This is a genomic window from Acidaminobacter sp. JC074 (genome assembly GCF_022496765.1).
Taxonomy (GTDB): domain Bacteria; phylum Bacillota; class Clostridia; order Peptostreptococcales; family Acidaminobacteraceae; genus JABXKX01.
The window spans coordinates 1-203190 of record NZ_VANV01000010.1; the positions used below are offsets into that span (position 1 = coordinate 1).

183 protein-coding genes, 2 riboswitches and 1 other annotated feature are annotated in these 203190 nt (G+C 35.5%); of the genes, 147 read left to right on the forward strand and 36 right to left on the reverse strand.

The window, feature by feature from the left end:
* Positions 1-159: 159 nt before the first annotated feature.
* Both EZV73_RS12320 and EZV73_RS12325 read right to left on the reverse strand, forming a co-directional pair.
* Positions 160-525: a PleD family two-component system response regulator gene (locus tag EZV73_RS12320; RefSeq protein WP_240840629.1), complete on the reverse strand. Its 366-nt coding sequence runs from the start codon at positions 523-525 to the stop codon at positions 160-162.
* The gene (locus EZV73_RS12325) at positions 515-3262 is read right to left on the reverse strand and encodes an ATP-binding protein (RefSeq protein WP_240840630.1); all 2748 of its coding nucleotides are present in this window, start codon (positions 3260-3262) and stop codon (positions 515-517) included. The genes EZV73_RS12320 and EZV73_RS12325 overlap by 11 nt, the downstream gene beginning before the upstream one ends.
* A 430-nt stretch (positions 3263-3692) precedes the next feature.
* Here EZV73_RS12325 and EZV73_RS12330 point away from each other — a divergent pair, with 430 nt between their 5' ends.
* On the forward strand, positions 3693-5528 hold the full coding sequence (locus tag EZV73_RS12330; protein WP_240840631.1) for an ABC transporter substrate-binding protein: 1836 nt from the start codon (positions 3693-3695) through the stop codon (positions 5526-5528).
* A gap of 447 nt (positions 5529-5975) precedes the next feature.
* Complete coding sequence (locus tag EZV73_RS12335; protein WP_240840632.1) at positions 5976-6572, forward strand: hypothetical protein; 597 nt, start codon at positions 5976-5978, stop codon at positions 6570-6572.
* A gap of 61 nt (positions 6573-6633) precedes the next feature.
* Here the strand turns inward: EZV73_RS12335 and EZV73_RS12340 are convergent, their stop codons facing one another.
* Together EZV73_RS12340 and EZV73_RS12345 are read right to left on the reverse strand one after the other, a co-directional pair.
* Positions 6634-9234, reverse strand: coding sequence for a response regulator (locus tag EZV73_RS12340; RefSeq protein ID WP_240840633.1), 2601 nt, complete (start codon positions 9232-9234; stop codon positions 6634-6636).
* A gap of 154 nt (positions 9235-9388) precedes the next feature.
* Positions 9389-10258 carry a radical SAM protein gene (locus tag EZV73_RS12345; RefSeq protein ID WP_240840634.1) on the reverse strand — a complete coding sequence of 290 codons (870 nt, stop codon included), beginning with the start codon at positions 10256-10258 and terminating at the stop codon, positions 9389-9391.
* Between the two features lie 168 nt (positions 10259-10426).
* On the opposite strand from EZV73_RS12345, the gene EZV73_RS12350 reads away from it, so the two are divergent.
* Together EZV73_RS12350 and EZV73_RS12355 are read left to right on the forward strand one after the other, a co-directional pair.
* Positions 10427-11125, forward strand: coding sequence for a hypothetical protein (locus EZV73_RS12350; RefSeq protein ID WP_240840635.1), 699 nt, complete (start codon positions 10427-10429; stop codon positions 11123-11125).
* Positions 11126-11252: 127 nt separating this feature from the next.
* Positions 11253-11726 carry a rhodanese-like domain-containing protein gene (locus tag EZV73_RS12355; protein ID WP_240840636.1) on the forward strand — a complete coding sequence of 158 codons (474 nt, stop codon included), beginning with the start codon at positions 11253-11255 and terminating at the stop codon, positions 11724-11726.
* Positions 11727-11792: 66 nt separating this feature from the next.
* Here EZV73_RS12355 and EZV73_RS12360 read toward each other — a convergent pair whose 3' ends face one another.
* Complete coding sequence (locus EZV73_RS12360) at positions 11793-12134, reverse strand: hypothetical protein (RefSeq protein ID WP_240840637.1); 342 nt, start codon at positions 12132-12134, stop codon at positions 11793-11795.
* A 173-nt stretch (positions 12135-12307) separates the two neighbouring features.
* Positions 12308-12405, forward strand: a riboswitch (purine riboswitch).
* Between the two features lie 34 nt (positions 12406-12439).
* Between EZV73_RS12360 and EZV73_RS12365 the strand changes: the two genes are divergently transcribed.
* The 7 genes from EZV73_RS12365 (at position 12440) to ilvN (ending at position 18787) form a co-directional block, all read left to right on the forward strand.
* On the forward strand, positions 12440-12982 hold the full coding sequence (locus EZV73_RS12365) for an HD domain-containing protein (protein ID WP_240840638.1): 543 nt from the start codon (positions 12440-12442) through the stop codon (positions 12980-12982).
* 10 nt (positions 12983-12992) lie between these two features.
* A complete protein-coding gene (locus EZV73_RS12370) occupies positions 12993-13334 on the forward strand; it encodes a helix-turn-helix domain-containing protein (RefSeq protein WP_240840639.1) in 342 nt (113 codons plus the stop codon).
* Positions 13335-13427: 93 nt separating this feature from the next.
* Positions 13428-13922 carry a lactoylglutathione lyase family protein gene (locus EZV73_RS12375; protein WP_240840640.1) on the forward strand — a complete coding sequence of 165 codons (495 nt, stop codon included), beginning with the start codon at positions 13428-13430 and terminating at the stop codon, positions 13920-13922.
* A 115-nt stretch (positions 13923-14037) separates the two neighbouring features.
* Entirely contained in the window at positions 14038-15522 is a 1485-nt protein-coding gene (locus EZV73_RS12380; protein WP_240840641.1) for a helix-turn-helix domain-containing protein, read from the forward strand.
* Positions 15523-15636: 114 nt separating this feature from the next.
* Positions 15637-16113 (forward strand): GyrI-like domain-containing protein, encoded by a 477-nt coding sequence (locus EZV73_RS12385; RefSeq protein WP_240840642.1) that lies wholly within the window; start codon positions 15637-15639, stop codon positions 16111-16113.
* Between the two features lie 180 nt (positions 16114-16293).
* Positions 16294-16530 (forward strand) — a binding site (T-box leader).
* A 146-nt stretch (positions 16531-16676) separates the two neighbouring features.
* Complete coding sequence (gene ilvB / locus EZV73_RS12390) at positions 16677-18296, forward strand: biosynthetic-type acetolactate synthase large subunit (RefSeq protein WP_240840643.1); 1620 nt, start codon at positions 16677-16679, stop codon at positions 18294-18296.
* An 8-nt stretch (positions 18297-18304) separates the two neighbouring features.
* The gene (ilvN, locus tag EZV73_RS12395) at positions 18305-18787 is read left to right on the forward strand and encodes an acetolactate synthase small subunit (protein ID WP_240840644.1); all 483 of its coding nucleotides are present in this window, start codon (positions 18305-18307) and stop codon (positions 18785-18787) included.
* A 35-nt stretch (positions 18788-18822) separates the two neighbouring features.
* Here the strand turns inward: ilvN and EZV73_RS12400 are convergent, their stop codons facing one another.
* A complete protein-coding gene (locus tag EZV73_RS12400) occupies positions 18823-20514 on the reverse strand; it encodes a transporter substrate-binding domain-containing protein (RefSeq protein ID WP_240840645.1) in 1692 nt (563 codons plus the stop codon).
* Between the two features lie 223 nt (positions 20515-20737).
* Between EZV73_RS12400 and EZV73_RS28885 the strand changes: the two genes are divergently transcribed.
* From EZV73_RS28885 to EZV73_RS12430, 6 genes are all read left to right on the forward strand, one after another.
* Complete coding sequence (locus tag EZV73_RS28885; protein ID WP_240840646.1) at positions 20738-21991, forward strand: MFS transporter; 1254 nt, start codon at positions 20738-20740, stop codon at positions 21989-21991.
* Between the two features lie 150 nt (positions 21992-22141).
* Positions 22142-22441, forward strand: coding sequence for a metalloregulator ArsR/SmtB family transcription factor (locus EZV73_RS12410; protein WP_240840647.1), 300 nt, complete (start codon positions 22142-22144; stop codon positions 22439-22441).
* Between the two features lie 12 nt (positions 22442-22453).
* Positions 22454-22810, forward strand: coding sequence for an arsenite efflux transporter metallochaperone ArsD (gene arsD / locus EZV73_RS12415; RefSeq protein ID WP_240840648.1), 357 nt, complete (start codon positions 22454-22456; stop codon positions 22808-22810).
* A complete protein-coding gene (gene arsA, locus EZV73_RS12420; protein ID WP_305037114.1) occupies positions 22800-24548 on the forward strand; it encodes an arsenical pump-driving ATPase in 1749 nt (582 codons plus the stop codon). The genes arsD and arsA overlap by 11 nt, the downstream gene beginning before the upstream one ends.
* Before the next feature lie 123 nt (positions 24549-24671).
* A complete protein-coding gene (locus tag EZV73_RS12425) occupies positions 24672-26201 on the forward strand; it encodes a DNA methylase (RefSeq protein ID WP_240840649.1) in 1530 nt (509 codons plus the stop codon).
* Between the two features lie 8 nt (positions 26202-26209).
* Entirely contained in the window at positions 26210-26644 is a 435-nt protein-coding gene (locus EZV73_RS12430; RefSeq protein ID WP_240840650.1) for a hypothetical protein, read from the forward strand.
* 64 nt (positions 26645-26708) lie between these two features.
* Here EZV73_RS12430 and EZV73_RS12435 read toward each other — a convergent pair whose 3' ends face one another.
* Complete coding sequence (locus tag EZV73_RS12435) at positions 26709-27932, reverse strand: type I glyceraldehyde-3-phosphate dehydrogenase (protein WP_240840651.1); 1224 nt, start codon at positions 27930-27932, stop codon at positions 26709-26711.
* Positions 27933-28192: 260 nt separating this feature from the next.
* Between EZV73_RS12435 and EZV73_RS12440 the strand changes: the two genes are divergently transcribed.
* The 10 genes from EZV73_RS12440 to sigZ all read left to right on the forward strand — a co-directional run bounded on the left by EZV73_RS12440 (position 28193) and on the right by sigZ (position 37691).
* On the forward strand, positions 28193-28627 hold the full coding sequence (locus EZV73_RS12440) for a GNAT family N-acetyltransferase (RefSeq protein WP_240840652.1): 435 nt from the start codon (positions 28193-28195) through the stop codon (positions 28625-28627).
* Between the two features lie 202 nt (positions 28628-28829).
* Positions 28830-29822, forward strand: a complete 993-nt coding sequence (locus EZV73_RS12445) for a helix-turn-helix domain-containing protein (protein ID WP_240840653.1) — start codon at positions 28830-28832, stop codon at positions 29820-29822.
* A 60-nt stretch (positions 29823-29882) separates the two neighbouring features.
* The gene (locus EZV73_RS12450) at positions 29883-30620 is read left to right on the forward strand and encodes a SagB/ThcOx family dehydrogenase (protein WP_240840654.1); all 738 of its coding nucleotides are present in this window, start codon (positions 29883-29885) and stop codon (positions 30618-30620) included.
* Between the two features lie 221 nt (positions 30621-30841).
* The gene (locus EZV73_RS12455; protein ID WP_240840655.1) at positions 30842-31945 is read left to right on the forward strand and encodes an amidohydrolase family protein; all 1104 of its coding nucleotides are present in this window, start codon (positions 30842-30844) and stop codon (positions 31943-31945) included.
* The gene (locus EZV73_RS12460; RefSeq protein WP_240840656.1) at positions 31942-33084 is read left to right on the forward strand and encodes an amidohydrolase family protein; all 1143 of its coding nucleotides are present in this window, start codon (positions 31942-31944) and stop codon (positions 33082-33084) included. The genes EZV73_RS12455 and EZV73_RS12460 overlap by 4 nt, the downstream gene beginning before the upstream one ends.
* Before the next feature lie 85 nt (positions 33085-33169).
* A complete protein-coding gene (locus EZV73_RS12465) occupies positions 33170-34312 on the forward strand; it encodes an SEC-C metal-binding domain-containing protein (protein WP_240840657.1) in 1143 nt (380 codons plus the stop codon).
* 47 nt (positions 34313-34359) lie between these two features.
* Positions 34360-34773: a GNAT family N-acetyltransferase gene (locus tag EZV73_RS12470; RefSeq protein ID WP_240840658.1), complete on the forward strand. Its 414-nt coding sequence runs from the start codon at positions 34360-34362 to the stop codon at positions 34771-34773.
* Positions 34774-34875: 102 nt separating this feature from the next.
* Entirely contained in the window at positions 34876-35892 is a 1017-nt protein-coding gene (locus EZV73_RS12475) for a helix-turn-helix domain-containing protein (RefSeq protein WP_240840659.1), read from the forward strand.
* A gap of 119 nt (positions 35893-36011) precedes the next feature.
* The gene (locus tag EZV73_RS12480) at positions 36012-37133 is read left to right on the forward strand and encodes a radical SAM protein (RefSeq protein ID WP_240840660.1); all 1122 of its coding nucleotides are present in this window, start codon (positions 36012-36014) and stop codon (positions 37131-37133) included.
* A gap of 9 nt (positions 37134-37142) precedes the next feature.
* Positions 37143-37691: an RNA polymerase sigma factor SigZ gene (gene sigZ / locus EZV73_RS12485; RefSeq protein WP_240840661.1), complete on the forward strand. Its 549-nt coding sequence runs from the start codon at positions 37143-37145 to the stop codon at positions 37689-37691.
* Positions 37692-37716: 25 nt separating this feature from the next.
* Here the strand turns inward: sigZ and EZV73_RS12490 are convergent, their stop codons facing one another.
* Both EZV73_RS12490 and EZV73_RS12495 read right to left on the reverse strand, forming a co-directional pair.
* A complete protein-coding gene (locus EZV73_RS12490; RefSeq protein ID WP_240840662.1) occupies positions 37717-38052 on the reverse strand; it encodes a 2Fe-2S iron-sulfur cluster-binding protein in 336 nt (111 codons plus the stop codon).
* Positions 38053-38109: 57 nt separating this feature from the next.
* Positions 38110-39366, reverse strand: a complete 1257-nt coding sequence (locus EZV73_RS12495; protein WP_240840663.1) for an MFS transporter — start codon at positions 39364-39366, stop codon at positions 38110-38112.
* Positions 39367-39432: 66 nt separating this feature from the next.
* On the opposite strand from EZV73_RS12495, the gene EZV73_RS12500 reads away from it, so the two are divergent.
* The 5 genes from EZV73_RS12500 to EZV73_RS12520 all read left to right on the forward strand — a co-directional run bounded on the left by EZV73_RS12500 (position 39433) and on the right by EZV73_RS12520 (position 42999).
* A complete protein-coding gene (locus EZV73_RS12500; protein WP_240840664.1) occupies positions 39433-39840 on the forward strand; it encodes a MarR family winged helix-turn-helix transcriptional regulator in 408 nt (135 codons plus the stop codon).
* 180 nt (positions 39841-40020) lie between these two features.
* Positions 40021-40653: a hypothetical protein gene (locus EZV73_RS12505; RefSeq protein WP_240840665.1), complete on the forward strand. Its 633-nt coding sequence runs from the start codon at positions 40021-40023 to the stop codon at positions 40651-40653.
* 46 nt (positions 40654-40699) lie between these two features.
* Positions 40700-41140, forward strand: a complete 441-nt coding sequence (locus EZV73_RS12510; protein WP_240840666.1) for a Fur family transcriptional regulator — start codon at positions 40700-40702, stop codon at positions 41138-41140.
* A gap of 10 nt (positions 41141-41150) precedes the next feature.
* Positions 41151-42320, forward strand: coding sequence for a cell wall metabolism sensor histidine kinase WalK (locus EZV73_RS12515; RefSeq protein ID WP_240840667.1), 1170 nt, complete (start codon positions 41151-41153; stop codon positions 42318-42320).
* Positions 42298-42999 carry a response regulator transcription factor gene (locus EZV73_RS12520; RefSeq protein WP_240840668.1) on the forward strand — a complete coding sequence of 234 codons (702 nt, stop codon included), beginning with the start codon at positions 42298-42300 and terminating at the stop codon, positions 42997-42999. Before EZV73_RS12515 ends, EZV73_RS12520 begins: the two co-directional genes overlap by 23 nt.
* 22 nt (positions 43000-43021) lie before the next feature.
* Here EZV73_RS12520 and EZV73_RS12525 read toward each other — a convergent pair whose 3' ends face one another.
* On the reverse strand, positions 43022-44329 hold the full coding sequence (locus EZV73_RS12525) for a helix-turn-helix domain-containing protein (RefSeq protein ID WP_240840669.1): 1308 nt from the start codon (positions 44327-44329) through the stop codon (positions 43022-43024).
* Between the two features lie 130 nt (positions 44330-44459).
* Here EZV73_RS12525 and EZV73_RS12530 point away from each other — a divergent pair, with 130 nt between their 5' ends.
* Both EZV73_RS12530 and EZV73_RS12535 read left to right on the forward strand, forming a co-directional pair.
* Positions 44460-45839 (forward strand): tryptophanase, encoded by a 1380-nt coding sequence (locus EZV73_RS12530; protein ID WP_240840670.1) that lies wholly within the window; start codon positions 44460-44462, stop codon positions 45837-45839.
* Between the two features lie 103 nt (positions 45840-45942).
* The gene (locus EZV73_RS12535) at positions 45943-47460 is read left to right on the forward strand and encodes a DUF1566 domain-containing protein (RefSeq protein WP_240840671.1); all 1518 of its coding nucleotides are present in this window, start codon (positions 45943-45945) and stop codon (positions 47458-47460) included.
* A 505-nt stretch (positions 47461-47965) separates the two neighbouring features.
* On the opposite strand, the gene EZV73_RS12540 is transcribed toward EZV73_RS12535, so the two are convergent.
* Complete coding sequence (locus EZV73_RS12540) at positions 47966-49381, reverse strand: transposase (RefSeq protein ID WP_240840672.1); 1416 nt, start codon at positions 49379-49381, stop codon at positions 47966-47968.
* Between the two features lie 406 nt (positions 49382-49787).
* Between EZV73_RS12540 and EZV73_RS12545 the strand changes: the two genes are divergently transcribed.
* The gene (locus EZV73_RS12545; RefSeq protein ID WP_240840673.1) at positions 49788-50291 is read left to right on the forward strand and encodes a hypothetical protein; all 504 of its coding nucleotides are present in this window, start codon (positions 49788-49790) and stop codon (positions 50289-50291) included.
* 938 nt (positions 50292-51229) lie between these two features.
* Here EZV73_RS12545 and EZV73_RS12550 read toward each other — a convergent pair.
* A complete protein-coding gene (locus tag EZV73_RS12550; RefSeq protein ID WP_240840674.1) occupies positions 51230-51829 on the reverse strand; it encodes a YitT family protein in 600 nt (199 codons plus the stop codon).
* 95 nt (positions 51830-51924) lie between these two features.
* On the opposite strand from EZV73_RS12550, the gene EZV73_RS12555 reads away from it, so the two are divergent.
* Entirely contained in the window at positions 51925-52779 is an 855-nt protein-coding gene (locus tag EZV73_RS12555; RefSeq protein WP_240840675.1) for a LysR family transcriptional regulator, read from the forward strand.
* A gap of 64 nt (positions 52780-52843) precedes the next feature.
* Entirely contained in the window at positions 52844-53932 is a 1089-nt protein-coding gene (locus tag EZV73_RS12560) for a GGDEF domain-containing protein (RefSeq protein WP_240840676.1), read from the forward strand.
* Positions 53933-53943: 11 nt separating this feature from the next.
* Here EZV73_RS12560 and pepF read toward each other — a convergent pair whose 3' ends face one another.
* Complete coding sequence (pepF, locus tag EZV73_RS12565; protein ID WP_240840677.1) at positions 53944-55746, reverse strand: oligoendopeptidase F; 1803 nt, start codon at positions 55744-55746, stop codon at positions 53944-53946.
* A gap of 167 nt (positions 55747-55913) precedes the next feature.
* Here pepF and EZV73_RS12570 point away from each other — a divergent pair, with 167 nt between their 5' ends.
* The 14 genes from EZV73_RS12570 (at position 55914) to galE (ending at position 73628) form a co-directional block, all read left to right on the forward strand.
* A complete protein-coding gene (locus EZV73_RS12570) occupies positions 55914-57293 on the forward strand; it encodes a M23 family metallopeptidase (protein ID WP_240840678.1) in 1380 nt (459 codons plus the stop codon).
* A 61-nt stretch (positions 57294-57354) separates the two neighbouring features.
* Positions 57355-58551, forward strand: coding sequence for an anaerobic nitric oxide reductase flavorubredoxin (locus EZV73_RS12575; protein WP_240840679.1), 1197 nt, complete (start codon positions 57355-57357; stop codon positions 58549-58551).
* 86 nt (positions 58552-58637) lie between these two features.
* Entirely contained in the window at positions 58638-58817 is a 180-nt protein-coding gene (locus EZV73_RS12580; RefSeq protein WP_240840680.1) for a hypothetical protein, read from the forward strand.
* A gap of 81 nt (positions 58818-58898) precedes the next feature.
* Entirely contained in the window at positions 58899-63677 is a 4779-nt protein-coding gene (locus EZV73_RS12585) for a diguanylate cyclase (protein ID WP_240840681.1), read from the forward strand.
* A 74-nt stretch (positions 63678-63751) separates the two neighbouring features.
* A complete protein-coding gene (locus EZV73_RS12590; RefSeq protein ID WP_240840682.1) occupies positions 63752-64891 on the forward strand; it encodes a PucR family transcriptional regulator in 1140 nt (379 codons plus the stop codon).
* 86 nt (positions 64892-64977) lie between these two features.
* Positions 64978-65853 (forward strand): DMT family transporter, encoded by an 876-nt coding sequence (locus EZV73_RS12595; protein WP_240840683.1) that lies wholly within the window; start codon positions 64978-64980, stop codon positions 65851-65853.
* Positions 65837-66166, forward strand: coding sequence for a hypothetical protein (locus tag EZV73_RS12600; RefSeq protein WP_240840684.1), 330 nt, complete (start codon positions 65837-65839; stop codon positions 66164-66166). Before EZV73_RS12595 ends, EZV73_RS12600 begins: the two co-directional genes overlap by 17 nt.
* An 87-nt stretch (positions 66167-66253) precedes the next feature.
* A complete protein-coding gene (locus tag EZV73_RS12605; RefSeq protein WP_240840685.1) occupies positions 66254-67144 on the forward strand; it encodes a sugar phosphate nucleotidyltransferase in 891 nt (296 codons plus the stop codon).
* A 2-nt stretch (positions 67145-67146) separates the two neighbouring features.
* A complete protein-coding gene (locus tag EZV73_RS12610; RefSeq protein WP_240840686.1) occupies positions 67147-68247 on the forward strand; it encodes a phosphotransferase enzyme family protein in 1101 nt (366 codons plus the stop codon).
* Between the two features lie 21 nt (positions 68248-68268).
* Complete coding sequence (locus EZV73_RS12615) at positions 68269-69522, forward strand: sugar ABC transporter substrate-binding protein (RefSeq protein WP_240840687.1); 1254 nt, start codon at positions 68269-68271, stop codon at positions 69520-69522.
* A 51-nt stretch (positions 69523-69573) separates the two neighbouring features.
* Positions 69574-70488 carry a carbohydrate ABC transporter permease gene (locus EZV73_RS12620; RefSeq protein WP_240840688.1) on the forward strand — a complete coding sequence of 305 codons (915 nt, stop codon included), beginning with the start codon at positions 69574-69576 and terminating at the stop codon, positions 70486-70488.
* Positions 70489-70496: 8 nt separating this feature from the next.
* Positions 70497-71357 carry a carbohydrate ABC transporter permease gene (locus tag EZV73_RS12625; protein ID WP_240840689.1) on the forward strand — a complete coding sequence of 287 codons (861 nt, stop codon included), beginning with the start codon at positions 70497-70499 and terminating at the stop codon, positions 71355-71357.
* 8 nt (positions 71358-71365) lie between these two features.
* On the forward strand, positions 71366-72616 hold the full coding sequence (locus EZV73_RS12630) for a Gfo/Idh/MocA family protein (RefSeq protein ID WP_240840690.1): 1251 nt from the start codon (positions 71366-71368) through the stop codon (positions 72614-72616).
* Between the two features lie 7 nt (positions 72617-72623).
* Positions 72624-73628, forward strand: a complete 1005-nt coding sequence (galE, locus tag EZV73_RS12635; protein ID WP_240840691.1) for a UDP-glucose 4-epimerase GalE — start codon at positions 72624-72626, stop codon at positions 73626-73628.
* A 16-nt stretch (positions 73629-73644) separates the two neighbouring features.
* Here galE and EZV73_RS12640 read toward each other — a convergent pair whose 3' ends face one another.
* Both EZV73_RS12640 and EZV73_RS12645 read right to left on the reverse strand, forming a co-directional pair.
* Positions 73645-74556, reverse strand: coding sequence for an AraC family transcriptional regulator (locus tag EZV73_RS12640; protein WP_240840692.1), 912 nt, complete (start codon positions 74554-74556; stop codon positions 73645-73647).
* 119 nt (positions 74557-74675) lie between these two features.
* Positions 74676-76475, reverse strand: a complete 1800-nt coding sequence (locus EZV73_RS12645) for an HD domain-containing phosphohydrolase (RefSeq protein WP_240840693.1) — start codon at positions 76473-76475, stop codon at positions 74676-74678.
* A gap of 206 nt (positions 76476-76681) precedes the next feature.
* Between EZV73_RS12645 and EZV73_RS12650 the strand changes: the two genes are divergently transcribed.
* Positions 76682-76999: a cupin domain-containing protein gene (locus EZV73_RS12650; protein WP_240840694.1), complete on the forward strand. Its 318-nt coding sequence runs from the start codon at positions 76682-76684 to the stop codon at positions 76997-76999.
* Positions 77000-77011: 12 nt separating this feature from the next.
* Here the strand turns inward: EZV73_RS12650 and EZV73_RS12655 are convergent, their stop codons facing one another.
* Positions 77012-78697, reverse strand: coding sequence for an ATP-binding protein (locus EZV73_RS12655; RefSeq protein WP_240840695.1), 1686 nt, complete (start codon positions 78695-78697; stop codon positions 77012-77014).
* 200 nt (positions 78698-78897) lie between these two features.
* Between EZV73_RS12655 and pflB the strand changes: the two genes are divergently transcribed.
* The 13 genes from pflB (at position 78898) to EZV73_RS12720 (ending at position 93096) form a co-directional block, all read left to right on the forward strand.
* Positions 78898-81132, forward strand: coding sequence for a formate C-acetyltransferase (gene pflB, locus EZV73_RS12660; protein WP_240840696.1), 2235 nt, complete (start codon positions 78898-78900; stop codon positions 81130-81132).
* A 9-nt stretch (positions 81133-81141) separates the two neighbouring features.
* Positions 81142-81879, forward strand: coding sequence for a pyruvate formate-lyase-activating protein (gene pflA / locus EZV73_RS12665; protein ID WP_240840697.1), 738 nt, complete (start codon positions 81142-81144; stop codon positions 81877-81879).
* A 13-nt stretch (positions 81880-81892) separates the two neighbouring features.
* Positions 81893-82612, forward strand: coding sequence for a Crp/Fnr family transcriptional regulator (locus EZV73_RS12670; protein ID WP_240840698.1), 720 nt, complete (start codon positions 81893-81895; stop codon positions 82610-82612).
* 68 nt (positions 82613-82680) lie between these two features.
* Positions 82681-83130 (forward strand): pyridoxamine 5'-phosphate oxidase family protein, encoded by a 450-nt coding sequence (locus tag EZV73_RS12675; RefSeq protein ID WP_240840699.1) that lies wholly within the window; start codon positions 82681-82683, stop codon positions 83128-83130.
* 51 nt (positions 83131-83181) lie between these two features.
* The gene (locus tag EZV73_RS12680) at positions 83182-83718 is read left to right on the forward strand and encodes a TetR/AcrR family transcriptional regulator (RefSeq protein ID WP_240840700.1); all 537 of its coding nucleotides are present in this window, start codon (positions 83182-83184) and stop codon (positions 83716-83718) included.
* 60 nt (positions 83719-83778) lie between these two features.
* Positions 83779-84243 (forward strand): GyrI-like domain-containing protein, encoded by a 465-nt coding sequence (locus tag EZV73_RS12685; RefSeq protein WP_240840701.1) that lies wholly within the window; start codon positions 83779-83781, stop codon positions 84241-84243.
* A 13-nt stretch (positions 84244-84256) separates the two neighbouring features.
* Positions 84257-84955: a polysaccharide deacetylase family protein gene (locus tag EZV73_RS12690; protein ID WP_240840702.1), complete on the forward strand. Its 699-nt coding sequence runs from the start codon at positions 84257-84259 to the stop codon at positions 84953-84955.
* 145 nt (positions 84956-85100) lie between these two features.
* Complete coding sequence (locus tag EZV73_RS12695; protein WP_240840810.1) at positions 85101-85433, forward strand: zinc ribbon domain-containing protein YjdM; 333 nt, start codon at positions 85101-85103, stop codon at positions 85431-85433.
* Positions 85434-85483: 50 nt separating this feature from the next.
* Complete coding sequence (locus tag EZV73_RS12700; RefSeq protein WP_240840703.1) at positions 85484-86812, forward strand: amidohydrolase family protein; 1329 nt, start codon at positions 85484-85486, stop codon at positions 86810-86812.
* A gap of 61 nt (positions 86813-86873) precedes the next feature.
* On the forward strand, positions 86874-89417 hold the full coding sequence (locus EZV73_RS12705) for a cache domain-containing protein (RefSeq protein ID WP_240840704.1): 2544 nt from the start codon (positions 86874-86876) through the stop codon (positions 89415-89417).
* A 56-nt stretch (positions 89418-89473) separates the two neighbouring features.
* Positions 89474-90490 (forward strand): TRM11 family methyltransferase, encoded by a 1017-nt coding sequence (locus EZV73_RS12710; RefSeq protein WP_240840705.1) that lies wholly within the window; start codon positions 89474-89476, stop codon positions 90488-90490.
* A 10-nt stretch (positions 90491-90500) separates the two neighbouring features.
* Positions 90501-91517 (forward strand): GGDEF domain-containing protein, encoded by a 1017-nt coding sequence (locus EZV73_RS12715; protein WP_240840706.1) that lies wholly within the window; start codon positions 90501-90503, stop codon positions 91515-91517.
* A 49-nt stretch (positions 91518-91566) separates the two neighbouring features.
* Positions 91567-93096, forward strand: a complete 1530-nt coding sequence (locus EZV73_RS12720; RefSeq protein WP_240840707.1) for a diguanylate cyclase — start codon at positions 91567-91569, stop codon at positions 93094-93096.
* On the opposite strand, the gene EZV73_RS12725 is transcribed toward EZV73_RS12720, so the two are convergent.
* Positions 93083-95449 carry an EAL domain-containing protein gene (locus EZV73_RS12725; RefSeq protein WP_240840708.1) on the reverse strand — a complete coding sequence of 789 codons (2367 nt, stop codon included), beginning with the start codon at positions 95447-95449 and terminating at the stop codon, positions 93083-93085. The genes EZV73_RS12720 and EZV73_RS12725 overlap by 14 nt on opposite strands.
* Before the next feature lie 324 nt (positions 95450-95773).
* Between EZV73_RS12725 and EZV73_RS12730 the strand changes: the two genes are divergently transcribed.
* From EZV73_RS12730 to EZV73_RS12740, 3 genes are all read left to right on the forward strand, one after another.
* Entirely contained in the window at positions 95774-96328 is a 555-nt protein-coding gene (locus tag EZV73_RS12730; protein ID WP_240840709.1) for a GNAT family N-acetyltransferase, read from the forward strand.
* 207 nt (positions 96329-96535) lie between these two features.
* Complete coding sequence (locus EZV73_RS12735) at positions 96536-96877, forward strand: hypothetical protein (RefSeq protein ID WP_240840710.1); 342 nt, start codon at positions 96536-96538, stop codon at positions 96875-96877.
* Positions 96878-97171: 294 nt separating this feature from the next.
* Positions 97172-97534 carry a DUF4279 domain-containing protein gene (locus EZV73_RS12740; RefSeq protein WP_240840711.1) on the forward strand — a complete coding sequence of 121 codons (363 nt, stop codon included), beginning with the start codon at positions 97172-97174 and terminating at the stop codon, positions 97532-97534.
* Between the two features lie 165 nt (positions 97535-97699).
* Here EZV73_RS12740 and EZV73_RS12745 read toward each other — a convergent pair whose 3' ends face one another.
* The 4 genes from EZV73_RS12745 to EZV73_RS12760 are packed head-to-tail and all read right to left on the reverse strand — an operon-like array spanning position 97700 to position 100455.
* Positions 97700-98929 (reverse strand): FAD-dependent oxidoreductase, encoded by a 1230-nt coding sequence (locus tag EZV73_RS12745; protein WP_240840712.1) that lies wholly within the window; start codon positions 98927-98929, stop codon positions 97700-97702.
* A gap of 9 nt (positions 98930-98938) precedes the next feature.
* A complete protein-coding gene (locus tag EZV73_RS12750) occupies positions 98939-99508 on the reverse strand; it encodes a YeeE/YedE thiosulfate transporter family protein (RefSeq protein WP_240840713.1) in 570 nt (189 codons plus the stop codon).
* A 23-nt stretch (positions 99509-99531) separates the two neighbouring features.
* Positions 99532-99759, reverse strand: coding sequence for a sulfurtransferase TusA family protein (locus EZV73_RS12755; RefSeq protein WP_240840714.1), 228 nt, complete (start codon positions 99757-99759; stop codon positions 99532-99534).
* 12 nt (positions 99760-99771) lie between these two features.
* Positions 99772-100455 (reverse strand): YeeE/YedE thiosulfate transporter family protein, encoded by a 684-nt coding sequence (locus tag EZV73_RS12760; protein WP_240840715.1) that lies wholly within the window; start codon positions 100453-100455, stop codon positions 99772-99774.
* Between the two features lie 190 nt (positions 100456-100645).
* Between EZV73_RS12760 and EZV73_RS12765 the strand changes: the two genes are divergently transcribed.
* Complete coding sequence (locus EZV73_RS12765) at positions 100646-101542, forward strand: LysR family transcriptional regulator (RefSeq protein ID WP_240840716.1); 897 nt, start codon at positions 100646-100648, stop codon at positions 101540-101542.
* On the opposite strand, the gene EZV73_RS12770 is transcribed toward EZV73_RS12765, so the two are convergent.
* Positions 101539-101757: a sulfurtransferase TusA family protein gene (locus EZV73_RS12770; RefSeq protein ID WP_240840717.1), complete on the reverse strand. Its 219-nt coding sequence runs from the start codon at positions 101755-101757 to the stop codon at positions 101539-101541. The two genes, EZV73_RS12765 and EZV73_RS12770, sit on opposite strands and share 4 nt — an antisense overlap.
* Positions 101758-101816: 59 nt before the next feature.
* Between EZV73_RS12770 and EZV73_RS12775 the strand changes: the two genes are divergently transcribed.
* The 4 genes from EZV73_RS12775 to EZV73_RS12790 are packed head-to-tail and all read left to right on the forward strand — an operon-like array spanning position 101817 to position 105334.
* The gene (locus tag EZV73_RS12775) at positions 101817-102551 is read left to right on the forward strand and encodes a glycosyltransferase family 2 protein (RefSeq protein ID WP_240840718.1); all 735 of its coding nucleotides are present in this window, start codon (positions 101817-101819) and stop codon (positions 102549-102551) included.
* Complete coding sequence (locus tag EZV73_RS12780; protein ID WP_240840719.1) at positions 102496-103707, forward strand: ATP-grasp domain-containing protein; 1212 nt, start codon at positions 102496-102498, stop codon at positions 103705-103707. Before EZV73_RS12775 ends, EZV73_RS12780 begins: the two co-directional genes overlap by 56 nt.
* Positions 103704-104609, forward strand: a complete 906-nt coding sequence (locus EZV73_RS12785) for an ABC transporter substrate-binding protein (RefSeq protein WP_240840720.1) — start codon at positions 103704-103706, stop codon at positions 104607-104609. Before EZV73_RS12780 ends, EZV73_RS12785 begins: the two co-directional genes overlap by 4 nt.
* The gene (locus tag EZV73_RS12790; RefSeq protein WP_240840721.1) at positions 104603-105334 is read left to right on the forward strand and encodes an ABC transporter permease; all 732 of its coding nucleotides are present in this window, start codon (positions 104603-104605) and stop codon (positions 105332-105334) included. Before EZV73_RS12785 ends, EZV73_RS12790 begins: the two co-directional genes overlap by 7 nt.
* A 3-nt stretch (positions 105335-105337) precedes the next feature.
* On the opposite strand, the gene EZV73_RS12795 is transcribed toward EZV73_RS12790, so the two are convergent.
* Positions 105338-106825 carry a glycosyltransferase family 39 protein gene (locus EZV73_RS12795; protein WP_240840722.1) on the reverse strand — a complete coding sequence of 496 codons (1488 nt, stop codon included), beginning with the start codon at positions 106823-106825 and terminating at the stop codon, positions 105338-105340.
* 232 nt (positions 106826-107057) lie between these two features.
* Here EZV73_RS12795 and EZV73_RS12800 point away from each other — a divergent pair, with 232 nt between their 5' ends.
* From EZV73_RS12800 to EZV73_RS12865, 14 genes are all read left to right on the forward strand, one after another.
* A complete protein-coding gene (locus tag EZV73_RS12800; RefSeq protein ID WP_240840723.1) occupies positions 107058-108878 on the forward strand; it encodes a rhodanese-like domain-containing protein in 1821 nt (606 codons plus the stop codon).
* 45 nt (positions 108879-108923) lie between these two features.
* Entirely contained in the window at positions 108924-109823 is a 900-nt protein-coding gene (locus tag EZV73_RS12805) for a sulfurtransferase (RefSeq protein ID WP_240840724.1), read from the forward strand.
* Positions 109824-109886: 63 nt separating this feature from the next.
* Positions 109887-110921, forward strand: coding sequence for an aminotransferase class V-fold PLP-dependent enzyme (locus EZV73_RS12810; RefSeq protein ID WP_240840725.1), 1035 nt, complete (start codon positions 109887-109889; stop codon positions 110919-110921).
* Positions 110914-111846: a dTDP-glucose 4,6-dehydratase gene (locus tag EZV73_RS12815; RefSeq protein ID WP_240840726.1), complete on the forward strand. Its 933-nt coding sequence runs from the start codon at positions 110914-110916 to the stop codon at positions 111844-111846. The genes EZV73_RS12810 and EZV73_RS12815 overlap by 8 nt, the downstream gene beginning before the upstream one ends.
* A 12-nt stretch (positions 111847-111858) precedes the next feature.
* On the forward strand, positions 111859-112821 hold the full coding sequence (locus EZV73_RS12820; protein ID WP_330637084.1) for a TAXI family TRAP transporter solute-binding subunit: 963 nt from the start codon (positions 111859-111861) through the stop codon (positions 112819-112821).
* Positions 112805-113236 carry a hypothetical protein gene (locus EZV73_RS12825; RefSeq protein ID WP_240840728.1) on the forward strand — a complete coding sequence of 144 codons (432 nt, stop codon included), beginning with the start codon at positions 112805-112807 and terminating at the stop codon, positions 113234-113236. The genes EZV73_RS12820 and EZV73_RS12825 overlap by 17 nt, the downstream gene beginning before the upstream one ends.
* A complete protein-coding gene (locus EZV73_RS12830; protein WP_240840729.1) occupies positions 113233-115620 on the forward strand; it encodes an EAL domain-containing protein in 2388 nt (795 codons plus the stop codon). Before EZV73_RS12825 ends, EZV73_RS12830 begins: the two co-directional genes overlap by 4 nt.
* Positions 115621-115728: 108 nt before the next feature.
* On the forward strand, positions 115729-116523 hold the full coding sequence (locus EZV73_RS12835) for a helix-turn-helix domain-containing protein (RefSeq protein WP_240840730.1): 795 nt from the start codon (positions 115729-115731) through the stop codon (positions 116521-116523).
* Positions 116516-119704, forward strand: a complete 3189-nt coding sequence (locus EZV73_RS12840; RefSeq protein ID WP_240840731.1) for an efflux RND transporter permease subunit — start codon at positions 116516-116518, stop codon at positions 119702-119704. The genes EZV73_RS12835 and EZV73_RS12840 overlap by 8 nt, the downstream gene beginning before the upstream one ends.
* Positions 119701-120768, forward strand: coding sequence for an efflux RND transporter periplasmic adaptor subunit (locus EZV73_RS12845; RefSeq protein ID WP_240840732.1), 1068 nt, complete (start codon positions 119701-119703; stop codon positions 120766-120768). Before EZV73_RS12840 ends, EZV73_RS12845 begins: the two co-directional genes overlap by 4 nt.
* 20 nt (positions 120769-120788) lie before the next feature.
* Positions 120789-122495 carry a DegV family protein gene (locus EZV73_RS12850; protein WP_240840733.1) on the forward strand — a complete coding sequence of 569 codons (1707 nt, stop codon included), beginning with the start codon at positions 120789-120791 and terminating at the stop codon, positions 122493-122495.
* A 4-nt stretch (positions 122496-122499) separates the two neighbouring features.
* Complete coding sequence (locus tag EZV73_RS12855; protein ID WP_240840734.1) at positions 122500-123264, forward strand: DUF1295 domain-containing protein; 765 nt, start codon at positions 122500-122502, stop codon at positions 123262-123264.
* Between the two features lie 2 nt (positions 123265-123266).
* Positions 123267-123647, forward strand: coding sequence for a DUF2177 family protein (locus EZV73_RS12860; RefSeq protein WP_240840735.1), 381 nt, complete (start codon positions 123267-123269; stop codon positions 123645-123647).
* Positions 123648-123765: 118 nt separating this feature from the next.
* On the forward strand, positions 123766-125544 hold the full coding sequence (locus EZV73_RS12865; protein WP_240840736.1) for a methyl-accepting chemotaxis protein: 1779 nt from the start codon (positions 123766-123768) through the stop codon (positions 125542-125544).
* A gap of 58 nt (positions 125545-125602) precedes the next feature.
* Here the strand turns inward: EZV73_RS12865 and pruA are convergent, their stop codons facing one another.
* The gene (gene pruA / locus EZV73_RS12870; protein WP_240840737.1) at positions 125603-127228 is read right to left on the reverse strand and encodes an L-glutamate gamma-semialdehyde dehydrogenase; all 1626 of its coding nucleotides are present in this window, start codon (positions 127226-127228) and stop codon (positions 125603-125605) included.
* A gap of 62 nt (positions 127229-127290) precedes the next feature.
* A riboswitch (molybdenum cofactor riboswitch) is annotated at positions 127291-127409 on the reverse strand.
* 129 nt (positions 127410-127538) lie between these two features.
* Here pruA and EZV73_RS12875 point away from each other — a divergent pair.
* The 5 genes from EZV73_RS12875 to EZV73_RS12895 all read left to right on the forward strand — a co-directional run bounded on the left by EZV73_RS12875 (position 127539) and on the right by EZV73_RS12895 (position 130943).
* Positions 127539-128279, forward strand: a complete 741-nt coding sequence (locus tag EZV73_RS12875; RefSeq protein ID WP_240840738.1) for a CPBP family intramembrane glutamic endopeptidase — start codon at positions 127539-127541, stop codon at positions 128277-128279.
* Positions 128279-128983 (forward strand): bifunctional 2-polyprenyl-6-hydroxyphenol methylase/3-demethylubiquinol 3-O-methyltransferase UbiG, encoded by a 705-nt coding sequence (locus tag EZV73_RS12880; RefSeq protein ID WP_240840739.1) that lies wholly within the window; start codon positions 128279-128281, stop codon positions 128981-128983. Before EZV73_RS12875 ends, EZV73_RS12880 begins: the two co-directional genes overlap by 1 nt.
* A 47-nt stretch (positions 128984-129030) precedes the next feature.
* Positions 129031-129780: a MerR family transcriptional regulator gene (locus tag EZV73_RS12885; protein ID WP_240840740.1), complete on the forward strand. Its 750-nt coding sequence runs from the start codon at positions 129031-129033 to the stop codon at positions 129778-129780.
* Between the two features lie 114 nt (positions 129781-129894).
* Positions 129895-130644, forward strand: coding sequence for a hypothetical protein (locus tag EZV73_RS12890; protein ID WP_240840741.1), 750 nt, complete (start codon positions 129895-129897; stop codon positions 130642-130644).
* A complete protein-coding gene (locus tag EZV73_RS12895) occupies positions 130641-130943 on the forward strand; it encodes a PadR family transcriptional regulator (protein ID WP_240840742.1) in 303 nt (100 codons plus the stop codon). Before EZV73_RS12890 ends, EZV73_RS12895 begins: the two co-directional genes overlap by 4 nt.
* A gap of 22 nt (positions 130944-130965) precedes the next feature.
* Here EZV73_RS12895 and EZV73_RS12900 read toward each other — a convergent pair whose 3' ends face one another.
* Positions 130966-131643, reverse strand: coding sequence for an SOS response-associated peptidase (locus EZV73_RS12900; protein WP_240840743.1), 678 nt, complete (start codon positions 131641-131643; stop codon positions 130966-130968).
* 1 nt (position 131644) lies between these two features.
* Complete coding sequence (locus tag EZV73_RS12905) at positions 131645-134371, reverse strand: UPF0182 family protein (RefSeq protein WP_240840744.1); 2727 nt, start codon at positions 134369-134371, stop codon at positions 131645-131647.
* A 69-nt stretch (positions 134372-134440) separates the two neighbouring features.
* Here EZV73_RS12905 and EZV73_RS12910 point away from each other — a divergent pair, with 69 nt between their 5' ends.
* Both EZV73_RS12910 and EZV73_RS12915 read left to right on the forward strand, forming a co-directional pair.
* Positions 134441-135838 (forward strand): NAD(P)/FAD-dependent oxidoreductase, encoded by a 1398-nt coding sequence (locus EZV73_RS12910; protein ID WP_240840745.1) that lies wholly within the window; start codon positions 134441-134443, stop codon positions 135836-135838.
* Between the two features lie 141 nt (positions 135839-135979).
* The gene (locus EZV73_RS12915; protein WP_240840746.1) at positions 135980-138196 is read left to right on the forward strand and encodes an S-layer homology domain-containing protein; all 2217 of its coding nucleotides are present in this window, start codon (positions 135980-135982) and stop codon (positions 138194-138196) included.
* Between the two features lie 26 nt (positions 138197-138222).
* On the opposite strand, the gene EZV73_RS12920 is transcribed toward EZV73_RS12915, so the two are convergent.
* Positions 138223-138663 carry a hypothetical protein gene (locus EZV73_RS12920; RefSeq protein ID WP_240840747.1) on the reverse strand — a complete coding sequence of 147 codons (441 nt, stop codon included), beginning with the start codon at positions 138661-138663 and terminating at the stop codon, positions 138223-138225.
* A gap of 70 nt (positions 138664-138733) precedes the next feature.
* Here EZV73_RS12920 and EZV73_RS12925 point away from each other — a divergent pair, with 70 nt between their 5' ends.
* The 6 genes from EZV73_RS12925 (at position 138734) to EZV73_RS12950 (ending at position 144784) form a co-directional block, all read left to right on the forward strand.
* Complete coding sequence (locus EZV73_RS12925; protein ID WP_240840748.1) at positions 138734-139846, forward strand: helix-turn-helix transcriptional regulator; 1113 nt, start codon at positions 138734-138736, stop codon at positions 139844-139846.
* A gap of 57 nt (positions 139847-139903) precedes the next feature.
* Positions 139904-140551, forward strand: a complete 648-nt coding sequence (locus EZV73_RS12930) for an isochorismatase family cysteine hydrolase (RefSeq protein ID WP_240840749.1) — start codon at positions 139904-139906, stop codon at positions 140549-140551.
* On the forward strand, positions 140548-141927 hold the full coding sequence (locus EZV73_RS12935) for a nicotinate phosphoribosyltransferase (RefSeq protein WP_240840750.1): 1380 nt from the start codon (positions 140548-140550) through the stop codon (positions 141925-141927). Before EZV73_RS12930 ends, EZV73_RS12935 begins: the two co-directional genes overlap by 4 nt.
* Positions 141928-142018: 91 nt before the next feature.
* Positions 142019-142876, forward strand: a complete 858-nt coding sequence (locus tag EZV73_RS12940) for an AraC family transcriptional regulator (RefSeq protein WP_240840751.1) — start codon at positions 142019-142021, stop codon at positions 142874-142876.
* A 107-nt stretch (positions 142877-142983) separates the two neighbouring features.
* Positions 142984-143601, forward strand: coding sequence for a bifunctional 2-polyprenyl-6-hydroxyphenol methylase/3-demethylubiquinol 3-O-methyltransferase UbiG (locus tag EZV73_RS12945; protein WP_240840752.1), 618 nt, complete (start codon positions 142984-142986; stop codon positions 143599-143601).
* 73 nt (positions 143602-143674) lie between these two features.
* Positions 143675-144784, forward strand: coding sequence for a Xaa-Pro peptidase family protein (locus tag EZV73_RS12950; protein ID WP_240840753.1), 1110 nt, complete (start codon positions 143675-143677; stop codon positions 144782-144784).
* A gap of 4 nt (positions 144785-144788) precedes the next feature.
* Here EZV73_RS12950 and EZV73_RS12955 read toward each other — a convergent pair whose 3' ends face one another.
* Together EZV73_RS12955 and EZV73_RS12960 are read right to left on the reverse strand one after the other, a co-directional pair.
* Positions 144789-145349, reverse strand: coding sequence for an RNA methyltransferase (locus EZV73_RS12955; RefSeq protein ID WP_240840754.1), 561 nt, complete (start codon positions 145347-145349; stop codon positions 144789-144791).
* 39 nt (positions 145350-145388) lie between these two features.
* Positions 145389-145535: a hypothetical protein gene (locus EZV73_RS12960; RefSeq protein ID WP_240840755.1), complete on the reverse strand. Its 147-nt coding sequence runs from the start codon at positions 145533-145535 to the stop codon at positions 145389-145391.
* Positions 145536-145897: 362 nt separating this feature from the next.
* Between EZV73_RS12960 and rocD the strand changes: the two genes are divergently transcribed.
* The 11 genes from rocD to EZV73_RS13015 all read left to right on the forward strand — a co-directional run bounded on the left by rocD (position 145898) and on the right by EZV73_RS13015 (position 159872).
* Positions 145898-147082 (forward strand): ornithine--oxo-acid transaminase, encoded by a 1185-nt coding sequence (rocD, locus tag EZV73_RS12965; protein WP_240840756.1) that lies wholly within the window; start codon positions 145898-145900, stop codon positions 147080-147082.
* Positions 147083-147178: 96 nt separating this feature from the next.
* Positions 147179-148123 (forward strand): D-alanyl-D-alanine carboxypeptidase family protein, encoded by a 945-nt coding sequence (locus tag EZV73_RS12970; protein WP_240840757.1) that lies wholly within the window; start codon positions 147179-147181, stop codon positions 148121-148123.
* A 9-nt stretch (positions 148124-148132) separates the two neighbouring features.
* Positions 148133-148660, forward strand: a complete 528-nt coding sequence (locus tag EZV73_RS12975; RefSeq protein ID WP_240840758.1) for a signal peptidase II — start codon at positions 148133-148135, stop codon at positions 148658-148660.
* A gap of 100 nt (positions 148661-148760) precedes the next feature.
* Positions 148761-149459 (forward strand): radical SAM protein, encoded by a 699-nt coding sequence (locus EZV73_RS12980; protein ID WP_255813330.1) that lies wholly within the window; start codon positions 148761-148763, stop codon positions 149457-149459.
* The gene (locus EZV73_RS12985) at positions 149452-150132 is read left to right on the forward strand and encodes a queuosine precursor transporter (protein WP_240840759.1); all 681 of its coding nucleotides are present in this window, start codon (positions 149452-149454) and stop codon (positions 150130-150132) included. The genes EZV73_RS12980 and EZV73_RS12985 overlap by 8 nt, the downstream gene beginning before the upstream one ends.
* A gap of 67 nt (positions 150133-150199) precedes the next feature.
* Positions 150200-151336, forward strand: a complete 1137-nt coding sequence (locus tag EZV73_RS12990) for a PAS domain-containing protein (protein ID WP_240840760.1) — start codon at positions 150200-150202, stop codon at positions 151334-151336.
* Positions 151337-151403: 67 nt separating this feature from the next.
* Positions 151404-153344 (forward strand): diguanylate cyclase, encoded by a 1941-nt coding sequence (locus EZV73_RS12995; RefSeq protein ID WP_240840761.1) that lies wholly within the window; start codon positions 151404-151406, stop codon positions 153342-153344.
* Positions 153331-154986, forward strand: coding sequence for a bifunctional diguanylate cyclase/phosphodiesterase (locus tag EZV73_RS13000; RefSeq protein ID WP_240840762.1), 1656 nt, complete (start codon positions 153331-153333; stop codon positions 154984-154986). Before EZV73_RS12995 ends, EZV73_RS13000 begins: the two co-directional genes overlap by 14 nt.
* Positions 154987-155070: 84 nt before the next feature.
* Complete coding sequence (locus EZV73_RS13005; RefSeq protein ID WP_240840763.1) at positions 155071-155868, forward strand: hypothetical protein; 798 nt, start codon at positions 155071-155073, stop codon at positions 155866-155868.
* A gap of 121 nt (positions 155869-155989) precedes the next feature.
* Entirely contained in the window at positions 155990-157255 is a 1266-nt protein-coding gene (locus EZV73_RS13010) for a helix-turn-helix domain-containing protein (protein WP_240840764.1), read from the forward strand.
* Positions 157256-158054: 799 nt separating this feature from the next.
* Positions 158055-159872 carry an ABC transporter substrate-binding protein gene (locus tag EZV73_RS13015; protein WP_240840765.1) on the forward strand — a complete coding sequence of 606 codons (1818 nt, stop codon included), beginning with the start codon at positions 158055-158057 and terminating at the stop codon, positions 159870-159872.
* Positions 159873-159937: 65 nt separating this feature from the next.
* Here EZV73_RS13015 and EZV73_RS13020 read toward each other — a convergent pair whose 3' ends face one another.
* Positions 159938-161893, reverse strand: a complete 1956-nt coding sequence (locus tag EZV73_RS13020; protein WP_240840766.1) for an aminopeptidase — start codon at positions 161891-161893, stop codon at positions 159938-159940.
* Positions 161894-162055: 162 nt separating this feature from the next.
* Between EZV73_RS13020 and EZV73_RS13025 the strand changes: the two genes are divergently transcribed.
* The 5 genes from EZV73_RS13025 to EZV73_RS13045 all read left to right on the forward strand — a co-directional run bounded on the left by EZV73_RS13025 (position 162056) and on the right by EZV73_RS13045 (position 168368).
* Complete coding sequence (locus EZV73_RS13025) at positions 162056-162847, forward strand: Mrp/NBP35 family ATP-binding protein (protein ID WP_240840767.1); 792 nt, start codon at positions 162056-162058, stop codon at positions 162845-162847.
* A 59-nt stretch (positions 162848-162906) separates the two neighbouring features.
* Complete coding sequence (locus EZV73_RS13030; protein ID WP_240840768.1) at positions 162907-163716, forward strand: GNAT family N-acetyltransferase; 810 nt, start codon at positions 162907-162909, stop codon at positions 163714-163716.
* A 199-nt stretch (positions 163717-163915) separates the two neighbouring features.
* Complete coding sequence (locus EZV73_RS13035; RefSeq protein ID WP_240840769.1) at positions 163916-167317, forward strand: 5'-nucleotidase C-terminal domain-containing protein; 3402 nt, start codon at positions 163916-163918, stop codon at positions 167315-167317.
* 74 nt (positions 167318-167391) lie between these two features.
* On the forward strand, positions 167392-167862 hold the full coding sequence (locus EZV73_RS13040; RefSeq protein WP_240840770.1) for a flavodoxin: 471 nt from the start codon (positions 167392-167394) through the stop codon (positions 167860-167862).
* 89 nt (positions 167863-167951) lie between these two features.
* Positions 167952-168368 (forward strand): helix-turn-helix domain-containing protein, encoded by a 417-nt coding sequence (locus EZV73_RS13045; protein ID WP_240840771.1) that lies wholly within the window; start codon positions 167952-167954, stop codon positions 168366-168368.
* 40 nt (positions 168369-168408) lie between these two features.
* Here EZV73_RS13045 and EZV73_RS13050 read toward each other — a convergent pair whose 3' ends face one another.
* The gene (locus tag EZV73_RS13050) at positions 168409-168744 is read right to left on the reverse strand and encodes a nuclear transport factor 2 family protein (RefSeq protein ID WP_240840772.1); all 336 of its coding nucleotides are present in this window, start codon (positions 168742-168744) and stop codon (positions 168409-168411) included.
* A gap of 150 nt (positions 168745-168894) precedes the next feature.
* Between EZV73_RS13050 and EZV73_RS13055 the strand changes: the two genes are divergently transcribed.
* From EZV73_RS13055 to EZV73_RS13095, 9 genes are all read left to right on the forward strand, one after another.
* Positions 168895-169833, forward strand: a complete 939-nt coding sequence (locus EZV73_RS13055) for a hypothetical protein (RefSeq protein WP_240840773.1) — start codon at positions 168895-168897, stop codon at positions 169831-169833.
* A gap of 9 nt (positions 169834-169842) precedes the next feature.
* Complete coding sequence (locus EZV73_RS13060; protein ID WP_240840774.1) at positions 169843-170157, forward strand: zinc-ribbon domain-containing protein; 315 nt, start codon at positions 169843-169845, stop codon at positions 170155-170157.
* A 278-nt stretch (positions 170158-170435) separates the two neighbouring features.
* Positions 170436-171212 carry an enoyl-CoA hydratase-related protein gene (locus EZV73_RS13065; RefSeq protein ID WP_240840775.1) on the forward strand — a complete coding sequence of 259 codons (777 nt, stop codon included), beginning with the start codon at positions 170436-170438 and terminating at the stop codon, positions 171210-171212.
* A gap of 8 nt (positions 171213-171220) precedes the next feature.
* The gene (locus EZV73_RS13070) at positions 171221-172060 is read left to right on the forward strand and encodes a 3-hydroxybutyryl-CoA dehydrogenase (RefSeq protein ID WP_240840776.1); all 840 of its coding nucleotides are present in this window, start codon (positions 171221-171223) and stop codon (positions 172058-172060) included.
* A gap of 15 nt (positions 172061-172075) precedes the next feature.
* Positions 172076-173215 carry an acyl-CoA dehydrogenase gene (locus tag EZV73_RS13075; protein WP_240840777.1) on the forward strand — a complete coding sequence of 380 codons (1140 nt, stop codon included), beginning with the start codon at positions 172076-172078 and terminating at the stop codon, positions 173213-173215.
* An 11-nt stretch (positions 173216-173226) separates the two neighbouring features.
* Positions 173227-174009 carry an electron transfer flavoprotein subunit beta/FixA family protein gene (locus EZV73_RS13080; protein ID WP_240840778.1) on the forward strand — a complete coding sequence of 261 codons (783 nt, stop codon included), beginning with the start codon at positions 173227-173229 and terminating at the stop codon, positions 174007-174009.
* Between the two features lie 9 nt (positions 174010-174018).
* Positions 174019-175020 (forward strand): electron transfer flavoprotein subunit alpha/FixB family protein, encoded by a 1002-nt coding sequence (locus EZV73_RS13085; RefSeq protein WP_240840779.1) that lies wholly within the window; start codon positions 174019-174021, stop codon positions 175018-175020.
* 8 nt (positions 175021-175028) lie between these two features.
* Positions 175029-175457: a hotdog fold domain-containing protein gene (locus tag EZV73_RS13090; RefSeq protein ID WP_240840780.1), complete on the forward strand. Its 429-nt coding sequence runs from the start codon at positions 175029-175031 to the stop codon at positions 175455-175457.
* Positions 175458-175616: 159 nt separating this feature from the next.
* On the forward strand, positions 175617-177341 hold the full coding sequence (locus EZV73_RS13095) for a sigma 54-interacting transcriptional regulator (RefSeq protein WP_240840781.1): 1725 nt from the start codon (positions 175617-175619) through the stop codon (positions 177339-177341).
* A 31-nt stretch (positions 177342-177372) separates the two neighbouring features.
* On the opposite strand, the gene EZV73_RS13100 is transcribed toward EZV73_RS13095, so the two are convergent.
* The 4 genes from EZV73_RS13100 to EZV73_RS13115 all read right to left on the reverse strand — a co-directional run bounded on the left by EZV73_RS13100 (position 177373) and on the right by EZV73_RS13115 (position 179807).
* Positions 177373-178050 (reverse strand): protease complex subunit PrcB family protein, encoded by a 678-nt coding sequence (locus EZV73_RS13100; RefSeq protein WP_240840782.1) that lies wholly within the window; start codon positions 178048-178050, stop codon positions 177373-177375.
* A gap of 84 nt (positions 178051-178134) precedes the next feature.
* A complete protein-coding gene (locus tag EZV73_RS13105) occupies positions 178135-178329 on the reverse strand; it encodes a hypothetical protein (RefSeq protein ID WP_240840783.1) in 195 nt (64 codons plus the stop codon).
* 24 nt (positions 178330-178353) lie between these two features.
* Positions 178354-178836 (reverse strand): glycine/sarcosine/betaine reductase selenoprotein B family protein, encoded by a 483-nt coding sequence (locus tag EZV73_RS13110; RefSeq protein ID WP_240840784.1) that lies wholly within the window; start codon positions 178834-178836, stop codon positions 178354-178356.
* A 104-nt stretch (positions 178837-178940) separates the two neighbouring features.
* Positions 178941-179807: a GNAT family N-acetyltransferase gene (locus EZV73_RS13115; protein ID WP_240840785.1), complete on the reverse strand. Its 867-nt coding sequence runs from the start codon at positions 179805-179807 to the stop codon at positions 178941-178943.
* A gap of 213 nt (positions 179808-180020) precedes the next feature.
* Between EZV73_RS13115 and EZV73_RS13120 the strand changes: the two genes are divergently transcribed.
* Positions 180021-180779, forward strand: coding sequence for a hypothetical protein (locus EZV73_RS13120; RefSeq protein ID WP_240840786.1), 759 nt, complete (start codon positions 180021-180023; stop codon positions 180777-180779).
* 41 nt (positions 180780-180820) lie between these two features.
* On the opposite strand, the gene EZV73_RS13125 is transcribed toward EZV73_RS13120, so the two are convergent.
* On the reverse strand, positions 180821-181177 hold the full coding sequence (locus tag EZV73_RS13125; protein WP_240840787.1) for an MmcQ/YjbR family DNA-binding protein: 357 nt from the start codon (positions 181175-181177) through the stop codon (positions 180821-180823).
* Positions 181178-181343: 166 nt separating this feature from the next.
* Here EZV73_RS13125 and EZV73_RS13130 point away from each other — a divergent pair, with 166 nt between their 5' ends.
* From EZV73_RS13130 to EZV73_RS13230, 21 genes are all read left to right on the forward strand, one after another.
* Positions 181344-182228, forward strand: a complete 885-nt coding sequence (locus EZV73_RS13130) for a diguanylate cyclase (RefSeq protein WP_240840788.1) — start codon at positions 181344-181346, stop codon at positions 182226-182228.
* A gap of 91 nt (positions 182229-182319) precedes the next feature.
* Positions 182320-182655 (forward strand): VOC family protein, encoded by a 336-nt coding sequence (locus EZV73_RS13135; protein ID WP_240840789.1) that lies wholly within the window; start codon positions 182320-182322, stop codon positions 182653-182655.
* A gap of 2 nt (positions 182656-182657) precedes the next feature.
* Positions 182658-183599, forward strand: coding sequence for an aldose epimerase family protein (locus EZV73_RS13140; protein ID WP_240840790.1), 942 nt, complete (start codon positions 182658-182660; stop codon positions 183597-183599).
* A complete protein-coding gene (locus EZV73_RS13145; protein ID WP_240840791.1) occupies positions 183599-184252 on the forward strand; it encodes a CoA pyrophosphatase in 654 nt (217 codons plus the stop codon). The genes EZV73_RS13140 and EZV73_RS13145 overlap by 1 nt, the downstream gene beginning before the upstream one ends.
* Before the next feature lie 8 nt (positions 184253-184260).
* Complete coding sequence (locus tag EZV73_RS13150) at positions 184261-185412, forward strand: amidohydrolase family protein (RefSeq protein WP_240840792.1); 1152 nt, start codon at positions 184261-184263, stop codon at positions 185410-185412.
* A gap of 165 nt (positions 185413-185577) precedes the next feature.
* Positions 185578-187035, forward strand: a complete 1458-nt coding sequence (thrC, locus tag EZV73_RS13155; RefSeq protein ID WP_240840793.1) for a threonine synthase — start codon at positions 185578-185580, stop codon at positions 187033-187035.
* A gap of 3 nt (positions 187036-187038) precedes the next feature.
* The gene (locus tag EZV73_RS13160) at positions 187039-188241 is read left to right on the forward strand and encodes a cofactor-independent phosphoglycerate mutase (protein ID WP_240840794.1); all 1203 of its coding nucleotides are present in this window, start codon (positions 187039-187041) and stop codon (positions 188239-188241) included.
* A gap of 259 nt (positions 188242-188500) precedes the next feature.
* Positions 188501-189394 (forward strand): ATP phosphoribosyltransferase regulatory subunit, encoded by an 894-nt coding sequence (locus EZV73_RS13165; RefSeq protein WP_240840795.1) that lies wholly within the window; start codon positions 188501-188503, stop codon positions 189392-189394.
* Positions 189388-190002, forward strand: coding sequence for an ATP phosphoribosyltransferase (hisG, locus tag EZV73_RS13170; protein ID WP_240840796.1), 615 nt, complete (start codon positions 189388-189390; stop codon positions 190000-190002). The genes EZV73_RS13165 and hisG overlap by 7 nt, the downstream gene beginning before the upstream one ends.
* On the forward strand, positions 190002-191270 hold the full coding sequence (gene hisD, locus EZV73_RS13175; RefSeq protein WP_240840797.1) for a histidinol dehydrogenase: 1269 nt from the start codon (positions 190002-190004) through the stop codon (positions 191268-191270). Before hisG ends, hisD begins: the two co-directional genes overlap by 1 nt.
* A gap of 1 nt (position 191271) precedes the next feature.
* The gene (gene hisC / locus EZV73_RS13180) at positions 191272-192273 is read left to right on the forward strand and encodes a histidinol-phosphate transaminase (RefSeq protein WP_240840798.1); all 1002 of its coding nucleotides are present in this window, start codon (positions 191272-191274) and stop codon (positions 192271-192273) included.
* Positions 192260-192838 (forward strand): imidazoleglycerol-phosphate dehydratase HisB, encoded by a 579-nt coding sequence (gene hisB, locus EZV73_RS13185; protein ID WP_240840799.1) that lies wholly within the window; start codon positions 192260-192262, stop codon positions 192836-192838. The genes hisC and hisB overlap by 14 nt, the downstream gene beginning before the upstream one ends.
* Positions 192835-193440: an imidazole glycerol phosphate synthase subunit HisH gene (gene hisH, locus EZV73_RS13190; RefSeq protein ID WP_240840800.1), complete on the forward strand. Its 606-nt coding sequence runs from the start codon at positions 192835-192837 to the stop codon at positions 193438-193440. The genes hisB and hisH overlap by 4 nt, the downstream gene beginning before the upstream one ends.
* The gene (gene hisA, locus EZV73_RS13195) at positions 193418-194116 is read left to right on the forward strand and encodes a 1-(5-phosphoribosyl)-5-[(5-phosphoribosylamino)methylideneamino]imidazole-4-carboxamide isomerase (protein WP_240840801.1); all 699 of its coding nucleotides are present in this window, start codon (positions 193418-193420) and stop codon (positions 194114-194116) included. Before hisH ends, hisA begins: the two co-directional genes overlap by 23 nt.
* Positions 194110-194862 carry an imidazole glycerol phosphate synthase subunit HisF gene (gene hisF, locus EZV73_RS13200; RefSeq protein WP_240840802.1) on the forward strand — a complete coding sequence of 251 codons (753 nt, stop codon included), beginning with the start codon at positions 194110-194112 and terminating at the stop codon, positions 194860-194862. Before hisA ends, hisF begins: the two co-directional genes overlap by 7 nt.
* Entirely contained in the window at positions 194862-195449 is a 588-nt protein-coding gene (gene hisIE, locus EZV73_RS13205; protein WP_240840803.1) for a bifunctional phosphoribosyl-AMP cyclohydrolase/phosphoribosyl-ATP diphosphatase HisIE, read from the forward strand. The genes hisF and hisIE overlap by 1 nt, the downstream gene beginning before the upstream one ends.
* A gap of 327 nt (positions 195450-195776) precedes the next feature.
* Positions 195777-196940, forward strand: a complete 1164-nt coding sequence (iadA, locus tag EZV73_RS13210; RefSeq protein ID WP_240840804.1) for a beta-aspartyl-peptidase — start codon at positions 195777-195779, stop codon at positions 196938-196940.
* An 8-nt stretch (positions 196941-196948) separates the two neighbouring features.
* A complete protein-coding gene (locus EZV73_RS13215; protein ID WP_240840805.1) occupies positions 196949-198973 on the forward strand; it encodes a sigma-54-dependent Fis family transcriptional regulator in 2025 nt (674 codons plus the stop codon).
* Positions 198974-199107: 134 nt separating this feature from the next.
* A complete protein-coding gene (yfcC, locus tag EZV73_RS13220) occupies positions 199108-200748 on the forward strand; it encodes a putative basic amino acid antiporter YfcC (protein WP_240840806.1) in 1641 nt (546 codons plus the stop codon).
* Between the two features lie 563 nt (positions 200749-201311).
* A complete protein-coding gene (gene ltrA, locus EZV73_RS13225; RefSeq protein WP_240840807.1) occupies positions 201312-202601 on the forward strand; it encodes a group II intron reverse transcriptase/maturase in 1290 nt (429 codons plus the stop codon).
* 317 nt (positions 202602-202918) lie between these two features.
* Positions 202919-203190: hypothetical protein (locus tag EZV73_RS13230; protein ID WP_240840808.1), on the forward strand; the 272-nt coding region annotated here is incomplete at its 3' end.

A 203190-nucleotide genomic window follows, 5' to 3' on the forward strand; every position in this document is an offset into this window, starting at 1 on the left:
GGCTCTTCGTACATTCATAAAAAGTACCTCCTCGATAAACTTGAGTTACTCAAAAAACTCTAAACAGTTTTTCGAGCTTACTATTACTTATTATCAAGAATATCAGTTATACTATTTTTTAAAAAGGTACGCATGATTAACCGTTTACAAAGTAATTTTTTAAATGTATTTTATAATCTTTAGAAGCAAAAGATCTCTATTAATCGGTTTTGAAATGAAATCTGTTGCACCACTTATTAAACATGCCAATTCATCTTCGCTACTATTATTAGCAGTTACCATGATGATTGGAATGGCTTTTGTCTGCTTAGCTTTTTTTAGTTCAGCAGCCACTGTATAACCATCTAAGTCTGGCATGTTGACATCTAGGAGTATCAATTGAGGTTGTATCAGCTTAGCGATTTTTATGGCGTCGCGTCCGTTTAGTGCAGCATGCAACTTAAAGTCCTTACTTAAAAGGTTATCTAAGAGATCGATATTCATTTTTACATCATCAACAATGAGTATTATTTTTTTATCTTGCATCAAATACCTCCTCATAGATTGATAATGCTCTGGCAAATTCATAATCAGATACCAAGTTAACAAGTCTTTCATATCGTTTCTTTCCAAATTTATTTATTAACTCATCTTCATTGTTTATAAGAATATCCTTACTATAGATAGCATGTTCTATCAGAGAATCTTTAAGTGTTAGAATAAGTTTATCAAGGCTTTCTGAAAGAGGACGAAAGTGTCTTTTAGTCTTATGCTTATATGGTGTGATAATGGCTCTGATTTCTTTTGAAAGATCTTCCAAAGCGGTAGATAAACTAGTCTTAAGTGAGCTGATATCTTTACCTGATGCAATGAAATTCTCTATTTCTTTGGTCATGTTTTGAATTTCACTTGCACCTAAATTACCGCTGGCACCTTTTAAGTTATGGTAAAAGCGAATTTTCTCATTGGCTGAATCAAAGCTTGGTGGTATTTTTTCAAATTGTTCTATATAGTCACTGATTAAATCTAAGTACAAACCTGTATTGTTAGCGAAACGATCTAAAGCTTCCTCTACATCTAGGATTTCTGATAAATCATCTAATATTTGTTCAGTCTCATGGTCTTCATGACTATCATCAAGAAGGAAGCTGGATCTAGGAAGAGCCTCAACCACTGATTGAATCAGCTTCTTAGGAAATACAGGCTTTAGCAAATGGCCTTGCATATCATATTCTAAGGTTCTTCTTAGGGTAGATAGGTTTGTATCAGCTGTTAAAGCGATGATAGGCAGTTGGTCTCCTGTAAAAAAGTGTCTGATTTCTTTTGTGGCTTCGAAACCGTCCATGACCGGCATTTGAAGGTCCATAATAATCAAGTTGATTGAAAAATCAAGTTTTAAAAGCTGAACAGCTTCAAATCCATTTTCAGCAAAAAGTATGTCAAATCCTAAAGGTGACAAAATATCAGCGATGACTTGTCGGTTATCGTCGACATCGTCAACAATTAGCAATCTACAGCCCTGATATACGTTGGAGAAATCCTTTATATCATGTACAGGTTTGCTGGTCACTTTGTTGATCGTTTTATAAATGGGACATGAGAAAGTAAAGGTAGATCCTTTTCTTAGGCTACTTTTTACTTTGATATCTCCTCCTAAAAGGTATGCCAACTGCCTAGAAATTGAAAGACCTAAGCCAGTGCCACCGTACTTTTGACTTGTAGATGTTTCTGCTTGCTCATAAAGAGTAAAAATTTTTTCAATTTTTCTATTAGACATACCAATGCCTGTATCTATAATTGAAAAGAGCATATGATTATCGTCTTTGTTGACTTCTAACTTAACATAGCCTTCTTCTGTAAACTTGATGGCATTGTTTAGTAAGTTGGTAAGTATTTGATTGATTCGTAATTCGTCACCCATAAAGCTTTCTTCTACATCCTCATCTATATGAAAGTGAAGTTGAAGACCCTTTGATGATGCTTTGGATTCAAATAGATTGTAAAGCAAGCCCAAGCTCTGATGTATGTTAAAGGGGATGACATGTGTTTCGAGTTTGCCAGCTTCTATTTTTGAAAAATCAAGTACATTATTGATCAGTTCGATGAGGGTGATGCTTGCATTTCTTATTTTAAAGGCATATTCATTTTCTTTATCATCAAGGTCTATTTGATTGAGTAGTTCACTAAAGCCAAGGATAGCATTCAAAGGTGTTCTTATTTCATGTGACATAGAAGCAAGGAACATGGCCTTATCCTTGGCAGACCGAATGGCATTTTCTTTAGATTCTATAACATCATGAATATCTACAAAAATTCCTGCTAAAAATTCTGGTCTTTCAGGATAGAATTTCTTTTCATGGTATCTAAACCACCTATAAGTACCATCTTTTGCCTTGACTCTTAAGTCTTGAGTATAGGTGATGTCGCCTTGTGTCGTTTTCATACGTTTAAGGTAATTTGCAGCAAATACTTTAAGGTCATCTTCATGAACATAATGAAAGACCGATGTCTTAAGTATAGGGATTTCCTCTTTGGCATAACCAAGTTTCTCTAACATGGGATCCATCAATCGTAGGATATAGTCATTGCTGCCAATGGACTCAAAATAGTAGACACCAAGGTCATCTAAGACCTCTTCAATTTCTCTTTTTACATGCAATTTTATATCTGCATTATGCTTGATATCAAGACTTTTAACGATGGCATAAATGCCAATGACTTGCCCCGTATCGTCAAGTATGGATTCTATTGTTTCAGTATATGAAAGACTTCTATAACCAGTGTTGAAGTTCATCTCTGTCTCAACAGCTTCCTTGGTATTTAGTACATAGATTTCTTTTTCTATAGGGAAGATGTAATTTGGACCAAGAATATCTGAATGATGAAAGTTGACAATGCACATGCCGCTGATATTAGTAACCTTACGAAAGACTTGATTGACATACTTGTATCTTAAGTCTTTGTCTTTAAAAAAGACGACGTCATTTATGTTTTCAAAGATTGTATCAATAATCTTATTGAGAAATATCCAAGTATGAAGATCTTCTTTATCTGAGTTGGGTACTTCATAGATCATTCGAAAGTTGCGTGTCTTATCTTCAGATGAAAAAGTCAATTGATTGTAGTTGTATGCTTGTCCTCGGTAAAAGGTAAAGTCTCTTTTAAATATGACCTGGTCGTCTTCATAGATACAAGCATAAACATCAAATTCCTCAAACATCCACTTTAAATCTAATAAGATTATATCCATATAATTAATAGGCACATCATAATGTGTTTTCATTTGAATCCACCTCTCTGGTTAATAAATATACCCAAAATATTAGGCGATGAAACCCATGTGAGGGATGCGATCTTGCTACATTAGCTTATGGACAGAGTCAGTTTATATGTAGCTTATGCTGTTTTCTATCTGCTTATAATCGTTTTGAAAGTCTGATTTCGGGGTAGTTTGTTAATGAAAGATTTCTTGAAGTATGAGTTTGAAAGAAGTCTTGATTCTTATTCAGTTGTAAAAATTTGTGTTGAGATGGATAAGAAAGGGAGCTTGTAGATTTGGAGGTGTTAAATCTTTTTTAGAAGTTTACCCTATTAAATGTTTGTTTATAATGACAGAATAATAGCTTGAGTTTTGAGTAACAGATGTTGGATGAACAAAGGGCGAATTGTTTATTCTTTAAATCACTCAAGCAGTATGCATTGGGAGGTAAGTTATGAAACGAATATTGATTTTACTAACACTTCTTGCATTAATGACCTTATTAATTGCTTGCAGTGGAGATATTGAGCGTGCTTTAGAGAATAATATCACAAGTGAGACAGAGCTTGTAGTCGAATCAACAGAAGAGTTGATAGAAGATGAGCCTGAAATAAACATGAGACCATTTGTGGTGGGCTGTACAGATTTTAATGGTGACTTTTACAAAGGATGGACAAACTCATCGTATGATAATGATATCATTAGTCTTGTATGGGGATTTGGCTTGATGACTGATAACTCAAGAGGGGAATTGATAAGTTCGCCCTTAGTAGAAAACCTGGATGTTACAGATGACTTATTTGAATGGACATTTACAATTGTTCCAGGAGTGAGTTTTCATAATGGCGAAGCTTTAACCGTGAGTGATGTTAAGTTTACTTATGAGTTTTACATGAACACTGAAGCTCTAAATGAGGCTGGCGCTTCATCTTTATTAGGAGAGTATATAGAAAGTATTGAAATTGATGAAGATAAGAATACCATAACTTTTAGATTGAAAAAGGTTATGTTTACGATGGATTATTCAATCTTTTATGAAGTGTGGATTTTACCTGAAGATACAATTTTAGAAGGCGCAAAAGCGACTGGTCAAACAAGTCAACAATGGGTTAAATCAAATATATCAAGCCCTATAGGTTACGGGCCTTATATATTTGTAGAGTATAAGGAATCGGAATTTGTAAGGTTAAGAGTTAATCCAGATTATATTGATAGACCACCTGCAATACAAGAGATCATCGTGAAAGTAGTACCAGTAGAAACTGCTTTTGATCAACTGGTACTTGGCAAAGTTGATTTGCTCGACAGGTCTAGTTATCTAAAAGATGAAGACAATAAAGATGGGCGCTTGACTCAAAACATCTATTATAGACATGGTGGCGGCACTATGATACTTCATTCTGATTTTGAGGCCTTTCAACTAACAGAAGTTAGACAAGCATTTGCCTATGTCTTAAACAGGACCAAAATAATCGAACTTTTCTTAGAGAATCAAGGTCTTGCATCTCAGGGGCCTTACTCAAAAAATCATTGGATGATGTACGACGATGATGAAATGGATATGTTAGGTACTGATGGGGTTGGCAGATTTGAAAGCAGCTTGATCAATTACGATATACTGGATGCTAAGGGAGAGTTCGATGAAAGTGCAAACATAGAAAAAGCACATGAGCTCCTTGACTTGGCTGTTTCTAAAACTCATGGACAATACATTCATTTAACTAAAGTAGATGATACTTATAAGTGGAAGGGTGAAGACTTGGAAATAAAAGTTATATATACTAGCTTTTGGTCTGATATATACAATTTGGTTTGGAATGAAAACTATATTTCTAAACTAGGCTTCAAGGTTACCTTGTATGGTCTTGATTGGCCGGCTATGTACAGTCACTGGACTGGAGATACCGAAGATGAAAGACAGTATCATGCTTTTGTTGGAGGCATGGGCTATGGTGTGAAATCCAATCCCAGAGAATCTTATTCAGTTATGAATATAAAAGAATGGGGTCACCCTTCAGATAACTCATCAAGATTTACAGGCGGCTCTTCATATACCAAAGAAGAATGGGAAGAATTGTTGATAGCCATTGAAAACTGTCATCCAATTGATGGTCTTGAGGCTTATAAAGCTCTTTGGAGAGAGTTCGTAGTTGTAATTAATAATGAGGTACCAATCATTCCGGTTTACTCTAATAGATACAGTGACGTATATGATTCTAATCTAGAAAACTTTGAGACCAATGCATTATGGTCTTGGACAAGAGCTATTTTAGATGCAAACTGGAAATAGTTTTAAAGTATGGAATAATACATGACTAGGTAGGACTATAAATGTTAGAAAGAATACAGATAAAATTAAGATCCATATGAACTTGTGTAAGAATATCATGCCAAGTAGATATGGATTTATTTTTGTGTCTTTAAATGTTACTATTTTGTAATAATGATTACTGAATCGTAACATGGATTTGGATTTGATGTTTTAGAGAGTTTGAGTTTGTAACTACATAATTAGAATATTTCGAAATAGTAACAATATTAAGAATCTATACTTCAATTATTTTACTGTAAATATAAGTTTTGATTAAAAAAGTCGGAATATTCGATGAATAATCAGTGAGTTATACCTATAGATTAAATGTTAAAAAAAAGACACAAAATAGGGTTGGTGTTTGTAACAGGGTATCATAAGACTGTACATAATGTGATTCGATTGAATAATCAGGGGAGTGATTTTATGAGTAAAAAAGTTTTATGTCTAGTTCTTGTTCTATCAATTATCTTATTGCCTTTATATGGTGTTTCAATCGCACTAGATGATGTTTTTGATGATTCACCGGGCGTTGGTATTAAATTAAGTGCTTATTTTGTAGATATTAATCCAGGAGATGAAGTTAAAGTTACAGCATATGTTACAGGCCTAGAAAGTAGCGAAGTTCATTTCATTTTGGAAGATAACGATTTACTTACTCTTACTCCAAATGGTAAGAGTGCGATTGTTACAATGGATAAAGACGCAAAAAATTATGGAGAGCAAACAATTAAACTTGAAGTAAGATCTGCTTGTGGTGCTTGTAAAGACTATGTTAGATTTTCAGTGGCTGAAGCAGCTCGTGGACCTGGATTCGTTTGGAAGAAAAGCATGGGCAGTGTTGAAATATTCCCAGATATCTATCAAGCACCAATCGTAAGAGATTATATTAGAAAACAAAGAACTACAGAGTACAGATGGGTAGAAAATCATGGTGCAGTTGGTGTATTCCCAGACATGGTTAAAGTACCAATCAAAGCACCGATTCAAATGATCAATGATGGGAGTAATTTCTCATATTAATGATAAGAAAACTGAATCACATTTTACAACGATGAATAGAAAAGGAGCTGAGCTCCTTTTTTTATGAATCAATTACTTGTGCATTTTTAATTGTGTTGATAAGTGTTTGGAACTCCTCTTCTAGTTGCAGGTAATCATCCATGTTTTCGATTTGATGGATAGTAAGATTTTGAGCTTTTATCTCTTTAAGGACATGATCAGCCAATTCGCTGATAACACCGGCACCAATATTGGCTGTTAGGCCTTTTAAATTCAAAAAGCACCGAATCAATTCATCTTGATTGTTTAAGTTTCTAATATCTATGCCTTTGTCATAATCAGACGCAAAGTCTATGAGCAATTTCTCATATAGATGAAGGTTGCCACCCCAGCGCTCAACGGCTTCATTGACATTTAAGTAATGGGATAGACTTTTTATGTCCACATGGTTGATAGAAACAGTTTTCCTTTCATCTATTGTAGGCTTTAAATATTCAACAAGCATTTGGTGAAGTGCCTTTACTTCAAAAGGCTTGATCAAATAATCAGTAAAACCTGAGCTTTTCATTTCATCTTGAGTGTCTTTCATAGCATCTGCAGTCAGGCCGATGACAGGCAGTTCTTCCATCTTTAACTCATTTCTTATTATTTGAACAGCTTCAAGTCCATTCATCTTTGGCATTTGAATGTCCATCAGTATCAGGTCGTAGGTATGTTTTTTTATTGCCTCTATACAATCAAGTCCATTTTCAACAATATCTATTTCAAAACCAAGATTATTAAGGTTTTCAGTAATGACTTCTTGATTCATCTTTAAATCTTCGACCAATAGGATTTTGTTACGGCTTCTTAACTTAAGTTCGGACGCAGTACTTGAATAATTCTTGATGATGTTTTTTACATCAGCCACTTTATATGGTAATGACAAAATAAAAAGATTGCTGTTGGCATTTGAGTAAGTTAGACTGCCTTTCATAAGTTCAGCCAATTGTTTGGAAATAGATAAGCCTACTCCGAGTTTACCATAGACACGTGTTTTCGAATCATTGATATTATTTTGTGATGAAAAGAGGCCTGAAATGAACTCATCGCCTAAGGCTTGACCATTATCACCTATTTTAATAAGGATGTTTTCTTTGCTATAAGACACTGAAACTGTTACATGGCCTTCTAAGACATTATCAAAGGCAGTACTTAATAAGTTCATTAGAATTTGGTTGACCCTTAAGCAGTCCATTTGAACATAATCAGGTAATCCTTTTTGAAGGGTCATCTTATACTTGACTTTTCGTTTTCTAGCTTCAATTTTGAAGATGTTGTTAATGTTGTTTAAGACGTTTTTTAAGCTGCAATTGATGACATTTAGTTCTAAATTACCGGCCTCTACATTTGAAAGATCAAGTATGTCATTTATAACAACCAACAGGCTTTTGGTTGCCTGTAAAATGTTTCCTAAGTAGTTTTCTTGTCTTAAGTTGAGAGGCGTCTTTTTTAAGAGCTCACTGAAACCTAGGATACCGTTTAAAGGTGTCCTAATCTCATGAGAGGTGTTGGCTAAAAAAATTGCCTTTGATTGTGTTGCTTCTTCAGCTTGCTCTTTTGCAGTAACAAAATCATGAATGCTTGTAAAAACACCAACACTTAGAATCGGTTTACCTTTCTTGGTTTTACTGATGGTTTTCATTCGGTTTTGAAACCAGTGGTAGACACCTTTTTCTTTTCTTAAGCGCAACTGGATGCTGTAAGCATCTATTTCACCAGCAAGAAGCTTTTTAGTGTTAGATTGCCAAAGGTCTAAATCTTCCTCGTAAATGATCTCTTCAATGGCCATATAACCATCGTCAGTCATAGGTATATTGAATCTATTGAGGATCTTTTTAGATAGGGTATGGGTCTGATTGGTGAAGTTACTAAACTCATAATAGAAGACACCAACATCGTCTAGAATGCTCTGAATTCTTGCAGGCAGTATTGGTAAGACATCTTCACTTTCCCTTTCTATATCGATAATTTTTACAAGACAAGTAATCCCTACAACATTTGAATCTCGGTAGCTAATAGGCATGATCTTCATTTCATAATCATAAAAAATAAAGGCATCCATTATCTGCTCGTTGAAGGTGACCGTTTCATTTTTATTGATAGCCATGAGTTCTTTTTCCAAAGGAAACAAACTTTTGGATTTGATGACTTCTGAGTATGTTTTTCCCACGATGTGTTTATAATGGACATTTAAAAGTTTGCAAAAGGCCAAGTTAACAAACTTATATCTTAAGTCCGTGTCTTTAACAAATACAACATCATGGGGATATTTTAGGCAGGCATCAATAACACCAGTCTTGATGGCCCATTCAGCTTCTGTAAAATCAGTTGTTGGCATGCCGAGGTAGATGGTACATAAGCGGTTACCTGAACTGTCATTAACGGGAATATATATTAATCGGGTTTCTATGTTTTGATAATGAATGACATCTTCCCATAAGGTTAAAGTTCTTCTTGTACTGAAAAAATCACAGTGTTCACTAATCTTGTAATCACATTTATAGGGTGTATTTGTGTTGATGTAGATAAGGTCAGAGTTGTAATCTAAAATGATGGCCAAAGGATTATTTAGAAACCAGACTTTTAGATTGGCTATGATCGTTTGATAAACTTCTATATCGATGTAATATTGATTATCCATAATTTCACCTCTTATACTAGTATTACCCCATAAATGTTTCTTTACTCGGCCGTGAAAGGTGATTTGAAAGAAGTTAAGGCATGTTTTATTCTTAATTCATAACACAAAAAACAGATCTCACTTAGGTAGATCTGCTTTTATGAATGCTTGTTATTTACAACATTCTAGTTCCTTCTGAGTAAAACATTTCTTCATCATTTAAGATTTGATCGATGGTTTTAAGAAGGAGATCTTTTTCTTCTGGTAACTTGCCTTTTAGAGCCACATAGTTAGATGCATGATTGCTTCTAAAAGTACATGACTTAAGGTCTAGGTTTTCTATAAATAGTTTTGCTTCCACCATCACTTCTTGAGGCTGCAGTAGGGTCAAGTTGCCCTTTATGATTCTATTGTAAAAGGCACCTTCTTTGTTGACCATTAAAGTTAAGAGCGATAAGTAATGGGGGTTGATGGCATTGACCACCATAGCAGATTCAAGTGCATGCTCTCTTGTACGTTCCTTGCCGCCAAGACCAGAAATAATCATGGTTGAAAGTATTATGCCTGAGGCAACAATTTTCTGACCAGCTTCGATCATTTCTTTTTTGCTTACACCTTTACATATGTCCTTCAAAATGACATCATCACCGGATTCTATTCCTAGATAGGCCATGGTCAGTTTTCTCTCTTTTAAGATTTTTAGATCGTCTAAAGATTTATTTAAGATGTCTTTTGGTGCTGCATAGACAGAAATTCTTTCTAGCTCAGGAAAGGATTCATTTATCCTGTCAAGCAGTATTATCAGTTTGTCCATGCTTAAGACCAATGCATTGCCATCAGCTAAAAAGATTCTTTTAAGAGATCCATAAGATTGTTTAGCCATATCCAAATCTTCAAATATATCATTTAAATCTCTTACTCTAAATTGCTTGTCTTTGTACATATCGCAGAATGTACATTTGTTGTGTGAACATCCTATGGTCACTTGTAATATATAACTACGCGCCTCGCTAGGTGGACGGTAGACACTTCCTTCATACCTCATAAAAGCCTCCATAATCTATCATTGAGATTAATTATAACATATATCTCAGTTCATTGAGGCATCTAGTATTGGAAATATCAATTCTGATCAAAGCTGTATTGAAAGTTTCAATTAGACAAGCCATGATTGACTCGAGCATAATAAGAGTATGATGAAAAAGGAGCTATGATGATAAAAGATGATATTGCTATTTCTACTGCTGCATTTTGCTTATGGGACATTGGGCCTGTTAGAAAACTAAAGATCTGTGAGGACTTAGGATTTACAAGAATTGTAATAGCTTTTTCTACTATGAAAATGCTCAAACAGTTTGCCAGATCACCAGATTTATGTAAGAAATTATCACACTTTGATCATGTGATGATCCATGCACCTTGGTGTGGTATCACATACAAAGACAATAAGATGACCAAAGAAGTATTTAAGAATCTCGAAAAGATAGGCACCATGGCTTGTGTAGAAGCAGTTATCTTTCACTTTGACTGTATAAGTGATTGGTCGTGTTTTAAAAACTTAACGATGGCTTATTATGTTAAAAATCCCAATCATGCCAAATGGGAAAATTTCAACCAAGCCATTATTGACCATGACCTTAAAAGTGTCCTAGATATTAACAAGGCCATAAGGTTTGAAAATTACATCGATTATTATTTAAGTGATTACAGTAAAGAAGTTAAGGCCATTCATGTGAGTGGTTTTGTTGACGACTTGGGAAGAATGCCTATTGTAGAAAGCGGACAAATAGAGGTACTTGAAAAAGTAAAAAGCATAAAAGCACCTATAGTCATTGAGGGGCTTTTTTCTCCAGGAGATTTTCAAGGCATCAGAGATGAAATAAAGGTCATACAAGAAAGCATGGCAGGTTAATGTAATCTATATGTATTTATAAAATACTATCTTGTAAGGAATCCTTATTAAGGCCTTCTATTTCATGAGATAGGTGATATAATGTAGGTGTTCGTTATGTAATGATGTATGACAATGGGGGTTATGGATGAACCAAGTAAAAAAATTGAGTATGGTCTTTATGATAGTACTGGTTATATTTATCGGATGCCAGCCTGAAGATGCAGGACTTGAATACAAGTATTATAGTCAAGACAAGTTAAAAGATACACTTGATCAGGAATCACCTCTTGTGATTTTGGATATTCAAGTAGAAGAGGAGTTTAATGCACATCATATTGATGGTGCAATTGCCACTTATGCCTTTCCAGTAAAAAGTGACCAGGACAAGGCTAAGCTAGAAGAGCAGTTAGATATGCTTGAAGCTACAGAGGATGATATAGTCATAGTCTGTCCAATGGGACGTATTGGTGCTGAAAGAACCTACCAATATCTTATAGAAAAAGGTATTTCAGCTGAAAGGTTGTTTATTTTAGAAGATGGTCAAGCGGGTTGGACAAGTGATATAGAAAATGCTCATAAGACAGATGAAATAGAAGAAACTGAATCTGACGATACATGAGGTGCATAGAAGCTGTAGTTTACAGTAAAATATAATGCCATCCTGATAAATAGATGGCATTTTTAGTTATCTATTAGCAGTTTGATAGTGGGTATCAAATACAAGGGGATTGAACTTGACTTCTAATAATAGCCTATCATTTTTTTTAGAAGAAGATACATGAGGAAATACGCTTATAGTAGAATGAGCATCACTCTTGTCTTTTGAAATACGGTGCGAAGCGATTTCTTTACTGGTGCGTGCTAGGATATCATTGTAGTCATCAGGTTCGATTTTATATGCATGAAGGTAGTCGTTCAAGCATATGGTGACTCTGTTGGAAAAAGGATGGTAAGTCTTCATTAATAAAAGTAAATCTTTGATGATTTGTGCTGATAATCTTTTTACGGTGTCTACATTTGCCTTCATTTAAGTCTACTCCTTTCTACTCAGAACATATGATTTTGATTGTTTTACTCGCCTTTTTATATTCTACTTATTAAGATGATTATAGCAAAGTCACTAGCTCAGTTATAGGATTTTGAAGTAAATTGTTATAATTTTAACAAAATGTTGATTTTGACAAATTTCCAAGCTTGTAGTAGTATTGTGACGAAGAATTTCGTATAATCCCATTTGTTCGGTTTGGGAGTCTCTACCAGAAACCTAATTTCTGATTACGATATAGTTTTTATTAAAATTATAGGTAATCAGTTTTTTATTAGGAGGATTTTATGAGAATAGGTACTTATATCAACACTTACACTAAGAGGAAATTTTGGCCCTTAGATCCAAGAAAAGAAGAGATTGTACTAGAGGATATCTCACATGCACTCTCTATGATATGTAGAGGAAATGGGCATTACTCACACTTCTACAGTGTTGGTCAGCATTCGATTAATTGTGCTTATGAAGCAAGAGCCAGGGGACACAGCAAGAGAATACAACTGGCCTGTTTATTACACGATGCCTCTGAGGCTTATTTATCAGACATCACAAGACCAGTTAAAAAACACTTGACTGACTATCAAAGAATAGAAAAAAACTTACAGGAGATGATTTATGAAGCCTTTGGCCTAGAGGACTTAAGTGATTCTGATTATGAAAAAGTCAAACGCATTGACGATGCCATGCTTTCTTATGAAATGAATCTTCTTTTAAACATACCAGATCTAAACGATTTAGAGTTAAAGTTGGATTATGATTTATCCTTTCGAAGGATGGAAGATGTGAAAAAGGAGTTTATAGTCCTTACAAATAAACTGTCTGTAAAATAAAGGAGTCTTTATGGCTAAGATAAAAGAAGAATACTCTTGCGCATTACTTTTAGCAATGGATTTAGTCGGTGGCAAATGGAAACTTAGAATCCTATGGCATATTGTACATGGTGATAATCGTTATTCTTTATTGCAAAAGGGTATACCAGACATTACAGAAAAAATGTTGACAACTCAGTTGCGTGAAATGGAAATTAGCGGTTTGATTCACAGAACTGTTGTCTGCGAAAAACCTCTGCATGTGGAGTATAGCTTAAATGATGCTTACAAGGAACTTAAAGTTATTGTAGATAGCTTATGTGATTTAGGCAAAGCATATGGAAAGAGTAACAGCATAGTCGTTAATGAATAACCTACCTACAAAAAAGTAAGTGATTCTCAGATGAAATTCACTTTGATATACTCATAACATCAATCTAGATGAATATTATAAAAGGAGAGAGTTATGAGTTATCCAAGAAGTTTTTCACATATTGGTTTGTCAGTACCAAACCTAGAACAAGCAGTAGAATTTTACGAAGAAGTTATGGGATGGTATGTGGTCATGAAGCCCTCGAGAGTTGAGGAAGAGGTAGATACACCTATAGGCATTATGTGCCAAGATGTATTTGGTGAAGGTTATGAGGATTTTAAAATTGCCCACATGGTAACCTCGGATGGTATTGGCGTTGAACTATTTGAGTTTAAGCAAAATGATAAAATAAGACCAGTTTTTGATCATGTTCCTACAGGATTATTTCACTTCTGTGTGCAAGATCCTGATATAGAAGGACTTGTAAATAAAATCGTTGAAAAAGGCGGCAAACAGCGTATGCCTATTAGAGAGTACTATCCAGGTGAAAAGCCTTATAGAATGTGTTATGTAGAAGATCCTTTTGGGATTGTTTTCGAAGTATACTCACATTCTTATGAAGTGACATATTCAAGTGGTGCCTATTAGTACAAGAAACATTTCAAGTTCCTAGTGATTCTAACTCTAGGAACTTTTGTTTTTTTTCAAATGCCTTATGTTACAATGGTTAAGAGTGATATTGATAGATATAACGGGAGGATGCGTGGCATATACATACGAGCTTGAGGCGATTTTATCTTATGTAGAAAAAAGAGTAAAAGAGAAAATCGATTTTACCGACCTTGAAGGTACTTTAAACTATTCATATAGACACATAAGAGGCTTTTTTAAACAAGAGACAGGCATTTCCTTGTCTAAATATATCTTGACTAGAAAGATTGCCTATTGTGCCAAAGAAATTAAAGAAACGGACAGAAGTCTATTAGATATTGCCTATGCGTACAATCTTGGTTCCTATGATACCTTCACTAGAGCTTTTAAACGTGAGACTGGTATCAGACCTTCTGACTTTAAGGACTCTCTTTTTGAAATTGGTATCAAACATATCTGTATGGGCATTTATGCACCTTCGATTATCTTTAAAGGTAAACCCACATCTGGCTTAGATATAAAAATGTCAGATCAGAAACATGATGCCTGTATCTTGTATGGCGTCTCAAGGGTCTATTATGGGAGAAAAAGTGATGGTTTTTTACAGTTTACGCCTTTTCCTATGTGTTTACAGTCTATACTTGACTATTTAGGACAAAGAACCTACTATTCTCATATAATGGCTGCAACAGGAGCATCATTTAGACTAACTTGGAACAAGGATATATGGGATTTGAGAGCCGTAGATGAAAGAAACATTTTCGATGATCCTTATAAGTCATTTAAAATGGCTTTTGAAATTGTTGGCAGAGATTTTAAGATTATAGATAAAGAGAGTGGGAGCAAAGAAGACTTTATCAAAATGATTCGATCTAGTATAGACAAAGGCTATCCACTTATTGCACTCGGCCTTGTCGGACCGCCAGATGCGACTGTCATCACAGGCTATAAAGACAATGGACAAACATTGTACGGTTGGAGTCTGGTACAAGAACATTTGGAGTTTAGAAAAGACATAAAAGTCGATTCATCCGGCTATTTTGAATGTGATAAATGGTGGGAAAATACTGCGGCATTAATGTCGATAGGTGACAGGCATTCAGTAGGTTTTACGGTTAAGAAAATGTTTGAAAATGCCTTAGAAATACTGACGAGTGAAGAACTTTTGATTAATGAAAGAGGGAGCTTTTACAGGGGCCAAGCAGCATATTTTGCAATTATTGAGTCGCTCTCAGATGAGAAGGCATTTTATGATGGGATGCCATACGCTGATTTAACAAGAAAAGTACTGGCTTTCAGAGATGCAATATCTATGATATGGGATGGTAGATCTTATGGTGCTGGTTATATAGGTTGGCTTGGTAAAGTTCATCTCGAAATATCTGTTGAGTGTGATCGGTGCAAAGACCACTTACGACAAGTGGTCCAGTCATGTATAAAAATTAATGAGTTATTAGGTGGTTTAAGTGGAGAAAAAGTAGCCCTGAATTTAAAGAAGTCATCTGTTAGAAAGACTCTTATTACTTATCTGGAAATAGCAAGAAAAAACGAGCTTGAAGCCTCCAGATGGATCATGAAAATCATAGAAAAACTCTAGATGGTCAAAAACGTCGAGAAGATCTTAAGCCTCTTGGTTATAATTAATGTAAACCTAGGATAAAGCTTTAAAGCACTTATTGGATGTTAAATCTATTATGATTGGAGTTAAGCTGTGAAAAATGAAAGATTCTTTTTAGAAAAAACAGAGTTTTATGGTTATGAGTTGCTTGTAGACTTAAGAAAGATTGGACAAGCTGATTTTAAAGGTTTATGGGCAAGGTTAGATGCTGTAAGTGAAGGCTTGAAATTAGATGAAGATATGTTCTTTATAGGCTATGAAGATTATAGGGAAATGACGACTGAGAATAAAACTTTTAAGTATTATGCCATGATACCTAGTAGCTACTTTGATGACATGCCTGAAGGTATGGTTTCTATGGTCTTAGAAGAAGGAGAATACATAAAATTTGAAAGTAGATTTCCAACTCATGGTCCAAAAATTTTTCAAAAGGCCTATAAATATTTACATGACAACAATATAGATTATGACAATAGATTTGATTTTGAGCTTATTCCAAGAGATTCACATCCTGGAGCTGGTATAGATGAGGATGAATCCCTGCTTTATATTGGACTCAAGCTAAAATAGATGGTCTGAAGTTCTGATTTTTTCAGGACTTTTTTTTGGTAATATTATGTTTATAATAACAGAAATATGGCCCTTCAAGTGATATGAATAAAATAGATGATGAAACAAGGTCCGAAAATTATTGTTGATATTATGCTTGACATACGTTTTTTTATTTGCTAATATGTATAAAAATTCATATTAAAGATATTGATGAGAAGGAGTAAGTTACATTTTATGCCTAGAGAGAAGATGGTTGGTGGAAATCTTCGTGAAAATGTTGTTGAAGGTAGTCTCTGAATCGTGTGCTGAAATAATAGTAGGTTACAACGGCATCCCACCGTTAACAGGGAGCTGGTATCGGAGTAATCCCGTACTGGGCAGAGAGCAAGCAATTTTTGAAATTAGGTGGTACCGCGAAGTAACTTCGTCCTATGTTGGATGGAGTTTTTATTTTTTTGAATAAAGGTAATACTTGAATTTCTTTTGAAGGCTTAAACAAACTTGACTGAAATTTCAAATTGTTTTGACAATGAAAAATAGAAATATTAAACTGGGAGAAATACATTTTATTGGAGGGAATTATGAAGGTTGCAAATGCTATCGTAAAACATTTAGAAAAAGAGAAGATTACAACGGTATTTGGTTACCCTGGCGGTGCGGTTATTGCCTTGTATGATGAATTAAGAAAGTCAGACATTAAACATGTCCTGGTAAGAAATGAGCAATCTGCCGTCCACTACGCCAGTGGCTATGCAAGAGAGTCATCTAGTGTAGGTGTCTGTATAGCAACTTCAGGTCCAGGTGCGACGAATCTGATAACAGGTATTGCCACAGCTTATATGGATTCCATTCCAATTGTTATCATCACAGGTCAGGTACATTCAGACTTAATAGGTACCGATGCTTTTCAAGAGGCAGATATTACTGGAGCAACTCAACCATTTACAAAACATAGTTACTTGTTAAGAAGAGGGGAGGATATATCAAAGGTTCTTAATGAAGCCTTTCATATTGCATCTTCTGGTAGACCGGGTCCTGTATTAATAGACATTCCATCGGATGTTTTTAGTGAGAAGGTTACATATGAACCGGATTATGCAATAGACATTCAGGGTTATAAGCCTACAACGGTAGGCCATAAAGGACAGATAAAACGTTCACTTAACAAGTTAAAAAACGCTGAACGCCCTTTGATATTTGCAGGAGGTGGTGTGGTCTCTTCTGATGCTAAAGAGGAACTTAGAACATTTGCAGAAAGCAACAGATTGCCTGTTGTCTGTTCTCTAATGGGACTTGGTGCATTCGATCATGCTTCTGAATTATATTGCGGTCTAGTAGGCAGTCATGGTAACTTGCTTGCTAATGATCTCTTCTTATCAGCCGATGTTATTTTAATATTTGGTGCTAGAATGTCTAATAGAGCCATGCATAAACTGGATGAACTAAACTCAGATGTAGTCATTATACATGTGGATGTAGACCCTGCAGAAATCAGTAAAAACCTTTCTGCCACCATACCTGTTGTAGGTGATGCAAAGAATATCTTAGATGCCTTTAATGCAAAAGGTCTTCAACTAGACACCAGTGAGTGGTTAAAGTCTATAGAGAAAAGAAGGTTTGATAATCTAATCGATACAGATGATAATATGGGTTTGGTTTCGCCAAAACGTTTTATGAAACACCTATCTGACCAGCTTTCTGATTCCTCTGTAGTTGTTGCTGATGTTGGTCAAAATCAGTTTTGGACCACTCGAAATATTGAGGTAATCAAGGATCGAAAGTTTATGACTTCTGGTGGTTTAGGTACAATGGGGTATTCACTTCCAGCCTCATTAGGCGCCAAACTTTCTTGTCCAGAAAAACAAGTAATTTGTACAATCGGTGATGGGGGCATCCAAATGTGCTTAGGTGAGCTTGCAGTTTTATCAGAGCAAAAGCTTGGTGTCAAACTGATCATCTTTAAGAACTCGAGACTTGGTATGGTAAGAGAACTTCAGGATAATATATATGGTAAAAACAGGGCCTTTGGCGTTCATTTAGACTTTGAAGTTGACTTTGTTCAACTAGGGAAAGCATATGGTATCAAAGGTTATAGGATTGAATCTGATGATGAAATAGAAAACGTTGTAGAGGCTCTACTTAAGGATGATGAACCATGTATCGTAGAATGTATGGTTAGTCCTGAGTACGCCACATTGTAGAGGTGATTATGGATAGACATATTATATCGGTATTGGTTGAAAACAGTTCAGGTGTCTTAAGTAGAATAGCTGGTCTTTTTAGTAGAAGGGCTTATAATATTGAAAGCTTGACTGTTGGCACAACAGATGATGAAACAATCTCAAGGATGACCATAACTGTTTTCGGGGATAGAAATACCTTGGAGCAGATTAAAAAGCAGTTAAACAAGCTTATTGAGGTCATAAAAATTATTGAGTTAAAACCTGAAAAATCAGTATGCAGAGAACTGATGATGATAAGAGTCAATTCTGAAGGTGCAAGATCAGATATCATGGAAGTAGCCAATATCTTTAGGGCAAACATCATTGATGTGGCCACTGATAATTTGGTTTTAGAGCTGACAGGTGACAAGAACAAAATGGATGCCTTTCTAGAACTTGTTGAACCTTTTGGTATACAAGAAATTGTGAGAACAGGCATAGCAGGTCTACAAAGAGGCAAGAGTATATAACGTCTAGAAATAGGCGTTTTTTTGTAAAAAAATAACTACTGAGTAGTTATTGGAAAAGTAATTTTAAAAGTAACACCCTTATCTATTTCTGATTCACATTCTATGGTGCCATTAAGGGTTTGTGTAACAAGATTGTAGACAATGTTTAAACCAATACCAGATCCCCCCTTATCTAAGCCTGTTGTAAAAAATGGCTCAAATATCTGATCTAAATCCTCACTAGGTATACCATGACCATCATCAGAGTATATTAAAACGAAATTGTCTGCCTCTTTAGAAAGTCTGATTTTAATATTGCCTGATTCAATGTCGTATAGGCCATATTTTAATGAGTTGGTCACAAAGTTTGTAATAATTTGTGAGATGGCACCGGGATAAGTATAGATGGTGTAATTCTCATCATATTTTAAAACAACATTATGTTTGGTCTTTTTAAGCCTAGGCTTTAGATTGAGAAGGACTTCTTCAAGATAAGTACCAATCATAAGTGTTCTGGGTTTTTCGTGCATTTGATCAACTGCAACAACCTTAAAGCTTTCTAAGTGATCGATGGTTATCAGAAGATTTTTCATGATAATATGAAGCAGTTCCTGATCACCGGAGATAAACTTTGTAAGCTGAGATTTTGACAATGTGTTTTGAGTAAAAGAGTCGTTAAGCTCTTTGGTTCGGTGTTCTGCTGTAGAGATAGCCGTTCGTATGATACCAAGCGGTGTAGATATCTCGTGGGTTATACCAGCAACCATCCTACCGAGTGCTGCCATCTTTTCATTCTGAATCAATTGATTCTGAGTCCTGTGTATTCTTGAAATAGAATCTTCAAGTTCTAAGTTGATTGCCTGCAACTCATTTGTCTTTCTAGCAACTTCTCGTCGTAAGGTCCATGTCCATAGCCAAGAGGCGAATATAATAAGTAGAAGCGGGAGACCTATGAAAAGAAAAAATCTATAGAGGGTTAGTAAGTTCTGCTGTTTTTCATATATGCCAAACCACACATCATAGATTTGGTCATATTGTCCGGTTGATTTAATAATGGCTAAACCTTCATTTAAAAGGGCTTGCAGGTCCTGGTTGCCTTCTTTAACTGCAAAACAGAGTTTTCTTTGTTGAAGATCATCACCAACGGCTTTAACACTTGTAATATCATTCTTTTTCATTAAATAATATGTTTGATATTTATTTAGTAGGGCTAAGTCCCCCACACCATTTTCAAGAGACAAAAGAGCATTTTCTTGTGTATCTAATGGGATGATATCATTGGTAATCTTGTTTTCAATTAGATAATCATGCATCAAATCATGGTTTTGAACCAGTATGGTTTTATCTTTTGCATCTTCAAGTGTTTTTATATTTGAATCATCTCTAACAAAAATAGAATGGGAGACAATGACATGTGTAGTTGTAAAGTCAACTTCCTTGTCTCTCTCTGGTGAAGAGAACATACCAGATAAAATATCAATGTCTCCATTAACAAGCCCATGTCTTATATCTTTCCATACACCAGTTTGAATTTCAATATTAAGGTTCATTTCTTTAGCGACAGCTTTCATAAGATCAATATTAAATCCAACAGCTTGATCATTTTCTTCATATTCATATGGTGGATAGTTGATGTCAGCTGCAACAATGATGACTTCACCTTTTGTATCCGTTTTGTAGGCATAGGAAAAAACAGTTATTGTAAACAATATGATGACAATAAGTAAAATGCTAGACTTTTTTTTCATGTGCCCCTCCAAGTATTATGACCTATTATATACATACCTCAAAATAAAAAATATAATCGTTTAATCTAGTTTAAATGCCTGAAAAGACAAGTTTTGAGCATGGGTCAATATAAGTTTTGCTTATTACAATCAGGATGGGGTAAGTATGAAATAATAAGGATAAATAGCTATAATATTTTGACAGAAGATATATGTTTATTAATCATAGAAAGGAGGCGGTAGAGTGGATAATTATCAAAATGATCATCTTAGTAAAGGTGTTGAGGTAGACCAAACACATAATCGTTGGACCATACTTTTAGCAGGCTTTTTATTATCTTTAATGGGTGGTATGAGCTACGCTTGGGGATCTTTTGTTGTACCTTTGGTTCAAGATTGGGGGTGGACCAATACACAAGCTGTACTGCCTTTTACAGTTCTGATTATTGTATTTGCCATTACCATGGTGCCGGCTGGATGGATTCAAGATAGGATTGGTCCAAGAAAAGTGGCTACATGGGGGGCTATTCAATTTTTTGTAGGCTATGCACTTTCGGGCCTACTAAAGTGGTTTCCTCATCCTGCCTGGCTTGTATTTTCATATGGTTTTATTGTAGGTATAGCATGTGGCTTAACTTATTCATGTATCGCACCGACAGCAAGAAAGTGGTATGCTGACAGACCTGGTTTTGCTGTGTCTACAGGTGTTATGGGCTTTGGTTTAGCAGCTGTGGTATTCTCACCTTTTAAGAAAGTTATGATTAAGAGTGTTGATGTAGATGGTACATTTTTAATACTTTCTGTGTTTGTAACAATCGTTGCCTTAATTGGCGCAAGAATGATGAGAAATCCTCCTGAGGGCTACCATGTAAACAGTGTTAAAAAAGATGGTAATACACATGAGATTAAAAAAGTTGAGGATGTTATGCCAAGTGACTTTATTAAAACACCAGTATTTTACCTATTATGGTTAGCGCTTGCCATGGTTATTGGTGGCGGCTTAACAGCGATTGGTTTGATTCCTGCTTATGGTGAAATTCAGTTGAAGCTGGCACCGACAGTTGCAGCAACAGCCATATCAGCATATGCTCTTACCAATGGTTTTGGTAGACCTATTGTAGGTATGCTGTCTGATAAAGTTGGTACCATGCGGGTTATGACAATTGTTTATGTGATTCAGGCAACAGTATTTTTACTTCTACCATGGGTAGCAGTCAATTACTGGTCACTTGTAATATGTTCACTACTTTTAGGTATTGGTTATGCCACTACTTTTGCATTATTTCCAGTGCTTGTATCAGCTGGCTTTGGTACAAAATATCTTGGCATGAATTATGGCCTTGTATTTTCAGCCTTTGGTATTGGTGCATTAACCAGTCTGATGGGATCCAAATTACTGGATATGACCAATTCTTTTACACCAGCATTTCTCTTAGCTGGTATAACAACAGTCATTGGTTTGATTCTGCTTAGAATTCTAAATACAAGAATCAATTAGTCCTAGACCTAGGAGATATTCTTTGTTATAAATAGAGGTTTTTATTAAACAACACCATTTTGGTGTTGTTTTTTTGTATAACGTATTGACAAGTATCGATATGACCCTTATGATAGTCATATCGACGGTTGTCGATATAAGGAGAAGAAAATGGATAGAGTAAAAGTATTTAAAGCATTAGGAGATCAAAATAGATTAAACATTCTTGAGATTCTCCAAACAGGAGAAAAATGTGGGTGTACCTTATTAGAAGAACTGAACATTGTTCAATCAACCTTGTCCCATCACATGAAACTGTTAGTAGAAAGTAATTTAGTATCAAGTCGGAAAGATGGTAAGTGGACATACTATTCATTGAATGATGAAGGATGCGATCGTACCAAGGACGTTTTAAATATTCTTTTCCAGAAGTCTGATAACTATGTATTTGAATGTGTCAATTGTGACTAGAAAGAGGCATAAATGAAAGTATTAAAGATATATGAGCCAGCTATGTGCTGTGCAACAGGCGTATGTGGTCCCAGTGTAGATCCTGAACTTTTAAGAATAACAACACTTGTAAATCAAGTTAAGGCAAATGGTGGTAAGATTGAAAGATACAATCTAACTGACAATCCCATGATCTTTGTAACAGAGTCTAAGGTCAATGAACTTTTAAATAGCCAGGGGATGGATGCACTACCGTTGATCATGTTAAATGATGAGGTGGTAAAGACCGGTGGTTACTTATCTAATGAAGAGATATTGGCTTTATTAGAGATTGAGATTAAAGCACCAGTATTTCAAATGAACGACCTTGGAGGCAGTAATGGTTTATAAAATGTCAGAGCTTGATATTCATAATCTACCTCTAACAAAGTATATCTTCTTTACAGGTAAGGGTGGTGTTGGTAAGACGTCTACCGCTTGTGCAGTTTCAGTAGCCCTAGCAGACCAAGGTAAAAAGGTTATACTAGTTAGTACGGATCCAGCTTCTAACCTTCAGGATGTCTTTAAAACAAATTTAGACAATAAAGGTATAGAGATAAAAGAGGTAGCTAATTTAACTGTGGCCAACTTTGAACCGGAATCAGCAGCTGCTGAATACAGAGAGTCTGTTGTTGGGCCTTTCAGGGGAAAACTGCCAGAGGTAGTTATTCAGAACATGGAAGAACAGTTATCGGGTTCTTGTACAGTTGAAATTGCAGCTTTTAATGAGTTTACCCACTTTTTAACAGATGAAAAAGTGACTGAAACATTTGACCATATTGTTTTTGATACAGCACCAACAGGTCATACCTTAAGGATGTTGCAGTTACCGTCTGCTTGGACAGATTTTATCAGTGAAAATACAACAGGGGCATCGTGTTTGGGTCAACTTTCAGGTCTAGAAGATAAGAAGGAAGTCTATAGAAATGCTGTGGATACATTGGCTGATGGTCAGAAAACCACTTTGATGTTGGTTACAAGACCAGACTATTCACCAATGAAGGAAGCTGAAAGAGCTTCTAAAGAATTGAGTGACATTGGTGTTAACAATCAGCTTCTCATTGTTAATGGCTTGGCGACAGAGGGGGACGATCCTTTATCAAATGCCATATATGACAAACAGCAAAAAGCGCTTAAGGAGATGCCTGAAATGTTAAAGTCACTGGATACAAAATCCATTGCTCTTAAACCTTTTAATATTGTAGGCATCAATCATTTAAGAAACTTTTTTCAATCAGATTACGACATGCCACTTGCATCAAAAGAAGACATTGCTGACTGTTTTAACTTATCACATGTCATAGAAGATTTACATGTAAAAGATAAAAAAGTTATCTTCACAATGGGCAAGGGTGGTGTTGGTAAAACTACTATGGCAGCAGCTATTGCTAGAGGTCTAGCCCAAAAGGGGAAGAAAGTTCATTTAACAACGACAGATCCGGCTGCCCACTTAAATATGGTAACAGATGAAGTTGAGAACATCTCTATCAGTTTTATTGATGAAAATGAGGAGTTAAGTAAGTACAAGAAAGAAGTGCTCAGTGCTTTACCTCTTGATACATCTAAGGAAGATAGAGACTATATTGAAGAGGATCTTAAGTCGCCATGTACTCAAGAAATAGCAGTATTTAGAGCTTTTGCTGAACTAGTAGAAAGATCAAATGATGAGGTGGTTGTTATTGACACTGCACCAACAGGTCATACACTTTTACTTTTAGATTCAACACAAAGTTACCATAAAGAAATTGAACGCTCAAATGGACAGGTACCTGAATCGGTTATGAATCTACTGCCAAGACTTAGAGATGACTCTCATACAGAGGTTCTAATACTAACTTTAGCAGAAACCACTCCAGTTTATGAAGCTAAAAGACTTTTAGAAGATCTAAAGAGAGCAGGTCTATACAGCAAGTGGTGGTTGATCAACTCAAGCCTCTATGCAACGGAGACAACAAATAAGCTGATGCTCTCTAAGGCAAATCAAGAAGCGAAGTGGATCAATCATGTCCATGACATATCAAATGGTCAGACTGCCCTTATTAAGTGGATCCCAGAAGACGTAACAAATAATGTGTTGGAAAATTTATAGAATCTTTACTAGGACTGGCTAATAGCTAGTCTTTTTCTATAAAATTTAATGTGACTGTTATTGAATCGATGGGTATATTAGCGTATGATAAGAATGCAAAATGTTGAGAACTGAGGTGGAAAAATGACTCAAAAAAATCGAATATATATAGCAATTGATCTTAAGTCATTTTATGCTTCAGTGGAGTGTATGGAAAGGGGATTAGATCCCTTAAATACCAACTTGGTTGTTGCAGATGCTTCTAGAACAGAAAAGACAATCTGCCTGGCAGTATCACCTTCTTTAAAGAAGTATGGTATATCAGGCCGGGCAAGACTCTTTGAAGTTGTTCAGAAGGTCAAAGAGGTCAATGCAAACCGAATGAGATATGCTCCGGGTAGGAGATTTGTATCTAAATCTGTCTTTGCAGATGAGCTGGATCAATCACCTGAGCTGGCACTTGATTATATTGCTGCGCCACCTCGTATGGCCTTATATATGGATTACAGTACACGTATATATAATGTCTATCTTAAGTACGTTTCAGATGAGGATATACATGTTTATTCCATTGATGAAGTGTTTATGGATGTAACAGATTATCTAGACTCGTTAAAAGTGACACCAAGAGAGTTTGCAAAGATGATCATTAAAGACGTTCTTGAAACTGTCGGTGTTACTGCAACTGCCGGCATAGGCACCAATCTATTTCTTTGTAAGATTGCCATGGACATCGTTGCTAAACATATACCAGGTGACGAAGATGGTGTAAGAATAGCAGAGCTAGACGAGATGTCTTATAGAGAGCTCTTATGGAACCATAGACCTATCACAGATTTTTGGCGTGTAGGAAGAGGTTATGCTAAAAAACTAGAAAAACACCACTTATTTACCATGGGAGACATTGCAAGATGTTCACTTGGTGGTGATATGGATTACCATAATGAAGACCTCTTGTACAGCTTGTTTGGTGTCAATGCAGAACTCCTAATAGACCATGCATGGGGGTATGAGCCTTGTACATTAGAAGATGTTAAAGCTTATAAACCTGTCAGCAAATCTACAGGAGCTGGTCAAGTACTTCATTCACCTTATACATTTGATAAAGCGAGAATTATTGTACAAGAAATGACAGATGTGTTGGTCCTAGATCTTGTAGATAAGGGGCTTGTGACAGATCAGATGGTCTTGACGGTAGGTTATGATATAAGAAACTTGTCTGACCCTAAAATATCGAAAGCCTATAAAGGTGATGTTAAAACAGATTATTATGGCAGAAAAGTTCCTAAACATGCCCATGGCACGGTTAATCTAAAAAAGATGACTTCATCTACAAGCCTTATTCTAGAAGCGGTTATGTCTTTATATGATGAAATTGTCAATCCTGACTTACTGGTACGTCGAGTGAATATTGTAGCGGGTCATATTATGGATGAAAAGTCTGTTAAAGATGAACCTGTCCATGAACAACTAGATTTGTTTACAGACTATGAGAGAAAAGAGGCTGATGAAAAAGCTGAAGAGTCGATGTTGAAAAAAGAAAAAGAACTTCAAAAAACGCTCATTAACATAAAAAAGAAATTTGGTAAAAATGCTGTTTTAAAAGGTATGAACTTAAAAGAGGGTGCAACCATTAAAGAACGTAACAATCAAATTGGTGGTCATAAAGCATAGGAGGAATCATGAAAAAGACATCAGATAAATACGATGATATTTTACATCTTCCCAGACATGTCTCTAAGAAAAGACCTCAAATGCCAATTAAGGATAGGGCTGCTCAGTTTGCTCCCTTCTCAGCAGTCGTAGGTCATAATACAGCTGTAAAAGAAGCGGCACGTCATACTGAGAAAAGAAGAGAACTTGATGAGACCGGAAAGTCTTTGGTGGATGAAAAGCTTAGAGAGATCGATATGCACATGCCTGATGACGTTTCTGTAGACCTTGTTTATTTTGAAGCAGATGCTCTTAAAGAGGGCGGACGCTACATTAGAAAAATTGGCCTGGTAGATAAGATTGATATCTATACAAGGCAGGTTCATTTAAAAGATGGCATTAAAATTCCCATAGATGAGATATACACCATAAGTATTTTAAGAATTGAAAGCGAAAGAGACTGAAAAAAAATCAGTCTCTTTCTTAATAAATAGAAATATGTAGCGATTAAACGAATGTTAATCTATCTTATAACTCTTTATCTACGTGAACGATGATATTAGATAATGAGTTTACATAAGAACCAAATTCATTGTCATACCAGCCGAATATCTTGGCGTGAGTAACAGGTAATTGCATGTCGCCAGCAGCACCCATTTCATAAACAAAGTTGCTTGGTAGTGGTAAAAAGCCAGTCTTTGTTCTGGTTTCAGAGCCTTCAATGACTGCTGAAGCTTTGAAGCCTCTTAGGTCAGAAGATACATTTTGCTCATCCGAGAAAACTAGGTATCCCTTTTGACCATTCATAGCAGCTTTTTTATAGATATCATTGATGTATTCTTGAGTAAGCTTTGGTTCACCAGATGCTTCTAATTTTGATCTAAAAGTTAGGTTCAAAGATACCAATGAAACTGTATTCGTTGGGATTCTAACAGAGTCCGCCATAAAACCAATCGACTTGATTTCAGGTAAAATGAACTCTAAGGCTTTGGCTGCACCTGTAGATGTTAGAATAATGTTGTTAAGTGCAGAACGATTCTTTCTTAAATCACTAGCACCCTGTGCTGGAAGTGCATCTAAGAGATTTTGATTATTTGTTGCTGCATGTATAGTTGACATTGAAGCGGTTAAAATTCTTGATGTTTCAATATGGTCAAGAAGCGGCTTCATCATATGTGAAAGAGCAGTTGTTGTACAAGAAGCTGCTGAGATGATCTTGTGCTTATCATTGTCATAGTTTTCATGGTTGATACCATAAACAAGCATGGTTGCATCTTCTGGTAACTCCAGTTCTTTGCCTTTAATTTTAAATGGTGCAGATACGACAACTTTTTTAGCTGTTTCTAAATGGCCTCTTACACTGCCTCTGCCAGCGTCTTTATCCATTGTAGGATCTAAGAAGACACCTGTACAATCTACAACAACATCAACACCATGTTGAGACCAATCGATGTCTTTTGGATTTCTCTCTTTAGTGAGGAAAATGATAGGCATACCATCGATTTCAAATTCAAACTTATCTTCATCAATTATTTTTACATTAAGTGATTTGCCACTGTAGCCATACATGAATCTATCTAAACTGCCGTAAGTTGAATCACTCAGTATGAAGTTAAGTAAATCCTTAACAGATGTACCTGCAGTTCTACCTAAACTGATAACAAAGCCATCAAAGTGTTTGATGATTAATTGATTCCATAAAACAAGTTTTCCGATTCTTCCTAAACCGTTGATTCCTAAATATTTTTTCATTGCTCCTCCTTGGTGGGTAAATTTCGTCCCAGTTCAAACAATACACATTCTACATTAGTCTGGGACAAATGTGAACCCTCATTTGAGAAATAATTTAGGCTTATTTTTGAGGCTGCCTTGAAGATAGTAATGCCAATAGGACAAATTTGTCCCGCTTGAAAAAAGTTTTTGACCTAGTGAAATTTCGATGAAAATATCTATATGCTAGATCGATTTTGGGTAAGAATTAAGAGAATGATTTAATAGAAATGGAGATGACTATGGACAAATATAAAATAAGAAAAGCAGACATTGATGATGGTGACTTGTTAGGTATCTTAATGAAAAACGCCTATTCTATATATGATAGGGCACTTAACTTGCCACCTTTATTTGCAGATTACAAAGAAGAAATCAAGCTTTATCCTTGTTGGGTAATTGAGGTTGAAGGAAGGATAATAGGTGGTTTGTTTATGTACTTTGATGAGAAGGCATATATTAACAACATCGCTCTCGATCCTGACTTTAAAGGCAAAGGTTACGGAAGAATCTTAATGGATTTTGCTGAAAAAACAGCTTCAGATAAAGCTTATGATGATCTGCATTTGGCAACTCACATAAAACTGAAAGACAACATAAATTATTATATAAAGCTGGGGTATGAAGAAGTTGAAAGAGATGAAAATAAGGTATATTTCAGAAAAAGATTGATTTAGCCAATCAGTTTTATGCATGTCAAACTGATCTTTTGTGGTATGATGGTATTAGAAAACAAAAAAACTTATAAAAAAATATAGTGGTGAAAGTACTGCAAATACACATATGCAACTGGTGGTTGACAAATTAGAAAGCCTGATTGGTAGTCTGCTACTGACTCAAATGCTATGCTCGACTTACAAAAGTTGAAAGGAGAACAAAATGATATTAGCAGATAAAATTATTAAACTTAGAAAACAATCTTCTTGGTCTCAAGAAGAGCTAGCAGATAAGATGAATGTTTCTAGACAATCGGTTTCTAAATGGGAAAATGCATCAAGCATTCCTGATCTGAATAAGATATTACTCATGGCAGAAATATTTGGTGTATCTACAGATTATTTATTAAAAGATGACATTGAAGATGTACAGGGGGTTCAGAAAGATTATGAACCAGATGTATGGAAAGTAACTTTAGAAGAAGCAAATGACTATGTGGAAACAAAGTTGGAGATGAACCGCTTGAATGCTAGAGGCGCTTTAATATGTATCTATTCAATTATTCCGCTCATGTTCTTTTTAGGACTAGCTAGCCAAGGTATTTTGGGAATTACTGAAAATATGGCCTTGATAATTGGTATGACTTCATTACTATTAATGATCGTTATAGGTGTCAGCATTTTTATCAGATCGAGTCAACTGAAAACTGATATAATAAAAATTGAAGAAGAAACATTTGAGCTTTCTTATGGTGTGGATAGCATATTTAAAGAAAAAGCCAAAGCATTTCGAAATGTATATAGTCAAAAGATTTCAATTGGTGTTGGTTTGATAATTATGAGTTTCATGCCCTTAATGATCTCTGCTATGTTAGGACAAAATGGTTTGGTGATCTTATCCATGTTGTGTCTTATGCTGATAGTTGTTGGAATAGGTGTTTATATCTTAGTACCTGCATCTATAGAAAACAGTGCCTACAATTGCTTGTTAAGCCAGGGGGAATATGCACCGAATAAGAAAAAAGAGACCAGACGTATTGAACAGTTTGCGACATTCTATTGGCCTCTTGTTACAGCTATTTATATTGGTTGGAGTTTGTTTACTATGAACTGGGGTGTTACATGGATTGTATGGCCTGTAGCTGGTATTTTATTTGCAGCCTTAGTAGGTCTGATAGGATTTTTAGAATCTAATAAAGAAATGAATCATGAATAGGCATCTAAGATATCTATTTCTTTGTGTTATAATAAAATAACAAGACTTAAAGGGGGACTTATGAAAGATAATAGACAGTTTATGAAAGCCTTTGATTGGGGCGTAGAACTTTCGACCAAATCAGACCAACAAAAAGGTTACAAAATGCCTGATATGTTTAAATCACATGGAGGATATGATTTGATAGCACTGCCTAAAATGGAAGACATATCGGTTGAAGAAAAGTCATTTTCTAATATCATTATGGATAGAAGGTCTAGAAGAAAGTATACAGGTGAGGCCATTTCTATAGACACATTATCCTATCTTCTTTACACCAATTCAGGTGTAACAAAGACACTTGAAAATACTTACCTAAGAGCATATCCAAGTGGTGGTAATAGACAGACCTTTGAAACTTACTTGACCATTCAAAACATCCAAGGTCTTAAAGAAGGTATTTACAGATACTTACCTTTAGAACATGCTTTGATTTATTTAAATGAACTGGATCAATTAAATGACAGACTAGCTGCTGCATGTGCTGGACAGATTTGGGTAAAAAAAGCTGCAGTAACTTTCATTTGGACTTGTATCCCTTATAGGGGTGAGTGGCGATATATGGATAGAGCCCATAAGGTCATGTTATTAGACGCAGGTCATTTATGTCAAAACCTATACCTAGCATGTGAGGCGTTAGATAATTTAGGTACATGCGCTATAGGTGCTTATGATCAAAAGAAAATGGATGAACTTATTTCTGTAGATGGTGATGACGAGTATGTTATTTACCTATCACCAGTTGGTGTTTATAGATAAATAGACAAGGATAAATTGGTTGACCAGTTTATCCTTTTTTATTGGTTTGAAAACTTGTTTTTCATAAGTAACGAAGCACTCGATGTACTGAGTTCTTATTTGAATTAAAATTTGATTATAGTAGCTAAATTTTAGGATACAGAAATATTGGTGGTATATTTTAAAAATTAAGTGATATAATGAATTTGTTAGGAAGATACATAAGAGAATTAGAGGTGGCTATGATAGTATTAAAGAATTGTCATGCATATGTTGGTGATAAAGAAGGCTTTATCAAGATACATATATATGTTGAAAATGAATCGATTATTAAAGTAGCAGAAAAATTAGAAGTGGCTTCAGAAGACCAAGTGATCGATGTTAAAGGTTTGTATGTGACACCAGGACTTATTGAACCACACTGTCATATAGGACTCAAAGAGCATGGTGTGGGTTGGGCAGGATCAGATGAAAATGAAGATTATGAGCCAATCCAAGATAAATGCCATGTCATAGATGGCATCAATATGCTTGATAAGAGTTTTGACGATTTTAGAAGAAGTGGTATTACTAGCGTAGGGGTTTTCCCAGGTGGCAACTGTGTCATTGGTGGCTATGGTGCAGCTATTAAATGTAAAGGTAAAATTGTAGATGAAGCCATCATCCAGACTGATATTGGTTTAAAGGCATCACTGGGTGGTGTGGTAAAAGCACATTTTCTTAATAAGAAAAAAATGCCTTTAACAAGAATGGGCATCATGTCTCTTTTAAACCAATTTGTTATGGATGCTAAAGCTGGTCATGACCATAAAGGATTAATAGAAGGTCAGGTGCCATTTGTGGTGTCGTGCGAAAGATTAGACGATATACATTCAGCCATAAGATTTGCAAAAAAGCATGACTTAAAACTTAAACTTGTAGGTCTTTCTGATTACGATCAAGTAAAAGAACTCTTAAACGAAGAGAAAATCGAATATGCACTTGGTCCTATTATGGATTATGCCAGTGCAAAAGAAACCATAGGTAGAGACCGGTATAGACATATTACAGGAAATGATATGCTTACAGGATCACTGACAACGTGTCATCCGTCTATTAACGGTAGATACGCTTCTTTACAAGCCAGTATTATGGTACAAAATGGCTTAGATGTCTCTTCAGCTATAAATGCAATGACGTTAGGACCAGCCGCTTTTTTAGGCATAGAGGCTAAAGTGGGTTCTTTAGAAGCAGGTAAGGATGCAGACCTAGTCATATGGGATGGTCATCCACTAGAACTTAATTCAAAGGTCTTGGCAACCATGATAGACGGTGAGTTTGTATATAAAGGCGGTGATTTCAAATGATAGCTTATAAGGCAAAACGAATATATACAATTGGAAACGAATATATAGATCAGGCATACCTACTTATTAAGGATGGTAAAATTGTTGAGATTTCTACAGAAGTTGATAAAAATATAGAAGTCGTTGACTTAAGTCACAAGATGATTATGCCAGGTTTAATTGATCCTCATACCCATTTGGGTGTTTGGGGTGATGGTGAAGGTCAGGCTGGTTATGATGGTAATGAATGGTCTGCAGTTGTATCAGGCCATGTACATATCATGGACTCCATTAATCCAAAACAGATGAGCTTTCAAACAGCCATTGAAGGTGGTGTGACATGTGCACAGGTATTGCCGGGTTCTTCAAATGCTATTGGTGGTCTTTGTTGTGTAGTTAAGACTTCTGGCGATTCATTAGAGGAAATGCTTATCAACCCATGTTCTGGTTTAAAAGGTGCGACAGGTGAAAATGTCAAGAGAACTCATGGTCAAAATCAAAATCATGGTACCATCACCAGGATGGGGGTTGCCTCAAAAATAAGAAATTACTTTAATGAGGTCCTAGACTATAAAGAGAAAAAGAATCAAGCGGGTGAGGATTTTAAAGTCAATTTAAATTATGAATCTGGCTTAAAAGTTATCAATAAAGAAATACCATTTAGGGTTCATGCTCATAGACATGATGATATTGTTTCTGTGACAAGATTGTGTGAAGAGTTTGGTATTGATTATTCTATCGAACACTGTACAGATGGTCATTTGATAGCTGATTATCTAGGACCTAGAAAATCAACTGTTATGTTAGGACCTGGTTTATCATCAAGTGGAAAGGTGGAAGCTGATAACTACTCGGATAAAAATGCATCTATTTTACATGAAGCAGGTGCAAGGGTATCTTTGATGTCGGATCATCCCTTCTTGAATATTAGATATTTCTTACATTATGCTGCAGTTGTTCATAAACACGGTTTGGATATGGATACAACTTTAAGAGCCATTACCATTAATCCTGCAAAGGCTTTAAATGTAGACCATAGAGTAGGATCATTAGAAGCTGGAAAAGATGCAGACTTTATTGTACTTGGTGGTTTACCACTTACCTTAGAGGGAAGAATAGAAAAAACATACATAAATGGCACTTTAAAGTGGGAAAGATAAGAAAAAAAGACTATCTTCTGTTGATTCAGAAGATAGTTTGTTTTTATTTTAAAAACCTGATAACATAAATTGTGAGAGGTGAAAGATGAATTTAAATGATTTAATGGTTTCTGAAAATCTGTTTGACCCTTTATACAGTTCCATAGCATTAAAGGGGCCGATTGTAAGAGGTATTCAAGACAACCTGATGAAGTACAAAAAAAATGACTTGTTAGAGATTGCTGACATTTTAGAAATGGAAATCCCTAAGAGTCTTAACAAAACAGAAATCTGTAAAAGAATGATAGCAAACTATCAAGATGAGAGCATGCTGGCTTCTATCTACATCAACTTTACAGATCAAGAGTTGGATTTAATTGAATTATTAATAGAAAATGATGGAGCTGTAGTAGGTAATATCATCTATTCAGCAGCAAAGTTCTTGTTGGATATAGGTTTCGTGCAACTATATAAGATTGATGACGACTATCATTTTATAATGAGTGACGAGATGAAAGAGATTTTCTTAAGTCTTGATAAGGAAATGTTAAATGATATTAGAGCAGCACAGCAATCTGTGACGGATTATACGAGAGCTGCTATGAATTTATATGGGTCGATAGCTTATGACAGACTAAAGTCTTTTTATATGATTCATATGGAAGAAGTCACTCAACCACTACTTGATGAAGAAGTTTTGGATGTCCTTTTTATAGGCCAGTTTGTTAAAATGCATCCTTATTACTTTGATGGTGAATACTTTTATGCCCAGTTTTATTCAGAAGAAGATGAAGAAATCGGTAGACAAATTGCTGATAATGGAAAACCATACTATTTACCTTCTTACGATGTTTTTATCAGGTATGCAAGTACAGGTTATGTGGAAGAAACATATGAGTATAAGGCCATGGAAGATTTCATCAGAAGACATGTTACAAGTGATGACATAAAGGTCGAAAACTTCATGATTAGTTTAGGCTATATATGTGAGTATATGGGGATGAATGGTGCAGTTGAAGAACTAGAAGAAATGGGTTATGTATTTAACTCTGATCAAGAATTTCACCGATTTGCCATGCTTTATCAAGCCTTTAATAACAATACTAGAATGTGGTCTAACCATGGTTATACGCCGAGCGAGCTAAGTGGAATAAGACCTAAAAAAGTCGGTCGAAATGAGCCATGTCCTTGTGGCAGTGGCAAGAAGTTTAAGAAGTGTTGTGGAAGTCCACTAAGAAGTGTGAAATAAAAGGGTGCTGATGATTCAGCGCCTTTAACTTTATTTGAGGAGAAAAGATGGAAATAAGACAAAGTGATTTGAAGTCTCCTTATCTCAAGCAACTGTATAAGATGTTTTTAAAGGTATGGGACCATGTAGATGCGTTTGAAGAAACAAAAAATGGACTCGAACTTCCATATCCAATTCTTGCACTAGAAGAAGGTGATTTGATTGGTGGTCTTTCTTTTACTGCTTATCAACATCCTGATAAGGACCAAATGGCCTTATGGATCAATGCTCTATATGTAGACAGGGCGTTTAGAGGCAAACATGTAGCCAGTAATTTGATTTCATATGCAGAAGAAAAAGCGAGGGAGATGGGCTACACCGAAATCCTTGTTTACACTGACCTGGCTTCGCTTTATCTGAAGTTAGGCTATAAGTCTTTGTCTTATAATGGCTCTCATACCGTACTCTTAAAAACACTCTAAGTCACCTGATAGGTGACTTTTGTTGCTGGTTAGGTTATTGTTATGTTTGAAATCTCGCTATATACTTTATTTATCAGCTGATGAATTTAAAAGGAGTGTATGATGAATATAGGAAGACAAATTAAAAGATTAAGAAAAGAAAAGAATATAACACAAGACATATTGGCTGACCATTTAGGTGTTTCACCCCAATCTGTTTCTAAGTGGGAAAATGGTATAACAACACCTGATATTGGGTTACTACCTGATATTTCAGTTTATTTTGGCATAAAAATTGATGATTTATTTATGATTCCTGAGAAATCTCACTATGACAGAATCGAAAACATGCTTGACCATGAAAGAGACTTAAGTGATGAGGACTTTAATTATGCAGAAAGTTTTCTGTTAGAAAGGTTAGATACCAAGGATTCAGCAAGGGCCTATGGTGACTTAGCTCATCTATACAATCATAGGGCTTCGAGCCTAAATGAAACTGCTTATGAGTATGCTAAATGTGCTCTTGATTTAGAACCTGAAAATAAATCTCATCACATAGCTTTGTGGGATGCAGGTCATGCGGTTTGTGGTGATGATCATTATGATAACCACTTTGACATAATAGAGTTCTACATGTCCTTTATTAAAAAGAATCCTCAAGATAGAAGAGCCATGATTACATTGATTGAAAACATGTTCGCTGATGGTAGATACATAGAAGCAGAGCCTTATGTTGATAAGCTTAGTGAAGACGATTACATGCTTGGCTTGTATAAAGGTGATATTATGCTGGCAAGAGGTCGTAAAGATGAGGCATTGTCACTTTGGGGGGATACATTAGAAAGACATCCTGTCTGGCAAGCATTTTGTTCTAGAGGTGATCGTTATAAAAAACTTGCTATGTTTGATCAGGCGATTGAAGATTATGAGATGTCTATGAGTCTTCAAGAAGCTCCAAGAATTGTTGATGGCTTGTTATCTCTTTCTCAGATATATGAGAGTCAAGGCAGGTATGACCTGGCTATAGAAGCTAGGAAGAGACAACTTGAAATTCTCATTGATGACTATAAAATCAACTCAGGTGAGTTCATCGATAAACCTAAAAGAGAAATCAGTAGGCTATTAGGTCTAAAGTTCTGAGAAATCAGAACTTTTTCTTGTATAGGCGTTTGTTTTTCTGTATGATAGAGACTGTTATGATTTGTGATTCGATGAAGGATTCGTTATAATACTTAAAAGAGTAAGAATTTGGAGGAAAAATGAAAATATCAAAAAAAGATGCTTTGATGTGGTTTGAGTTTTTTGCAGAATTACCGGAAGATGAAATGTTGTCATCTATGCATGAGGAAATCGTCTATGCAACCTTCGCTCAAATTGAAGAGGCAGTTAATGCAAGATATGAAAAGTTGATGTCTGAAATTAAGACTTTAAAAACCTTAGAAAATAGAAGTTACTATGTAGGTAAAGAAAGTGACTTTCCTAAAGGCTGCAGGTCTTGTTTAATAGGGACTGGTTTAAGTGCCGTGAGAAAGACAAATAAATGTAACCTTGAATGTAAATTTTGCTACAACTATGGTCAACTAGATGACAGTCCACCGATAGGCGAAGGTATGTGGGAAATCGGTGGTACAAAGATGTATGAAAAAGACATTGATCTTTTATTATCAATCCACGAAAAGCCAACAGGTGTTTCGTATGTTTATTTAGAGCCTTTTATGGAGATAGAAAAATACTACTCTGTCATAAAAAAGTTCAATGATCAAGGTATTCATCAACATATGTACACCAATGGAACTTTAGCTACAGAAGCTTCTTTAAAAGCACTTGGTCAAGCAGGACTTGATGAAATCAGATTCAATCTAGGCGCATCGGATTGTTCTGACGAGGTAATAGAAAATATCGCACTCGCTAAGAAATATATCAAGTATGTTGGTATAGAAACACCAATGACACCTGAACTTTATGAGACTTTTATTGAAAAGAAAGAACAGATATTATCCACAGGTCTTGATTTTATGAACTGTGCTGAACTGCATTTAAATGAAAACAACATTTACAATTACTTTGGTGAAAATATGTATATTGCTAGACATGGTTATATATCACCTGTATGGTCAAGAAAACTGACACTCAAGTTGATGAAGCTTGCAGAAGATGAAGCGTGGGATATTTTGATTCACGATTGTTCAAATCATACCAAGTTTGCAAGAGGCCTTAATTTGAATAGCAAGTCTTGGTTTGGTGCGAGTAACTATGCTTGTGAATTTGATGCTATTCCATTTGATGTATTTTTACCAATTTTAAGAGATGATTCTTTTGAGTTTCTAAGTGAAGAAGCTTTACCAATCGAATATATGCCTTTAGGATTCGATTTAATCTAAGGAGATATTATGTCGCAGTTTGATGAGATTTGGATGGTCTTTAATGAAAAACTTTTATACTATATTCAGTCTAAAGTAGGAAATGAACATGATGCAGAAGATATTTTGCAGATCGTTTTCTTGAAAGTCTACAAGGGTTTTGAGTCGCTAGAAAACAAGGAAGCCCTAAAACCATGGCTGTATCAGATTACAAGAAATTCAATCATTGATTTCTATAAAAAGAAAAAAGAAATCTCTCTGGCACCTGAATCATTACCTGACATTGTGATGGAAGAAGATCCTGATAATATGAATGATGAAATAGCAGGATGTTTAAAGAAAATGCTTTATGATATCCCAGACAAATATCAAGATGTTTATAGAATGTATGAGGATCATGGTATGAAACATAAAGAAATATCAGATGAGCTGGGTATCAGCGTATCTGCTTCTAAGGTGAGACTGAAAAGGGCAAGAGATTTATTTAAGAAGAAACTCTTAGACTGCTGTGATTTTGAAACCGACCTTTATGGTAATATCATTGATTATACAAGTAAAATAGATTGTAAAAACTGCTAAAGCCCAACATTTGTTGGGCTTTAATTTATAAAGTTTTTATTTGGACGGGGCTGACGCCACAAGTGTTAGAGCTGGAGTTACCATTTTTAATGTTATCCGCATAAAGTTTTAAACGTTCTTTTCTAACAGCGCTTAAATCCTCTCTTTGATAAACAATTTCCATGCCTTCTTCAGGTTTTGTACCACAAGCATATTTTTTCTGACCATCCACTTCAATCAAACATGCCTTACAACACCCACTTCTTTTTTTGTTTCTAAAACAAGGTGCAGTTATGGTGATGCCATGCTCATCTGCAATTTCTACAATATTTTTATTGGCATCCTCAACTTGAATGTCTTTACCATCAATTTTAATTTTCATATTTTCTCCTTCTTTCAATTACATCTACATCCTATAGACGATTGAAAAAGTAAAAGGTTACATTTGTGCTTTCTTGTGATTGATTCTTACAAAAGCATATAAAACCGAAAGGATGATACCAATGATAAACATGGCATTGTCCATGCCGTAATTTTCTGCTATAAAACCTAGAGCAGGCGATAATATGATGATGATAAATGCCTTAAGTTGAGAATCTATACTCAGTACAGTCGCTCTTTCTGACTTGTCCATAAAGTGGTCACAATGGTCTACAAAAATAGGCTTTCTCATGTCTCTTGAAAGTCTTAAGATGATAAATGCCAGTATGATGAGTAGGGTCCACTGGAACTTGATTGAGATGGCCATGATAAAGAAACAAATTATGAGAGCAAGATAAAATAAGTTCATCAATTTATCGGAACTGAGATACTTGCTAGCTTTATAGATTCTCTTTGAACCTGCAGAGCCTAAGATGTTGATCACAAAGTATACCAAACCAAGAATGATCTTAAGATTATCATCCGCTGACATAGAGGAGATGACCACTAAGCCGGAAGCCAGGATAATAGCCTCAAGTATGGGCTGTATGTAATCCTTACAGATAGAAATAAAGCCATCAAATGATGCTGAGTTAAGAAGGATTCTTCTAAGTTCTGGCTTCTTGAAAATACCTAGAAGGTGATCTTTTATCATCCTATAAACTGAACCGGTCTTTTTACTATCGGGTCTATCGAGTTCACTAGGATAGGATAGGATCAAAAGTAAATCCAATATATATGGAATAACTGTAATTAAAAATATATAGTTTGAACTTGGTATATTAAGAATTAAGATGATGGCAAGTATTGAAGAGATTGCCGATCCCTTTAAAGAGTAAGATCTTGTTCTTCCGTAAACATAAACCTTGTGTTTTTCCCAACCCTTAAGTTCAAGGTACTTATAAATCATAGCCTTATGTGTACCTGATCTAAAGGCTTCACCAAGTCCGAAAAAGACCATGGCAAGAACAGCTAGCTTAAAGTCTTTTACAAAGAAAAAGAGGATAAAGGAGATGATATAGAAAACAAAACACATAGACAACTCTTTTTTCTTGCCTATCAAGTCTGCTATAATGCCTGAAGGTATTTCAAATATATAGGTAATCAGTTGCGATATACCAAAGAGTATACCTATGTCGAATAAGTTCATACCTTTACCTAAAAGATAGATGAATAAATAAGGTTCGAAGAACTGTAGATTTTTTAAAAAGCCATAAGCACAGAACTTCCATATTTGCCTGTCTTTTTTTATTTCAAGTTGAAGTTGTTTGTCCAATCTTATACTCCCATCTATTTGACTTAAGCAATAGTAGATTTTATAATGACTTTAAAAGGAGCGACTATGAAAGAAATCACATCGGTTAATGAAGCCATTAGAATATTATCAAGATACCCAAAAAAAATTAAACATACCACGCCAAGATCGTCTTCAAGATATATCAGACTCATGAAGTTTATTCGTTCTAAAGAAGGCATACTTGCTTCAGAGCTTGCATCTATGATGAACATAAAGCCTGCTTCACTTTCTGAGATGCTTTCAAATCTGGAATCAGATGACCTGATAAGAAGAGAAAAAGACCAAAATGACAAGAGAAGACACTGCTTTTATCTGACTGATAAAGGACATGAACATCTTTTTAGACACAAACATGACCAGTATGATATCTTTAAGGACATATTAAGTAAAGAAGAAGAAGCGCTCTTTATTGACTTGACCAATAAGCTCATTCATTCACTTACTAACGAGTAATATTTTGGTACCTAACTATTGTAAGTTTATAAGAATACAATTACTTTGTCAACAAGGACTTCTAAGGAGGTTCTTTTTCATTTTGAGAGTTTATGAAATTTTTAAATTTGCTTTGTATCAGATTTAAGTTTCTTGTTTATAGTGTATGTATCGGAAGAAGATAATACAAAGGAGAAGAAAATGAATAAGATAAAAACAGTATACGATATTGTACAAGTAATGAGAAAAAGAGAACAAATAGAAGGTACTTTCAAATGTGATGTTTTAAAAGATGGAGAAAATATTTTCGAAACTGAGAATGAGTTTAAAAAAGACCTCAATGGCGGAAAGTCATTTGTCAAATCTAAAATGGTATATGACCATGATGGTGTGAAAGTAAAAAATGAGTTTGAATCAGAGGGAGATTTTGAAAAAGAAATGCATCGAGGTCATCATTTTAGAGGCCATCACTTTAGAAATCATGATGAGTGTCAAGCAGTGGGGTGTAGAGAGCCACTTAAAAAGTTATCAATGCTTTTAGATTTACTTAATAAACTAGAGCTAGAAGCAGTTGATGATAAGAAAAAATTCAGATTAGACTTAGATATTAAAGATTATGAAACTGAGATGATGAGTCATAGAATGCATCAAAGACAGATGAAAGCCATGCAAGATTTTAAGACATTTGAATCTGGTAGAGTTACCATCACAGGTTTTATAAGTCAAGGTCATGTTATTAGAAATATGGAGATTTCCTTTACAGGTTCATATTTAGACCTTGAAGATCAAAGTCATGATCTAGTGGTAAATGCCTTTACAAGCATGGAAGAGTAGATGATAGGGCTTACTTATGTGAGCCCATTTACTGTTAGGAGAAAAAATGAAACTTTCCTTAAATGAGTTAGAAGAGCAAATAGTAGATGCTGGTTATAAGTTAACATTTGCAAGAAAGTCGATTACAGATATTTTTTTACGATACAATGATTCTCAGTTGACAGCAGAGGATTTTTATAAGTTAATTAATGACAGTCATGAAAAAATTGGCATAGCAACCATCTATCGAACTTTAAGCTTGTTGACGGAATTAGGAATTCTTAGTAAGCTAAATCTAGACGACACACACAGTAGGTATGAACTGAAAAATGAAGGTGTTTTAAAGTGTTATATGGTCTGTAAATCCTGTGGTCAAATAATAGGTGTGCAGAAGATACCTCTTTATGCTTTGTTTTCAGATGTAAATGACTACTTTGAGTTTGAAATAGACAGTATGAATATCATTGTAAAGGGCTTATGTGCATCATGTCACATTATAAGTAAATGAGGAGAGTAAAATGAGAAAAAAAGAGAAAGTTGTTTTCTTTGACCATGACTTCAATGATAAACACTTTTGGCATCACCATGAGGAGTTTCATAGATACAACAAGTTCTCTAGAAGAATGCCAATCGTAGGGATTGCTTTTAGTTTATTTGTGATTTATTTATTCTACAAGCTAAGTCTAGAAGGTTATTTTCTTTTAATCTTTTCTTTATGCCTAGCTTTTATTGTGATTCAGAGTTTATTTTTTAGACACATAGCCAATCGATTACTTGTGCCGTTGATGAAGTTGAAAGAAGGTTTTGGAAGTATTGGAAGAGGTGACTATTCGACCAGGATATCCATGGATGATTTATTTCATTTACGCAGGCAATCTGATATGAGGGGGCTTATTCATGCCTTTAATCATATGGTTGACCAGCTCGAGAAATCAGAACAAGTAAAAGACGAATACGAAGAAAATAGAAAAATGCTTATTGCAAATATTTCACATGATTTAAAGACACCGATGACAAGTATAAAAGGTTATTTAGAAATTATGGATGAAAGATTGATCAACAATCCTGAAACATTATTAAGGTATATTAGGATTATGGAAAAAAACACTGATTATATGAACAATCTTATTGATGATTTGTTTCTTTATTCCAAATTAGATATTGATCAAGTAAAATTTGATTTTAAAAATGTCCAGGCTAACTTATACTTTGAAGATATGATGGAGGAGTTTTCAATCAGCTTTGAAGATAAGGAAAGAGTGTTTGAGTATTTTAATGAAATTGAAGAAGATACAAGTATATGTGTAGATAATAAGTTGCTTTATAGAGCCATTCTGAACATTATGGACAACTCGGTTAAATATGCTAAAGAGGAAGGTCAAGTATATGTAAAGGTTCTGATGGAAAACGATGAGGATTATGTTCAACTGAGGATTCGTGATAATGGTAAGGGGATTCCTCCTGAAAAGTTGCCTTATATATTTGATAGATTTTATAGAGTTGATTCTGAAAGAACAAAGAGTTTAGAAAGCACTGGATTAGGACTTGCCATAACAAAGGAGCTTCTTACCTCACATAATGGACAAGTTAGTGCAAGCAACCATGAAGAAGGTGGAGCGGAATTTGTATTATTGATTCCAATCATTAAAGAAGAAGGAGTTAATCATGGACAAGATTTTGATAATTGAAGATGATAAAGACATAGCTGAACTTGAAAGGGATTACCTGAATTTAAATGGTTATGAAGTAACCTTAGAAGCTGATGGCTTAAAAGGTTTAGATATTGCCTTAGAAAATGACTATGACCTTATTATTGTAGATTTAATGTTACCTGGTTTAACCGGATTTGAGATAGTAAAATCAATAAGAGAAAAGAAAGAAATTCCGCTATTAATCATATCTGCTAAGAATGAGGATATCGATAAAATAAGAGGCCTAAATAGTGGTGCAGATGATTATATGACAAAACCCTTTAGTCCAGCAGAATTATTGGTTCGAGTGAAAACACATATTAATCGTTATGAAAGACTCTATAAAAAGACATCAATAACCGATAAGACAGATGTATTTAATGTGGGTGGTATTGAAGTAGACCCAGATTCAAGAAGGGTTTATGTCAATAATCAAGAAGTGGTGATGACGACCAAAGAATTTGATCTGTTGGTATTCTTGATGAAAAATCCTGACCATGTTTTTTCTAAATCTCAACTATATGACCGCATATGGGGAGAAGAGGATTTTGGTGAGAATGCCACAGTTGCTGTCCATATTCAAAAGATCAGAAAGAAAATTGAAAAAAATCCTTCTGATCCCAAATATATTGATACAATTTATGGTGCTGGCTATAGATTTAATAAAAACGTATAAAGCTTCTCGAAAGAGAAGTTTTTTAGATGAGCAGTTTTAGTACACGACTGGGTCTGCCAGCTTTACCTATGATTCTCTTACCCACAACTTCAATGTAGCCTGCAAGTTCAAGCTTTTCGATGATTCTGTTCATGCTTCTTAGTGAATTACCGAACTCCTTAGATAGTTCCTGACTGGTAAAGGTATCTTTTTTATAGAGATCCATGATGGACTTCAGTTGATAAATATTATTAACGCTGATACCTGTTGCTTCTGAGATGCTTTTGAAGTTGTAGTCTGACATCCTATCTTCTTTTTGATCAAGAGGAGTAACTCTGTCCATTTTATTTTTATCATAGACCACAAAACATTGATTACCTCCCATCTTTATGGCCTTGTTTTTACCTAAATAGGCATTTGACTTTGCCTCTCTAGCTGTCATACCAAAGCCGATTCCCATGGAAATGGTATGATTGGTTCTTCTTTTGACCTTATTAAGTATGGGAAGTTCTCTAAGGTTTTTGGTCTCATACTCAAGTATCTTTCTTGTAGTAAAGAGCATATAGGATTTTTCATTTTCTACAACAGCCGCTTGTATCGATTGGGCAAACTTGTAGATTTCCTCAGTAATCTTAGTCTTCATCAGCATAATACCGTAGTCATTTTCTAAATCTAAATCATAGTCATTACCTAGATCATGTTCCACAGATATAACGACAATTTGATTGATGCTCATGGTCTGCGTTTTTATTTTTTCTAGCAGGGCATGAATTTTATTGACAATAGACACCCTATTAGGTGTTAAAAGCATAGAAGGTACATGGTCTTCTTGTAGCATCTTATAAACAGTAGAAATACCTGTGATGGCAGTTGTCTGACTTAAGATGTGTTGCTTTTTATGAAAATCATAGAGGTTTTTAATAAGGTGATTGGACAATGTGTTGATATTGGATGTATAGAGGGTGAAATCGTCAGGTGAAAAACCAAAACCCCTGTAGATTTCATTAACAGTTGCTATATCATAAGAATCTATGGTGATGTTTTTTACATTAAGGTATTTTTTAAGCGTTGCTTCTAAAAGGATTCTTTGTAGTTGACTCTCATCGTTTTCAAGATAAACCCATGGTAATTTAGAGTGCATATTATGGTTGATGATTTCATATGGGAACTTACCAGTAAATATGATACCCTCAAAATCTTCAAAGTGCTCCTTGATGTAACTGATGGTCGTGTTGATCTGACTCATGTTATGCATCTTGATGGGATGACCTTCTATAAAGTTAAACTTTTTTTTCAAGACTTCTTGTATACGTTCGATGTTATCTTCGTGTCCTACTATACCAATCTTCATAATGACCTCCTGATATTATCCTAAAAGATATTCGGATTAAAGTCAAATTAAAGACACTATACGGCGCATTGCTTTAATGATAGCCTAAATGTAGATGGATTATATTAAATTATTAAGAGGAGGCAGTAATATGGTTAAATATGTAGCGGAACCTTTTAAGATTAAAATGGTTGAACCGTTAAAGATGACAACAAGAGAAGAAAGAGAAGAAAAACTAAAGGCAGCTAACTACAATGTGTTTGGTTTGGATTCAGATGATGTTTATATTGATTGTTTAACAGATTCAGGTACTGGTGCTATGAGTGATACTCAATGGGCTGGTATGATGGCTGGTGACGAGTCTTATGCAGGTGCAAGAGGCTATAGAAAATTAATGAAGGCTGTTAAAGATATCTTCGGTTATGAGTTTGGTCAACCAGTTCACCAGGGTAGAGCTGCTGAGCAAGTATTATTACCAAGTTATTTAAAAAAGGGTCAAAAATGTGTTTCTAACATGCACTTTGACACAACTAGAGGTCATGTAGGTTTATTAGGTGCTAAGGCAATTGATATTGTTGTGCCAGAAGCTAAAGATACTTCTACATACTTACCATTTAAAGGCAACATGGATACTAAAAGATTAGAAGCTTACATCAATGAAGTTGGTGCAGATCAAATCGGTGTTATCATCATGACGATCACTAACAACTCTGCTGGTGGTCAACCTGTATCTATGGAAAACTTAAGAACAACTAAGGCTATTGCTGATAAGCATGGTATCCCTATGATTATTGATGCTGCAAGATATGCTGAAAATGCTCACTTCATCAGAGAGCGTGAAGAAGGTTATCAAGATAAAGAAATCATCGATATCGTAAGAGAAATGTTCTCATATGCTGAAGCCTTTACTATGTCGGCTAAAAAAGATGCTATTGTAAACATGGGTGGTTTAATTGGTGTTAAAGACTCTGAAGAATTATACATCAAGGTAAAAGGTTTAACAATCCCTTACGAAGGTTTCGTAACTTATGGTGGTTTAGCAGGTAGAGACTTAGAAGCTTTATCTATTGGTTTATATGAAGGTCTTGACAAAGACTACTTAAAATACAGAGTTGGTCAAATTGAATACTTAGGTGGTAGATTAAAAGAGTTAGGCGTTCCATTCCAATACCCAGTTGGTGGTCACGCAGTATTCTTAGATGCTAAAGCATTGTTACCTCATATTCCATACTACCAATTCCCAGGTCAGGCCCTAGCATGTGAGTTATACCTAGAAGCAGGTATTAGAGCATGTGATATTGGTTCTTACTTACTTGACTTAGATCCTGAGACAGGTGAGCAGTTAGAATCAGAAATGGAATTTACTAGACTTGCGATTCCAAGAAGAGTTTATACACAGGCACACTTTGATGTTATTGCTGAAGCACTTAAGAATATTAAGGAAAGAGCAAGTGAAATCAAAGGTTATGAAATTACATGGCAAGCACCTGTATTAAGACACTTTACTGCAAAACTAAAGCCTATTGAATAGGAATGATGTCCTCATATTATATGGGGACTTATTTTTTTTGTAATAAAACTCACATACTTTTCATACATTTGGGGCATATAGTGTATGTATGGAGGACAGAACTATGAAAAAATTATGTGTTTTATTGTTAAGCGTCGTATTATCTATCAGTTTACTAGGCATGAGTTCGGATGTCATTGAAGTATTCATCGATGGACAAGAAGTAGAATTTGATGTGGTTCCAGAAATAAAAAATCAAAGAACCATGGTGCCCTTAAAGCTTATTTTTGACAAGCTTGAAATGACAGTTGAGTGGGATGGCATCTTAAGAAAGGTGACGGCAAGTAAAGAAGGACTTACAATTGAACTGACAATCGATTCTTCTATTGCCTATGTAAATGACACTATGGTAATGCTCGATTCACCAGCTTATATCAAAGACAGCAGGACCATGGTGCCTCTAGCTTTTGTTGCAGAAGCAACAGGTGCAGTTGTTACATGGAATGACTCTACCCGTGATGTTTATATCTCTAGTTTAACTTATCCTCTTGTAGATACTGGATTAGAAAGACTTTTTACAGACGTAAGTAAGGTTTCTTGGCTTTCGGAAGATTCCAGTTTTTATGGACAAGACGGCCATTATGAAGGCAATCAGCCATCTTATATAGACAATGGTGATGGCACCGTATTAGACACGGTTACAGGTCTTATGTGGCAACAGACCATGGACGAAAAAATGTCCTTTGATCAAGCCCTTATATATGCAAATGAAAGCAAGTTGGGTGGCTATTCTGACTGGCGCTTACCATCTATAAAGGAACTCTTTTCACTGATCCTCTTTACGGGTATGTCCGGTGGGGAAGTGGCTAAAGAGCTCTATATTGATACTGATTATTTTGATCAACCGCTAGGTGATACAAGTATTGGCGAAAGAGACATAGATGCTCAAACCTGGTCAGGTACTGAGTATGTAGGAAAGACCATGCAAAATGATGATACAGCATTTGGTGTAAACTTCATAGATGGACGTATCAAGGGTTATCCTAAATATGATCCTAGACTTAAGAGTGACAAACTCATGTATGTCCGTTTGGTTAGGGGCAATGAATCATATGGTCAAAATCAATTGATTAACAATGGCGATGGTAGTGTCAGTGATTTGTCTACCGGCCTTATGTGGCAAATAAGTGATGATGGGATTACAAGAGATTGGGAAGAGGCCTTAGAATATGCGGAATCTCTAAAACTCGCAGGTCATGAGGACTGGAGACTACCGAATATTAAGGAACTGCAAAGTATTGTGGATTACACAAAAAGTGTTGAGACTTCAGGGTCACCTGCTATCGACGGTATGTTTACATTAACACAAATTATGGATCCGGAGGGGCAAAAAAACTATGGGTATTATTGGTCAAGTACCACCCACCAAGATGGTATGAATACAGCATCGAGTGCTTCTTATGTCGCATTTGGTAAAGCTCAGGGCATGATGCGTGGTGAACTTTTAGATGTTCATGGGGCTGGTGCAGTAAGAAGTGACCCTAAATCAGGAAATGCAAGTGACTATCCTTCTTATTTGGGGCCACAAGGTGATTTAAGATATCTCTATAATTATGTGATTGCAGTTAGAGACATAGACTAAAAAAACTCCGAATTTAAGGAAGTCCTTATTCATTCACTAATTAAACTAAATTTTAATCATTATTATCCTCAAAGCAGTACTTGCTTAAATCAAAATTTTAAGTAAAGATTTCAAAGATTCTTGAGATTCAAGTTTATCTATGATCACGAGTAAATTTAAGCGATCTTAGATGCCTAGTACAATCTATATATCCAACTTCTATGTATTCTGAACAGCATATATTTGTAATCACACATAACACATTTTAAAATTTCTGATAAAATAAATCAAAATGGTGTAACAAAATGTGATATTAAACTGTTTTATATAGTGAAGGAGGATATTTTGGATTAACTCACAGATTGGATATAGGCAAAACCTAAAAAATGAAAACTAATTTAAAAAATGATATATAAGAGTTGCATAAAATAATTGCTAGTTATCCACAGGCAAATTATAAGATTACCAAGCTATAAACATAAAAAAAGACATTAAAATAAGAAGGATGCAGTTTGATCCTTTTAGATTATGAGATTAAAGTTCTTATGGCAAGTGGTCCTTTGGCAAGCTTACTATGATAGAGAATAAGAAATGCTACAAGTTGAGCTATACCGGCTAATAACACATTCGCCTGAAGTGTCATAGTGTTTCTAACTTTAGAATCATTAAGATTAATGAATGATTTTAACTGGTGAATTGTTCTTTCGCTAACGGTACGGATTTTATATAGTTCAATCCATTCCTCGCTATCTCTACTCATAGCAGAGTAAAAACGATAGTTATGGTTAATGGTGATGTTTTTGATTCTACCATGAGGAGCATCAGTACATGGATTATCACAATCAAGAAAGATGTGATTGACACCTTTAATCATCTTTTTGGTTCTTTTGGGACAAATATATTGTGCTCTATCGGCTCTGTTACTAGCATATATAAAACCTGTAAATTTCATGGGAAGTTCAGGATTATAAGGGCACATTGGTAAACCATTAGAAATACTTGGTTGTGGCAAATTAGAAGAGTTTCTTGGATTAAGTGGTATTATAGGCATAATTTTTCGATTGTGTAGATAGGCATAATTATCATCTGCATCAAATGCGGAATCACCAAGAAAGTAGTCGTAATTATGTGTTGGATGTAAATGAAAATAAGTTTCTAGACTTGGTATGAGTGATTTAGAATCGTATAAATCTTTGATTTCTTTTGGCGAGAGATCTTCTACTAAGTCGTTGTTTGAATTAATAAAGTTAATGTCTCGGATTAATCCAAAACCGTTAGTTGAAATAATTGATTTTCTATAGTAACCAAAATGACCATTTAGGTATGTGAATTTTGCATCAGGATTGGCAGCACTTGTTTTAGGCATTCTACTTTGGGCGTGTTTTTCAGGGTCAAATTTCTCATTTGGATATACTTTTGCAAAGGTCTTGGATGCCTTGAGAAGCTGTTGGTAGAATTTAGGATTGTTTTCCTTAACATAGAGCTCAAATCCAGTTATATCAGTAACCAGAATATTAGCTAATTTTTTATCAGTAGAATGAGCATATATATCAGTATAATCAACAAGATGATGAAACATATCATTAATATGATCATAAAACTGCAGTTTAAAACGTGTAAATCTAGATTTATGGGGTGTTCTAGGAAATCTTAAAAAGTCTCTGAACTCATGAGACATACGAATAAAGTGAAGCAAAAGAGTAGTCGAAGAGATACCAATTAAATCAGCGATAAGTATAGCTTTAATCATACCTTCAAGTGGAAATGTACGCTCTCTACCTAGATGGTGATAGTAGTCTTGATAAAAAGACAGAGGAATTAAACTCTTGAGATCGATAAAGGACTCAAATAAATCGAACAGGACAAATTCGTGAGATAATGTCAGTTCATTTATTTCTTTATCAAGCTCAAAAATAGTAATTTGATTAGCGAGATTTAGCATTATTTTTCTCCTTTCTGTGGTATGTGCATTATGTTGGAGTTATGCACAGGTTTGTAATATATTTATACCCAAATTGGAGAAAAATATGCTATTTCAATAGACGGGAATAGAGTATTTACAAGTGTTGTAGCGTATTTTGCAACAACCTATTAAAAAATGATATGAGAAGGAGAAAATAATGAAAAAAATAATTTCTTTTATTTTAATTCTAACATTAATTATGTAAAACACGGTTATTTATGCACATGCAGATCAAAAGCCGCTCATTGATACACCAAATGTTGAACTAGTAAAAAATACGTCATACGAAGTAAATGGCGTAATATATGGTACGTTAGTATACGAGATTGAGAATGAACTTTATACCTATGAAATTCAAAACGAAAAGGGACAAAGAGTGATTACTATGTCTAATGAAAAAGGTGTAAAAGAAAAAGCGACATTTGATGAAAAATCCTCTAAAGTTTATAATGAAGATAATGAAGTGATTGCAACTTTCAATATGGATACAAAAGAAGTTACTTCAAAGAGTGGAGGAACTACATACTCAGAAAATCCTATCTATGGTTCTTCTGGCGATTACAATCAATTAATATCCATTGTAGATGGTGACGTAAGATTTACTGAAAAAGTCCTCAATGCGGTTGAAAGTGGAACTGTAGGATATGCAACAGGATTAATCTTAAAAGTTTTGTTAACAAATCCATATACAGGTATAGTAGTTGGTGGTGTAGTAGGGTTAATGTATGCATTTTTAAGATATAATCCTCAACCGTACGCATATTTTTCAAGATGGAAATATGAAAATGATGATATTCCAAGATACTATAAGTATGTCCAAATATGGTACTGGAACCCAAGTCACGACTCTTATGCTGCTACAAATGTTTATTATACTTCGGAATGGTAAAGGAAGAATAGGGAATTATGGTTATTATTAGCATCGTAGCTATTGTATCGTCGCTTATAATTTATAAACGAATCATTGAGGAAAAACGGTTAAACATAGTTGGAGTAATGTGGGCCACTTATTTTGGTTATGCCTGTGTAGTAATATTTAAGCAACACCAAATTGGTAAAATTTACTTTAATTATGTTGATGTATTGATCTTTGCATTAATGCAAAACATAATATTATCTTTATATCTAATATATTCTCAATCGATTGAGAATACGGCTTTACAAGCAAAAATGTATGTTATCATAACTTGTCTCAGTCCTATTGCGATGTACTTCATTAGCAAGTTTATTTAAATATTCAAGTGAGTTTATAAGCAAAACATTTTCCTTTAAATTGCCTAGTTTTTACCTAGGCAATTTTATTAGTTATGAGGCTCTCTATAGTTCAGGTTATGAACGTCTTAGACATGAACGTCACTAATTCAAATCTATATCTTTTTACGGGGCAATTTGCCCCGTTTAAATCAAAAGCCATTACTGCAGATGGAGTAATGGCTCTTGCTGATACAGCTCATAAGCTTGTAGTATAGCTGCATGTGAATGAGCTAATGCTCTTAAACTACTTAAGAGAAGTTCTGTAATTATGAAGAAAAGGGGTGAGGTTTTAGGATTTTGCAAAAGTTGCCTGAGTGGCATCTTTGCAGATAAGCTTCAGGATTTCACCAAAGCTGAGTTCTCTCGAAGATGGAACACAGGTCTGAATCTGAAATACTAGAAGCTCAGCTGTAAGATAAAGTGGAAAGCAAAAAAACTTGTTCTCGTCTTGCGTGGGGACTACCCTTCAGGGTATCCGCCCTAAAAAATATGCAATACATCACGTAAATATCAATTTCACCTACATATATTAATTAAGTTTTACCCTATATTACAAGTGAGAGTTTTTCTTGTTTATATAATTGCTTCTGGATTGTAATTTAGCTTCTTATAGAAATATGATTGCATATGTCCAGTCAGAACGGTTGCTACGATGGTTCCTATACCAAATGGGCCACCCAGTAAGAGACCTATGATAAAAGTTGACGATTCAACGACAAGTTTCATTTTGCCAACACTGGTATGAGTTTTCTTCATTACTGCAAAGGTAAATGAATCTTTTGGACCTGCACCAAGCCCTATGCTGACAGTCAAACTTACACCTAGTGAAAATACTATAACACCCATGATGCAGGCTAATAATTGAAGTATGAGATTGTTTGGTAAACTTGGTACTATTTTATTGAGTATATCTATATATAGTCCTATAAGAAACATATCCAGAACAGTAGTTATGCCTGGTTTAACGCCTAGAAATAGGGCAACAATGATAAGTAGAAAACCAGCACACTGAACAACCAAGCCCAGTGATAGACCTGTAAGTTCACTTACGCCAGTTGTTAATGTCCACCAAGGATTTAAACCGAGTTCTGCCTTCATCATCATAACAATACCAGTAGAAGTAATAAGCATTGCCAACATTGTTTCAAGGATACGTCTTTTAAGTGATTTCATAATCATGTCCTCCTAGGGTCATTGTAACCTACTTGTTTAAATAACTAAAACGAATTATAATTATGATATGTATAACTAAAAGTTATGGAGGTTCTATGAGTTTAGTCAAGTATGAAGTCTTTAAAGTCGTGTCAGAAACCATGAGCTTTTCAAAAGCATCCGTGCTATTAAATATGAGTCAAGCTGCAGTCAGTAAATCTATAAAAACCTTAGAAGAGGAGTTTGGTGGCGACTTGTTTATCAGACACAAACAAGGTGTTGAATTGTCTAGATTTGGAGAAAGGGTCAGACCAGAAATTTTGGCTGTTTTAAGTCAGAATAGGAGGTTAGAGAATCTAGTAAACACCTACAACAATCTTCAGACAGGTAAGTTAATCATAGGCAGTTTTACTTCTGCTTCAGCCTTACTTTTACCTGATCTTATTAAAAGATATGCTATGGAATATCCCAATATACAGATTTTCATCAAAGAAGGTCACTATTATGAAATACAGAAATGGCTTGAAGATGGCATTATTGATATTGGTCTTTTGATAGAAGAATTCTTAGAAGAGCATGAGCGTATCTTTTTATTTACTGACAGAGTCAAACTGATTGCTCCTAAGAAGTATAAGTTACCCAAAGAAGTGTCTATTAAGGTTATCGAAGAGTATCCTTTTATTATCTCTGAGCACTATCCAAACCCATACATGAGTAGAATTTTTAAGAAGTACAATGTGAAGCCTAATACAAGATATATTGTTAAGACCAATCAAACCATACTTGCTTTTATTGAGAAAGGTTTGGGGATAGCCCTGCTTCCAGAATCATCTCTTTTAAAGTATGAAACCGATTTTGACATCATAACTCTTAAGGAAACCATACCCAGAAAGATTTATCTAGCTACAAAGAAAAATAATTTAGAAATTCCTATGATAAAGGCTTTTTGGAACATTAATTTGGAAAATTAATTTTATGACAAATTGTAGTGGTACCTAACACTCTGTATAATGATAGTATACAGTTTGGAGGCTTATGAGGATATTAAACTACATTCTTGGTGCAGGCATAGTCGAAAATATGAAACTCAGTGATGAAGCTAGACTGAAAGTTTTGAATGGTTCTATTTTTGTTGCGGCCTTTAACATACTTATTTATGATATTATGTTCTATTTCTTTGCACGGGATCTGGCATTTGAAATGTCTTGGGTCAGAAACCTATGTGCTTTGATTATCGTGTCAGCTTGGTTTTTAAATAAGAAAGGCACAACCAAATACAGCATTCACATCTTATTAATCTTCAGTATGATATCGGTCTTTTATGTGACCTATTTTTATTTAGGTCCGGATTATGGCTTTCAAAAGTTCTTTATTACTTTTTCTGTTTTTCCTTTTGTATATTTTAGCAGAGATAAAACAGCCCAAAGGTTTATATATGCAATATCAAATCTTCTGGTCTATTTTTACTTAGAAGTGGCTTCTTATGGTCATGTATTTACGCCTGATTTTAGGTATTACAATGCTTCTATAGCCAGCTTTTTTAACCATTCTAATATCGTTATTGGCTTTATAGCAGTTGTACTTGCCTTATACATGTATGAATACATCATTGGAAGAGATGAATCAGCCTTAAAGTCAGCTCTTGAAAAGGCATCCTATCATGCAGAGTATGACTTCCTAACCGATACTTTAAATAGACGTGTGCTTTCTGAATATATGAGAAGTAATTTTACTAACAAGCTTTCGGTAATCATGTGGGATGTTGATGATTTTAAGTTGATCAATGATGTTTATGGTCACGCAGTAGGTGATGATGTTTTGGTTGCCATCTGCCAGATTGTAAAAGAAGAACTTCCGACAAGAGCTAAGTTTTCTAGATGGGGTGGAGAAGAGTTTCTAATTCTTTTAGAAGACCACCATTATGACCACGTTGTTAGTTTGGCAGAAAGAATTAGAATCAAGGTGTCACAAGCGGATATACTTAAAACCAATAAGGTGACCATCAGTATTGGTGTCACAAGCAAAAGACATGATGACAGCTTTAAGACACTTTTAGGTCGAGTTGATGAGCTTATGTACTTGGCTAAAGCAAATGGTAAGAATATAGTAAGAGAGTCCATATAGGACTCTCTATTTTAATCACATAATTCAATAAGTTGATCAATTAGGCTGCCAACATAGGCAACAGCCTTTTGAACAGGCGCATCACTAGATAAATCCATTCCTGCGACTTTTAAAAGATCAAGTGGCTTAAGTTTACCACCAGTTCTAAGCATTTCTAGCCATCTGTCAATAGCGGCTTGGCCTTCTTCAAAAATCATTTCTGATACAGCCGTAGAAGCTGTAAGACCTGCTGAATAGGTATAAGGGTATAGGCCCATATAGTAGTGAGGCTGTCTCATCCATGTCATACCTGCATGGTCATCGACTTCTACAGAATCTCCCCAGAAGCCTCTGATAACTTCTAGCTTGGTATCGCATAATAGTTTTGCTGTAAGCGGCGTGCCAGCTTCAGCGAAGTCATAAACCTTTCTTTGGTAGGCAGCTTCTAGTAAGTGGGTTACAAAATTATGATAGTAGGTACCCATAAACTGAAGAATAACCCATTTCTTAAGTTGCTTGTCGTCGTTATTAGCAAGCAGATACCTGCCGAGTAACATTTCGTTCATGGTTGAAGGTGCCTCTACAGTGTATCTAGATGGTCTTGTATTTAAGAAAACTTGTTCTTTATTAGCCAAGTAGAAGTGACCTGCATGACCCAGTTCGTGTGTTAAAGTAAAGGCATCTCTCATATTGTCTTGGAAGGTCATAAAGACATATGGATGAGCTGCATAAGGTGATGCACAGAAAGCACCCGTACGTTTACCAATGTTATCTGCATAGTCTATCCATCTTTCGTCAAAAGCACGATTCATGATAGAAAGGTATTCCTCACCCATAATCTCAAGAGATTTAAGAACGACTTCTTTAGCTTCATCAAAAGTTGCAGATGGATTGTATGATGTATCCATTGGTGCTTTTAAGTCATAGAAGTTGACCTTATCTAAGTTGAGTTCTTTTTTTAGTAAGTCTGCAAACTTTCTCATATGAGGTGCAAGTTCATTGTAGATGACATCGATTTGACGATGATACATTTCTTTTGTAACCTTTTGCTCCTCTAAAAGCATATCTGTTACAGATTCATAACCACGTAGTTTAGATAGGGTTACTTGCTTTTTAACTTCTGTTGCATATACAGAAGCATATGTATTCTTGTATTGCTCAAGTGTCTTGTTAAATGATTCATAAGCATTTTTTCTAAGTACAGGATCATCACTGAATTCGTACTTGCCTTCAAATAAGGCAAATGAATTTGGAAGGATCTTGCCTTTCGAATCCTTGATATCATCAAACTGCATATCAGCAGCCTTAGAAATTGAATATGTTGTAAAAGGTGCTTCAGTTACTTCGCCTAAAGCAGCTAAAAGCTCTTCTGCATCATCTGATAACTTATACTTACTTTTTTCATAGAGTTCCTCAATAAAAGGTCTGTATGTTTCTAATTTAGGTTCTTCTTTAAAGAATGTATCATATTTGTCTTTGCCGATAGATGAGATTTCATTATCAAAGAAGGTAATGTCAGCTTGTATTTTAGTTGCAGCACTTGAAAATGTCATTGCCAATTCTTGATTAGATGTGTCTGTGGCATCTACACTTTGTTTTAAGCCTGTAAAGGTACCTAAGGCACTTAGTTTAACAATCAACTTTTCTAAGTCAACAATGCCTTGATAAAGTATTTCAGGACTCTCTAAAAGCTTACCCTTATAAGCCAAAAGCTTTTCTGTATCCTCCTCAGCTTCTTTCAATGTCTGATAAAAAGCTTCATTTGATTTAAATAATGCGTCGGTATCCCAAGTCATTTTTTCTGGTACTTGGTTTCTTTTTAATCTTTCAGTCATTTTTGCTCCTTTCTTTTCCCCATTTAATTTTGACAGAAAAAAAGCATTTAGACAATCGAAATGAATAAAAAGGACATTTATTTAATATTTTGCGAATGTTCAGATAGTTCCTGTCACTTTACTGACACATAAGCATGTTATATTGGTTTGGTGAGTTAGGAGGAAATATGGCTTTTTTTAGAAGAAATGGACTGGTAATAATTGCACTAACACTAGGGTTAACAGCTTGCAGCTCTCAGGAAGCAAAAACAGAGATTCAAGCATATGAAGTGAGTCTAAATGGAGAAAGCATTGGCTATAGTGTGGGTAAAGTAGATGAATCATGGATAGAAAATAACACGGACGAAGACATAAGGCTTGAGCTTGAACAAACCCCTATTTTAGAGGATGTACAGACACTTGAAATGGAAAAACTCCTAAGTAAGATCGAAGATAAATATGAGACACTTCTACTGGAGAATATAGAAGAGGTCATAGAGCTCAGTATAGGTGAAAGATCATGGATCTTAGGCAGTGAAGAAGAAGCTTGCCAGGTTATCAAGTCATCCATTGAAACACTTTTGGACAAGGATGTAGAAGCCGTTGTGGCTATAAGAGATGGTAAGATAGAAGTTTCTTATCTTTTACAGGACCAATCTGTCAAAAGCGTTGAAATTATAGAACCTATGACTGCATCAGTGGATTTAACCGACAGGGAAGACGTTCTGCCAGTTGAACAAGCCATTGATGAGATTACAAAGAAAACTGAGAAACCTAAAATGTATGAAGTTCAAGCAGGTGATGTACCTGGAACAATTGCTCAGGATCATGAAATGTCTTTAAAGTCACTTTATGAGATGAATCCAGACTTAGAAGGTCGTGATGCTTATGTTCAAATAGGAGAAGAGCTGATAGTCACAGTGCCAGAACCAGAGATGACCATAAGGACTGTAGAAACAATCACCTATGATGAAGTGATTGAAAAAGGTTATACTTATCAAAACGATGACAGTCTTTATGTGGGCACTTATAAGACCATTTCCTATGGCTCTAATGGTTCTGTGAAAGTGACAGCTGAAGTTGAAAAATTAGATGGCAAGGAAGTTGGGCGCGAAATTGTCGATGAAAGCATCATGGTAAGTCCAGTAAATGCAATAATTGCATCTGGAACGAAAGCCCTTCCTGAAAAAGGTGCTTTAGGTACTTTTATTAGCCCTCTTGAGAACTATGTCTTGACATCAGAATTTGGTCCCCGCTGGAATGCCCAGCACAGAGGTATTGATATGGCAGCCAATACTGGTACCAGTATAAGGGCATCCGATGGTGGTACTGTTACATATGCAGGCTGGTGGGGATCTTACGGCTACTTGGTAGAGATTGATCATGGCAATGGCTTTAAAACAAGATATGGTCATAACAGCAAAATACTTGTGGTAGTCGGACAGGTTGTTTCTCAATATGAGCAGGTTGCCTTAGTTGGTTCTACAGGTAATTCAACTGGACCTCACTTGCATTTTGAAATTATGATCAATGATATTCCAGTAGATCCATATCTTTATATGGAATAATGATTTTTCGTTTCAAGTCTGGGTATATATAAGTTGGTTTTTATATATAATGGAGGATGCGATGAAAAAACATATTAAAGGAAATGTACACTGGGTAGGTAAAATCGACTGGGAACTAAGGAAGTTTCATGGAGAAGAGTTGTCAACACACAATGGTTCAAGCTACAATTCATACTTGATTCAAGAAGAGAAAACTGTACTAATTGATACGGTATGGTCTCCTTTTGCAGACGAGTTTGTTAAAAATCTTGAAAGCGAAATAGATTTAAATGCCATTGATTATATTGTCATCAATCATGGGGAAAATGATCATTCAGGTGCCCTTCAGAGATTGATGGAAAAAATTCCAGACACACCAATCTACTGTTCAAAGAATGCCATTGGATCTCTTAATGGTCAATACCATCAAGAATGGAACTTAAATGTGGTAAAGACAGGTGATACACTGGATATTGGTAATGGCAAGCAGCTTGTTTTCGTTGAGATGCGTATGCTTCACTGGCCAGACTCTATGGCAACCTATATGACAGGCGATAATATTTTGTTCTCTAATGATGCCTTTGGTCAGCACTATGCCAGCGAGTATCTATTTAATGACCTTGTGGACCAATGTGATTTGTATACTGAGGCCATGAAATACTATGCCAATATACTCAATCCTTTTTCTATGATTTTAAAGAGAAAACTTGATGAAATCATAGGTATGAACTTGGCAATTGATATCATTGCAACATCACACGGTATCATCTGGCGTGATAATCCACTTCAAATTGTTTCAAAGTACCAGGACTGGTGTGAAGCTTATCAAGAAAATCAAATAACCATTATTTATGACACCATGTGGAATGGCACCAAACGTATGGCTGAAAAAATCGCAGAAGGTATTCAGCTAGAAGATTCTGAGGTTGAGGTTAAGCTTTATAATATATCTAAAACTGATGATAATGACCTGGCTTTAGAAGTCTTTAAATCCAAAGCCATAGTTGTAGGTTCTCCAACTGTATCTAACAGTGTATTAAGATCACTCGTAGGCTTTTTACACTATATGCATGAACTTAAGTTTAAGAATAAAAAAGCAACAGCATTTGGTTGCTTCGGTTGGTCTGGTGAATCACCTAAAGTTCTAAAAGGTATGTTAGAAGACGCTGGCTTTGAAACCATAGGTGAACCTTTAGGTATCAACTGGAATATGACCAGTGAACAAGAGAAGGAAGTTGTTACTTTCGGTCAGGATTTTGTAAAAAATTTAAAAGGATAATGTTTTCCTAAATGACTTGCCATGCACTTGTTGACAAGCCGAGAAGATTGTTATATTATCTTACAGGTGTCAAAAAGGAGGCGCATATGGATAAAGTATTGAAAACATTCGGTTTATGGTCATTTGTAGCTCTAGTCTTAACGACTCTTATAACATTTTCTAGTTATGGATTTGCTTCTGAACCAGAAACCTTTTCTGACTATGAAATGAAAATGAACGAGCTTGAAATTCAAATGATAAAAGAAAATATCCAACTATGGAAATAGTTAACTGAAAGAGATTTGAAATTATTCAAATCTCTTTTTTATTTTGTTTTTTTAGGGGTATATGGTCTATTGAGGTGAATTATGTTAAACGAAAACAGATACAGGGAAATAGAGGAAATACAGACGAGTAATGGGATTGTTGTTTATAAGGCATTTGATCTGAATTATGACAGATACGTAGCATATAAAACATTAGATACCTATAGCAACCATCATGCTGAGGAGTTGCTATTAAGAGAGTATAAGAATATATCCAACTTTGATGATGACAGAGTCATCAACTTAGTTGAATTCAAACAAGGGGCGGAACTCGCCTTAATAACTGAGTTTGTCGAGGGTGAAAACCTCAGTAACTTGATTCAGAGAGGGCACTTGCACCTTAAGGAAAAAGTAGAAATCGCTAAAAAGATAATAGAAGCCTTGTCGGTTATTCATGCTTATCATTTGATTCATAAAGATATCAATCCATCTAATATTATTTGGAATGGTATATCTAAAAAAGCGGTAATCATTGACTTTAACCTTTCTATTAGATCCAACAGTCAAAAGGTCTCTTTTGCTCAACCCAAACATCTGCAGGGGACACTGCCTTATGTATCACCTGAGCAAACAGGAAGAATGAATAGAACCATAGACTATAGAAGTGATATTTATTCTCTTGGCATTACATTATATGAGTTATTTGCCTCTGAAAGACCTTTTGTACAAGAGGATTATTTATCTTTGATTCATGCGCATTTGGCCATAAAACCTCAACCACTTGCAGAAAAGATAGAGTATTTTCCAAAGAACTTATCTGATATAGTTGATAAAATGCTTTCTAAAAATGTCAACGAAAGATACCAATCTTTAAATGGTATCTTATATGATTTAGACAATTATAGGTCAGCTGACTTTGCTCTAGCTTCCTTTGACCGCTTTGAAACCTTGATACTACCTGATAAGGTTTACGGTAGAGACAATGACTTGTCAAAACTGAAAGCTTATTGGCAGGCATGCAGACAAGCCGGTAAGAAGATGGTGTTTGTATCTGGAAAATCAGGTATCGGTAAAACAACATTTATTAAGGAACTTTATCATACTGTGTCCTTAGACAAGGGTTATTTTTTAAGTGGCAAGTTTACCCAGGCTTCTCAGGATTCCTACCATGTCATCAGGTCAATTATGTTGGAGTATCTAAATGTTCTTCTGATGGAAAAAGATGAATACATTGAAGCTTGGAAGAAACATTTTAATAAGTCAAATATCAGTGTTTTACTTTCACTTGTGCCTGAACTTGGCCTTTTATTAGAAGAAGAAGAACAAACTTTTTCAGATAACTTCGATGAGAATCGTAACAGATACATTGCAGGTTTGGTCCAATTTTTTAAGAGTATTAGTCATAAAGAACATCCTGTTGTCATTTTTTTAGATGACTTGCAATGGATGGACTATTCAAGTCGCATAATTTTAGAAGAAATTTTGTCGTCTGATGAGATCAAGTATATGATGCTTGTTGGTGCTTACCGACAGGAGGATATTGATAAGTCTCATATATTGCAGCTATTTATGGAAAAGTTATCTACTTATGAAGCAATTGAATTAGGTAGACTGGACTACAAACATATAAACGAAATATTACTTGATGCCTTTTCTCACAGCAAAGATGGCATTGTAGATGCAGTATATAGAAAGTCTGTAGGTAATCCTTTTTACATCAAACAGCTTTTATACAGGATGTATGAGGAAAAGTGTATCTATTATGAGGACACTTGGCATTATGATTTGTCCTGTGTCAAAAAAGTCAGTGTCAGTGAAAATGTAGCGGAGCTTTTGAAAGAGAAAATGCTTAGCTTTGATTTGTTTAAACAGCAAATTCTCTTTGCCTCTGCTTGTATTGGTTATGAGTTTGATATACGTGTTCTGGCTAATCTTTTGGTTGTCTCTGAAGATGAACTTATGAGGCAGTTAGACTTTTTAGAACAAGAAGATATGATTGTCTCTCTGAGTCGTTATATTTATGTTTATACCCATGATCAAATTCATTTTGCTGCCTATCAGCTTGGAGATAAGGTGCCAGTCCACATAAAAATAGCAAAGCTCTTACATTCAAAGTCACTAGGTGATGTGATGACGGTGGCAAGTCATTTATCAGTTGCAATGAAACAGGGCATTAAACCAGATTTTACTGAGTTAAAAGATGTTCTTTTAAGTGCGTCTGACAAGGCAATGAATCAAATGATGTATGCTAATGCAATTTTCTATTATGAATATATGCTTGAAAAAGTTTTTGTACAGTATTCCAAGAAGATTGTAATTTTAAATAATTTGGTTAAACTTTATTATCAAGTAGGTGATTTTGAAAAACTCGATAAAACCATTCTACTAGCTAAAAAGGTAGTTGAGTCTCCGTATGATTTGGTGGATGTCTATACCCTAGAAATCAACTCTTATCTGGATCGTCAAATGCAGGACAAGGGCGTCCATACGACCATACAAGCACTTAATGATTTTGGTATAAAACTTTCAATAGATGTCACCATGAAAGATTATCAAGATGCCATGGCTGGCCTTATGAAAAAATTGGATAACCGGTCAATTGAGTCACTCTTATATCTGCCACTAATGAAAAACAAGTCCAAGATGAAGGAAATGACCTTGCTAGCTGGTATGATTCCACTTCTTTTTAACTTAGCACCACAAATTCTCCTTTTGGTGATTATCAAGATGTTAGAGATTTCTTTAGATTATGGTAACTGTCCAGAAAGTGCTTTTGGTTACAGTTTCTTTGGTACCATTGTTTCAGGTTCCATGGGCATGATTAAAGAAGGTGTTGCCTATGGTCAGCTGGCTTTAGATCTTGTAAAGAAGCTTAAGGTGCCGTTTGAAATACCAAAAGTCAATATGGTTGTGGGCCAGCATATCATGTATCTTTCTACACATTTTAACAAGAGTTTGGAACTGTTAGAAGAAGGCTATAACTTGGGTGTAGAGTATGGAGATTATGCCTATGCAGGCTACTCGGGCCATGCCTATTGTAACCTATCATTTATAGCTGGTAGGCAGCTTTTCAAGCTAAGGGATCGATTTGAAATATACACTTCTTCACTTTTACAAATGAATCAAGGCAATGTATGTTTGTTCCAATATATCTATCAGGAAGCCATTAACAAGCTCATAGACCTAGACGATGAGTCCCTTGCTTTTAAGGATATATTTGATGAAAGTATCCTAGTTGCTGATATGGAAAAGAATCACCATGTGACAGGTTTATTGGTCTACCATTTTTCGAAAATGTATATTGCCTATATATTTAAAAATTATGAACTGGCTTTTACACATGCAAAGGCTTTAGGTGCATGTCTTGAAGGTGGCACCGGCTTGATCCATGTCTACCTTTATTATGAGTATATGGCTTTAATAAGGTTAAAATTGTTTGGCAGTGCGCCAGATAATTTAGAAGCTGTTGATGAATGTATAAACAAGTTAAGCGGCCTAAAGACGCATTTGAACTTCAGGCATAGACTGCTCATTTTATCAGCTGAAAGAAAAGCGGTTGTCGGTGACGAAACAGCCATCAATGATTATGAGGCGGCTCTAAAGGAAGTTGTTTCATACCGGTACATCAATGATGAAGCTATCTATAGAGAAAGACTCTCTGAATACTATCAAAGCATTGAACACTTTGAGCTGTCGTCTTATTACTTAAATACAGCCTATAAGGCCTACAACAGGTGGGGAGCAGTTGCTAAGGCCAAAAAACTCATTCATACCGAAGGATTTAAGTCCAATGTAACCACCATTAACAACAGTGTTTCTTCAGACATATCCAGTCGAATGGATATGCAGTCTATTTTAAAACTCAATCAGTTTATAGCCAAGGAAATCAACTTGGCATCACTGATGAAAAACACCTTGTATGTACTTCTAGAAAATGCAGGTGCAACAAAGGCTATTTTGATATCTTATGAAAATGAGACGCGGGTAGCTTCAATTGATACGGACTTTGACTATAAAATGAGCTCGGATGGGGATGTCACCTTACCAACCAAGGTTATAAACTATGTGTTGAAGAGTAAAAAGATTGTCAGACTGGGTCAGGTTGCCCATGATGACTTATTTAAAAATGATGATTACTTGGTAAAAAACAATATACAGTCACTTTTAGTTTATCCATTGATTGTGCAAAATGAAGTGAATGGTATGGTCATTCTCGAAAATGACATGGTAGAGGAAGTCTTCTCTAAAGAGAGGACAGAGTTCTTGTCCATATTATCTTCTCAAATAGCGGTTTCACTCCAAAATGCCATCCACTACAATCAATTAGAAGCGCTTGTGTCTGAAAGAACCAAAGACCTAATTGAAAAAAACAAAGAGCTAGAGCTCTTAAATCAAAAGCTCAAGCACATGTCTGTTACAGATGGTTTGACTGGCCTTACTAATAGAAGAAGCTTAGACGAAGCCCTATTAAACGAGTACGACCGTTTTATCAGGTATCAGGAAGACTTTTCTATCATGATAATGGATGTAGACAGGTTTAAACTAGTCAACGATGTTCATGGTCATTTGGTAGGAGACAGGATTCTTAAACGTATTGCCAATGTACTTATGAATGTGACAAGGGCTGTAGATATAGTAGGCAGGTGGGGTGGTGAGGAGTTTTTAGTCATATGCCCAAACACCGACCTGAACGAAGCACGTCAAGTTGCTGAAAAGATAAGGTCTTATATCGCTTCATTAAAGTTTGTGGATGTTGGCCAGGTAACTTGCAGTATTGGTGTTTCAAGTATCTCCAACCATATGGCTATTAAAGATTTGGTAAAGGATGCAGACGATAAACTTTATCAATCTAAATCGAACGGAAGAAATAGAGTCACTTAGAAATAGGTGACTTTTTTTTAGAATCTGAGTGAAGGATAAATCATGATGTGGTATCATGTGGGTAGGGGGTCTAAATGATAACAATACATGAAGTACTTAAACTAAAAAGATTCAACTCATTTCGCCTTGTTGCTGGAGCTGGTGGCCTAGAAAGAATGGTTTCAAAAGGCGGTTTTATAGACCATGAAACAGCTGAGGAAATGAGGACACTCGCTTACAAGGGTGAAATGATTTTTTCAAACTTACCTATGATAAAAGATCAACCTGAAAAAATAGCAGGATTTGTTGAGGCTTTGATTCAAGCGCAGACATCTTGTTTTGCAATAAAAACCAAGATCTTTAATGAAATACCTGAAGATGCCATACAAATAGCCAATAAACACAACTACCCATTGTTCTTGTTTGATGACACATATATAGAAGAACTTATTTTAGATATAGACGGGCTTGTAAATACACACAAGTACCTGCAAAAGCAAGTGGATATTTTAGATAAAATCATGTCCAATACCTTAGCACCTCATAATGTAAGGTTTGAAGCTTATGAACTTAACAGGTCCTTTAAGGAACATCATCTTGTTTGCATGATTAAGCCTAAGGCAAAGTCTCAATTGAGGCTGGATATTAGGTCTTGTCAAAAACTTTTAGATAAGGAACATGCTTTGTTTCCTTGGAAAGATGGCTATCTCTTAATTGTCAGTAAACATACAGATGAAATAAAGTTAGAACCCATACTTGAACTTTTAAAGTTAAATCAAAACTATACCATGGGTTTTTCTGATGTGATGAATGATTTAACTCAGTTAGGATATGCACTCAATCAAGCCCTTACATCTTTAAAGTTTGCTTGTTATAAAGATAAATCAAAAGTCCATTATGGCGATATTGGTGTTTTCCAAGTTTTATTGCCTTTACTGGATCAACCAGTTGTTTCCGATTATTATAGAAAGATGATCCAAACACTTGAGTCTTACGATGAAAAATACCAATCGGGTTTATTAGAAACAGCCATTGCCTACATCAATGGTGACGGTGATATAAAAAAGGCATCTGATATCTTGTATCAGCATCAAAATACCATAAGGTATCGAGTGAGAAAGATCAAAGATCTTCTAAACCTAGAAAGACTAGAAGGCATGCAGTATGAGAGTTTAGCCATGGCTGTTCATCTACATGAACTCAATATGAATAGAGAAAAGTTTAACCTATTGTAATTTTTGAAAAGCAATAGGCTTTTTTTTGTATTTATAGAAAAGGTTTTTCTTGAGCTTAGGCTATATAATAGTCTTGAGGTGGTTGTATGAAGAATATAAAATATGAAGCATTTTTAATAGCAGTTGTTGCTATGTGGGGACTTTCTTTTGGTCTAACAAAACCCTTGCTTGCTAACTTAGGGGTTTTTAATTTTTTAACCATTCGATTCATTGGAGGCGGTCTGTCGTTGATGTTATTACTAATGGTAACCAAAAGGTTTAATCCTAATAAATCACTTATAAAAGCAGCTGTGACATCTGGATTTTTATTATTCGCTATGTATTATTGTCATATGGAAGGCCTTAAGTATACAAGTGTTGCTAAAAACGCTTTTATCGTTGGCTCAACTGTGATTTTTATTCCAGCTGTTGTTTATATTAGAACAAGAGTTAAAACAGATAGATTAACTTGGTTTCAGACCATCATAGCTATTTTAGGTCTGGCTTTGATTACATTGAATGATTTTTCGAGTTTGAATAGGGGTGATTTTATCACCTTAATAGGAACCATTATTTTTGCTGTTTATACAGTATCCATAGAACACAATGTAAAGAAGTATGATACAGATGTATTTACTGCAGTCCAGTTGACTACAGTAGGCGTTTTTTCGAGTATCTTTATGTTTGCTTTCGAGACACCTAACTTTGATTTTACTGGCTCTGAGTGGTTGACCTTGGCATTTTTGTCACTGGTTTTGACAGGTGCATTTTTCTATTTCTTAAACATCATTCAAGGCAAGTTGTCTTCTTCAACGGTGACTTTAATATTTACTTTAGAACCATTCTTTGCTGTTATTTTTGCATGGATGCTTTTAAAAGAGGCCATTACCATGCATGTGGTTACAGGTGGTATTTTGATCATATTAAGTGTGTCTCTACCTTATCTTATGCCTAAAAGGAAGGTTGGTGAAATCAGTGGTTGAAAAAATTTCCTTTGAAATTAAAGAGATGAAGCTAGGCACAAATGTGCCTATTGTAAAACATATATATGAGTCAAGCATGCACCAGGATTCAAGAGAACATCCTCTTGTTCAACTTTGTCAGGCCATGACCAAACTCTATCCAGTAAACATGAAAGTTGACCTTAAAGATCAAGAAAAAGCATATGTAACAATGGCTTTTGACAATGATTTAGAAGAAAAGAAAGTAAGGCAATTAAGTAAGAGGTTTCAATCCTCTACAGAACAACTTTTAAAGGCCAAATTAATAAGAATTTATGAAAAGTATCCTCAGTGATACTTTTTTTGTACAATTTTTTGGCTCGATTGTGCAAAGCCATAAATGAAATCTTCCTGTATTATTTTTTACAAGAGAGGTGACCAAATGAAACCATGTTTAGTAGTAATGGCTGCTGGTATAGGCAGCAGATATGGCGGTTTAAAACAAATGGATCCAGTAGGACCCTGTGGTGAATGGATTATCGAGTATTCCATTTATGATGCCATACAAGCCGGATTTGAAAAAGTTATTTTTATCATCAGTCAATCGATAGAGGATGATTTTAAAGATATAGTTGGTAGAAAGCTTAAGGGAAAAATAGATATTGAGTATGTTGTTCAAGCTTTAGATGATGTACCTGTAGATATACCAGAAGGCAGAGTAAAACCTTGGGGAACAGCCCATGCGATTTACGCAGCAAGAAATCTTATTAAGGGCCCGTTTGCAGTCATCAATGCAGATGACTTCTATGGCAGAGATGCTTATGTAAAAGTGTTTAATCACCTATCTGATCATGACAACTTTTCACTCATCGGTTATGAGTTAAAAAATACTCTAACTGAAAATGGATCGGTTGCAAGAGGCGTATGTCAAGTTGAAAAAGGCAAGTTAATGACTATCGTTGAAAGAACACGTATAGAAAAAGCAAGCAAGGGTACGGTTTATGTAGAAGAAAACGTCACTTATGACATAGATGATTCATCCATTGTTTCTATGAATCTTTGGGGTTTCACAGAAAGACTTTTAGATGAAATAAACCTTGGTTTAAAAGACTTCTTAGTTAAGAACATGTCTATGAATCCTCTTAAATGTGAATATTTTTTACCTTATGTTGTAGATGCAATGATAAAAGAAAATAAAATTCAAGTAGATGTGATTAAAACGGATGAAAAGTGGTTTGGTGTTACTTATGCAGCAGATAAACCTTTTGTACAAGGCTCAATTGAGAGTTTGGTAGAAAAGGGTGTATATCCAAGAAATCTTTGGGAGGGATAAGTTTGAGAACAGATATAAAGGAGATATGTAGTAAGTTCAGTTTTGAAGGTCACTTCAAATCTGCTGTGGCTTATGGCGACGGACATATCAATGATACATACAAGGTAACTTATTTGGATGAGTTTGAAAATGAAAATATCTACATACTTCAAAGAGTTAACCATACCATATTTACAGAGACTGAAGTTCTAATGGAAAACATTGAAGTTGTGACATCTTATTTATCAGACATTGTTAAAGATGAAATGCAAGATGACTATCAAGTTTTAACACTTGTTAGGACTTTAGATAATCAGGCCTATTTTAAAAGTGAATTGGGTGAATTCTTTAGAGCATATATCTTTGTAAAAGATTCTATTGGTTATACTTTCACAGAAAATGTAGACCTCTTGTATGAAGCAGGAAAAGCCTTTGGTGAGTTTCAAAAGCTCTTAAAAGATTTTCCGGCAGATCGACTGGGTGAGACCATTAAGGATTTTCATCATACACCAATCAGATATGAGAAGTTTGAGAAAATTGTAAAAGACAACCCTGAAGGACTCAATCAGTCATGTTTAGATGAAATCAAATTTGTAAGAGAGAGAGTTGGCATTTTAAGTTTGATTACAGATGGCTTGGCTTCTAAGGCAATACCGCTTAGAGTCACCCACAATGATACCAAGTTAAACAATGTACTCATGGATGTAGAGACCCACAAAGGCTTGTGCGTTATTGATTTAGATACCGTTATGCCAGGTAGTGCGCTATATGATTTTGGTGATGCTATTAGGTCATGTGGTTCTACAGTTGCTGAAGATGAGGAAGATTTAGATAAGTTAGATTTCAACATGGAAAGATTTGAGGCTTTTTCTAAAGGCTTTCTATCTGTCTTGAAAGATGACTTTACAAGTAGAGAAATAGAACTACTGCCTATGGCAGCTATCTTGATGACCTTAGAGTGTGGCATTAGGTTTATAACGGACTACCTAGAAGGCGATGTCTACTTTAAGGTGCATAAGGAAAAACATAATCTAATCAGAGCAAAGAACCAATTTAGATTTGTTGAAGTTATGGAGGAGCGTTTAGAGGCAATGCAATCAGTTGTGTCTGAATGTTGCAAATAAAACATTTAAGGGGGATGAAAAATGTTTAAAAAAATGATAGCAATAACAATTGTCTTACTGATGTTAGCGGGCATGTTTGTAGGCTGTGCTAAAGAAGAGGCGAAAGATCAAGGGCCAGTAACACTTGAGTTTGCACTTTGGAACAAGGATCAAGAACCAGTCATGCAAGAGATAATAAAGGTCTTTGAAGAAAAAAATCCAGATATTAAGGTCAATGTTCAGTTAACACCTTATAAGCAGTACTGGACTAAAATGGAAACAGCTGCAACAGCTTCTTCTATGCCGGATGTCTTTTGGATGAATGGTCCTAGATTTATCAACTACGCTAAAAATGGCATGTTGATGTCTTTAGACCAAAGAATCAAATCATCTGATATTGATTTATCAAAGTACCCACAAGGTTTATTAGATTTATATACCTATAATGATCAGTTATATGGTATCGCTAAAGACTGGGATACGACAGCACTTTGGTACAACAAGGAGTTATTTGACAATGCTGGACTGGATTATCCAAGCAACGACTGGACTTGGGATGATATGATGGCAGCCGCTGAAAAGCTTACGGATGCAGACAATGGTATATATGGTACTGCTGCTGTTACAGGAGACAATCAGACTGGTTTATACAACACAATTGCAGCTGCAGGTGGTTATGTCTTATCAGATGATAGAAAATCTTCTGGATATGGCCAAGCTGAAACCGTTAAAGGTATACAAGTTTGGATGGATATGTTAGATAGTGGTGTATCACCTACAATTGAGCAGTTAACAGATACTTCTGAAAACGATATGTTTACTTCAGGAAAAGTTGCCATGTTATTTGGAGCATCGTGGAATGTAAAACCTTTCATGGAAAATGAAATGGTAAAGGACAAGCTTGATCTTGTAATGCTACCAACAATTAAGGATAAGGGTGCAGTTATTCACGGTTTAATCAACGCAGTGGCTGCAGATACCAAACACCCTGAAGAAGCTTGGAAGTTGGTAGAATTTTTAGCTAGTAAGGAAGCCAGTGATATCTGGGCGAAGTCTGGTGTTGTTATTCCATCACATGCAGATTCATTAGAGCTCTGGGTAAACTCTTATCCTGATATCAACCTACAGGCTTATGTAGATATGTTACCATATGCAAAAATGTATCCATCTGCAGAATCTAGTATGTGGGCAGACGCACAAGGCGATATTTTAAAGCAGATTTGGAATGGCCAAATTTCTGTAGAAGATGGTGCTAAAGAGATTGATACTAAAATGAATGAATTATTAGGTAAGTAATATTGTGTGGCTCTTATGAGCCACACTTCATAAAGAAGGAGGCTTATCAGTATGGTAGATACTGTAGTCACAAATAAGAAACCTCGTAAAAAGCGATTAAAGTCAGAGCATATGTGGGCATACTTGCTTATTCTGCCAACTGTATTAGGTCTTGCAATTTTTTATGTAGGGGCATTTTTTCAAAATGTATTTTATTCTTTTACCAACTTAGGATCATTTGGAAACTGGAACTTTATAGGATTTGATAACTATGTGAGAATATTTTCTGATCCAGAAGTTGCTAAAACATTATCTAATACCTTTAAATATGTTGTACTATCAGTACCACTGACAATATTTATTTCAATAGTACTTGCAGTACTTTTAAATTCTAAAATAAAGGGCATTGGTATCTATAGAACCCTTTACTTCCTACCAGCTGTTACCATGCCAGCTGCCATTGCAATGGTATGGAAATGGTTGTTTAATGGTAGTCACGGTCTTATTAATATTTTATTAGGAAGCTTTGGCATAGATGGTCCATCTTGGATTGCAGATCCTAGATTTGCCATGATTGCCTTGGTTATCGTATCAGTTTGGATGGGCGTCGGTTTCAATATGATCATCCTTTTAGCTGGACTACAAGGCATACCGAAGTCATATTACGAAGCCGCATCCATAGATGGTGCAACACCGGTTCATCAATTTTTCAAGATTACACTGCCGCTCTTATCACCTTCGATATTCTTTGTTATGATCATGTCTTTGATAAAGGCCTTCCAGGTGTTTGATTTGATCTTCTTGATGATCGGTACATCCAGTCTGGCCATTGATGAAACAAAGTCAATTGTTTACTTATTCTATAAGTATGCATTCGAGTGGCATGACAAGGGTTATGCAGCAGCTATTTCAATTGTTATCTTTGTCATTATTATGCTTGTGACAGTTGTACAGCTTAAGCTACAAAAGAAATGGGTAAACTATTAGGAGGGGATATGGAAGTAGGCGTAAAGAAGCAATCGATTTTCAAAAAAGCAAAAAACAACCGCTATAAGACCTATACGCATGTCTTTTTAATAGCTGGTTTATTGATTACCATTACACCTTTTATCTGGATGGTTTTGACTTCTCTTAAAACCTTAGGAGAGTCAACCATGGTGCCACCAACCATTTTCCCAGAAAAGGCCCAGTGGTCAAACTATGCAGATGTACAACAGACACTGCCATTTATGAAATTCTATATCAACACCTTCTTATATACATTTATAAGAACCATTGGCCAGATTATCTTTTGTTCAATGGCAGGTTATGCTTTTGCAAGGTTGGAATTTCCATTTAAGAATATTATATTTGTCGTCATGTTATCGATTCTTATGATACCAGGGCAAACATTTCTTTTACCACAGTTCATGATAATCGCTAAGTTAAAATTAACCAATACAATCACAGCTTTGGTTCTTCCAGGTTTATTCTCTGCATTCGGTACCTTCTTGATGAAGCAGTTTTTTATGCAGATACCTAAAGAACTAGAGGAAGCGGCAATACTGGATGGCTGTAATCACTTCCAAATATATTCTAGAATCATGATGCCAATCGTAAAGCCAGGTCTTACGGCTCTTGCCATCACCTGTATTCTGGATTCATGGAACCAATTGATGTGGCCTTTAATTGTTAACACTTCGGTAGATAAGATGACTTTATCTGCAGGTCTTGCATCTTTAAAGGGCGAGCACTTTGTCAATTATCCACTTAATATGGCAGGTTCAGTACTTGCAGTATTACCAATGATCGTTATATTTATTATTTTCCAAAAGCAGTTTATAGAAGGCTTAAGCCATACAGGCAGCAAGGGTTAGGAGGCAAAATGTCAAAAGTAAAAATTGCAGTAATAGGTGCAGGAGATAGAGGCAAAGACAGGTATGGTGCATATGGTCATAGCCATAAGGACACTGTTGAGTTCGTTGCTGTTGCAGAGCCAAATCCATTAAAAAGAGAAGATTTTGTCAACCAGCATCATATCTCACCAGAAAATGTATTTAGTTCATGGGAAGAGTTATTAGCAGTAGATAAACTAGCAGATGGCATCATCATAGCAACTCAAGATGATATGCACTTCGAACCGACTAAGTTGGCTCTTGAAAAAGGTTATGATGTTCTTTTAGAAAAGCCCATGTCAAATGATTTAAAAGAAACGGTTCAACTAGGAGAGCTTGCCAAGAAGTTCGACAATACATTTATGATTTGTCATGTCTTAAGATATACACCTTTCTTTGCCAAGATAAAATCCCTTATTGAAGAGGGTGTCATTGGTGAAGTCATGAGTGTTCAACATAATGAAAACATCGCTTATTACCATATGGCCCACAGTTTTGTAAGAGGCAATTGGAGAAACTCTGATGAATCTAGTCCAATCATTTTAGCCAAGTCTTGTCATGATATGGACATCGTTTTATGGCTGGTGGGTCAGCGTTGTAAGAAAATATCATCTTTTGGCAGTCTAAGCCATTTTAAAGCAGACAATCAACCTGAAGGTGCGTCTGATAGATGTTTATCATGTGGTGTTGAAGAAACATGTCCTTACAGTGCCAAGAAGCTCTATTATAAAAGACTTGGGACATGGCCAACAACAGTTGTAACAGATATTCAAACAGAAGTGGCCTTAACTGAGGCTTTAGAAAATGGTCCATACGGCAGATGCGCTTATAAGTGTGACAACAATGTCTGTGATCATCAGGTAACGATCATGGAGTTTGAAAAGGGCATCACAGCTACATTTAACTTAAGTGCTTTTACTGAAGAGCAAAATAGAACTTTGAAGATAATGGGGACTAAGGGAGAAATCAGAGGCATAGACACGAAAAACCAAATTGAAGTACGTCTTTTTGGTAATGAAGACTATACACTTATCGAACCTGAAGTTTTAACAGGCGGTCATAATGGTGGTGATACAGGTATTATGAATGACTTTGTCAGTCTTTTAAAGGGACAAGAAGGAAAGGCTCTAACATCTGCAGATGTCTCTGTTGAAAGTCATGTCATGGCTTTTGCTGCAGAACATTCAAGATTAAGTGGCAAGTCTGTTGATATCAAGTCATTCTATGATGAAATGGTTTAGGTGATCTATGATATTAGTTACAGGTGGCTTAGGTTATATAGGCAGTCATACAGTTGTTGAAATGGTCGAAAAGAATGAAGAACTCATCATCTTAGATAACCTATCTAATTCCAAACTTCAGGTACTTGATAAAATCCATTCAATTACAGAAAAAAGACCGGCATTTTACCAAGGAGATATTAGAGACCCTGACATACTTGAAAAAATATTTTCAAATCATGCTGTAGAAGCAGTTATACATTTTGCTGGTTTGAAGGCAGTGGGTGAGTCTGTTAATAAACCTATTTACTATTATGACAATAACATTACCGGTACTTTAGAAGTATTAAAGGTCATGAAAAAATACGGGTGTAAGAAGATGGTTTTCTCATCTTCAGCTACCGTTTATGGCAATAATCCACAAGTGCCTTTTAGAGAAGACTATGATTTATCAACAACCAATCCTTATGGTGCAAGCAAACGAATGATTGAAGATATTTTAAGAGACGTTTATACAGCAGACCCAGAGTGGTCCATAACGCTTTTAAGATATTTCAATCCAATTGGTGCCCATAAAAGTGGTTTGATTGGTGAAGATCCAAATGATATTCCCAATAATCTCTTACCTTATGTATCCAAGGTGGCTACAGGCGAGCTGGATTGTCTGTGTGTTTTTGGAGATGATTACAAGACGCTTGATGGTACAGGTGTTAGAGACTATATCCATGTTGTTGACCTAGCACGAGGTCATCTTAAGGCCCTTGATTATGTGAGAAATAACGCTGGTGCAGAGGCCATAAATCTCGGCACTGGCAATGGTTATTCAGTTTTACAGGTAGTTAAAGCTTATGAAAAGGCCTCTGAGAGGTCAGTAAACTATAAGATTACATCTAGAAGACCAGGTGACATCGCTTCTTGTTATGCCTGTGTTGAGAAAGCTAATAGACTGCTTGACTGGCATGCCAAGTATGACCTTAATCAAATGTGTGAAGATGCATGGCGATTTGCCTATAATGAAAATGAGAAAAAGTAAGCATTGCTTACTTTTTTTAGTGGTTGTTATCTATCAAACTCTTTACAGAGTTTGCATATTCAGACAGGGTCATGCCTGTAACGTTTTTAAAGATTCTAGAAAAATAATGAATAGAGTTGTAACCTAAAATGGCTGAAATCTCAGTAAAGTTATGGTTGTTTTCTCTAATAAGAACCTTGGCTTCTTTGATTTTAAGATGCTTGAAGTACTCCATAATACTGACATTCATATTTTCCTTGAAAAGCTTTTGAAGTGATGATTTAGAAAGTAGTGTCTGCCTGCTTATGTCATCAAGTGAAAGACTCTTATGAAGATTGTCTTTAAGAAAATTAATGATAATGTTGACCTTTTCTTCTTGAACATACTCTCTAATATCTGGAGAAGTCCTAGTGACCAGCTTCAAGTTATTTTCATTTCTGATAAGTTCGATTAACAAAAGTTCCAAATAGAGTTTAATCAACTGCTCTGAACCGAACTTACCTTTTTCTCTTCTTTGATACTTCTTCAAACTAGGATCAGCAAGATTGGAAGAGTAGGCATGTTTGGCTTCTTTTACTATTGTTCCTAAATGGACCTTTAAAGGGTTTTCTAAGGTGATAACCTTATTCTCCAAATGACTCATAGCATCAGAAAGACAGTTGAAGGCGATGACGACTAGGTTTGGCGCAACTTTGCCATCTGCACGAACAGTATGCCATTCATTGGGTTTATGAAAAATAATTTCTCCTTGTTTTAAAATAAACCTTCGATCATCTGCCATGACTTGAACCTGGCCCTTGTCAACGTAAAGAAACTCCCAAAAGTTGTGTTTTTCACCTTCAAATATATAGTTTTTAGAGTACTCGAAATAATGTACAGTCACAAGATGGTCTACATCAATGACAGTATCAAATTCCAGTAAATGAAAATCGTCTATTTTTCTATCCATAATATATCTCCTAAACAAAGTATACTTGATTCAGAGTAAGAATTAAAAGTAGAAAGTCTATAAATATGATATTGTGCAAAATATATATGAAAAAGTTAAAAGGTGAAGCTCAGCTTCACCTAGGTTTCTTTGTATTTGCTATAGACTTGTTCAATGGTTTCTCTTGCACTGAAGAATGCATCAACGACATCTGGATCGAAGTGACTGCCTTTAGATTCTAAAATAATCTTATAAGATTTCTCAAGTGAGAAAGCATCTTTATAAGGTCTTTTAGAAGTAAGCGCATCAAAGACATCTGCCAAAGCAGAAATTCTTGCTGATAGTGGAATATCCTGACCGCTTATTGCATTCGGATAGCCACGGCCATCAAATTTTTCTTGGTGACATAAGGCTATTTCTGCAGCCATTTCAAAGTAGTCTAAGTTATATTGTTCAAATCTGTCATGTATCTTTCTAAGGACCACCGAACCTTCATAAGCATGAGTTTTCATGATTTCAAACTCCTCATCAGTGAGCTTACCAGGCTTAAGAAGTATATGGTCCGGTACTGATATTTTACCGATATCATGCATAGGTGCAGTCAATTTGATGTTGGTCATAAAATCATTATCGATAAGATCTTTATACTTATCATTAGATTTTAGCTCATTTGCAATGATTTGTGCATATGATGACATTCTAATGAGGTGAAGCCTTGTTTCAGGATCTCTTGATTCAGCTAAATCAGCAAGTCCATCTGTAACAATTGCCAATAGGTCTCTAAATAAGAGTGACTTATAAAAGGCAAATGAGATGGTTGAAGATAGTGTCTCTAAAAAGCTTAGAGATGAATCGTCAAAGCCCGCTTTGTTTTCCAACTGAGCATAACCTAAATAAGCATCGTTAATTGAAATTGGCACAACAATCAAATTGTCACTCAGTTTTTCTATACTAGTATATGTATGTAACTGGTCAACATGTTCTTCGTCTAATTGATCATCTGTTATGCTGAGTTTAGAAATAACATTGGCACTGCTTTTATAGACAATTGTCATGTTGTCATAAGCAGCAAATGGTTTAAAGGATTCTTTTACATAAGTCATAATCTTATAAATAGAATCTTCAGCTAAGATTTTACTCTCGATATCTCTAATGGTAGACAAGGAATCAGCCAGATGGTTAAAGCCATCAAATAGCTCTTTAAACTCATCTTCTCTATTTCTATGTAAGCGTCTCTTGAATTGACCTCTACCCATATCTTTAAAAACTGTTTGAATTTCATCAAGTGGTTGTTTAAAATCTCTTTGCATCATATACATCATAAAGAAGAATATGAGTACAGCAATAGAAATAGAGCTTATCTGAATGATGTTACTCTGTACACGTTTTCTAGACGCTTCATCCCGACAAATCTTTGTTAAGTAATCTGAGTTTCTAATCAGTTGAAGATTAAGTTCTTCAAAATGATCAAGCTCTTCTTGGTACTTATCTATATCCTGCAAGTTTTCAGCCCTTAAAAGCCAGTCTATTGTTTGTTTGGCTTCCTGCCACTCAAGTTTTGAGGTATTGAGTGCATCATCAAAGACGACTAGGAATTCATCTCTAAATTTAAGCCTGACAATTCTTCCGTCTAAGGGATATTCCTTATCCTCAAAGGCTTGTAACATAAAATCTACTGCGCCAGAGTATTCTGTAATGGCATCTGTATTTTCACTCAGCTTTTCATTAAAACGCTCTGGATTTGCAAGTGCAATTTCGCCAGTATTAATGGTTGAAAATGTCACACGTTCTACTAAAAGTTTTTGCTTAGAGAGCAGTTCAGTGAGTACTAGATGTTGTCTTTGAGTATCTACAGCAACAAAAGCCCCTATAACAGTTGCTAATAGTGCCAAAAAGACCATGGCATAGATGCTGAGCATTTTTCCTTTAATTGTTTTCATATGTTCACCTACTTTCTATTTAATAATACTATAAAAGTATAGATAATTGTAGAACAAAGCTATTTTATTTATACACATGAAAAAGCAGGCTTACTCAAGAATAAGGCTTTTACTTATACAGCATAAGTAGACGAGATAGCTCGTGTAACTTAAGTTACCGATTAGAAAAAGGCTCTTGGGATAAAATATAGAAAAAAGGAGGCACTATGATAGAGAAAGTACATCAATATAATTTAGGGAATGAAAAAGTTGTAGAAAAATTAATAATGGAAGAGGACGTCAATGTGATTCATATGATCTTTAACAAGGGTGAAGGCCTACCAGAGCATTTTGCCAATGCCTATGTGCAAATGATTGTTATGAGAGGGACTTTATCCATTCAATTAGATGACCAGGACAATCATAAATACCAAAAGGGGACCATCCTTCAAATACCTTTTAAGACAAAGATGAATGTAAGGAATCAAGATGATGAAACGCTTGAGTTAATGGTTGTTAAAGTCTTTACAGAACAAATGAAATAGGGGCATGAGCCCCTAGTGATTAGGCAGTGTAATCTTAAAATGCACACCTTTTTTTTCGTCTAAAACAAGTTCAATGTGACCACCCAGTTGCTGATGAATGGTATTGTAGACAATGTGTAAACCTAGTCCTGTAGAACCAATGGCACGTTTTGTAGTAAAAAACGGTTGAAAGACCTTATCTGCGTTTTCACTAGAGATACCGCAGCCATTGTCTAGATAATCCAAGTAAATATTGTTTTCATCAAAGGAAGAGATGATTTCTATTTGACCAGTTTTGTCGTAAAAACCATGGGTGATGGAGTTGTTGATCAGATTGGTCATCACCTGGGCAAGACCACCCGGTATGGTTGTAATTTCTAGTTCAGGATCCATTTCGCATGTGATTTCAATGTTTTTAAGATTATAAGACTGTAAAATGGAATGTGATATATAGTCTATAAAACTTTTGAGTTTTATTTTCTTTGTCTTTTCAATGTTTTTATCAGCAGCCAGAAGCTTAAAATTATTCACCAGTGTTGATGAGCGTTTAAGATTATCTGATATTATGACAGATGAATCTTTCATAAGTTTAAGATTCTTTACCAAATCACTTTTTCTCAGCTGACTAGTGTCTAGTTTCTTGGTCGTTGAATCGATGACATTTTCAAGATAAGAGTTGGTGGTAATACTGACACCAATGGGTGTGTTGATTTCGTGTGCCACACCTGCTACAAGTTCGCCTAAAGAAGCGAGCTTTTCTTTTTCAATCAACTGTTTTTGTGTAGACTTTAGTTTTTCTAAAGATGATTCCAGCTGTAAGTTGATGTTTTGAATATGCTCAGTCCTGATGTCAACGATTTTATTTAGGTTGTGGTTGACCTTCATAATATAGTTGATGATGGCACCGAGAGCCAAAGAAAAAATAGCGCCGACAATTAAAATGGTGTAAAAGAAGACTGACTTCTTGTTGAGGCCTTCTTTGGGTTCAATGGAGATGACCCAATGTCCATTTGGTACCTGTACGGTGGTTGCAATAACATTTGGTGTAAAGTCTCTATGATTACTGTAGATGATACTTTCGCTATCATCTATATTATTGACTTGTCTTATTTCAATAAAATGCTGATCAGCAAGTCCCTCGATTCCAGCACTGTCTAAAAGGGCTTGATAACGTATGATAACAGAAAGCTGTCCCCAATAGACATTTTTATCCTCACTTGATAAAAAGACAGGCATCCTGTTGATCAAGTGAACACCACCTTCTACCAGCTCAATAGGACCCACCAACATGCTGATATTCTCATTTTTAACCTTGAGGATCTGTTCTTTTTGGCCTTCGATGGTGGCTAAATCCACACCAATACCGGATTCATTACCTTCAAGGGGATGAGAAAAGGCGATGGTTGTATCTTTGATGGCTACTAGGTGGCTGACAATGTTGTTGTTGGGATCTAACACCTTAGATACATAATTACTAAAGTCCTCTTGGTTAAGATTAGGATAGGTCTTTATAAAAGATACAACCCCTTCAGCACCACCGATACTGTAGTTAAGGGCCGTGTTGATTCTAGAAACCAAGATTTCTTCTCTGCTTTTTATTTTATTTTTTTCTTCTTCAAGATTGTTTCTGCTTTCAAAAAAAGCGACAAGGGCAAATAATGAAAATATAAACAAGGCTATGAAGAAACTTAAAAGTATCCTTTTTGTATGTCTTTTCATAATGGCTCACTTTCATTCTATTTTCCTTATACCCTGAATGAAAACTTATCATTCAAAGATTCAGACTATTACATCTATTACTGAAACTTATAATCATTAAGTTTTTTTAATGATAAGTTTTTTAAAAAAGTGACTTCAATCACATTTTTTTTTGAGATGATGATTTATACTTGCCTTGAAATCAAGAAGGAGAGGTTACTATGTGGGATAAGTTTAATAAGGGAAAATGGCAAGAAGCCATTGATGTTAGAGATTTTATTCAAGTTAATTATAAACCATATGATGGTGATGCATCATTTTTAGAAGGAAAAACAGAAAAGACTCAAGTATTATGGGATGAAGCAGAAGCGTTGATTCATGAGGAAATAAAGAAAGGCATTATCGATATTGAAACATCTTGCTTTTCTGGCATCAATAACTTCAAGCCAGGTTATTTAGACAAGGACAATGAAGTTATCGTTGGTTACCAAACTGACGCACCTTTAAAGAGAATCATGAACCCATACGGTGGTTTCAGAATGGTTGAAAACTCATTGAAGGCTTATGGTTATGAAATGGACCATTTCATGAAAGAACAATTTAAAGAGTTTAGAAAGACACATAATGAAGGTGTGTTTGATGCTTATACAGATGAAATGAAAACAGCTAGATCAGCTGGTCTTCTAACTGGTTTACCAGATGCATATGGTCGTGGAAGAATTATTGGCGACTACAGAAGAATAGCACTTTATGGTATCGACAGATTAATAGAAGAAAAGAAAAGTGATCTAGCGTCTATTGATGGATTTGATGAGTCAATTATTCGTTTAAGAGAAGAAGTTTCAAGTCAAATCAGGGCACTTAATGATATGAAAGAGATGGCAAAATCATATGGTTTTGATATTTCAAAACCAGCAGCTGATGCAAAAGAGGCTGTACAGTTTTTCTACTTTGGTTATTTAGCGGCAGTTAAAGAAAACAATGGTGCTGCCATGTCATTAGGTAGATCAACGGCATTTTTAGATATATACATTGAAAGAGATTTAGAAGCAGGTATTTTAACTGAGAAGACTGCTCAGGAATTAATTGATCAACTTGTTATCAAGTTGAGAATGGTAAGACATTTAAGAACACCAGAGTACAACGATTTATTTGCAGGTGATCCAAACTGGGTAACAGAAGCTATTGGTGGTATCGGTCTTGATGGTAGACACCATGTGACGAAAACTGCTTATAGATTCCTACACACATTAAAGACATTAAGTCCAGCACCAGAACCAAATATGACAGTTTTATGGGCAGATAAGCTACCTGAAAACTTTAAGAAGTATTGTGCAGATATGTCTATGCATACGGGTGCTATCCAATACGAAAACGATGACTTAATGAGACCACTTTATGGTGATGATTATGGTATCGCGTGTTGTGTATCTGCTATGGCAGTTGGTAAGCAGATGCAGTTCTTTGGGGCTAGAACAAATCTTGCAAAAGGTCTACTTTACGCAATTAATGGCGGCCACGACGAGTTGAAAATGGACAAGTCAGGTAATCCACTAAAGGTATTTGACTGCATCAAGACCAATACTTCTGAAGTGCTTAACTACGATGAAGTAATGACTCAATATGACATCGTATTAGAAAAGCTGGCTAAGCTTTATGTAGAGACAATGAATACCATTCACTATATGCATGATAAGTACGCTTATGAAGCTGGTCAAATGGCGCTACATAACACAGATGTTTTAAGAACTATGGCCTTTGGTGTTGCGGGTGTATCACTGGTTGCGGATTCATTAAGTGCAATTAAATACGCAAGTGTTAAGCCAATTAGAAATGAAGCGGGGGTAACAGTTGATTTTGATATTACGGGTGATTTTCCTAAGTATGGTAACGATGATGATCGTGTGGATCAAATCGCAGTGGACTTGGTTACAAAGTTTAGCGAGGCGCTAAAGAAACATCCAACTTATAGAAATGCTGAGCATACTTTATCAGTACTGACGATTACATCAAATGTTGTATATGGTAAGAAAACAGGTTCAACGCCAGATGGTAGAAAAGTAGGTGAGCCATTTGCACCAGGTGCCAACCCAATGCATGGTCGTGATGAAATGGGTGCTTTGGCATCACTTAACTCGGTAGCAAAACTACCTTATGAATCGATCTGCCAAGATGGTATTTCAAATACATTCTCAATCGTACCAAGTGCTCTTGGTAAAGAATCAAGTGATAAAATTGAAAATCTAGTAAATATTATGGACGGCTATTTTTCACAAGGCGCTTTCCATTTAAATGTTAATGTGTTAAGTCGTGAACTGTTAGAAGATGCTATGGCTAATCCAGATAAGTATCCGACTTTAACCATTCGTGTATCGGGTTATGCTGTTCACTTCAACCGATTAACGGATGAGCAAAAAAGAGAAGTTATGTTAAGAACATTCCACAAGAGTGCATAGGAGAAGTTTATGTTAAAGGGACGCGTTCATTCAATTGAAACCATGGGCATGTTTGATGGACCAGGCATCAGAACGGTATTTTTTCTTCAAGGGTGTCCATTAAGGTGCAAATATTGTCATAACCCAGATACATGGGGTCAAGGTGGCAAAGAATATTCAGTAGAGGAAATCGTCTCTTTTGCTAAACGTTATAAGCCTTATTATAAAAAAACTGGTGGTGTTACTTTTTCAGGTGGGGAAGCTTTGATGCAAGGGGAGTTTGTTCTTGAAGCCATCAAAGCTCTGAAAAAAGAAAACATCCATGTAGCCCTAGACACATCTGGGGTTGGTCAAGCCCAGTACTACAAAGACATTCTAAAACATGTGGATTTGATACTTTTAGATATTAAACACTTTGATTCAAGTGAGTATAAAGACATCACTGGCGTATCTATGAAGTTTACAAAGCCGTTTATGGATGCCCTAAAAGACTATAAAAATAAAATATGGATTCGTCATGTTATGGTTCCAGGATTTACAGATAATTATCAATCTATGAATCAGTTATTAAGTTCTGTTCATCATTGTATTAAAAACGTTGAAAAGTTTGAGATATTGCCTTATCATAAGTTAGGAGTTGATAAGTATTCTCAGCTTGGTTTAGAATATCCTTTAGGTGACTTGCCTGAAATGGATAAGACTCAAGCTGAAATGTATCAGGATTACATTATGAATCTCTTGGTGCATCAAAAGACTATTGCGGTTTAGAAAGTGGGGAACTATGCCGAAATGTATTCAGGGAAATAGAGATTGTAAGCTGTGTGAACATAAGTTTTGCATCAGCCAAATATCTTTGTTTTCTAGTCTTAGCGAAGAGGAAATGGCCCTCATAGCTTCAGAAGCAGTGACTTATAGCTACAAACGTGGTGATACTATTTTTGCCCAAGGTGAAAAAGCCAATCATCTCTACATCGTTTGTAAGGGGAAAATGAAAATAAGAAAGTACACTGTAGATGGTAAAGAGCAAATCTTATATATTCTATCAGACAGTGATTTTATTGGTGCTTTTAACTTGTTAAAAGAAGACCGATTTGATTTTACAGCTGAAGCCATTGAAGATACCGATATCTCTATGGTTTCAAAGGATGCCTTTAACTCTATATTATTAAAGAATCCTGATATTACTCTAAAGGTTTTAGAGAAAGCCTATGAGAGAATCATCAAGGTTGAAAGTCTTGTTGAAAGACTTGGCACCAATAGTGTGGATGCAAAGGTAGCAGGCTTACTTATAAATCTAGAAAGAGATTTTGGGCATAAGACACCGGAAGGGACTCTCTTAAAGTTATCTATTAACAGAGAAGAAATGGGTTCTTATGCAGGTATAGCTAGAGAAACCATGACTAGAAAGTTAAAACTCTTTCAGGAACTGGGTGTTATAAAGTTGATTGGTACCAAGCAAATACTGATTATGAATAAAGAAGCTTTAGAAGAAATGAATTGATCATTTCTTTTTTTTCTTGACAAACGAGTAGACCGGTCGTATACTAAGCTTAATTAAGGGAGGTAACAATGAAAGAAAAGTTAAGAAAAGTATATGACAATCATGAGTTATTAAGACTAGGCACCATGGATTTAGAAGGTTTTGTTAATGTTAGGTCGGTTGATTTTACATATGATCCAGAAAATTTAAGTCACATCTATTTTACAACATTTAAGGCAACCAATAAGGTTAAGGAACTGAGTCAAGACAATAGAGTTTATATTGTTATTGATAAATCTGCAGATTCTATAGAAGCCTTGTCTCAGATTAAGTATGTCAGAGGTTTAGGCAAGGCCTATGAAATTAATGAGCCTGAACAAGCGAGGAAGGCAATGGGCTTACTGCTTACTAAATATCCGTTTCTAACAGATTTACCTGGCGATCCATCTATGATGGGCTTGTATAGAATTGAACTTGAACAAGTAAAGATCACAGATAACTCTTTAGGATTTGGTCATGTAGATATTATGGATTTTTAGTTTGACGCTTGCTTAAATTTTCTCTATAATGAACTCACTGAGGTGATAAGTATGAATAAAAGAGAAACTATTTTGATGACAGCAGCCAGACAAATACATGAAAATGGCTACCATCATGTAGGTATAAAAAGCATATTGGATGAACTCCAAATACCCAAAGGTTCTTTCTATCATTTTTTTAAAAGCAAAGAAGCACTTGGCCTGGAGATTATTCAGTTTTACATTGAAGATACCAAGTCTTGTATAGCAGGTGTTGAAGACAGTTTACAGGGGCTTGAAGATTTTTTTAACATCTTCTTTAACAGACTGCGTCAGTTAGAGTTAAGACGAGGCTGCCCTGTCGGTAATCTTATCCTAGAGCTTTCTGATGACAAAGAAGTGTTTAGAGAAAAACTGAGTGAATGGTACGAACTTGTCATCACATGGGTTTCTGATATTCTAAGAAATAATGGCATTGACCAGGCAGCTATTAAAGCAAAAGCATTGTTTGCAGCTTTTGAAGGCGCTATGCTAACATCCAAAGTCAACAAAAAAGAAGAGCACTTTAATATTTTTATAGAGGTGACCTTAAAGTCAATTATTGGATAAGTATCAACTACTTATCTTTTTTTTTCTCTTTCTTAGTGATATTCTAGAAGAGGGGATCTTATGAACTACAGGATAGAGACTAAACCTTCAATGAGACTCCAGGGTCTTTCAAGAAGGATTTCAACGGACAGTGATTGTATTCAAATACCAAGATTTTGGGATGACTTCACTAAGATGCATGCATCTAAAAGCATTACAGATCACATAGGTCCATTAGGCTTGATTGGCGTTCGTTATAACAACTGCAAAGTAGGTCTTCAGTTTGACTATATGATTGGTGTAGAGGCTAATGAAGCCATTGAGGGGATAGACAGTCTGGAAATTCCTGAGTGTACATGGGCGGTATTTGAAGTCGTTGGAAAGCTGCCTGAATCCATTCAAAGTGTTTGGCAAGACATTCTAGATGATTTTTTTGTCAGGACTTTGTATGTCCATAAAGAGTTACCAGAACTTGAAATATATCCTGACGGTGATACGAGTTCTAGTTTGTATGCCTGTGAGATTTGGATTCCGATAGAAGATTAGTGATGAGGTTGAGATGAGATATTTTCCCGGTAAAAAGAAAAAGGCAGTCACTTTTTCTTATGACGATGGTATTTTACAAGACAAAAGATTTGTTGAGATTTTAAATAAGTACAAGCTTAAGGCGACCTTTAATTTGAATTATGGTTTGTTGGGTGGTGGCCAGTGGGAAGACAGAGGCCATATCATCAGGCGAATCGACAATCATGTGGTCAATGATCTATATGGTGGACATGAAATAGCCTGTCACAGTCTGACACATCCCTCTTTAGTTGAACTAGATGAGGATAGACTTGATAAGGAACTTGGTCTGGACAGAAAAGGTCTTGAAGACTTAACAGGACGTGTCATTAAAGGAATGGCCTATCCATTTGGTACCTATAATGACCTTGTGATAAAAAACATGAAAAAAAATGGTATTGTTTATGGCAGAACAGTAGAGGATACCAGAAACTTTGGATTGCCTGTCGATTTTTATAGGTGGCATCCCACATGCCATCATAACGATAAAAACATATTTTCCATAATAGATGATTTTCTAAATAAAGATTCTGATGATCTTGATCTTCTATATATATGGGGGCATTCTTATGAGTTTGACTTAGATGATAACTGGGATCATTTTGAAAAAATCGCAGAGGCTTTAAGCGGCCATGACTCTGTATGGTATGCGACTAATATGGCTATTTATGATTATATGAATCAAATAGACTAAACCTTTTATGACCTTGTATTTATGCAAGGTCTTTCTAATGAAAATATGGCTAAAAGTGTTGACTTTGGCCTTTTGTAAGCGTATATTAATGTCTGGTGGTTACCAGTGTTTAATTGACATTGATGATATAGTGGAGGAAAGAAATATGAATGAGTTACCAAGTTGTCCAAAATGCCAATCAGAGTATACCTATGAAGATGGCGCAATGATTGTCTGTCCAGAATGTGCTTACGAATGGGTGCCTGGCAGTGAATCATCTGATGAGAAAGTGATTAAAGATTCTAATGGGAATGTACTTGCAGATGGTGATACAGTCACAGTGATTAAGGATTTAAAAGTAAAAGGTGCATCATCGGTTTTAAAAAGAGGCACCAGAGTAAAGAATATCAGATTGGTTGAAGGTGACCATGACATTGATTGTAAAATTGATGGTTTTGGTGCTATGAAACTTAAATCAGAATTTGTTAAGAAAATATAGGATGAGTTCCTATTTTCTTTTTTTTAGCTTAAAATATAAGGAGGAGGTGGATGATGTTAATTGATGCACACTGTCATTTCTTTACCAAGAATATTTTAACCCAATCTTTATCAAAGCTTGAGTCCTATATGACCAGTTTAGAGAAACTGTCTAAACCTGCTTCGACCATTGGACCAAAAGAGCTTCAAAAGTACAGAGACCAAGTCTTTGAATTTGCAAATCATGCCATAGAAAAAACACCACTTGAAATGTATGAAACAATGAAAGAAGCTTATGGTCAAGATTTTATTGCAGTGCCTTTGATGCTAGATTTTTCTTATACCTTTATAGCACCTAAAGACAAGGTCTTAGATCAAAAAAAATCCTTGTTAAACTCAATGAAATCCATGTCTGAAAAACAAAGAGAAAAAGGTTTGATTGAGTGGATGGATGATTTGGCCAAGTCCATTGAAGATAAAATTGATTATTATGATCGGTCTGTTATTGGGGTGGATGTTTTTAAGAATGCCTATGAAGAACAGATAAAAGATTTAACCAGACTAAAAAAAGAAAGACCGGATAGAGTTTATCCCTTCTTTTCCATAGATCCTAGACGAAATGATGAGTTTGATCAAGGGATACTGGGTGAGATAAAAAAGTATATAGGTAGAGACAAGCCTTTTACAGGGCTTAAACTTTATACCTCTTTAGGCTATTCGCCGACTCACCCCATATTATATGATGATTCTAGTGGGGAATCGGTTTATGGCTACTGTGAAAAACACCAGATTCCAATTACTATACATGCATCATTAGAAGGTTTTTCTCATATGCTAGATAAGAGCCTTGTAGAAGGTGATATTTATTATGGTCCATCAGGTAAAGCCATTCCATCTCATCATGCCTATAAGGATGGTATTGTTGATTATAGAAATAACTTTACCAGTATGTCATTTTCGGAGTTAACACAGGAAAGACTGCTTTTACTCAACCATCCAAACATTTGGAGAAAAGTACTCACAAAGTATCCAAATTTAAAGCTTAATATGGCTCATTTTGGTGGCATCATTCAAATGTGTAAATTCTTAAAGGGCAATCAAACAGGTTTTTATGCACCTGAAATCATAGATTTGATGAAAGAGTTTCCAAATGTCTATACAGATTTGTCTTGTTTGTATAATTACGAGAAAAAGGACCTTTATATGGAGGAAATATATGAAAAAATATATGAGCCTCTACCAGAACATATTAAAGACAGGGTCATGTATGGTAGTGACTACTATATGTTGATATTATTTGACACCCCTCTGGACAATTATATTCAAGGATTCAGACAGGCATTTGGTCCTGAATTTAAAAGAATTTCTGAAGAAAATCCAAAACGATTTTTGTTTGATTAAAGCATAATTTTTATGCTTTTTTTTTTCGTGTCTGGGTATAAATGGACAAAGGAGTCTATTTATGTTCAAATCACTTAAATCCAGATTTATTGGCGCAACTATTTTCGCAATTATATTAACCATTTTAATATTAACAACTATTTTTTCTAATACTGCAACTGGTGAGTTGGAGAACATTCTTGAGTCCAATGCCAAAAAGAATGTGGTCTTTACAAAAAATTATATTACAACCCAGTACAACAACATAGTTAGCTTTGAAGCCATGTTAAAAGAGAGTAAGAAGCATGAGTTAAAAAGTGCAACAGATGTAGTAGAAGCAGAATTAAGATTGGTATACAAGGATTATGAGGAAGGGCTTTATACAGAAGATGAGGTTAAAGCATCGATTTTATCTATTGTAGCAAAAGCCAGATACAATGATGATAAGTCTTATTTTTGGATACATGAACTAACTGATGACGTGCCTACCATGATTGCCTATCCAGAAAATCCAAGTCTTAGTAACACAAGCTTGGATCACTTTTCTTATAAGTCTGTTGTTAAGACAAATGAAAATTTATTTATGCATGCCAATGATCTTGTTAAAGAACATGGTGAGGGTTATATAGAATATTATTGGTACACAGATACACAAGTTGAGAAGGTGGCATATGTCCGCTCGCTTGATATGTTCGACTGGGTGATTGGTACCAGCTATAGTAAAGAAGAAATAGACATTCAAACAATGAACTTACTAGATTATGCCGTTGAGGAGCTTAAAAGTATATCTGACTCGATGCTAACCGAAGAAGGCTACTTTTTTATTTTTAACTCAGATATGGATATTCTTATTCATCCCAATGCCTTTGTCGTAGACAGTGAAGAAGATGAGCACTTGATGAGAAGCATGATGGCAGTTTCTGATATTGAAGATGAGTACTTATCTTATACATGGGATCATCCTGAAGACAAGGGCAACTACATTTATGATAAGAAGGCTTATGTATCTTATTTCAAACCCCTTGATTGGTATATAGTTTCAACGTTTTATGAGGATATCACAAGGCGTCCAATCAGAAGAATCATTAATATTGTTGTTGTGACCACTCTCGTGGTATCCCTCATCAGTGGCTTAATTGCCTATTTGATTGGGGCAAGTGTCACTAGGCCACTAAGAATACTTATAGAAAAGATATCTCATATCAATTATGAATACCTACCAGAAAAAATAGATGTTCAGGGTTCGACGGAGGTTATGAAGTTAACAGATTCTATGAACAATATGATTGAGAACATTCATAATTCAAGAAAGGATATATTAGATACCCATGCAAGGCTTCAGGGCATACTGGATTCTGCAACTAAGATGGCCATTATCACAACAGACCTAAAGGGGCTTATTACTTCCTTCAACATTGGTGCTGAAAACTTACTAGGCTATAGTCATGAAGAAGCTGTTAATAAACTTTCAGTACTGAGTCTGCATTTGAGGTCAGAGATAAATACCAGGTGTGAAGAGCTTTCTGAGAAGTACAATAAAGAAGTTGCTGATTTTTATGCATTTATCACTGAAGTTGATGAGACCGGTTATGATGAAAGAGAATGGACATTTATTAAAAAAGATGGCTCTCATATTGTCTGTAATCTTGTTGTTACTAGAGTGGAAGACGGTAATGGAAATGGTGTAGGTTATTTAGGTATAGCAACAGATATTACCAGCAAAAAAGAGACAGAGGAAAAACTTCAAAATCGTACCCTTGAGCTGAAGAACGCCGTAAGAAATCTGATTGCTCATGAAGAACACTTAGAAGATATGGTCAGAGAGAGAACAAAGAAATTGGAGGTTTCTATCAGAACCTTACAGGATACTCAAAACCAACTGATAGAGTCAGAAAAAATGGCTTTACTGGGGTCTTTAGTAGCCGGTGTAGCGCATGAAATCAACACACCAGTTGGTATTGGTGTCACCTTATCATCGAGTTTAACAGACAGAACAGAAAAGATTAAACTGCTTCTTGATGATGGTAAGCTGACTAGAAAACAGATTGATGATTATGTGGAGCTTATGAGTGAAATCGGTAAGATGCTTTCACGATCTATGAAACAAGCTGCAGATTTGGTGCAAAGTTTTAAGTTGGTTGCTGTGGATCAGTCGGTTGAGAACAAGAGACAGTTTGAACTCAACGATTATGTTCATGAGATACTCAACAGCTTTGGTTCAAAGTTTGATAGGGCCAATATAGACATCGACGTACACTCAAAGGAGCAAATTATCCTTAATTCTTATCCAGGTACCTTTTATCAGATCATCACCAATCTTTTGATGAACTCCTTAAAACATGGATTTGATGGTCTGACTAGGGGCCATATTGATATCTATCTTGATCAGGATGATGAAGCCTATCATATCAGCTATCAGGACGATGGTGTTGGTATAGAAGTTGAAGAACTAGATAAAATTTTTGAACCTTTCTATACCACTAAACGACATGAAGGTGGTACAGGTTTAGGTTTGAACATAGTCAACAACTTGGTTATTCAAAAACTTAAAGGGAAAATAGTGACAGAATCGAAAGTCGGTCAAGGTGTATTGTTTAAAATTACCATACCAAGACAAGAAGTTTAGATATTAGCTTTCAAGATTTTAAATCATATGGTAAAATTCTCTCGGAGGTAGAGTTAATGAAACATGCAATACTATTAAAACCCAACGCTAATATTCCTTATTTTGAGGAAATGAAAAAAATGTGTATATATGAAGCATCAATTGTCCTAAAGGCAATTGGTGTTGATTACAGTGATATAAAAGTAGAAGAGATTGGTCCGGCTCACTATATGTTTATTGAAACAGAAGAAGCCATTGATCAAGATCTGTTTGGTCATATTGAAAATTTATCATTTTATTATACTTATTTTAAAGTGGTAGATGAAAGCTTTATGCCTGTTAAAAAAGTACCTGAAAGATACTTTGGTGAGGACTTGAGCAATAGACTTAAGTACAATGGCAAGACCAATGAAATGTTTACCCGTATGATGCTGAACTTAGCCATTTATACTTCTAAGTATTACGCCAAAGAGGTCATCAATGTCTTTGATCCTGTTTGTGGTAGAGGTACGACTTTATTTGAAGCCATGATTAGGGGCCACCATGCTTATGGTGCTGAGCTCGATAAAAGGTCAGTCAGTGAACTGGGTCAATATTTTCAAAGATATTTAAAGGAAGGAAAGTACAAACATCAAGTTGTAAGAGGCAAGGCCATTCAAAACAAGTTGGTGCTTGGTGAGACATTCGAAGCTTATATAGGTACATCAAAAGAAGAAGTAAAGAAGAAAACAGGCAAGACCATAAAAGTCTTGAGAGGTGATACGACCCAGTCTAATCTATACTTCAAGAAACAGTCTATGGACGTTCTAGTTGGCGATTTACCATATGGTGTACAACATATGTCAAAGCATGATGAAGGCCATTCTAGGTCTGTTGATGAGCTTTTAGATGCATCTTTCAAGGCCTGGTATCAGCTTGTAAAAAAAGGTGGGGCATTGGCGCTATCTTGGAACACTTATACCAATACAAGAGACGAGTTGAAAGAAAAGTTAGAGCAAGCCGGCTTTACAGTTATAGATGATGAAATTTATTTAGGATTCCATCACAGGGTTTCTCAAGCCATTAATAGAGACGTAATTGTAGCAATTAAGTGAGCGTGATTGTATGAAGGTACATCCTGGAAATACACTAGAACTAAATAATGATATTAGGCATAGACTTTTTAGAAGCTATGCCTTAATTTGCGTCATCTTGGGGCTGCTTTTTACTGTCATTAATGCAATCAACAAAAGACCAATGATTAATATCTTAACAGGCATCTTCATTGCTCTTGTGTGTGGCCTAATATACTTTTTAACTAATAAAGACAAGTTTAGAGGCCTAGCCAGACTTATCTTCTTATTTTTTTTCACTTTTATTTATATACCCTTTTCTTATCCAACAACTCCTGGTACACAGAGTGCTATGCCTTATCTTATGATTTTGGTTGTTTTCATTTTGACTGTGGTATGTGTAAGACCTTGGGAGTATTTTTTTCCATTTTTCGTAATTATGGAGTCTTTGATACTTTTTAGACTTGAGATCAGTCAACCAGAACTTTTTTATGTTTATACAGATCCTGTTTATAGAATCAATTATGTAGTTGTTACCTTAGCTATTATGTTGACAATGGTTTTTATCATGCACCAATACAATAGGTATAACAAAGAACTTTATGATAAATCAACAAGAGATGTTTTGACAGGCCTTTATAACAAGAGATACTTTGACGACTTTGCTAAGCTTGAATATGAGCGTGCCCTTAAAGGACATACCATCTTTTCTCTTGTTCTTATAGATATCAATCATTTTAAGAAAGTCAATGATGTTTATGGTCATCTGAGAGGTGACCAAGTATTGGCTGAAATAGCTGCAATTATTAAAGAGAATTTTCCGAATGATATCTGCGTTAGATATGGAGGCGATGAGTTCTTGGTATTGGTTCAAGATACTCAAAAACAAGCCTTAAAAGACCGCCTCATTGATTTAGAAGAAGCTTTCAAAGTCTACTTTGAAGCTTATGAGGATTTGAGATTGGCAGCAGGGATAGGGGTTGCAGATAGTAAAGATAAGACATTAAATGAGATTATCGCACTGGCAGATGGCTTGCTTTATAAGGATAAAGTTGATAAAAAAGCTTAAAAACTGAGATATTATATGTTAATTGGGTATTAAACGAATAGGTGAGTCTATGAGAAAGTTCATTCATTTATTCAAAAGATACCTTTTTTCTTTTGTATTAGTTATTGTTGGAATAATGGTTTTCATTCAGTTTGCAGAACTTGTACTAACAAAAGAAGCGTATTTGGAAAATTATATTTTGGATACTGTAGCTGGTATAGAGGGGCTTAGTAACGTTTCTATTGAAAACAAGGAAAATGTTGTTAAGGCTTTATTTGTTATGGAAATGAATTGTGAGACATCATCACTTTTAAGGCAAGTTTATGATGCTAATGATGCCTATAAAGACCAATTAAGAAATCAACTCTTTCAAATACATAAACCAAAATTTGATGTTTATAAAGAACTTGGCATTAGACAGTATCAAATTCACTTAAGAGATGCTGAAAGTTTTTTGCGAGTCCATAATCCTTCTGTTTACGGTGATGATTTAACTGAGATAAGGCGAACTGTTGTAGATGCATTAGAATCAAGAGTCCTTGTAAAAGGCATGGAAGAAGGAAGATTTTCAAACGGGTATAGATATGTCTTTCCGATTATAGAGGATAATGAACTTTTAGGTTCAATTGAATACTCTTATTCCTTAAAAAGTATGCTAAAACCAGTTATCGATACTTATGATTTAACAAGTGTGTTTATGGTCAATAAAGATGAGGTTGATAGTAAAACTTTTATGAGTATCTCGAGAGATTATACGACTGATATTCGATTTAATGATTGGTACTTAGATAATAGCTTCTCTAACGAGAATCTTGAGGAAAAAGTGTTATTGAATAAAGGTGAATTCCTCCTTATAAATAATCAAGTAATTGAAAACATTCAAACTGGGGTATTTGGAGTTGATGCATTTGTATATGAAAAGTTCGATGATAAACTTGTATGGGCTATGCCATTTGAAGTAAGGGATTACACCGATAGAGTTTTAGGTTACTTGATACACTATAAAAATGATGACGTTCTAATGGATTTGGTAGATCAAAGAGATAAACAGATTAGAGGTTCCTTGTCTATGATTCTAGTTTCTCTTATTCTTTTGTCAGCTATATGGAAACTCTACTCTGTAACACGAATAAATGCTCACCACGATTCTTTAACAAATTTATACAATCGCCATTACTTCTACAATTATATAACTGAAAAGGTGAAAATAGGTACGATATTGATGATTGATATTGATGATTTTAAGCTAATTAACGATAAATATGGTCATGACTGTGGAGATAAGGTTTTAACTGCACTTGCAAAAACTCTTAAGGACCATGTAAGAAGCAATGACAATGTACTCAGATGGGGTGGCGAGGAGTTTCTTGTAGTTTTAAAGGATACACCTTTAAAGGAAGGTTACAATAAAGCCTGTCATCTAAGAAAAATAATAGAAGAAACCAGCTTTAATGATAAGAAGTTGACCATATCCATTGGTGTCAGTAAATTAAGAGATGACTTTGAATCTTCTATAAAGGAAGCAGATCAAGCTTTATACTTTGTAAAAGAACATGGAAAAAATAGTGTGAAGATATTTGAAAGGTCTATGGATTCATAGACCTTTCTTCAATGGCTTTTGGTTTGTCAAAGTAGAAGCCTTGGAATTGATCGCATCCCATGTTTACAAGTAGATTATAAGTAGCTTCATTTTCAACACATTCAGCAACAACAATATAATCCATTTGATGACATAATTGTATCAATCCATTAACTAGATTCTGAATATCTTTGTTAGATATTAATTGAGTAATTAAGTAACAGTCAATCTTAACTTTGTTAATCGGCAGATTACTTAGAGTATTTAAGGATGCATCTCCTCTTCCGAAATCATCTAGTTCAACAGTAATTCCTAATACTTTTAATGCTTCTAGTTTTTTCTTTGAAGTTTCAATATCGTATTTTAGGATATCTTCTGTTACTTCTATTGTTAAGAAATCTGGTGTTAGTTGTTCATTTCTAATGATTGCTAGTGTATTAGAGATAAACAATGGATTTAAGAGTTGTCTATGGGATAGATTCATACTTATTTTTTTAGGAGCATTCTGAACACTTTTCATTGTTTTATAGTCATGACATATCCTTTTTAGGATATTCTGACCAAACTCAGTATCTAGACCACTCATTTCTATATGACTTATGAAATCAGCTGGCATTAACAGACCTTCATCAGGATGATTCCATCTGACAAGTGCTTCTTTTGCGACACATACCTTTTCTTTGTTATAGATGTTTTGATAATGTAGTATGAACTCATCATTAAAGATTGATTTTCTAAGATCGTCATAAATTCCTGAATGTTCATACTCGCTTCGAGGAATGAATCTAGAAAACATTTTGTAGTTGTTTCTACCTTCCTTTTTAGCTGTTTCGAGCGCAATTTGAGCACATTCTATTAAACCAATGCTCATACCAACATCATCAGGATATTTTGATATACCGATAGATGAAGAAATGTTTATATGATACTTTGAGCTATAGGCAATTTGATTAAAGAGATTAATGATATATTCTGCATGTGTTGATATTTCATCTAGTTTTGGGTCAAATTCTAAGAATGCAAATTCATCACCTGATGTATGATACACAAACAAGTTGTGATCCTCTGCTTCTCTTAATTTATTACTGATTTCTTTTATGAAGGCATCACTTTTCCTTTTACCTAAGATATCATTTATCACTCGGAAATTGTCTAAATCCAAAAGATATAAAGCCATCTCTCTGTTACCATATAGTTTCAAATCGTACTTAAGTTTTTCTAGGTTAGCAAGTCCTGTATGGGTATTGTAATATGCCACATGTTCAAGCTTGATTACTCTATTTGCGACTTTATCAAGTACATCATTGGTTAATTGTGATAGGATACCGACTTCATCATTTGTAGTGACTTTAATTGTTTCGGCATAGTTGCCCAACTGAGCTTTTTTCAATGCATGAGATACTTCATTAATCTTTAATACATATCTGTTAACAATTGCAATAACAAGACCTGAAAAAAATACAATAAATAAGAAGTAAGTTATAAAAATACGATTGATATTTGTACGGACATCTTTCAAAATACTTTCGTTTTCCACACTATAAACATATGTCCAATCATTGTGAGAGTTACTAATATAGTGTCTGTAAGATTTATTATCTACAAACGAATCAACATAACTTGGTGGTTCATTATGGTCATAGTCAAGATTTGCAGGATCGCCTTCTGCTTTCAATGGGTGATAAATAATCTCTTGTTCATCATTAAAGCACCAATAGTAAGCTGTATCATCATAATTAAGAGGACTCATCAACTGACGCACCTTATTCATATCTAAGTACATTCCAATAATTCCGATAAACTGATCTTCATATATTAATGGTCTTACATAAGATGTAATATACTCATCATATCTATTTCTGTAAGGAGGAATCCAATAACCTAAGTTGCTGTTTTCAACATCATAGAAGAATGACATGTTATCTTTCTCTATATATCTTCTATATGGAATTTGCTCATGACGCATAATTGTGTCTTCTTGATAAGTCAACCAAATGTCTAGAATATCATCTTCTGAACTAGGCTTAAAAAATGCATAAATACTGTAACTTGGTGCATCACTTGATTCTAGATAATTGGTAAACAGTTTTATAATTCTATCTTCAAATATACTTTTGTTTTCTCTTTTTTCGTCATAATAAAGCTCTATTTGCACACCATAACTGTTTACTACAGATTCTATTAGAATCATTTCTTTTTCTAAAATGTCTTTCATTTGTGACACCTTATTAGAATTTAATTCATTTATTCGAACTTCAGAATCATTAAACAGTGATTTAGATGTAATCAAATAAAGGGGGAAACTCATTATCATGATAGCAATTAAGACAAGAACTATTAGTTTTATTGTAATTGAGTTTAAGCTTCTTTTCATCTTTGCTCCTTTTTCTTCCAAATATATTTACCCACGTCATAAGTGATAGAAACAAAAAAGTATTCAAGTTAGCTACTACAACTTTACTAGACAGATGGAAAATTTCAATAACGAAGTGCTATGAAATATATTAGTATATGAGGGGACGTTCTGATTTACGGGGATGTGTAATTATTTTAATGTTCAGGCAAGTAAATTATAGAGTAATATTGTAATGAGGGATATGTTTCACGACTTGAAATGTTACCAACTATGATGAATTAGAAACATATCGAACAGATACAGATTTTAGTTATCCCAATTATATTGAGGTGGAATAGTATTATGAGAGTAAAGCATTTAAAGCATAAGGATAAAGGGCGATATCTGGCATTCAATAAACTCGTTGTTGATAATGAACATCTTGAAGATGAACTTGAGAAACTAATGTTTTGTAATCCGTTTTCTAAAGTTGAAGAGGATTGTTTTTATATAGAAGAAAATGATCAAATTGTAAGTTCGTTAATTCTCACGAAGAAAAACCATAAGGTAGGAGAGACTCTGTTCCAAGTTGGTGAATATGATATTGTAGGTACTCATCCCAATTTTAGAAGTAAAGGATATTGCAGAGAACTTATGGAATATTCATTTGAAGCAATGAAGAAAGACAATATTTTTTTGTGCCGACTTATTGGGATTCCAAATTTTTATCAACAATTTGGATTTGAGTATTCTGTTCCAGCTTATTTCTATAATTATGTTAACCTTAACAAGGAAAAACTTAAGAATTGTAAAAGTGAATACTCATCTAAATTAATCGATGTATTTAATGATGATCTTTTATCAAAGATGATTACTATGTTTACGCAAGCAAGTAGTAAAACTTTGGTTCGGAATTAAGAAGTGTTGAGTACCTTAGATCTATGATAGAAGAAAAAACAATCGAAAAAGGATCCGTATGGTATATATGATGAAGATGATCTTTGTGGTTATGCTTGGCTGAAAACAGAAAAAAATATGATAGTGATAAAAGAAGTTGCAGTATTAAATGATACAGCATCAGAGAGTTTCTGTTCAGAACTTTAAAATGGAATAATGACTAGTGATATGACTGAAATTGGTATAAGATCACCACTGAATAATACTTTCGCACGTTATGTATATAAAAAGGGGGTAACATTCAGTTGCAATAGTGAAATATTTGAGGGTACCTGGGGAGAAATGTATAAGTTACTTGATTTAAAGAAGGCATTGGTTGGTATCTTAGACTTATTAAATGAACGACTGAAACAATCAATATATTATAATCTAAATGGCTGTTATAGTATTGTTACTGAAAGCGACAAAGCGACCTTATCAATTAAAGATGGAATAATTGAAGTAACAGATGATTCTGGAATTGAAATAAGTATTCATAGTAATATTTTCACACCCATTTATACTTGTTAAAATCTATTGAAAATTATTTAGATAAGATTGATTTTCCAAATAATGATGTAAGGCAAGTATTTGAAACATTGTTTAAAAAAAGGATATCCATATATTTGGACACTGGATATCAATGATAGTCAAAATGAAATAACATATTAAGAGGCTTCTGATATGTGTGAGTTTGAACATTTATGTAATGTAAAAATATGAGTTGTATATTATGAAAATTACAAGGATTATCATAACTGTTCTAAGATATATGATTAAGTGATATTTAGTTGACAGAAAAAGTATTTAAAGGAAGGTGACTATATGAATCCAATCCCTTATTTTAGGTATTCAGTTTCCCTTAGAATTTCGGGTAACGATTTAGAGTCTGATGAAATTTCAGCAAAACTTAATTTGATAAATTCAAGTAATAGGCGAAATGATGTTTGGATTTATAAGATTCAGCATGGAGAAGATAAACATATTAATCAACAACTTATTGAGTTGTGGGATTTGTTAGTTGAACATAAGTCTTACTTGATTGGACTAAAGGTAAAGTATAAGTTGGATGTGTTTTGCTCATATACATCAGATTGTGACCATGCAGGTGTTGAGATTTCATCAGAAGCATTGGAAATATTCAACCAACTAGGTATACCATTCGGCTTATCAATAATTGTAATATAGGTTAACCTACACCTATCACTAGATCTAAGCGAGATCTACTGATAGGCATCTCATCGACATATTGAAAGATTTAACTTAAGTCCAAGGCAATAGGAATCTTGTAAATTGGAAAAATCAAATATACAAGTCAAAAAAAAAGACACTGTGCAAACAGTGTCTTTAATATTATAAGTTTGAAATTGTATCAGAAATTGTATCTGCACACATTTCAGTGATTGTCTTAAATACATCACCATCTTTTGTAATAACAACTGATGGGAATGTTTCAACATTTAGCTTTTCAGCAATACCTGTTGATTTGTAAACATCCACTCTATTAACAACTAAGTTTTCAAATTGGTTTTCAATATTTTCAATACTTGCTAAGAATTCTCTAGAGTCATTATCTACAGCATTGTATAAATAAATTAAACCAGGATGTTCTTTTTGCATGATCTTATCGTTGAAGATTTCTTCTTCTGCGATGTATTTTTCAGCAGCAGTACCAGCAATAGCGCCATCACCAACTGCAGTCGCAATTTGACGTAACCATTTGTCAGTAACATCACCAACTGCAAATACACCAGGGATATTGGTTTCTTTTTTCTCATCTACAGGCACGTATTTTCTGTTCGTCAACTCAACTTGACCTTCAAATAGCTCTGTATTTGGTAAGTAACCAATAAACTCAAAACAGTTATCACATGAAATTGGAATAAGCTCGTCTGTCTTAACGTTCTTAAGTACAACTGTATCAAGGTGATTTTCACCTTCGAAACTATGTACAACAGTATTCCAAACGAATTCCATTTTTGGATTAGCTAAAGCTGCAGCTTTGGCAATCTCATTACAATCCATGATACCTTCGTCATGCATAACAGATACTGTAACCTTGCTTGCAAACTTAGTAAGGAACATACCTTCTTCAATTGCAGCATCACCTGAACCGATAACAACTACATGCTTATCCGTGTTAGCTGCTGCATCGCAAGTAGCACAGAAAGAAATACCTTTGTCGAACAAGTACTTGTCTTCGTTTAATGCACCTGTAATTCTAGGACGACCGCCTGTAGCGATGATAACAGTTTTTGCGATGTATTTATTTCTAAATGTCTCAATAACTTTTTCTTCGCCCATTAAGTCAACTGATTTAACAGCTGTTAGTTTGAATTTAACGCCCATGTTTTCAGCTTGTTTTTTCATTAAGTTGGTGATTGTTTCACCCTTAGGCTCATCTGGGAAACCAGGGTAGTTTGCTATTTCATTTGTATATGTAGCCAATCCACCTACTAAACCTTTTTCTATTAAAATTGTTTTCAATCTAGCACGTCCGGCATAGATTGCAGCTGATAATCCACCTGGACCACCACCGATGACAACCACGTCATAATGCTCGACTTTTTTCTCTCTAGCCATACTTACTCCTTACATAAAGAACTTAACCAGTAATTTACTACCGACTACTGCACCTGCAAACATGGCAACTGCAAACACCCATCCTGAAACAGATAATGAAGCAATACCAGAAAATAGTGCACCTATATTACAACCTGCTGCAATTCTAGCACCATAGCCCATAGCTAAACCACCTAAAATTGCTGCGACAATTTGCTTTTTTGATTTGATCTTTTTAATCTTGAAACCTGAAGCTAATAGGGTAGCTGCAAGTGCACCAAAGATAATACCAAGGTTACGCCATGTTCCTGCATGCGCTAGGAAACCTGCGTCCAAAGTAGATTGTGCACCCGGTGATGCAAAGTAGTACCATTTGTCTACTGAACCACCGAAAAGTTCAACTAACCATGCGCCCCAATAAGCGAATACACCAGAAACACCCCATGGGTTACCAGTAGCAGCCAGTGTTATAATTTGAAATATGGCTAAAAGTACTGCTGCTGCCACGTAAGTAAGAGGGCTTTTGATCCATTTCTTGTAGTACTCATTTTTCTTGACACGATCAAAAAACTTTACTTTATTTTCAACTTTATTTTCCAAAGTTTGACCTCCTTATTTGAGGATTATTTTGATTTTTCGATGATTACTTCCCACTCGCCGTCATCTACTTCTTCAACTTCCACGTTATGGCCGTCATTTCTTGCCCACTCTGGAACGTTCTTCATTGCACATGAATGGTCGATTTGTACGATTAAGATATCGCCAACTGACATTTCTTTTAATTTATTTTGAGCCTTTACTAGAGGTACTGGACACGCTTCGCCTAAACAATCAATTACTACTTCGTTCATATTCTTTCTCCTTTAATTTGCTTTTCTTTTCTCTTCATATTTTTCAGCTGCTACATACAATAATCCAATGATTAGTAATTGGATGAATATTGCACCAGCCCAACCGAATACATCTGGTAAGAATATTGGCTTACCTTTTGAAATAACATTTAACTTCCACCATCCGAAATCATGAGCGCCCCATAATGAGCCGATTATGAAAAATAACAATGAAAGAAGCTGCATGTGAAAACCTTCGCCGACTCTCATAAGAGTACCTGATGCACAGCCACCTGCGATTACCATACCGATACCGAAGATGAATGCACCAAAGATAGTTCCTAAACTAACTGGAGCGACATAACTCATACCAGGCATTGGTAAACCCATTGATTGGTAGCCATATTTGATGGCTGCAAATCCTAAGGTTGCAATTGCAAATGCTATAAGTACTGCTCTTGTAATTGATGTACTTCCTGTTAGATAAGGATCTCTCATAGAAGCGGTGAAACAAAATCTTCCTTTCTGGAGTATAACACCAAAGGCAATACCCGTTACCCAAAATAGTAAAAGCTTACCGCTTTGAGCACCTAAGTAAATACCGATTGCAATAATGATTGCAACCATTAATACTCCGACAGGAATTTGATTTTTCTTTGGCTTTCTTTTAGCTCTAGAAGACGATCTTCTTGAGGCTAATGAACTCTGTTCTGCCATTAAATCACTCCTTACATGATAGAATTTGACACTAACTTAACAATCTCACACCTATAATATACCACCAATATTTGATAAATAATTAACTATATTTGAAAACCAATATTAGAAAAACTTATAGCAAAAAAGAAAAACTCGTCTTATAATGATAGTAATAGAGGAGAATTTCCTAATAAATTGGAGGTAATAGATGAACATAGGCACGTTGAAGTACTTTAAAGAAATAGTTGAAGCACAAAGTATATCTAAGGTAGCTCAAAACAGCCATATATCACAATCTGCCCTTAGTCAAATCATACAAAAGTTAGAAAGTGAACTGGGATATAAGCTATTAAATAGATCCAATAAAGGGGTTTATCCGACGGATATGGGAAAGATTGTTTATAAGTATTCAGGCACCATGCTTAGAATTTACGAGAAAATGGAAGATGAACTTTTAATGAGGATGCATAAGCTTGACAGTGTAAGAATTAATGGCTATCCATCTTTTATCAATTATTCTTTACCATGTATTCTATATAAGATTAAGAAAAAGTTTCCGAATTATAAATTTGAAGTTCATTCCAAATCCAGTGAGGAGTCTTTCAATGACCTTAATAACGAACTGACAGACATTGCATTTGTAAGTGAAGAACCAAATGATGATCGTTTAAACTACTCTTACATTGGTAAAGAAAAAATAGTGTTGGCGGCTTGTTCAAAAAATAACATTCCTGATAAGATTTCAATCAAGGAGTTGATGAAATATGAGTTTATTACATTAGATGATTCGTATCCAATTAACAAATTTTTAAGAAAGAAAATGAAGGATATCGATTTAAGTTTTGATGACTTAAATGTCATGTTTGAAGTCGATTCTATTGGAGCAGCTAAATCTTCATTAAGTAATAACCTGGGATTAAGCTTTTTACCCTATATGTCTATTAAAAAAGAAGTTTATGAAAATGAGTTTAAGTTGGTAGAACTTACAGATTTCTCATTGGATTATGATATGTATTTATCATCAAAAAAAGACGCCGCACATGCAGAGTCTTTACAACCTATTATTGAATATTTTGTTAAGAGTGGTACGAGTGAGTTTTGTTAAGCTTTAACAACTGTTATTTCCCAAACGCCATTGATGACCTCATCAATGGTGATGCTATTTGCAGAATCTGAATAATAATCATCAATGGATTCCACAACACATGAATGATCAACCACCAACATAATTGACTGGCCGGATTCCATTTTCTTAAGTTGTTGCTGGAGTCTCACTAAAGGTACTGGACATATTTCGCCGAAGCAATTAATTTTTTCCATTGTTCACCGCCTTTGTACCCATTGTAACTTAAGACTATATGTTTGTCTATGGAGGAGATATGATGCTTTCTATCATTATACCTGTATATAACAGTGCTGCTTCACTGGAAAAACTGAATAAAACCATAGATCAAGCCCTCAATATTTCCTATGAAATTATTTTTGTCAATGATTGTTCAAGTGACTCAAGCCAGAAAGTACTAGATGGCTTAACAGGACCTGTACGGGTGCTTGAACTGCCATTTAATCATGGTCAACAAGGGGCGATCTTTGAAGGCATGAAAATTGCAAAAGGTGATTATATTCTTACCATGGACGATGACTTGCAACATAATCCAAAAGACATCTCAAGGTTATTAGAGGAAATTGAAAAGGGATATGACCTAGTATATGGCATCAGTCAAGAAGAAATGGTGAATTACAGGCAAGTGGGCTCTAAACTAACCGCTTACTTCTTTAAGACAAGATACAAACACCTTGGAAAAAAAAGAGTCAGTTCATTTAGGATATTTACTCAAGCACTCAATAAAAAAGCTTTGGAGTGTCCTTATAAATACATCTATTTAAGTGGCATTATGCTCAAACATACTAAAAAAATTGGTCAGGTCCATATAGTAAAAAACAAAAGATTATATGGTCAATCTGGTTATAACTTTAAAAAGCTTGTATGGTTATTTTTGCGATTAAACTTCTATTACGGTTATTTCCCAGACTTTATGAAACCTAAGAGGACAGAATATGAAAAGAATAATGATGTTAGGCGCAGGCAGCCTGCAGTTGAACGCCATACGTAGGATTAAAGAGATGGGGCATCAAGTTGTTGCCAGCGATTATCTTGAATCTTCACCTGGTAAGAAGCTATCGGATTATGCTGTAATGGCAGATACCTTTTCTTATGAAGAAACACTTGAAGGTGCTAAAAAATATGACATTGATGCAATTATGACAACAGGGACGGATCAGCCAGTCTTAACAGCAGCCTTGGTATCAGAAGCACTTGGACTAAAGAGCTCCTTATCATCAGAACAAGCCCTGTGGGTGACCAATAAGAAGTTGATGAAAGAAATTTTTATCAAACATGATATTCCTACAGTAGAACAAGTATTTTTAAAGAAGGACTTTATCGATATCCCCTTTGATCCACCTTATGTGATGAAACCATTAGATTCACAGGGGCAAAGAGGTATCTATAAAGTTAGATCAAAAAAAGAAGTCAGAGACTTAATAGGTCAGACTCTTTCATATTCAAGACAAGATGAAATCCTTTTGGAAAAGTTCTATGAGAACCAAGAAGTTACAGTATCTGGCTGGGTACGTGATGGAATGGTATATGTTTTAACCATTACAGACAGAGTGACTTTTTCATCAGATGAACATATTGGTGTTTGTTTATCTCATGAATACCCGACCATTCATCAGGCTTATCTTGATGACTTAGAAAGCTTGACTAGAAAAATCTGCAAAGCTTTTGAAATTGAAAATGGCCCTATTTATTTTCAGTTTTTAATTGGACAAGAGGGCATTATGGCCAATGAAATTGCTTGTAGAATTGGTGGTGCTTATGAAGATATGACCATTCCCTTTGTAACTGGCTTTGACATTCTAAAACATCAGATCGACCAAGTTTTAGGTATCAGGCATCCTGTAAAAGTAGAAAGAAACAATCAAGTCTTTTCAACACAGTTGTTCTTTTGTAAACCAGGAAAGATCAGTGACATTAAAATAGACGCATTAAAACAAGAGGATTATATAATGGACATAGGTGTCAATTATAAGATTGGTGATGTGATTTCTACAACACAAAATGCTTCACAAAGAGCTGGTTATATGGTTATAACTGGTCCTGATGAAGAAAGGCTTACTGAAAACATATCCAAGGCCTATGACCTATTAGAAATATTGGATGAAGAAAGAAATTTAGTTATTAGAGGAAAGAGATTTTATCGATGAAAAAAATTCTAATTATATTAGTCATGTTGGTTTCCTTAGTTGCATGTAACAAAGAGGAAAAGAAAATTGTAATAGCAGAGCAGTATGGCCTTGCTTATGCACCGGTACAAATTATGATGGCAAAAGGTTATCTAGAAGAAGCATTACCCGACTATGAGATTCAGTGGGCTAAGTTAGGCAATACCATGGCTATACGTGAAGCCATGACAGCCGATGCTCTAGATGCAGCATTTTTAGGTATTCCACCTTATATCATCGGTACGGACGCCGGTATGGAGTGGGGACTTTTTACAGGTTTATCAAGAGCGCCACTTTCTTTAATGGGACGTGAAGAAGGTACTTTGGAAACCATTAAAGATGGTCGAATCGCTTTACCGCAACCAGGTTCAATACAACACATACTATTATCAATGGCAGCAGAAAGAAGCTTTGCTGATGCAACTGTGTTTGATAATCAACTGGTGACCATGAAACATCCTGACGGTATGCAGGTGCTTATAAACGGTAATGAAGTAGATTATCACTTTACTTCTCCGCCATATGTCTTCCAAGAAGCAGAAGCAGGCATGCATGAAATCATTTCAGGTGAAGCTTGTTTTGGTGGTCAGTTTACCTTTATCGTAGGCGTTACAAATAAAAGTCTAAAAGAAGATGACATGGCCTATCAGGCTTTATCAAATGCAATTAATAAATCCATTGATTTCATTAAAGAAAATCCAGAGGAAACCTTAGATACATTGACGCCGCTTTATAATCTAGACAGGGAAGTACTCAGATCATATATTTATGATTTCGGTATTGTTTATGAGAAGGATATAAAAGGTATAGAAACATTTGTTGATTTTATGTACAGAAATGACTACATAAAAAATGAATATACAGAAGAAGAACTGATATGGTAAAAAAGCATAAGGTGCTCTTTGTATTTATGATCATTGTTTTGTGGGAAGTATTGGCTTACAGTGGTAAACTGCCGTCTAGTATAGAAATTCTCAAGACTTTTCTAACAGATTTACCTGCCATAGGACTGGCTGTGTACAACTCTATCTTAGTCATCTTTAAGGCGATAATCATATCATTGATGGTAAGTGGACTGATGATTTTTATGGGCAGGCATGAAAAAGTTGATGATTGCATTCAAATGCTCGTTACAGTTTGTCATCCCATACCAGGTGTTGCACTTTTGCCTTTGATATTTATGTGGATTGGCCCAGGACCAGATGCCATATTAATCATTGTGACCCATGCTGTTCTATGGCCTTTATACATCAATATCAAGTCTTCATACAAACAGATTCACAGTGATTATGCTTTTCTTTTAAAAGTCTTTAGAGTAGGTAGGCTAAAGAAGGTGACAAAGGTTTATGTTCCAGGTATGATGCCAGGCATACTGTCAGGTTTAAAGATTGGCTGGTCGAGAGGCTGGAGAGGCTTTATCAGTGCTGAAATGATCTTTTCTGTTATTGGAGAGTCTACTGGTATAGGTTGGTACATCTTTATGTACCGTATTTTTGGTAATATGGCAGGTGTATTCGCTGGTATTGTGGCAGTTATCCTTATCAGCTTAATTGTGGAAAAAGTAGTATTTGAGCAAGTAGAAAAAAGAACCATCGAAAGATGGATTTAGTGCCTAGTTTTGACTAGGCACTTTGTATATGTCTATCTTCCATGGATAAGTATTGACGTATCTTGCGATCCTCATACCATAGGTCTTGGATTCAAAGGAGTCCACGAGTTTACATGTTTCAAGATATTTGACCATGCTATCGTAGTAAGGCAGTGGTCCGTATAAGATATCCCACTTTGGGGATGTCTTTTTTATATAGGACATTTCTTCTGGAAGGATGATGTAATCTATATCATGCTTTTCTATATAAGCTTCAAAGTCTTCAATATACCATAAGTTCCTATAATCGATGAGCTGACCATTGTCTAAATGATAGTCAAGGTTCAGATTGCCAAGGACTTTACCTTCAAGTTGAAGATGATCTTTCAAAAGCCCATAATCATCATTTTTTATCTTAATGTCTGACCATGAGTTGTTCACAGTTAGAATTAAGACAAATGCTAGAAGAACGTATTTGTACTTAAATGAATGAATCAGCTGTAAATAAAAGAGTCCGTTGAACAAGAGGACAAATATAACAGCCGTTTGATTGTACCTGCCTATAATCATAAGACCAATGTTGATGGCAAGAACCATTAAAAATGATGAGGCAAAGTCTTTCTTTTTAAGGACGGCATAAATTCCTGGCAGGAGACTTATGACCATTAAGATGATATCAGGCTTAATATTATAAAGCTGATAGGTACCACCTATTTCCTTAAATAATTTGACATAGTAGAGATAGAAGCCACTTAATCTTGAATATTCAAAGTTTACGACACCAAGACTTTCGCCAAAGGCCATATAATCTGCGATAAAGTTTGGATTTAGTAAAAAACTGAATATGACAAACATGAGCGCGAATAGACCTGTAGTGACAATGAGTTTGACTAAATCACGAAAACGGGTTTCTCTTATATATATTTTATAGAGGTAAACAAGTCCTATACCAAGGGCAATTAGTAGGCTGTTTGGATGGACGCCGACAGCTAAGCCAATAAGGCAGCCTGTTAAAATCGGTTTTGCCTTTTCTATGTTCAAATAGTAAGTGATGACCATAACCATCATGATGATACTTTCCTGTCTTGCTATGTGAGAGACATATACAAATTGAATATGACAGGCAACAATTACAAGCATCAGTATGTTTTCAAATTCTCTGATGCCTCTTTTGTCTAGTATCTTATGTAAAAAATAGAGTGAAACTGTAGAAGCTGTCAGTGATAAAAGTCTGACGGAAAAAACAGAATAACCAAATAAGTTGATAAAGATTATCTGTAAGCCTGTAAACACACTTCTTAAGCCATGAACAGCTCTGGGATATTCAATGAAGAATGTTTCAGATGTTTTAAAGCCAACTTCCATAACTTGTCTTGAAAAACCGCTCAGCCATGATTCATCTGAATGGATAAATGGGAATTTGGTTAAGAAGACCAGGTTGATGATAAAAAAGATTGTTAAAAAAATATATATATCATATTTTCTAATATACTTTTTGATATTATTTTTCATTGTGTGAATTATATCCTTTCATGATGTGTTCTATCCCTATTATAACGCATTTTAAGCGGTTTTTAAGGTACTTGTTAACGAAAACCAATATGAAGTATAAGTAAATCTGATAGCTAAATCACTTTGTCATAAGTTATAATAATATTAGAACGTTGTTTAATTTTTAACAATGTATAACTTACAACAATCTCACAACTGATGTAGGTTACTCAAAAGTTAATAGGAGGGTCATATGAAATTGAATAAGAGAATTCTCAGTTTTTTACTGGTATTCGTCTTGGTATTCTCATTTGTTGCTTGTTCAGACAACAGTGAAAACAACGCTGGTTTTGTCGTAGAAAATGAAGAGAATAATTCAGCTGCAACTGAAACAGAAACGGCTACTGAAACAGCTACAGAAACTGAAACTGAAACTGAAGCTGAAGCAGGTGCATTAGAAGCTGCAGTTAATAACTACTTTGCTAATTTACCAGATCATATTTACAAAATCAGCCAAGTTGAGTTTGTAGAAATGGTTAAGAATGGTGAAGACATGTTTGTAATCGATATGAGATCTGCAGATGATTATGCAAAAGGTCACATTGAAGGTGCTGTTAATATTTTATTCAACACAAACATGAGTGATTCATTAGCAGATATCCCACAGGATAAACCAGTATTTATTTACTGTTATTCAGGTCAAACTGCTGGTCAAGCTGTTGCGACATTAAACGTTGCAGGCATTAATGCAAGAAGTGTTAATTTAGGTTGGAACTTTGGTATTTCTAAAGTTGATGGTGTTGCAGATATTACTACAACTGAGCCAACTGAATTAGTAGCATTAGGTAACGATATTGATCCTGAAATTCAAGCAGCTGTTGATAAGTATTATGCTGACTTGGCAACTGCTAAAGGTACAGACTTTGGTGCTAACATCGTTTCTGAAGACAACTTCAAGAAGATGATGGACGAAGGTGCATCTTATTACTTATTATCAATTCGTCAACAAGACGCTTATGATAAAGCTCACATTCCTGGAGCTGAATTATTACCATATGGAAAAGGCATGCAAGAAGGCTTTGACATGATTCCTAAGGATGAAAAAGTTGTTGTTTACTGTTACTCAGGACAAACAGCTGGTCAAACTGTTGCAGCTTTAAGATTATTAGGCTACGATGCTGTATCACTAAAAGGTGGTATGGGTGTTGGTGCTAACGCACCATTAGGTTGGACAAACAAAGGTTTTGTTGTTGAATCTCCAACGACTAGAGCAGCTATGGACTACTTCAAGAACATGCCAGACCACATTTATAAAATTGGTCAAGCTGACTTCGTAGAAAAAGTAGCGAATGGCGATGATATGTTCATCATCGATATGAGATCTGCTGATGATTATGCAAAAGGTCATATCCAAGGTGCTGTAAACATCAACTTCAACTCAATGATGAGTGATAACTTATTAAATATTCCACAGGATAAAGAAGTTTTTATTTATTGTTATTCTGGTCAAACAGCTGGTCAAGCTGTAGCGACATTAAACATGGCTGGTATCAATGCTAGAAGCGTTAACTTAGGTTGGAACTTTGGTATTTCTAAAGTTGATGGTATTGCTGATGTAACTTCTACAGAGGCAGTAGAAATCGAAGCTTTAGGATTAGATATTGATCCTACTATCCAAGAAGCTATGGATGCTTACTATGCTGGTTTAGCAGAAGTTAAAGGTACAACTTACCAAAACTACATGGTATCAGAAGCTAATTTAAAGGAAATGGTAGACAACAAAGATGACTCTATCTATATCCTTTCAATCAGACAAGAAGATGTTTATGATGAAGGTCACATTGAAGGTGCAACTTTATTACCATTCTCAAATGAAATGGCTGAATCATTTAACATGTTACCAACAGATAAAACAGTTGTTGTTTACTGTTACTCAGGTCAAACTGCAGGTCAAACAGTTGCAGCATTAAGATTATTAGGATATGACGCTGTATCACTTAAGGGTGGTATGGGTGTAGGTTCCAATGCACCTCTTGGCTGGTCTAACCAAGGTTACCCAGTTGTAACAGAATAATAAACCTTTTAACAATCTCACACAATACGTTATGGAGGTTTAGAAATGAAATTTAGAAGCTTAAGCTTGGTCTTAGTACTTCTGATGGTCATTGGTTTAATGGCTTGTAATGATACATCATTTGATGATGCAATGAATGTAATCGAAGCAGAAGAAGTAGGTCAGGTATATTTAGATGGCAGTGTAATTGTTGTTGATGCCAGAGGCGAAGAAGCATACAATACACTTCATCTGAAAGATGCAATTTGTATAGATCCTAGTGAGCTATTGGTGGATAAACCAGTACCTGCTACAGTTGCTCCAAAAGCTAAAGTTCAAAGAGTTTTAAGTAAAAAAGGTATTACGAATGATTCTACTGTTTACATCTATGATGATAACGGTGGAGTAAATGCTTTTAGAATTTGGTGGACAATGAAGCTTTATGGTCATGAAGACGTAAAAGTTGTTAATGGCGGTTTTGAAGCACTTGGTAATTTAGGACTAACAGCAAGTACAAGTGAAACTGTTTTAGAGCCAGCTGAGTATGTAGCTAAGGATGCAGATGAGTCATTAATCATTGACTTTGAAGCACTTGAAGCAATCACTCAAGATGAAAACACCAATGTAAAAATCATTGATGTTCGTTCACCAGCTGAGTACGATGCAGGTAATATCCTAGGTTCAATATTGTATCCTCATAGCAACAACCTTTATAGTGATGGTACTTTTATGTCTGCAAGAGACATGTACTTATTCTATAAAGACAAGGGCTTTGAGAAAGATGATGAAATTGTTTTATACTGTAAATCTTCTTTTAGAGCGACACAAACAATGGCACTTTTAGAAGAAGCAGGTTTTACAAACATGAAGATTTACGATGGTGCATGGTTAGAGTGGGAAGCTAATGGTGGCGAAGCCGCTACGACTGATGACGCTGCACCAGTAACAGGACAAGATGGTTCTTGATTTATAAGCTCGTATTTATACGAGCTTTTCCTTTTTTGTAGTACAATGGATAAGAGGTAAGATATGATAAAATTTAACCAGATAAGGGAGTATGACATGAGCTTCCCTTTAAAAACAAAAGAGGTTTATAAGGAAATGATCTCGTCTCATTTGCCACATTTCGATGAATTTCATCTTGTTCATACATGTACTGCAGCACTAGAAATCGCAGCTTTGGCACTTGATATTAAAGAAGGAGATGAAGTCATCATGCCTTCATATACCTTTGTTTCTACAGCAAATGCTTTTGCTCTAAGAGGGGCTAAAATAGTTTTTTGCGATGTAGATGAAGATATGAATATCAAACTAGACCAAGTTGAGGCATTGATAACACCTAAAACGAAGGCTGTCGTGCCTGTCCACTATGGAGGTGCATCTTGTGACATGTTTGACTTATCTGATATATGTAAGAAAAATAATATATATTTGATAGAGGATGCAGCTCAGGCTCTTGGTTCTTATTACAAGGAAAAAGCTTTAGGTACATTTGGCCACATGGCTTGCTTTTCTTTTCATGAAACAAAAAACATCCACGCTTATGAGGGTGGTATGTTGGTAGTCAACGATTCGACTTTTGCAGTAAAAGTAGATAATATCATTCATGAAGGGACTGATAAGACGGCTTTTAGAAAAGGTCAAGTAGCCAATTATACATGGCAGGCTCTAGGATCGTCTTACGAGATGGATATTCTCAGGATGGCCTATTTATCAGAAAGTTTAAAGGATCTTGATAAGGTTACAGAGATAAGAAGAGGGATTGTAAAAAGCTATCAATCTTCTTTAGATGGCTATAAAAGGACCGATCATAATGGCCACTTGTTTTATTTGCTTGTAAAAAATCGTTCTGATTTTATAGATTATATGTTGTCAAATGACATAGAGTGCTTCAGTCATTATGAACCCCTACATAGATCCTGTGCTGGAAAAAAGTATGGAAGCCACGGCCTTATGACGGGGACAAACTTGGCAGATCATCTTGTAAGGTTGCCGGTTCATACCCATTTGACAGATGAAGACATAGATAAGATTATTAAGAAAGTAAAGGCCTACAATGAGTAAAATTTTAGTAACGGGTGGAGCTGGATTTATAGGTTCTTATTTCGTTAAGGAAATGAAAGAACATGATATTGTGGTACTGGACAAGTTAACCTATGCCAGCGACCTAGACAGAATAAAAGATGAGTCCCATATGACATTTGTTGAAGGAGACATCTGTGATAAAGCCGGCTTAGACATTTTATTCAACACATATGACTTCGATATAGTCGTTAATTTCGCTGCAGAAAGTCATGTAGATAAAAGTATAGAAGATGCCAGTCAATTTATTATGACCAATGTTTTCGGTGTACAAGTTTTAATGGATGTATGTAGAAAACACTGGCATAAGAAGGGCTTATTTATACAGATTTCTACGGATGAGGTTTATGGTCCTAGTGGAGGTGAGGATTTTGATGAAACTACTCCTCTTAATCCTAAAAATCCTTATGCAGCATCAAAGGCAGCTGCGGAACATTTGATTAAGGCTTATGAAAATACTTATGATTTTCCAAGCATCATCACGCGTTCTTCTAATAATTATGGTTTTTCTCAACACAAGGAGAAGTTGATACCAAAAACTTTGGATAATATTTTTCACCATCGCCCCATTGGGCTTTATGGTGATGGTCTACAAGAAAGGTGCTGGCTACATGTTAAAGACCATGTAAAGGCAATAAGAAAAGTCCTTGAAGAGGGAAGGCCACATGAAATCTATAATATTTCAGGTAAAAGCCGACTGACCAATTTGGACATGGTTAAAACCATCATCAAGGCATTTAAAAAGCAAGGATTTGTCTATAAGGGAGAAATTGAGTTTATAACAGATCGTCCTGGACATGATACGTCTTACAGAATGACAGACCACAAACTTGGCTATGAAAAGAAGATTGATATGAATGATGGTTTAAATGAAATCGTCTCATTATTTATGAATCAAAATAAGTAAAATGGGTATAAAATCAGTAATCGGAGGTTTTTTATGAAACGATTGATATTATTGATTATACTCATTTTTTTATTTGGCTGCTCTAATCAGGTCATAGAGCTGGATTTTGCAACCGGCGGTGTTGGTGGTGTTTACTATCCACTGGGGTCTACCATAGCAGAACTTATCAGTGATAATGTTGATAATGTGCTTGTAAATGCTTATACAGGCAATGCATCGGTTTCCAACACGAACTTGATACATGAGGGTGAAATCGAAATGGCTCTTGTTCAAAGTAATGTAGCCAATTGGGCAAGAGAAGGCATAGACACTTTTGAAGCACCAGTAGAAGAAATCTATGCTGTTGCCAGCCTTTATTCTGAAGTCATCCAAGTTGTTGTAAGGGCGGATGCAGAAATTGAATCTTTTGAAGATTTAAGAGGTGAACACATCAGTCTTGGTAAGATTGATAGTGGTAATTATTTTGATGCAGTTAATATTTTAAAAGCACATGATATAGAGTTAAAGGACATTCACAGTCATAATCTTACTTTCAGTGAATCCTTCGATATGCTTGTAAATGGTGAAATAGACGCAGTATTTCTTACGAGTGGTATTCCAACTTCTAGTGTGACGCTAATCAGCAGTAAGATTGATATTAGACTCCTTGGCATTGATGAAGAAACTTTACAAAGCATCATTGAAGACTTCTCATTTTATACAAGAGAAATCATACCTGCTAAAACCTATCTAGGCCAAGAAAAAGATATTATCACACTTTCTACTAGAGCTTTATGGGTATGTCATGAATCTGTAGACGAAGAGATTGTATATGAGTCTTTAAAGGGGTTTTATCAGTCCCATGAGGATTTGAGAAACAGTCATAAGAGCTTGAGAGGTGAATCTTTGAATACAGCATTAGACGGTATTGCTATACCTTTACATCCAGGTGCTAAAAAGTATTACAAGGAGATGAATTTTGAAGTGGATGATTAGTGTCTTAATTGTGGTTCTTTTGATGCCTGTTAAAGTGGTCTACATTGAATCAGATGGTGTAGATATGCTTACGCTTAATAGGCCTAAGGAGATAATTTTAAAGCAGTATCACTCAGTCAGTTTAACGAACATTGAATCAGTTCTACTAGCAGATAAAGATGGCATATATATTAAGTCAGTATCCTTTAAAGACCAAGCTGGCGCAGGCATGCCTAATCCTAATATAATGGTTCATACAAATAAATTTGAAGGTAGTGTGGATCAAAAGCTTGATCTACCTGTTAGATTTATAGAAGGCAGCAGCAATGCCCTTGAAAGTCCTAACTTAAAGGTAGACTTTGATGGTGGTGGCTCACTTGATATAAAACGTACCAGTATATTATTGATATTACTTGACAGAATGGGTGTTATATGAAATTTAAATGGACTTTATTCAGAAAAATACAACTCGGCTTAACAGGTGTCCTACTCATGGTCTTTATTATCATGCAATTAACCATGTCTTACTTTATAAGAGAAGCGGTTTCTAGAAATGAAGAGCAGATTTCTATTCAAACAGCTGTCCTGCTACAAAAGAACTTGGGTGTTGTATTTAATGATGCCATTGAAAGTCTTCAGTTTTTAGAAAATCATTATTATGATGTTTCTAGAGGGGATATGGAAATCGATAGAGACCTCTTTCAACTAACTGAAATTAAGGGGTCTATTCGTAATGCATTTGTAATTTATAATGATGGTTCCTTTATACTAAAGCCAGAGGCAAAAATTCCAATAGATTTTGATCCGAGAACACGTGATTATTACAAGGCTGCTTATGAATCTAGACAGATACATTGGAGTCAGCCCTATGTAGATATGGCGACTAAAGAACTGGTTATAACAAGTGCCATGTACATTCAATTTCAGGATATAGATGGCGTTATAGGTGTTGATATAAATCTAAATGAAATTCCAAATATTTTAAGTGCGTCTCAGATTGGAGAGACCGGTTATAGTCTACTTGTAAGTGAAGACAATAGGATCATTGCCGATTCAAACTTGGATTTAATCGACAGACCACTTGACGTTATTAATGATCCTGAGTTTTTAGAGATGGATTTAATTACAGGCATTGCGGCTACAAATAAGGGAACTTATTATTTAAGACGAATCAATCAGTCCAATATGAGATTGATCTCCTTTTTACCTCATAGTGATGTGTCAAGGAGCGTCAGTTTTTCAACAAGGATGGTATCTGTTCTTTTATTAATTGCTTTTTTCCTAAGTTCCATTTTAACTTATTTGATTACTCGTAGAATCATCAAGCCAATCAAAAGATTAGAAGAGACCATGAAGGTTTCTGAAACATCAGATATGATGATTGCTTTAGAGCTTAATACCAATGATGAAATCAACACATTGATCACTGGTTATAACACACTTGCTGAACATGTGAATCAACAAAATGAAGAACTGATCACACTATCTAATGAATTGATTGAATCGGAAAAAGAACTTCAAAAGCAGTACGACAAGGTTTCTGAGCTTGCCTATACAGACCATTTAACTGGCCTGCCAAATAGGGTGAGGTTTGAAGAAGAGACCAAACGTTACATTAGAGATGAAGAAGATTTCGCCATGATGTACATGGATTTGGACAACTTTAAATACATCAACGATACCTATGGCCATAATTATGGTGATGTTGTCTTACAGATTATCAGTAAGAGAATCAAGGATTGTTGTGTAAAGAATCACTTTTCCTCAAGAATATCAGGGGATGAATTTGCCATATTGACCAAACATGTGTCAGAAGAAAAACTCAGTCAAATGGCTTTGAAATTATTAGAGACCATTAGTAAACCTATTTATTACAATGAACTTGAGTTTACTATAACAGGCACCATAGGTATCAGCCAGTACCCTTATGATGGGAAAAACTATGAGGATCTGCTTTCGAATGCTGATATTGCTGTGCATGAAGCCAAATCTCTGTCTAAAAACCATTATCTTATTTTCTCGACAGACCTAAGAGATGATATGTTAAATCGTGTCATATTAGAAAACCAACTGTTAAGTGCCATAACCAATGATGAGTTGTATTTGTCTTATCAACCACTCATAGACTTTAAGAGTAAAAAGGTTTATGGCTTTGAAGCACTATGTAGATGGGAAAATTCACAACTGGGTTTTGTTTCACCAGAAGTATTTATACCACTGGCTGAAAAAACTTTGCTCATCAACTCCATAGGCCAGTTTGTCTTAGATGAAGCCATTCGATTTGGTGCAGAACTCAATAAAGAGACAGGTAGATTTTATGAGATGAATGTCAACGTTTCATTGCTGGAACTTCACCAGGAAGGCTTTGTTGATCAAGTTGTAAGGACTCTAGAAAAGTACCACTTCCCAAGTGAGTTTTTAAACATTGAACTTACAGAATCCGTTGCATCGGATTCATCTGTTACCATTAGACAAAGAATAGATAAACTTAGGATGTTGGGCATCGGCTTATCCATTGATGATTTTGGGTCAGGTTATTCATCACTTAATCAACTGACCAAAATAAATGTCACTCATTTGAAAATTGACAGATTGCTAATCGTAGAAGCATCTAAAGACCAAGCGGTTTATCAGCTATTAAGAGGTATTGTTGAGTTTGCCCATATCATTGATTTAAAGGTTATAGCAGAAGGTATTGAAGATAAACATATGGAAATGCTTATGCTAAAAATGAATATTGACTATGCTCAGGGGTATTTATACTCCAAACCAATAAGAGATCATGAAGTATATGATTACTTAGAAGTCACTAAAGATTAACATCCTTCGGGATGTTTTTTTTGAGGTATTTCGTTTTGAAATAATTATTATCACATTTTGTGTTTAGATTTAATTATACTGGGTAGGTATAGATTAAGAGGTGGTCAAATGATTGGAAAAAGAATTAAGGAATTAAGAATATTAAAGCATATAAGTCAAAGTGAGCTGTCAAGAGCTTTGAATATGAAGCAATCAACAATAGCAAATTATGAAAAAGATACACGTTCTCCAAATTTAGAGACACTTATAGCACTTGCAAGCTACTTTGATGTGACATTAGATGACTTAGTGGGTAATGATTTAACAGGAACTGATATCGTAGGTTTATCTGATAAGTTTCTAGATTATTTACTTGTTGATGATATAGACAAGGCTAAATCGATTGCGCTTAGACTACTTAATCAGACGGACTTAAAAACTGTATACTTCAAGCTCTTTAGATACGCACTTACTAAACTTGGGTGGTTGTGGGAAGTTGGTGAAATCACCATTTCCCAAGAACATGAAACAAGTTATGAAATTGCAAAGATGATTGGTCAACTTGAAGGCAAATCCAGTCTCCAAAATGACAAGAGCATCATAGGCATGGTGGCACCCGGTGAAAAACATACATTTGGTCTACAAATGCTTATGTCACTTCTAAAGGAAGATGGCTTCAAAACAAAATATATAGGTGAAGCGGTTCCTAAAGATGATTTAACTTCTTATATAAAAGAAGGCAGCTATGACTACTTGATTCTCTCTATTACAAACGAACTGTGGTTAGACAGATTAATGGACAGGATCAGTGGTCTAGATAAGATTAAGATTTGCATTGTAGGTTCTGGTGCTAAGAAGCTTGAACTTACTGGCATAGATACATTTGCCACTTATGAAGCATGTTTGGAGGCTTTAAATGGATAAAAAAGATATAGATGAAAGAAAAGCAAAAATAAATATCTTTGGAAAGACAGCTGGTCTCTTTATTGGTCAGTTTCAATTAACGATTTTAGTGATACTACTAATCACGGCCATAGGTATATCTGGACTCTTAAATTTACCAAAAGAATCATTACCTGAGATTGTTTTTCCATCTATTACTGTTCAAACTTTCTTCCTTGGAGCTAGTCCTGAGGATGTAGAGAGTTTGGTAACAGAGAAAATAGAAAACAAAGTGAAGGATTTTGATGACATAGAAAGTCTTGAGTCTGAGTCTAGTTTCGGCTTGTCCATTGTTTCTATTAGTTTCAATGAAGGCGTTGATATCAATCAGAAAAAAATTGAAATTGATAATGCCTTAAGAGAAATCTCTTTTTCAGATGGGGTCTCAGATCCAAAAACTTTGATATTTACAACATCAGAAATACCGCTTATGAATATCAGTGTTGTAGGGAATTATCCACTGTCAGAACTGACTGCGATTACTGAGGAATTAGCAAATGAGATAGAGGCTGTAAGAGGTGTGGATTCCGTTTCGATTGCTGGAGATGTGGAAAGAGAAATTGAAGTGGTTATGAATGAATTTCAGATGATGAAATACAATATAACCTTTAACGATGTGAAAAATGCTCTTCAGGGTAAGAACTTTTCAGCACCTATAGGAGAGTTATCACTTAATGGTGTCAGATACAACTTAAGAGTGGATGAAAGATATACAGCCATTGATGAGATTGAAAATACATTGATTAAAAACAACATCTACATCAAAGATATTGCCAGCGTTGTTGATGGCCTTAAGGAGATCTCTACTTACAATAGAACTTATATCAAAGGTGAAGAAGTTTTGCCGTCACTTTTCATTACTGTAAATAGAAAGGTAGCCAGTGATGTCATCGGTACAAGTGATGATGTGAAAGAGCTTTTAGAGACAACAAAAGTTTTGCCTATAGATGTCAATGTATATGTTTCTAATGATCTATCTAAAAATGTACAAAGTGATTTAGATAATATTCAAGATTCGGCTTGGTCTGGCCTTTTGGTTGTTATTGTTGTTTTGTTTTTATTCATAGGTTTTAAGGAATCTATCATTGTATCTCTTACCATACCACTTTCTTTACTAGGTACCTTAGGTTTGTTATCTTTATTTGATATTACCTTTAACACCTTTGCAATATTGGGTTTAATTGTTGCTCTTGGTTTACTAGTAGACAACTCCATTATTGTCATGGAAAACATAGACCGCTTAAGGAAAAAAGGATTCACTGCAAATGAAGCTGCACTTTATGGTACTAACCAAGTTGGTTTGCCGATTTCATCAGCAACCTTAACGACATTGGCTGCATTTTTCCCTTTAGCCATTCTACCAGGTATACTGGGCGCTTTTGTCTCAACGATACCAAAGACCATAATGATCACCATATCCGTATCTTTGTTGGTATCACTTGTGATCACACCAAGTCTGTCTTCTAAGATACTTAAGATGAAAAAAAGGGTACATTTAAATAAGTTTGTAAGAATTGTCCTAGGAACTGGTTTAGTTACTCTACTAAGTTATCTTGCATTTAGAGATATAGACAATGTAATGATTACGTACATCATGACCGGCTTGTTTTCTCTCTTGATGCTTCTAAGGATGATTTTTTTAACAGATAAAGGCTTAGAAGAGACCAGACTTACCAGAAGCTACAGCAAGTTGATAGGATGGATTATTAAGAAGAAAAGAAGAACTGTACTTGTTCTATTTATTGGATTTTCTGTATTGGGTCTGAGTATTATGAGTATCACTTCTGGACTTTTGAAGATTTCTTTTTTCCCAAAAGGAGAACCAACATCACTTAACATACTTATAGACACACCTGGTGGCACAACTTTAGAAGATACAGGGAGCATAACAGGTCAACTGGAAACTTACCTAAAAGAAATAGAAGAAGTCACACAATTTTCAACAACCATTGGTGGTACTGAAATAGATTCAAGCAGAATTTCTGTTGAGTTAGACACCAGCAAGCGATCGGGCTTTGATATTCTCAACCAGGTAGAAGAATTGTCCAAGAAGATTCCTGGTGCAACTATTTCTATTCAAACAGTTGTAACGGGACCTCCTGTCGGTAAACCTATTGTTATTAGAATCTTAAGCGATGATTTAAGAGGGGCAGATGTCTTTTCAAAAGAAGTTGCAACAAATCTAAAAGGCATTCCTGGTGTCTACAACGTTGAATCAAGCGTATCTGTTGGTGTGCCAGAAATACTGATAGATATCAATGAAAATAAGGGTCTTAACTATGGTATATCGCCAGTTCAAATTACCAATCAGCTGAGAGGTGAAATAACTGGAGTTGAAGCTACAAGTCTTAGAGAAAATGGCCAAGAAATTGATGTCATTTTAAGAAAAGATTTGAATCAAATCACTGATATCTCTCAAGTCGAAAATCTTTTTATAGCAACACCGCTCGGTAATATGCTGACGCTTTCGAGTTTTTCTGATATTAGCCTACAAAGCGGTTTGTCCAATATAACAAGAAAAGATGGTAAACGAGTAATTACCATAGAGGCTGATCTAAAAGAAGGTTACAACGTCAATGATGTGGTAAGTGAGTTTAGATCTTCAATTGATATTCCAAATGGTATTGAAATCAAGTATTCAGGTGATGTAGAAGGTATTGATCAGAATTTCGGCAACTTGTTTCAGAGTATGATTGTAGCTGTATTTCTAGTATTTATTATTTTAACCCTGCAGTTTAGGTCTATAGGCCAACCTTTCATTATCCTAACAACACTTCCAATGGCTTTTATAGGGGTCATATGGGGATTGATTATAACAGGTAATGAGTTTGGATTTTATGCCTTTATGGGTTTGGTTGCTCTAATTGGTATAGCTGTAAATGATGCCATTGTACTAATTGATTATATCAACCAATTAAAAAGTCAAGGTTATACGATTATAGATGCCATCATAGAGGCTGGTGAAACCAGATTTAATCCAGTTTTGGCAACGACACTGACAACAATAAGTGGTGTATTACCACTGGCTTTTAAGGAGAGTTACTATGCTCAGTTCAGCTTCTCTTTGATCTTTGGTTTGATGGTAACTACCATTTTGACACTTATATTTATTCCAACCATTTATAGGTTGTTTAGCAAAAACAGAAAGGCGGTTAAGTCATGAAATACATTGTAATAATAATGATGACACTTTTAATATTAACCGGTTGTTCAACAGAAGCAAGACAAACAGAAAGTCCATCCCTGACAGCTGTTCATGCCGTTAATATGAAATATGACCAAGTTGAAAAAACATACATCAGTATTGGGGAAGCTGTTCCTAACAATCAAATAGATATTTATGCAACGGGTGATGTTGATTTGATCTTAAAATCTGTTGGTGAGCCGGTTATAAGTGATGAAACTTTACTTTTATTAGAAGATGATAATGTTACGGCATCTTATTTAGCGAGTGAAAGTCAGCTTAGAACCATTAGAGATAATCTAAAATCACAATACGATCAATCTAAGTTGGATTTTGAAAATCAAGACAAGTTGTTCACAGCTGGTATTATTACAAAATCACAGTATGACCAGTCTGAAAACCAAATGAATAGCCTGTACAGACAGTATCTAGATGCCAATACCAACTATAGGAATCAGGTTAAGAATCTAAAAGAGTCTGTAAATGACAAGGCTTTGGTAAGTCCTATCGATGGCACGGTTGCAGCTATATATGTCAGTGAAGGTGAAAGTCTTTCAAATCGCCTAGCTATTTCAGTGGTAGACAAATCTAAAGTCTTTATAAAAACCTTTATATCTAGTGATTTAAAGAGACTTCTGGAAATCGGTGATTCGGTTACCATCTATGTGGATGGCGATAGAGACGAGCCACATAAGGGCTTGATCTCTAAAATCAACGAGATACCGGATTCACAAACTAAGTTGTTTGAAATTCATATAGAAGCAGCAGACTCCTATGATTATATAATTGGTGAATATACTGAGATTGAATACATTGTATCTACTTATATGGCCTATATGGTGCCTACGAGCTCGATCGTTAGAAGCAACACAGAATCTTATGTTTATCTTTTAGAAGATGATTCTGTAGAAAAAGTGAGGGTGACAACAGGTCTATCAAAGGATGACTGGATAGAAGTAGGGGAAATTAATCAAGTGAAAAGAGTACTTATCAGAGGACAGAACAATGTTGTAGACGGTGAAAAGGTTCAAGAAATAGAATAGACATAATAAGAAGGTGGCTCATGAAAAAAGATAGGGTATTTACTGGCATCATTACAGGTGCCAAAGAGGTTATGAATCATAAAACACAGCTTAATAAAATCAATGTTTTTCCAGTCGCAGACGGTGATACTGGTAGCAATCTCTATTCAACTATGCAGAGTATTATTACACACTCAGAAGAAAAATCCACCTTGAAGTTGACCTTAAAATCAGTAGCTGAAGCGGCCCTTGTAGGCGCTAGAGGCAACTCCGGCATCATATTCGCTCAGTATTTCCAAGGTTTTTCAGAGGGGATTGATGAAGATGAAATGAATGAAAAGAATTTGTTAGACGCAAGCTTCAATGGTCTGAACTATGCTTATGATGCTGTTGAAGTCCCCGTTGAAGGGACCATACTAACCATCATGCGTGTCTTTCATGATGCATTAAGAGACTACGATTTTGATAGTTTCGAACAGTCATTAGAGAATGCTTATCATCATGTACTTCATGCTGTTGAAAAGACAACTGAACAGCTAAAAGTCCTTAAAAAGGCTTCTGTTGTAGATTCAGGTGCAAGAGGCTTTCAAATGTTTCTGAAGGGCTTCATCAAGGGCCTTAAGGGAGAACTTGTACTAGTGGAAGAAGAAAGCGTTCCTGAAATACAAGCTGTTCATGAGGATGATTTCAATTATAGATACTGTACGGAAGCTTTAATCAAAACAAAGGAAGAACATCTAAAAGACCTGATAGGATATCTGGGTGATTCTTTAATCGTAGCTGGAAATGACCATACTAAACGCGTTCATATTCATACAGATGAACCATCTAGGGTTTTTGACATACTTTCAAAAACCGGGACAATTTTAGAGCAGAAGGTAGACGATATGAAGTTGCAGTATGATATGGTTCACCATAGAAAGTACAAGCGTGTTATTGTAACTGACTCAATTGCAGATATACCTCTAGACATCCTTGATGAGGAGCAAGTTCAAATGATCCACCTTTCCTTGTTAATAGGGGAGGAATCTTATTTTGATAAATTAACCATAGAAAATGAACGTGTTTTAAGTCTGGCTCATTTAAAGCCGACATCAACTTTGCCGTCAGAAAAACAGATAAAAAACTTGTATCAATACCTTCAATCTTATTATGATGAAATTATTGTATTGTGTGTTTCAAGAGATTTAAGTGGAACGTATGGATTGATGAAAAGACTTGCTAAAGATCTAGACAATGTCCATGTTATTGATACCATGCAAAACTCTGTTGCCCAAGGTCTTCTTGTCCATCAGTGTATTGATTACTTAAAAGACGGCATGGCTACAAGTGAGATTTTACGTCATATATCTAAGGATATAGAAAACGCTAAAATCCTTGTGAAGGTAGATTCATTAGATCCTATGATACGTTCTGGTCGATTGAGTGTTAGGATGGGGTCGTTTGTAAAAAGAATAGGTATCAAGCCTATTGTTACTTTAAGAGATGGAAAGGGCTCGATTGAAACTGTCGGCCTTAATCGTAAAAAAGCACTCAAGAAACTTATATTACACGTAGAAAAGATCAAACACCGACATAAGATAAAGAAATTAGCCCTTTGTTATGTGGACGACTCATCAGAAATTCATGATTTAAGAAGGCAATTAGAATCCCTTGGTATTCAAGTGGATTATGTGGTTAAGTCTTCTGCAATCATTGCAAACGGTGCAGGTAAAGGTGCTCTTGCCCTTGCCTATATAAAGGAGTGATACCGTGAATGTATTTTATGAAATGCTTCTTGTCTTAAGTATTTACTATTTTATATTATTTGTTATTGGACAAGTGGTTAAAAACAATTCAATTGTTGATATTGCGTGGGGGTTTGGTTTTGTAGTCCTAGCATGGCATACCTACATTAGGGGGAGTCAGTCCATGAGTGGCCTACTTGCAACTCTACTGGTAAGCATTTGGGGCTTAAGGCTCAGCTACCATATTGGTAAAAGGAACATAGGTAAACCTGAGGACTTTCGTTATCAGAATTTTAGAAAGCAGTGGGGAGATAAGTTTCCAAGAGTAAAAGCATTTTTCCATGTGTATGCTTTGCAAATGGTCATAATGATAATGATTTCGACATCTTATACCATCAATAACATCTTTAATAAGACTTCTAATAATCCTCTCATGATACTTGGACTTATTGTTTGGCTAACCGGCTTTTACTTTGAAGCCCTTGCAGATTATCAACTTAAAAAGTTTGTATCTGATAAATCTAATAAAGGAAAATTGATGGTAACAGGTCTTTATAAGTATTCTAGGCACCCCAACTATTTTGGCGAAGCTTTATTATGGTGGGGCATATACTTAATTGGTTTCCAACCGAATACTTGGTGGACTGTCTTAGGACCACTGACTATAACCATTACCATTCGCTTTGTATCTGGCGTACCTATGCTGGAAAAGAAATATATGAAAAGAGAAGATTTTAGGGCTTATGCAGAAGTGACAAATATTTTTGTCCCTTGGTTTAGAAAGGATTAGTTATGAAAACTTATCTGATTACATTTCTTGTTTTTATTGGTGTTGACATGATCTGGCTGGTACTTGTTGCCAGAAAATTTTATCAAAATCAAATTGGCTTTATTATGAGAAGCCCTCCTAATTGGTATGCAGCCCTCTTGTTTTATGCAATTTTTATTTTTGGACTGATTCATTTTGTCATCAATCCAGGACTTGAGGCCGAATCCCTTAAAAAAGTGATTATAAATGGCCTTCTCTTTGGCTTGATTACCTATACAACATACGACCTTACCAATATGGCTACATTAAAAGATTGGCCTCTTACGGTGACTGTCGTAGATATGATTTGGGGTACATCACTGGGTGGCTTGGTATCTACCATATCTTTTTTGATCTTAAAATAAAAAAATAGTTTTATCAACAAACTTTCTGGGTGTAAATACTTTACGTTTAAATGTTTACAAATACTTTTATATAAGAGATAATATTTAAGCAGAAATATGTTTAGATTTGGGAGGAGTTATGAGAAAAATAGGGTCAAAAATTTTTCTAGCAGTTATTATCAATACTTTGATATTAGCACTTGTTTTATCGGGGGTATTTTACTTTTCATTAAGTAGAAACACAGATCAGTTGATTGACTTGTTGTCACATCAATTGTATTTGGATTATGATAACGCTATAAAACACGAAGTAGAGGCTGTTGTTAGTTCACTAGACGCAGTCCAAAATTCAGCTAAGGCAGGTCAGTTGACTGCATCAGAAGCTGAAAAATTATCAGCAGATATCATCAGATCTGCCAAGTACGGCGACGGTGGTTATTTCTGGGCCGACACACTAGATGGTACCAATGTTGTACTACTAGGACGTGAAGACGTAGAAGGTACCAACCGTATGGGCTTGACGGATAAAAATGGTACCAAAATCATTGAAGAGTTCGCAGCTATTGTCAAGGCGGATGGCGCTGGTTATCTGGATTATTATTTTCCAAAGCCAAATGAAGAAGAGGCCTCAAGAAAAAGAGGATATATCTATCTTTATGAGCCGTATGGTTGGATGATTGGTACAGGCAATTATGTAAGTGATATTGAAGAAATCATAGAGTATGAAAAAGAAGAAGCTGGTAAGCTTATGAGAAACTCTTTGATAACAATGTTTGTAGTTACTGTAATTGTTGTATTAGTTGCTGTTGTTTTATCGCAATTATTTGGCTTAACCATCACTAAGCCGATTAAGAAGTTAACCAAATTAGTCAATAAGACATCTGATTTAGATATCAGCCATGATTCTAGAGATGAAGACATCTTAAAGGTAAAAGATGAAACGGGTGTTATGGCCAAAGCTGTTTTAGATTTAAGAGGTAATATTAGAAATATCATCAGCATACTTCAAAATGATGCCAGTCTTCTAGACCAAACATCGACACAGTTACATTCTATTGTCCAAGATGGCTTGCAGGGTACTGAAGCGGTTAACACAACTGTAGACGAGTTTGCCAATGGTGCTACTGAACAAGCGGGTGAAGCACAAGTTGCTGCTGAAAAGATGCATATGCTTGCTGAAGACATCAAAGCCAGTGTAACGAAATCAGATTCTATTTCTGAAAGTGTTAAGGAAGTGAATGAAAAGAATAAAAATGGTGTTGTGATTGTTGGTCAATTAACTGAACAGTTTGAAGTAACCAAGTCATCAACAGATCGTTTGAACGATAATGTTGCTATGTTGTCAAAAACGTCATCACAGATTACAGAAATCACGTCAACCATTCAGGCGATTGCAGAACAAACCAACTTACTTGCTTTAAATGCAGCTATAGAGGCAGCTAGAGCGGGTGAAGCGGGTAGAGGTTTTGCAGTTGTTGCAGAAGAAATCAGAAAGCTTGCAGAACAAACATCACATTCAACGAGTGAAATTGAAGAAATTGTCGGTGAAATTACGAAAGAAATTGATTTGACCATGGACAATATGTCGTCTTCAAAAGATGCAGTTACTGCTTCTGATACCTTTGTAAAAGATGTAGGTGAGTCTTTTGAAGGTATCCAAAAGGCTATCGATTCAACCTTCTATGATTTACAGGACTTGATTGAAAGCATTAGAAACGTAGATGAAAATAAGGCAGTTGTACTTAATGCCATTGAAGGTATATCAGCAATTACTGAAGAAAATGCTGCAAGCAGTGAAGAAATTTCTGCTACTATGGCGACTCAGGCAGAGTTGATGAAGAGTATTTCTGAACAGTCTGAGCATGTGAATGAAGTTACGATTAAGCTTCATGAAATCATCAATAGATTCAAAGTATAAAAATGAAACTTCCAAGTGTGTGCTTGGAAGTTTTTTTATAAGAAAATAGAAGATTTTATTACTCTGACATAAATGGATACTCATATGTCGTTGGTGATGAGAAGTTTTCTTTGACCACTCTGGTATTGATCCAGCGCATAAGGTTTTGCTTTGATCCAGCCTTGTCGTTGGTACCGGAGGCACGTGAACCGCCAAATGGCTGCTGCCCTACAACTGCACCAGTCGGTTTATCATTGATGTATAGGTTGCCAGCTGCCTTCTTTAAATGGTTTTCCATGGTTAAAAGCACATCTCTATCTTTTGCGAAAATAGCTCCTGTTAAGGCATAAGGGGAGCTTGACTCACATAGGTTCAGTGTTTGGATAAAGTCCTCATCTTTATAAACATACACGGTTAGGACTGGTCCGAATATTTCTTGAACCATGGTTGCAGAATCGGGTGTAAATGACTGGATGATCGTCGGTTCTACAAAATAACCAACTTTGTCATCACATGAACCGCCAAATAAAAGTTCTGAATCACTGGATGTTTGCGCTTTTTCTATATAGCCTTTGATTCTGTCAAAAGACCTCTTATCAATAACAGCATTCACAAAGTGTTTGAAGTCGTCAATTGGACCATAAGTGAGCTGAGATGTCATCTTCAGTAATTTGTCTTTTACTTGAGGCCATATGGACTCAGGAATATAGGTTCTTGCTGCTGCAGAACATTTTTGTCCTTGATACTCAAATGCACCTCTTACTAGGGCAACTACCAGTGTATCAATGTCAGCTGAATGATGAGCAAATACAAAGTTTTTACCACCCGTTTCTCCAACTATTCTTGGGTATGATCTGTAAGTGGGTAATTTTTTAGCAATCTCCAACCAGATGTTTGAGAAAACAGATGTAGAACCTGTATAATGAAAACCTGAAAACTCGGGATGATCAAGAACGGCATCTGTAATACTTTGAGATGGACCAGGTACAAAGTTGATCACACCTTTTGGCATGCCAGCTTCCTCTAATAGCTTCATGATCATGTAATTGGAGTATACAGCTGTAGAAGCAGGCTTCCATAAAACAACATTGCCACAAAGAGCAGGGGCACAAGCCAGGTTACCACCTATAGATGTAAAGTTAAATGGTGAGACTGCATAGATAAAACCGTCTAATCCAGTATATTCAACTCTGTTCCAAGTTTCTTTTGTTGATAAGGCTTGATCTCTTAAGATATTTTCCATGAAGTGGACGTTAAACTTAAAGAAGTCAATCAACTCACATACCACATCAATTTCAGCTTGATGAGGATTTTTACTCTGTACAAGCATGGTAGCAGCATTCATTTTATATCGCCATGTAGTAGAAAGTAGCTCTGCAGCTTTTAGAAATATGGAAGCCTTGTGTTGAAAGGGCATCTTTTCCCATGATGCCTTGGCTTCTAAGGCAGCTTCAATGGCCATGGCAACTTCCTCTTGACCAGCCTGGTGATAGTGACCGATGCTGGTTTGATGATCATGGGGTAAGATGCAAGCTTTTGTTGAGCCTGTTCGGATTTCTTTACCACCTATAATAAGTGGTATGTCAAGAAAGTCGTTTTTTAGCTCTTCTAAAGCTTCTTCTAGTAAGTGGCGGTCTAGAGAACCCGCTTCATAGGTTCTGACTGGTTCGTTTTTAGGTTTTCTTACCTGATAAATTCCGTTCATAATTCTCCTCTCCAAAAAAAATAGACGTAAAACGTCCGTATTCGAAAAAGGCATAGTCATAACTAGGCTTATTTATACTTTCTTTTCAAACACGGAAGGCTTAACCATTTCTAATTAAACCCATCGATTTTTAAACCATAGCTAAAACCTTAGGTCTAAAAACTCGAAAATATTTACTAGTATTAAATTAATTAACACAATCATCTTAATCGTTATTAAATCTTATGTCAATAGCCTATAGATATTAAGAAAATTTATTATATTTCAAATTTTCTGATATTTGGTTTAAAATTGTATTAAAGGAGTGCATATGAAAAGATCACATTTATTTATTATTGTAACACTTGTTCTCACATGGCTTTTATGGTTACCTGCAGTTTTAAATCAGCATATGGATGTGGCTGAACCCTTTATGTTAATAAGTATGTTTGCAAATATGGTGCCGTCAGTTGTCGGAATTGTATTTTTAAACAAGTATCATAAGGGTTGGCATAAGAAGCGTTTGAAGCTAAAAATCAATTGGCTGATCGCTTTGATTATGATTACTTACATCCCACTTCAGGGACTCATGTCTTTTCTTTTGACAAAGGGAATTGATACAAATTTTACTGCCAACATAGCTTTGGGCAACATCGTCATGTTCATCCCGATTATTTTTATTGGTGGCCCACTGGGAGAAGAGTTTGGCTGGCGTGGCTATCTACAGAATGAGCTGACCAAGAAACATATCTATAGGGGCACCTTAATCTTGGGTCTGGTATGGTCTTTATGGCATTTACCTCTTTTCTTTATGGAAGGAACGGTTCAAAGTCATATACCTTTTTATCAATTTGTCCTTCAAAATACCCTGTATGCATTCTATTACACATGGTTTTATAGAAGAACACATGGCAGTATCGTATGGATGATTTTATTCCATGCCATAGCCAATACCACTTCTGCAATATTTCCGTATTGGCAGAGCAACATTGGTCGCTGGATAGGCTTTATCATCTTATTGGCATGTTATTTGTTGTTACCTAAAAAAGAGATGTTGGTGGAGGAAAATTAGTGAAGAGATTAAAAGAGATATTAGATAGGACTAGAGATGCAAGTATTTTAGATATTGGTACGGGTTCGGGACAATTTGTTAGTATGATAAAAGAAACTTGTAACCACTACAAGTCAATTTTGGGAATCGATACGCTGGAAAGGGCAATTGAAGCTGCTAATCAAAAGAATGAGGATGAAAGGGTAAGTTTTGAAGTAAGAGATGTGATGGACATGGATGCGTCCTTTGATATTGTATGTTTGTCGAACTCCTTACATCACTTTGAAGATCCATATATTATTATAAATAAGATGGTAGATCTTCTTAAGCCAGGTGGTAAAATCATCATCCAAGAGATGTATAAGGACTTTCAAACAGATAAGCAGATGTCTCATGTTCATTTGCATCATTTCTGGGCAAAGGTAGATAGGATGACTGGTAATGTACATAATGATACCTTTGATAAAAAGACCATTATCGATTATACATCACATAAAGATTTGAAGTTTATAGATGCTTGGGATGTAGTCTTTGAAGACAAACATGTTTTTTCTCAAGAGGACTTTGACTTTTTAAAATCATCTATTTATAACTCCTTAAAGAGAATTGAGGACCATGAGTCTTACACTCAAATGAAAGAACTGGGTATAAGCATAGAGAAGCGATTAGACGAACATGGTTTTGATTTAGCGACAGAATTAATGATTGTTCTAGAAAAGTGTTGACCTTCACGTTACGTCATGGCTTATAGTCTTAACTGAGGAGGACGATGATGTATACCATAAAAAAGTTAGCCAGCCTGGCCCAGATAAGTACACGTACGCTGAGGTATTATGATGAAATCAATTTGTTAAAGCCTTCCTCTTATAGTGAATCAGGTTACAGATTATACGATGAAGCTTGTGTAGACCTTTTACAACAGATTATGTTTTATAAGGCCATGGGTTTGTCTCTTACAGAGATAAAGACATTGGTTTTAAGTAAAGATTTTAATCCGGAAGAAACTTTACTTGAACATAGAAGAAAGCTTCAAGAGGAACTAGTTCGTATATCTGACTTGATAGAAAACATCGATAAGACATTGATGCATAAGAAAGGAGACTATATTATGACAGATCAAGAAAAATTTGAAGGTCTAAAAGAAAAGATGATAGAAGAAAATGAAGAAAAATACGGCAAAGCAGCTAGAGACCTATATGGACATAAGGTGGACATGGCTAATGAAAAGCTTAGAAAGATGTCAAAAGAAGAGATGGATGACCATGAAAGACTGACAAGTCAGATGCATGAAACTTTCGTGAAGGCAATGGAAGAAAATGATCCATCAGGAAGTCTTGCCATGACAGCATGTGACATGCATAAAAAGTGGCTGATGACCTACTGGACAGACTACTCGAAAGAAGCCCACTTAGGCCTTGTTGCCATGTATGTCAATGATGAGAGATTCACAACTTACTATGATAAAATAAAAAAAGGCTTGGCAGATTTTATCCTGCAAGCCATGAAGGTATATTTAAAGTAACTATGAAGACTGTTCAAAAATGAGCAGTTTTTTCTTGTATGTCTATTGATTATTAGTCAGTAGGTGATATACTGAAAATAGCTAGTGATTATTAGTCAGTAGAGAGGAGGATGTATGGAAAAGAGATATATGTTAAAACTGAAGCTACTGTTATATATCTTATACGATAGACAAGAGATCAATGAAATTGTAGAAGATTACAAAAGCATTTTCAAAGAGTCTAAAGAAGAAGGTTTATCGGATATACAGGTGATATCAAACTTAGGTAGACCTGTTAAGGCATTTCAAAACATTACATCGGAGAATCTTTTCTCCTTACTAAGACTAAGGTTATGGAAATTATTTGCCTATTTGATTAGTTTTATCTTGGGAGGTTCGTTTTTATATTCTGTAGAAGGCAGTATGGATTTACACATTTTAGCAATTGTGTTTCCTCTTGTGTCATCGATTTTATTGATGTCGGTACTTGATTTACATAATCGAAGGGTTGGTAGACTATTCTGGAGCGTACCTATTTTAAATATAATTATTATATTGTTTATGTCTTACAATGCTTTTCGATATTCGTCTGATCCTTATATTTTTGCACATCTAACTGAGCAACCATGGATATGGCTATTTAATGGTCCTTTACAAATATTTATATTTTATATGAATCTGTTTTATATTCTATATTACGTTTACCTTAATAAAGGTCTCTATATTCCAATTTGTGTTGGATCGATGTATTCTGTCTTGTATTTGTTTAGAAATTTAACAGATAGATTGGATCCGAGAAATTTTCATCTTTTAGTTATGGCTTCTGTGATTCCGTTAATCTTAGGTATCATTATATCTATGGTTTCTAAGAAGGTGATTAAATGAATGCTCAGTTGAAAAAAGGTGTCTTAGATCTATGCATGCTTAAAATAATTAAAAAGAAAGATTGTTATGGTTATGAAATTCTTAAAATGATGAAAACATATTTTCCAGAAGTGGATGAGAGTACCTTTTATTCTGTTTTAAGAAGACTTAACAAAGATGGTAGTACTGAAGTGTACACAGGAGAAGTTACAAAAGGACCAAAAAGGAAGTATTATAGATTAACAGAAATAGGTAAAGAGCGATTGGTCCAATATGAAAAGGAATGGAAGGCTCTTAATAAAATAATAGATGAAATCTAAAAACACACTGATGAGGTGTGTTTTATTGTATGCTCTGTATGCAGATTTCATCTTGATTTCTAACATTGTTGACGTAGTCGCTGACTTCATAGCAGGATAGATAGTCTTTGTGGATAGGTTTCATAAGATGCTGAAGTTCCTCAAAGGAAGTGGATTGATCTAACCAGAGCTTGGCATGCCTGTCATCGAGTATCACTGGCATTCTATGGTGAATGGGTGCCATGACTTCGTTGGCCTCTGTTGTGACGATAGAAAAGCCATACTCTTTACTGCCATCATCTAGATGTTGCGGCTGCCATATACCTGCTAGGGTAATCAGATTAAAGTCTTTTCTATGAAATAGAAAAGGCTTTTTTACTTCAGATCGTTTCCATTCATAAAAGCCATTACAGATAAGAAGACATCTTCTTTTAGAAAATGCTTCTCTGTAAGTGACTTTTTCATGAACCGTTTCGCTTCTAGCATTGATATACTTATAGCCGTCGTTCTGGTTCTTTGCATAGGATGGAATAAAGCGCCATTTTAAGTAACCTGATCGGTAGTCCCCATTGTGTTTGATGATGCTTAACATATCCTGACTGGGTCCTAGATTGTATCTGGGTACAAAGTCGTCTATGTTTAAATCATTAATGTCGTATTCTTCTGCTAAAATTTGTCTGATCATCTTTGCACTTAATGTTAAAATGACGCGTCCACACATGTTAATTTCCTTCTAAAATCTGATTTAATTGATTGAGTACCGACTCAATTTCTTCCATGTTAGACTTTGTATCATTAAACAATAAGGTCAGTTCTTGGATGAGTCTTTTAACTTCTGGTGATAACTCACTTGCATCAATGTCAATTGTAAAGGTTGATTGATCAAATACCTTCCTTAGGGCGGTATCTAAGTTTTCTTCCATGACAATGGTATCATTGTAAGCGACGATAACACGTTTCATTTCAGGTAATGAGTTAGGATTGTTGGCTTCTAAGTAGATCGGTTCAATGTATAAAAGTGAATCCTCTACTGGTACAACAATCATGTTACCTCTTAAGACATTGGATCCTTCTTGACCCCAAAGTGTAAATTGAGGTGAAATGGTTGAATCTTGATCAATTCTTGACTCAATCATCATAGGACCTTGAATGGTCTTGTCTTTTGGAAACTTGTATATATATAATTTACCATAATTGTCACCATCATTTCTAGCTACAAATAAAGAGGTCATATTGGCTTTCTCTTTAGGTGTATAAGGAACGATAAGGGCAAATTCTTCAGTTTCTGAATCCGGCAACTTAAACATAACATAGTTTGATTCTATTGGTTGATCAAGGTCAATGTACTTCTCATTGGCAATATCCCAAACATCTTCACCGTTATAGAATACTTCAGGATTGTCTACATGATATGATCTGTAAACAGAAGACTGAAGGTTAAAGAAGTCTTGAGGATATTTGATATGTGCCTTTAAGCCTGTAGGAAAATCCTCCATTGGCTTAAATAAGTCTGTAAAGATATCGTCATAAGCACTTGTAATAGGATCGTCTTCATCTATGATGTAAAAGTCAGTGGTACCATCATAAGCATCAACAACAACTTTAACAGAGTTTCTGATATAGTTAACAGGTTTGTTCTTAAAGGTTGTCAGCTGTGAATATGGGTAGTAGCGACTGGTTGTATAAGCGTCGATGATCCAGTAGAGGTGACCGTCCTCTTGGTTAAGAACCATATAAGGATTTTGGTCATACTCTAAAAACGGTGCAATTTTCTTTACTCTGTCTTGAATATTTCTGTATAAGATAATCTTACTTTCATCTGTAACAACAGATGAAACAAATAATTTCATACTGGACTCTCTAATAGAGAAGAGGAGTCTGTTGAAACCATTAAGTGATAAACCGGCGTCACCTTCATATCTCGTTGTTTTATTGTCTGATCCTGAAGGATAATCGAACTCATCTTCATTGGTGTTCACTACCACATATCTATCAGGGAGTTCACCAAAGTAGATTTCTGGACGGTTAACAACCAAGCTAGATTCACTTACCGGTGGTATGTTTTTCAGTAAGAGTTTTGGTTGACCTTCTTCAGTTACTTCGTTAACTGGTGACATAACGATACCATAACCATGGGTATACTTTAAGTGTTTGTTAATCCAAGTTTTAGCCTGTTCACTTAAGTTTTCCTGGTTGAGTTCACGGGCTGATATAAAGACTTGACGATACTCGCCATCGATCACATATCTGTCTAAGTCAAGGCCTTGGAAAGAGTAATACAGACGAATACCTTGAATTTGATTGTATGTCTGCTGCAAAGGTCTTGCATCATTGATACGGATGTTTTTAATGGTATTGTCATTTTCTAATATATCTTCCCATGTAAGGGTTTGTTCTAAAAGGAAATCTTCCTTTTTCACTTCTTCGAGGCCAAAAGCCTGCTGGGTATGCTCAATATTGTATTCTAGATATTCTTTTTCCTTGTTGATTTCATCTGGTTCAACAATAAGCTGTTGGACGATTAAGGCTGTTATGGAACCTATGATACCAATAGATACTAATACCACTGGCACGGCAATCGCCAATTTGGTTTTGCCTTTTAGCAGGGCAAATGCAAATAAGCCCGATGAAATTAGTGTTGCCACGCTTAAGACTCTGTATAAGATTAAAGTGACATGGATATCTGTATAAGATGCACCATAGGCAACCCCTCTTGTTGAGTACATAAGCTCATAACCTTTAAGGTAATATCTAAAGCTGAAGAGCAAGAGGGTAATGAGGCCAAGATAGGCGACTCTCTTGACTGCAGCTTTTGTGACTTCGTTTCTTAAAACTTCTGCTAACCTTTGTTGTGGGTTGATGTAGTGAATGTCTGCAGATTTGTTTTCAGCAGCATGCCTGATGGTCATGATGATGATAAAAAAGATGATGGTTACAAATACCAGCAAGAACATGATCATAATCAAACTTGCGAGTACTTGTTCATAAAACGGTAATTTAAATACATAAAAGCCTATATCTTTATTAAAGATTGGGTCTTTTATTCCGAATACTTCATGACTTAAAAATAGTCTCAGCTTAATCCAAATACTGTTGCTGATGATTAAACTTACAAAAAAACCGAAGATACTAGTAAAGGCGATCATAGCTCTATGAATATTTTTGTCTGCATTGGCATTATAAAATATATGGGCTGCATGATAATACTGTCTTTTTAACTGTTTAAGATAAACAAATAAACCTATTGCAATTAACAACGTTAAAGGCACAATTATTAAGACTTCAGTTTTTACTTTTACTAGAAATGTTTGAATGTAACTGTTAAATTTAAACCATTGATAATTTGTTATAAAATCTGTAAGTGATTTAAGGCCGCTAAAAAGGAAGCCAATTAGTAATAAGCCACCAAATCCGACCATGCTCCATTGATTACTTTTTCTTTGATCCATAAAACACCTCCAACTTATTATAAAAATACCCAGAGAATGATACAATAAACTAAGAGAAAGGGAGTTTTTATGTATGATTTTATAATTATTGGCGCTGGTGTCGTTGGCGCTGCCATAGCAAGAAGATTGAGTGCTTACGACTGTAAGCTTGCTCTGATAGAAAAAGAAGAGGATGTATCTTTAGGTGCATCTAAAGCCAACAGTGGTATTGTCCACGGTGGTTATGCCGGTAAATATGGTACTTTGAAAGGACAACTATGCATCAAGGGTAATCTCATGTTTGATAAGCTGAATGAAGAGCTTAACTTTGGCTTTAAGAGAATTGGTGGGATCGTACTAGGTTTTAGTGAAGATGATTTAGAGATTTTAAAGAAGCAACAGGACAATAGTATAAAAGTTGGTCAAACAGATATTAGAATGCTTTCTAAAGAAGAGGTATATGATTTAGAACCAAATCTGGCTGAAGGTGTCACATGTGGTATGTATGTACCTTCTATTGGTATTACTTCTCCATATGAAATGACCATCGCACTCGTTGAAAATGCCCTAGATAATGGTCTTGACCTATTCTTGGGTCATGAAGTTAAAGAAATTAGCTGTAATGATCACTTTGTTGTAACAACCAACAAGGGCAGTCTAAAAGGTAAGTTTATCATCAATGCAGCCGGTCTTGGATCTGGATTAATTAATGATATGCTTGGCAATCATGAACTGACCATCCACCCTAGAAGGGGCCAGTATGTTTTATTTGGAAAAGATCAAAATAAGTTGAATCATGTGCTTTTTCAAACACCGACTGAAAAAGGCAAAGGGGTTCTTGTTACTCAGACTGTACATGGCAATCTTATGATAGGACCTGATGCAGAGGACTTGATGGATGAGGTATCAACAGATACATCAGAAGAAAGATTGAAAAATATTTTAAAGCTGGCAGAGAAAACATATGACGCCTTTAATGTAAAAAGAGCACTCACAACATTTTCTGGCATTAGAGCCATGAGCCACAATAAGGATTTTTTTATTAAATATGTTCATGATCATGCCATTACGGTGGGTGGTATTGATTCGCCAGGTCTTACATCATCGCCAGCCATTGCTGACTATGTACTAGACTTGATCTTAAGTAAACATGAACTAACACTAAAATCAGATTTCAATCCTATTAGAAATAGCTATTACAGCATTCCTAATGATCAAGTTATTTGCCTATGTGAACAACAAGGACAGTCTAGGATAGAAGCTTGTCTTGAGGGACCTATAGAAATCAAAACGACAGATGGCGTAAAAAGGCGCATTAGAGCTGGAATGGGTAACTGCCAAGGTAAAAGGTGTGAAGCTGGCGTTAGAAAAATGATTGCAGATCATCATCAAATGGATGAGAAAGATGTTTTAAAACGAACTGAAAGAAGGATGCCAAAGCGTGTGCCGATTGAAATGATTAGAAATTTTAATCTAGATTATAAGTAAAATCAAGGTTTAGTAAGAGATGATCGTGGATTTTGTTACCTGCCAAGTTTTAATGTCATGTGATTAAAGTTAATTAAAAAGGTCAAAATTGGGTATGAATAAATATGTGGAAAAAAACTCTTGAAGGATAGGGAGGTCCTGATGTTTCATAAGACTTTTAAGGTGGTATTGATACTGGTTATGATACTTGCGCTGAGTGTGACATCTTTTGCTGGTAACAATATCTGGGCGATTATAAGTGAAGCAGGTGAGTATGAACAAGCAGGTGAGCTTTCAAAGGCTTTACCTTTATGGCTTGACATTATTGCATATTTTGATGAGCAAGTTGCAGATGAAGGCAATCATACTAATTTAGCCATTTTTTCTAAGAAAGTTGGGCTTTACTATGACAGTGTCAAGCAGTATGATTTGGCTGTTCAGTATTATGAAAAAGAAAATGAACACTGGCTTGCTATAAACAAACCTTGGGGTGCCGAAGACATGCTGAGGGCTGATGAAATTAGAACCGTATTCGAGTATTACGTAGAAGTCGATACAAAAAAAGAGGCTTTAGAGAAGTATGAACCTGAGTCAGGTGTTTATCTGGGCATTTACTCAGAAAATGATAAAAAAATAGGTCAGGATTTTTCTCTTACAAAGGATGTCTATGGTGACCATGCCATGTACATTCTCTATCAAAACTGGAATCAATATATTTCTTATGGTTCAAAAGAATATGCCATTGACCTTAAGTTGGCTGAAAAGATGAAAGATCAAGGTGCTGGCTTTCATGTGGCTATGAATGCCATGTCTGGTTTAGACAGTGTTGTTGAAAATGACTGGATTATTCAGTGGGCAAAAGAAGCGGAAGCACTTGATATGCCAATCTTCTTAAGATTTTTAGGGGAAATGAATGGTGACTGGGTACCTTGGAATGGTAATCCTGAGCTCTATAAAGAAAAGTTTAAACTTGTTCATGACATTATGGATCAATATGCCCCTAATGTTGTTATGGTTTGGACGCCGAATGATGTGCCTGTAGAAGATCCAAATGGCATTAGAATAGAAGATTATTATCCTGGTGATGAATATGTAGACTGGGTTGGCGTCAACTTCTATACGGATTTTTATAACAGTGGTAACACCGAGGGTCCAAACAACATGCTTGCAAATCCCTTATCAAAACTGGATTATGTATATGATTTATATGCTGATAAAAAGCCAATTATGATTGGTGAAACTGGGATTGCTCATTTTTCAATTCCAAACCAAATGGATTTGACAACTTGGGCAAATGCAAATCTTAAAAAGTTTTATGCCCAGCTACCGATTAAGTATCCTAGAGTGAAAGCCATTAACTATTTTTCTTTAAATCAAGCCAATGACAACTACCTTGTCGGCAACAGGTGGTCCAATTATGCTTTATCAGAAAATGAAGTCATTCAAGAAACTTATAAAACTTTGATAGACAATCCTTATTATCTTGGAAATATGGAAGAAAGTTATGACAAAACTTATGTAGAAATGCCTGTTCATGAAATGAAAGAACAGGAGGCTGTAACTTTTTATATTAAGATCACAGACTTTACTATTTCAAAAGTTGAGTTTTATGGTAATGGTGTTTTACTAGAAACGGATACCGAGTTACCATTTAGCTTGGAAACTGATTTTTCTAAGATTGACGAGCTGACGCTTAAGGTTTACGATTTTAAAGGTCTCCTTTCTTCTGAACGAGTATTAGATTTAAATGCTCCAGCACCTCAAGAAGAAACACCACAAGGCAAGATTGTCTTTTATGAGCCTTTTGTTGAGGGCTATGATGATATGAGTTTTAGACCTAATCAAGCGATAACCCGTGCAGAACTTGCAGCCATGTTATCAAGAGTAATTGGCGGAGAAGAAAAAGACTATCCTGTAGCTTTTAACGATTTAGAGGATCACTGGTCAAATCATCATGTGGCTAAACTTTCTGAGCTAGGTATTATCAGTGGTTATGAAGATGGTACTTTTAGACCGGATCAAAGGGTTACGAAATCAGAACTGGCTGCAGTCTTTGCAAATTATGTTTATTATGCAAACAAGCCTTACGTAAGTTTCTATAGTCAATCTATCAATGATTTAGATGACAACCACTGGGCGGTTTATGCAATTAGAAAGTTTGTTGATACAGAGATATTCAAGCTAGAAGATATGAACTTTAATCCTGAAGATAATGTTTTAAGAAAAGATGTTGTATATATGCTCAATCGATTATCTGGTAGAACGGTTGAAGGTGGAGACACTGACTTTATTGATCTTGATATGGACCATGACTACTACGATGAAATCAGAGCGGCAACCACAAGACAAGTGAAGAAGTATGATCTAAATGATCAATAAAAAAGAGACTGTGAGCAATCACAGTCTTATATTTTATCTAATTCAGATGCCGCGTATGAACGGTTGCCTTCATCTTCGATAAATGGCAGGCCATCATAAGCTTTCTTTTTGTAATCTTCCCATTTGCTATCACCAAGAAGTTTATAAGCATTAGCCATAGCTTCATAAGCAAATACTAAATCGAAATCTTTGATGTCATTATCTATACAAATCTTTAAACAAGCATTGGCATGATAAAGTGCTTGCTCACCTTTTCCAAGTAAGAAGTAAACTTTTGAGATTTGCCATTCACCTCTTTCGAAGTTAAGTGGTTCACCTACTTGACCCCATAAAAATCTAGAAGCATGTGCTGTATGAATCATGTTCAAGTCGTCTTCCGCGCTGCGATCTGTCATATCGATATAGTCCCATGTTTTGTTAAAACAATCAATGGCTTGTTTCTTTTGAAATTCTTTTAAGTTTTCCATAATGTCCTCCTCCGTAATTTAATTCTATATGTGTTATAATAAAAAAGCAATGGACATGAATGGACATGGGATGGAAACATATAAAATAGATAAAAATAAATTAAAAGAAAAAATTGAATATACAGGGATGAAACAGTCTTTACTTGCTCATAAAGTCGGTGTCAGTGAAAAGACCATATCTCGCTGGGTAACTGGCAAGGTCTTTTTTGTTAAGTATCATAATTTAGAAGCCTTAAGTCACGCCCTTAATTGTCATAAAGATGATCTTTTAGAGGACAGAGATACTGGCCTTATTCACACACTTATTGAAGAAGAACTTCTGGAAAAACTATCACCATATGATAATTTCGAGATGGTTGAACAGATATTTCTGCATGCCTTCAACGACAGACTAGATGAAAAGACAAAGTGTAGGGCTTATTTGGTGCTTGCTAATGCCAATTGGAAGAACAAGAAATACCCACTTGCACTTTCTTATTTAGACAAGGTTTCTAAGTGTGCTGAATCTTTAAAAGATGAGAGCATCTGGTTTGAATACTACTATCAATTGGGTACAATAGAATCAATTAAAGGAGAACAGAAGTCCTATGAAACTTTAGTTAAAGCCTTTGACTTAAGAGCGCATGCTAGGTCACCTCTTCTAATTGGTAAGCTTTCAAATAATCTATCTATGATGTATAGGGAGATGGGGGACTTGGAAATGGCCTTAAGTTACATGGAGGAAGCTTATCGCTATTTCGAAATTGCAGAGAAATACTATAATTTAAGTATTGCCTGTCAAGGTATGATGACCATTTATAATGAGCTGAAGGCTTATGAACAAGTTCTCAAGTATGGTCAACTTGGTAAGTATTTTTCTAATAAGGCATCTTATGATCAAGGATACGACAATGTACTCTTATATGAAATCCTAGCCTTGTTTGAACTGGATAGACCTATATCGGATGAACATAAGGCTGTTTTAAGAAAAGTGACAAAAGGTGACTACAAGGACTATTTTGTTTTGGAGTTTGTCTTTATCTACATGATTAGATCCAAGATGGATTATCTTGATTTGTTTGTAATGTATAAAGAGCATTTGCCAATTTTCGTCAAGGCTATGGTATATAAAGAAATGGGGAAAAAAGAAGAGGCCAATGAAATTTTTAAAGCTTTATCTTTCGAAAAAAGATTTATAAATTAAATATTGATTTCTACACTTAAGAGGTCTAGAATGGTTATTGTATAGAAAAGAGGAAATATGGATAAATATAAGCTATACGAAGAGAGTAAGTTGGTTATAGATTCAATGATGTCACCAAGTGAACCCTTGTCTTCGCTTGAATGGGACTTATCGAAAACTGCTGTTATCGTAGTAGATATGATCAATGGTTTTGCAAAAGCGGGTGCACTTTATTCTGATAGGGTGGAAGGCATTATAAAAAACAACCTTAAAGTCTTAGAGACTTATCCTTGTGACCATATTTTCTTATGTGATCATCATCCTGATCATGCAGAGGAGTTTAAGGTGTTTCCAGCTCACTGCATGCATGGTACATCAGAAGTAGAAGTTGTAGATGAACTTAAGAAATACAGTGAAAAAGGTCAGGTGATTTTTAAGAACTCTACCAATGGCTTTTTAGAACCAGAGTTTAGAAGTTGGCTAGAAAAGAGTGATAAAGAAGAGTTTATAATCACTGGCTGCTGCAGTGATTTATGTGTCATGCATTTTGCTTTGTCTTTAAAAACTCATTTTAATAGAATAAACAAGAAACATCAAATCGTCGTTGTAGAAAATGCAATCGACACATATGATATAAGTGCCATCCATCATCCTGGCGACTTTATGCATTTAATGTCTTTAAAGATGATGAAAGATAATGGTATCTTATTAAGGAGAATAGTATGACCTGGTACAACAAGAAAAGACTGTCTGTGGATACTTTTAAGATGACAGACGATATTATTACAAAATTAAGAGATGGTTGGTATTCTGATGAATATTTCAACAATACCATTCGTGTATTAAAAATGCGTGCAAACAATAAAATAGAGTTCGGTAACTACTCACATGATTTAGACAAGGTAGTAGATGTATCTGATCAAGTCAATGGTGATGTCTATGTAGAAATGCAGTTCTTTACTAGAAGAAAGCCTTTTTCAGTAGTGGCAGGCGTTGATGAAGCCCTTGCAATCCTTGAAGTGGCAACTGGTTATTATGAAGGTGACAAGTTCATCAATACCTTTGATCAATTAGAAATTGAAGCGGTTCATGATGGTACTTTGGCCCATTATGACGGTGATCCTCTCAATGTAGACCCTGTACTCATAGTAAGAGGTAGATACAGAGACTTTGGTCACCTTGAAACACCAATTCTTGGTGTCTTGAGTTTACCGACAAGAATAGCGACAAATACCTATAATGTATTAGAGGCTGCCAATGGTAAACCGGTGCTCTTTTTTCCAGCTAGATTTGACCATTATAAGATTCAGGCAGTTGGTGGTTATGCTTATCAAGTAGCACTTGAAAGATTCAACTTAGAACATAGACATTCACTGAGTCCATTTTTCTCGACAGGTGAGCAAAATGACTGGTGGGGTTCAGATAGGGCAAAAGGAACTATTTCTCATGCATCTATTGCATGTTTCTATGGTAACACGGCCATGACGATGCTTGCTTTTGCTGAGACAATTGGTACAGATACACCTAGAATTGCCTTAGTAGACTTTCATAATGATTGTATCAAGACAACTTATGAAGTCATTGACGCTATGTGGGAAAGATACTTTGATTTAATGAAATCAGGCCAGGAAGAAGAAGCTTTAAAGTATGTGCTTTATGGTGTTCGTCCAGACACAAGTGGTAATATGATGGATGCATCTATCGATCCACTTTATGATAAGAAACAAGACAATGGCGTTAACTTAAGACTTGTAAGAAACTTAAGATCAGCTATGGATACTTACTACCATACTTTAATAGAAAGAATGGATGAAGCAGACAAAGTTAAGTACAAGCAGCTTGCCAAAGACTACTGTAGAGGTATTAAGATTACAGTAACGGGTGGCTTTAACGTTAAGAAAATCAAGTACTTTGAAGAAGCGGGTGCACCTGTAGATTCATATGGTGTTGGCTCAAGCTTGTTATCAAATGCTTCAAGTGAAGGTACCAACAATGATTTTACAGCTGATATTGTTAAAGTAAAAATAGATGATGTTTACTATCCGCTTTCAAAAGTCGGTAGAGGTGTATGTAGCAACAAACATTTGATAAAGATTCAGTAGGTTAATCATTGATTAACCTCTCTTTTTTTGCACCATTAATAAGAGGAAACAATAAGTGAAATTATTTACACTGTATTTAAAGGAGGATCATATGGAGTGGTTGGATCGTTTTAACAAGGCCTTAGGATATATTGATGAAAATTTAGAGAATGATATCAGTCCTGAGCACTTGTCTCAGATAGCTTCTTGTTCAGTGTTTCACTTTAACAGGATGTTTTCTTATATTGTTGGCATGCCGCTTTCTCAGTATATTCGAAATAGGAAGATGACCGTAGCAAGTTTTGATCTGCAGACGACAGATATAAAGATAATTGATATAGCTTTAAAATACGGTTATGAATCCCCAACGGCCTTTAATCGAGCTTTTAAGAGTGTACATGGTATTGCACCTTCAAAGGCAAGAAAGAAAGGGATTCAATTAACTGCCTTTCCTCCAATGAGTTTAACACTGCATATAAAAGGAGAGGAAAAAATGAACTACAAAATTGAAAGCAAAGATGCATTTAGAGTTGTTGGTGTCAGCAAACATTACGAGATGAATCTTGAAGAGAACTTTAAAGAGGTACCGAAGTTCTGGCAAAAGACTATGATAACAGGAAAGATTCCTAAAATACTTAAGCTGAATGATATGGAGCCTAAAGCACTCCTGGGTGTTTCAACGTGCATGAATGGCAAAGACTTTGACTATTACATCGCTTCAGCTTCTAGCTTGGAAAAGCCTAGTAAGTTTTCTGAGTTTACAGTACCATCATGTACTTGGGGAATATTTGAATGTGTAGGTCCGCTTCCTAACTCTATCCAAGACTTACAAAAAAGGATTGTAACAGAGTGGTTACCGACTTCTGGCTATGAATATGCTGATGCACCAGATATAGAGGTTTATTTTGAAGGTGACCAGAAAAGTGCAGACTATGTCTGTGAAGTATGGATTCCTTTGGTTAAAAAGTAACTGATTTCTTATGAAGTCAGTTTTTTTCTAGGACTCAAATGATCATTAAAAAGTCAAGACTGTTTTCGATTGCTTATTAATGATACCGTTAATTGAGGGGGAATGATATGAATCCACATGAGAAAATATACAGAGAACTAAAAGAAGCTGGTCATGGAGGCTGGGGTGGTAAAAAGCATCAGGAGAGGCTTGACAGTCTTGATAGAAACTTAAACAGGCTTCTTGATTACCTACAGATCACATCTGGTAAGGTCCTTGAAATGGGATCTGGTGCAGGTGATGTATCTATATGGTTTAATAAAAGAGGTTATCAAGTAACGGGTGTTGAGATTTCTGAGACTGCAGTGGCATGGTCTAGAGAAAAAACGGATGGAAGTGTTGATTTCATTTGCTCAAGTGTAACGGAAGAAGATTTGCTTATGAATCAAACTTTTGATTTGATTGTTGATGGCAACTGTTTGCACTGTTTGTTTGATGAGGATAGACATAAATTTTATTCAAATGTCAAAAGACTCTTAAAAGCTGACGGCTACTTCTATATTTCTTCTGCAATTGCCAACAATGAAGGGGAGACAGCTGTAATTGGTCCTCTAGACAGGTGTTTTGTGACAGAAGATCATTTAAAGAAGGAACTTTCAAGTCATAGTTTAATATGTATCAAGTCCTGGTTAAATGTACATGAAAAATACAGTCATTTTTATGGTGTTTTTAAACATAAAGCATAATTTGAGTTTATACTTAAATAATATAGACGAATTGCGTTTTTAATTGTACAATGACCTTAAGGGGGAAAGTAATATGTTTAACGAGAAGAAGTTTGATAAATTATTTGAGCTAATGAAGGAAAAAAAGCTGGATGCTGTGATGATTGCACCATCATCTGATATGGAGTTTTTAGTAGATTATCATGCACATGCAGATGAAAGATTAAACTGTTTGGTAGTCCTTTCTGATAAACGTTATTTTCAGATATCGCCACTCTTAAATTATGAAGAGGCAAAGGTTAAATATCCAGAAGATGCCGTCTTCTATAAGTGGGCAGATGGTGAAGGTTTTTTGGATACTGTAAAAAAATCATTTGAAGACTTTGGTTTAATCGGTGGTCGAATTGGTGTTAATGAAACTATCAGAGGGATTGATGTCCTTGATTTTCAAGAACTTTTAGAAGCGACCTTTGTCAATGCACATCCAATGATGGAAGCATTTAGAATCGTTAAGTCAAATGAAGAAATCCAGAATATGAAAAAAGCAGGTCAGATAGCCGATGAAGTCATGAGAGATATTAAGAACTTTATTAAACCGGGCTTATATGAGTACGAAGTCATTGAAGAAATTAAGAGGCTTTATAAAGAAAAGGGTGCAGACGATATTTCTTTCTCACCAATAGTAGCAACTGGTAAGAACTCATCTATGCCGCATTACAATGCAGGCACATCCAAAATTCAAGTTGGCGACAATGTTGTTGTAGACTGTGGTTGTCGCTTTAACAACATGTGTTCTGATACATCAAGAACTTTCTTTGTAGGTGAGCCAAGTGAAGAACAACGTCGTGTTTATGAAATCTGCAAACGTTCGACTTTTACAGCTCAAGATGCTGCTTTATCAGGTGTAACAGCTGGTTCTATTGATAAGGTGGCTAGAGACATCATTGATGGTGAAGGTTATAGAGATTGCTTTTTAAATAGAACAGGTCATGGTATTGGCTTTAGCGTGCATGAAGCACCTTATATCAAGCCTAACAATGAATTGGTATTAGAAGAAGGTATGGCTTTTTCAATTGAACCTGGCATATACATAGCTGGTAAATTTGGCATGCGAGTTGAAAACATTGTGGTTATAGAAAATGGCAAGGGTGTTTCAATGAATCATTCACCGGTAGATATAGAAGATGTGATTATAAAACTATAGGCGTTCATTGAACGCCTTTAATAATTTCATACATAAGAATGGATGCAGCCACACCGACATTTAAAGAATCGCAAAAGCCCTTCATGGGGATTGAAATTGTTTGGTGGTGGTAGTCAAACCATTCCTTAGAAAGACCATATCGTTCGTTTCCAACAACAAGAGCAAGCTTTTCAGGCTTGTTTTTTTGACTTTTGTCACTTGGATTGGCAAGAATGATCTTATAGTTATGAATCATAAGGTAGTCAGCTAAATTCTTAACAGAATCAAAGGACCTGTGGGGAATGTTAAAATAACCGCCCATAGATGCCTTTACAACTTTATATTGGTTGATTCTAGCCCTTTGGTTAACGATGAATATGCCATCAAAGCCCGCACCGTCACAGGACCTAAAAATGGTCCCGATATTACCCGGACTTTCTAAACCGTCAAGAACAAGAATTTTCTTTAGACTGCTTGTTACTTTGATTTTCTTGCAAATCATGACCAAATCAGTTTGACCTTCTTTAGAAGTCAATCTTTCCATGGTCTTTTTACTGACCTCATAGACATCCTTGCTGATCTTCATAAGTTCTGTTACTCGTTGATCTGATGCTCTTTCAGAGCATTAGATCAGTGTTTCAACTAAGGTGTTAGAAGCAATCAATTTTTCGTATGCCCATAACCCTTCGACTGCAAAACGACTGATGTCTTTACCGTCTTTTATTAACTTGTATGTTTTTATAATTGGATCTTTATAATTTATTCTTTTCATGCACCTTCTCCTTAAATTTAGATTCTAATTTAAGTTGCAAAGCTACACTTCAAGATTTAACGTCATGCGAAACTTAAAGTCTTAGCCTTGCATGACATGTATCATTTAACTCGTATACGTTCATAAAATCACCTCTTTTCATTTTAATTGTATCAAGTAGTCTCTTTAAGGCATATGTAGAGAATGGGTTAAAAGAGGACCTAGCATAATTTATTGTATGGTTATAGTGGCAATCATGATGAGTTTTCAGATGATTTTGAAAAAATATAGACAGATGACTTTGATTATGTTAAACTCATTGAAATACATAATTATTTACGGGGAAGCATGTTTATGCATGGCGAACAAAAGGGGGTTAAAAGATGTCAAGAACAAAAGAAATGATTCAAGAAGTAGAAAAGTGGAGTGCCCACAATTATCATCCGATTCCAATTGTAATAGCAGAAGGGGAAGGTATCTGGGTAACAGATGTGGAAGGTAACAAGTATATGGATATGTTGGCAGCTTATTCAGCTGTAAACCAGGGCCATAAACATCCTAAGATTGTTCAGGCCCTTGTTGATCAGGCTGGGAAAATGCCTTTGACATCAAGAGCTTTTCATAATGACAAGATGGGTCCGTACGTAAAAAAAATCTGTGAGTTTACGGGCTTCGAAAAAGTATTGCCAATGAATACAGGTGCAGAGGCTGTAGAAACTGCTTTAAAGGCTGTAAGAAAATGGGGTTATCAAGTAAAGGGTGTTGAATCAGCAGAAATTATTGCTTGTAACAACAACTTTGCAGGTAGAACTATTTCTACTATCTCATTTTCTACAGAAGATCAATACAGAGATGGTTTTGGCCCATTTACACCTGGTTTTAAAACTGTACCTTTTGGTGATTTAGAAGCCCTTGAGGCTGCTATAACAGACAATACAGTTGCTGTCCTTTTAGAGCCTATTCAAGGTGAGGGAGGGATTATTGTACCGCCTCAAGGTTACTTAAAGGGAGTAAGAGAGATAACTAAAGAAAATAATGTTTTGATGGTTTGTGATGAAATTCAAACTGGATTTGGCAGAACAGGTAAGTTATTTGCCTTTGAGCATGAAAACATCAAGCCGGATGTCGTAACAGTTGGTAAAGCCCTAAGTGGTGGTCTATATCCGGTATCAGCCATGCTTTCATCTAAGGAAGTTATGGATGTTTTTAACCCAGGTGATCATGGTTCAACCTTTGGCGGTAATCCACTGGGATGTGCTGTTGCTATGGCAGCTCTAGATGTCCTAAAGGATGAAAACTTAGTTGAAAACTCAGCTCTTTTGGGTGACTACCTATTAAAAGAGTTAAAGAAGATTGAGTCGCCGCATATTAAAGAGGTAAGAGGAAAGGGCCTATTTGTAGGTATAGAACTGGATAAACCTGCGAGACCATTCTGTGAAGCCTTGATGGCTGAAGGTATGTTGTGCAAAGAAACGCATGAGCATACAATCAGATTGGCACCACCTTTAGTTATTGATAAAGAAGCTTTAGACGCCTGTATAGACAAACTTAAAAAGGTTTTGAAATAATGTTTTTTAACTCACCACTCTGCTGGTGAGTTTTATTTATTTTTAGTTTTTTTTGCCTTTAATTATGTTATAATTGAGAAGTTAGAGGTGACTTAGATGAAAAAATTAATACTACTTTGTAGCCTGCTTTTAGTAGGCTGTCAAAATAATGCAGCAATAAATGATATGAATGTTTCATTACCAGATGACAACACCATCATAGTGGATTTTGAAGAAGAAGAGCGTGTTGAGGAAACACAAATAGAAGAAACAGAATCAGAGGAAATCATTGAGAATGAGGTGATTGATATGGTACAAGATGATGTTTATTGGCTTCAAGAAAGCTTAAAAATAGCAGGCTATTATACAGCAAGAGACGGGGCATATGGGCCAGGCACTGAAAAAAAGCTCCATGAGTTTCAACGTGACTATAATCTTGTAGAAGGTCCTTTTGATACACTTACAAAAGATGCTATGGAGCAAGTGAGAAAAGAAAAACTTGCACCAGGCATTGGCACGCCAATGGTCTTGTTAAACAAACATTATTATTTGCCAGCATCTTATGTACCAGACGGTCTAAGGGAAGTGGATGTTGATAAGAACAAGTATATGGAACTGCCTGATGAGGTAGCATCAATTGTTGAACAGATGTTTAAAGATGCTGAAGCCGATGGTATTCATATTGTACTTGCATCTGCTTATAGATCTTATGATTATCAGGAAGGCATTTTCTCAAGAAGAGTGGCAAGCAATGGTTTTGAAGAGGCTGAAACAGTGGTGGCCATTCCAGGTGAAAGTGAGCACCAGACCGGTCTTGCTATTGATATCACATCAGCTGCTATGAATTATGGTCTAGATCAGACTTTTGAAAATGACCCAGCTTTCGACTGGATGATGGAAAATGCTTATAAGTACGGCTTTATCCTTAGATATCTAAAGGGCAGAGAAGAAGAAACGGGATACATATATGAACCATGGCATTATAGATACATTGGTGATGTAAAAGCCAGTCAATATATAATGGAAAAAGGTTTAATTTTAGAAGAGTATTTAAATGAATAGGATGGTGACATGAAGAAATCAGTATTTTTTATTTTTACAGCATTGTTAATCGCTGTGGAGCAAATCATTAAGATTATTATCAACAGCAACTTTTTACACAACAATGATGTAATAATTGAAAACTTGTTATATTTTAAGCCGATGTTTAACAGAGATTATTCTTGGATCAATTCACTTTTTCAACTAGGCGTGGCTAAATGGCCTCATGTCATTATGGTCGCTTTTATCATGACAATGGTATTTTTAGTTTATATGTTTATTGATCATAAAGGCTATAACTCTAAACCTGTATCAACGGCTTTTGCCTTTTTACTGGCGGGTGGTGTATGTTCTTTTGTTGATAAAATCTTCTGGGACGGTTCTTTAGATTATATCTATTTACAGGGACAGTTTACATTTGATTTAAAAGATGTTTACATCAATATATTTATTGGACTTATGATTCTGATGTTCATTTTTGACCATCAAGGGATTAGAACAAGTGATGAGGATCATTTCATTAAAGATTTTAAAGATTACGTTTTAAGACGCAAATAGCGTCTTTTTTCTTTACATTGATTTTCTTTGTGTTATAATAGAATTCGTCTTTAAGAGTGTTTACTTGGTACCCACTATAAAAAACAAGGAGTTGATGCTTATGTCTATCGAAAGATATAGTGTAATTGACAAAAAGAATCCTCGTGAAATTGTACTTTTGAAATCTTCTAAGTGCAAATGGGGAAGGTGTACATTTTGTGATTACATTCATGATAATTCTGATGATATAGACCATATCATCGAGTTAAATAAAGAGATACTTAAACAAGTATCTGGTGAGTTAAATCAATTAGAAATTATTAATTCAGGTAGTTGTTTCGAGCTGCCAACCGAGACTCTTAAAGACATTAGAGACATTGTTGAAGAAAAAAGTATTGAAACAGTGTATTTTGAGAGTCACTATATGTATCGTAATCGGTTGGATGAGATTCGGGACTTTTTTAATGCAAAAATTATCTTCAAATGTGGTGTTGAGTCCTTTGATAACAACTTTAGAAAGTTTTTAAACAAGGGTTTTCAAGCAGCGCCTGAGGAGATTGCATCTTACTTTTCTTCCATATGTCTTATGGTAGGTATAAAAGGTCAGACCAAAGAAATGATCAAAAAAGACATTGCTTTACTAGAAGAACACTTCGAAAGAGGGTGTGTCAATGTATATGTTGATAATACCACTGATGTAAAGAGTGATCCTGATTTGATCAGGTGGTTTGAAGAAAACTATGCTTATCTAGAAGAAAATCCTCAAATTGAGGTACTTTGGCATAATACGGATTTTGGAGTAGGAGGAGAAAATGAGTAACGAGTTACTATGGTTAATTTTTTGTTTGGTTCAGTTTGGCTTATTGGTTTTAACTTATAAGATGTTTGGTTTAACTGGCCTTTATGTATGGATTGGTTTTGGTATTGTAGCTGCCAATCTACAGGTAGTAAAAAGTGTAGATATGTTTGGCATCAGTGCCACTTTAGGTAATATCATTTATGGATCAATATTCTTAGCGACAGACTTGATCAATGAAAAGTATGGTCGAAAGCACGCCCAGCGAGCAGTTCTGATTGGTTTTGTCATGATGGTGTCATTTACAATTATCACGCAACTTGCCTTAAGATTTGCACCAAATGAGTTTGACTTTGCACAAGGTGCACTTGAGACACTGTTTTCAATTCAAATTAGAATTACAGCAGGTTCATTGATTGCGTACTTGATCAGTCAGACTTTGGATGTTTACTTGTTTGATAAGATCAAATCTAAATTTGGTTCACCAAACCAGTTATGGATAAGAAACAATGGTTCAACTTTAGTGAGTCAGGCGATTGATACGGCTATTTTTACATTTATTGCATTTTTAGGCGTGTTCCCATTCCCGGTTGTAATGGAAATCTTCTGGTTCTCATATGTTATTAAAATTGCAACGTCATTAATAGATACACCATTCGTTTACTGGATGAGAGGTATCCAACCAAAAGAAATTTAAACTTACGCACATAATGTGCGTTTTCTTTTTTTTTGCACCTTCTGATATAATAAAGAAGGAGGTGGCTATGACTAGACTAGAAAGATTGGTTGAATACTGTAGGGGTGTTTATAATAAAGAAGATGGCAAGACCCTGTATGATAGGTATTTAAGTGATATAAAATCCATTACACCAGAAGAACTTATAATGGTAGAAAATGAACAACTGAAACTCGGCCTGACCCCTAAGGACATGTTGACATTTGTTGATAAGCTAATCAATGTCTTTTATGAATCCTTGTCGAGTCATGCTTATAAAGGACAGTATCCCGATTTTATTCAGATTTTAATTGCAGAAAATAAAGGTTTAACTAACATCTTAGATGATTTTAAGGTACATTTATATGCCTCTAAGAAGCCTGCTGATACTCTTATAGATGAGTTTGTTGACAGTCTTCTTCTTTACAATCCACACATGGAGAAAATTGAGAATATCATCTTTTCATATATGGAAAAAAAGGCAGATCACTTTGATGGCCTTAAAATTATGTGGTCTCTACATGATGACATCAGAAGGTCTATTAAAATGCTCAAGCATTCGGAGTCATGGATAAAAGATGTAGGAAAACTCTACTTCCTGCTACATGGAGCAGTTAAGAAGCAGGAGTTGATATTGTTTCCAGTCATGATGAATCATATAGATGGACCATCTTTTGAAGGTATGTATGATGCCAGCTTTGAGTATGGTTTTTCATATGTTGAGGTTCCTGAAAGAAGAGAAAGGAAGACCAGTATGAATTTTGATGCATTAAGTAAGATCATTCAGACAGAGACCGGTTCATTGTCGCTAGAAGTTTTAATCAATATTTTAAATGCATTACCTATAGACTTTACATTTGTTGATGAAAGTGATCAGGTGGCTTATTTTAATGATTCCAAGGAACGCATTTTTCCAAGGTCAAAGAGTGTGATTGGTCGTAATGTTAGAAATTGTCACCCACCAGAAAGTGTTCATGTTGTAGAAGATATTTTAGAAGCTTTTAAGAACAAGACCAAGGATAAGGCAGAATTTTGGATTCAAATGAAAGGTTTAATGATCTATATTTACTACATACCTATCTATGATAATAATGGAAACTACAAGGGAACACTTGAGATATCTCAAGAACTTTCTAAAGTCAGGTCCTTAGAAGGTGAAAGACGTCTTTTAGATTGGCATAATTAAAGTTTCGTTTGAAACTTTTTATGCATTTTTTGAACCGAATTGGGTAAAAATACTTAAAGGTGATTAAATGAAAATTCAAACTAAGTTTAAAGATGTTTTAAGAGATTTCATATACAGGTACACCATACTTTCAGCTATTTTAATTTTAGGATTCGCTGTTATGCTTTATGGTGTGCTTTATTATGGTGTTTTTCAAGAAACATTTGACTTGTTTGAAACAGAAGTAAAAGAAAATATCAATGACGAAATAAAGAATGAGATCAGGCAAATGAGCTTTCATTTTGATGATCTTGCCAGTCAAACCAGATTACTGGGACAAGCTTATTCTGACGTGTTTAATCAATATGATAAGTATGATTATGTCCACTTTAAAGCTTTATTTGATATTCATGAAAATGGTGTCTTTTATAAGACTGAAAACGATGGCGGATCATCTTTATATTATTCTGCCATAACACCACTAACAGATTATGCTGTTGAAAAGGCATTGAAAACAGAATGGACTGGTCCTGTTATGAAACATATTGTTGATGAAAATGAGTTGATTGTACAGTCTTATTTTAATACTTTTGATAATATGAATCGTATCTACCCATTTCTTGAGGATGTAGCGACAGTCTTTGGTCCTTTCCAGGATATCCAGACTTATCAATTCTATTATTTAGCAGATAAAGATCATAATCCTAATAGAGAAACTGTCTGGACGCTGCCGTATTTAGATCCAGCAGGACAAGGTTGGATCATATCGTGTTTGTATCCTATTTATAGAGATGATTTTTTAGAAGGTGTGGTTGGCATCGATGTAACCTTAAAGAAATTAGTTGAACATTCTATGTCTGGTAATGCACTGGGAGATGTAGCTGTCCTATTGGTTGATAGCTCAGGTGAAATTATCGCTATGAATGAAAAAGCAGAGATTGTAGTAGGGCTTAAAGAAGCACATGAAGAAAACTATGGTATTGTAACATCTAATATTGTAAAACCCTCTGAGTTCAATGTCTATTCAATGGCACCATCTGCTATTAAGGAAAACATGATAGCTGTTATAGAATCAAAACCAGTATCAGATAACTTTAATTATGTTATTCATAAGGGGACCATAGAACAGACCAATTGGCAACTGATTGGCTTGTCGGAAAAAGACTATGTTGATAAGAAGTTGACTACAATTTATGATGAAGTCCTTAAGAACCTTTTGATCATCATAATTTGTATGATTTTATTGTTTGCTTTTCTACTTAATCTATACAGACATAGAATAAAGGTTGTTTCAGATCGGGTATCAATACCACTAGAGTATATCATTAGACAGACCAAGGATTATGCTGTTAAAGGTGAATATTCGTCCCTTTCCGAATCGGGTATTAAAGAAATTGATGACTTAAATAAAGGTATCTATATGATGACCAAGGAAATTAAGGAAAGAGAAGTTCGTCTTTTAGAAGCCCAAATAGAACATCAAAAAGCTGAAAAAACAATTGAAGCTTACTACAAGGATGCCATCACAGATGAATTAACCCAGCTCTATAATCGTAGAAAAATTGACGATGTCATCGATTCTGAGGTAAAAAGATCCAGAAGATACAACAAGAGTTTTTCTGTTATATTACTGGATATTGATTACTTCAAGGAAATCAATGATGAGTACGGTCATCAGACGGGAGATGAAGTCTTAAAGAGCGTTGCTGGCATCTTAAAAGCCAATGTAAGAGAGTCTGATGTGGTTTCTAGATGGGGTGGCGATGAGTTTTTAATTGTGACCATAGAAACGGATATTGTGGTGGCTTCTTCAATTGCTGAGAAAATTCGACTTGAACTAGAGGGCACGGTACTATATCATAATATAGTAGTAACCACCAGTGTTGGTGTTGCAGATTTTGACAATCGACATGATGATGCAAGAGATATTATAAGAAAAGCAGATTTAGCATTATACGAAGCAAAGAACAGAGGAAAAAACAACGTAGTAAGTATCGAGAAAAATGGAGAGCATCATGAATACAAGTAATAATAATGAATATATATCAGAATATATGGAGTCCTTAACGAGTAAGTCTGTAGATATAAGACCAAGAAGAGAGGCCTTGTATATCACATTTTGGTACCTTTTATTAGGATGCCTGTGGATACTATTTTCAGATAGCCTCCTTAATATGCTGGTCAAGGATCCGGAGCTGATAAGGGTGATTCAGCTGGCCAAAGGCTGGTTTTATGTGCTACTGACAGGTGCTTATATTTATACCTTGATTTACTACCGTATCAGACTCTTAAAACAGGCAACGGACGAAATCCATGAAGGCTATGCCAATTTAGCTGCTATGCAAGAGGAACTGATTGAGAAAGAAGATGAGATTTTTGAGCTTTCTCACTATGACCGTATGACGGGTCTTTTAAACTGGGTAGGACTGTCTATCGCATTTGACAATATGCTTCAGTCCAACAGCCTTCATAAGCAAGTTGTTTTATACATAGACATAGATAATATCAAACATGTAAATGATACGCTTGGACATGATAAGGGGAATCTGGTTTTGTCTCAAATTGCTGAGAAACTTCAGGCTGTAGCCAGCGAAAAAGACATCTTATCTAGAATCAGTGGTGATGAGTTTATATTGATTATGCCTTACGATGGTAGTATCACAGATTTACATAAGAAGGTCCAGCAGATTAGAAAACATATCTCCACGACCTGGAAGTTTGACAGGTATGAGTTTATCATAACTGCAAGTATAGGGGTTGCCCTTTATCCAGACCATGGTGACAACTTAGAGACAATCATAAAAAATGCAGACTCAGCTATGTTTATTGCCAAGGAAAATGGTCGTGACCAGCATTATCTTTATGATGAAAAAATAAGCAAGAAAACAGAACATTATATTGAAATGGTGACTCAGATCAGATATGGTATCACACAAAATGAGTTTGTCCTTTATTATCAGCCTATAGTTGACTTAAGAACAGGTAAGTTAAAAGGCATGGAAGCACTTATCAGATGGGAGCACCCTCTAAAAGGCTTCTTGACACCTTATCATTTCATAGATATCTGTGAAGAGTCAGGCCAGATCAATGAGATTGGCAAATGGGTTTTTGAATCGGCTTGTAAACAGTGTAAACAGTGGTTAGACAGAGGGGTAAGAGAGTTTAAAATGTCTGTCAACCTATCGGGTAAAAGACTCTATAATCCAACCTTGCTAAAGGACATGAAAGAAGTCTTAGACAGGTATGACTTAGATGCCTCATATATTCAAGTGGAAATCACAGAAACAGCAGTGATGGAAAATCTAAACAAGGCCATTGAAATACTAAATGAAATCAGAGATCTTGGTATCGTTTTAGCACTTGATGATTTTGGGACAGGTTATTCTTCTTTAACTTATCTTCAAATGTTCCCAATTCAAGTATTAAAGATTGACAAGGAGTTTATTAAAAGGATTTCTGTTGAAGAAGCTGAGAAAGAAAATAAGATCATCAATTCAGTTATTTACTTGGCGCATTCACTTGATTTAGAAATTGTAGCAGAAGGTATTGAAGTGCCAGAACAAGCTGAATACCTGGTTATCAATGATTGTGATTTAGGTCAAGGTTATTATTATGACAAGCCAATGGCAGTTAATGATTTTGAGAATAAGTATTTTGAAACTGTGCAGTAGGGTGCGCAGTTTTCTTTGTTTATAGCCAATAAACCCCTTGCCGTGATGTTGACATGACATGTTAACATTTCTGTGGAGGGACCTATGGAATATTTAACTAAACTGAATTATCAAGAGAACAATATTAAGATACATTATAGTGATGATGCTGAATCGTCAGCCAAAGATGTCATAGAGCTTCTTGAGGAAATGAGCAATTACTATGAGTATTTATTTAATGTCAAACCTACTTTGACTGTTATACTTGTGAATAAAACAGACTATAAAAAGTTGTTTGAAAAACCATACGGCATGCCCTTTTTATTTGGCAGTGAAAAAGAATGGTACATCAATATGCCTTCTGAAGAGGGGATAATTGTTGATTTAATAAAAGAAGACTACTATTCTATCCACCACCCCTTAGAAGAAAAGTACATCAATGATTACGCCAACTCATTTGTAACATTGATAGGCTTTCATGAAATAGGTCATACTTATTGTTGTGAATTGGGTCTTGATAAACTTTGTCATTGGTTTTCTGAGTTTATGGCAACTTACTTTGCCTATTGTTTTATGGTTGAAAAGAGTCCAAAGCACGCTGAAATCTGGATGACCATTAATCAGGTAACACTCGATGCAAAGCGACAACTAAAGTACATGACTTTAGATGAGTTTAACGAGGCATATTCAACAATGGCCTCAGAAGCACCTGGAGATTATACATGGTTTCAAGGTATGTTTAATGAAAAAGTAGATGAAATCTATAAAAGGTATGGCATACTCTTTATTAAAAATGTTTTAGATACATTTAAAGATGGTAAAATGTCATCTGAAGACTTTGAAGACAAGCTCATTAAAATTGCTCCGGAGTTTGAAGACTGGTTAAATGATTTTAGGAATTAAATAGATAAGTTTAGAAGTCATGATTTTGTGACTTCTTTTATATTAGAAGAAAGATAAGTGTACGAATTTAGATTGGTATGATAGAATGTTGTGAACAGACTAAGTAAGCTTTGGAGGCATCATGGATATTGGTCAAAAAATAAAAAAACTTCGTATAGAAAAAGGTTACAGTCAAACTGCTTTAGCAGGGGATGTTTTCAGTCGGAATTACATCAGTCAAATAGAAAGAGGTGTAACGGATCCTTCAATAAGAGCCATCCAGCACATCGCAAAGGTATTAAATGTACCGGACTATGTTTTAATAGAAGATCAGGCTTTAATAGGTGATGATATAATAGATGAAATAAATGGACGTTTTAAGTCTGCTAGAAGAGTATTTATGAGTGGTGATTATGATGGTTTTATAGCCTTGATACCATCACTTATTGAAAATGAACGCCTTTTAGATTGTTTAGATGTGCTTCATTTAAAAGTATGGCATGTAGAAGCTTATGCCAAACTCTTAGACTGGGAAAATACTTTAGAATATGCAAAGAGATATTTAAATGAAAAGACTAGATATTCTAGAAGCGAACATAAGCTTCTACTAAAAATAAAAAGAGCAGAAGCCATTGTTTATTACAACCGTGGTCTATTTGATAAAGCCATGACGTGTTTTAAGGCTATTGAAGATGAAATCAATGAAGATGAAGTAGATGTTAATATTGATTTTATAATTGAAAACTTAAGTATGATTCAAGTGCTATACGAGTTTTTAGGTGCTGAAGAAGAAGTTGATGCCTACTATCATAGAATAATGGCAATATCTAAAAAGCATAAGGTTGTCACTCAAGGTTTACTACGTTCTATTTCAAGATACTATAGGAATGATAAAAAATCTTCTTTTAAAGAGATCATGGCCTATTATGATTCCGTTTTATCAACAGCCAAGCTTGTAGATGATTGGGGACGTATGACCATAGTTTACTCATGTTTGATAGAAGTGTGTTTTAGAAACAATGATTTAAGTTTGGTGGACGACTACCTGGGTCTTTTAGAAGAAACCATACCCAAGTTAGAAGGAGCTTTTTATCCAGGCTATTATATAGCCTATCACCATTTGTACAGAGGCAAGTATCTTGTACAAAAGAAAGTCTATGAAGAAGCCAAACAGTATTTTAACAAGGCTGTTGAGTTTATAGAGGGAGACAAAAGGATTACTGCTGTTCAACTTCAGATCGATTCCTTGTACGAGTTTGCTTCCTTATATATGAAGTTAGAATCCTATGCATCGACGGTCCTTTATCTTGAAATGGCAGAAGCCATAGCATATGAACACTCTTTGTATGCCAAACTCAAAGAAATTGAAGCCATGAAAGTAAAAGCCTATCAGTCTATGGAAGGCTAATTATATAGTAAATAAGCAGATATGAGCCCATATCTGTTTTTTTTTGAGTTTAAATGTATTGTTATTATGTCTTAACAATTCTCATAAAAGTTAATATATTAGGAAGTGATTTGTGAAGTGAAGACCTTGGTAAAATGAATTTTAGTTTACAATGGCTTGAAATACCCTATTACAAATTACAAAATTGTAAATGAGGCCGATTTTTCACGATTTTTTAAACAATTTTATTAATTGCATGGACTATTTTGTTAACAAGTTGACAATTGTAAATAATTGGCGTTTGACTATAAGACTTTGACTTGCTAATCTATATCACGGAACAGCAATTACTAAACATTTAGAGTTTGGATTGCATTTGGAAAAGGTTTTCAGCTTGCCAGAAGGGAAAAGTCAAATATGGTTAATCGTGTTGGACTTTGGTAAGATGGACTGGATTCAAAGGAGAAAAACTCTGTTCTGGTTATAATGGAGATCTAAGTACTCCAAATTTCCAACACTCCCTGCTTAAAAACTGACCTTTTAGGCTCTGGAATAAATAACACTTAGAAAAGATAAAAAAAAGTATTGTTAGATTCCTAACAGAAAGTGGAGAACTAAGTACTCCATGTTCCAACACTCCCTGCTTAAAAACTGACCTTTTAGGCTCTGGAATGAATAAAACTTAGGTAAAAGTATTGTTAGAATGTTAGCAATAAAAACAAATAATTATGGAGTATGTCTTTGATATCTATTAGCTCGGAGCTACTCCTATTATTTTTTTCAATGTTAAAAAACATGAAACATTTTTAGGAGGGTAATTATGAAAAAGTTTATTACTTTACTGTTAGCAGTAATGTTAGTTTTTTCATTAGTAGCTTGTGGTGGTAACAACGCAACAGATAATGCAGGTAATGCAACTTCTGATAACGGTGAAACTACTACTACTAATGAAGAAAACGTTAGACCATTTGTTGCTGGTACATCAGACTTCAATGGCGATTTCTACTCAGGATGGACAAATTCATCTTATGACAACGACATCAGAAAATTAGTTTGGGGCTTCGGTCTTATGACTGATAACGCTGCTGGTGAAGTTATTGACTCACCAATGGTTGAAGAAAAAACTGTATCAGAAGACTTAACAGAGTGGACTTTCAAAATTGTAGAAGGTCAAACTTTCCACAATGGTGAAGAGTTAACTGTAAGCGATATTAAGTTTACTTTCGAATTCTACATGGATACTGAAGCTTTAGCTGCTACAGGTGGTTCATCATCTATGGCTGACTATGTAGAAAGCATTACTACTAACGAAGAAGAAAGAACAATCACTTTCAAGTTAAAGAAAGTTATCTATACAACAGATGCAACTGTATTCTATGAAACTTGGATTTTACCAGAAGATACAATCAAAGCTGGCGCAGAAGCTGCTGGTCAAAACGTTCAAGAATGGGTTAAGACTAACATCTCAGCTCCAATCGGTAACGGTCCATACGTATTCTCTGAATTCCATGAGTCTGAGTACGTAAGATTAACTGCTTTCGAAGATTACATTGGCAAGAAGCCTGCAATCAAAGAAATCATTGTTAAAGTTACACCATCTGAAACTGAGTTAGACCAGTTATTACAAGGTGAAGTTGACTTATTAAAAGGTGTTGGTGAAGCTGAGAAGATCGAAGCTGCTATGGATGCTGATTTCTTAACAACTAACAACTACTTCAGACATGGTGGTGGTACTATGATCCTTCACTCTGACTACGAAGCATTTGCTTTAACTGAAGTACGTCAAGCTTTCGCATACGTTTTTAACAGACCAAAAGTTATCGAGTTATTCTTAGGTGAATACGGTATCTCATCTCAAGGTCCTTACTCAAAGAACCAATGGATGATGTTTGATGATGACGAAATGTCTATGTTAGGTACTGCAGAAAACTCAAGATTTGAAAATTCATTAATCAACTATGATATCTTAGATACTGATGGTAGATTTGACGAAGAAGCAAACATTGCTAAAGCACACGAATTATTAGACGCTGCTGCTAATAAGACTGAAGGTGAGTACGCTAACTTAACTAAAGATGGTGACAACTACATGTGGAAAGGTGAGCCTTTAGAAATTAAGATCACTTACACTGCTTTCTGGTCTGATACTTACAACTTAGTATGGAATGATGATTACATTTCTAAATTAGGTTTCAACGTATCTTTACACGGTCTTGACTGGCCAGTAATGTACGGGCACTGGACTGGTGACCAAACTGAAGAAAGACAATACCATGCTTTCGTTGGTGGTACTAACTACACAATCAAGTCTAATCCAAAAGGCGACTACGCTACTGATAAGATCAAGCCTTGGGGTCAACCATCAACTAATGGTTCAAGATTCTCAGGTGGTAACACTTACACTGCTGCAGAGTGGGATCAATTATTAAACGATATCGAAAATGCACATCCAATTACAGGTGCTGACGAATATAGAGAATTATGGAGAGAGTATATCAGAACTATCAATGCAGAAGTTCCAGTAATCCCTGTTTACTCAAACAATTACTATGACTTATACATTTCTGATTTAGAAAACTTCAACACAAATGCTTTATGGCCTTGGTCAAGAGCGATCTTAGATGCTAACTGGAAGTAATTTCAAATAGCTTAATCTTAATAAATAAACCACTATCTTTAAGGGATAGTGGTTTTTTAGTTTATTTAATTAAATGGCTCATTGAGCTTTTCTGTACCTGCTAATACAAAACGACCATTTTTGATGATTTCATATTTCTCACCTGATTCAGTCATACCCGTGATGTGACCAATGGAGTCATATGGCAGTGTAATGTCGGTATGAACATTGGTATAGGCCTTTGATAAGTCCTCTTTTCTAAGGATAGACTTTTCATTGTCTCTAGCCACAATACATTTACCATCTGGATTGTATACGTCGATGTCCTCTGCATAGGTATAACATGTATCACCAATGGCAAAGTGAGGTCCCATCTTTTCTACAATAAGAATTGGTAGAATATCTACAATGTCGTACTTTTCAGCGATTACATAAGCCAGTGTATTGGTACCTATTGCAAACTCACCAAGAGGCAGCGTTTTATGAGGAAAAAGTAAGTTTTCTTCAATGTACTTCTTGTTTTCTTCTTCACTAGCAAAGTTCTTACAAGAGTAGTCTTTTACATAACCATCTTGGAAAGTCAGTTTAAGATCAACATACTTTAACTCGTCTAAGAAAACAACGTCTAGATGAAGCATGCCGTTTGTGCCCTTTAGTACTGGTGACGTAAAGACTTCACCGACTGGAATATTAACATCGGCACCACAATTGTAGTAGTTCGACTCTTTCTCTGGTGATGATAATTTCTTATGCATAACCTTTATATCCGTTTCATTGCCTTGAATCCCTTTAATATGCACATAGTCAGATTTGTCTAAGGCATCAATAATATGCTGTTGTATTGGAAGATATTCTTCACTTGATAATTGATTGATCTTACATGTGTCAGCATATATCTCTTCAAAGTTTTGACCAATTTCAGGCACTGGGAAGGCTATGATGCAAAAACTTGTTTCAGTCCCTTTATAGTACTCATCTGATTTAGACCTGTTTTTATTTCTCATCTCCTGAGACAACTTGTTCTGTACGTCACTGTATTGAATTGAAGATGATTTAGAAGCAGGTGAGAATGGTGTTTCACCAAACTTGTCAAAATACATGATGCCTGAGTAATCATAAGTAATATCTTTCTGTTCCTCTAAAACTTTAGAAACAGTTTGAATATTCTTTTCAGCAAATGTTTCATTTAAGTAGATACCATCATCAAAACGATGGTCATACTGGTACTGCTTATTAGCTGGAGTAGAAATAAGTCCACCATAAAAGCCTGTTAAGTTTTCATCTTTGAAGGCTTCTATCAGTACTTGAATCATTCTTTCTTGACCGACATTGTACTTAATTTGAACATTGTTTCTTAGGGTGACATCTTTACCATCTGTCTCAAAACCTTTTACATAGGCCTTGGCTGTCATGACCATAAGCTTTTTAAGTTCGTCACTATCATAAGTAGATAAGAACTCTGCAGTTTTGATTTCATTGTCTGTAATATAAAGGCCAAACTTAAATAGATATCTCAGATCAGTAAGGTCTGAGCTTGATATAACTTGTGTCGCAAATGACTTAACTGGATCAGACTGTGTTTTTACTTGGTTTGTAAATTCGCTATGTAATCTTGATAGCTTAAATGATCTATATATTTCTACCAGTTCATCTAAAGAGCCGCTAGAAAGCTTATCAGATATCTCTTCATAAAGACTTACATAAGATCCTAAGCCATTTGTATCGTGTTTGTAGGCCTTTTGGATACAATTTCTGAAATCTGTATAAAGCCCTGTTATGAATTTTCCTTTGTCTGGACCAAATATAGAGACTGCATAATCTGGATTTGCATAAGAGTTTTTATAGTTTTCCTCTAATAGCTCTAAATAGAGTGATTTGTTGTGTGCTCTAAGTGTTTCAAAGTCATTTTCTTTAAAAAAGTCCTCTGATAGAGTCTTTTCTAACTCTAACCATTTGATCAACTCATTGCCTAAATGGCTTATAAATTTTCCTTCATTTGAAGTGTCTGCTTTTGACAAAACAGCTTTTACTTTTGTTAACATAATTTTATCCTCCCAAATCATCATACCAATTATGGTTACTAGATTCAAATAGGCTGGATGGGATTAATTCTTTTTAAATATTTATCTTGAAATTCTTGACAAGAAATTTAAAGAGCGTATACTGAATATGGTGGCATATGCCATATAAACAAAGGAGGCGCTATGGATCAAGTAGTGAATTTTGACTTTAGAAAGAAAAATAAAATAAAGAAAATTATTGCAGTTATGTCTGGTAAGGGTGGTGTTGGTAAATCAACAGTTACTGGCCTAGTAGCTACAACATTAAAGAATGCTGGTCATTCGGTTGGTGTTTTAGATGCAGATATTACAGGCCCATCTATTCCAAAGTTATTTGGTGTAAACAAGCAAAAGGTTTTCCAAACTGAAGATGGCTTGTCGACAGCAGAAAGTGTAACGGGTATAAAGATTATGTCGCTTAACTTACTTCTAGATAATGAGGACGATCCTGTTATTTGGAGAGGACCGATCCTTGGTTCTACAGTACAACAATTCCATGATGATGTTGTATGGGGTGACTTAGATTACTTGGTAATTGACTTACCACCAGGGACATCAGATGTAACCTTGACAGTAATGCAACAAATAAAAGTAGATGGTTTGGTGGTTGTTTCAACACCTCAAGACCTGGTACAGTTAATCGTCAATAAATCTATTGTTATGGCCAATAAGCTTGAGACACCAATTGTCGGCTTAGTAGAAAATATGTCTTATTTCATGTGTGACAAGTGTGATGAAAAACATTATCTGTTCGGTGAAAGTAAAGTCAAACAAGTTTTAGATAAACACGATATACCATTACTTGCGGAACTGCCAATTGATAAGACCCTGGTAAGTCTTGCTGATGAAGGTCGTATAGAACTTTATCCAAAAACAAACTTAGAGTTTGGTGCTTCGTTTGAAAGAATGCTCTTATCTGAAATTGATAAACTATAAAGCGATGCTTAGCATCGTTTTTTTTGTGGTATAATTTTTCTGTAGAGAAAGGAATGATCATGGAAATAAAATGTTGTAATGAAGTGAACTTTGACCATGTTTATCAAGCTTTTAAAGAAGGGTTTTCAGATTATATCATTCAAAAGGAAATCAGTCAGGAAGACTTTAAATCCCATTTCTTCGGTCCAGAAGGCAATCGTCTGATATTTTCATTCATAGCCTATGAAGATGAAAAACCAGTAGCTTTGATACTTGGCGGTTGCAAGACTTTTGAAGGTATTCTAACATTAAGGTGCGGGGCCATGTGTGTTGTACCAGACTACAGGGGCAGAGGCATTGCGCTTGACTTAATGAAAAGACATGAAAAGCTTGCTGTTGAACTTGGCTGTAAACAGTTATTCTTAGAATGTATCACCAAAAATGAAAAAGCCTTGAATTTTTACTTGGCCAGTGATTATCGGGTTATTTATCAGCTCAAGTATTACACTCGAAAAAAACACAAGTCACAGGCGGGACAAGTTGTTGAAGGTGATTTTATTGATTATAAGGATTATAAAGACCAAGTTGAAGGCCGTGTAAACTGGCAAAATGAGATCTGGTATTTAGAAGGTTTATCACCTGAAGTTAAATACATCAAGCTCCATGATGAGATTGTAGCCATGATGGTTCATATGGGACCTAAAATAGCTTATTTACACGTGAAGAAGCATTACCGTTTGAATGGTTATGGTAAAATGCTTGTAAATGCCATAGAAGAAAAACCTGTCAGAATCAGTTTTTCATCACAAGGAGGCTTAGAAGGTTTTTTAACAAACATTGGTTTTGTAGAAGACTCTATAAGTCAAGTTGAAATGTATAAGTTTTTATAAGGCGCTTTTAAGTGCCTTTTGTTGTTTTATAACAAAATTTCAGAATAATTTGGAAATAGTCTTTATATTAAACTTTGTAGTGATAAAATTGATTTATAGGGGTTAGTTTGGGTAAATGTATCCCTGTAGGGGCAATTGAGTCTCAACCGATATTCATAGAGGGTATTGGTCATTTGTTTTACATATTAGAGGAGGGAAAATGATGAAGTATAGGAAACTGAGTTTGTTTCTAGTGCTTGTGATGTTAATGTCATCACTTCCACTTGCAGCATTTGCTGAAGACACTTATGTTATCGAAGAAGGTGACGTTCTTTGGAAAATCGCTCAGAAGTATGGTAGAACATATGAAGATCTAGCTGTTTATAATGACATCGAAGATCCAAATATGATTTACGCTGGAGATACTATTAAGATTCCAGAAGGAGAAATGAAAAAAATCACAGTATTAGGTACTGCTGATATGCATGGTAGAATCTATGCTTATGAGTATGCTATTGATGCTGTTGATAAGGATGCTGGTTTAGCTAAGATTCAAACTTTAGTTAAAGAAGTTCGTGCTAACGAAGAAAATGTTATCTTAATGGACGTAGGTGATACTGTTCAGGATAACTCAGCTGAATTATTCAATGATTTACCAGTTCATCCAATGGTTCAAGCAATGAATGAGATGGACTTTGATATTTGGGCATTAGGTAATCATGAGTTCAACTTTGAAAAGTCGTTCTTAGAAAGAAATATTGCGGCATTTGAAGGTGAAGTATTATCTGCAAATATCTACAATGAAGGTACTGACACAAGATTTGTTGATGGTTATACAATCATGGACGTTGATGGTGTAAGGGTAGCTATCGTAGGTATGATCCCTCCACATGTACCAATTTGGGAAGCTTCTGCTCCAAGTCACTTTGCTGGTTTAGAATTTACTGATATTACTGAAGAAACTGGTAAAGTTATTAAAGAATTAGAAGGTAAATACGATGTATTAGTTGGTGCTTATCACTTAGGTCCTGATGCTTACAAAGGCATGCCAGGTATCGAAGATATAGCTGCAGCATACCCACAATTTGATGTAATCTTTGGTGGACATGCTCACTCTAAGTACCAAAATGAAGTGAATGGTGTTAAATTAATCGAGCCTGGTAAATATGGTTGGGCTTTAGCGAAAGCTGATTTATACATCGTTAAGGATGAAGATGGTTATGATGTAGCTAAAGTAGCTACTGAAAATATGGAAACTTATACAGTTACTGAAGATCAAGGTATCTTAGATAAGTTTGCAAATGTTCACACTGAATCAATGGCAGATGCTAACATCGTTGTTGGTACAGTAACAGAAGATTATGTTGCTAATGTAGATTACATTACAGGTGAAGCAAGTGTAACAACTATGCCTACAACTCAAATTGAAGATACTGCATTAATTGACTTAATCAATGATGTACAATTATTCTACACAGGCGCTCAAATTTCTTCTGCAGCAGCATTTAAGACTGATATGAACTTAGTTGCTGGTGACTTCAAGAAGAAAGATGTTGCTAACATTTACAAGTATCCTAATACTTTGACAGCTGTAAATATTACAGGTGCTAACTTATTAGATTATATGGAGTGGTCAGCTTCATACTACAACACTTATATGCATGGTGATGTAACAGTATCATTTAACCCTAGCATTAGAGGTTACAACTATGATATGTTCGCTGGTATGACTTATGGTATTGATATTTCTAAACCTGAAGGTGAGAGAATTGTTAACCCTAAGTTTGATGGTGAAGCAATCGACCCGGCAGCAACATATACTTTAGCAGTTAACAACTATAGATTCGGTACTTTAATGAACAATGGTTGGGTAACTGAAGCAGACAAGATTTATGATTCATACGAAGAAATGCAAGACGCTGGTAGAATCAGAGACTTAATTATTAAGTACATTGATGAAGAAAAAGGTGGCGTAGCAGAACCTTCTGTAGATAATAACTGGTCAATCGTAAATGCTGATCTTAACCATCCACTTAAAGATGAAATCATGAAGATGATTGTTGATGGTGATATTTTAATTCCAAGATCAGAAGATGGTAGAACACCAAACGTAAAAGCGATTAACGTTTATGAATTAATGCAAGAAGGCATCATCGATGAAGTGGATGAGTTAACTATTCTTCATACAAACGATATGCATGGTTTCTTTAACTATGGTAAGTATGATGGTATGGGTGCTGCACTTCTTAAAACTAAAATCGATATGATGATGGCACTATCTGATAACACATTGTTGTTAGATGGTGGTGATGCTTTGCAAGGTCACAACCTAGTAACACTCTCTAAGGGTGAAACTGGTACTAAAATTATGGATTTATTAGGTTATGATGCAATGGCTGCTGGTAACCATGAGTTTGATTACGGTGCTGATAGATTATTAGAATTAGAAGCTATGATTGATACACCTATATTAGCAGCTAATGTTGAAACAAGCGCAGGTGAAGTATTCTTAACACCTTACATCATTAAAGAAATGGACGGCTATACTGTAGGTATCTTCGGTTTAGCTACACCTGAAACTGTTTATAAGTCTCATCCAAACAACACAAAAGGTTTAACGATTGTTGATCCTAAAGAAGCGGCAGCGAGTGCTGTTGCAATGTTAGAAGATAAAGTTGATATTATCATTGCTGTTGCTCATCTTGGAAATGAAGGTGAATATACTTCTGAATCTGTTATTAAAGCCGTTGATGGCATTGATGTTCTTGTTGATGGTCATTCTCATACTGAATATCCTGAAGGGATTATGGTTAATGATACATTAATCGTACAAGCTGAGGACAAGACAAAGAACTTAGGTATTGCTAAATTGGCTATCAAAGATGGTGTAGTAGTTGATAAAGTAGCTTACATGTTTACCAAAAAAGAAGCTATGATGTTAACACCTGATGCTGAAATGGAAGCATTATTAGAAGACATTGAAGAAATCAATGCACCTATAGAAAAAGAAGTAGTTGCAACTGCGCCTTATCAATTAGATGGTGAAAGAGCAGATGTAAGAACTGGTGAAACTAACCTTGGTAATATGATTGCTGAAGCATTATTAGATATTTCTGGTGCTGACGTAGCTCTTACTAATGGTGGCGGTATCAGAACATCAATCGATGCAGGCGAAGTTACTAAAGGTGAAGTATTAACAGTATTACCTTTTGGTAACACAGTAAGAGTATTAGAAATCACAGGTGCTGATATAATTGCTGCTATCGAAAATGGTATCACTGATTATCCAGAAGCTAAAGGTGCTTTCCCTCATATCGCTGGTATGACTGTAGAGTTTGATGCAACAAAAGATGCTGGTTCAAGAGTAACTAAGCTTATGGTTGGTGATGCATTAGTTGATGAAGCTAAGACATACACAATTGCTACAAATGACTTCTTGTCTTATGGTGGTGATGGTTATAAGATGTTTGTTGGTAAAACTGTAGTAGCTGAATTTGGCGCTATGGATGAAGTTCTTATCGACTATATGAATGAAAAAGGTTTCGAAAAGGCACCAGTAACTGATAGAATTAAAGATATCTCAAACGACGTATCTTTCTATATTACTAGATTTGCTGCATAAAAAGATATTAAGAATCTGTCTACTGGCAGATTCTTTTCTTTTTTTGCGGTACTATGGATGTAGGAGGATTTTATATGAAAAAATTGGTCGTTTATTATTCTTATGAAGGTAACACAAAGTATTATGCGGATTTACTCGCCAATCACTTGCAAGCAGATGTTTTAGAGTTAAAACCTGTGAATGAAAAGTCATCAAAGGGCTTTACGAAATTTGTATGGGGTGGTTATCAAGCTGTGATGAAAAAGAAGCCTGAACTTGTTGCTTATAACTTTAGGCCTGCAGATTATGAAATGCTTGTGTTTGCAACACCAGTCTGGGCGGGAACATTTGCACCACCTCTTAGGACTTTCTTTGAAAGAGAAGATATCAATGGTAAAAAGGTAGCCTTTTTATATACCCACCAAGGTGGTCCTGGCAAGGTAAAAGAGCAATTAGAAGAAGTACTGTCGGACAATCATCTTTTAGGTTCTATGGATATACTTACTAATAAAGGTTCTCAAGAAGAAAATAGGAAACGCCTTTTAAGTTGGGCTCAAGCACTTTAGGAAGAATGCGCGATGTATTCTTCTTTTTGCATAACAATTGTTGCATTATATTCTCTTTTGTTCTATGTTATTACTAGGAGGGGATGAGAATGAGAGATTTTTATACGCCAAAAGAAGTGGCAAAGATCTTAAGTGTACACGAAAAAACTGTAAGAAGATATCTGAGAGACGGTGTTTTAAGAGGACAAAAGCTTGGCGGGTCTTGGAAAGTGTCAAAGGAAGTTCTGATGTCGTATATGGGTCAAAGGCCTGAAGAGTTTGAAGACCCCTTCGACATGGAAAGTAAATCTACTATTAGAATGAGCTTAAATATTGAGATTGATGTGAAAAATGCGAAAGAAGGCCATAAGCTTGCTCAGAAGTTGATGGATATAATCAATAAGAATGATTATCCATCTTGTGACTTTAAGTACAAATGTAGTAAGAAGTTGGCAAAGTACGATTTATCGGGTTCGTATGATTTTCTAAAGACCGCTTTGGATATCTTAAGTGCATATGAAAGTTAAAAAGCCATCTTAGATGGCTTTTTCAGTCTAATCTTTAACACTATTCTTCTAAGAACCAAATCCTTTTAATAAGCCCATTTTCGAATGCCATCATGTTGAATTCGTCGTGTTCTGAACCGTCAGGTTCTTTCATATGTTCTGTAAAGACAACCTTATCTTCTAATGTCATCATGCCTACGATTGTGCTTTTAGAACAACCATTTCTAAAAGCATCGTCGTAAAACTTGATAACGTCTTTCTTGCCTTGAACCAAGATAGAATTGCTATCAAGATTTCTTATGATGATATCAGGATGTATCACTTCCCCAAGTCCTTTAATGTCTCTACTGTTGAACATGGTCATAATACTGTCCATATACTCTTTAGTGATTTTCATAACAACCTCTTTTCAACGATTAGACTGGTATTAATAAGCTACCCATGTCACATTCTAATAATCAAGTAGATACAACTTCATTCTTAATGACCTTCTTGTTAGCATATGATTAAATATGGGATTATAGATACATATTGAAAGGCGGTATTAATGTTGGATACATATGTTAAAACACTTGCAACAGAAAATGACTTTAGAGGTTTGGGACTTTTTTATAAAGAAATAGGTGACTACTTAATAATACTTAAAAGTGATTTAGATGAAGTTTTGGTAGAAATACGAACTGGCCTAAGAGATGAAATTATGCCTGCTGGTGTAGGTGAGAAGCTTTCGCTTATAGCTGAAGACGAAACAATCAATGACTGTCTTATTAAAAAGGCATCTATAATGCTTACTTTTGGTCTAGATGGCTTATCATCAGAGGAAGTAGGAAATTATATCAGTGATATTGTAGATGTATTAAATGAACATCTGATACCTGCATATTATGAATGCGAACTCTGTAAAGAAACCAATTTAGATAGTGAAACAAACATCATAAAAATCAACAACCGAATACTGAGGGCTCATAATACATGTTATGAATATCTTTTGAACAAGGTGAATGAAAAAGAAGAAATGCCAGAAGGCAATTATGTGTCAGGTATTTTTGGTGGGCTTATTTTTGGAGCTTTAGGTACTATACCGTGGATTCTTGCTGGCTTATTTGGTTGGATCATCAGTCTGCTTGGTATGGTAATTGGTTTAAGTGCTAATTATGGTTACAATCGTTTTGGTGGTAAACAAGGTAAATCAAAGGCTTCTATCTTAATAAGTATAACGGTTGTTATGGTAATATTGGCTAGTTTTACGACTTCTACATTTAGAATTGCTGAAGATTTAAGTTCACAAGGAACGGGGAATATTGGTCTATTAGATAGTATAAGAGTGACAATTTATGTACTGTTAAATAATTCTTCATTTGGTACTGCTTTTATGAGTAATACTGGTTTAGGTGTGGTGTTTGCTCTTATGGGTTCATGGAGAGTTATTAAGGAAAATAGTGGACAAGCTGCTATAAGAAATGTACAAGCAGAAATACTTGAGTAAGGAGAGGGTATGTTTTTCATCTTTGGTTTTGGTAAACAAACTGTAAAGGAACTTGGCACCAGTGAAAAGATTAGGTGTCAAAACTGCGGTAATGTAAGACCGTGGGAATATAAGAAGATAAGATCTTGGTTTTCTCTTTTCTTCATACCAGTCATTCCTTATAAGACTGTATACATCAAGTCATGCCCTGTATGCAAGACTGGCCTAAAGGTTGACAAAGAAGAAGCGGTCAACCATATGCAAGGACCGGATATACATGATGGTCTCACAGATGTTCAAAGAAACTACCGTGAACAAATGGATACTTATAATAGGAAAGATTAATTGTCTAGGTTAGCCCTAGACTTTTTTTGTATCTTTTCCTTACATGTAAAGAAAATGTACACATAACTCAAAGTGTGTTAAATAGCGAGTTTGATAAATTTTTAACGAAAGTGTATATATTATGTACACTTTTTTTATTGTTTTTGGTCAAATTATTTGAAGGTTTTGCTGAATACAAGATTCTGGATGCTTTGAAAACAGCAAGTCTGAGAAAAAATTGATAATAGATTAACAATTGGCACGGGTATTGCTATATAGATGTGCAAGGAGTTGATACGATGAAATTTAATAATTTACAAGTAGAAATCAATGAAAGAATTGCTGTGGTTACACTGAACCATGCACCAGTCAATGCACTAAACAGTGAAGTGCTAAAAGAACTAGAAGTTGTTATGAATGAATTAGATAAAAATGAGGATGTTGATGTTCTTATTTTAACAGGTGCCGGTAAGGCTTTTGTTGCAGGAGCAGACATCTCAGAAATGGTTATCATGTCGGCTCAGGAAGGTAAGGATTTTGGTGCATATGGCTCTAAAGTATTTAGACAAATAGAAACAATGTCTAAACCAGTGATTGCCGCTGTTAATGGTTTTGCACTAGGTGGTGGCTGTGAGTTGGCTTTAGCCTGCGATATCAGACTTGCATCAGAAAAGGCAAAGTTTGGTCAACCAGAAGTAGCACTAGGTATTACACCTGGTTTTGCAGGCACACAAAGACTGCCTAGAATAGTCGGAAGAGGACGAGCAAAAGAGATGATTTTAACAGGGGACATGATTGATGCTGTAGAAGCTGATAGAATTGGACTTGTTAACAAAGTGGTAGAAGCCGAACTTCTTATGGAAGCAGCAGAAGAGTTTGCAAAACGAATAATAAAGAATGGTCAAGTCGCTGTAAGATTTGCAAAAGCAGCCATGAATGAAGGTGTAGATTTAGACTTTGAATCTGCAAACAACATAGAAAAATTATACTTTGGTATGTGTTTTTCAACTCAAGATCAAAAAGAAGGTATGAAGGCATTTTTAGATAGAAGAAAAGCGGACTTTAAAAATAAGTAGGAGGAAGTATGAAAATAGGTGTTTTAGGAGCAGGTACAATGGGTGCTGGTATTGCACAAACATTTGCTCAATCAGGTTATGAAGTTGTAATTCGTGATTTAGAAGAGTCTTATTTAGAGAAAGGTCAACTAAGCATCGATAAGAGCTTAAGCAGACTTGTTAAAAAAGAAAAGATGACTGAAGATAAGAAAAATGAAATACTTTCAAGAATTTCATTATCTACAGACATCAACAGCTTAAAAGATGCAGATCTTGTGGTTGAAGCAGCCATTGAAAATATGGAAATTAAGAAAAAAATATTTGCTGAACTTGATGAAGTAACAAAGCCAGAGGCGATACTTGCAACCAACACATCATCACTTTCTATTACTGAAATTGCATCAGCAACTAAGAGACCAAATCAGATTATTGGTATGCATTTCTTTAATCCAGTACCAATGATGAAGCTTGTAGAAGTTATCAATGGTATTGCCACTAGTGATGAGACCAAATCAACAATTTTAGAATTAAGTGAAAAAGTAGGTAAAACACCAGTTGTTGTAGAAGAAGCACCAGGTTTTGTTGTAAATAGAATCTTAATTCCTATGATCAATGAGGCTGTTGGTATTTTAGCAGAAGGTGTTGCCAGTGCAGAAGACATTGACAATGCTATGAAATTAGGTGCAAACCATCCACTTGGCCCACTAGCTTTAGCTGATCTAATTGGTAATGATGTTAACTTGGCAATAATGGAGACGCTTTATAGTGAGACAGGTGATAACAAATATAGACCACATCCGCTTTTAAAGAAGATGGTAAGAGGTAATCTACTTGGTAGAAAAACAAAACAAGGCTTTTTTGCATATTAGAAAGAGAGGATAATAATGGAGTTTACTTTAAAGAAGGAACATGCACTTTTAAAGGACCTTTATCAATCATTTGCTGAAAATGAAGTTAAACCTTTAGCAGCAGAGGTAGATGAGGAAGAGCGCTTTCCAATTGAAACAGTTAAAAAGATGGCTGAAATCGGTATGATGGGTATTCCTGTACCAAAAGAATATGGTGGCGCAGGGGCTGATAACTTAGCTTATGCTATGGCAGTTGAAGAGCTTGCAAAACATTGTGGTACAACAGCAGTAATCGTATCAGCTCATACGTCACTATGTGTGGCGCCAATTTTAGAAAATGGTACACCAGGACAAAAGGAAAAGTACTTACCAGGTCTTGCAAGCGGTGAAAAAATCGGCGCATTTGGATTGACTGAGCCTAATGCTGGTACAGATGCTGCAGGTCAGCAAACAATTGCTGTATTAGACGGTGACAACTACATTCTTAACGGTTCTAAGATCTTCATTACCAATGCAGGTTATGCAGATGTATACATCATCTTTGCCATGACTGACCGTTCAAAGGGCTTAAAAGGTATTTCAGCATTTATCGTTGAAAAAGGCTTTGAAGGATTTTCTATCGGTAAAAAAGAGAAGAAAATGGGTATCAGAGGTTCTGCTACTTGTGAGTTAATCTTCGAAAACTGTATTGTACCAAAAGAAAACATGTTAGGTAAAGAAGGTAGAGGTTTCAGCATCGCTATGAAGACTCTAGATGGTGGTAGAATCGGTATCGCTGCCCAAGCCTTAGGTTTAGCTCAAGGTGCTTTAGATGAAACAGTTAGATACACAAAAGAGAGAAAGCAATTTGGCAGAGCGATTGCTAAATTCCAAAACACTCAATTTGAACTGGCTGGTATGGATACAAAAGTAGAAGCTGCTAGAATGTTAGTTTATAAGGCTGCTTACTATAAAGATCAAAAGAAAAAATATACAAAAGAAGCTGCTATGGCTAAGTTATTTGCTGCAGATACAGCTATGGAAGTAACGACTAAAGCTGTTCAGTTACATGGTGGATATGGTTATACAAGAGAATATCCAGTTGAAAGAATGATGCGTGATGCTAAGATTACGGAAATCTATGAAGGTACTTCAGAAGTACAAAAGATGGTTATTGCAGCGAGTTTACTAAAGTAGGAGGCATATAGATGAATATTATTGTTTGTATCAAACAGGTACCAGATACAACAGAGGTAAGATTAAATCCTGAGACTGGTACGCTTATAAGAGATGGTGTACCTAGTATTATCAATCCAGATGATAAAGCTGGTTTAGAAGCGGCACTTGCTATTAAAGACAAGCATGATGCACATATTACAGTTATTACAATGGGCCCACCACAAGCGGATGTGGCTTTAAGAGAAGCCCTTGCAATGGGTGCTGACAAGGCAATTTTATTAACAGATAGAGCCTTTGCAGGTGCAGATACACTTGCAACATCTACAACAATTGCTGCTGCAATTAGAAAAATGGACTATGACCTAGTAATTGCTGGTAGACAAGCCATTGATGGAGATACAGCTCAGGTTGGTCCTCAAATTGCAGATCACTTAGATCTACCACAGGTATCATATGTTGCTGGTCTTGAGAAAAAAGACAACTCAGTTATTTTAAAGAGACAATTTGAAGATTCATACCATATGATTCAAGTGGAAATGCCTTGTTTAATTACAACACTTTCAGAAATGAACAAGCCTAGATACATGCGTGTAGGTGGCATTATGGATGCTTACAACGAAAAAGAAGTTGAGATGTGGACTTTAGAAGACATCGAAGTAGATATCACTAAGATTGGTCTAAAGGGATCACCAACGAAAGTTAAAAAGTCATTTACTAAGGGTGCTAAATCAGCTGGTGAGAAACATGATGTATCACCTCAAGAAGCTGGTAAGCTAATCGCACTTAAGTTGAAAGAAAAATATGTAATCTAGGGGGATATGATGAATTTAAAAGATTATTCAGGTGTTACGGTATTTTGTGAACAACGTGAAAGTGAGATTTCAAAAGTATCGTTTGAATTGATAGGTAAAGGTAGAGACATAGCAGATGAAATTGGCGTAAAAGTAACTGCTGTTGTGTTAGGACATGGCATTGATGCAAAGTGTGACAAGTTGATCCACTTTGGTGCTGATGAGGTTATCTATGTCGATGATAAAGCTTTAGAGCTTTATACAACAGAAGCATATACTCAGGCTCTAACGGCTGTTTTAGAAGAAACTAAGCCAGAAATCGTATTAATTGGTGCAACATCAATTGGTAGAGACTTAGGTCCTAGAGTATCTTCTAGATTAAATACGGGTTTAACAGCTGACTGTACAAGATTAGAAGTCGGCGAAGAAAAAGAACTTCTTATGACAAGACCAGCTTTTGGCGGTAACATCATGGCAACAATCATTTGTCCAGACCATAGACCTCAAATGTCTACTGTTCGTCCTGGCGTTATGACCATGTTAGAAGAAGATACTTCAAGAATTGGCTCAATCAGAAGAGTTGATGTTACATTTACAGATGCCATCTCAAGAGTAAAGATTCTTGAAGTCGTTAAAGAAGAAAAAGAAGAAGTAAATATAGCAGATGCAACTATCTTAGTATCTGGTGGTCGTGGTGTTGGATCGAAGACTAATTTTGATACGTTACATGATGTAGCAGATATGTTGGGTGGTACAATTTCTGCATCTAGAGCAGTTATTGACTCGGGTTGGTTTGATCATTCAAGACAGGTTGGACAAACAGGTACAACTGTAAGACCTGATGTATATATGGCTTGTGGTATATCAGGCGCTATTCAGCATGTTGCGGGTATGGAAGAATCTGATTATATCATTGCAATTAATAAGGATGCAGAAGCACCTATATTTGATATAGCAGACTTTGGTATTGTTGGTGACGTAAACAAGGTTTTACCACATTTGATTGAAGAATTAAAGACACTAATTAAGTAGGAGGCAAAATGGTAGGAGAAAAAGTAATCATAAAAGTACGTCTTAGTATGGAAGATGCACACTATGCTGGAGAGCTTGTAAATGGTTCTAAAATGCTTGATTTCTTTGGTGATGTTGCAACTGAACTCTTAATCAGATTAGATGGTGACGAAGGTTTGTTTAGAACATACAACCAAGTTGACTTTTTAGCACCTACTTATGCTGGTGATTTCATGGAATACCATGGCTGGATAGAAAAGGTAGGTAATACATCTCGTGTTATGAAGTTTGAAGCTTATAAGATAATCGAACTTGCGAGAGACAAGGATTTAGCAGCATCAGCAGCAAATGTGTTGAATCCCCCAATTTTAGTTGGTACAGCTGAAGGTGTTTGTATAACACCTAAGGAGTGTCAAAGAGAAAGTGTACTCGAAGAGACGCTTATCAGAACAGTTTAATAACCATAGAAAAACACCTTGATACGTCAAGGTGTTTTCACATATGTAAAGTTGTTTAATGCTTTAAAAGACAAGATTTTAAGTTGATATTTGACGCAGTAGTAGAATTGTATTAGAATGACTATAGATTGTTAAAAAAATAACTAGAAAGAGGCAAGTATGAATCTCTGTAATGAGTATCTTAGAATTGTTTTAAGCAGAATGAATGATGCATGTATTATCATTGACACAAAAGGCATGATTGTCAGTGTCAACCAACGTGCTGAAGCACTCTTAGAATTAAAAAAAGAGTTTTATATATCCAAACGAATAGACGAAGTAATCGAAAATACAGAGCTGATCCGCGTTGTAGAAACAGGTAGTGAAGAGATAAATGTACGCTTCTCTTATAGAGACAGGCATTTCTTTGTAGACAGACTGCCAGTAATACAGAATGGTAAAATCGAAGGTGCTATTGCGATCTTTCATGATATGACAAGAATTGTTGATCTTCATAAGCAGTCCGAAGAAGATAAGATGTATATAGAAACGTTAGACACCATCTTAGATACTTGTTCAGAACAAGTTGTTCTAATAGATGAAAATGCAAAAATCACTATGATGAGTGAGTCTTATAAGCGCCATCTTGGTGTCGATAATCCAGAAGGCAAGTTTGTTTGGGAAGTCATTGAAAATACAAGATTACATATCATACTTGAAACGGGTGAAAGTGAAATCGGTGATATTCAAAGAATTGGCGGTAGAAGAATGATCGCCATGAGAATACCCGTTAAAAAAGATGGCAAGGTTATTGGTGCAATTGGTCGTGTTATGTTTAATGATATCAGCGAGCTTAAACACTTAAGCAAAAAATCTAGTGTTCTCGAAGATGAGATGCAGCTTATCAATCCAGAGAAAGCAAGAACAGGCAAATACACATTTGATAGTCTGATTGGAGAGTCAGACAAGATTTCAAAAGTCAAACGTCTTGCAGGGCGCGCTGCCAATACGGATTCCAATGTTTTAATTACCGGTGAATCTGGTACCGGTAAAGAGGTCTTTGTACATGCCATTCATAATGCCTCTTTAAGAAGGAACAAGCCTTTTATCAAAATAAACTGTGCAGCCATTCCTTCTGAACTCTTAGAATCTGAATTGTTTGGCTATGAGGAGGGGGCTTTCACTGGTGCTAAAAGAGGTGGCAAGCTTGGTAAAGTTCAAATGGCTGATGGTGGCACACTCCTTCTAGACGAGATTGGTGATATGCCTCTTGATATGCAGGCCAAACTCTTAAGAGTCCTTCAGGAGAAAGAAGTAGAGAGGATTGGTGGTGAAGGTACAGTTAAGGTAGATGTCAGAATCATGGCTTCAACCAATAAGGACCTTTATATAATGGTTCAGAATAAGGAGTTTAGGCAAGACTTGTTTTACAGGTTGAATGTTATGAACTTAATGCTACCGCCATTAAGAGAAAGAGCTGAGGACATTCCTGCACTATCAAAAGAACTGTGTTACTCTATCGCCAACAGATTAGGCATTCATGTAAATGGCATTTCTGATCAAGTCTTAAGTAGTTTTGTAGCCTATGACTGGCCGGGTAATATAAGAGAGTTAGAAAATGTGATAGAACGTGCGATTAATCTTTTAGATTTGGATTCTATCATAAGGCCTGAACACTTGCCAGAACATATGCAAAGCAAAAGAAAATTGATTGTATCTTCTGATAAGCTATCAAGTATTTCAAGTTACAACCTTAAAAAGAGAGTAGAAGCCCTTGAAAAAGAACTTATAGAGTCTTGCTTAAATGATGTTGGCTTTAACAAGAACCAGGCAGCAAAAATTTTGAATATCAGTAGGGTCAGTCTTTACAAGAAGATAGAACAATACAATATAAGAACGAATTAAGAGCCGTATCAGTGTGATACAGCTCTTTTTCTTAGTATTGAGATCTTTCAATTTTAATCATATCTTCAGTAATTTCTTTATCAAGTTTAACAACTGTATATGGATAAGTAAAGGCCATTGTAACTATATCACCAGGAGCTGGTGATTTTTCTTCTACTAAGACCAAGTATTCGTCTGCTACTTTTAGAATATCAGTCACACGGATACCATAACCACCTGTGTTTCTTTCGCCCATATAGAGGATTAAGAAATTGGCATCATCTTTTTCTATAAAGTCATAGCCGCTTTCTTTATGATTTTCATCTACCTTTAGACCCTCTGGCAAGTTCATTCTATCTACAAGCTCAAATGACGCAGGTTTAGCTTCAATGCATGTAGAAGGTTCCTGAGCTGGACTTGTGACTGCAACAGACTTAGCGTTGACTTGGGCTGGATAAGATTCCATAATGACATCTGCAACAACAGCTATTTGATCGCCTGAATTAAGTTGAAGTTGGTCTTCAAATGATATAACGTATGATACTTCTTCTGGATTATCCGTTTCAGCTGCTTCGATTGTCTTACTATCTTCATCATAGTTAACAACAATTAAGTTAAGTGTGAAGTCTTGATCTTGAATTATAGGATCCTCTGAGTTGTTACTTGAGCTACAGCCTACTCCAAATAGAATAATAGCAATCACCATAAAAATGTTTATGAGTTTTTTCATTTTCTTTCCTCTCTTTCTTATGTTACTTTGACGTAGATAAATCAAAAAAGTTCCATAAAAAAGAAGCGGAGTTTAACCCAGCTTCTAATCTTGAAATTTAGTAAGACATTTTCTAACCAGTGAAAATTGTTCTTCATCATCATGTGGTTTACCAAATGGTGCACCAAAGTCATGGTCTGTAAAAATGATGCGTGGTGGTTGATTGTATTCACCAAGTTCTTTAAACATGTTTAAAGTCACTGTAGGGATGCCGTTTTCTTCTAAATACCTTGCGATCAATCCAACTGATTGATTACATACAGGTCAAACCGGTGCTAAAAGGACTATGTCAACATTGTCCTTTTTAAGCTCTTCTAAGATGCCCTTAGCAGTTTCATTAATTAAGTTTTCGGTATCTAAAATGAATCCACAGAATGAGTAGTGATTGTCTGCTACTTGTCCTAAAAAGTTTTCATTAACCAGCTTCTCTAAATGTTTCATTGGATATACTGTATTAATGTCTTCTCTAATGAACTTATGATCATAATGTGTATGGGCGATATCAAGTGTGTTTAAATCATCTGTTTTGCGGATGATTCTAAAGGTAGTATCTCCTAATAAAGCTTCTGTATCAAAAGCTTGTTCTTCTTTCTTATAAAGACCCGACGATGTGATTAATGCTAATTTCGATTGTTTCAGAGGCTTGGTTAATTTAGTGTAAGGCTTAACTTTATCTCTGTTGTCTGTAAACTTAAATGATTTATCATATTTTCTCTGAAGGAAAATCTCAACATTTTTCAATTTCATTACTGTACTCCTTAATCTATAAAATTAGTTTATTACGGAAATCGAAATAAATCAAGAAAAATAGACTATTATGGTTGAGTTTCTAACATGGGAAAGATTATATTTTAATAGTGATCGATCTTCCATATGACATGGTTATTTAAGTCAGTATAATCTTTATGAGTTAGATTCAAATACATCCAGTGTTTGTAGTTTATATTTTCAATGACTTTATGTTTACTTGGATAAATGGCTGGTATATGAATAGGTTTATCTGATGATAAGTGAAACAACAAGTGTTCTAGAACTTCATCAGACATATTTATATCTTCTAGTATAAGCTCATGTAGGTTGATGTCATCTTTTATACTATAGACCAAATAACCAAGCAGAGCTTGATCTTTCATGATTTTAAAGCTTTCATAATTAGAAGACTCTTCTTTGAACCAAGTCTGAAAATACTCAAGACTTCTAACCATTGGTCCATCTAGCTTTACCGATACCTTATGATAGAGCTTAGCAAGACGGCTATAATCATCGTGTTCTATAGACTCAAAACAATAATCATTGTCTTTGGCTTTTAATTCAAGTAGTTTGTAGAGCCTTTCACGACTTTTATAACCCAAAGCTTCATAGAGTTTGTCTGCACCTGAACCAAGTACAGATACTTTGAAATCATTGCTTGTCATATAATCGATGGCCATGGTTAGAAGTGTTTTTGCAATACCTTGTCTGTAGTGGCTAGCGAGTGTACAAACTTCTCCAACACCACCCATCTTTACCGGTTGACCATGATAGTAGATTTCTCTTTCGAACACCCTAACTGTTCCAACCAGTTCCTTGTTGTCAACAGCAACAAAAATGCCATCTGTATTCCTTTTAGGATCGCTGTAAAAGTGTCTTCTAAAATAAGTTTCTGCTACATTAAAAGCTGTATGACACAATTTAAACCACTGATTTAATTCATTATTATGTAATCTTCTAAATTCCATCTTTTTACTCTTTTCTTAAATTATTCTTTAGTTTATTATAAACTAGAGCCTTTGAATCATCAATTGTTTTAAAGGGAGGCTTTCTGCATGTTTACGACCTAAATAAACATTTTCATGTATATGCGAATAAATTTAACTATGTTTAGTTTATAATAAAATTATATAATTTTGTATAAAGTACATAAGTAGATTTAAAATACTATGGGGGAATGAATGATAAAAAGATATAAGGGAAAAATTAAGATACTAAAAGCTATAAGTCAATCAGCGAGAAACATCATGAAAAGTTGGAAGACGCTTCTTTTGTTTTTAGTACCAACTCTTGGACTCAGTTTGCTTTTAGAAATGGCTCTAACAGAAAGTGGTTTCATGTCTTTCTTTGGGGGGGTGATGGTAAGCCAGCTTTTAGTTGATTCAGTCAAGGTTTTTTTTGTGCTCCTAATAATCAAGACTACTTCAAATGTCATGAAGGGGGCGTCTATTCAACCGGTACATATAATGAAGGTATGTTTTTCGAAGATTATTCAGATTGTATTTCTGGGGATCATTTGCTCTGCGGCCCTTGTTCTTCCAACAGCAATAGCTATGGTTCTTATGTATGCCATCACAGAATCCCAGACTGCAGCGACTTTGATAACAGCTGTAGTGCTTGGTATCTTATGTGTGAAAATTATTTTTTCAGTACATGGCGTAGTAATTGAAAATCTGGATGGTTTAGAGGGTGTTAAAGAAAGTCTATCTTTGACTAAAGGAAACTTCCTCAAAATATTTATTACTGTTACAAGTTTAGTCCTTATAAACTATGGCATGAACTTACTACTTGACACTTGGTTAAAAGGTCAGCTAGCTGTTTATATTGTCATACCATTTGTGAAAGCTTTGATGGCAATCTTCCAAGTAACGCTATTTACAGCCATGTATCATCAAGTTATAAGACGGCTTGATTTAAAAGAATTTTATGGAGACATATAAAATAACCCTTATCTAGGGTTATTTTTGCGTCTAGAGTATTATTAACTTTCGAGTTCTTGTCTTAACTTTTTTGTCAGTTTCTTATAAACAATGTCATAGGAATCATCAATCATTTTATGGATGGTAGAAACGTCTAATGTTCTATCGATATAAACGGTGTTCCAATGTGTTTTATTCTGATGATAAGCAGGAATAACTTCCTCATATATTTCACGCATGAGGATGTTTTGATCGGGTGTGTTCTTTAGATTGATACTCACTCTATCTGCTTCATGAACACTGATAAGTCCAAACATTTTACCTCCTACTTTGAAAACTGCCGTTACGTCATCAAAAGGGTATGTTTCTACAGAAAAAGGCTTACTTAAAAAATATTCTATTACTTCTTTTCTTGTCATGATTACCTCCTAAGACAATTTTACACTATGGTATTGTCCGCCTGCAAGGTTGAATTAAATACATTAGTATTCACTAACTTTGATGAATATGATTGGATTTGTCTAAATTGGGCATATATAGTACATGGGATTTGGTTGATAATAATAGTGATTGGTGGATGTGATTGTGAAACTTGACTTAAAGTTTAAAAAGACAGAATTTGTTTTAATTGCAATTATATATATTTCGATTGTTTCCATATTTATAAATATGGAAGTTGATTTTAACTACAAGCTTATTAGTATGATTGGACTTGTTTTTCTATCATACTTTTTGATCATTAAATATAAATTGTTGGGCTTGGCCTTTACATTGTTTTTTTATCTGACTGGCATGGTGGCAATTTTTATTTTGTATCAGTTCCGTGAATATCATTATAACTCTGTCATGGCTTTTCAAATGGCTGTTGTTGTGTCTGCTTGTTATCTACACAGATATGTTAGGAAGGAAGATAAGGCTAAAAAAGAACTCTTTGAACATTCGGTAATTGACGAAGTGACAGGGGCTTACAATAGAAGGTATTACAGTATCAAGCTTGGGGAAGTATTTGATGAATCGCTTCGTTATGACAGACGATTTTCCTTAGTCTTATTAGACATTGATAAGTTTAAAAACATCAATGATTCTCATGGCCATTCGTTTGGAGACACTGTACTTAAGGAGTTTTCTGACGAAGCCAAGAAAGTCATAAGACCGAGTGACACCTTCTGTAGAATGGGGGGAGATGAGTTTTTAATTATACTACCAAATCATGAACTCAAGTTACAAGAAGCTTTATCAGATAGGATAAATAGTGTAACTCAGGTTATGAATGAGAGGTTTAGCAGTAAGTTAAACGGAGAGTTTTCGGTTTCGGTAGGCCTTTCGGTTTATCCAGATGATGCTGATAACCTTGAGGAGATTTATAGATGTGCCGATATGGCCATGTACGAAGCTAAGATGTACAATGAAAGTAAAATGATACCTTACTGTGATTTACAAGAACTGCATGAAATGAGTGTATCAAGATGAAAGTTGTCTATATTTAGATGACTTTTTTATTGGTGACAGTATCCCATTTTCATCTATTTAGATGTATACTAATAGGGAGTGGGGTGATGAAATGCATTGTGATTTAATTAATTTTTACAGAGTGGAAGATTTAGAAAAGACAAGGACCTTTTATACAAAGATGGGCTTAAAGCTCTATAAGGATCAAGGAAAATGTTTGATATTTGATGCAGGTTTTGGAAAGTTAGGATTTTGTAATCATTTTCCTAGTAAAGTGTCTGATCAAACTTGTATTACATTTGTTTATGATTCTAGACAAGCGGTAGATGAGATGGCTAAGATCTTAGGTGGTGATCCGCCAACTTATAACGATTATTTTAAAATCTATCATTTCTTTTTGAATGACCCTAATGGAATTAAGCTAGAGTTTCAAGTGTTTGAGGAGTAGACATGTTAAAAAAATATACGTTAAAGAATGACTTTTTAGAAGTGACGATTTTAAACCTAGGTGGTATCATTCATGAAATTAAAATGCCTGATAGAAATGGTTTGATAGAGAATATCATTCATGGTTTTAAAGATATAGAAGATTATAAAGAAAATGATGCCTATTTTGGTGCCATTATTGGTCGTACAGCTGGTCGTATTTGTAAAGGCAAGTATGATTTAAATGGTGAGGAATTTACCATGGAAACAGTTGATAGAGGCAATGGCCTCCATGGTGGTTTAAATGGATTTGATAAGAAGTATTTTATAGGACACCAAGAAGACAATGTTTTAAGACTGACCTATCATTCACCACATGGTGAAGAAGGTTTTCCAGGTAATTTGGATGTTGAGGTTATTTATACATTAGAAGGTGATTCGCTTTCTATTGATTACAAGGGTGTAAGTGATAGGGATACTCTACTGAATATGACCAACCATTCTTATTTTAACTTACAACCGTTAAAAAATATTTTAGATATGGAGTTAAAGCTAGACAGTGATTACCTAATAGAAATTGATAAAACATCCATACCTACAGGGAAACTTATGGATGTCAGTCATACACCATTTGATTTTAGAAAGAAAAAGACCATAGGCCGTGATCTGTTTTCAGATCATGAGCAATTGATTAGAGGTGGCGGTTATGACCATCCTTGGCTAGTAAAAGGTGCTTTAGAGTTATCTGCTTCTAATGGCCGTAAGATGGTCGTTACATCAGATCAAGCATGTGTGGTTATGTATTCTTATAATTTTCCAATACTTGACCATGCGAAACATTTAGGTTTAGCCATAGAGTTCCAAGCTGAACCAGATGGTATCCATCATAAAGGCTTTAACAGCAGTATTTTAAAAAAAGGAGATACTTATACTCAAAAGACCGTGTATAAGTTTATTGTAGATTAATGAATCAGAAAGATTTTGAAGCATTTGTAGATAGACTAGACGACAAACATGACATCATTGGGAGAAATAGACTGGGTAACTTTGCAGTTCTTGTAGCCCTTATAAAGCTAGAAGGGGACTATCATTTTCTCTTTCAAAAGCGTGCAAAAAATATACGACAAGGATCTGAAATTTCTTTTCCAGGCGGCCAATTTGACGAAGGTATTGATAAGAACTTTAAGGATACAGCTGTTAGAGAAACCTGTGAAGAACTTGGTATTTCATCAGATCAGATAAAAGTTATCAAGCAGATAGATTCATTTGTTGGACACGTTTATATAGAAAACTTTTTAGGGCTGATAGAGGTGGATTCTTTGGATGATTTAAACATCAACATGGATGAAGTTGCCTATGTATTTACAATGCCTGTACAGTACTTTATTGATAATGAACCAGAAACATATGGCATAAAGGTAAGGTCTTATTCTTCAGAAGTAGATGAAGCGGGTAATTTGATTGAGTATTTTCCAGTTAAAGAACTGGACTTGCCTGAAAGATACCATCATACATGGAACGACAGTCTAAGAGAAGTGTATGTTTATAGAACCAAACACGGTACATTATGGGGACTTACAGCTGCCATTGTTTATGAAACCATACAGAAGTATTTTTAGGAGGGATCATGAGTTATTACAAGTTTAAAAAGCTAATAGTTGGTAATGGCACAAGCATTGAAAATAAAATCATGCATGTAGAAGATGGTAAGATCTTAGAATTTCTAGATTCGTATGATGGTGACATGATTCAAGCAGATTACATCATGCCAGGCTTAATAGATTGTCATACCCACATTTGCTTTCCACCAGTTGCTGATATGATGGGTGCTATGGAAAAAATGAATGATACTGACATCGTCATGCATGCAGTAAAAAATCTAGAGGATATCCTTAAAGGTGGCGTAACCTATATCCGTGATGTGGGTGGTGTCAACAATATCCAGCTTCATTTAAAAAAGTATTTAAAAGATGGTTCCATCAAGGGTCCAGATATGCTTTGCGCAGGTAAAATCGTTACCATGACAGGTGGACATGGATGGACTGTAGGTAGAGAGTGTGATGGTCCTGACGAAGTAAGAAAGGCTGTAAGAGAACAGTTAAAGGCAGGCGCTGATCTGATTAAGGTTATTTCATCAGGGGGTGTATTAACACCAGGTGTTGATGTCAATGCCTATCAGTTTAATGTAGATGAACTGATTGCAGCAAGAGAAGAAGCACATAAGGCAGGTAGAAAAATTTGTACCCACTGTCATTCTATGCAGGGGGTTAAGAATTCCATCTTAGCAGGTATTGATTCAGTAGAGCATGCTACTATCTTAGACCAAGAAGCAGTAGATATGGCAATAGATGCAGGCACTTATTTTGTACCAACTTTATCTGCTGTCCACTTTATCATTAAACATGGTGAAGAAGGTGGTATTCCGAAGTATGCCGTTGATAAGTCAAAGTCTGTCTTTAAAAAGCATCAAGCAAGCTTTAAGCTGTCTTATAAGTCAGGTGTAAAAATTGCTATGGGTACAGATGTTGGGACGCCATTTAACAAACATGCTAGTTCAAGTGCTTTTGAGTTAGAGCTGATGGTTAAGGCCGGGATGACTGAAATGGACGCCATATTATCTGCAACTAAAAATGCAGCCATGCTACTAGGTGTTGATCATACACATGGCACCTTAGAGGCTGGAAAAGTGGCAGATTTCCTTGTTTTAGAAGAAGATCCAATTAAAAATATTAAAACGATTCAGTCGCCAAGCGTCTATAAAAATGGCTTAAAGATATAATGTGACCAAGAAAGTAATGTGCTAATCTCATGGAGATTGGCCTTCTTTTTTTGTAAAACGTTTTCTTAAATTAATGCTTGCATGCTTTTCGGCTCTATGTTACAATAAATAAATTTTAGTTGAAAAAGCAAACAAGTGTCTTTGATACACGGACAGGAGGCGTTTATGTTATACAAGAGTACAAGAGGTTATGAAGAGAAGGTTTCAAGTGCAAGTGCAATCGTTAATGGTATTGCACCAGATGGTGGTCTTTACATTCCTGAGTCATTTCCAAAATTAGATTTGGATAAATGTTTGAAGATGAACTATCAGGAACTGGCGTCCTATGTCTTGAAAATGTATTTGACAGATTATTCAGATGCAGAAGTAAACTGTGCAGTTTACAAGGCTTATGATGAAAAGTTTGTAGATGAAGTGGTGCCTGTAAAGTATTTAGAGGGTAGAAGTGTCTTAGAGCTTTATCATGGCAGAACACTGGCATTTAAAGATATGGCCTTATCCATCCTGCCACACTTAATGAAAAAGGCATCAAAAAAATTAGGCGTTGAAGATGAGATTGTCATTTTAACAGCAACATCCGGAGATACAGGCAAGGCTGCTCTAGAAGGCTTCTGTGACGTTGATGGTACCAAGATTGTTGTTTTTTATCCTTCAGAGGGTATCAGTGAGATTCAGAAACATCAAATGGTTTCACAAAAAGGTGACAATACTTATGTATTTGGTATCAAGGGGAATTTTGATGATGCTCAGTCAGCAGTAAAATCTATTTTTCTAGATGACGCTTTAAAGGCTGATCTAAAAGAAAAAGGCTACCAGTTTTCTTCAGCCAACTCCATCAACATCGGTCGTTTGGTACCTCAGATTGTTTACTATGTACATGGCTATTTAGACCATGTTAGAAAAGGTATGTTAAACTTGGGCGATTTTATGAATGTGGTTGTGCCAACAGGCAACTTCGGTAATATATTAGCCTCTAGATATGCTAAGGAAATGGGGCTTCCGATTGATAAGCTTATATGTGCATCCAACGAAAATGCCGTATTAACAGACTTTATTAAGAGTGGCACTTATGATTTAGATAGAAAGTTTAAGGTGACCAATTCACCATCTATGGACATTTTGATTTCTTCTAACTTAGAAAGGTACCTAGCATTTATAGGTGAGGATGTACCTGTATTAATGAACAAGCTAAAAAATCAAGGATCTTATACAATAAGTCCATCTGGCAAAGAAAAGATGAAAGATTTCTATGCAAGTTTTGCCACTGAAAGAGAAACGGTTTTAAAGATAAAAGAAGTTTATGAAAAAGAAGCTTACTTGATGGACACACATACTGCTGTGGCTCAAGTTGTTTATGACAGATATCTAGAGGATACTTCTGATGACAAGCCTGCTATGATTGCATCAACTGCCAGTCCTTATAAATTCACAAGAGATGTATTAAAAAGCATTTCAGATGATTTGCTTTTAGATGATGACTTTGAACTGATTCATGTATTAGCAGAAAAAACTGGTTTGGAAGTACCAGAGCCAATCAAATACCTAGCTGAAGACCTTGTTTTACATCCACATGTAATCAGTAAGGTATCAATTAAAAACACTGTAGAGACGATTTTGAGGTAGATTATGAAATATATTGTTGTACTCATAGATGGTATGGCTGATGAAGTCATAGAAAAACTGAATAACAAAACACCTTTAGAATATGCAGACATAAAAAATATCAATGCCTTAGCCAAGGCCTCTGAACTGGGAATGGTTCATACTGTACCTGAAGGCATGCCACCAGGGAGTGATGTTGCTAACCTATCTATTATGGGTTATGCACCAGATAAGTATCATACAGGTAGATCACCACTTGAAGCTGCCAACATTGGTGTCCCAATGTTAGCAGATGATGTCATTTTCAGATGTAATTTGGTAACTGTATCAGAGGACGAGCAGTTTGAAGACAAGGTGATGATTGACCACTCTTCAAGTGATATCACCTCAGAAGAAGCAAGTCTCTTGATGAAAAGTCTACGTGAACACTTAGAAGATGATATGAGAAAGTTTTATGATGGCACCAGCTATAGAAACATTGTTGTATGGCATAAGGGACATCTGGACTTGAAACTTGTACCGCCGCATGACTTTTTAGAGCAAACTTTAAAATCGTATGTTCCAGAGGGTGCAGATTGGATATGGGAGTTTGAAAAAAAGTCTTATGAAATCCTAAAAGATCATCCAATAAACTTAGATCGTGTAAAAAGAGGTTTAAATCCAGCCAATATGATGTGGATATGGGGTGAGGGTAGAAAACCTAAGTTAGATGCCTTTAAAGAACTTTATGGTGTTGAAGGTGTGACAATTTCTGCAGTTGATTTAATCAAGGGAATTGGTAGATGTGCTGAAATGGATGCCATTGAAGTTGAAGGGGCAACAGGTACGATTCATACCAACTTTGAAGGTAAAGCAAGAGCAACTCTAGAGGCTTTAGAAAAGGTTGATTACGTATATTTACACTTAGAGGCAACTGATGAATGTAGTCATCAAGGTAATTTAGATGAAAAAATTGAAGCTATTGAAATCATTGATAAGAAGGTGGTTAAGTTCTTAATAGATGAACTGAACAAAAAAGGCGAAGACTACAAGATGATGATTTTACCAGATCACCCGACGCCTGTTAGATTAAGAACGCACACCTCTAATCCAGTCCCTTATATGATTTATGACTCAAGAGATTCTAAAGATAGACATGCACTCAATTACCATGAAGGTGCATGTGAATCAACAGGTAATGTTTTTAAAACTGGACCTGAACTTACAAAATATTTTGTAAGAAAATAATAAAAAGTCGTTGACATGCATTTTTATGCATGTTATACTTCTTAAAAATCGAACCTGTGAGGAGACACATTATGAGATTATTTATTTTAAATATTAATAAACTTCATCATCATCATAGATTCAGAGTTTGTATTATGAATTAATTTTCATAGATGCAAGCTCTGCTTTTGCTGGCTTGCATCTATGATGACGATAGAGACGTCACGTAGAATGCGTGACGTCTTTTAGTTTTTTGTAGAAAAATATTTTGGAGGGAACAATGGATTATTTAGAAAGTTTAAGAGCAAGAAATCAAGTGAGAGAACGCGTACTTGACCTACTAAGAAATAACGGTTATCTGATGACGGAGACGTCATACTTTGAAGATTACGATGATTTTATTAAGTTTTCAGGTAGAACACCTAAAGAGAAAACAGTTAAGGTCATTAACAACTTAGGTAATATAGAAATACTAAGACCTGACATCACCTTTAACATTGTGAAATCAATTGCAGATAAGTACGATGGTAGCCCGATGAAGTTGTTTTATGATTCTGTAGTATTTGAAAATGGTGAATCTAGCATCTTAGAAAAAAGGCAAATGGGAGCTGAATATATTGGCAATATGTCAATAGAAGCTGATTTGGAAATGATTCATATAGCTAAAGATATCCTAAGACCTTTAGGTCAAACCATCATTGTTATAGGTCACACCAAGTATTTAGAAGGATTGCTTAAAGGTATCTTAGACATAGAAGTCAAAAGAACCATTAAGGAGATCATATATAATAAGCAACCACAACAGTTAAATGAACTACTCTTGTCAGTAGACATAGAAGAAGAAATCAAAGATAAGCTGAGGTATCTGGTATCTGTAAAGACCTTTGATGCAGACGAGTTATCATCTGGCTATATGAATGCAGATATGAAGATTGCCTTGTCTGAAATGACTTACTTACAAAGTCAACTAAAAGAGAGAGTCAGTTTCGATTTAAGTCTTTTATCTAAGTTTGAGTATTACGATGGTGTCATATTCAAGGGATATTATAAGGGCATGAACAGACCACTGATCAGGGGTGGCAGATACGATAAGTTATCTAGAATGTTTAATAAGGAAATGCCAGCTGTTGGTTTTTCACTAGAGTTTGATGATTTAAGGAGAATATCATGTTAAGAGTAGGACTAGCTAAAGGAAGATTATGTGAAGCTGCTATTGAGAGCTTCAAGAAATTAGACCTTAATGAGGTAATAGATTTAAAATCAAGAAAACTTGTTTTTAAAGACATGGAAAATAACATTGAATATATTTTATTAAAGCCAAGTGATGTGGTCACTTATGTAGAAAACGGCGTTTGCGACTTAGGCGTTGTTGGTAGTGATGTCATCATGGAAAGACAGGAAACAGTTTATGAACTAGCTGATCTGGATTTTGGCAAGTGCAAGTTTTCTATTGCAACTATGAAGGATGCTGAAGATATTATGTCGCTTGACAAGGTAAGAGTAGCAACGAAATATCCAAATGTAGCAAAGAAGTATTTTGAAGATATGAACAAGGAGATTGAAATCATTCCCCTGAATGGTTCAGTAGAATTAGCACCTTTAGTAGGACTGGCTGATTGCATCGTTGATATAGTAGAAACTGGCAATACACTCAAAGCCAATAACCTAGTCGTTGTAGAAGATATGCACGAGGTATCTGCAAGATTGATTTGTAACTCCATATCTTATAGATTTCATCAACCAACACTTATCAAATGGGTTGAACAGCTTAAGGAGGCGTAATGAGAGTTATAAAGAGTGATATTGAAAATTACTTGTCAGACTTAAAAAGTCGCCGTGTCGATTTAGATTTAAATCAGCAAGTCTTAAGTATCTTAAATACAGTCAAAAAGGAAGGGGATCAGTCCTTATACGATTTTACTGAAAGGTTTGATGGCGTTAAGCTAGATGCATTAGAAGTATCCAATCAAGCCATCCTTGATGCCTTTGACAGGATTGATCCACCGCTACTAAGGAGTTTAAAAGTCGCGAGAGACAATATTCAAGCTTATCATAAGATTCAATTAAGAGCGTCGCAATATTTAGAGATACCAGGTGGTCGCTTAGGAGAAATCATCAGACCGCTTGAGAGAGTTGGCATCTATGTCCCAGGTGGTAAAGCTGCTTACCCGTCAACGGTTTTAATGAATGCTCTACCTGCCAAACTGGCTGGGGTAGATCAAGTAGTTATGGTGACGCCTCCTATGAAAGACGGGAAAGTAAAAGATTCCGTTCTAGTAGCAGCAAAACTTGCTGGGGTAGATAAGATATATGCTATAGGTGGTGCTCAGGCAGTCGCAGCCCTGACTTATGGTACAGAATCCATTGAACCTGTAAACAAGATTGTTGGACCGGGTAACGCATATGTGGCTACTGCCAAGGGGATGGTTTCAGGCATTGTAGGTATTGACATGATAGCAGGTCCTAGCGAGATTTTGATTATGGCAGACCAGACTTCAAATCCAAAATATATAGCGGCCGATATGATTTCTCAAGCAGAACATGATGAAAAAGCGGCAGCCATTACAATCATAAAAGGAGATGAACGGGTTGATGAGATCCTAAAAGAACTAGATAGTCAGATGAATCAGTCGCCGAGAAAAGAGATTATAAAGGAATCCCTGAATAATGAATCAGCCATTCTGATTGTTGATTCTTACGAGGAAATGATTGATTTGGCCAATAAAATCGCGCCTGAACATTTAGAAATTTTGACTGAAAATTCAGAAAAGATGCTTGGCGGTATAAAGAATGCCGGTGCAGTATTTGTAGGTGCTTATTCACCTGAACCATTAGGCGACTACATAGCTGGCCCCAATCATACCTTACCAACAAGTGGTACAGCCATGTTTTCATCACCTCTAGGTATAGATGATTTTATTAAGAAGATGTCTTTGATTCACTATACAAAAGAAGGTCTTGAAAATGTTAAAGATGATATTGTAAACATCGCTGATGATGAAGGACTCTTTGGTCACTCTAATGCGATTAAGATTAGATTTGGAGGTTAAGATGAAAACTAAAATGAATATAGAGAGTTTAGTGCCTTATGAAGTCATGACATATAAAAATGTCATCCGATTAGATGCAAATGAAAGTGCTTACAACATGGATGTCAACATATTTAAATCACTCAACAGGTACCCTGATGACAGGGCAAGTGAGTTAAAGAATAAACTAGCAGATTATCTAAAAGTTTTTCCAAGTGAGTTGGTGATTGGTAATGGCTCTTCTGAGATGATTGAATTATTATTTAGAACATTTATTGAAAAAGGTGACAAAGTGCTTGGCTTTGAAAATTCTTTTTCCATGTACAAGGTTTTCTCTACCATTTATGAAGCCGACTACATAACCGTTTCTAATGATTATGTCATGGATATGGATGAGCTGATTAGAACGGCTATCTACGAACAGCCTAAGATGATTATGATCTGTAATCCTAATAATCCGACAGGTTACTTAATCAGCAAATGTGACATAGAAAGACTCTTAAAAATGTATGACGGTCTAGTAGTTGTAGATGAAGCTTATATAGAGTTCTCTGAGGGGTCCATGCTTAATAGATTGGATACCTATGATAATTTAGTGATCTTAAGAACTTTTTCAAAAGCTTGGGGACTAGCAGGTGCCAGAGTAGGTTATATGATTGCATCGGAAAACATAGTTTCAAGTGTATTAAAGGTTAAGGCACCTTATAACTTAAATGCTCTTTCTCAACAAGCAGCCCTTTATGCTTTAGATAATAAGGAAACCATGGCTGAGAATGTTAGAGCTATTATCCTTGAAAGAGAAATCATGGAAAGAACTTTAGATCAGCTGGATATAAAGGCCTACAAGTCCTCTGCCAACTTTATTTACTTCAAAGGACAAGATGATTTGTATGAAGCACTTCTTAAAAAAGGGGTTTTAGTCAGATTCTTTGGAGCCGGTAGATTTAGAGTAACCATCGGTAAAAAGGAGGAAAATGAAAGTTTTGTAAAGGCGTTGAAGGAGGCTTTAGTTGAGATCAATTAAAAAGCAGAGATCTACCAAAGAGACTGCTATAGATATAGAGTTAAATTTAGATGGCACAGGCGCGTGTGATATTGAAACAGGCATTGGTTTTTTAGACCATATGTTAACACTTTTTTCCTTTCACTCTAAGATAGATTTGAACGTATCTTGTAAAGGTGATCTAGAAGTAGATGGCCACCATACTGCCGAAGATATTGGTCTGCTTTTAGGAGACTGTATTTCAGAAGCCCTTGGTGATAAAAAAGGCATAGAAAGGTATGGGAGTGTTTATCTGCCTATGGATGAAACACTTGCAAGGGTGGTTCTTGATATATCTGGCAGACCTTACTTGGTATATGAATGTGATTATCAAAGATTTGATTTGGGTGGTCTAGATGTTCAAAACATAAAAGAGTTCTTTAAGAGTCTTTCTAATACTTTAGGTCTTACTCTTCATATGTCTGTTTTATATGGTGAAAACGACCACCACAAGGCGGAAGCACTTTTTAAAGGTTTTGGTAGGGCGCTTAAAGAAGCCGTTAAAGTAACAAGTGATGTCTTACCGTCAACGAAGGGGGTTCTATGATTACAATAATAGATTATGGTTTGGGCAACATAAGATCTTTGATGAACTGGTTCTCTAGAGCTTCTATGGATGTTAATTTCTCAAATGACTTATCTGTCATTCAAGCATCGGACTTATTGATACTTCCAGGAGTAGGTGCTTATGAAGATGCCATGAAAAAACTTAAGGAGAAAAATCTTGTAGAGGTCTTAGACAAACATGTTTCTGCAGGTAAACCTCTTGTAGGCATCTGTTTAGGCATGCAGCTTCTATATGATTCGTCTTATGAAGGCGGTTATTATAAGGGACTTGGTTTTATACCAGGTGACATTGTTCCATTTGATGAAGAAGAGGTCAAAGTACCTCAGATGGGGTGGAACACACTGACATCTAAAGATGAACGCTTTGATAGTAGTTATGTCTATTTTGTTCACTCCTATTATGCTAAGTCAGATTTTTCAGAAGTAGTCGCTTATACAGAATATGATGTGAAGGTACCTGCGATTGTAAAAAAAGACAATGTATTGGGTTTTCAGTTCCATCCTGAAAAGAGTGGAGACATTGGTCAAGACATGCTTGTTTTAATAAAGGAGTTAGAAGATGATTATATATCCAGCAATTGATATCTTAGGAGGCAAGGCTGTTAGGCTTTATAAGGGGGATTACGATAATGTCACTGTTTACGGCACACCTTTAGAAGCTGCTAATAAATGGCTTTCATCAGGCAGTGATTTTTTACACCTTGTGGACTTAAATGGTGCAAGAGGTGATGTAGACAATAGAGAAAAAATAGCTGAAATAAGAAGTGCGTCTGACTGCTTTATTCAAATTGGAGGAGGCATAAGGAATCTTGAACAGGCAAGAAAATATTTAGATCTTGGTGTGAATCAAGTCATCATTGGTACAGCTGCTGTTACAGATCAAGTCTTCTTAGAAGAACTGGTAAAAAAGTATCCAGACCAAGTAACAGTAGGCGTAGATGCTAGAAATGGCAAGGTTTCAATAGGCGGATGGTTGAGTGATACTGAACTCAATGCGGACGACTTCATCAAGAAACTTGAAGAAATCGGTGTTAAAAGAGTGGTATATACAGACATATCTAAAGATGGTACTTTGACTGGTCCTAACTTCTCTATGTATGAAAGCGTACTAGCAAGTGTTGATATTGAGATTATTGCGTCAGGTGGCATATCTTGTTTAGATGACTTAAAACGTTTAAAAAAGATCGGACTGGATGGCGTCATCGTAGGTAAAGCTTTATATGAAAACAAGTTTACATTAGAGGAGGCTTTATGTTAGCTAAAAGAATCATACCTTGTTTGGATGTCAGAGACGGTCGTGTCGTCAAGGGACAAAAGTTTCAGAACATCAAAGATGTGGCATCTCCTACAGATATGGCAGCCTTTTACTCGGCTGAAGGTGCTGATGAGTTGGTTTTTTATGATATCACTGCATCTCATGAAAACAGAGAAACTTCTCTTAAGTTTGTCAAGCAAGTAGCAGATGAAATCAACATACCATTTTGCGTGGGTGGTGGTGTCAACACCATTGAAGATTTTGATAGGATTCTAAAATCAGGTGCAGATAAGGTGTCTATCAATTCAAGTGCAGTTAAAAGCCCGGACCTGATTGCAGAGGGAGCTAGAAAATACGGCAACCAATGTGTTGTGGTTTCTATAGATGCCAAGTTGGTTGATGGTGTATACAGAGTCTTTGTTAAAGGTGGTAGAGAAAATACTGGCCTTGATGCCATTGAGTGGGCTAAAGAAGCAGTCGCATTAGGAGCGGGTGAACTTGTGATTAACAGCATAGATGAGGATGGGATGAAAAATGGCTATGATTTAAAGCTATTAGAGTTAATCTCTGGTGCTGTTAATGTACCCATCATCGCCTCTGGTGGTGCTGGCATTATGGACCACTTTGTTGAGGGGGCTCAATTAGCCGATGGCATATTGGCTGCATCAGTTTTTCATAATAAGGCAATTAAAATCAGTGAGTTAAAAGAGTATATGTATAAAAACAATATAGAAGTAAGAAGGTTATAATGGTTAAATTTGAAAATGGATTAATTCCTGTTATCACACAGGACTACAATACAAAAGAAGTCTTGATTCTTTCATATATGAATGAAGAGGCTTATAAAAAAACATTGGATGAAAATGCGCTTTACTACTACAGCAGGTCAAGAAATCAGCTTTGGAAGAAGGGGGAAACGTCAGGCAATACTCAAGAACTGATTTGCCTTACTTATGACTGTGATGGTGACGCTTTACTAGCTCAAGTCATTCAAAAGGGGCCAGCCTGTCATACCGGAAACACGTCTTGTTTCTTTAATGATTTACTCGGTACAAAGGCAACGGATGTAGTAAGTGATGTTTTTGATGTCATTAAAGACAGAAAGGTCAATCCCAAAGAAGGTTCTTATACCAACTACTTGTTTGATAAAGGCTTAGAAAAAATCTTAAAGAAAGTTGGCGAAGAATCAAGTGAAGTTATTATAGCGGCTATGTCAAAAAACAAGGAAGAACTTGTCTATGAACTATCGGATCTCTTGTATCATAGTTTAGTTTTGATGGAAAATGAAGGTGTAAGTTTAGAAGATATAAAAAGAGAGCTCAGCAAGAGAAGATAATTGTAATGGCTATTTATTGTGATGATGGAGGTGTATTGGTGACCAATACCCTTCTTTTTTTTATGTTTCTTTGTGGCATGTGGCTTGCTATATTGTCTGTAAAAGGGGGAATGATTATGAAAGTATGAGATTGATTTAAGGATTTATATCTAAAGTCAATGTATAAGTTGATGATAAGAATTTGATAATCAAATAGGAAATGAAGTTTAATGGTGCTTAAATGGTGGTAAATGGTTAGTAGATATAACTATTATAGAACCATTAGGCTTGTTATTCAGTAAAATCATTGGTATCGTTCTTGCGAAAACAATGATTGGAGGAAAAGAAATGATATTATTAAAAAATGGTTATGTATATTCTCCTGAGAAAATTGGCGTTAAAGATATTTTATTAGCAGGAAATAAAATCGTTGCTATTGAAGACAAGATAGACTTAGAGGGGCTGGATGTAGAAGTCCTAGATTGTTCTCAAAAGAATATTCTACCTGGTTTTATTGACAGTCATGTCCATATTATGGGTGGGGGTGGAGAAGGTTCTTTTAAGACCAGAACGCCTGAAATTCAATTGTCTGATATAACAACTGCAGGGGTTACAACGGTTGTAGGTTGTATAGGGACTGATGGTACAACCAGATCTATGAAGGCACTCCTGGCAAAGGCATATGCTCTAGAAGAAGAAGGTATTTCTACTTATGTCTATACTGGCTCTTATGAGGTGCCGGTAAAAACACTGATGGACTCAATTAGAGATGACATCATCTTAATTGAAAAAGTTATCGGGGTTGGTGAAATTGCACTTTCAGATCATCGTTCTTCAGTACCTAGTTTAGAAGAACTTTGCAAGCTTACAGCTGATGCCAGTGTGGCTGGCATGTTAAGTGGAAAAGCAGGTATTGTCAACATACACCTAGGGGATTCAAAAGAAGAGTTTGACTTATTACATCAAGTTACTGAAGTCAGTGATTTAAGTCTAGATAATTTTTTACCAACGCATGTAAACAGAAATAAATCACTCTTTCTAGAGGGGATAAGTTATGCTAAAGCTGGCGGTCACATTGATTTTACAACCTCTACAACTGATTACTTTCTTGAGCAAGGAGAAGTTTCTAGTCCAAAGGCTCTAAGAATAGCGCTTGAAGAAAATGTGGCAATTGACCGAATTACATTTACCTCAGATGGTCAAGGTTCTTTACCGGAGTTTGATGAAAACAACAGACTTGTTGGGCTGACTATTGGTAAATTGTCGAGTTTGTATGATTCTGTTAGACAAGCCGTGCAAGTCGAAGGACTTCCGCTAGAACTTGCTATCAAAGTAATTACAGAAAATCCTGCACATAAGTTAAATCTTAAGTCAAAGGGGCGCGTAAGGAAAGACTACGATGCAGATATTGTCATCGTTGATCAAAAGACATTAGAAATAAACCATGTTATTGCCAAAGGTAGACTCATGGTTAAAGATAAGGAGGTGCTTGTAAAAGGGACCTTCGAATAGGAGGTTTCATGAAAAGTATCACACTGGTTGCTGGTTCTAAGAGGACAAAAGAAACGCTTGTTAATCAAGTAAGAGATTATTTGGATGATTCCTTTTCTCTTAGAGGTTATGCCATAGACGAGGACGAGATTGATTGTCTAGAAGGAGACTTGATTATACTTTCTTCCAAGTTTATTTATGATGAACTAAAGATAGATGGTTTAATAAATGACGTCAACAATTTCATCATTGCCAACCGTACCATTAACAATGACTATCTTGACAAAATAGTTGAGATACCAGATAAAACCAAGGTCCTGTTTGTAAACGAACTGCCTGAAATCGTTTTTGAAATGATCGGACACTTAAGAGAAATCGGTATTAATCATTTAGACTTTATACCTTTTTATCCGGATATGGAGACTTATGATACGTCGGCGAGCATAGCTATTACGCCTGGTGAAATAGATCTAGTACCCGAGCATGTAGAAGAGATTTTAGATATAGGTCCTAGAATCATGGATTTTACAACCATTACTAAAATACTTGCTAAGCTTGATCTAATTGAAGAAAAAGCAGGTCAATTTTCAAAGAGGTATTTAGAAAAGACGACTAGAATCTCAAAAAGGTTGGCTGAATCCAAGCATAAGATTGTTGTTTTAAATAAGCATCTAGAAACGGTTATTGATGGTTTAAGTGATGGGCTTCTAGTTTTTGATGACTATGGTACCGTTAGTGTCTCAAATGAGAACTTCAAAAAAATCATTAAGACTAATCTGCCTTTTCACATTGGCAGAAATATTAAAGACATTCTCTATAATCATGACTTACTAGATTATTTAATGGATACAAGTGATTATGAAGAAAAAATATACCTGGTCAACAGGGTTGAGTATGCTGTTTCGAAAATGACGCTTAACAACCATTCTACAGTTGCCAAGTTTAAATCCGTCAAGGATACCATCAGTGAATCAGATAGACTAAAAAGAGAAATGGTAAGAAAGGGCTACTTTGCCAAGCATGAATTTAAAGATATCATCGGTTATTCTGAGTCCATTATGCATGTAAAAAATATAGCTGAGAAGTTATCGAAATCAGAGTTGACCATGCTGATTTATGGAGAAAGTGGCTCTGGTAAAGAGTTGTTTGCTTCTGCCATACACAATGCTTCATCAAGAAAAGACGGTCCATTTCTAGCTGTGAACTTTTCTGCTTTACCAGATGATCTTATTGAATCAGAGCTATTTGGTTATGAGGAAGGGGCTTTTACAGGTGCTAAAAAAGGTGGTAAGGCCGGTTTGTTTGAACAAGCCCACGGTGGCACCATCTTCTTGGATGAAATAGGCGATGTTTCTCTTAAGCTACAGGCAAGATTGTTACGAGTTTTACAAGAAAAAGAAATCATGCGCATGGGTGGTAGTGAAATAAAACCTATAGATGTCAGAGTAGTAGCGGCAACAAATAAGAATTTATATGAAATGGTTTCAAATAAAGACTTTAGAGAAGATCTTTATCATCGTTTGAAGATGGGCTATATCAAGCTGCCGCCTTTAAGAGAAAGAAAATCTGATATACCTGTTTTGATAAATTATTTATTGTCTGAAATATCTAATGAGACGGTAATTATAGAGGAAGCTGTTCTAAACAAGCTCTATCAATACAATTGGTATGGTAACATAAGAGAACTGAAAAACACCATTGATTATATGATGGCCATCAGAGATGGTAATACCATAACTATGACATACTTCCCAGATGAAGATTTTTTTCAATTGGCCAAAACTGAGAGTCTTTCAAATCAAGCTTTAGTTGAGCCTGTAAGTGGTGTCAACTTGTTTATTCTTAAAAGAATCAAGTACTACAACGACAACGATATACCGTGTGGTCGTGAAAAACTTTCAAATGATACATCAGGCACTGATTATGAAATGACTCAGTATCAGATGAGAACGAAATTAAGAAAGCTTATGAACAAGGATTTAATTGTTATGAGCAAGGGTAAAAGAGGGACTTTAATTACCGAAAAGGGTATTGGTCTTATAATGGGGCATTAGAAATATAATGGTTAAAAAATAACCATTATAGGCCCAATAAAAGTCTTATATGGCTAAGTTGCATATAAAATGACTTGGCATGTAATTTGCAATATATAGTCATGTAGGCAGATAGAATATATTAAGGGGGAAAAATGAGCGTTAAAAACAAAACATGGCGTATGCCAGACACGTACGTCATTATATTTTTTATTGTGGTGATAGCAGCTTTATTAACTTATATCATTCCAAATGGAACATTTGATATATCTTATCAAGCAGTGACAAGTCAAGACCAAGTATTGGTTGATGTTCCTGATGGTGATGTTGGCGAGTTCACTGTCGGTGACAACACTTACACACTAGATGCTTCTGGTGATAAGACTTACGTATTTCTAGGTGAAGAAGAAATTGGTTCTATAAAAAAATCCAAAGCACAATCATTAGAAATCGATGATGTCACAGTACTTCAAAAGTATGGTGATTATCAAACAGATGGTAGCAAGTCTAAAATCAAGCTCTTTGAAAAATGGGGTGGTGTTGGCTTTTTAAACTTTGCATTCGAAGGCTTTGTTTCAGGTGATAAATGGGGATCTGCAGTTGGCGTATTTATGTTTATCCTCATTGTTGGTGGTGCATTTGGCATCGTAATGAAAACTGGAGCTGTTGATGCAGGAATACTGCGCTTGATTGATAGATTCCAAAACGTTGAATGGATCTTGATTCCAGTCATGTTCTTCTTATTTTCACTTGGTGGTGCTATCTTCGGTATGGGAGAAGAGGCTATACCATTTACAATGATTTTAGTTCCTTTAATGGTAGCCTTAGGTTATGATGCTATTACGGGTATTTTAATCACATATGTGGCTACGCAAATTGGTTTTGCGACATCTTGGATGAATCCATTTTCTGTGTCAATTGCCCAAGGTATTGCGGGTGTGCCTTTACAATCCGGTTCAGGATTTAGAATATTTATGTTCTTGTTCTTTACTGCACTTGGTATCGCTTTTACACTATGGTATGCAAATATAATCAAAAAAGATCCAACAAAATCAGTCTCTTACAAGACAGATGCTTACTTTAGAAATGAGTTTGAAGGCAAAACTGTCGAAAACATGAAGTTCAAGCTAGGACATGGCCTTGTCTTAATAGCACTAGCACTTGCTATTGTATGGATTGTTCTTGGTGTTAATGAATCAGGTTACTATTTACCAGAAATTGCAACAGTATTCTTTACTTTAGGTTTAGTTGCCGGAATTATCGGTGTTATATTTAAGTTAGAAGATATGGGTGTTAACGATATTGCTATTTCATTTAGAAATGGTGCCAAAGACTTACTAGGTGCAGCAATGGTCGTAGGTCTAGCAAAGGGTATAGTTTTAGTATTAGGTGGTACTGGTGCTTCTACGCCTTCGGTTATGAATACTATTCTTAATGGCATGGCGGGTGTACTTGATAGTTTGCCAAACGTTCTGTCAGCATGGTTTATGTATGTATTCCAATCTATATTCAACTTCTTTGTTGTATCTGGCTCTGGACAGGCTGCCCTTACCATGCCATTGATGGCGCCGCTAGCTGAACTGGTTGGCGTTACTAAGCAAGTTGCAGTACTGGCTTTCCAATTAGGTGATGGTTTTACAAATATCATTGTACCAACATCAGCGAGTTTGATGGGTGTACTGGGTGTTGCAAGAGTTGAATGGACAAACTGGTTTAAGTTCCAAATCAAGTTCCAGGGCGTTTTAGCTGTATTTGCATCTGTATTTGTAATTGTGGCTGTTATCATTGGTTTTTAAATACTTGACTCAAGAAGGGCTCTATAAGGAGTCCTTTTTTTATTGCTTAGGAGCGTGTCCAGTTAAGCTGTCCGCACGCTAACCGGTGAAAGTCCGGTCTCTGTAATCGCCAAGGAGCAGAGTAGCTATATGACCAAGTATAGGCGAAATCTTATGCTTGAAGCGTCATGAAATAGTACCTCAAGTAGGGCTAGCAAATATGCAGGCCGTAACTTAAAGTGAATTCTGCAGCCCTGTTATAAAACCCGAAAGGGACCAAAGAAACTGATGAGCCTCTTCCTTATGGGCGAAATCGAAAGAAATCAAAGCAGAACTTGGAGCCTTTGATGAAGAAGTTTCCGGGGTATGGGAATCGGCATGTATAGAAAGTGAGTGGACGGAACTGGAGAGACCCTCCTCTGCACACTAATGTGTAAAGAAACGACCTATAAGCGGCATGTGAAATGGAAGTTTGCAGAAAGGGAGTCGGAGGGGAACATAGTACCGATAATAATAAGGACAACATAACCTTATTTAGGAAAGGTTCCCTGCTTAGTTTGTGCTTTTGAAGGAGGTAAGAGTGAGTGAATGTCATAAAGACTAATAACACCAAAGAAAAAGTTCGAAAACTTCAGAGAAAGCTATACCAATCTGCCAAGGTAAATGGTAAAAGAAAGTTTCATGCACTTTATGATAAAATCTATAGAATAGATATACTTAAAGAATCATGGAAGAAGGTTAAGAGTAACAAAGGAAGTGCTGGTATTGATAAGCAGACCATTGAAGACATTGAAGCAATTGGTGTCGACAAGGTATTAGAGGAATTGCATGTTAAACTAATGGAGGGTACATATAATCCTCCGTCTGTAAGACATGTAGAAATCCCAAAAGGTAAAGATGCCACAAGACCATTAGGTATTCCAACTGTGAAAGACAGGATAGTACAAACTGCTATGAAGACAGTACTAGAACCAATATTCGATGCAGATTTCTTAGACTGCTCATATGGTTTTAGACCTAAACGAAATCAACATCAAGCTTTAGAAGTAATCAGAAAAGCATGTAATAACAAGGGAAATTATGTCCTAGATGCTGATATAAAAGGTTACTTTAATAACATCAATCATGACAAACTAATGCTCCTAATGGAGCAAAGGATTAGTGATAGAAGAGTCCTTAAAATGATAAGGAAGTGGCTAAAAGCTGGTGTAATGATTAAGGGTGATTTAGTAGAGAGCGAAATCGGTAGTCCTCAAGGCTCATCCATTTCGCCGCTCCTTTCGAATCTATACTTGAACTACATGGATCAGGTGTGGGAAAAACACTATAAACATCTGGGTGTACTAGTTCGTTTTGCAGATGATTTTGTAATCATCTGCAAGAATAAGAAAAACGTAGACCATAGTTATTATGTTGTACAAGAAATAATGAGACGGCTTTGCTTGGAATTGAGTTCAGAAAAGACTAAAGTTATAAATTTATGGGGTGGCAAAGAAGGTTTCGATTTTCTCGGTTATCATCATAGAAAGACTAAGCAAATTACTAAGTCAGCTAGAGAATACTATGCTATAGAAAGATGGATATCTAAAAAGAAGCACAATAGAATTAAAGATGTTATTCGAGATATTACCAACAAAGCAACAACCTATAATGACATTGAAACTATGATTAGGACCTTAAACCTTAAAATTGTTGGGTGGCGTAATTACTACGGTCTGTCATCGACGAGAGTATTAATGAAAATTGATAACTTTATCAAACATCGATTGATACTTTGGTATAACATAAAAAGGAAAAGAAGGAAGCTTAATGACTACTATGAAGTCAAGAAGCTTATATATTCATTAGGACTCAAGCGTATGGTTGTGTTTTAAACCGTAAAGCAGATGGAAGAAGAACTTCGGAAAGCCGTATGAAGGAAAACTTCACGTACGGTTTGATGAGGGGGAGCTGGCGGAGATAATATCAAAGCCTGCTTTCTACTCTACGATTGTATTGATCTAAAATTTCTAAACATGATTGTATGCCTTGCAAATACTCATCGTTATCGTGATGGAAAGATATTACAATTATTCTTGTTGATATAAAATCAACTTTGAAAACGCATACTATGTGTAATAAAACATCACCGAACGAACGTTTGCTCTTTTGGAGGTTATGATGTATAATCATAGTTAAGAGGAGGTAAATAATGGGAACAAAACATGTAAAGAAAAAGAGAACAAAGTCGTTGAAGTTAGCTTATTCATTTCATGTAGAAATTGAGTCTAGATTTGATGAAACAATTTATCAAACCAGTATTCATATGGGCAAGTTCTATAATATGACTTTGTATGAATACCATCAAAAAAATTATCTTACACAGAACCAGTTTTATGATAAGTTTAAAGATCATTATAGATGTGGTTATTTACAAGCGCATACTTACATTCATGCAATAAAGCAGTGTATGAAAGATATGTC

Coding starts and splice junctions, on each gene's coding strand:
- EZV73_RS12320 (WP_240840629.1), bottom strand. CDS start 525: ATGCAAGATAAAAAAATAATACTCATTGTTGATGATGTAAAAATGAAT.
- EZV73_RS12325 (WP_240840630.1), bottom strand. CDS start 3,262: ATGAAAACACATTATGATGTGCCTATTAATTATATGGATATAATCTTA.
- EZV73_RS12330 (WP_240840631.1), top strand. CDS start 3,693: ATGAAACGAATATTGATTTTACTAACACTTCTTGCATTAATGACCTTA.
- EZV73_RS12335 (WP_240840632.1), top strand. CDS start 5,976: ATGAGTAAAAAAGTTTTATGTCTAGTTCTTGTTCTATCAATTATCTTA.
- EZV73_RS12340 (WP_240840633.1), bottom strand. CDS start 9,234: ATGGATAATCAATATTACATCGATATAGAAGTTTATCAAACGATCATA.
- EZV73_RS12345 (WP_240840634.1), bottom strand. CDS start 10,258: ATGAGGTATGAAGGAAGTGTCTACCGTCCACCTAGCGAGGCGCGTAGT.
- EZV73_RS12350 (WP_240840635.1), top strand. CDS start 10,427: ATGATAAAAGATGATATTGCTATTTCTACTGCTGCATTTTGCTTATGG.
- EZV73_RS12355 (WP_240840636.1), top strand. CDS start 11,253: ATGAACCAAGTAAAAAAATTGAGTATGGTCTTTATGATAGTACTGGTT.
- EZV73_RS12360 (WP_240840637.1), bottom strand. CDS start 12,134: ATGAAGGCAAATGTAGACACCGTAAAAAGATTATCAGCACAAATCATC.
- EZV73_RS12365 (WP_240840638.1), top strand. CDS start 12,440: ATGAGAATAGGTACTTATATCAACACTTACACTAAGAGGAAATTTTGG.
- EZV73_RS12370 (WP_240840639.1), top strand. CDS start 12,993: ATGGCTAAGATAAAAGAAGAATACTCTTGCGCATTACTTTTAGCAATG.
- EZV73_RS12375 (WP_240840640.1), top strand. CDS start 13,428: ATGAGTTATCCAAGAAGTTTTTCACATATTGGTTTGTCAGTACCAAAC.
- ilvB (WP_240840643.1), top strand. CDS start 16,677: ATGAAGGTTGCAAATGCTATCGTAAAACATTTAGAAAAAGAGAAGATT.
- ilvN (WP_240840644.1), top strand. CDS start 18,305: ATGGATAGACATATTATATCGGTATTGGTTGAAAACAGTTCAGGTGTC.
- EZV73_RS12400 (WP_240840645.1), bottom strand. CDS start 20,514: ATGAAAAAAAAGTCTAGCATTTTACTTATTGTCATCATATTGTTTACA.
- EZV73_RS12410 (WP_240840647.1), top strand. CDS start 22,142: ATGGATAGAGTAAAAGTATTTAAAGCATTAGGAGATCAAAATAGATTA.
- arsD (WP_240840648.1), top strand. CDS start 22,454: ATGAAAGTATTAAAGATATATGAGCCAGCTATGTGCTGTGCAACAGGC.
- arsA (WP_305037114.1), top strand. CDS start 22,800: ATGGTTTATAAAATGTCAGAGCTTGATATTCATAATCTACCTCTAACA.
- EZV73_RS12425 (WP_240840649.1), top strand. CDS start 24,672: ATGACTCAAAAAAATCGAATATATATAGCAATTGATCTTAAGTCATTT.
- EZV73_RS12430 (WP_240840650.1), top strand. CDS start 26,210: ATGAAAAAGACATCAGATAAATACGATGATATTTTACATCTTCCCAGA.
- EZV73_RS12435 (WP_240840651.1), bottom strand. CDS start 27,932: ATGAAAAAATATTTAGGAATCAACGGTTTAGGAAGAATCGGAAAACTT.
- EZV73_RS12440 (WP_240840652.1), top strand. CDS start 28,193: ATGGACAAATATAAAATAAGAAAAGCAGACATTGATGATGGTGACTTG.
- EZV73_RS12445 (WP_240840653.1), top strand. CDS start 28,830: ATGATATTAGCAGATAAAATTATTAAACTTAGAAAACAATCTTCTTGG.
- EZV73_RS12450 (WP_240840654.1), top strand. CDS start 29,883: ATGAAAGATAATAGACAGTTTATGAAAGCCTTTGATTGGGGCGTAGAA.
- EZV73_RS12455 (WP_240840655.1), top strand. CDS start 30,842: ATGATAGTATTAAAGAATTGTCATGCATATGTTGGTGATAAAGAAGGC.
- EZV73_RS12460 (WP_240840656.1), top strand. CDS start 31,942: ATGATAGCTTATAAGGCAAAACGAATATATACAATTGGAAACGAATAT.
- EZV73_RS12465 (WP_240840657.1), top strand. CDS start 33,170: ATGAATTTAAATGATTTAATGGTTTCTGAAAATCTGTTTGACCCTTTA.
- EZV73_RS12470 (WP_240840658.1), top strand. CDS start 34,360: ATGGAAATAAGACAAAGTGATTTGAAGTCTCCTTATCTCAAGCAACTG.
- EZV73_RS12475 (WP_240840659.1), top strand. CDS start 34,876: ATGAATATAGGAAGACAAATTAAAAGATTAAGAAAAGAAAAGAATATA.
- EZV73_RS12480 (WP_240840660.1), top strand. CDS start 36,012: ATGAAAATATCAAAAAAAGATGCTTTGATGTGGTTTGAGTTTTTTGCA.
- sigZ (WP_240840661.1), top strand. CDS start 37,143: ATGTCGCAGTTTGATGAGATTTGGATGGTCTTTAATGAAAAACTTTTA.
- EZV73_RS12490 (WP_240840662.1), bottom strand. CDS start 38,052: ATGAAAATTAAAATTGATGGTAAAGACATTCAAGTTGAGGATGCCAAT.
- EZV73_RS12500 (WP_240840664.1), top strand. CDS start 39,433: ATGAAAGAAATCACATCGGTTAATGAAGCCATTAGAATATTATCAAGA.
- EZV73_RS12505 (WP_240840665.1), top strand. CDS start 40,021: ATGAATAAGATAAAAACAGTATACGATATTGTACAAGTAATGAGAAAA.
- EZV73_RS12510 (WP_240840666.1), top strand. CDS start 40,700: ATGAAACTTTCCTTAAATGAGTTAGAAGAGCAAATAGTAGATGCTGGT.
- EZV73_RS12515 (WP_240840667.1), top strand. CDS start 41,151: ATGAGAAAAAAAGAGAAAGTTGTTTTCTTTGACCATGACTTCAATGAT.
- EZV73_RS12520 (WP_240840668.1), top strand. CDS start 42,298: ATGGACAAGATTTTGATAATTGAAGATGATAAAGACATAGCTGAACTT.
- EZV73_RS12525 (WP_240840669.1), bottom strand. CDS start 44,329: ATGAAGATTGGTATAGTAGGACACGAAGATAACATCGAACGTATACAA.
- EZV73_RS12530 (WP_240840670.1), top strand. CDS start 44,460: ATGGTTAAATATGTAGCGGAACCTTTTAAGATTAAAATGGTTGAACCG.
- EZV73_RS12535 (WP_240840671.1), top strand. CDS start 45,943: ATGAAAAAATTATGTGTTTTATTGTTAAGCGTCGTATTATCTATCAGT.
- EZV73_RS12540 (WP_240840672.1), bottom strand. CDS start 49,381: ATGCTAAATCTCGCTAATCAAATTACTATTTTTGAGCTTGATAAAGAA.
- EZV73_RS12545 (WP_240840673.1), top strand. CDS start 49,788: ATGTCTAATGAAAAAGGTGTAAAAGAAAAAGCGACATTTGATGAAAAA.
- EZV73_RS12550 (WP_240840674.1), bottom strand. CDS start 51,829: ATGAAATCACTTAAAAGACGTATCCTTGAAACAATGTTGGCAATGCTT.
- EZV73_RS12555 (WP_240840675.1), top strand. CDS start 51,925: ATGAGTTTAGTCAAGTATGAAGTCTTTAAAGTCGTGTCAGAAACCATG.
- EZV73_RS12560 (WP_240840676.1), top strand. CDS start 52,844: ATGAGGATATTAAACTACATTCTTGGTGCAGGCATAGTCGAAAATATG.
- pepF (WP_240840677.1), bottom strand. CDS start 55,746: ATGACTGAAAGATTAAAAAGAAACCAAGTACCAGAAAAAATGACTTGG.
- EZV73_RS12570 (WP_240840678.1), top strand. CDS start 55,914: ATGGCTTTTTTTAGAAGAAATGGACTGGTAATAATTGCACTAACACTA.
- EZV73_RS12575 (WP_240840679.1), top strand. CDS start 57,355: ATGAAAAAACATATTAAAGGAAATGTACACTGGGTAGGTAAAATCGAC.
- EZV73_RS12580 (WP_240840680.1), top strand. CDS start 58,638: ATGGATAAAGTATTGAAAACATTCGGTTTATGGTCATTTGTAGCTCTA.
- EZV73_RS12585 (WP_240840681.1), top strand. CDS start 58,899: ATGTTAAACGAAAACAGATACAGGGAAATAGAGGAAATACAGACGAGT.
- EZV73_RS12590 (WP_240840682.1), top strand. CDS start 63,752: ATGATAACAATACATGAAGTACTTAAACTAAAAAGATTCAACTCATTT.
- EZV73_RS12595 (WP_240840683.1), top strand. CDS start 64,978: ATGAAGAATATAAAATATGAAGCATTTTTAATAGCAGTTGTTGCTATG.
- EZV73_RS12605 (WP_240840685.1), top strand. CDS start 66,254: ATGAAACCATGTTTAGTAGTAATGGCTGCTGGTATAGGCAGCAGATAT.
- EZV73_RS12615 (WP_240840687.1), top strand. CDS start 68,269: ATGTTTAAAAAAATGATAGCAATAACAATTGTCTTACTGATGTTAGCG.
- EZV73_RS12620 (WP_240840688.1), top strand. CDS start 69,574: ATGGTAGATACTGTAGTCACAAATAAGAAACCTCGTAAAAAGCGATTA.
- EZV73_RS12625 (WP_240840689.1), top strand. CDS start 70,497: ATGGAAGTAGGCGTAAAGAAGCAATCGATTTTCAAAAAAGCAAAAAAC.
- EZV73_RS12630 (WP_240840690.1), top strand. CDS start 71,366: ATGTCAAAAGTAAAAATTGCAGTAATAGGTGCAGGAGATAGAGGCAAA.
- galE (WP_240840691.1), top strand. CDS start 72,624: ATGATATTAGTTACAGGTGGCTTAGGTTATATAGGCAGTCATACAGTT.
- EZV73_RS12640 (WP_240840692.1), bottom strand. CDS start 74,556: ATGGATAGAAAAATAGACGATTTTCATTTACTGGAATTTGATACTGTC.
- EZV73_RS12645 (WP_240840693.1), bottom strand. CDS start 76,475: ATGAAAACAATTAAAGGAAAAATGCTCAGCATCTATGCCATGGTCTTT.
- EZV73_RS12650 (WP_240840694.1), top strand. CDS start 76,682: ATGATAGAGAAAGTACATCAATATAATTTAGGGAATGAAAAAGTTGTA.
- EZV73_RS12655 (WP_240840695.1), bottom strand. CDS start 78,697: ATGAAAAGACATACAAAAAGGATACTTTTAAGTTTCTTCATAGCCTTG.
- pflB (WP_240840696.1), top strand. CDS start 78,898: ATGTGGGATAAGTTTAATAAGGGAAAATGGCAAGAAGCCATTGATGTT.
- pflA (WP_240840697.1), top strand. CDS start 81,142: ATGTTAAAGGGACGCGTTCATTCAATTGAAACCATGGGCATGTTTGAT.
- EZV73_RS12670 (WP_240840698.1), top strand. CDS start 81,893: ATGCCGAAATGTATTCAGGGAAATAGAGATTGTAAGCTGTGTGAACAT.
- EZV73_RS12675 (WP_240840699.1), top strand. CDS start 82,681: ATGAAAGAAAAGTTAAGAAAAGTATATGACAATCATGAGTTATTAAGA.
- EZV73_RS12680 (WP_240840700.1), top strand. CDS start 83,182: ATGAATAAAAGAGAAACTATTTTGATGACAGCAGCCAGACAAATACAT.
- EZV73_RS12685 (WP_240840701.1), top strand. CDS start 83,779: ATGAACTACAGGATAGAGACTAAACCTTCAATGAGACTCCAGGGTCTT.
- EZV73_RS12690 (WP_240840702.1), top strand. CDS start 84,257: ATGAGATATTTTCCCGGTAAAAAGAAAAAGGCAGTCACTTTTTCTTAT.
- EZV73_RS12695 (WP_240840810.1), top strand. CDS start 85,101: ATGAATGAGTTACCAAGTTGTCCAAAATGCCAATCAGAGTATACCTAT.
- EZV73_RS12700 (WP_240840703.1), top strand. CDS start 85,484: ATGATGTTAATTGATGCACACTGTCATTTCTTTACCAAGAATATTTTA.
- EZV73_RS12705 (WP_240840704.1), top strand. CDS start 86,874: ATGTTCAAATCACTTAAATCCAGATTTATTGGCGCAACTATTTTCGCA.
- EZV73_RS12710 (WP_240840705.1), top strand. CDS start 89,474: ATGAAACATGCAATACTATTAAAACCCAACGCTAATATTCCTTATTTT.
- EZV73_RS12715 (WP_240840706.1), top strand. CDS start 90,501: ATGAAGGTACATCCTGGAAATACACTAGAACTAAATAATGATATTAGG.
- EZV73_RS12720 (WP_240840707.1), top strand. CDS start 91,567: ATGAGAAAGTTCATTCATTTATTCAAAAGATACCTTTTTTCTTTTGTA.
- EZV73_RS12725 (WP_240840708.1), bottom strand. CDS start 95,449: ATGAAAAGAAGCTTAAACTCAATTACAATAAAACTAATAGTTCTTGTC.
- EZV73_RS12730 (WP_240840709.1), top strand. CDS start 95,774: ATGAGAGTAAAGCATTTAAAGCATAAGGATAAAGGGCGATATCTGGCA.
- EZV73_RS12735 (WP_240840710.1), top strand. CDS start 96,536: ATGACTGAAATTGGTATAAGATCACCACTGAATAATACTTTCGCACGT.
- EZV73_RS12740 (WP_240840711.1), top strand. CDS start 97,172: ATGAATCCAATCCCTTATTTTAGGTATTCAGTTTCCCTTAGAATTTCG.
- EZV73_RS12745 (WP_240840712.1), bottom strand. CDS start 98,929: ATGGCTAGAGAGAAAAAAGTCGAGCATTATGACGTGGTTGTCATCGGT.
- EZV73_RS12755 (WP_240840714.1), bottom strand. CDS start 99,759: ATGAACGAAGTAGTAATTGATTGTTTAGGCGAAGCGTGTCCAGTACCT.
- EZV73_RS12760 (WP_240840715.1), bottom strand. CDS start 100,455: ATGGCAGAACAGAGTTCATTAGCCTCAAGAAGATCGTCTTCTAGAGCT.
- EZV73_RS12765 (WP_240840716.1), top strand. CDS start 100,646: ATGAACATAGGCACGTTGAAGTACTTTAAAGAAATAGTTGAAGCACAA.
- EZV73_RS12770 (WP_240840717.1), bottom strand. CDS start 101,757: ATGGAAAAAATTAATTGCTTCGGCGAAATATGTCCAGTACCTTTAGTG.
- EZV73_RS12775 (WP_240840718.1), top strand. CDS start 101,817: ATGATGCTTTCTATCATTATACCTGTATATAACAGTGCTGCTTCACTG.
- EZV73_RS12780 (WP_240840719.1), top strand. CDS start 102,496: ATGAAAAGAATAATGATGTTAGGCGCAGGCAGCCTGCAGTTGAACGCC.
- EZV73_RS12785 (WP_240840720.1), top strand. CDS start 103,704: ATGAAAAAAATTCTAATTATATTAGTCATGTTGGTTTCCTTAGTTGCA.
- EZV73_RS12790 (WP_240840721.1), top strand. CDS start 104,603: ATGGTAAAAAAGCATAAGGTGCTCTTTGTATTTATGATCATTGTTTTG.
- EZV73_RS12795 (WP_240840722.1), bottom strand. CDS start 106,825: ATGAAAAATAATATCAAAAAGTATATTAGAAAATATGATATATATATT.
- EZV73_RS12800 (WP_240840723.1), top strand. CDS start 107,058: ATGAAATTGAATAAGAGAATTCTCAGTTTTTTACTGGTATTCGTCTTG.
- EZV73_RS12805 (WP_240840724.1), top strand. CDS start 108,924: ATGAAATTTAGAAGCTTAAGCTTGGTCTTAGTACTTCTGATGGTCATT.
- EZV73_RS12810 (WP_240840725.1), top strand. CDS start 109,887: ATGATAAAATTTAACCAGATAAGGGAGTATGACATGAGCTTCCCTTTA.
- EZV73_RS12815 (WP_240840726.1), top strand. CDS start 110,914: ATGAGTAAAATTTTAGTAACGGGTGGAGCTGGATTTATAGGTTCTTAT.
- EZV73_RS12830 (WP_240840729.1), top strand. CDS start 113,233: ATGAAATTTAAATGGACTTTATTCAGAAAAATACAACTCGGCTTAACA.
- EZV73_RS12835 (WP_240840730.1), top strand. CDS start 115,729: ATGATTGGAAAAAGAATTAAGGAATTAAGAATATTAAAGCATATAAGT.
- EZV73_RS12840 (WP_240840731.1), top strand. CDS start 116,516: ATGGATAAAAAAGATATAGATGAAAGAAAAGCAAAAATAAATATCTTT.
- EZV73_RS12845 (WP_240840732.1), top strand. CDS start 119,701: ATGAAATACATTGTAATAATAATGATGACACTTTTAATATTAACCGGT.
- EZV73_RS12850 (WP_240840733.1), top strand. CDS start 120,789: ATGAAAAAAGATAGGGTATTTACTGGCATCATTACAGGTGCCAAAGAG.
- EZV73_RS12860 (WP_240840735.1), top strand. CDS start 123,267: ATGAAAACTTATCTGATTACATTTCTTGTTTTTATTGGTGTTGACATG.
- EZV73_RS12865 (WP_240840736.1), top strand. CDS start 123,766: ATGAGAAAAATAGGGTCAAAAATTTTTCTAGCAGTTATTATCAATACT.
- pruA (WP_240840737.1), bottom strand. CDS start 127,228: ATGAACGGAATTTATCAGGTAAGAAAACCTAAAAACGAACCAGTCAGA.
- EZV73_RS12875 (WP_240840738.1), top strand. CDS start 127,539: ATGAAAAGATCACATTTATTTATTATTGTAACACTTGTTCTCACATGG.
- EZV73_RS12885 (WP_240840740.1), top strand. CDS start 129,031: ATGTATACCATAAAAAAGTTAGCCAGCCTGGCCCAGATAAGTACACGT.
- EZV73_RS12890 (WP_240840741.1), top strand. CDS start 129,895: ATGGAAAAGAGATATATGTTAAAACTGAAGCTACTGTTATATATCTTA.
- EZV73_RS12895 (WP_240840742.1), top strand. CDS start 130,641: ATGAATGCTCAGTTGAAAAAAGGTGTCTTAGATCTATGCATGCTTAAA.
- EZV73_RS12900 (WP_240840743.1), bottom strand. CDS start 131,643: ATGTGTGGACGCGTCATTTTAACATTAAGTGCAAAGATGATCAGACAA.
- EZV73_RS12905 (WP_240840744.1), bottom strand. CDS start 134,371: ATGGATCAAAGAAAAAGTAATCAATGGAGCATGGTCGGATTTGGTGGC.
- EZV73_RS12910 (WP_240840745.1), top strand. CDS start 134,441: ATGTATGATTTTATAATTATTGGCGCTGGTGTCGTTGGCGCTGCCATA.
- EZV73_RS12915 (WP_240840746.1), top strand. CDS start 135,980: ATGTTTCATAAGACTTTTAAGGTGGTATTGATACTGGTTATGATACTT.
- EZV73_RS12920 (WP_240840747.1), bottom strand. CDS start 138,663: ATGGAAAACTTAAAAGAATTTCAAAAGAAACAAGCCATTGATTGTTTT.
- EZV73_RS12925 (WP_240840748.1), top strand. CDS start 138,734: ATGGAAACATATAAAATAGATAAAAATAAATTAAAAGAAAAAATTGAA.
- EZV73_RS12930 (WP_240840749.1), top strand. CDS start 139,904: ATGGATAAATATAAGCTATACGAAGAGAGTAAGTTGGTTATAGATTCA.
- EZV73_RS12935 (WP_240840750.1), top strand. CDS start 140,548: ATGACCTGGTACAACAAGAAAAGACTGTCTGTGGATACTTTTAAGATG.
- EZV73_RS12940 (WP_240840751.1), top strand. CDS start 142,019: ATGGAGTGGTTGGATCGTTTTAACAAGGCCTTAGGATATATTGATGAA.
- EZV73_RS12945 (WP_240840752.1), top strand. CDS start 142,984: ATGAATCCACATGAGAAAATATACAGAGAACTAAAAGAAGCTGGTCAT.
- EZV73_RS12950 (WP_240840753.1), top strand. CDS start 143,675: ATGTTTAACGAGAAGAAGTTTGATAAATTATTTGAGCTAATGAAGGAA.
- EZV73_RS12955 (WP_240840754.1), bottom strand. CDS start 145,349: ATGAAGATCAGCAAGGATGTCTATGAGGTCAGTAAAAAGACCATGGAA.
- EZV73_RS12960 (WP_240840755.1), bottom strand. CDS start 145,535: ATGAAAAGAATAAATTATAAAGATCCAATTATAAAAACATACAAGTTA.
- rocD (WP_240840756.1), top strand. CDS start 145,898: ATGTCAAGAACAAAAGAAATGATTCAAGAAGTAGAAAAGTGGAGTGCC.
- EZV73_RS12970 (WP_240840757.1), top strand. CDS start 147,179: ATGAAAAAATTAATACTACTTTGTAGCCTGCTTTTAGTAGGCTGTCAA.
- EZV73_RS12975 (WP_240840758.1), top strand. CDS start 148,133: ATGAAGAAATCAGTATTTTTTATTTTTACAGCATTGTTAATCGCTGTG.
- EZV73_RS12980 (WP_255813330.1), top strand. CDS start 148,761: ATGTCTATCGAAAGATATAGTGTAATTGACAAAAAGAATCCTCGTGAA.
- EZV73_RS12985 (WP_240840759.1), top strand. CDS start 149,452: ATGAGTAACGAGTTACTATGGTTAATTTTTTGTTTGGTTCAGTTTGGC.
- EZV73_RS12990 (WP_240840760.1), top strand. CDS start 150,200: ATGACTAGACTAGAAAGATTGGTTGAATACTGTAGGGGTGTTTATAAT.
- EZV73_RS12995 (WP_240840761.1), top strand. CDS start 151,404: ATGAAAATTCAAACTAAGTTTAAAGATGTTTTAAGAGATTTCATATAC.
- EZV73_RS13000 (WP_240840762.1), top strand. CDS start 153,331: ATGAATACAAGTAATAATAATGAATATATATCAGAATATATGGAGTCC.
- EZV73_RS13005 (WP_240840763.1), top strand. CDS start 155,071: ATGGAATATTTAACTAAACTGAATTATCAAGAGAACAATATTAAGATA.
- EZV73_RS13010 (WP_240840764.1), top strand. CDS start 155,990: ATGGATATTGGTCAAAAAATAAAAAAACTTCGTATAGAAAAAGGTTAC.
- EZV73_RS13015 (WP_240840765.1), top strand. CDS start 158,055: ATGAAAAAGTTTATTACTTTACTGTTAGCAGTAATGTTAGTTTTTTCA.
- EZV73_RS13020 (WP_240840766.1), bottom strand. CDS start 161,893: ATGTTAACAAAAGTAAAAGCTGTTTTGTCAAAAGCAGACACTTCAAAT.
- EZV73_RS13025 (WP_240840767.1), top strand. CDS start 162,056: ATGGATCAAGTAGTGAATTTTGACTTTAGAAAGAAAAATAAAATAAAG.
- EZV73_RS13030 (WP_240840768.1), top strand. CDS start 162,907: ATGGAAATAAAATGTTGTAATGAAGTGAACTTTGACCATGTTTATCAA.
- EZV73_RS13035 (WP_240840769.1), top strand. CDS start 163,916: ATGATGAAGTATAGGAAACTGAGTTTGTTTCTAGTGCTTGTGATGTTA.
- EZV73_RS13040 (WP_240840770.1), top strand. CDS start 167,392: ATGAAAAAATTGGTCGTTTATTATTCTTATGAAGGTAACACAAAGTAT.
- EZV73_RS13045 (WP_240840771.1), top strand. CDS start 167,952: ATGAGAGATTTTTATACGCCAAAAGAAGTGGCAAAGATCTTAAGTGTA.
- EZV73_RS13050 (WP_240840772.1), bottom strand. CDS start 168,744: ATGAAAATCACTAAAGAGTATATGGACAGTATTATGACCATGTTCAAC.
- EZV73_RS13055 (WP_240840773.1), top strand. CDS start 168,895: ATGTTGGATACATATGTTAAAACACTTGCAACAGAAAATGACTTTAGA.
- EZV73_RS13060 (WP_240840774.1), top strand. CDS start 169,843: ATGTTTTTCATCTTTGGTTTTGGTAAACAAACTGTAAAGGAACTTGGC.
- EZV73_RS13065 (WP_240840775.1), top strand. CDS start 170,436: ATGAAATTTAATAATTTACAAGTAGAAATCAATGAAAGAATTGCTGTG.
- EZV73_RS13070 (WP_240840776.1), top strand. CDS start 171,221: ATGAAAATAGGTGTTTTAGGAGCAGGTACAATGGGTGCTGGTATTGCA.
- EZV73_RS13075 (WP_240840777.1), top strand. CDS start 172,076: ATGGAGTTTACTTTAAAGAAGGAACATGCACTTTTAAAGGACCTTTAT.
- EZV73_RS13080 (WP_240840778.1), top strand. CDS start 173,227: ATGAATATTATTGTTTGTATCAAACAGGTACCAGATACAACAGAGGTA.
- EZV73_RS13085 (WP_240840779.1), top strand. CDS start 174,019: ATGAATTTAAAAGATTATTCAGGTGTTACGGTATTTTGTGAACAACGT.
- EZV73_RS13090 (WP_240840780.1), top strand. CDS start 175,029: ATGGTAGGAGAAAAAGTAATCATAAAAGTACGTCTTAGTATGGAAGAT.
- EZV73_RS13095 (WP_240840781.1), top strand. CDS start 175,617: ATGAATCTCTGTAATGAGTATCTTAGAATTGTTTTAAGCAGAATGAAT.
- EZV73_RS13100 (WP_240840782.1), bottom strand. CDS start 178,050: ATGAAAAAACTCATAAACATTTTTATGGTGATTGCTATTATTCTATTT.
- EZV73_RS13110 (WP_240840784.1), bottom strand. CDS start 178,836: ATGAAATTGAAAAATGTTGAGATTTTCCTTCAGAGAAAATATGATAAA.
- EZV73_RS13115 (WP_240840785.1), bottom strand. CDS start 179,807: ATGGAATTTAGAAGATTACATAATAATGAATTAAATCAGTGGTTTAAA.
- EZV73_RS13120 (WP_240840786.1), top strand. CDS start 180,021: ATGATAAAAAGATATAAGGGAAAAATTAAGATACTAAAAGCTATAAGT.
- EZV73_RS13125 (WP_240840787.1), bottom strand. CDS start 181,177: ATGACAAGAAAAGAAGTAATAGAATATTTTTTAAGTAAGCCTTTTTCT.
- EZV73_RS13135 (WP_240840789.1), top strand. CDS start 182,320: ATGCATTGTGATTTAATTAATTTTTACAGAGTGGAAGATTTAGAAAAG.
- EZV73_RS13140 (WP_240840790.1), top strand. CDS start 182,658: ATGTTAAAAAAATATACGTTAAAGAATGACTTTTTAGAAGTGACGATT.
- EZV73_RS13145 (WP_240840791.1), top strand. CDS start 183,599: ATGAATCAGAAAGATTTTGAAGCATTTGTAGATAGACTAGACGACAAA.
- EZV73_RS13150 (WP_240840792.1), top strand. CDS start 184,261: ATGAGTTATTACAAGTTTAAAAAGCTAATAGTTGGTAATGGCACAAGC.
- thrC (WP_240840793.1), top strand. CDS start 185,578: ATGTTATACAAGAGTACAAGAGGTTATGAAGAGAAGGTTTCAAGTGCA.
- EZV73_RS13160 (WP_240840794.1), top strand. CDS start 187,039: ATGAAATATATTGTTGTACTCATAGATGGTATGGCTGATGAAGTCATA.
- EZV73_RS13165 (WP_240840795.1), top strand. CDS start 188,501: ATGGATTATTTAGAAAGTTTAAGAGCAAGAAATCAAGTGAGAGAACGC.
- hisG (WP_240840796.1), top strand. CDS start 189,388: ATGTTAAGAGTAGGACTAGCTAAAGGAAGATTATGTGAAGCTGCTATT.
- hisD (WP_240840797.1), top strand. CDS start 190,002: ATGAGAGTTATAAAGAGTGATATTGAAAATTACTTGTCAGACTTAAAA.
- hisC (WP_240840798.1), top strand. CDS start 191,272: ATGAAAACTAAAATGAATATAGAGAGTTTAGTGCCTTATGAAGTCATG.
- hisH (WP_240840800.1), top strand. CDS start 192,835: ATGATTACAATAATAGATTATGGTTTGGGCAACATAAGATCTTTGATG.
- hisA (WP_240840801.1), top strand. CDS start 193,418: ATGATTATATATCCAGCAATTGATATCTTAGGAGGCAAGGCTGTTAGG.
- hisF (WP_240840802.1), top strand. CDS start 194,110: ATGTTAGCTAAAAGAATCATACCTTGTTTGGATGTCAGAGACGGTCGT.
- hisIE (WP_240840803.1), top strand. CDS start 194,862: ATGGTTAAATTTGAAAATGGATTAATTCCTGTTATCACACAGGACTAC.
- iadA (WP_240840804.1), top strand. CDS start 195,777: ATGATATTATTAAAAAATGGTTATGTATATTCTCCTGAGAAAATTGGC.
- EZV73_RS13215 (WP_240840805.1), top strand. CDS start 196,949: ATGAAAAGTATCACACTGGTTGCTGGTTCTAAGAGGACAAAAGAAACG.
- yfcC (WP_240840806.1), top strand. CDS start 199,108: ATGAGCGTTAAAAACAAAACATGGCGTATGCCAGACACGTACGTCATT.